This is a genomic window from Bacillus sp. FSL W7-1085, assembly GCF_038595035.1.
In the GTDB taxonomy this organism is placed as follows: Bacteria; Bacillota; Bacilli; order Bacillales; family Bacillaceae; genus Bacillus; species Bacillus altitudinis.
The window spans coordinates 3349396-3578745 of the sequence record NZ_CP152000.1 but is presented as its reverse complement, the minus strand read 5'-3'; the positions used below and the strand labels follow the sequence as shown (position 1 = coordinate 3578745).

General features: G+C 42.0%; 245 protein-coding genes, 1 pseudogene and 1 riboswitch (1 of these 247 only partly in view). Of the genes and pseudogenes, 164 read left to right on the top strand and 82 right to left on the bottom strand.

The window, feature by feature from the left end; translation table 11 throughout:
* Positions 1-250 precede the first annotated feature (250 nt).
* The 10 genes from gdhA to MKY11_RS18550 all read left to right on the top strand — a co-directional run bounded on the left by gdhA (position 251) and on the right by MKY11_RS18550 (position 10167).
* Positions 251-1621, top strand: coding sequence for an NADP-specific glutamate dehydrogenase (gene gdhA / locus MKY11_RS18595; RefSeq protein ID WP_342501677.1), 1371 nt, complete (start codon positions 251-253; stop codon positions 1619-1621).
* An 83-nt stretch (positions 1622-1704) separates the two neighbouring features.
* Complete coding sequence (locus MKY11_RS18590) at positions 1705-1818, top strand: hypothetical protein (protein ID WP_226650551.1); 114 nt, start codon at positions 1705-1707, stop codon at positions 1816-1818.
* Positions 1819-1929: 111 nt separating this feature from the next.
* Positions 1930-3312: a copper amine oxidase gene (locus MKY11_RS18585; protein ID WP_342501676.1), complete on the top strand. Its 1383-nt coding sequence runs from the start codon at positions 1930-1932 to the stop codon at positions 3310-3312.
* A 69-nt stretch (positions 3313-3381) separates the two neighbouring features.
* Complete coding sequence (locus tag MKY11_RS18580; RefSeq protein ID WP_024719512.1) at positions 3382-3996, top strand: class F sortase; 615 nt, start codon at positions 3382-3384, stop codon at positions 3994-3996.
* A 242-nt stretch (positions 3997-4238) separates the two neighbouring features.
* Positions 4239-6182: a BglG family transcription antiterminator gene (locus MKY11_RS18575; protein ID WP_096882031.1), complete on the top strand. Its 1944-nt coding sequence runs from the start codon at positions 4239-4241 to the stop codon at positions 6180-6182.
* A 121-nt stretch (positions 6183-6303) separates the two neighbouring features.
* Positions 6304-6609: a PTS sugar transporter subunit IIB gene (locus tag MKY11_RS18570; protein WP_007497889.1), complete on the top strand. Its 306-nt coding sequence runs from the start codon at positions 6304-6306 to the stop codon at positions 6607-6609.
* A gap of 14 nt (positions 6610-6623) precedes the next feature.
* Positions 6624-7973, top strand: coding sequence for a PTS cellobiose transporter subunit IIC (celB, locus tag MKY11_RS18565; protein ID WP_007497888.1), 1350 nt, complete (start codon positions 6624-6626; stop codon positions 7971-7973).
* 26 nt (positions 7974-7999) lie between these two features.
* On the top strand, positions 8000-8326 hold the full coding sequence (locus MKY11_RS18560; protein ID WP_008345561.1) for a PTS lactose/cellobiose transporter subunit IIA: 327 nt from the start codon (positions 8000-8002) through the stop codon (positions 8324-8326).
* Entirely contained in the window at positions 8323-9651 is a 1329-nt protein-coding gene (locus MKY11_RS18555; protein ID WP_007497885.1) for a 6-phospho-beta-glucosidase, read from the top strand. Before MKY11_RS18560 ends, MKY11_RS18555 begins: the two co-directional genes overlap by 4 nt.
* A gap of 117 nt (positions 9652-9768) precedes the next feature.
* Positions 9769-10167, top strand: a complete 399-nt coding sequence (locus MKY11_RS18550; protein ID WP_060832752.1) for a hypothetical protein — start codon at positions 9769-9771, stop codon at positions 10165-10167.
* Positions 10168-10491: 324 nt separating this feature from the next.
* Here MKY11_RS18550 and MKY11_RS18545 read toward each other — a convergent pair whose 3' ends face one another.
* The gene (locus tag MKY11_RS18545) at positions 10492-11583 is read right to left on the bottom strand and encodes a branched-chain amino acid aminotransferase (RefSeq protein WP_342501675.1); all 1092 of its coding nucleotides are present in this window, start codon (positions 11581-11583) and stop codon (positions 10492-10494) included.
* A 358-nt stretch (positions 11584-11941) separates the two neighbouring features.
* Between MKY11_RS18545 and MKY11_RS18540 the strand changes: the two genes are divergently transcribed.
* From MKY11_RS18540 to MKY11_RS18520, 5 genes are all read left to right on the top strand, one after another.
* Positions 11942-13369, top strand: coding sequence for a right-handed parallel beta-helix repeat-containing protein (locus MKY11_RS18540; RefSeq protein WP_342501674.1), 1428 nt, complete (start codon positions 11942-11944; stop codon positions 13367-13369).
* Positions 13370-13486: 117 nt separating this feature from the next.
* Positions 13487-13596: riboswitch (SAM riboswitch) on the top strand.
* A 172-nt stretch (positions 13597-13768) separates the two neighbouring features.
* On the top strand, positions 13769-14887 hold the full coding sequence (locus tag MKY11_RS18535; protein WP_342501673.1) for a sugar ABC transporter substrate-binding protein: 1119 nt from the start codon (positions 13769-13771) through the stop codon (positions 14885-14887).
* A gap of 72 nt (positions 14888-14959) precedes the next feature.
* A complete protein-coding gene (locus MKY11_RS18530) occupies positions 14960-16456 on the top strand; it encodes a sugar ABC transporter ATP-binding protein (RefSeq protein WP_342501672.1) in 1497 nt (498 codons plus the stop codon).
* The gene (locus MKY11_RS18525) at positions 16453-17466 is read left to right on the top strand and encodes an ABC transporter permease (protein WP_017368303.1); all 1014 of its coding nucleotides are present in this window, start codon (positions 16453-16455) and stop codon (positions 17464-17466) included. Before MKY11_RS18530 ends, MKY11_RS18525 begins: the two co-directional genes overlap by 4 nt.
* 93 nt (positions 17467-17559) lie before the next feature.
* Positions 17560-18192, top strand: a complete 633-nt coding sequence (locus MKY11_RS18520; protein WP_007497867.1) for a GTP pyrophosphokinase family protein — start codon at positions 17560-17562, stop codon at positions 18190-18192.
* Positions 18193-18242: 50 nt separating this feature from the next.
* Here the strand turns inward: MKY11_RS18520 and MKY11_RS18515 are convergent, their stop codons facing one another.
* Complete coding sequence (locus MKY11_RS18515; RefSeq protein ID WP_017368302.1) at positions 18243-18392, bottom strand: hypothetical protein; 150 nt, start codon at positions 18390-18392, stop codon at positions 18243-18245.
* Between the two features lie 19 nt (positions 18393-18411).
* Complete coding sequence (locus MKY11_RS18510; RefSeq protein WP_342501671.1) at positions 18412-19497, bottom strand: Rap family tetratricopeptide repeat protein; 1086 nt, start codon at positions 19495-19497, stop codon at positions 18412-18414.
* Between the two features lie 529 nt (positions 19498-20026).
* Here MKY11_RS18510 and MKY11_RS18505 point away from each other — a divergent pair.
* The 3 genes from MKY11_RS18505 to MKY11_RS18495 all read left to right on the top strand — a co-directional run bounded on the left by MKY11_RS18505 (position 20027) and on the right by MKY11_RS18495 (position 22231).
* Positions 20027-20791, top strand: a complete 765-nt coding sequence (locus MKY11_RS18505) for a transporter substrate-binding domain-containing protein (RefSeq protein WP_007497862.1) — start codon at positions 20027-20029, stop codon at positions 20789-20791.
* A 70-nt stretch (positions 20792-20861) separates the two neighbouring features.
* A complete protein-coding gene (locus MKY11_RS18500) occupies positions 20862-21506 on the top strand; it encodes an amino acid ABC transporter permease (protein WP_024719504.1) in 645 nt (214 codons plus the stop codon).
* Positions 21503-22231, top strand: a complete 729-nt coding sequence (locus MKY11_RS18495) for an amino acid ABC transporter ATP-binding protein (RefSeq protein WP_007497858.1) — start codon at positions 21503-21505, stop codon at positions 22229-22231. The genes MKY11_RS18500 and MKY11_RS18495 overlap by 4 nt, the downstream gene beginning before the upstream one ends.
* Positions 22232-22317: 86 nt before the next feature.
* Here the strand turns inward: MKY11_RS18495 and MKY11_RS18490 are convergent, their stop codons facing one another.
* Positions 22318-22701 carry a VOC family protein gene (locus MKY11_RS18490; RefSeq protein WP_008345541.1) on the bottom strand — a complete coding sequence of 128 codons (384 nt, stop codon included), beginning with the start codon at positions 22699-22701 and terminating at the stop codon, positions 22318-22320.
* Positions 22702-22818: 117 nt separating this feature from the next.
* Between MKY11_RS18490 and MKY11_RS18485 the strand changes: the two genes are divergently transcribed.
* Positions 22819-24000 carry a class I SAM-dependent rRNA methyltransferase gene (locus tag MKY11_RS18485; RefSeq protein ID WP_342501670.1) on the top strand — a complete coding sequence of 394 codons (1182 nt, stop codon included), beginning with the start codon at positions 22819-22821 and terminating at the stop codon, positions 23998-24000.
* 37 nt (positions 24001-24037) lie between these two features.
* On the opposite strand, the gene MKY11_RS18480 is transcribed toward MKY11_RS18485, so the two are convergent.
* On the bottom strand, positions 24038-24718 hold the full coding sequence (locus MKY11_RS18480) for a CidB/LrgB family autolysis modulator (RefSeq protein WP_007497850.1): 681 nt from the start codon (positions 24716-24718) through the stop codon (positions 24038-24040).
* Positions 24712-25095 (bottom strand): CidA/LrgA family holin-like protein, encoded by a 384-nt coding sequence (locus MKY11_RS18475; protein ID WP_342501669.1) that lies wholly within the window; start codon positions 25093-25095, stop codon positions 24712-24714. Before MKY11_RS18475 ends, MKY11_RS18480 begins: the two co-directional genes overlap by 7 nt.
* Before the next feature lie 165 nt (positions 25096-25260).
* Here MKY11_RS18475 and MKY11_RS18470 point away from each other — a divergent pair, with 165 nt between their 5' ends.
* The 4 genes from MKY11_RS18470 to MKY11_RS18455 all read left to right on the top strand — a co-directional run bounded on the left by MKY11_RS18470 (position 25261) and on the right by MKY11_RS18455 (position 28154).
* Positions 25261-26148, top strand: a complete 888-nt coding sequence (locus MKY11_RS18470; RefSeq protein WP_008345526.1) for a LysR family transcriptional regulator — start codon at positions 25261-25263, stop codon at positions 26146-26148.
* 17 nt (positions 26149-26165) lie between these two features.
* A complete protein-coding gene (gene thiM, locus MKY11_RS18465; protein WP_338705863.1) occupies positions 26166-26990 on the top strand; it encodes a hydroxyethylthiazole kinase in 825 nt (274 codons plus the stop codon).
* Positions 26977-27666, top strand: coding sequence for a thiamine phosphate synthase (gene thiE, locus MKY11_RS18460; RefSeq protein ID WP_058337078.1), 690 nt, complete (start codon positions 26977-26979; stop codon positions 27664-27666). The genes thiM and thiE overlap by 14 nt, the downstream gene beginning before the upstream one ends.
* Positions 27667-27779: 113 nt before the next feature.
* On the top strand, positions 27780-28154 hold the full coding sequence (locus MKY11_RS18455; protein WP_008345523.1) for a nuclear transport factor 2 family protein: 375 nt from the start codon (positions 27780-27782) through the stop codon (positions 28152-28154).
* A gap of 744 nt (positions 28155-28898) precedes the next feature.
* Here the strand turns inward: MKY11_RS18455 and MKY11_RS18450 are convergent.
* The 4 genes from MKY11_RS18450 to MKY11_RS18435 all read right to left on the bottom strand — a co-directional run bounded on the left by MKY11_RS18450 (position 28899) and on the right by MKY11_RS18435 (position 32389).
* A complete protein-coding gene (locus MKY11_RS18450) occupies positions 28899-29237 on the bottom strand; it encodes a DUF4288 domain-containing protein (protein WP_017360152.1) in 339 nt (112 codons plus the stop codon).
* A 295-nt stretch (positions 29238-29532) separates the two neighbouring features.
* A complete protein-coding gene (locus MKY11_RS18445; protein ID WP_327871989.1) occupies positions 29533-31071 on the bottom strand; it encodes a cation acetate symporter in 1539 nt (512 codons plus the stop codon).
* A complete protein-coding gene (locus MKY11_RS18440; RefSeq protein WP_024719499.1) occupies positions 31068-31382 on the bottom strand; it encodes a DUF485 domain-containing protein in 315 nt (104 codons plus the stop codon). Before MKY11_RS18440 ends, MKY11_RS18445 begins: the two co-directional genes overlap by 4 nt.
* Positions 31383-31717: 335 nt before the next feature.
* The gene (locus MKY11_RS18435; protein ID WP_342501668.1) at positions 31718-32389 is read right to left on the bottom strand and encodes a hypothetical protein; all 672 of its coding nucleotides are present in this window, start codon (positions 32387-32389) and stop codon (positions 31718-31720) included.
* Positions 32390-33115: 726 nt separating this feature from the next.
* On the opposite strand from MKY11_RS18435, the gene MKY11_RS18430 reads away from it, so the two are divergent.
* Positions 33116-34243 (top strand): aspartate phosphatase, encoded by a 1128-nt coding sequence (locus MKY11_RS18430; RefSeq protein WP_268381981.1) that lies wholly within the window; start codon positions 33116-33118, stop codon positions 34241-34243.
* Positions 34233-34517, top strand: coding sequence for a hypothetical protein (locus MKY11_RS18425; RefSeq protein ID WP_041091528.1), 285 nt, complete (start codon positions 34233-34235; stop codon positions 34515-34517). Before MKY11_RS18430 ends, MKY11_RS18425 begins: the two co-directional genes overlap by 11 nt.
* A gap of 339 nt (positions 34518-34856) precedes the next feature.
* Here MKY11_RS18425 and MKY11_RS18420 read toward each other — a convergent pair whose 3' ends face one another.
* From MKY11_RS18420 to MKY11_RS18410, 3 genes are all read right to left on the bottom strand, one after another.
* Positions 34857-35525, bottom strand: coding sequence for a glycosyltransferase family protein (locus tag MKY11_RS18420; protein ID WP_045033819.1), 669 nt, complete (start codon positions 35523-35525; stop codon positions 34857-34859).
* Positions 35518-36207 (bottom strand): class I SAM-dependent methyltransferase, encoded by a 690-nt coding sequence (locus MKY11_RS18415; protein ID WP_135009548.1) that lies wholly within the window; start codon positions 36205-36207, stop codon positions 35518-35520. Before MKY11_RS18415 ends, MKY11_RS18420 begins: the two co-directional genes overlap by 8 nt.
* A 298-nt stretch (positions 36208-36505) precedes the next feature.
* Complete coding sequence (locus tag MKY11_RS18410) at positions 36506-36646, bottom strand: anti-repressor SinI family protein (RefSeq protein ID WP_008345506.1); 141 nt, start codon at positions 36644-36646, stop codon at positions 36506-36508.
* 458 nt (positions 36647-37104) lie between these two features.
* Here MKY11_RS18410 and MKY11_RS18405 point away from each other — a divergent pair, with 458 nt between their 5' ends.
* Positions 37105-37488, top strand: coding sequence for a GtrA family protein (locus MKY11_RS18405; protein WP_024719496.1), 384 nt, complete (start codon positions 37105-37107; stop codon positions 37486-37488).
* 26 nt (positions 37489-37514) lie between these two features.
* Positions 37515-37772: a hypothetical protein gene (locus MKY11_RS18400; RefSeq protein ID WP_008345502.1), complete on the top strand. Its 258-nt coding sequence runs from the start codon at positions 37515-37517 to the stop codon at positions 37770-37772.
* Between the two features lie 34 nt (positions 37773-37806).
* Here the strand turns inward: MKY11_RS18400 and MKY11_RS18395 are convergent, their stop codons facing one another.
* Positions 37807-38652, bottom strand: a complete 846-nt coding sequence (locus tag MKY11_RS18395) for an AraC family transcriptional regulator (RefSeq protein ID WP_008345501.1) — start codon at positions 38650-38652, stop codon at positions 37807-37809.
* A 175-nt stretch (positions 38653-38827) separates the two neighbouring features.
* On the opposite strand from MKY11_RS18395, the gene MKY11_RS18390 reads away from it, so the two are divergent.
* The 8 genes from MKY11_RS18390 (at position 38828) to qoxD (ending at position 48101) form a co-directional block, all read left to right on the top strand.
* Complete coding sequence (locus tag MKY11_RS18390) at positions 38828-40012, top strand: galactokinase (protein WP_268372595.1); 1185 nt, start codon at positions 38828-38830, stop codon at positions 40010-40012.
* Positions 40012-41004 (top strand): UDP-glucose 4-epimerase GalE, encoded by a 993-nt coding sequence (galE, locus tag MKY11_RS18385; RefSeq protein ID WP_135009550.1) that lies wholly within the window; start codon positions 40012-40014, stop codon positions 41002-41004. Before MKY11_RS18390 ends, galE begins: the two co-directional genes overlap by 1 nt.
* A 31-nt stretch (positions 41005-41035) precedes the next feature.
* Positions 41036-42556 carry a UDP-glucose--hexose-1-phosphate uridylyltransferase gene (gene galT, locus MKY11_RS18380; protein ID WP_135009551.1) on the top strand — a complete coding sequence of 507 codons (1521 nt, stop codon included), beginning with the start codon at positions 41036-41038 and terminating at the stop codon, positions 42554-42556.
* 7 nt (positions 42557-42563) lie between these two features.
* The gene (locus tag MKY11_RS18375) at positions 42564-43646 is read left to right on the top strand and encodes an aminopeptidase P family protein (RefSeq protein WP_342499261.1); all 1083 of its coding nucleotides are present in this window, start codon (positions 42564-42566) and stop codon (positions 43644-43646) included.
* Between the two features lie 513 nt (positions 43647-44159).
* On the top strand, positions 44160-45116 hold the full coding sequence (gene qoxA, locus MKY11_RS18370) for a cytochrome aa3 quinol oxidase subunit II (RefSeq protein WP_089374137.1): 957 nt from the start codon (positions 44160-44162) through the stop codon (positions 45114-45116).
* Positions 45117-45143: 27 nt separating this feature from the next.
* Positions 45144-47102 (top strand): cytochrome aa3 quinol oxidase subunit I, encoded by a 1959-nt coding sequence (gene qoxB / locus MKY11_RS18365; protein WP_007497822.1) that lies wholly within the window; start codon positions 45144-45146, stop codon positions 47100-47102.
* A complete protein-coding gene (gene qoxC, locus MKY11_RS18360; protein ID WP_007497820.1) occupies positions 47102-47719 on the top strand; it encodes a cytochrome aa3 quinol oxidase subunit III in 618 nt (205 codons plus the stop codon). The genes qoxB and qoxC overlap by 1 nt, the downstream gene beginning before the upstream one ends.
* A gap of 1 nt (position 47720) precedes the next feature.
* On the top strand, positions 47721-48101 hold the full coding sequence (qoxD, locus tag MKY11_RS18355; RefSeq protein WP_007497818.1) for a cytochrome aa3 quinol oxidase subunit IV: 381 nt from the start codon (positions 47721-47723) through the stop codon (positions 48099-48101).
* Positions 48102-48178: 77 nt separating this feature from the next.
* Here qoxD and MKY11_RS18350 read toward each other — a convergent pair whose 3' ends face one another.
* Complete coding sequence (locus MKY11_RS18350; protein WP_008345491.1) at positions 48179-48442, bottom strand: spore morphogenesis/germination protein YwcE; 264 nt, start codon at positions 48440-48442, stop codon at positions 48179-48181.
* A 475-nt stretch (positions 48443-48917) separates the two neighbouring features.
* Between MKY11_RS18350 and MKY11_RS18345 the strand changes: the two genes are divergently transcribed.
* The 3 genes from MKY11_RS18345 (at position 48918) to MKY11_RS18335 (ending at position 52048) form a co-directional block, all read left to right on the top strand.
* Positions 48918-50129, top strand: a complete 1212-nt coding sequence (locus tag MKY11_RS18345; protein ID WP_008345489.1) for an FtsW/RodA/SpoVE family cell cycle protein — start codon at positions 48918-48920, stop codon at positions 50127-50129.
* A 110-nt stretch (positions 50130-50239) separates the two neighbouring features.
* Positions 50240-50989 (top strand): oxygen-insensitive NADPH nitroreductase, encoded by a 750-nt coding sequence (gene nfsA, locus MKY11_RS18340; protein ID WP_047945824.1) that lies wholly within the window; start codon positions 50240-50242, stop codon positions 50987-50989.
* Between the two features lie 54 nt (positions 50990-51043).
* A complete protein-coding gene (locus tag MKY11_RS18335; protein WP_342502118.1) occupies positions 51044-52048 on the top strand; it encodes an LLM class flavin-dependent oxidoreductase in 1005 nt (334 codons plus the stop codon).
* Positions 52049-52059: 11 nt separating this feature from the next.
* On the opposite strand, the gene MKY11_RS18330 is transcribed toward MKY11_RS18335, so the two are convergent.
* On the bottom strand, positions 52060-52287 hold the full coding sequence (locus MKY11_RS18330) for a hypothetical protein (protein WP_024719490.1): 228 nt from the start codon (positions 52285-52287) through the stop codon (positions 52060-52062).
* Positions 52288-52368: 81 nt separating this feature from the next.
* Positions 52369-54792: a S8 family serine peptidase gene (locus MKY11_RS18325; RefSeq protein WP_024719489.1), complete on the bottom strand. Its 2424-nt coding sequence runs from the start codon at positions 54790-54792 to the stop codon at positions 52369-52371.
* A gap of 501 nt (positions 54793-55293) precedes the next feature.
* On the opposite strand from MKY11_RS18325, the gene MKY11_RS18320 reads away from it, so the two are divergent.
* The 6 genes from MKY11_RS18320 (at position 55294) to MKY11_RS18295 (ending at position 61253) form a co-directional block, all read left to right on the top strand.
* A complete protein-coding gene (locus tag MKY11_RS18320) occupies positions 55294-55572 on the top strand; it encodes a hypothetical protein (RefSeq protein ID WP_024719488.1) in 279 nt (92 codons plus the stop codon).
* A gap of 51 nt (positions 55573-55623) precedes the next feature.
* Positions 55624-56457, top strand: coding sequence for a PRD domain-containing protein (locus tag MKY11_RS18315; RefSeq protein ID WP_342501667.1), 834 nt, complete (start codon positions 55624-55626; stop codon positions 56455-56457).
* Positions 56458-56712: 255 nt separating this feature from the next.
* Positions 56713-58101 (top strand): sucrose-specific PTS transporter subunit IIBC, encoded by a 1389-nt coding sequence (locus tag MKY11_RS18310; RefSeq protein WP_144679057.1) that lies wholly within the window; start codon positions 56713-56715, stop codon positions 58099-58101.
* Between the two features lie 19 nt (positions 58102-58120).
* Positions 58121-59578: a sucrose-6-phosphate hydrolase gene (locus MKY11_RS18305; protein ID WP_274660483.1), complete on the top strand. Its 1458-nt coding sequence runs from the start codon at positions 58121-58123 to the stop codon at positions 59576-59578.
* 188 nt (positions 59579-59766) lie between these two features.
* Complete coding sequence (locus tag MKY11_RS18300) at positions 59767-60021, top strand: hypothetical protein (protein WP_008359596.1); 255 nt, start codon at positions 59767-59769, stop codon at positions 60019-60021.
* 155 nt (positions 60022-60176) lie between these two features.
* Positions 60177-61253 carry a chitobiase/beta-hexosaminidase C-terminal domain-containing protein gene (locus MKY11_RS18295; protein WP_073413070.1) on the top strand — a complete coding sequence of 359 codons (1077 nt, stop codon included), beginning with the start codon at positions 60177-60179 and terminating at the stop codon, positions 61251-61253.
* A gap of 44 nt (positions 61254-61297) precedes the next feature.
* Here the strand turns inward: MKY11_RS18295 and MKY11_RS18290 are convergent, their stop codons facing one another.
* Positions 61298-62107: a bifunctional hydroxymethylpyrimidine kinase/phosphomethylpyrimidine kinase gene (locus MKY11_RS18290; RefSeq protein ID WP_268363143.1), complete on the bottom strand. Its 810-nt coding sequence runs from the start codon at positions 62105-62107 to the stop codon at positions 61298-61300.
* A 126-nt stretch (positions 62108-62233) separates the two neighbouring features.
* A complete protein-coding gene (locus tag MKY11_RS18285; protein WP_008343646.1) occupies positions 62234-62539 on the bottom strand; it encodes a general stress protein in 306 nt (101 codons plus the stop codon).
* A gap of 127 nt (positions 62540-62666) precedes the next feature.
* On the opposite strand from MKY11_RS18285, the gene MKY11_RS18280 reads away from it, so the two are divergent.
* The gene (locus MKY11_RS18280; protein ID WP_024719483.1) at positions 62667-63494 is read left to right on the top strand and encodes a glycosyltransferase family 2 protein; all 828 of its coding nucleotides are present in this window, start codon (positions 62667-62669) and stop codon (positions 63492-63494) included.
* Positions 63491-64177 (top strand): uracil-DNA glycosylase, encoded by a 687-nt coding sequence (locus MKY11_RS18275; protein WP_342501666.1) that lies wholly within the window; start codon positions 63491-63493, stop codon positions 64175-64177. The genes MKY11_RS18280 and MKY11_RS18275 overlap by 4 nt, the downstream gene beginning before the upstream one ends.
* A 26-nt stretch (positions 64178-64203) precedes the next feature.
* Here MKY11_RS18275 and MKY11_RS18270 read toward each other — a convergent pair whose 3' ends face one another.
* Positions 64204-65562, bottom strand: a complete 1359-nt coding sequence (locus MKY11_RS18270) for an aldehyde dehydrogenase (RefSeq protein WP_342501665.1) — start codon at positions 65560-65562, stop codon at positions 64204-64206.
* A 172-nt stretch (positions 65563-65734) separates the two neighbouring features.
* On the opposite strand from MKY11_RS18270, the gene MKY11_RS18265 reads away from it, so the two are divergent.
* The 3 genes from MKY11_RS18265 to MKY11_RS18255 all read left to right on the top strand — a co-directional run bounded on the left by MKY11_RS18265 (position 65735) and on the right by MKY11_RS18255 (position 67850).
* Positions 65735-66067 carry a YwdI family protein gene (locus MKY11_RS18265; RefSeq protein ID WP_008343634.1) on the top strand — a complete coding sequence of 111 codons (333 nt, stop codon included), beginning with the start codon at positions 65735-65737 and terminating at the stop codon, positions 66065-66067.
* A 33-nt stretch (positions 66068-66100) separates the two neighbouring features.
* On the top strand, positions 66101-67411 hold the full coding sequence (locus MKY11_RS18260) for a purine/pyrimidine permease (RefSeq protein ID WP_041507947.1): 1311 nt from the start codon (positions 66101-66103) through the stop codon (positions 67409-67411).
* Between the two features lie 67 nt (positions 67412-67478).
* Positions 67479-67850: a DUF423 domain-containing protein gene (locus tag MKY11_RS18255; RefSeq protein WP_003215282.1), complete on the top strand. Its 372-nt coding sequence runs from the start codon at positions 67479-67481 to the stop codon at positions 67848-67850.
* Positions 67851-67891: 41 nt separating this feature from the next.
* Here the strand turns inward: MKY11_RS18255 and MKY11_RS18250 are convergent, their stop codons facing one another.
* The 3 genes from MKY11_RS18250 to MKY11_RS18240 all read right to left on the bottom strand — a co-directional run bounded on the left by MKY11_RS18250 (position 67892) and on the right by MKY11_RS18240 (position 70199).
* Positions 67892-68509, bottom strand: a complete 618-nt coding sequence (locus MKY11_RS18250; RefSeq protein WP_019743221.1) for a cupin domain-containing protein — start codon at positions 68507-68509, stop codon at positions 67892-67894.
* Positions 68510-68640: 131 nt separating this feature from the next.
* The gene (gene gerQ / locus MKY11_RS18245; RefSeq protein ID WP_007497781.1) at positions 68641-69183 is read right to left on the bottom strand and encodes a spore coat protein GerQ; all 543 of its coding nucleotides are present in this window, start codon (positions 69181-69183) and stop codon (positions 68641-68643) included.
* 341 nt (positions 69184-69524) lie between these two features.
* A complete protein-coding gene (locus tag MKY11_RS18240) occupies positions 69525-70199 on the bottom strand; it encodes a YIP1 family protein (protein ID WP_073413058.1) in 675 nt (224 codons plus the stop codon).
* 175 nt (positions 70200-70374) lie between these two features.
* Between MKY11_RS18240 and MKY11_RS18235 the strand changes: the two genes are divergently transcribed.
* The 12 genes from MKY11_RS18235 to MKY11_RS18180 all read left to right on the top strand — a co-directional run bounded on the left by MKY11_RS18235 (position 70375) and on the right by MKY11_RS18180 (position 81412).
* Positions 70375-71145 carry a glycosyltransferase family 2 protein gene (locus MKY11_RS18235; protein WP_041508123.1) on the top strand — a complete coding sequence of 257 codons (771 nt, stop codon included), beginning with the start codon at positions 70375-70377 and terminating at the stop codon, positions 71143-71145.
* Positions 71146-71151: 6 nt separating this feature from the next.
* The gene (locus tag MKY11_RS18230; RefSeq protein ID WP_342501664.1) at positions 71152-72564 is read left to right on the top strand and encodes a CDP-glycerol glycerophosphotransferase family protein; all 1413 of its coding nucleotides are present in this window, start codon (positions 71152-71154) and stop codon (positions 72562-72564) included.
* 21 nt (positions 72565-72585) lie between these two features.
* Entirely contained in the window at positions 72586-73764 is a 1179-nt protein-coding gene (locus tag MKY11_RS18225) for a DegT/DnrJ/EryC1/StrS family aminotransferase (protein WP_116306429.1), read from the top strand.
* On the top strand, positions 73761-74636 hold the full coding sequence (locus MKY11_RS18220; protein ID WP_342501663.1) for a GNAT family N-acetyltransferase: 876 nt from the start codon (positions 73761-73763) through the stop codon (positions 74634-74636). Before MKY11_RS18225 ends, MKY11_RS18220 begins: the two co-directional genes overlap by 4 nt.
* 1 nt (position 74637) lies before the next feature.
* Positions 74638-75762, top strand: coding sequence for an N-acetylneuraminate synthase family protein (locus MKY11_RS18215; RefSeq protein ID WP_041507943.1), 1125 nt, complete (start codon positions 74638-74640; stop codon positions 75760-75762).
* Complete coding sequence (locus MKY11_RS18210) at positions 75752-76492, top strand: glycosyltransferase family protein (protein WP_058337061.1); 741 nt, start codon at positions 75752-75754, stop codon at positions 76490-76492. The genes MKY11_RS18215 and MKY11_RS18210 overlap by 11 nt, the downstream gene beginning before the upstream one ends.
* Positions 76489-77517, top strand: coding sequence for a glycosyltransferase (locus MKY11_RS18205; RefSeq protein ID WP_342501662.1), 1029 nt, complete (start codon positions 76489-76491; stop codon positions 77515-77517). The genes MKY11_RS18210 and MKY11_RS18205 overlap by 4 nt, the downstream gene beginning before the upstream one ends.
* A 2-nt stretch (positions 77518-77519) precedes the next feature.
* Complete coding sequence (locus MKY11_RS18200) at positions 77520-78260, top strand: sugar phosphate nucleotidyltransferase (RefSeq protein WP_135009561.1); 741 nt, start codon at positions 77520-77522, stop codon at positions 78258-78260.
* On the top strand, positions 78257-79222 hold the full coding sequence (gene rfbB / locus MKY11_RS18195) for a dTDP-glucose 4,6-dehydratase (RefSeq protein WP_024719470.1): 966 nt from the start codon (positions 78257-78259) through the stop codon (positions 79220-79222). The genes MKY11_RS18200 and rfbB overlap by 4 nt, the downstream gene beginning before the upstream one ends.
* Positions 79223-79225: 3 nt before the next feature.
* Positions 79226-80080: a dTDP-4-dehydrorhamnose reductase gene (gene rfbD, locus MKY11_RS18190; protein WP_047945790.1), complete on the top strand. Its 855-nt coding sequence runs from the start codon at positions 79226-79228 to the stop codon at positions 80078-80080.
* On the top strand, positions 80073-80528 hold the full coding sequence (locus MKY11_RS18185) for a dTDP-4-dehydrorhamnose 3,5-epimerase family protein (protein ID WP_008343612.1): 456 nt from the start codon (positions 80073-80075) through the stop codon (positions 80526-80528). Before rfbD ends, MKY11_RS18185 begins: the two co-directional genes overlap by 8 nt.
* A 92-nt stretch (positions 80529-80620) precedes the next feature.
* Positions 80621-81412, top strand: a complete 792-nt coding sequence (locus tag MKY11_RS18180) for an SDR family oxidoreductase (RefSeq protein ID WP_286069845.1) — start codon at positions 80621-80623, stop codon at positions 81410-81412.
* 15 nt (positions 81413-81427) lie between these two features.
* On the opposite strand, the gene MKY11_RS18175 is transcribed toward MKY11_RS18180, so the two are convergent.
* The 6 genes from MKY11_RS18175 to MKY11_RS18150 form a co-directional block, all read right to left on the bottom strand.
* Complete coding sequence (locus MKY11_RS18175; protein ID WP_342501661.1) at positions 81428-82624, bottom strand: aminotransferase class I/II-fold pyridoxal phosphate-dependent enzyme; 1197 nt, start codon at positions 82622-82624, stop codon at positions 81428-81430.
* A 14-nt stretch (positions 82625-82638) separates the two neighbouring features.
* Complete coding sequence (locus tag MKY11_RS18170; RefSeq protein WP_342501660.1) at positions 82639-84060, bottom strand: ATP-grasp domain-containing protein; 1422 nt, start codon at positions 84058-84060, stop codon at positions 82639-82641.
* Positions 84061-84075: 15 nt separating this feature from the next.
* A complete protein-coding gene (locus tag MKY11_RS18165; protein ID WP_008343608.1) occupies positions 84076-84837 on the bottom strand; it encodes an SDR family NAD(P)-dependent oxidoreductase in 762 nt (253 codons plus the stop codon).
* Positions 84834-85541 carry a cupin domain-containing protein gene (locus MKY11_RS18160; RefSeq protein WP_058337056.1) on the bottom strand — a complete coding sequence of 236 codons (708 nt, stop codon included), beginning with the start codon at positions 85539-85541 and terminating at the stop codon, positions 84834-84836. The genes MKY11_RS18165 and MKY11_RS18160 overlap by 4 nt, the downstream gene beginning before the upstream one ends.
* Before the next feature lies 1 nt (position 85542).
* Positions 85543-86148: a bacilysin biosynthesis protein BacA gene (locus tag MKY11_RS18155; protein WP_047945786.1), complete on the bottom strand. Its 606-nt coding sequence runs from the start codon at positions 86146-86148 to the stop codon at positions 85543-85545.
* A 149-nt stretch (positions 86149-86297) separates the two neighbouring features.
* Positions 86298-87530 (bottom strand): MFS transporter, encoded by a 1233-nt coding sequence (locus tag MKY11_RS18150; RefSeq protein WP_251210548.1) that lies wholly within the window; start codon positions 87528-87530, stop codon positions 86298-86300.
* A 145-nt stretch (positions 87531-87675) separates the two neighbouring features.
* On the opposite strand from MKY11_RS18150, the gene MKY11_RS18145 reads away from it, so the two are divergent.
* Positions 87676-88155, top strand: a complete 480-nt coding sequence (locus MKY11_RS18145) for an Lrp/AsnC family transcriptional regulator (RefSeq protein ID WP_008343601.1) — start codon at positions 87676-87678, stop codon at positions 88153-88155.
* Between the two features lie 15 nt (positions 88156-88170).
* Here the strand turns inward: MKY11_RS18145 and MKY11_RS18140 are convergent, their stop codons facing one another.
* Positions 88171-89331: an MFS transporter gene (locus MKY11_RS18140; protein WP_251210547.1), complete on the bottom strand. Its 1161-nt coding sequence runs from the start codon at positions 89329-89331 to the stop codon at positions 88171-88173.
* 67 nt (positions 89332-89398) lie between these two features.
* Positions 89399-90169, bottom strand: a complete 771-nt coding sequence (gene hemQ / locus MKY11_RS18135; RefSeq protein WP_024719459.1) for a hydrogen peroxide-dependent heme synthase — start codon at positions 90167-90169, stop codon at positions 89399-89401.
* A 239-nt stretch (positions 90170-90408) separates the two neighbouring features.
* Here hemQ and pta point away from each other — a divergent pair, with 239 nt between their 5' ends.
* From pta to MKY11_RS18035, 20 genes and pseudogenes are all read left to right on the top strand, one after another.
* A complete protein-coding gene (pta, locus tag MKY11_RS18130; protein WP_008343597.1) occupies positions 90409-91380 on the top strand; it encodes a phosphate acetyltransferase in 972 nt (323 codons plus the stop codon).
* A gap of 136 nt (positions 91381-91516) precedes the next feature.
* Entirely contained in the window at positions 91517-92368 is an 852-nt protein-coding gene (locus MKY11_RS18125; protein ID WP_041507933.1) for a MurR/RpiR family transcriptional regulator, read from the top strand.
* A 142-nt stretch (positions 92369-92510) separates the two neighbouring features.
* A complete protein-coding gene (locus MKY11_RS18120; protein WP_082627038.1) occupies positions 92511-93182 on the top strand; it encodes an RraA family protein in 672 nt (223 codons plus the stop codon).
* 11 nt (positions 93183-93193) lie between these two features.
* Positions 93194-94072 (top strand): NAD(P)-dependent oxidoreductase, encoded by an 879-nt coding sequence (locus tag MKY11_RS18115; protein WP_058337053.1) that lies wholly within the window; start codon positions 93194-93196, stop codon positions 94070-94072.
* A 43-nt stretch (positions 94073-94115) separates the two neighbouring features.
* Positions 94116-95450 (top strand): TRAP transporter large permease subunit, encoded by a 1335-nt coding sequence (locus MKY11_RS18110; RefSeq protein ID WP_135009571.1) that lies wholly within the window; start codon positions 94116-94118, stop codon positions 95448-95450.
* A 13-nt stretch (positions 95451-95463) separates the two neighbouring features.
* On the top strand, positions 95464-95730 hold the full coding sequence (locus MKY11_RS18105; RefSeq protein ID WP_008343586.1) for a hypothetical protein: 267 nt from the start codon (positions 95464-95466) through the stop codon (positions 95728-95730).
* Positions 95731-95900: 170 nt separating this feature from the next.
* Positions 95901-96299 (top strand): DUF5082 family protein, encoded by a 399-nt coding sequence (locus MKY11_RS18100; protein ID WP_041507929.1) that lies wholly within the window; start codon positions 95901-95903, stop codon positions 96297-96299.
* Between the two features lie 4 nt (positions 96300-96303).
* On the top strand, positions 96304-96582 hold the full coding sequence (locus tag MKY11_RS18095) for a YwqI/YxiC family protein (protein ID WP_008343583.1): 279 nt from the start codon (positions 96304-96306) through the stop codon (positions 96580-96582).
* A gap of 68 nt (positions 96583-96650) precedes the next feature.
* Positions 96651-96908, top strand: a pseudogene (locus MKY11_RS18090) (T7SS effector LXG polymorphic toxin); the annotation flags it as partial.
* On the top strand, positions 96895-97290 hold the full coding sequence (locus tag MKY11_RS18085; RefSeq protein WP_342501659.1) for a hypothetical protein: 396 nt from the start codon (positions 96895-96897) through the stop codon (positions 97288-97290). The pseudogene MKY11_RS18090 and the gene MKY11_RS18085, both read left to right, overlap by 14 nt.
* Positions 97291-97302: 12 nt before the next feature.
* Complete coding sequence (locus tag MKY11_RS18080; RefSeq protein ID WP_342501658.1) at positions 97303-97629, top strand: hypothetical protein; 327 nt, start codon at positions 97303-97305, stop codon at positions 97627-97629.
* A gap of 84 nt (positions 97630-97713) precedes the next feature.
* A complete protein-coding gene (locus MKY11_RS18075) occupies positions 97714-99384 on the top strand; it encodes a T7SS effector LXG polymorphic toxin (protein ID WP_342501657.1) in 1671 nt (556 codons plus the stop codon).
* Positions 99385-99400: 16 nt separating this feature from the next.
* Entirely contained in the window at positions 99401-99763 is a 363-nt protein-coding gene (locus tag MKY11_RS18070; protein ID WP_008343573.1) for a hypothetical protein, read from the top strand.
* Positions 99764-99791: 28 nt separating this feature from the next.
* Positions 99792-100064 carry a hypothetical protein gene (locus MKY11_RS18065; RefSeq protein ID WP_024719454.1) on the top strand — a complete coding sequence of 91 codons (273 nt, stop codon included), beginning with the start codon at positions 99792-99794 and terminating at the stop codon, positions 100062-100064.
* Positions 100065-100129: 65 nt separating this feature from the next.
* The gene (locus MKY11_RS18060) at positions 100130-100405 is read left to right on the top strand and encodes a hypothetical protein (protein ID WP_342501656.1); all 276 of its coding nucleotides are present in this window, start codon (positions 100130-100132) and stop codon (positions 100403-100405) included.
* Positions 100406-100437: 32 nt separating this feature from the next.
* Positions 100438-100833, top strand: coding sequence for an SMI1/KNR4 family protein (locus MKY11_RS18055; RefSeq protein ID WP_342501655.1), 396 nt, complete (start codon positions 100438-100440; stop codon positions 100831-100833).
* 236 nt (positions 100834-101069) lie between these two features.
* Positions 101070-101915: a biotin/lipoate A/B protein ligase family protein gene (locus MKY11_RS18050; protein WP_100324853.1), complete on the top strand. Its 846-nt coding sequence runs from the start codon at positions 101070-101072 to the stop codon at positions 101913-101915.
* A 35-nt stretch (positions 101916-101950) separates the two neighbouring features.
* Complete coding sequence (locus MKY11_RS18045) at positions 101951-102436, top strand: tetratricopeptide repeat protein (RefSeq protein ID WP_212359650.1); 486 nt, start codon at positions 101951-101953, stop codon at positions 102434-102436.
* Positions 102437-102539: 103 nt separating this feature from the next.
* Positions 102540-104816 carry a glycosyltransferase gene (locus tag MKY11_RS18040; protein WP_342501654.1) on the top strand — a complete coding sequence of 759 codons (2277 nt, stop codon included), beginning with the start codon at positions 102540-102542 and terminating at the stop codon, positions 104814-104816.
* Positions 104813-105046 (top strand): DUF5970 family protein, encoded by a 234-nt coding sequence (locus MKY11_RS18035; protein WP_041507923.1) that lies wholly within the window; start codon positions 104813-104815, stop codon positions 105044-105046. The genes MKY11_RS18040 and MKY11_RS18035 overlap by 4 nt, the downstream gene beginning before the upstream one ends.
* Before the next feature lie 35 nt (positions 105047-105081).
* Here MKY11_RS18035 and MKY11_RS18030 read toward each other — a convergent pair whose 3' ends face one another.
* Positions 105082-105882, bottom strand: a complete 801-nt coding sequence (locus MKY11_RS18030) for an RsfA family transcriptional regulator (protein ID WP_045033901.1) — start codon at positions 105880-105882, stop codon at positions 105082-105084.
* Between the two features lie 242 nt (positions 105883-106124).
* On the opposite strand from MKY11_RS18030, the gene MKY11_RS18025 reads away from it, so the two are divergent.
* The 3 genes from MKY11_RS18025 to MKY11_RS18015 all read left to right on the top strand — a co-directional run bounded on the left by MKY11_RS18025 (position 106125) and on the right by MKY11_RS18015 (position 108349).
* Positions 106125-106346: a DUF1450 domain-containing protein gene (locus tag MKY11_RS18025; RefSeq protein ID WP_003215259.1), complete on the top strand. Its 222-nt coding sequence runs from the start codon at positions 106125-106127 to the stop codon at positions 106344-106346.
* 170 nt (positions 106347-106516) lie between these two features.
* Positions 106517-107818 carry an HD domain-containing protein gene (locus MKY11_RS18020; RefSeq protein WP_007497716.1) on the top strand — a complete coding sequence of 434 codons (1302 nt, stop codon included), beginning with the start codon at positions 106517-106519 and terminating at the stop codon, positions 107816-107818.
* Between the two features lie 30 nt (positions 107819-107848).
* A complete protein-coding gene (locus MKY11_RS18015; protein ID WP_007497715.1) occupies positions 107849-108349 on the top strand; it encodes a YwgA family protein in 501 nt (166 codons plus the stop codon).
* Positions 108350-108453: 104 nt separating this feature from the next.
* Here MKY11_RS18015 and MKY11_RS18010 read toward each other — a convergent pair whose 3' ends face one another.
* Genes MKY11_RS18010 through ssuE form a run of 8 tightly spaced genes read right to left on the bottom strand, consistent with a single transcriptional unit; the run spans position 108454 to position 113968 of the window.
* Positions 108454-109197 (bottom strand): amino acid ABC transporter ATP-binding protein, encoded by a 744-nt coding sequence (locus MKY11_RS18010; RefSeq protein ID WP_144679082.1) that lies wholly within the window; start codon positions 109195-109197, stop codon positions 108454-108456.
* Positions 109194-109904 carry an ABC transporter permease subunit gene (locus tag MKY11_RS18005; RefSeq protein ID WP_135009577.1) on the bottom strand — a complete coding sequence of 237 codons (711 nt, stop codon included), beginning with the start codon at positions 109902-109904 and terminating at the stop codon, positions 109194-109196. Before MKY11_RS18005 ends, MKY11_RS18010 begins: the two co-directional genes overlap by 4 nt.
* Before the next feature lie 16 nt (positions 109905-109920).
* The gene (locus tag MKY11_RS18000) at positions 109921-110763 is read right to left on the bottom strand and encodes a transporter substrate-binding domain-containing protein (RefSeq protein WP_058337045.1); all 843 of its coding nucleotides are present in this window, start codon (positions 110761-110763) and stop codon (positions 109921-109923) included.
* Between the two features lie 17 nt (positions 110764-110780).
* Complete coding sequence (locus MKY11_RS17995) at positions 110781-111542, bottom strand: amino acid ABC transporter permease (RefSeq protein ID WP_008343545.1); 762 nt, start codon at positions 111540-111542, stop codon at positions 110781-110783.
* 13 nt (positions 111543-111555) lie between these two features.
* Entirely contained in the window at positions 111556-112119 is a 564-nt protein-coding gene (locus MKY11_RS17990) for a GNAT family N-acetyltransferase (protein WP_008343543.1), read from the bottom strand.
* Positions 112120-112153: 34 nt separating this feature from the next.
* Complete coding sequence (locus MKY11_RS17985; RefSeq protein WP_024719443.1) at positions 112154-112408, bottom strand: glutaredoxin family protein; 255 nt, start codon at positions 112406-112408, stop codon at positions 112154-112156.
* Positions 112408-113433, bottom strand: a complete 1026-nt coding sequence (locus MKY11_RS17980; RefSeq protein ID WP_039165233.1) for an LLM class flavin-dependent oxidoreductase — start codon at positions 113431-113433, stop codon at positions 112408-112410. The genes MKY11_RS17985 and MKY11_RS17980 overlap by 1 nt, the downstream gene beginning before the upstream one ends.
* Positions 113417-113968, bottom strand: coding sequence for an NADPH-dependent FMN reductase (gene ssuE / locus MKY11_RS17975; protein ID WP_342501653.1), 552 nt, complete (start codon positions 113966-113968; stop codon positions 113417-113419). The genes MKY11_RS17980 and ssuE overlap by 17 nt, the downstream gene beginning before the upstream one ends.
* Before the next feature lie 150 nt (positions 113969-114118).
* Between ssuE and MKY11_RS17970 the strand changes: the two genes are divergently transcribed.
* Positions 114119-115003: a LysR family transcriptional regulator gene (locus tag MKY11_RS17970; protein WP_008343536.1), complete on the top strand. Its 885-nt coding sequence runs from the start codon at positions 114119-114121 to the stop codon at positions 115001-115003.
* Between the two features lie 38 nt (positions 115004-115041).
* On the opposite strand, the gene MKY11_RS17965 is transcribed toward MKY11_RS17970, so the two are convergent.
* Entirely contained in the window at positions 115042-116370 is a 1329-nt protein-coding gene (locus MKY11_RS17965) for an LLM class flavin-dependent oxidoreductase (protein ID WP_039165237.1), read from the bottom strand.
* A gap of 374 nt (positions 116371-116744) precedes the next feature.
* Here MKY11_RS17965 and MKY11_RS17960 point away from each other — a divergent pair, with 374 nt between their 5' ends.
* On the top strand, positions 116745-117557 hold the full coding sequence (locus tag MKY11_RS17960; protein WP_024719439.1) for a zinc-dependent metalloprotease: 813 nt from the start codon (positions 116745-116747) through the stop codon (positions 117555-117557).
* A 51-nt stretch (positions 117558-117608) separates the two neighbouring features.
* On the opposite strand, the gene MKY11_RS17955 is transcribed toward MKY11_RS17960, so the two are convergent.
* Positions 117609-117794, bottom strand: coding sequence for a 2-hydroxymuconate tautomerase (locus tag MKY11_RS17955; RefSeq protein ID WP_008343530.1), 186 nt, complete (start codon positions 117792-117794; stop codon positions 117609-117611).
* Positions 117795-117901: 107 nt separating this feature from the next.
* Between MKY11_RS17955 and MKY11_RS17950 the strand changes: the two genes are divergently transcribed.
* Entirely contained in the window at positions 117902-118564 is a 663-nt protein-coding gene (locus MKY11_RS17950) for a site-2 protease family protein (protein ID WP_041507917.1), read from the top strand.
* 12 nt (positions 118565-118576) lie between these two features.
* Positions 118577-119095, top strand: coding sequence for a YwhD family protein (locus MKY11_RS17945; RefSeq protein WP_007497712.1), 519 nt, complete (start codon positions 118577-118579; stop codon positions 119093-119095).
* Positions 119096-119220: 125 nt separating this feature from the next.
* On the opposite strand, the gene MKY11_RS17940 is transcribed toward MKY11_RS17945, so the two are convergent.
* Positions 119221-121290, bottom strand: coding sequence for a transglycosylase domain-containing protein (locus tag MKY11_RS17940; RefSeq protein WP_342501652.1), 2070 nt, complete (start codon positions 121288-121290; stop codon positions 119221-119223).
* Between the two features lie 225 nt (positions 121291-121515).
* On the opposite strand from MKY11_RS17940, the gene speE reads away from it, so the two are divergent.
* From speE to argS, 5 genes are all read left to right on the top strand, one after another.
* The gene (gene speE / locus MKY11_RS17935; protein WP_039165247.1) at positions 121516-122346 is read left to right on the top strand and encodes a spermidine synthase; all 831 of its coding nucleotides are present in this window, start codon (positions 121516-121518) and stop codon (positions 122344-122346) included.
* A gap of 69 nt (positions 122347-122415) precedes the next feature.
* Complete coding sequence (gene speB / locus MKY11_RS17930; protein ID WP_017360073.1) at positions 122416-123288, top strand: agmatinase; 873 nt, start codon at positions 122416-122418, stop codon at positions 123286-123288.
* Positions 123289-123364: 76 nt separating this feature from the next.
* A complete protein-coding gene (locus MKY11_RS17925) occupies positions 123365-123712 on the top strand; it encodes a hypothetical protein (RefSeq protein ID WP_342473673.1) in 348 nt (115 codons plus the stop codon).
* A gap of 124 nt (positions 123713-123836) precedes the next feature.
* Positions 123837-124259: a DUF1934 family protein gene (locus tag MKY11_RS17920; RefSeq protein WP_008343509.1), complete on the top strand. Its 423-nt coding sequence runs from the start codon at positions 123837-123839 to the stop codon at positions 124257-124259.
* Positions 124256-125929, top strand: coding sequence for an arginine--tRNA ligase (gene argS / locus MKY11_RS17915; protein ID WP_008343507.1), 1674 nt, complete (start codon positions 124256-124258; stop codon positions 125927-125929). The genes MKY11_RS17920 and argS overlap by 4 nt, the downstream gene beginning before the upstream one ends.
* Before the next feature lie 528 nt (positions 125930-126457).
* Here argS and MKY11_RS17910 read toward each other — a convergent pair.
* Entirely contained in the window at positions 126458-127426 is a 969-nt protein-coding gene (locus MKY11_RS17910; protein ID WP_342501651.1) for a S66 peptidase family protein, read from the bottom strand.
* Positions 127427-127577: 151 nt separating this feature from the next.
* Between MKY11_RS17910 and cls (MKY11_RS17905) the strand changes: the two genes are divergently transcribed.
* From cls (MKY11_RS17905) to MKY11_RS17895, 3 genes are all read left to right on the top strand, one after another.
* Positions 127578-129080, top strand: coding sequence for a cardiolipin synthase (gene cls / locus MKY11_RS17905; RefSeq protein WP_025208143.1), 1503 nt, complete (start codon positions 127578-127580; stop codon positions 129078-129080).
* A gap of 105 nt (positions 129081-129185) precedes the next feature.
* Positions 129186-130901 carry an ABC transporter ATP-binding protein gene (locus tag MKY11_RS17900; RefSeq protein ID WP_342501650.1) on the top strand — a complete coding sequence of 572 codons (1716 nt, stop codon included), beginning with the start codon at positions 129186-129188 and terminating at the stop codon, positions 130899-130901.
* A gap of 209 nt (positions 130902-131110) precedes the next feature.
* Positions 131111-132109: a S66 peptidase family protein gene (locus MKY11_RS17895; protein ID WP_335352596.1), complete on the top strand. Its 999-nt coding sequence runs from the start codon at positions 131111-131113 to the stop codon at positions 132107-132109.
* 30 nt (positions 132110-132139) lie between these two features.
* Here the strand turns inward: MKY11_RS17895 and MKY11_RS17890 are convergent, their stop codons facing one another.
* The 3 genes from MKY11_RS17890 to cls (MKY11_RS17880) form a co-directional block, all read right to left on the bottom strand.
* On the bottom strand, positions 132140-132394 hold the full coding sequence (locus MKY11_RS17890; RefSeq protein ID WP_008343494.1) for a hypothetical protein: 255 nt from the start codon (positions 132392-132394) through the stop codon (positions 132140-132142).
* 73 nt (positions 132395-132467) lie between these two features.
* A complete protein-coding gene (gene uvsE / locus MKY11_RS17885) occupies positions 132468-133430 on the bottom strand; it encodes a UV DNA damage repair endonuclease UvsE (RefSeq protein ID WP_048001116.1) in 963 nt (320 codons plus the stop codon).
* 12 nt (positions 133431-133442) lie between these two features.
* A complete protein-coding gene (gene cls / locus MKY11_RS17880; protein WP_019743242.1) occupies positions 133443-134639 on the bottom strand; it encodes a cardiolipin synthase in 1197 nt (398 codons plus the stop codon).
* Between the two features lie 143 nt (positions 134640-134782).
* Between cls (MKY11_RS17880) and MKY11_RS17875 the strand changes: the two genes are divergently transcribed.
* The 6 genes from MKY11_RS17875 (at position 134783) to MKY11_RS17850 (ending at position 141667) form a co-directional block, all read left to right on the top strand.
* The gene (locus MKY11_RS17875) at positions 134783-136894 is read left to right on the top strand and encodes a heterodisulfide reductase-related iron-sulfur binding cluster (RefSeq protein WP_024718768.1); all 2112 of its coding nucleotides are present in this window, start codon (positions 134783-134785) and stop codon (positions 136892-136894) included.
* 103 nt (positions 136895-136997) lie between these two features.
* The gene (locus tag MKY11_RS17870) at positions 136998-138173 is read left to right on the top strand and encodes an acetyl-CoA C-acetyltransferase (RefSeq protein WP_144679095.1); all 1176 of its coding nucleotides are present in this window, start codon (positions 136998-137000) and stop codon (positions 138171-138173) included.
* Between the two features lie 19 nt (positions 138174-138192).
* Positions 138193-139056, top strand: a complete 864-nt coding sequence (locus tag MKY11_RS17865; RefSeq protein WP_041507905.1) for a 3-hydroxybutyryl-CoA dehydrogenase — start codon at positions 138193-138195, stop codon at positions 139054-139056.
* An 11-nt stretch (positions 139057-139067) separates the two neighbouring features.
* Entirely contained in the window at positions 139068-140180 is a 1113-nt protein-coding gene (locus tag MKY11_RS17860) for an acyl-CoA dehydrogenase family protein (RefSeq protein ID WP_039165265.1), read from the top strand.
* Positions 140181-140196: 16 nt separating this feature from the next.
* The gene (locus MKY11_RS17855) at positions 140197-141339 is read left to right on the top strand and encodes an acyl-CoA dehydrogenase (protein WP_039165267.1); all 1143 of its coding nucleotides are present in this window, start codon (positions 140197-140199) and stop codon (positions 141337-141339) included.
* A gap of 130 nt (positions 141340-141469) precedes the next feature.
* Positions 141470-141667, top strand: a complete 198-nt coding sequence (locus MKY11_RS17850) for a hypothetical protein (RefSeq protein WP_034647437.1) — start codon at positions 141470-141472, stop codon at positions 141665-141667.
* A 13-nt stretch (positions 141668-141680) separates the two neighbouring features.
* On the opposite strand, the gene MKY11_RS17845 is transcribed toward MKY11_RS17850, so the two are convergent.
* Positions 141681-142160, bottom strand: coding sequence for a hypothetical protein (locus MKY11_RS17845; RefSeq protein ID WP_024718764.1), 480 nt, complete (start codon positions 142158-142160; stop codon positions 141681-141683).
* A 371-nt stretch (positions 142161-142531) separates the two neighbouring features.
* On the opposite strand from MKY11_RS17845, the gene rpoE reads away from it, so the two are divergent.
* Together rpoE and pyrG are read left to right on the top strand one after the other, a co-directional pair.
* Complete coding sequence (gene rpoE, locus MKY11_RS17840) at positions 142532-143068, top strand: DNA-directed RNA polymerase subunit delta (protein WP_017360054.1); 537 nt, start codon at positions 142532-142534, stop codon at positions 143066-143068.
* Between the two features lie 238 nt (positions 143069-143306).
* Complete coding sequence (pyrG, locus tag MKY11_RS17835) at positions 143307-144914, top strand: CTP synthase (glutamine hydrolyzing) (RefSeq protein ID WP_017360053.1); 1608 nt, start codon at positions 143307-143309, stop codon at positions 144912-144914.
* A gap of 41 nt (positions 144915-144955) precedes the next feature.
* Here pyrG and MKY11_RS17830 read toward each other — a convergent pair whose 3' ends face one another.
* Positions 144956-145486, bottom strand: coding sequence for a DUF2529 domain-containing protein (locus MKY11_RS17830; RefSeq protein WP_160757787.1), 531 nt, complete (start codon positions 145484-145486; stop codon positions 144956-144958).
* 180 nt (positions 145487-145666) lie between these two features.
* Between MKY11_RS17830 and MKY11_RS17825 the strand changes: the two genes are divergently transcribed.
* The 10 genes from MKY11_RS17825 to MKY11_RS17780 all read left to right on the top strand — a co-directional run bounded on the left by MKY11_RS17825 (position 145667) and on the right by MKY11_RS17780 (position 156058).
* Entirely contained in the window at positions 145667-146041 is a 375-nt protein-coding gene (locus MKY11_RS17825; protein WP_003214681.1) for a response regulator, read from the top strand.
* A 178-nt stretch (positions 146042-146219) separates the two neighbouring features.
* Positions 146220-147077 carry a class II fructose-bisphosphate aldolase gene (locus MKY11_RS17820; RefSeq protein ID WP_178929800.1) on the top strand — a complete coding sequence of 286 codons (858 nt, stop codon included), beginning with the start codon at positions 146220-146222 and terminating at the stop codon, positions 147075-147077.
* 111 nt (positions 147078-147188) lie between these two features.
* The gene (gene fsa, locus MKY11_RS17815; RefSeq protein WP_003215343.1) at positions 147189-147827 is read left to right on the top strand and encodes a fructose-6-phosphate aldolase; all 639 of its coding nucleotides are present in this window, start codon (positions 147189-147191) and stop codon (positions 147825-147827) included.
* Between the two features lie 246 nt (positions 147828-148073).
* Positions 148074-149363 (top strand): UDP-N-acetylglucosamine 1-carboxyvinyltransferase, encoded by a 1290-nt coding sequence (locus MKY11_RS17810; protein WP_007497673.1) that lies wholly within the window; start codon positions 148074-148076, stop codon positions 149361-149363.
* A 32-nt stretch (positions 149364-149395) separates the two neighbouring features.
* Positions 149396-150361: a class II fructose-bisphosphatase gene (glpX, locus tag MKY11_RS17805; RefSeq protein ID WP_007497670.1), complete on the top strand. Its 966-nt coding sequence runs from the start codon at positions 149396-149398 to the stop codon at positions 150359-150361.
* Positions 150362-150725: 364 nt separating this feature from the next.
* The gene (rho, locus tag MKY11_RS17800; protein ID WP_007497667.1) at positions 150726-152009 is read left to right on the top strand and encodes a transcription termination factor Rho; all 1284 of its coding nucleotides are present in this window, start codon (positions 150726-150728) and stop codon (positions 152007-152009) included.
* 130 nt (positions 152010-152139) lie between these two features.
* Positions 152140-152340: a 50S ribosomal protein L31 gene (gene rpmE / locus MKY11_RS17795; RefSeq protein ID WP_003215407.1), complete on the top strand. Its 201-nt coding sequence runs from the start codon at positions 152140-152142 to the stop codon at positions 152338-152340.
* An 87-nt stretch (positions 152341-152427) separates the two neighbouring features.
* Positions 152428-153030 carry a thymidine kinase gene (locus MKY11_RS17790; RefSeq protein ID WP_007497666.1) on the top strand — a complete coding sequence of 201 codons (603 nt, stop codon included), beginning with the start codon at positions 152428-152430 and terminating at the stop codon, positions 153028-153030.
* A gap of 279 nt (positions 153031-153309) precedes the next feature.
* Positions 153310-155010 (top strand): oxaloacetate-decarboxylating malate dehydrogenase, encoded by a 1701-nt coding sequence (gene malS / locus MKY11_RS17785; protein WP_024718762.1) that lies wholly within the window; start codon positions 153310-153312, stop codon positions 155008-155010.
* Positions 155011-155101: 91 nt separating this feature from the next.
* Positions 155102-156058 (top strand): AEC family transporter, encoded by a 957-nt coding sequence (locus tag MKY11_RS17780; RefSeq protein WP_007497662.1) that lies wholly within the window; start codon positions 155102-155104, stop codon positions 156056-156058.
* Between the two features lie 34 nt (positions 156059-156092).
* Here the strand turns inward: MKY11_RS17780 and racA are convergent, their stop codons facing one another.
* On the bottom strand, positions 156093-156644 hold the full coding sequence (racA, locus tag MKY11_RS17775; protein ID WP_047945750.1) for a chromosome-anchoring protein RacA: 552 nt from the start codon (positions 156642-156644) through the stop codon (positions 156093-156095).
* 210 nt (positions 156645-156854) lie between these two features.
* On the opposite strand from racA, the gene prfA reads away from it, so the two are divergent.
* The 21 genes from prfA (at position 156855) to MKY11_RS17670 (ending at position 173859) form a co-directional block, all read left to right on the top strand.
* Complete coding sequence (prfA, locus tag MKY11_RS17770; RefSeq protein WP_008343422.1) at positions 156855-157922, top strand: peptide chain release factor 1; 1068 nt, start codon at positions 156855-156857, stop codon at positions 157920-157922.
* Entirely contained in the window at positions 157912-158799 is an 888-nt protein-coding gene (gene prmC, locus MKY11_RS17765; protein WP_045033923.1) for a peptide chain release factor N(5)-glutamine methyltransferase, read from the top strand. Before prfA ends, prmC begins: the two co-directional genes overlap by 11 nt.
* 137 nt (positions 158800-158936) lie before the next feature.
* The gene (locus MKY11_RS17760; RefSeq protein ID WP_342502117.1) at positions 158937-159416 is read left to right on the top strand and encodes a hypothetical protein; all 480 of its coding nucleotides are present in this window, start codon (positions 158937-158939) and stop codon (positions 159414-159416) included.
* A 164-nt stretch (positions 159417-159580) separates the two neighbouring features.
* Positions 159581-160231 (top strand): stage II sporulation protein R, encoded by a 651-nt coding sequence (gene spoIIR, locus MKY11_RS17755; protein ID WP_017360045.1) that lies wholly within the window; start codon positions 159581-159583, stop codon positions 160229-160231.
* Positions 160232-160294: 63 nt separating this feature from the next.
* Complete coding sequence (locus MKY11_RS17750) at positions 160295-160738, top strand: general stress acyl- n-acyltransferase (protein ID WP_007497650.1); 444 nt, start codon at positions 160295-160297, stop codon at positions 160736-160738.
* A 180-nt stretch (positions 160739-160918) separates the two neighbouring features.
* Positions 160919-161971, top strand: a complete 1053-nt coding sequence (locus MKY11_RS17745; protein ID WP_081105462.1) for an L-threonylcarbamoyladenylate synthase — start codon at positions 160919-160921, stop codon at positions 161969-161971.
* 60 nt (positions 161972-162031) lie between these two features.
* On the top strand, positions 162032-162586 hold the full coding sequence (locus tag MKY11_RS17740) for a manganese efflux pump MntP family protein (protein ID WP_342467640.1): 555 nt from the start codon (positions 162032-162034) through the stop codon (positions 162584-162586).
* Between the two features lie 63 nt (positions 162587-162649).
* A complete protein-coding gene (locus tag MKY11_RS17735; RefSeq protein ID WP_165379183.1) occupies positions 162650-163108 on the top strand; it encodes a low molecular weight protein arginine phosphatase in 459 nt (152 codons plus the stop codon).
* A gap of 141 nt (positions 163109-163249) precedes the next feature.
* The gene (rpiB, locus tag MKY11_RS17730) at positions 163250-163699 is read left to right on the top strand and encodes a ribose 5-phosphate isomerase B (protein WP_003214714.1); all 450 of its coding nucleotides are present in this window, start codon (positions 163250-163252) and stop codon (positions 163697-163699) included.
* Between the two features lie 12 nt (positions 163700-163711).
* Positions 163712-164251: a TIGR01440 family protein gene (locus MKY11_RS17725; RefSeq protein ID WP_342501649.1), complete on the top strand. Its 540-nt coding sequence runs from the start codon at positions 163712-163714 to the stop codon at positions 164249-164251.
* Between the two features lie 177 nt (positions 164252-164428).
* Positions 164429-165676: a serine hydroxymethyltransferase gene (gene glyA / locus MKY11_RS17720; RefSeq protein ID WP_024718755.1), complete on the top strand. Its 1248-nt coding sequence runs from the start codon at positions 164429-164431 to the stop codon at positions 165674-165676.
* A 147-nt stretch (positions 165677-165823) separates the two neighbouring features.
* Complete coding sequence (gene upp / locus MKY11_RS17715; protein ID WP_003214553.1) at positions 165824-166453, top strand: uracil phosphoribosyltransferase; 630 nt, start codon at positions 165824-165826, stop codon at positions 166451-166453.
* A 498-nt stretch (positions 166454-166951) separates the two neighbouring features.
* Positions 166952-167335: an ATP synthase subunit I gene (locus MKY11_RS17710; protein ID WP_007497639.1), complete on the top strand. Its 384-nt coding sequence runs from the start codon at positions 166952-166954 to the stop codon at positions 167333-167335.
* Between the two features lie 7 nt (positions 167336-167342).
* A complete protein-coding gene (gene atpB / locus MKY11_RS17705) occupies positions 167343-168077 on the top strand; it encodes a F0F1 ATP synthase subunit A (RefSeq protein ID WP_007497637.1) in 735 nt (244 codons plus the stop codon).
* A 48-nt stretch (positions 168078-168125) separates the two neighbouring features.
* Entirely contained in the window at positions 168126-168338 is a 213-nt protein-coding gene (gene atpE, locus MKY11_RS17700) for a F0F1 ATP synthase subunit C (protein WP_003214968.1), read from the top strand.
* Between the two features lie 120 nt (positions 168339-168458).
* Positions 168459-168971: a F0F1 ATP synthase subunit B gene (gene atpF / locus MKY11_RS17695; RefSeq protein ID WP_007497634.1), complete on the top strand. Its 513-nt coding sequence runs from the start codon at positions 168459-168461 to the stop codon at positions 168969-168971.
* Positions 168968-169513 carry a F0F1 ATP synthase subunit delta gene (locus MKY11_RS17690; protein ID WP_007497632.1) on the top strand — a complete coding sequence of 182 codons (546 nt, stop codon included), beginning with the start codon at positions 168968-168970 and terminating at the stop codon, positions 169511-169513. Before atpF ends, MKY11_RS17690 begins: the two co-directional genes overlap by 4 nt.
* Positions 169514-169529: 16 nt before the next feature.
* A complete protein-coding gene (gene atpA, locus MKY11_RS17685) occupies positions 169530-171038 on the top strand; it encodes a F0F1 ATP synthase subunit alpha (protein ID WP_008343398.1) in 1509 nt (502 codons plus the stop codon).
* Positions 171039-171126: 88 nt separating this feature from the next.
* Positions 171127-171993, top strand: a complete 867-nt coding sequence (locus MKY11_RS17680; protein WP_007497628.1) for a F0F1 ATP synthase subunit gamma — start codon at positions 171127-171129, stop codon at positions 171991-171993.
* 24 nt (positions 171994-172017) lie between these two features.
* Complete coding sequence (gene atpD / locus MKY11_RS17675; protein WP_008343395.1) at positions 172018-173439, top strand: F0F1 ATP synthase subunit beta; 1422 nt, start codon at positions 172018-172020, stop codon at positions 173437-173439.
* 24 nt (positions 173440-173463) lie between these two features.
* Positions 173464-173859, top strand: a complete 396-nt coding sequence (locus MKY11_RS17670; RefSeq protein ID WP_008343393.1) for a F0F1 ATP synthase subunit epsilon — start codon at positions 173464-173466, stop codon at positions 173857-173859.
* Positions 173860-173907: 48 nt separating this feature from the next.
* Here the strand turns inward: MKY11_RS17670 and MKY11_RS17665 are convergent, their stop codons facing one another.
* On the bottom strand, positions 173908-174375 hold the full coding sequence (locus MKY11_RS17665; RefSeq protein WP_008343391.1) for a hypothetical protein: 468 nt from the start codon (positions 174373-174375) through the stop codon (positions 173908-173910).
* Between the two features lie 170 nt (positions 174376-174545).
* Between MKY11_RS17665 and MKY11_RS17660 the strand changes: the two genes are divergently transcribed.
* The 6 genes from MKY11_RS17660 (at position 174546) to MKY11_RS17635 (ending at position 180038) form a co-directional block, all read left to right on the top strand.
* The gene (locus MKY11_RS17660) at positions 174546-174776 is read left to right on the top strand and encodes a DUF1146 family protein (protein WP_025208130.1); all 231 of its coding nucleotides are present in this window, start codon (positions 174546-174548) and stop codon (positions 174774-174776) included.
* Positions 174777-174904: 128 nt separating this feature from the next.
* Complete coding sequence (locus MKY11_RS17655) at positions 174905-175639, top strand: YwmB family TATA-box binding protein (RefSeq protein ID WP_342501648.1); 735 nt, start codon at positions 174905-174907, stop codon at positions 175637-175639.
* A 32-nt stretch (positions 175640-175671) separates the two neighbouring features.
* Positions 175672-176979: a UDP-N-acetylglucosamine 1-carboxyvinyltransferase gene (gene murA / locus MKY11_RS17650; RefSeq protein ID WP_007497616.1), complete on the top strand. Its 1308-nt coding sequence runs from the start codon at positions 175672-175674 to the stop codon at positions 176977-176979.
* A gap of 257 nt (positions 176980-177236) precedes the next feature.
* The gene (spoIID, locus tag MKY11_RS17645; protein ID WP_342501647.1) at positions 177237-178259 is read left to right on the top strand and encodes a stage II sporulation protein D; all 1023 of its coding nucleotides are present in this window, start codon (positions 177237-177239) and stop codon (positions 178257-178259) included.
* A gap of 324 nt (positions 178260-178583) precedes the next feature.
* Complete coding sequence (locus MKY11_RS17640) at positions 178584-179282, top strand: VWA domain-containing protein (protein ID WP_008343379.1); 699 nt, start codon at positions 178584-178586, stop codon at positions 179280-179282.
* Between the two features lie 81 nt (positions 179283-179363).
* Entirely contained in the window at positions 179364-180038 is a 675-nt protein-coding gene (locus MKY11_RS17635) for a VWA domain-containing protein (RefSeq protein ID WP_025208129.1), read from the top strand.
* Between the two features lie 61 nt (positions 180039-180099).
* Here MKY11_RS17635 and MKY11_RS17630 read toward each other — a convergent pair whose 3' ends face one another.
* Positions 180100-182448, bottom strand: coding sequence for an FdhF/YdeP family oxidoreductase (locus tag MKY11_RS17630; RefSeq protein ID WP_342501646.1), 2349 nt, complete (start codon positions 182446-182448; stop codon positions 180100-180102).
* An 82-nt stretch (positions 182449-182530) separates the two neighbouring features.
* Positions 182531-183796 (bottom strand): OFA family MFS transporter, encoded by a 1266-nt coding sequence (locus tag MKY11_RS17625; protein ID WP_025208127.1) that lies wholly within the window; start codon positions 183794-183796, stop codon positions 182531-182533.
* Between the two features lie 134 nt (positions 183797-183930).
* On the opposite strand from MKY11_RS17625, the gene fdhD reads away from it, so the two are divergent.
* Positions 183931-184719, top strand: coding sequence for a formate dehydrogenase accessory sulfurtransferase FdhD (fdhD, locus tag MKY11_RS17620; RefSeq protein ID WP_024718748.1), 789 nt, complete (start codon positions 183931-183933; stop codon positions 184717-184719).
* A 10-nt stretch (positions 184720-184729) separates the two neighbouring features.
* On the top strand, positions 184730-185737 hold the full coding sequence (gene moaA, locus MKY11_RS17615; RefSeq protein WP_017360030.1) for a GTP 3',8-cyclase MoaA: 1008 nt from the start codon (positions 184730-184732) through the stop codon (positions 185735-185737).
* Positions 185738-185990: 253 nt separating this feature from the next.
* Here the strand turns inward: moaA and rpsN are convergent, their stop codons facing one another.
* From rpsN to MKY11_RS17595, 4 genes are all read right to left on the bottom strand, one after another.
* A complete protein-coding gene (rpsN, locus tag MKY11_RS17610) occupies positions 185991-186260 on the bottom strand; it encodes a 30S ribosomal protein S14 (protein WP_327861712.1) in 270 nt (89 codons plus the stop codon).
* Between the two features lie 16 nt (positions 186261-186276).
* Positions 186277-187473: a GTP-binding protein gene (locus MKY11_RS17605; RefSeq protein ID WP_041507895.1), complete on the bottom strand. Its 1197-nt coding sequence runs from the start codon at positions 187471-187473 to the stop codon at positions 186277-186279.
* Between the two features lie 80 nt (positions 187474-187553).
* A complete protein-coding gene (gene rpmG / locus MKY11_RS17600; protein WP_003214771.1) occupies positions 187554-187703 on the bottom strand; it encodes a 50S ribosomal protein L33 in 150 nt (49 codons plus the stop codon).
* A gap of 140 nt (positions 187704-187843) precedes the next feature.
* A complete protein-coding gene (locus MKY11_RS17595; RefSeq protein ID WP_007497598.1) occupies positions 187844-188266 on the bottom strand; it encodes a DUF5362 family protein in 423 nt (140 codons plus the stop codon).
* Between the two features lie 288 nt (positions 188267-188554).
* On the opposite strand from MKY11_RS17595, the gene MKY11_RS17590 reads away from it, so the two are divergent.
* Positions 188555-188749 carry a hypothetical protein gene (locus tag MKY11_RS17590; RefSeq protein ID WP_072367358.1) on the top strand — a complete coding sequence of 65 codons (195 nt, stop codon included), beginning with the start codon at positions 188555-188557 and terminating at the stop codon, positions 188747-188749.
* Between the two features lie 33 nt (positions 188750-188782).
* Complete coding sequence (locus MKY11_RS17585; protein WP_341017738.1) at positions 188783-189181, top strand: hypothetical protein; 399 nt, start codon at positions 188783-188785, stop codon at positions 189179-189181.
* A gap of 48 nt (positions 189182-189229) precedes the next feature.
* Here MKY11_RS17585 and MKY11_RS17580 read toward each other — a convergent pair whose 3' ends face one another.
* Complete coding sequence (locus MKY11_RS17580) at positions 189230-189739, bottom strand: hypothetical protein (RefSeq protein WP_056704223.1); 510 nt, start codon at positions 189737-189739, stop codon at positions 189230-189232.
* 98 nt (positions 189740-189837) lie between these two features.
* On the opposite strand from MKY11_RS17580, the gene MKY11_RS17575 reads away from it, so the two are divergent.
* Genes MKY11_RS17575 through MKY11_RS17565 form a run of 3 tightly spaced genes read left to right on the top strand, consistent with a single transcriptional unit; the run spans position 189838 to position 192735 of the window.
* Positions 189838-191637 (top strand): ABC transporter ATP-binding protein, encoded by a 1800-nt coding sequence (locus MKY11_RS17575; protein WP_268372864.1) that lies wholly within the window; start codon positions 189838-189840, stop codon positions 191635-191637.
* Between the two features lies 1 nt (position 191638).
* A complete protein-coding gene (locus MKY11_RS17570; RefSeq protein WP_217967755.1) occupies positions 191639-192208 on the top strand; it encodes a MauE/DoxX family redox-associated membrane protein in 570 nt (189 codons plus the stop codon).
* Complete coding sequence (locus tag MKY11_RS17565) at positions 192205-192735, top strand: thioredoxin family protein (RefSeq protein ID WP_007497592.1); 531 nt, start codon at positions 192205-192207, stop codon at positions 192733-192735. Before MKY11_RS17570 ends, MKY11_RS17565 begins: the two co-directional genes overlap by 4 nt.
* Positions 192736-192969: 234 nt before the next feature.
* Here MKY11_RS17565 and MKY11_RS17560 read toward each other — a convergent pair whose 3' ends face one another.
* Complete coding sequence (locus MKY11_RS17560) at positions 192970-193467, bottom strand: GNAT family N-acetyltransferase (RefSeq protein WP_008343345.1); 498 nt, start codon at positions 193465-193467, stop codon at positions 192970-192972.
* 127 nt (positions 193468-193594) lie between these two features.
* Between MKY11_RS17560 and MKY11_RS17555 the strand changes: the two genes are divergently transcribed.
* Entirely contained in the window at positions 193595-194491 is an 897-nt protein-coding gene (locus MKY11_RS17555) for a peptidoglycan DD-metalloendopeptidase family protein (protein WP_039165313.1), read from the top strand.
* A gap of 81 nt (positions 194492-194572) precedes the next feature.
* On the opposite strand, the gene MKY11_RS17550 is transcribed toward MKY11_RS17555, so the two are convergent.
* From MKY11_RS17550 to MKY11_RS17530, 5 genes are all read right to left on the bottom strand, one after another.
* Positions 194573-194920 (bottom strand): P-II family nitrogen regulator, encoded by a 348-nt coding sequence (locus tag MKY11_RS17550; protein ID WP_007497589.1) that lies wholly within the window; start codon positions 194918-194920, stop codon positions 194573-194575.
* 18 nt (positions 194921-194938) lie between these two features.
* On the bottom strand, positions 194939-196147 hold the full coding sequence (locus MKY11_RS17545) for an ammonium transporter (RefSeq protein ID WP_041091425.1): 1209 nt from the start codon (positions 196145-196147) through the stop codon (positions 194939-194941).
* A 193-nt stretch (positions 196148-196340) separates the two neighbouring features.
* The gene (locus tag MKY11_RS17540) at positions 196341-197081 is read right to left on the bottom strand and encodes an amino acid ABC transporter ATP-binding protein (RefSeq protein WP_342467635.1); all 741 of its coding nucleotides are present in this window, start codon (positions 197079-197081) and stop codon (positions 196341-196343) included.
* A gap of 10 nt (positions 197082-197091) precedes the next feature.
* Positions 197092-197769, bottom strand: coding sequence for an amino acid ABC transporter permease (locus tag MKY11_RS17535; protein WP_007497584.1), 678 nt, complete (start codon positions 197767-197769; stop codon positions 197092-197094).
* Between the two features lie 41 nt (positions 197770-197810).
* Entirely contained in the window at positions 197811-198656 is an 846-nt protein-coding gene (locus tag MKY11_RS17530) for a transporter substrate-binding domain-containing protein (RefSeq protein WP_342502116.1), read from the bottom strand.
* Positions 198657-198874: 218 nt separating this feature from the next.
* On the opposite strand from MKY11_RS17530, the gene MKY11_RS17525 reads away from it, so the two are divergent.
* A complete protein-coding gene (locus tag MKY11_RS17525) occupies positions 198875-200266 on the top strand; it encodes an MFS transporter (RefSeq protein ID WP_035389771.1) in 1392 nt (463 codons plus the stop codon).
* A gap of 33 nt (positions 200267-200299) precedes the next feature.
* On the opposite strand, the gene MKY11_RS17520 is transcribed toward MKY11_RS17525, so the two are convergent.
* From MKY11_RS17520 to MKY11_RS17510, 3 genes are all read right to left on the bottom strand, one after another.
* Entirely contained in the window at positions 200300-200899 is a 600-nt protein-coding gene (locus tag MKY11_RS17520) for an undecaprenyl-diphosphatase (RefSeq protein ID WP_008343330.1), read from the bottom strand.
* 109 nt (positions 200900-201008) lie between these two features.
* Positions 201009-202196: an MFS transporter gene (locus MKY11_RS17515; RefSeq protein ID WP_024718734.1), complete on the bottom strand. Its 1188-nt coding sequence runs from the start codon at positions 202194-202196 to the stop codon at positions 201009-201011.
* A gap of 15 nt (positions 202197-202211) precedes the next feature.
* Complete coding sequence (locus MKY11_RS17510) at positions 202212-202625, bottom strand: MarR family transcriptional regulator (protein ID WP_008343328.1); 414 nt, start codon at positions 202623-202625, stop codon at positions 202212-202214.
* A gap of 347 nt (positions 202626-202972) precedes the next feature.
* On the opposite strand from MKY11_RS17510, the gene spoIIID reads away from it, so the two are divergent.
* The 4 genes from spoIIID to MKY11_RS17490 all read left to right on the top strand — a co-directional run bounded on the left by spoIIID (position 202973) and on the right by MKY11_RS17490 (position 206260).
* Positions 202973-203251, top strand: a complete 279-nt coding sequence (gene spoIIID, locus MKY11_RS17505) for a sporulation transcriptional regulator SpoIIID (RefSeq protein WP_008343327.1) — start codon at positions 202973-202975, stop codon at positions 203249-203251.
* Between the two features lie 185 nt (positions 203252-203436).
* A complete protein-coding gene (gene mbl / locus MKY11_RS17500) occupies positions 203437-204438 on the top strand; it encodes a cell shape-determining protein Mbl (RefSeq protein WP_012011515.1) in 1002 nt (333 codons plus the stop codon).
* Positions 204439-204572: 134 nt separating this feature from the next.
* Positions 204573-205412 carry a flagellar hook-basal body protein gene (locus MKY11_RS17495; protein WP_242731177.1) on the top strand — a complete coding sequence of 280 codons (840 nt, stop codon included), beginning with the start codon at positions 204573-204575 and terminating at the stop codon, positions 205410-205412.
* Between the two features lie 29 nt (positions 205413-205441).
* Positions 205442-206260, top strand: coding sequence for a flagellar hook-basal body protein (locus tag MKY11_RS17490; protein ID WP_047945724.1), 819 nt, complete (start codon positions 205442-205444; stop codon positions 206258-206260).
* Between the two features lie 14 nt (positions 206261-206274).
* Here MKY11_RS17490 and MKY11_RS17485 read toward each other — a convergent pair whose 3' ends face one another.
* Positions 206275-207330 carry a tetratricopeptide repeat protein gene (locus MKY11_RS17485; protein WP_058337021.1) on the bottom strand — a complete coding sequence of 352 codons (1056 nt, stop codon included), beginning with the start codon at positions 207328-207330 and terminating at the stop codon, positions 206275-206277.
* Positions 207331-207549: 219 nt separating this feature from the next.
* Between MKY11_RS17485 and fabZ the strand changes: the two genes are divergently transcribed.
* Together fabZ and mscL are read left to right on the top strand one after the other, a co-directional pair.
* The gene (fabZ, locus tag MKY11_RS17480; protein WP_007497564.1) at positions 207550-207984 is read left to right on the top strand and encodes a 3-hydroxyacyl-ACP dehydratase FabZ; all 435 of its coding nucleotides are present in this window, start codon (positions 207550-207552) and stop codon (positions 207982-207984) included.
* A 126-nt stretch (positions 207985-208110) separates the two neighbouring features.
* Positions 208111-208506 (top strand): large conductance mechanosensitive channel protein MscL, encoded by a 396-nt coding sequence (gene mscL / locus MKY11_RS17475; protein WP_007497563.1) that lies wholly within the window; start codon positions 208111-208113, stop codon positions 208504-208506.
* Positions 208507-208729: 223 nt separating this feature from the next.
* On the opposite strand, the gene MKY11_RS17470 is transcribed toward mscL, so the two are convergent.
* Positions 208730-209140, bottom strand: coding sequence for a YwpF-like family protein (locus MKY11_RS17470; RefSeq protein ID WP_003215215.1), 411 nt, complete (start codon positions 209138-209140; stop codon positions 208730-208732).
* A gap of 117 nt (positions 209141-209257) precedes the next feature.
* On the opposite strand from MKY11_RS17470, the gene MKY11_RS17465 reads away from it, so the two are divergent.
* From MKY11_RS17465 to MKY11_RS17455, 3 genes are all read left to right on the top strand, one after another.
* The gene (locus tag MKY11_RS17465) at positions 209258-209614 is read left to right on the top strand and encodes a hypothetical protein (RefSeq protein ID WP_008343305.1); all 357 of its coding nucleotides are present in this window, start codon (positions 209258-209260) and stop codon (positions 209612-209614) included.
* A 391-nt stretch (positions 209615-210005) separates the two neighbouring features.
* Positions 210006-210866, top strand: coding sequence for a Cof-type HAD-IIB family hydrolase (locus MKY11_RS17460; RefSeq protein WP_211256834.1), 861 nt, complete (start codon positions 210006-210008; stop codon positions 210864-210866).
* Between the two features lie 153 nt (positions 210867-211019).
* Complete coding sequence (locus MKY11_RS17455; RefSeq protein ID WP_342501645.1) at positions 211020-211808, top strand: PAS domain-containing protein; 789 nt, start codon at positions 211020-211022, stop codon at positions 211806-211808.
* A gap of 72 nt (positions 211809-211880) precedes the next feature.
* On the opposite strand, the gene MKY11_RS17450 is transcribed toward MKY11_RS17455, so the two are convergent.
* Together MKY11_RS17450 and MKY11_RS17445 are read right to left on the bottom strand one after the other, a co-directional pair.
* Positions 211881-214658: a DEAD/DEAH box helicase gene (locus MKY11_RS17450; protein ID WP_017360014.1), complete on the bottom strand. Its 2778-nt coding sequence runs from the start codon at positions 214656-214658 to the stop codon at positions 211881-211883.
* On the bottom strand, positions 214645-216252 hold the full coding sequence (locus MKY11_RS17445) for an SWIM zinc finger family protein (RefSeq protein WP_024718725.1): 1608 nt from the start codon (positions 216250-216252) through the stop codon (positions 214645-214647). The genes MKY11_RS17450 and MKY11_RS17445 overlap by 14 nt, the downstream gene beginning before the upstream one ends.
* A gap of 186 nt (positions 216253-216438) precedes the next feature.
* On the opposite strand from MKY11_RS17445, the gene MKY11_RS17440 reads away from it, so the two are divergent.
* Entirely contained in the window at positions 216439-216582 is a 144-nt protein-coding gene (locus MKY11_RS17440) for a hypothetical protein (RefSeq protein ID WP_003214884.1), read from the top strand.
* A gap of 115 nt (positions 216583-216697) precedes the next feature.
* Positions 216698-218017 (top strand): UDP-glucose/GDP-mannose dehydrogenase family protein, encoded by a 1320-nt coding sequence (locus MKY11_RS17435; RefSeq protein ID WP_342501644.1) that lies wholly within the window; start codon positions 216698-216700, stop codon positions 218015-218017.
* Positions 218018-218057: 40 nt separating this feature from the next.
* Here the strand turns inward: MKY11_RS17435 and MKY11_RS17430 are convergent, their stop codons facing one another.
* The 5 genes from MKY11_RS17430 to alsS form a co-directional block, all read right to left on the bottom strand.
* Positions 218058-218591 carry a chromate transporter gene (locus MKY11_RS17430; RefSeq protein WP_007497548.1) on the bottom strand — a complete coding sequence of 178 codons (534 nt, stop codon included), beginning with the start codon at positions 218589-218591 and terminating at the stop codon, positions 218058-218060.
* On the bottom strand, positions 218591-219151 hold the full coding sequence (locus tag MKY11_RS17425) for a chromate transporter (protein ID WP_039963093.1): 561 nt from the start codon (positions 219149-219151) through the stop codon (positions 218591-218593). The genes MKY11_RS17430 and MKY11_RS17425 overlap by 1 nt, the downstream gene beginning before the upstream one ends.
* Before the next feature lie 37 nt (positions 219152-219188).
* On the bottom strand, positions 219189-219665 hold the full coding sequence (locus tag MKY11_RS17420; RefSeq protein ID WP_017360010.1) for an Lrp/AsnC family transcriptional regulator: 477 nt from the start codon (positions 219663-219665) through the stop codon (positions 219189-219191).
* Between the two features lie 153 nt (positions 219666-219818).
* Positions 219819-220571, bottom strand: a complete 753-nt coding sequence (gene budA, locus MKY11_RS17415) for an acetolactate decarboxylase (protein ID WP_234712484.1) — start codon at positions 220569-220571, stop codon at positions 219819-219821.
* Between the two features lie 53 nt (positions 220572-220624).
* A complete protein-coding gene (gene alsS, locus MKY11_RS17410) occupies positions 220625-222325 on the bottom strand; it encodes an acetolactate synthase AlsS (protein WP_274660513.1) in 1701 nt (566 codons plus the stop codon).
* Positions 222326-222475: 150 nt separating this feature from the next.
* Here alsS and alsR point away from each other — a divergent pair, with 150 nt between their 5' ends.
* Both alsR and MKY11_RS17400 read left to right on the top strand, forming a co-directional pair.
* The gene (gene alsR, locus MKY11_RS17405; protein WP_024718718.1) at positions 222476-223363 is read left to right on the top strand and encodes an acetoin biosynthesis transcriptional regulator AlsR; all 888 of its coding nucleotides are present in this window, start codon (positions 222476-222478) and stop codon (positions 223361-223363) included.
* Between the two features lie 59 nt (positions 223364-223422).
* Entirely contained in the window at positions 223423-224040 is a 618-nt protein-coding gene (locus tag MKY11_RS17400) for a flavin reductase family protein (protein ID WP_024718717.1), read from the top strand.
* Between the two features lie 233 nt (positions 224041-224273).
* On the opposite strand, the gene rbsB is transcribed toward MKY11_RS17400, so the two are convergent.
* The 6 genes in view from rbsB to MKY11_RS17370 are tightly spaced (at most 15 nt apart) and all read right to left on the bottom strand, a layout consistent with a single transcriptional unit that may run on beyond the window.
* A complete protein-coding gene (gene rbsB, locus MKY11_RS17395; protein WP_017368181.1) occupies positions 224274-225191 on the bottom strand; it encodes a ribose ABC transporter substrate-binding protein RbsB in 918 nt (305 codons plus the stop codon).
* 13 nt (positions 225192-225204) lie between these two features.
* A complete protein-coding gene (rbsC, locus tag MKY11_RS17390; protein ID WP_007497532.1) occupies positions 225205-226158 on the bottom strand; it encodes a ribose ABC transporter permease RbsC in 954 nt (317 codons plus the stop codon).
* A 1-nt stretch (position 226159) separates the two neighbouring features.
* Positions 226160-227641 carry a sugar ABC transporter ATP-binding protein gene (locus MKY11_RS17385; protein ID WP_342501643.1) on the bottom strand — a complete coding sequence of 494 codons (1482 nt, stop codon included), beginning with the start codon at positions 227639-227641 and terminating at the stop codon, positions 226160-226162.
* A 15-nt stretch (positions 227642-227656) separates the two neighbouring features.
* Positions 227657-228049 (bottom strand): D-ribose pyranase, encoded by a 393-nt coding sequence (gene rbsD / locus MKY11_RS17380; RefSeq protein ID WP_017360008.1) that lies wholly within the window; start codon positions 228047-228049, stop codon positions 227657-227659.
* Positions 228046-228924 (bottom strand): ribokinase, encoded by an 879-nt coding sequence (rbsK, locus tag MKY11_RS17375; RefSeq protein WP_342501642.1) that lies wholly within the window; start codon positions 228922-228924, stop codon positions 228046-228048. Before rbsK ends, rbsD begins: the two co-directional genes overlap by 4 nt.
* A protein-coding gene (locus MKY11_RS17370; protein WP_008343265.1) for a LacI family DNA-binding transcriptional regulator crosses the window boundary here: on the bottom strand, positions 228921-229350 show its 3' portion. Its footprint extends 557 nt past the window's final position; only the last 430 of its 987 coding nucleotides appear in the window; the start codon falls outside the window, past its right edge; the stop codon is at positions 228921-228923. Before MKY11_RS17370 ends, rbsK begins: the two co-directional genes overlap by 4 nt.

The window sequence follows — 229350 nt, the reverse complement described above, 5'->3', positions numbered from 1 at the left end:
AGTTTCATGAATGTGTCAAAGAAAGCGGGATGTTGAACGTCCAGTTCGTCATTTCTAGCACGATAGTCATTCTTTAAGCGGGTCATTTTCATGACGGAAGGTGATTCTGCTTGATCTATCTCATTTCGGCATCGTTTTCATCTGTTATCAATATTGATCAGTTTTTACAAATGGTGTTAAATTAATCTCAATATGCGTTAGAAAATCTAACAACCAAAGAGTGAGATATTGACAAGGAGGCAGATGAGACATGTTGACCTTAGATCGAGCAGCACAAACAGCACAAAGCTACATCCACCGTGTGCTAGAGGATGTAGAAAAACGGAATCCAGGCGAGGCGGAATTCCAGCAAGCCGTGAAAGAAATTCTGGAATCCCTCGTCCCGGTTTTTGCAAAACACCCAGAGTATGAAAAACAGGGGATCTTAGAACGCTTAATTGAGCCTGAGCGGCTTGTGATGTTTCGTGTACCGTGGGTAGACGATGAAGGCAAAGTACAGGTGAACAGAGGATTCAGGGTCCAATTTAATAGTGCCATCGGTCCTTATAAGGGGGGCATTCGTTTCCACCCATCGGTCAATGCCAGCATCATCAAGTTTTTAGGATTTGAACAAATCTTTAAAAATGCACTGACAGGTTTGCCGATCGGCGGAGGAAAAGGTGGATCAGATTTTGACCCTAAAGGGAAATCTGTTGGAGAAATCATGCGTTTTGTTCAAAGCTTTATGAGTGAACTCAGTCGTTATATTGGACCTGATCAAGATGTACCGGCAGGAGATATCGGGGTAGGCGCACGCGAAATCGGCTATATGTTCGGCCAGTACAAAAAAATGCGTGGTGCGTATGAAGCAGGTGTCCTGACAGGAAAGAGCCCTGGCTTCGGAGGCAGTTTAGCAAGAAAAGAAGCGACCGGCTATGGACTTGTGTACTTTATGGAAGAAATGTTAAAAGCCCACGGAATGCAATTTGAAGGACGATCTGTTGTTGTGTCTGGGTCAGGAAATGTATCGATTTATGCGATGGAAAAAGTATTGGAATTAGGCGGAAAGGTTGTGGCTTGTAGTGATTCAAGCGGAGCCATTTACGACCCTCAAGGCATTTCACTTGAGACAGTGAAGCAACTGAAGGAAGTCGATAACCAGCGAATTAGTGCCTACATAGACATTCACCCGCATGCTGAATTGATTGAAGATTGCGAACAAATTTGGTCTCTCCCTTGTGACATTGCGCTGCCATGTGCGACACAAAATGAAATTTCAGAGTCGCAAGCACAGCAGCTAGTGGCAAACGGTGTCATCGCTGTAGGAGAAGGGGCCAATATGCCGTCCACACTTGAGGCCGTCAAAGTATTTGAACAACATGATATTTTGTTTGCACCAGCAAAAGCAGCAAATGCAGGGGGAGTGGGTGTTTCGGCGTTAGAAATGGCGCAAAACAGTGCGAGAATGTCTTGGACTTTTGAAGAAGTAGATGGTCAGTTGAAACAAATGATGCAGTCGATTTATCGTCAGTGTACTGAGACAGCTGAAGAATACGGATACGCTGGAAACTTAATGGTAGGCGCAAATATTGCAGGATTTCGCAAAGTGGCAGATGCCATGATCGCACAAGGCGTCATTTAACTCCTGCTCTCCCGCACCTGTTTATTTCATGACAAGATCGGGAATCGTCTTGTAAGAATGACAATAAGGAGGCGCGGGAGAAAATGAAAAAGTGGCTGAAACAAATTGTCAAATGGGCACCAGTGATTTATCCAGTGGTGAGGAAAATATACAAAGAACGAAAAGTATCCAAAAGTCGTAACGTATCAGCCGGGTAATCCGGCTTTTTTTTATGAAATGAATGAAACAAAAAAATATGCTGTGTGAATGATCCATTTCACTTCTCTCTCCGTTAAGTACATAACAAACGGAAAGAGGAGGCAAAACAGATGAAAATGAAAAAAGCATTTTTAACGATCCCGCTTAGTGCAGCATTATTATTACCAACTGCTCAAATGGCAAGTGCACACGAAGGACATATGCATGGGGATGCAAAAAAGTCGTCATCATCACAAGAGGTGTCAAATAAAGCAACGGATCTTCGCGCAGCGCTTGATCAGCTCTTCTCAGAGCATGCTTATTTAGCAGTGATCACGATGCAAAAGGGAATTGACGGCAGTAAAGATTTTGATCAAGCAGCCGCAGCGTTAAATGAAAACACGAATGATCTATCAGATGCGATCGCCTCTGTGTATGGAAAAAAAGCAGGGAAACAATTCAAAGAGATTTGGTCAAGCCATATCGGCTACTTCGTTGATTATGTACAAGCGACAGCGAAAAAAGATGAAGCAGGTAAAAAGAAAGCGATCAAAGCGCTTGATCAATACCGCATGAAACAAGCTGATATGCTTGATAAAGCAACAGGTGGAAGATTGAAAGCAAGTGAACTTGAAGAAGGGTTAAAGATGCACGTCAATGAACTGCTAAAAGCTTTTGACAGTTACACAGAAAAGGATTTTGATACAACCTATGAAACGGTCAGAAAATCCATTCATCATATGTTTGAAGTAGGTAAAGGTGTATCATGGGCGATTACAGATCAATTTCCTGGGAAATTTGATCAAAAATCAGTCGATACTCCAGCGGCAGATCTTCGTGAGGATTTAAACTACTTGTTCTCAGAGCATTTGGCACTCGCGGTAGTGGCAATGCAAAAAGGGAATGATGGCAGCAAGGACTTTGACCAAGCGGCAGCAGCCTTAAATGAAAATACAAATGATTTATCAGATGCGATCGCTTCTGTTTATGGAAAAGATGCAGGAAAACAATTTAAAACGATCTGGTCAAGTCATATCGGATATTTAGTTGATTATGTTAAAGCGGATGCATCAGGAGACGAGCAAGCAAAAGAAAAGGCTGTCAAAGATTTAGATGCTTACCGTATGAAACAAGCAAAATTTTTAGATCAAGCGACAGATGGCCGATTGAAGGCGGCTGACTTAGAAGCTGGGTTGAAAACCCATATTGATGAGCTCATCAAAACGTACACGTCTTATCATCATGGTGAATATGATCAGCTGTACCCGACTGTCAGAGAAGCATACGGCCATATGTTCATGGTTGGTCAAGATGTCGCATCAGCTATTGTCGATCAGCATCCTGACATGTTCAAATCCAACATGCCAAATGAGATGCCGAAAACAGGTATGGGAGGCACAGCCGGTCCATTAGGTATGTCATATGAAGCATTTGCTGGGATGATGGCAAGTCTCATCTTAGCCGGAGGTGCAGTGGGGGCGTTCTTCCTCATTCGCCGTAAACCATCAAATTAAGCAGGCATCAAGACAAGAGGGAACGTGCACAATCGTGCCGTTCCTTTCTTCAAAAGGAGGTCGACTTGCGTGAAAAGATGGCTGTTTGGTATTCTGACGCTTTTCATCATCACGGGCTGCGCATCCCAATCAATAGATGAAAAGTCATCCTCTGAAACTGCATCATCTTCTGAGCCAATGACAGCAAAACAAGCCAAGAATCCATCTCATTCACACGACACGTTAAAAGATGAGCCATCGGGTATTGTGCCAGCTGACATCTCCATTCCAGCGATTGATGTCCAAGCAAAAGTGGAGAAAACGACTTTATCAAAGGATGGCAGTATGGGTGTTCCACAAAATACAGATCACACAGCTTGGTTTGAAGATGGTCCGAAGCCTGGTGATAAAGGGAATGCTGTCATAAATGGTCATGTTGATAATAAATGGGGTCCAGCTGTTTTTTATCGACTAAAGGAGCTAAAAAAGGGAGACAAAGTCATTGTGACATCCTCGTCAGGGGAAAAGCGAACCTTTGAGGTTCTCAAGGTGAAAAGCTATCCGCGCGAAGAGAAACCAAATGCTTTTTTCGGATACGCCTTTACACGGAATCTCAATTTCATCACATGTACGGGAACTTTTGATCATGCAGCCGGTACACATGAAAAAAGATTGGTTGTCTTTACACAACTGATTTCCTCATAAGAAAAAGGCGGATACACGGAGGTGTAACGCCTTTTTTTCATGATTTCCACAACAGCATCTCAGAAGAAGATTCATAGGTCATTAGATATGGTTGGTTGTATAAATAGGGGCGTTTGTCATATAAATGAGTTGGCAATTTTTATTTCTTTTCAGTAGAATATGAATAATGAAGAGAACTGTAAGCGTGTACAACCTGTCCAAACAAGGCAGATTCTCCACCCTAAATGAAGGAGGCCGACCTAATGCTGAGTAAAAGACTGGCGCACATTTTAAGTCAGCTGATGGCAGCTGAGACTCCTCTCACGAGCGCTGCGCTTTCTGTCAGTTTACAAGTGACAAGCCGCACCATCCGAACAGACATCAAGGAACTGAATGAGCGTCTAGCCCCTTATCAAGCAGCTGTATCAGCTGTTAGAGGCGCTGGCTATGAGCTGTTGATCAACGATGAGAATGCCTTTCGCCGTTTTATGAAGGAAGAAGTCGAACAGGAAGAACCGCTTGCTATTCTTCCAGAAGAACGAGTTCGATTTATTTTGAAAAAGCTGCTTCTAGCGGAATCATATGTGAAGCTGGAAGACTTACAGGAGCAGCTGTTTATTAGTAAATCGACGATGAGTAATGACATGAAATGGGTCAAACGTAAGCTCGAACCCTTTGATCTGAAGTTGGAAGCAAAGCCGAATAAAGGCTGCCGGATCAAAGGATCTGAGATGAAAATCCGTTATTGCATGTCAGAATATTTATTCAATGAACGGCGTTCCTATCAAACAATGCTGAACACGGCGGTTACGATTTTGCCAAAACATGAGCTGGAATTGATTCAGAGAACCATGATTGATTATATCAACGAGGAAAAAATGAATCTATCAGACATTTGCATGAATAATTTAATTGTTCATATTGCTATTGCCTGTAAACGGATTAGACACGGAAACTATGTATCTGTGCTGCCTGAAGAAATCAACGAAATCCCAAGGGCAAAAGAATACAAGGTAGCCCAAAAAATGGTTGAGCGTCTTGAAGGGCTGCTAGATGTCTCATTTCCACAAGAGGAAATCGTTTATATCGCCATTCATTTGCTAGGAACAGCCAAAATGGTACAGTCTTTTTCAACGGGCGGTCAAAAACAAATTGTGGATGATGACACGAGTCGTCTTGTTCAGCTGATGCTGAAAGCCATTGATCAAAAATTGCAGCTGGATTTAGCGGGAGATGCGGAATTGCTGATTGGCCTCAGTTTGCACTTGAAGCCAGCGATCAATCGGTGTAAGTATGGAATGAATTTAAGAAATCCAATGCTTGATGAGATCAAAGCGGGCTATCCAATTGCCTTTGAAGCAGGGATTGTGGCGAGCAGGGTCATTGAAGAAGAGACAGGTTTGTCCATTCATGAAAATGAGATCGGCTATATGGCACTTCATTTTGGTGCGGCCTTAGAGCGCAGGAAAATGGAGATACCACCGAAGCGATGCCTGATTGTCTGTGCGTCTGGTGCAGGGAGTGCAAGGCTACTTCAAGATCGTTTGCGGTCACAATTTGGGTCGAAGCTGACCATTTTAGGTACAGCAGAGCTTTATTCCCTTCCGCATGTCTCTTTACATGCATTGGATTTAATTATTTCGACCATTCCCATTCATATGGATTTACCGATTCCGGTCATTCAAGTGAACACGATTTTAGGAGGCAGTGATTTTTTAAAAATAGAAGATGCTTTGACAAGTGAAACAAGAGTGACATTAGCTACGCAATATATGAAAAAGGAATTGGTCTTTACAAAACGCGCCTTTCAAACAAAGGAAGAGGTCATACACTTTCTCACGCAAAAGGTCATTGACATGGGCTTAGCACCAGCAGAACTTACACAATCTGTGATGGAAAGAGAAGAGTCTGCACCGACTTCATTTGGGCATTATACAGCGATTCCACATCCGATGACCCCGCTAACAGAAGAGACGTTTTGGGCGATCTGTACATTAGAAAAACCGATTATTTGGGGAGAGAAAAAAGTTCAATTTGTGTGCTTGCTTTGTGTCGAAAAAGAGAATGCCAAAGACTTAAAAGGCATGTACCGTCTGCTTGGAGAGCTTGTCCATCATGTGAAATTTATTCAGCACCTCATCACCTGTGACACCTTTGAAGACATGCTGGATGTCATGGATAAAAAAGCGCCTTCGTACAAGAACTAATGGTGTGATATTAACTTTTTCCGCTTCCTAAAGGAAAAAGTATGGGTGTTTATGAAAGCGGTTTCATAATATGATGAATGTGTAAAGAAAAGCTTCATACTTCAAAAAGGGGGCGTTTACAATGAACATTTTATTAGTTTGTGCAGCAGGTATGTCAACAAGCTTACTTGTCACAAAAATGGAGAAAAGTGCACAAGAACAAGGAAAAGACTATCGTATTTGGGCAGTATCTGGAGATGCTGCAAAAAATCATATTGATCAAGCCGATGTGCTTTTATTAGGACCTCAAGTTCGTTATTTATTACCGCAAATGAAAAAACTCGGAGAAGACAAAGGAATTCCAGTAGACGTGATTAATACCGTGCATTATGGCGTATGTAATGGTGCTGAGGTTTTAAAATCTGCTGAACAGTTAGTGAACGGATAAAGGGGGCGGAAGGGATGAATGGATTCAACCGATTTCTAGAAGAGAAGGTTATGCCGTTTGCAGGGAAGATTGCCGCTCAAAGACATTTACAAGCATTGCGTGACGGAATTGTTTTAACCATGCCTCTCATTATCGTCGGTTCACTGTTTCTTATTTTAGCCAACCTTCCGATTCCAGGATATAGCGATTTTATGGCAAGTGTCTTCGGAGCCGAATGGGCCACGAAACTATCCTATCCTGTGAATGCCACCTTTGACATTATGGCACTTGTTGCGACCTTTGGGATCGCGTACAGGTTAGCTGAAAAGTATGCAGTCGATGCACTGTCATCTGGTGCAATTGCTGTCGCAGCTTTCCTCCTAGCCACACCTTATCAAGTACCGTTCACACCTGAAGGATCAACAGAAGCTATCCTAGTGAATGGCGGTATTCCCGTCACACTGATGGGCAGTAAAGGGCTATTCGTTGCCATGATTATTGCCATGCTTTCCACCGAAATTTATCGCTTTATTGTACAGCGGAATATCGTCATCAAAATGCCTGATGGTGTACCGCCAGCAGTTAGTAAATCGTTTATCGCACTTATTCCAGGTTTTGTGGTCATCACGCTGATCTGGGTCGCTAGGCTTCTGATTGAGATGACACCTTTTGAGAGTATTCATAATATCATCACGGTCTTAATCGGCACACCACTATCCATTCTTGGTGGAAGCTTAGGCGGAAGTATCGTTGCCATTGGTGTGCAAATGCTCCTCTGGGCATGTGGTATTCACGGAGCCACCATTGTCGGTGGAGTCATGGGTCCGATTTGGCTCGGTGCGATGGATGAAAACCGTCTTGCCTTCCAAGCAGGAGAAGTGCTGCCGAATATTTTCACAGCGCAGTTCTTTGAAATCTTTATCAATGTCGGCGGAAGCGGCGCGACGCTTGCTTTGGTACTGACCATGATCTTGCGTGCGAGAAGTAAACAAATGAAACAGCTTGGCCGTCTTGCGATTGGGCCAGCCATCTTTAACATCAACGAACCGATCATTTTTGGAATGCCGATTGTGATGAACCCAATGCTTCTCATTCCGTTTATCCTTACCCCAATTATGATGATCATCACCACATATATCGGAATGAGTACAGGACTTGTAGCAAAACCGGCAGGGATCGCTGTCCCGTGGACAATGCCGCCAATCATTTCAGGCTATCTCGCAACAGGTGGGAAAATCTCTGGCGCGGTCATGCAGCTGATTAACCTTGCCTTGTCATTTGCGCTATACTATCCATTCTTTAGAATGTGGGATAAGCAGAAATTGAAAGAAGAAAATGAGCTTGAAGCAAAAGCATCAACAGATGAAAATGTCGTCAGCATGTAATAGAGGGAACAAGGGGGATGCGGCCGATGGAAATGGAACAAATTGTGTTTCAACTCATCTTGCACGGTGGTAATGGCAGAAGCTCGGCCATGGAGGCCATTACATGTGCAAAGCAAGGCAATTTTGATGAGGCGAAGCAAAAATTGCAGGAAGCACAAGACGCGTTAAATGAGGCGCATCACGCACAGACAGAGCTGATCCAAGGAGAAATCAGAGGAGAGAAAACCGACGTCAGTCTCTTGATGATTCATGCACAGGATCATCTGATGAACGCAATGACCGTCAAGGAGCTTGCAGCTGAAATCATTGAGCTCCATGAAAAAATGAAGCAATTCGGAGGTGTCAATTCATGAAAGACGGAATTAAAATTGTCACAATAGGCGGTGGATCAAGCTATACGCCTGAGCTCGTCGAAGGGTTTATTAAACGATATCAAGAATTGCCTGTAAAGGAATTATGGCTTGTGGATATTGAAGCGGGTCAGGAAAAGTTGAACATCGTAGGTGCCCTTGCAAAACGTATGGTTGAAAAAGCGGGTTTGCCGATTGAAGTGCACCTCACCCTTGACCGCCGGGCAGCTCTGAAAGATGCGGACTTTGTCACGACACAATTTCGTGTAGGACTGCTCGAAGCCAGAGCCAAGGATGAAAGAATCCCGCTTAAATATGGCGTCATTGGACAGGAAACGAATGGTCCAGGCGGGTTATTTAAAGGTCTACGCACCATTCCAGTCATTCTAGACATCGTGAAGGATATGGAAGAGCTTTGCCCAGATGCTTGGCTGGTGAACTTTACAAATCCAGCGGGCATGGTCACAGAGGCGGTGTTACGCTACACGAATCTGAAAAAAGTGGTCGGTCTATGCAATGTGCCGATTGGAATCAAAATGGGCATTGCAAAAGCGCTGGATGTCGATGTCGAACGCATTGAAGTACAATTTGCAGGTCTCAATCACATGGTCTATGGCTTAGATGTGTATTTAGACGGGGTCAGCATTATGGATCAAGTGCTCGATGAATTAGGAAATCCAAATAGCCAGTGGTCCATGAGGAATATTGAAGCGAAAAACTGGGAGCCTTCTTTCGTCAAAGGCTTAGGGGTCATTCCATGTCCGTATCATCGTTATTACTATAAAACGAAAGATATGCTGGAGGAAGAACAAAAAGCGGCTCAAGAAAAAGGAACAAGAGCAGAGGTTGTGCAGCAAGTCGAGCATGAACTATTTGAGTTATATAAAGACCCAGATTTATCGATTAAACCGCCGCAGCTCGAAAAAAGAGGCGGGGCTTATTACAGCGATGCAGCATGTAATTTGATCAGCTCCATCTATAATGATAAACATGACATTCAACCGGTAAATACAGTGAACAGAGGAGCAATTGCCAGCATTCCGGCCGAATCAGCGGTTGAAGTGAACTGTATTATTACAAAGGACGGACCGAAACCAATCGCGACAGGTGATCTGCCTGTGGCTGTGAGAGGACTCGTTCAACAAATCAAGTCCTTCGAGCGTGTGGCAGCTGAAGCAGCTGTGACAGGAGATTACGAGACGGCTCTTGTCGCCATGACCATCAATCCACTCGTTCCATCTGACGAAATTGCAAAGCAAATCTTAGATGAAATGCTTGAAGCGCACCGCGAATATTTACCGCAGTTCTTCAAATCAGTAAATGCTTAAAATAAAATGGCCCCTTTATGGGGTCGTTTTTTATGATTTTTTCATATGGAAACCGGAGAAAGCAGTGTATGATAGAAAAAACAACATGTACTGCTTCAAAGAAAGGACGGTTAGAATATGGTGGCAATTGGGTTAATGCTTTACGGCTTTATCGTTCAACCTCTACTTAGTTACGGCACAGTGGTTTTGTTTTTGTATGGAATCATTGCTTCATTTATTGGTCTGATTCGGCGTAGACAGGATGTGTGGATGTATGTTCTCCGCCTGCTCGTATGTTTTACTATTCCAGTAACCAATCTGTTAATGTATTTCGCAACCATCGGTGGAGATGAAAGAGACTTTGATTTCCAGCCGATGCCGCCAGTTTATCATCTTGTTTTTATCCTAGAAATCATCATCGTCTTTTTACCAGAGATCTTTTTACTGATCGAGAGAAAGCGAAGTATCAAAGGGAAACAGTGGATATATGCAGGGGCCATTGTGGGGATATCGGTCTTGTTTTGGTGCACGATTTGATTGAAGGCTGACTGACATCTAAGTCTTTTTCTCCTTTTTGTTGCGTAACCTCTTTCGCCTCACTTTTACAAAAGTAATGGAAAGAACAAGGATAGAAATTCCGAGAAACTTAAATAGAAAACGGGTGAAGAACGGTGAATCATCGAAACCTGTAGCGATGATGATCGATCCGATGCAAATCACAAAGAACGCTAGTAAATAAGTAAAAAACATAATATCACTCCTTAAGCGTGGAATAGATCCATATTTTCCATTATGAGGTAGTGAAGGAGATAAAGAAACAAAAAAAGAACCCTTCATCAAATGAAAGGTTCTTTCGCTTGCTTATGCCTGTTTGACAACCGAATCGACTTCTACTGTCCAGCCGAAGATGTCTGGCTGAGTTCCTTTTTGGATTCCAGTAATCGCTTCGTACAATTTCTTCGATACTTCGCCTGTTTGACCATTTTGAATGACGTATGGCTGATCGTGATAAATTAATTCACCGACAGGAGAAATGACGGCTGCCGTTCCTGTCCCGAAGATTTCTTCAAGTTCACCTGACTGATGTGCTTCGATTAACTCATCAATTGAAATTTTACGTTCTGTCACAGGGACTTCCCAATGCTTTAACAGCTCAAGCACAGAATTCCGTGTGATCCCTTCTAAAATGCTGCCGTTCAGTTCAGGCGTCACGATTTCTCCGTTGATTTTAAAGAAGATATTCATACTACCGACTTCTTCAATATACTTTTTCTCGATGCCATCAAGCCACAGGACTTGTGAAAATCCTTTCGTTTCAGCAACTTGCTGTGCTTTCAGGCTTGATGCATAGTTTCCAGCTGTTTTGGCATTTCCTGTTCCGCCTTTAACAGCGCGGACAAATTCGTTTTCCACCGCAATTTTGACCGGATGGATGCCTTCTTTATAATAAGAACCTACTGGAGATAAAATGATGATCAGCTTATAGGTGCTTGACGGTGCAACACCTAAATAGGGCTCAGTAGAAATAATGAATGGACGAATATACAAAGAAGTGCCCTCTGCATCAGGTACCCAATCCTTATCAATGCGAATGAGTTCATTTAAGCCTTCTAAAACCGTTTCTGTATCAATTTGCGGGATACATAGGCGGTCGTTTGATCTGTTTAAGCGTTCCATATTTTTTTCGGGACGGAATAAAAGAATCTTTTGATCCTCAGACACATACGCCTTCAAGCCTTCAAAAACAGATTGGCCATAATGATAAACCATAGAAGCTGGATCCATTGGAATCGCCTGATAAGGGATAATTCTCGGATCATACCAGCCTTTATCAATTGAATAATCCATCACAAACATGTGGTCTGTGAAGATTTTTCCGAATTCAAGTTGATCAGATTGAGGTTTTGGTTTTTTTGTTGAACTAAGTTCAACGCGGATGGGTTGTTTTGGCATCGTAAATCTCCTTGCTGTTTGATTATTTGAAAATTCTAATAATATGAAATAATTATGATTCTATTCTATACCTTCACAAAATATTAGCAATAGGTTTTCTGGAATTCAGACAAGAAAAATCTGTTAAAGCGCTTTCCTCCTCTCTGTCGTGGTTTTACTGAAGTTTCCCCTTAGAAATAAAATCCAATTTCATTATTAACTGATTAATCTGACAATTTAAAAGCGATTTGTTTTCCTGTAAGATATTCTTTCAACCATACACCTTTTGACTAGTACATTGCAAGGGGCATTGCCATATTTTAATCCTCTTTTTTTAACCGATAAAGGTAGAAGAGAGTGGAAGGGAGCAAACAACGAGATGAAACGAATGATATCAGGCGCCTTATTGATTTTATTGATGACCGCCATTAGTTTTGGCTGTCAAGCGATGACGGAGGAGGCTGGTGCGAAGCAAGGTACTGCCTATTACGTCGCAGCAAATGGGAACGACAAACATCCAGGGACAAAGCAAAAGCCTTTCCGTACGCTGAAAAAAGCGGCAAGTATCGCGAAAGCTGGGACAACAGTTTATATGAGAGGCGGTACATACAAAGAGAGATTGATTGTCCGCCATTCTGGAACAAAGAAAGCACCAGTTGTTTTTCAAGCGTATGGAAAAGAGAAGCCTGTCATAAGCGGAGCATCTCTTAAAGGAAATCAAGCAGACGGTGGTCTTGTGAAGATTGATCAAAAAAGCTATATCACCCTGAAAGGTTTGACAGTCGGTCATATTAAAACGAATAAAGAAGATGTGACACCCATCGGTATATTCATCACAGGAAGCGGCAAAGGCGTCAAACTGCTTAACAACCGTGTGTACGACATTCAGACGACACATCAAAATGGGAATGCTCATGGCATTGCGGTCTATGGAACGAAAGCACCTGCAGCCATTGAAGACATCGAAATCAAAGGAAACACTGTGGAAAAGTTAAAGCTAGGTTTTAGTGAAGCCCTTGTGCTAAACGGAAACGTGAAAAAATTCCGCGTGACTCATAATACAGTCCGGCATACGGACAATATCGGGATTGATTTAATTGGTTTTGAGAATGTCGCACCTTCTAAAAAGTATGATCAAGTGCGAAATGGTGTCGTATCTAGAAACAAAGTTTATGAGATTACGAGTGTTGGGAATCCAGCGTACGGCAAGGACATCTCCGCAGGAGGAATCTATGTGGATGGCGGGAAAGACATCGTGATTGATCATAACATCAGCCATCATAATGACCTTGGGATTGAGGTCACAAGTGAACATAAAGGGAAGATGGCCGAACGCATTCGCATTGAGCACAATCAAGTATACTTAAATCGTTATACAGGCATCTCCATCGGCGGCTATGACAAGAAGCGGGGCGGAACCACAAACACGACCATCTCCCATAACATTTTGTACAAAAATGACACAGCCGGCTTAGAAGGCGGTCAATTGCTCATGCAATATCAATCGGTGAACAATCGAATCACGAATAATATCATGACAGCCAGTGCTTCGCATTACTTAGTCGTGAATCTCTACGAAGTGAACAAGAAAAATACATTCCAAAAGAATGTCTACGATGACCGCAAAGGTGCAAAAGCCTCACAGTGGGTATGGCGCGGGAAATGGCTGGAAGGCTACAAAACGTATCGCTCGAAAAGCGGTCAAGATAAAGGATCAGCACACCTCAATCCCCAATTTGTGAATGAGAAAAAATATGATTTCCGTCTTAAGGCATCATCACCTGCTAAGAAAATCATCGGCAGTTAAACAAGGCATTCGGTGCAAATGATCATTTTAGAAATTTTCAAAAAAATCATTGACATTGATGAGACATCACATTAAAGTAAAGAAGACATTTCAACTAAAACAAATTTCATAACGGATCTCTTATCAAGAGAGGCAGAGGGACTGGCCCTATGACGCCCAGCAACCGTTTCTATTTAAGAAATTGGTGCTAATTCCTGCAAAGCTGTTACAGCTTTGACAGATAAGAGAGGAAGACTTCCCGATACATGTTTCATGCAACGGTGATCAAGCCTCTCTTTATCAAGAGAGGCTTTTTTGATCTCTTTTTTTAGAATCAAAAGACTGGGTTCACAGGCATATTTCCACTTCTTTACCTAGTTTTCCGATGTGAAAAATAAAACAACTTGAGGAGGAACAGCAATGAAACGTAAATATTGGACATCATCTCTTGTATTATTGATGGTCCTGACCGTGCTATTATCTGGTTGCGGTACGGGATCAAGCGCAGGCTCAAAAGCTAATGCAAACGAAAAGGTCTCCTTTGACAATGTCCCGAAGCGATTTGCAAAAGGACAGGGAGCAAAAATTAAAGTCATCCGTAAAATTGGCGGGGACGATCATACTGCTCAGTTTTTAGCAGGAACGAAGGCAGAAGGTGAAGCGCTAGGCTTTACAGTAGATGTCTACACGGCAAATGGTGATACGGCGAAGTTTCATGATGCTATTTCTCAAGCACTAGAAGAAAACTATGATGGCTTTATCATCTCTCATGGGGATGATGAGGCGACAGTCGCTGATGTGAAGAAGATCACAGCGAAAGGCATTCCAGTTGTGGCGTTTGATTCAAATCCGAAGCTGAAGGACATCAAAGGGGTCACAGTGACGTCTCAAGATGACGAGCAATTAGCGAAAAAATCATTAGATGCACTCGTGGCTGATTTTAAAGGGAAAGCAAATATTGCGTATCTTTGGGTAGACGGATTCCCTCCAATGGTGAGACGAAACAAGGTGTACCAAGAAACGCTCAAACAGCATACAGGAATCAAGGAACTTGACCGATTTGGCGTTGCGGCCTCTGATACATCAGTTCAAACACAAAATGCGGTTGCGGCTATGCTAAATAAATATCCAAAGGGTAAACTGGATGCGATTTTTGCCACGTGGGATGCATTTGCGATTGGTGCCGCAAGAGCTTTAAAAGAAGCAGGAAGAACCGAAGTGAAAATATACGGTATTGATGTGTCTAATGCCGATCTGCAAGAAATGACTGCGAAAGACAGTCCTTGGAAGTACACTGCCGCTGTCGATCCGAAGCTCATTGGCGCAATCGACGTAAGGATTCTTGCGAAGAAACTAGCTGGCGAGAAAACGCCATCTTCCTATGACCTTGAGGCCTCTCTCATTTCACAAAAGCAGCTTCAGGATGCAGGAAAGGCCATCAATATGGTCAATCTTGCAGATGAAGTAAAAGGATTCGGATCATCCACAGCTTTTGAAGAAGACTGGATGAAGACCTTGAAGAAGCATTATGCAAAATAAACAACGTGCACTCTCTTTTCATAGAGGGTGTTTCGTTTTTCAATTGACGATCAGGAGAGAAGGAGGACACCTATGACAACGCCGCTTGTTCATATGAAAAACATTTCGATTGAATTCCCAGGAGTCAAAGCGTTAGATCAAGCAAATTTCACATTAAAAAAAGGCACAGTCCATGCCCTGATTGGGGCGAACGGTGCTGGGAAGTCAACGTTAATGAAAGTTCTCTCTGGTGCTCATTCACATTTTGAAGGAACCATCCACATCAATGGCGAGGCGGCGACCATTCATACACCGAAGGATGCGGCCTCATACGGTGTGCAGACCGTCCATCAAGAAGTGGATACAGCTCTAGTGCCATATTTAAGTGTTGGCGAAAATATGATGATTCATGAAATGGAGAAAAAACCATTCGTCCGTTGGAAAGAGATTCACCGCAAGGCAGCACAGCTGTTAAAAGAGATGGACATTGACATCTCGACGAAGCGTCTTGTGAGTGATTTGACACTGGCAGAAAAACAAATGGTGCTCATTGCCAAGGCTGTGTCGATCAAATGCAGCATTTTAATTTTAGATGAACCAACCGCTCCACTTAGTCATGCAGAAACAAGCAAGCTATTCTCAATGATTCATCAATTGAAAAAGAACGGCACAGGCATCATTTTTATCTCGCATCGCATGCCAGAAATTTTCAACATCTGTGATGAACTGACTGTGATGAAGAATGGAACCGATGTGGCGGCGCATCTCATTAAAGAAACCGATCCAAAGCAGGTCATTGAAGAAATGCTTGGCGCGCCATTAGAGGATCAATTCCCATTCCGTACACCGCTTGAGGATGCACCGATTGTGCTTGACGTGAAAGAGTTGCATGATCAGCATAAATTAAACAACATTCATCTTCATGTGAAAAAAGGAGAAATTCTCGGGATTGCAGGACTAGTCGGTGCTGGTAAAACAGAATTGTGCAAAGCCCTATTCGGCGCCTCAGAAAAAAAGTCAGGCACTGTGCAGCTGCATGGTCAAACCATTCATATCAAGTCGCCTCATCACGCTGTGAGAGCGGGTATTGCCCTTGTGCCTGAAGAACGGAGAAAAGAAGGGATTCTAACAGAAGAAACTGTTGGATGGAACGTAACAGCTGCAAGTCTACGTTCGTTTACACGGCCGTTCAGCTTCTTACATCGTTCTAAGGAACGGAAGGCAGCAGATGGAATCGTCAAGCGGCTTGGCGTCAAGACACCTTCTCTTGAAGCGAAGGTGAAGCATCTATCCGGTGGAAATCAACAAAAGATTGCGATTGGAAAATGGCTGTTGGCTGAGGCGGATGTCTATCTCTTTGATGAACCAACCAAAGGTGTAGACGTTGGAGCCAAAAAGGACATTTTCTCCCTCATTGCAGAACTAGCTGCAAGAGGAAAAGCGGTTATTTATGCTTCAAGTGAGCTTTCAGAAATTGCAGGAATTGCCGACCGAGTATACGTCTTATATGATGGCAGCATTGCCCGGGAAATGACAGCACCAATGACTGAAGAAGAGCTTTTATATCATTCAACAGGAGGACAATCATGAGTGAACGACAAGTTTCAGCCCCAGTTCAACAAATCAAGAAACAGCGGCCATCCTTTCATCTGTTTGATTTCTTTTATCAATATGGCACCATCTTAACGATTGTCGTATTGATTGTTGTCTTTGCGGCAGCCAATCCGGCATTTTTACAGTCAGGAAATATCATCAACATTTTACGATCGATCTCGATTGTAACCATCATTGCGGTAGGGCTGACGATCTCCCTAGCAGTGAACGGCTTTGATTTATCTGTAGGCTCAGTTGCAACGTTATCAAATGCAATTGTGATTTCCATGTTTGTATGGTTCTCGCAAAACCCACTCATTGCGATCCTTTCTGCGCTGGCGGCTTCTCTTATTGTCGGTTTGCTGAATGCTTGGATGATTGTCAAAATGAAGATTCCAGATATGCTCATGACACTAGCCATGATGTTTATCATTCAAGGGCTCGCACAAACCTATACGAAAGGTGCGACCATTTCTGAAAATATGGTGCTGCCTGATGGCACTTTTTCAACTGGCACCATCCCTGCCTTTTTCAGCAAGATTGGGCAGGTCCCCTATATCATTTTGATTATGGCGGCCATTGTGCTTTTTGCACATGTTTTTATGACTTACACAAAGCATGGGCGATTGATGTATATCATTGGTGGAAATAAAGAAGCCGCTCGATTGTCTGGTATTCATGTGAACAAATACAAAATCGCAGCATATCTGTTGTCTGCTTTATTTGCGGCGATCGGTGGTATCGTGCTGGCATCAAGGGTGATGACAGCAGAAATTAACGCAGGAACGCCATATTTAATGGATGGAGTAGCTGCTGCTTTTATTGGGTTTTCAGTCATGGGAGCAGGTAAACCAAACGCATTCGGTACATTTATTGGTGCGGTGCTCATCGGTATTTTGCAAAATGGACTTGTGATGATGTCTGTCCCTTATTATGCAATGGATATCGTGAAAGGATCTGTGCTTGCACTGGCACTCGCGCTGACTTATTACAAACAACGGGGCTAAGATGTATTTTTTTAAAACCATTTGTGTCCTCTCTCCGTCTAGTAAACGGAAAGCAGTGTAACAGCTGTTTGCCAAAAGGAGATGACAAAAAGAATGAATATGTCAGCAACTCATGTAGAAGATTTGAAAAGTGTCATGGAAGACTGGAAAAATGAATTATTAGTATATAAATTTGCATTAGATGAAATGGATACAAAGTTTTCGATTATTAGTCAGGAATATAATTTAATCCATGGACACAACCCAATAGAGCATACAAAATCACGGATCAAATCCTTTGAAAGCATCGTGAATAAACTAGCGAGAAAAGGATGTGACATCACCACACAATGTGCCAAGGAGTACATACATGATATTGCTGGTGTCCGCATCATCTGTTCGTTTATTCAAGATATCTATAACATTATTGATGTTTTGAGGCAAAGAGAGGATTTAAAGATCCTTGAAGTGAAGGATTACATTCAGCATCCGAAACCAAATGGCTATCGAAGTCTTCATTTAATTGTTGAGATTCCTGTTTACTTAACGAATCGTGTGGAGCATGTGAAGGTTGAAATTCAGGTGCGGACCATTGCGATGGATTTCTGGGCGAGTCTCGAACATAAAATCTATTATAAACTGCAAAACGATGTTCCTCATCAGCTCACCGATGAACTAAAGGAAGCGGCAGATATCGCTCACTACTTAGATGAAAAAATGCAAAATATCAAACGAGAAATTGATTAACCAATAAAAAGAGTAGCTGTTTTGAATGACAGCTACTCTTTTCAGTCTTATTAAGGGTTGGTGCCTCGATCTCTCTTTTGAATGATCGTACCGTCATCTTGCGATTGTGCAGACGGGCTGCCTTTTTGTGTAGAAGTGCCAATCCAAACACCTGTGAACAAGAGCGCAAAAATCGCACTTGAGATCAGCCATTTTTTCATCATACATCACTCCATCTTCTTAACAAGTTTTGAATGACAATGCCTTGTTCTGAAAATAAATCGCTTCTTTCGGAAGACCATTTTCAGTTAAGTAGGCGGCTACATCCTGACAGATAGCCTCAAGATCAACAAGGAAATTCATAGATTCTAATTGATCACAATAAGAAATGATCTGCTCAATCATGTTGTTTGGCTGGAGCATCAATGTTTCTAAAATGGATAATTTAAGTGAAATGTTTCGTTGTTTTAAATTTTCTGCTTTTTGAAGTGAAAGCTGTACATAATAGTGGAACAAACCAGGCCTTTTCAGCTTAAACAGCGCTTTCGTGTAGGCATACAAGGCCAGTAAATAGCCGCCTGGAGAAGAAGTTTCGAATGCCTCAATCAATAAAGCCTTTTCTAGGAGCGGTACAGCTTCACTGTATTCATTTCTTAGACTTTTAATAAAGGCTGCATTGCAATACGCGTGACCAAGTAAATCTGGGTCCTCCATCTGTTCTAGTGAGTGAATCACCTGTTCAAACAAAGTTTCTGCCTCTTCATATTTCGATTGATCCGCATAATTCAGAGCAAGCATCATTTGACAGCTGATTGATTTTTTCACATAACATGGATCTGCGTCGTAAATAGACGAAGCCTTTTTTAAGTGGTGGATGGAGAGAAGTGTGGATCTTATATTATAGTATAGACATCCTGTTTTATAATGGAATTCTGCCTTTTCAATGTCATCATGTACGAGATCTAATTTATCCTCGGCCAATTTCAAATGGTGAAATGCTGTATCTTGATTCCCTCTGCGCATTTCATACATGCCTTTAAAGAAATAGAAATAGTAGCTGAGCATATCATCTGTACGAATCGCATTTTCATCTACAAAAAGACTGTGATCTAACGAAGCTGTATCTTCGACTAAATCTTTGAAACGGTATTCTAAAAGTTGATAGTAGAGTAAGACGTCTTGATTCTCTTCCATTCGATCAAATGCTTGAAGAATCTCTTCTTTTAGCTGTATTGCTTCTTGTATGTCTCTTTTTTTCATCAAGACATACCAGTCATTTAGCATATTTGCTACATCAACTGATGACAAAACACCTGTTTCTGCCAATTGGTATCCTCCTTTCTTCACCTATTCATTTCTGCTGATTCTTATTTGTCTGAATCATCTTTCCATATTAAGTATCTTCTTATATTTTAAGCGGTCTATCTCAATTTGTAAAACATGTTTTTTGATGTAAATTCAACCAGTAGTGAAAAAAATAGGGAGTAACGATCGAATTGTATACGCTTACATTTTTTTAGGTAAAAAGAGGATATTGAAAAAAATATATTAGGATATCAATAGAGGAAGAGAGACAGTGAAAGAGGGTTTTTTCATAGGTGAGAAAGAAGTGTTATTTATAAAGGAGTATTCGCGGTTTTTTGTGAGATTATATCACATGAATATTGTGAAACATGCTTCTTTCAGAATAAAATGAGTTATTCGCAAAAAAGTAAAATTTAAAGAGACTATCGATCTAGAATTGTATGGATCTTTGGTATTGATAAAAAATATCACACAGTATAGCTTTAGCGTGGTATAGTAAGATTGTTGTTGCGAATATTTAGACAAAACTGACAATTGGGGGTCGTGTTTTATGAAGAAATCGATGCTACTGATCATGGGACTAATTGTTGTGCTCGTCATGGCAGCCTGTGGTTCAAAATCAGACAGCGGTTCGGGAGAAGGCAAAGGCACATATAAAATCGGGATAGATGTAACATATCCGCCATTTGAATTTGAAAAGGGCGGTAAAACTGTGGGAATAGACGTTGATTTAATTAACGCCATTGCGAAAGACCAAGACTTCAAAGTGAAGCTTGAAGCAATGGATTTCTCAGGGATTATTCCAGCGATGCAAGCAGGTCAGCTTGATGTTGGAATGGGTGGTATGAGTATTACAGATGAGCGTAAAAAGAAAGTGGATTTCTCAGATCCATACTTCGACGCTGGACTGACAGTTGTTGTGAAAAAGGACAGCAGCATCAAATCGATTGATGATTTAAAGGGGAAAAAGCTAGCTGTTAAAAATGGGACAACAGGTGCAAAATTTGCAACAGATAACGCAGACAAATATGGGTATGAAGTAGTTCAATTCAATGACAGTCCATCTATGTTCCAAGAAGTATCTAATGGAAATGCAGATGCTTTAATTGAGGATTATCCTGTCATTACGTATGCGATCGCACAGCAAGATTTGAAATTGAAAACAGTTGGAGATCGCTTGAATGGAGACCAATACGGGATCTCAGTGATGAAGGGGAAAAACCAGGACTTATTGAAGAAAATCAATAAAGGGCTGGAAAACCTAAAGAAAAACGGTGAATATGACAAAATTATTGAGAAATATTTGAAGTCATAACACAAGCGAGGCGCGCTCAGAGCGCGCTTTCTTTATGTGTCAACCGTATGTGAATTAGGGAGGGAGAAACATGGATACGATTGTTAATGCATTTCCGTATTTAATGGAGGGTTTGCAAACCACTTTATATATCTTTGTTGTTGCTATCATTTTAGGTTTTATCATCGGGTTGATTGTGGCGCTATTCCGCCTGTCACCATTTAAAATCTTGAACTTTATTTCACTCGTTTTTGTCAATGCCATTCGAGGTACGCCATTTATCGTACAGCTATTCTTCATTTATTTTGGGCTAAATACACTTGAATTCATTTCACTTGACCGAGTGCCGGCAGGGATTATTACAGTAGCGATTAACGCAGGAGCTTATTTCTCAGAAATTATTCGTGCAGGGATTCAGTCCATTGATAAAGGACAAACAGAAGCCGCACGCTCTTTAGGATTTACAGGTGGACAAAACATGCGCTTTATCGTTCTTCCACAGGCATTTCGCCGTATGCTTCCAGCCATTACTAACCAAGCCATCATCAGTTTGAAGGACACCTCTCTTTTATCGATTATCGGTATTGCTGATATCATGCAGCGGGGACAAGTTCAAGCATCGGCTACCTTTGATCCTTTGAATGTCTGGCTCATTGTCGGTGTCATTTATTTCGTGATCATTTATTTACTTTCTCTACTGGCTAGCTACGCAGAAAGGAGATTTGATGTGAAATGAGTATGATTACGGTGAAAAACTTAAAGAAATCCTTTGGTGACAACGAAGTTTTAAAGGATATTAATGCAGTCATCGAGGAAAAAGAGGTTGTATGTGTCATTGGTCCTTCAGGATCAGGGAAAAGCACATTTCTAAGATGTCTCAATAAATTAGAGGATATTACGGCTGGGGAAGTTGTTGTCCACGGACATACGATTACAGATCCAAAAGTGAATATCAATAAAGTACGACAAGAAGTTGGCATGGTGTTTCAGCACTTTAATTTATTTCCTCATAAAACCGTGTTAGAAAATATCACGATCGCACCGGTGAAAGTAAAAGGGATGGAGAAGAAAGCGGCAGTCGATAAAGCATTAGACTTGCTTGAAAAGGTCGGCTTGAAAGACAAGGCCAAAAGTTACCCTAACCAATTATCTGGTGGACAAAAACAGCGTGTTGCCATTGCAAGAGCCTTGGCGATGGACCCGAAAGTGCTCTTATTCGATGAGCCGACATCTGCTCTTGACCCTGAGGTCGTTGGGGATGTTTTAGCTGTTATGAAACAATTAGCAGTCGAAGGAATGACGATGATTGTCGTCACACATGAAATGGGCTTTGCAAGAGAAGTGGGAGACCGCGTGATCTTTATGGATGGTGGATATATCGTCGAAGAAGACAAACCAGAAGCACTCTTTGGAAACCCACAGCACGAGCGTACCAAATTGTTTCTTAGTAAGGTGCTATAAAAAAAGAGTAAGAGCAGGTATGCTCTTACTCTTTTTCTTTGTGACGAGAATGAATATACCGATTCGCATGCATTTCCTAGGAAATATTATCGTTGGAAGAACTCAATCCACTCTTGGTCTGGCCCTCGGAAAAAGAAGTAGCAATAGCCATTAGGTAATGTTGTGATTTCTTCATCTATTAGCTCAATTTGCAGCTTTTGAATACGGTTGAATTCAGCGTGAATATTATCTGTTGTGAAGGCGAGGTGGTGGACCTTTCCTTCAGATGGAAGGTCGCTGCTATATCCTTGAATGAGTTCAATTTCCGTTTCCGCTTCGTCTTTAAAGCCAAGAAAGGCAAGTTCAATGACTCCGTTTGTATGAGTGATGCGATCCTTTAATTTCATGCCCACCACTTTTTCATAAAAATCAATGGACTGATCAATATTTGTCACCATAATCCCTGTATGATCTAAGCGTAATGTTGTCAAAAAAGAGCCTCCTCTATGTCGAGTTGATATTTTTCTCCTCATCTTATCATAATAGAAGTAACGTATACATTCATATGGTAGGATAGAGAGAGTCAATTTAGGATAAGGATGACACAAATGAAAAAAATCTCATTAAAACAAACATTTGCAGAACAAGTGAAAAAGGGATATCCGCTTATTTCAAAAGATGCTGTGTCGCGTGTGAACGGTGTACAGGAAGGCGAGCTCATTGAATGGGTAGATGAAAGAGGCTCTTTTTTAGGGAAAGGATATTATGGTGTGCAAAATAAAGGCATCGGTTGGGTTCTTTCCTTTGACGCTAACGAAAAAATAGATCAGGCCTTTTTTGTTTCTAAACTTGAACAGGCATCCAAAAGCAGAACGCATCTATTTCGTGATGCACAGACGACGGCTTTCCGTGTGTTCAATGGGGAAGGGGATGGAATTGGTGGAATCACGATTGATTATTATGATGGATTCTATCTCATCCAATGGTATAGCGAAGGTGTTTATACATTAAAAGAAGATGTATTGGCTGCGATTGAGCAGGTGTACCCTGACTATAAAGGCATTTATGAAAAGAAGCGATTTGATACGTCTGGACAATATATCGAAGATGACGATTTTGTAAAAGGGGAGAAAGGTGAATTTCCTCTTATCGTCAAAGAAAATGGGATGAACGTGGCGGTTTATCTAAATGATGGTGCGATGACAGGTATTTTCCTTGATCAGCGTCATGTGCGAAAAGCAATTCGAGATCGCTATGCAAAAGGAAAGACCGTCCTTAATACGTTCTCTTATACAGGCGCTTTCTCTGTAGCAGCAGCGCTTGGCGGGGCAAGCCGTACGACAAGTGTAGATGTTGCAAACCGCAGTTTGAAAAAAACATCTGAGCAGTTTGAAGTGAATGGCATTGATGTAGACGGGCAGGATATCAAAGTCATGGATGTCTTTAAATATTTCCCGTTTGCGGCGAAAAAAGGCTGGAACTATGATGTCATGATTTTGGACCCACCTTCCTTTGCACGAACGAAGAAACACACATTCAGTGCAGCGAAGGATTATAAGAAACTATTAAAAGAAGCCATCCAGATCACAGCTGAGAACGGCGTCATTGTGGCGTCAACCAATAGCAGTGCATTTGGGATGAAAAAGTTTAAAGGATTTATTGCACAGGCCTTTAAAGAATCTGGGAAAACGTATCGTATTCTTGAGGAATATTCACTTCCTGAGGACTTCCGTACAACGAAAAATTATCCTGAGGGGAACTATTTAAAGGTTGTCTTCATCCAAGCATAAGAAAAAGCCATTTTCCGATAAGGGGAAATGGCTTTTTCTATAAGGCAAACGACATCAGGATAGGCGCTGCACATAATGTAATAATGGCCGAAATGATCATGGACACACTTGAGATCGTGCCTGAGACCGAGCTCAGTTCAAAGGCCTTCGATGTGCCTGCACCATGTGCTCCTGTACCAAGCAGAACGCCCATCGCAATGTCATTATCAATACGGAAATAACGGATAACCAATGGCCCAATGATTGAGCCAAATAATGCTGTTAAAATGACGAAGACAGCCGTAACGGACGGCATCCCGCCAATCATTTCAGACACACTCATCGCAACAGGTGTTGTGACGGATCTTGGGACGAGGCTCTCGATCAGGCTCGTATCCAAATGAAACAATTTGGCGATAAACGCTGTTGATAAAATTGCAACGATAGAACCGCAAGCCACATTCAAAATAATTTCTACTGCATGCTTCTTCAGAATGTGAAAATACTTATATAAAGGAATGGCAAATGCCACAGTCGCAGGTTGAAGCATATTTGTCAGCCATTTTCCGCCTTGATTGTAAGCATCGTAAGGAATGTTCACGATTAACAGCAAGACCACAAGAACAACTGGTGTCACAAGTAAAGGGGAGACATAGACTTTCGGATGCCGTTTATAAACCGCTTTTGATCCGAGATAGATCAGAATGGTTAGGATCAAGAATAGTCCGCCAACTAACATAGCTTTTTTCGCTCCTTTCTTTTCGCAATCATCTGCGTCATCATGCCAGTCGAGAGCATGACCACAAAGGTACTAAGTAAAACCACAAGGACAATACTTGTGCCAGATTGAGAAAGTAATGTGCCGTAATCAATCACGCCTACTGCTGAAGGGATAAAGAAGAGCAGCAGTTCTCCGAGCAGCCATACGGCGCCAAGTTCAATCCATTTTAATTTAATGATGTTAAAATGAAGTAATAAGAAAATGACAAGAATGCCTAAGATCGTGCCCGGAATTCTTAAATGCAAAAAGGCCACCAGCACATTCATCAATTTCGCAAAAGCAAATAAAGCCATAATCTGAAGGGTAGCAATCAGCGACGTTTTGAGCAATTGCACTTTCTGTTCACTCCTTTTTCTATATAAATTGTTCACTGTTTCACAAAAACAACACAACGTTCTAATCGGTGAGCTTACTTTAAAGTGTACAGCACGTTCTATTATAGGTAAAATACATATATCGAATAGTTAGTATTCCTTTTGTCTATAGAAAGGGTGAACCATGTGGACATCAGACATTTAACATATTTCTTAGAAGTGGCACGGTTAAAGAGTTTTACGAAAGCATCGCAATCGCTCTATGTGTCGCAGCCGACCATTTCCAAGATGGTCAAAAACCTAGAGGATGAGCTAGGTGTGCAGTTGTTTTACCGTAATGGCAGACAGGTTGAAATGACAGATGCTGGACAAACCATGTATACACAGGCGAGTGAAATCACACAATCCTTTCAGAATTTAACGAGTGAATTAAATGATTTAATGAATGTGAAAAAAGGACATATCCGAATAGGGCTGCCGCCCATGATTGGATCAAGCTTTTTCCCAAATGTGATGGGGGAATTCCGCCAGCAGTATCCAGATGTCACCTTTCAATTGGTGGAGCACGGCTCCATTAAAGTAGAGGAAGGGGTAGAGGATGGATCATTAGATATTGGTGTCATTGTTCTGCCTGCAAATGATAAAATTTTTCATACATACACCATCATTAAAGAGAATATGAAGCTTGTCACCCATCCATCACATCCGATGGCAGGACGTGATGAGGTTCATTTGGCTGATTTAAAGGAAGAATCTTTTATTTTCTTTCGAGAAGATTTCGTTCTGCACAGCCGAATCTTAAATGAATGTATGAATGCGGGATTCAGGCCGAACGTTATTTATGAAACGTCACAATGGGATTTCATCAGTGAAATGGTTGCTGAGAACCTTGGAATCGGGCTTCTGCCTGAACGGATTTGCCGTGATCTAGATCCTGATAAAGTGAGGATCATTTCCTTAAATCCGTCTATTCCGTGGCATTTGGGTGTCATTTGGCGAAAGGACCGCTACTTGTCCTTTGCTGCAAGAGAATGGTTAAAGCATACAAAATCCTATGTGTGGGATGCAGAGTAAAAGGGAGGACGATACAGATGAAATTAAGCTGCGTGTCTCATCTTTTGGAAAAGGTTCGAGCGGAAAATCCGCTTGTCCATAATATCACCAACCAAGTTGTGACGAACTTTACAGCGAATGGACTGCTTGCTTTAGGTGCTTCTCCAGTCATGGCAAACGCCAAAGAAGAAGTGGCAGAAATGGCGCAATTAGCGGATGCACTTGTGCTGAATATCGGCACACTAACAAAGGATACAGTGGAGGCAATGGTCATTGCTGGACAAGCGGCCAATGAAAAAGGTGTGCCGGTTCTATTAGATCCTGTTGGTGTTGGTGCGACAACGTTTCGGACGAGTGCGGCGAAACAGCTGTTACAGCAAGTGGACATCACTGTTGTCAGAGGGAATGCTGCTGAAATATCTCATTTAATTGGAGTGAATGGCTGGCAGTCAAAAGGGGTTGATGCAAAAGGGGCAAATGGAGATGTATCGTCTTTAGCAAAGCAGGCGGCAAAAGCCCTTCAAACCGTTGTGGCGATTACGGGAAAAGTGGATGTCGTGTCAGATGGAGAAGAGGTTCTATCTATTCATAATGGACACGAATGGTTAACCAAGGTGACAGGGACTGGCTGTTTACTCACCTCTGTCATAGGGGCATTTTGTGCAACAGGGGAACGGCCCATTCATGCGTCGGCATCAGCTCTGCTGTTTTATGGTGTCGCTGCAGAAAAGGCAGCTCAGCAGACAGAAGAGAAAGGGCCAGGCACCTTTCAAATCGAATTGTTAAACGCGCTATCCAATACAAATGGTCAAGATGTGATCATGTTAGGGGAAATAGGGGGAGTTTTGCATGACGAAGGTTGATCAGCAGCTAATCAAACAGCAATTATCGGTTTATTTTATTATGGGAACAGCGAATACAAGCCGGCATCCGCTTGATGTGGTGAAAGAGGCCATTCAAGGCGGGATCACGATGTTTCAGTTTCGTGAAAAGGGTGAAGGTGCTCTGCAAGGTGAAGAAAAGAAAAAAATCGCTCAACAGATTCAAGCACTTTGCCAAGAAGCGAATATCCCCTTTATCGTAAATGATGATGTACAGCTTGCAATAGATCTTGATGCAGATGGTGTCCATGTTGGGCAGGAAGATACACTTGCACAAGATGTACGGCAAAGAATCGGGAATAAAATATTAGGCGTGTCCACGCACAATCTAGATGAAGTGAGGCAAGCGATGAAGGACGGGGCAGACTACGTTGGGATGGGTCCAGTCTATCCTACAGAAACAAAAAAGGATACACGCAGTGTCCAGGGTGTTTCTTTAATCAACGAAGTACGTCAACACGGTCTTCACATTCCTATTGTGGGCATCGGCGGTATCACGTATGAAAATGCGGCACCAGTCATCCAAGCGGGAGCCGATGGCATTAGCATCATCAGCGCCATTAGCCAAAGCGCTGATCCGAAAAAAGCTGCGGAAGAACTAACATCTCTTGTCGGGTCAGAGAAAGCAGCTCTTTCATCTGTAAAAGACATGGATTGACTCATCCATGTCTTTTCTTATCTGCGTGAAAAATAGACAGTAGAGATACAATTGTGTACAATCTAATTGTTCGATTATTTTCGAAATGACAGGTAAATAAAGGAGAATGAATGATGGAAGTGCTCGATACGTATTTTCGTCGATATGATGAAGCGGGAAAAGGGCAAGAGCAAATGAACGAATTGCTGGCATTGTTTTCAGATGATGTCATGATTGTCTTAAATGGTGCTGAAAAGCCTGGCATCCAAGCGTTCACACAGTTTTTGAACACATTTTTCCACGTACATGAAGACATTAAGCATATGTGGGATGGCTGGGTGAAACGTGAAGATGGGAAGTATGAAACAAACTGGGCTGTTTGCGGAAAGTTAACAGACGGTCGTGTATATACAGCAGAAGGCATTGATATTGCGGAGCTGGATGATCAAGGAAAGATCGTTTATTTAGAAAACGTCCCGAAAAACCCAGAGTTATTCCAGCGATATTAAGAAGCCGGCAGAGCAGATATTATCCCCTCTAATTAGACAGTATGAGATAATAAGCAAGCATGAGGCTTGCTTATTATTAGATTTATTTATCCGTAAATAGCTTATCAATCAAACTTATAGCAACAAAACAAAATGGAAATGCAATGAAAATGTACAGAACATTTTTAGGTACAAACATATTGTAATAATAGAAAAATACACTCATAAATAAAATCATCACTGCATACTTGATCATACTCTTCACAACATTCCTCCTAATATATATCTACCAACCATTATTAGCGCGCTTATCCCTCTTATCTAACTGTTTAGCAATTTGAGTTCCGATATCCAAATCATTTAATGAAATTGCGACAGCAACACCAATAGAGATCGCTAATTTTTTAGCTTCCGCTTTACTTTTTTAATAATAAATGATTGTATAACACCTACACCACCCCTACAGCAAAACCAATCACTGCATTGAAAACTGCACCTGCAAACTTAACAGGCACACCGACCTTTATCTCTAATGATAGCAGCTTGAATTTCTTTCACTTCAAAAGAAGAAACAAATACATCTTTAGCAAATACAAAATCGTCATTCTCTTCTAGTGTTGGCATCATTTATTCCCTCCACTATCTCTTTTTGTGCTGCTGTCAATTAATCATTCCATTCAATTCTATAATCACGATCGATTCCAGAAAAAATTAAACCAGTGTGCTCCGTAGAATACTGTCACACACTGGTAGCTTAGACTTCTTTTATTTGTCTAACGAATAAGCGTCAATCGCTTCTTTAGCAGATGTTTCTTGATCAAAAAGAAGGTATCGGCTGTACACTTCGCTTAAATGCAGGGGACCTTCGTCTAAGTTTTCAACTAGCTCAAAGATATCTAGTACGGCTACTAGTTTTGTGGTTGTTTGTCCATGATCTCCATTTTCAAATGTCTCATCTGGAAAATGGTCTTTGACGATTTGTTTCACTTTTCGATTGTTTTTTGCTCTCACTAAAATGATTCGTTCCTCAAAGATTTTATCCGGTCTCACCTTTGGTGAGGAGCTAGATTCAAATAATAATTTTGCTGAGTACAATTTATGCATATGTTTCACTTCTTCCTTGTAGGGTGAATTTCCAGTATGTGTTTAAAATGATAACATAAGAATAACAAGAGAATTGAAGTCTATGGGGGTAATAGGGTTGAAAAGAATCATTGATAACATAGGAGAAGTTCATGAAATTCTGCTGATCATCATCACATGCTGTTCGTTGATCACGTTGAGGAAATGTGACAAGTTAGAAAGATATAAAGAGAGATTAAAAGGCCAATTTATCCCATATTGAATACAGTTTTGAAATTGCACTGAAAAAGCCGGCAGAGCAGCCGGCTTTTTCTCATCAATCTGTATCCATATGCATACCTGTGTGTGCTTTTACTTGAATTTCTGTAAAGGTGTCTTCATCTGCTTTTTCAGAGGAGGAAATGGTGCCTAAGTAAGCCGCAAGGAATCCGAGCGGGATCGAGATAATCCCAGGGTTCGATAGTGGGATAAGCGGCTCTCCTGTGAAAATGGCTGCCCCTGAGGGGTCCCAGACGCTTGGGCTGAGTGACACGATCAGGAGTGCGCTCAGAAGACCTGTTAAGCTTCCTGCGATAGCACCTGTTGAGTTAAATCGTTTCCAAAAGACAGTGAAGATAATCAACGGTAAATTCGCACTTGCTGCCACTGCGAAGGCAAGTGACACAAGAAAAGCGACGTTTAGGGATTGGGCAAATAATGCAAGAATGATGGAAAGGATGGCCACGCCGATAGAAGCAAAGCGTGCCGCCTTCACCTGTTCCTGTTCACTCGCTTTCCCTTTGCGGATAATCTGGCTATAAAAGTCATGAGCAAAGGCAGACGCGGCGGATAAAACGAGACCGGTGACCACTGCCAGTATAGTCGCAAAGGCAATAGCGGAAACAAAGGCAAATAATAAATCTCCCCCTAGGGCCTGTGCAAGCAGTGGTGCTGCCATGTTTCCTGCTGCATCGGCTGCCGTAATTGCATCTGTTCCGACAAAAGCAGCGGCACCGAAGCCGAGGAAAACCGTCATTAAATAAAAAATCCCGATGATCCACGTAGCGGATAGAACAGATTTACGCGCAGAAATGGCATCCTTTACCGTATAAAAACGGATCAAAATATGCGGCAAACCTGCTGTTCCAAGCACAAGTGCAAGGTTCAGAGACAGGGTCTCTAAAGGCACATCATATTTATTTCCCGGGTGAAGAAAAGCTTCACCAAGCGGGGTCGCTGTTTTCATCTGTTCAAACATCTTCAGCAGACTAAAATCAAACTTGGCAAACACAAGCAGCGAAATAATCAGCGTGCCCAGCATGAGAAGCACAGCTTTCGTGATCTGTACCCAGCTTGTTGCGATCATGCCGCCAAACACGACATAAATGGTCATCAAGACACCTACGATCAGCACCGCAATCCAGTAATCAATGCCAAGAAGCAGCTTGATTAATGCACCTGCCCCAACAAGCTGCGCAATCATATAAAAAGTTGAGACTGTGATTGTGTTAAATGCGGCTACCCCTCGAATGGCAGGACGCTTAAATCGTGCAGCAATCATATCAGCCATCGTATATTTTCCTAGATTTCGCAGTGGTTCAGCCACGACATAAAGGACGACAAGATACGCTACAAGAAAACCAATACTATAGAAAAAGCCGTCAAATCCATTTAAGGCGATCATGCCGGCGATCCCTAAAAATGAAGCAGCAGACATATAGTCCCCGGCAATGGCAAGGCCGTTCTGAAACCCAGTCAGACCGCCGCCTGCTGTGTAAAAATCACTCGCATTGCTTGTTTTTTTCGCAGCAAAATACGTGATGACCAATGTGAGCCCTACGATCGCTATGAATAAAATAAAAGCGGTCATACTCATTCGTCATCACCTCTTGATTCAACTTTTAAAGCGCTTACATATTTGTCGAACTGAGCTGCTTTTTTTGCATAAAGCCCACATAAAACCCATGTCATCACAAATTGCGTGAGGGCAAATAACCAAGCCCACGTGATCGCTCCAATTGCTGGCGTGTTCAAAAAGGTGAAGTAGGATGTAGCAACCGGAAGTGAAAAGTAAAAGAGAAAAAAGAAAATCGTCATCGGTACGATAAATCTGCGCTTTTCCTCAAGAAGTTTTCGAAAATCCTTTGAAGCGGCAACCTTCTTATAATGAACGTTTTTGTCTGCCATTGTTTCCTCCTTTGTACGAATTAGGGACAAGGTACTCCAATGCATATGAGTCGATCTGGTTGTTTATGACAGTATATCATAAAAAAGGCACCCGAAAAGGGTGATTAGCCTGATCAATTGTGGATATAAATATTGGGAAAATGAAAATAAACACAAGAAGCTGGAAATCAAATATAAGATCAAAGAAAAAAACTCTGTGATATCCATTGTCACATAGTCTGTAGATTCGATTTAGCAAATGAAACATTTGAGGTCATGATACGTTGGCATATTAACATCAAGAATTACATTACATAAACATGTAGAGAAGCAGGCTGATGGAACCTGCTTCTCTTTTAATATTTTTTTCCAAGACGTGTCGTATGTGAAACTGTTTTAACATGCTTTTTACGCTTTGAATCTTTGTAGACAGATAGGACAAATTTGTTGTTCCAGTAACCATTTTTCGGGCTGTAGTATGTTTTGAATGTGTAATGAAAGACTTTTTGACCTGTTGATCCTGAAGCTGAAGTTACTGCTGAAGCGATTAAAGCTACTGCTTTCAGTGTCAAGACTGCGCCAGCTATAGCACCGGTCCCTGTTGGTATTGCTAAGATCGCACCTGTCACAACAACTATGATAGCAACAGTGATGTTGAATTTATTTTTAAAGTTTTTTACAAGTCTCCATTGGTAATCTTTGTTTGAATTTGAGCTAACCTCACCGTCATCATTGATCAATTCTTTGCCAGCTTCTTTAAACTCCTCTAACTCTACTAGTTCATTGTTAATACGGAGTTCTTCTTTTGCCCGGTCATAAGAGACGCTATCTATTTGTTCACCATTATCAATCGTTATTGTTTGAGTGCTGCCTTTCACTACAGAATTGAAAGTATGTAGTTTGCCTTCAATTTCAGTTTGATAAGATTCTTTAATTTCTTGAGATTCTAGGGTTACTGCGGCTACGGTTTGTAATGGAACTGTTAAAAATAGCGTCAGGCCTAAAAGTCCGATTATGAACTTTTTCATTTTGGATATTTCCCCCTTGTTTTTTGTGCAATAATAAACATATGGATAAAAAATGCTTTTCTTTTAAAAAAAGTTAATTGAGGAGTGATTGATGTGTTTTGGAATTGGGTAGTAGGCATGATCGGGATAATCATAGGGGCTTGTATCTTTGCAACGGAGTTCGAAGATGCTACTTTCTTCACTCGCTTTATTTTCAAGCTTATTGCGATTTTATTTCTTGTGTTTTCAGTGGCTTTTATTAAGTGGCGGCGTAAAAAAATACAACAGCATAATAATTCATAGTGCTCCCTCCTTTTTTGACATGTTTTCATCCTATCATTGATTGATTAGTATTTGGGAATTCATTGGAAAATTTCTTTTTGGGTTGCGGTGACCGCAATTTAGGTTCTTTTATTTGGGAGGCGAATTTATGATGACGGTAATATCAGTATTGATGATGTTAAATGGTGCTTGTTATTTTGCTGTTGTTTTCTTTTTAATGAGTTTCCCATTCATCATAATAAAGAACAGGCTGAAGAGCCTGTTTTTTTGTTATTTAAATACATGGCGCCTATTTCAAAAACACCACTGCGATTGCGTATAAAAACCGATATGTCTTGTGCCCTACTTGCTTAAAAAGTGCTTGCGCTATGCCGAAAATTTTACATATAAATGGGTAAATAGGGTTTTATTAGGAGTTGTTGTGCTAACATTTATTAAAAATTGGTTTTCTAGGGGGGATTGTAGATGGCGTCTATACCGTCTCCAGTTGTAGCGATCAAGATAAATGAATGGTATAAGCAAATAAAAAGATTCAATGTTAAAGAGGCTCAGAAGCTCAGAGAAGAGGTTAGAAAAGAAATCGATGTAATGGAAGAAGATGAACAGGCGGTTCTTTATTTTCAGTTGATGGAGTTCCGTCATCAATTGATGACAGACTATGTGCAACCTTCTAAAGAACCACTTGAAAAATCGGATTACTTGAAAGCTGTAGAAGGACAAGGCAAGAAGATGTCAGCCATTCTTGAATACTATTTTAATTTTTTTCAAGGAATGTATGAATTTAAAAAAGGTGAGTTTATTAGAGCTATTGTGTTCTATAAGCGCGCGGAAAAGCGCCTGGAGCAAGTAGGGGATGAGTTAGAAAGAGCGGAATTTTATTACAAATTATCAGAAGTGTTTTATCACATGAAACAGACACACGTATCTATGTATTACGTTGGTCTTTCTTATGATACTTATAAGGCACATAAGAGCAATTCCCTTTATATGATTCGAGAAATTAATTGTCTAACTGTTATGGCAGGTAATTTCATTGATTTTGAATGCAGAGAAAAGGCGCTTCCTCATTTATTGTCAGCTTTAGAAAAATCTAAGGCAATGTCTAATAAGCCAATGATTGTGAAGTCATTATTTAATATTGGGTGTTGTTTTAAAGGATTAGGTGATTTTAATAGGGCACTAGCTTATTTTAATCAGGTTATTCTAGAAGGAGAGCCTATTAATGCTACAGAGTTGCTTTTGGTTTATTATGAATTATCGTTATTTCATTTGAGTCAAAAGGAATTTATTAAGGGTGAAAGATTTTTCAAAAGAGGCTGGGAAGAAGCGAAGAATAGAAAAAATGATCTATTTTTATCGTTACTGATGGTATTGGAAAATTTATTTTTAAAAACAGCAAATTTAAGTGAAGTCATGAGCTCATTGGAAAAATTAGAGAATGAGAGGGGTTATCCATACATGGAAGACCTAGCGCTCGAAGCGGCTCGGTACTATAATGAGAATGGGCGTATGGATGAATCTGTAAAAATGTATGAAAAAGTGATGTACGCCCGAAAACAAATCCAAAGGGGCGACTGTTCATATGAATTTTAAAACGGTTCTTACTGGTTTTTTGAGTGCTTCAACATTGCTAGGTGTGATCTCATTATCATCTGTCGATTTTGATGTGAATTCAAGAAATGCTACTTCTCCAGAATCCACTGATCTGACTGTAAGAAATGCTACAGGCAGTAGCGTTACTACTGAGGATTTTCCTCTTATAACTTTATCTCAACAAGATAACGATTTTACTGTGAGGAATGGAACCCGTTCTAGTGAAAATCCTGATGTTCGTTTTGGAACCCGTGATTCTAGATTATCTACTTAATGAATCAAACAGACCTTTAGGGCTGTCAGGCTGTCGAGAAAATCTCGACAGCTTTATTGTCCCCATTAAAACTTACATCTCCCCATTTTATAATAGAGAAAAGCATATACAATAACGGATCGGAAAGGTTATTGGTTCTACAAATCAGATCCGAAAGCATGAGCTCCGTTTCCTTTTCTTGAAAGCTGCACAAGATCTCAAAAGCACCAAAAGGCCATTTCAAAACATGTGTGGGAGGCCTTTTCATTCATGCTCACCTAACATCATGACGTGGAAAATAAAAAAGAATGTAGAAAAACATGAGTTTCTCTACATTCTGGGCACCCGAAAAGGTGCTTTCTACCGATAATGCGCAAGAAATGTTTGTCTTGCTTTTTCATATGCTTCTGCATCAAAATGATCTCCGCATTTGTGAATACACCAGGGCTCCACTTGCCTTGCAATCCCAACCTCATATCCCTGCTGTGCAAACTCAAAAGATTGTGACACATCATAAAAATGAAAGCCGTCTAAAAGATCCTCACGCCACTTGATATCATATTGTGTTGCCATAAAAAGACCGTCAATAGCAGAAGCTTTGATATAACCTTGGGGCTCTGTCTGTGGATGACCAGATTCAAACGTTAGCAGCTGATAGGTGTCGTGCCGATATTCAATGACTTTCCCTCTGCAATCATGGCTCTCCCACCAGATTCCATTGTCTGGCACACTTTCTGCACCTATTACCCCAAGCATGCCAAGTGACGGATTTTGCAAGAAAAGTGGAATCAGCTCGAGAAGCATATGCTGTTTGACGATGAGTGTATCTTGATGAAGATAAATTTTAAACTGTGCAGGATGAGTGAGAGCTTCATTGTATGCAGAGGTCATACTTGATGCATGTCTAATGGGCAAAACCTCTACATGATACCCGTGCGGAGCAGGAAGTGAAGCAAGCTGCCGGAAGCAAGCTTGAAACATCGACTCATCATTTACACATAAAACAAATAAGATGGTGGGGCTACTCATTGAGTTGAACCGCCTCAACCACGTATTGATAGGCTGTCGCTGCCTCGTTAAAATCAAAACGGATGCCATGTTTTACGAGTAATTCATGTAGATCATTCATGACGCCCGTATAGGAAGGGTGTTGTACACGAATGGTTTCAAGCTCACGAACATGAAACCCGGCTGACTGAAAGAGCGCATGAATTTCGTGAAGGGTAAAGAAGCGTAAATGTGTTTGATCCATTAATCCTGCATCTGTATAAGAAAATCTCCCAGCCAGCAATTCTAAAACCGTTGAAATATGACCAATATTCGGAATGGAAGACAAGATGGCCCCTTCCCTTTTTAGAAAGGGTTTGACCTTTTTTAAAACGGCCCAAGGGTCCAATAAATGTTCAAGAACATCTCCGAAAATGATGCAGTCAAATTGTTCATGCTGATAAGGCAGCGCCATCTGTTCAATATTGCCGCATAAAACATGATCCAGCGTCTGCTCAGCCTGCTTTGCCGCATCTTCAAAAGATTCAATTCCATATATGGTACGGTCTTGTTGTTTTAGGACTTTGCCAAGCTGGCCTGTGCCGCATCCGATATCCAAGATAGACGTCCATTCCTTGCGAATACGATGGACAATCACAGGGTTCACACCGTGATAATATTGATCCTTCTTTTGATGATAATAAGATAGGGAATCTGAACTCACGCGCCACCCACCTTTCTTCTTTCTTGTGTCTTATGCTTAATATATGGGTGGGGAGCTTGGTTTTATAACGAAAATGGGCAATTTTCATGAATGACAGCTAAAAAGGGGTCATATAAAGAACAGGGAACGGACTGTCCTCCTAAAAATAGAAAGACAGAACCCCATTGAGTGGAAGGGATTGGTATGATGAGGTGTTCAATTATTGTAGCGTATCGTCATGAAAGGATGTTTAAAAGGTCAATTGACAGGTTAGAACTTTAGCCAAAGCAATCTGAAAGACAAAGGATAACGGCGTTGATTACGGTTTGTTTATCATCTTCTGATCACCGTTGGATGTTAAAAAAGCTTGTATTTCCTCGATGCCTAGTCCAATTTTTTTCGCTTCTTGAATCAAATAAACCCACTCTTCGTCAACTCTTCTTTTCACTTGCGTATCCATAATATCCTCCAGTTCAATAAGACATATTCATCTGCAACCAATGACTTGAACAAACCGTCTAGTAACTGTACGTGTATGTGAATGGAGTACAAAAATAGATTTTTGTCGAAAAATGATGACATTTAACCTATTTTGTAAAATCTATCACCTACCACGTCCCTAAAAAAATGACTAAAAAACCCATAAATATTGAATTCTTACTTCTCATAATAAACAATTGTAAAGTCAGTTAAAAGATTATAAATTAAAATAATGATAAAGACCTAAATCATTTGACTCATATAAACCAATAAGGTTGACATATGCCATCAGCGTGAACAAATTTCATCTTTACAGGACGCACATATTGTTCGTTTGGGAAGTTCTTCTTAAGATGGTATTCTAAAAGAAACAGAATTCACCAAGAAGGAATGAAGAAAGACATGTATAGCCTTTTTCAAAAGTATCAAGAAGTTGTCATGTATCTGATCATGGGTGTGTGTACAACCATTGTCAACATAGTCAGCTTCTATTTATTCGTTGAGATGTTTTCTATGGATTACAAAACAGCAACGGTTGTTTCATGGGTATTTGCTGTGCTCTTTGCTTATATCACCAATAAGAAGTATGTCTTCAAGCAAAAGGCTCGTGACACAAAAAGCCTGATGCGTGAGCTTTCTTCATTTTTTAGTGTCCGTCTCATGTCTCTAGGTGTAGATCTGGGGCTGATGATTTTATTTGTGAGCCAAATGGCGCTCAACGAAACCGTCGCAAAAATTCTTGTTAACTTTGTGATTGTCGTGGTCAATTATGTCGCCAGTAAATGGTTCGTCTTCAAGAAAACAAAAGAAGATGCGATTTAACACATGAAAAAGATAGGTGATGTGAAATGAGCAGCAGGCCAGACGAATTATATGATGCCATATATCAACAAACAGAAAAGCAGCATGAACAAGTGTTGAGGCTAGTCAAAGAAATGACCGCACATCCAGAAGCATTTTCTGAACAAGAAAAGGAAAAGATCAACCGGATGGACATTGCGCTTCAAACAGCAACGGACATTTTAGAAAATTTAATGACCCCTGATACGCAAATGACCATTGTTTTAAGACAAGGGAGAATTCGTGTTGACCTAACGAAAGCGTAAAAGAAGCAGCCAATTGAAAAGCGGCTGCTTTTTATTATGCATCGCTTGTTTCCCGGAGTTGCTTTGGAGACATGCCGATTTTCTTTCGAAAGACTTTATTCAAGTAATTCGCATTTCGGTAGCCGCACTGTGTGGCGATTTCTTCAATCGAGTATTTCGTTGTTTTCAGTAACGTTTCCGCCTTTTCTAAACGAATATTGGTTAAATAATGAATCGGTGTGAAGCCAGTTGCCTTTTTGAATTCCCTCGTAAAATGACTTTTGGATAAACGTGCCGCAGCTGCCATATCGTCAGGCCCAATCTCCTCGTGAAAATGGTGGCTTGCAAATAAGGCCGCTTGGACGATGGGCTCAGGCCATTTCTCCATTTGTCCCTCAAGCTTTGGCAAATATGAATACAGTTCCATGACAAATTGATAAGCAAGGCTAGACCCCTCAAATGGATTGGTAATCCGTCTTTCACTGGCTTCATCATAAATCTTCTTTAGCAGGCGGATCGGTTTGGAATTCGGATGAAAACGCATGACCTGCTTTCCTTGATCGATAAATTGATCAAAGCAAAGGTCACAGGCTTCCCCATAAAGTGTTAAATAGAGAAATTCCCAATGTTCACTGTCTTCTGGAAAATAGTATTGATAAGCACTGGGACTTTTCACCAGAAAGGCCTGTCCAGGCAATACTTTGAATCGTTTCTGTCCGATTTCAATCATGCCGTGTCCAGACAGTGTGAGCTGAAAGATGCACTTGCCCTGATCCTTCCGCTCTACGCCATTCCAGCTGTATAACGAAGATGATTGAACTTCCCAGCCAACAGACCAGATTTGGGCCGGCAATGTCACATCAGAATGGTGAAAACGAAATGCAAATGCTTCTTTCTTCAAATTGGAAACCCTCCTTCACAGCAAAAAACAACCTTTTTCTATTTTGAATCATGGTACACCTCATATCACATCGTACCATTCACAGCAAAAAAAGGGTATTTTTTAACGATTTTTTTACCATTGAACTTCAGCTGACGGGGCAACTAAAATAAGATTATCAGAAGAGAAAAGGGGAATGGATATGATCGACACATTACGAGCAGCATTTCACCAGCAATTTGGAGATCAGGAAGAACTCCGCTATTTTTTCGCCCCAGGCAGAGTCAATCTGATTGGTGAACACACAGATTATAATGGGGGCCATGTCTTTCCATGTGCACTCACCCTTGGTACATATGCTGCGGGAGCAAGACGGTCAGATGGACGCGTCAGAATGTATTCCTTGAATTTTGAAGAAGAAGGTGTGAAAGAGTTCGACCTTTTTGAAATCGCTTTCTCAGAATCGGACGGCTGGGCGAACTATCCGAAGGGAGTATTCCAACAGTTTATCGAAGCAGGCATGGATGTGAAAGAAGGCTTTGATATTGTGTATGCCGGCAATATCCCAAATGGCGCAGGCCTGTCATCTTCTGCCTCTATTGAGCTCGTCACGGCTGTCTTGATCAATGAATGGTCGTCATTCGGTGTAACGCAAATCGACCTAGCCCTTCTTGCGCAGCGTGCTGAAAATGAGTTTATTGGCGTGAACTGCGGCATTATGGATCAATTTTCAATTAGTCTTGGAAAAGAAGGTCACGCTATTTTGCTCAATTGTGACACGCTTTCCTTTGAATACAGCCCATTTCGGCAAGAGGGTCTGGCACTTGTCATTGCCAATACAAATAAAAAACGAACACTTGCAGATTCCAAATACAATGAACGCCGTTCAGAATGTCAATCTGCTTTAAACGATCTTAGAAAAGAACGAGATATTGCGCATTTATGTGAGCTCACGGTCGATGAATTCGCTAAGCATGAACATTTGATACAAGATGAAACGTGTAGAAGACGTGCAAGACATGCCATTACGGAAAACGAAAGGACCATGAAAGCAGTAAATTTTCTGAAAGATGATAAAATGGAAGAACTAGGTGCACTCATGAAGGCATCTCACCTTTCTTTAAAGAATGATTATGAAGTCACTGGGCTTGAGCTAGATGCACTTGCCGAAGCCGCATGGCAACATCCAGGGGCGATTGGTTCTCGTATGACAGGTGCTGGCTTTGGGGGCTGTACCGTCAGCATTGTGAAAGAAGAGCTGCTGGACTCATTTATAGAAGAAACAGGTGCGATTTATCAAGAAAAAACAGGCATTCAAGCCTCTTTTTACACAGCTGGAATTGGAGGCGGCGCTAGAGAATTAACGAAGGAGGAATTTTGATGGCAATTTTAGTATGTGGGGGAGCAGGTTTTATTGGCAGTCATGCGGTAGCGGCTCTTTTGGCTAAAGGAGAACAAGTGGTGATTGTGGATAATTTGCAGACAGGTCATAAAGAGGCAGTCGTAAAGGGTGCCGTATTAGAAGAGGGAGATTTAAGGGATCACGCTTTTTTAAGACGTGTTTTTCAAACACATGACATTGAAGCGGTCATGCACTTTGCGGCAGATTCACTTGTTGGAGAAAGTGTAACAGACCCGCTGAAGTACTATGACAACAACGTCGGAGGGGCAACGGCTTTACTTCAGGTGATGAATGAATTTGATGTGAAACGCATTGTATTCTCTTCAACTGCTGCGACATATGGTGAACCAAAGCGTGTACCGATCGTTGAAACGGATGAGACGAACCCAACGAATCCTTATGGGGAAACAAAGCTCGCGATTGAAAAAATGCTGAAGTGGTCTGAGCAGGCATATGGTATCGAATACGTTGTGCTTCGCTATTTTAATGTAGCCGGTGCTCATACAGAAGGGATTGTCGGTGAAGATCATCAGCCAGAAACGCATTTAATCCCGATTATTCTGCAAGTGGCCTTAGGAAAACGTGATCAAATCATGATTTACGGTGATGATTATGAAACAGAGGATGGCACATGTATTAGAGACTACATTCATGTCATGGATTTAGTAGAGGCGCACATTCTAGCGGTTGAGCGTCTGCGTGAAGGAAAAGGAAGCGCGACGTACAACTTAGGGAACGGCACAGGCTTCTCTGTGAAGCAGGTCGTAGAAGCCGCAAGAGCAGTGACGGGCCATGCCATTCCAGCACAGGTGGCAGAAAGACGTGCGGGTGATCCAGCTAAGCTGATTGCTTCATCAGAAAAAGCGCTGAAAGAACTAGGATGGAAGCCGCAATATGCAGATCTCCACACCATCATTCAAAGTGCATGGGATTGGTTTCAGAAACATCCAGATGGCTATCAAAGTGAGTAACGTGTAGCAGGCAAGGGAGGAGACAAAGGGAATGGCGATTGATATTTTTGAAAAGCTAGAACAGCTGATTCAATACGGGATCAATAAAGAGCTAATATCACCACTAGATATGGATTATACAAGGAACCGGCTGCTAGAGGTGCTTGGTCTCGATGATGCTGAGCCAAGAACAGTCTCAGGAGACAGCGACCTTGAAGACATCTTAATGCCGATGCTCGATTGGGCAGTTGAAACAGGTCTTATTCCTGACGGGACAGATACGTATCGTGATTTATTAGATGCCAAAATCATGGGCTGCTTGGTGGCGCCTCCGAGTGTCATCTATGCAAAGTTTGAAGAGAAACGCAAGCATTGCGGACCAAAGGCAGCGACAAGCTGGTTTTATGAAATGCAGCAGCATGCCCACTATATTCATACAGGCAGAATCGCCAAAAATGTGCAGTGGTTTACACCGACAGAAGATGGTGAGCTTGAGATCACGATTAATCTATCGAAACCGGAAAAGGACCCAAAAGCGATCGCTGAAGCCAAAAAGCTGAGTCAAAAGCAATATCCTCTTTGTCTCCTTTGTAAAGAAAACGTTGGGTTTGGGGGACGCATCAATCACCCAGCAAGACAGAATCACCGGATTATTCCGGTGACACTTACAAATGAGTCGTGGTTTATGCAATTCTCGCCGTATGTGTATTACAACGAACATTGTATTGTGTTCAAGGGCGAGCATGAACCAATGCAGATATCTAAAAAGACCTTCGAGCGTCTGCTTTCCTTCATATCTACATATCCGCACTATTTCATAGGATCAAATGCTGATCTTCCCATTGTTGGAGGCAGCATATTAAGTCATGACCACTTTCAAGGTGGTGCTCATGAATTTCCGATGGCGAAAGCAAAGATGGAAGAAGTGTTTTCTCTCGAAAAGTTTCCGAGGGTGAAGGCGGGTATTGTGAAATGGCCGATGTCAGTGATCAGGCTTCAAAGCAGCGACCAGCAGACGCTTGCGGAGGCAGCGGATTTTATATTACATGAGTGGAAAATGTATTCAGATCCAGAAGCGGGGCTGTTCTCTCATACAGGAGATACCCCGCACAATACCATTACACCAATTGCACGTCGTCATGGGGATGAGTACGAATTAGATCTCGTGCTACGAAATAATCGTACAGACAAGCAGCACCCCGACGGAATCTTCCACCCGCACAAAGAAGTTCATCATATTAAAAAAGAGAATATCGGATTAATTGAGGTCATGGGTCTCGCCGTCCTTCCTGGAAGATTAGCAGAGGAATTAAGCCAGCTAAAAGCGGCGCTGCTATCCAAACACCCTCTTGAAGAAATCAAAGCCTGCCCGTCTATCATGAAGCACGAGTCATGGGCAGAGCGTCTGATCGAAGAGAATACCTTTACGAAGGACAACGTAGAAGCCATTTTACAAAAAGAAATCGGCCTCATTTTTTCTCGTATACTCGCGCAGGCGGGTGTGTTTAAAAGAACAGAGCAAGGGAAAACAGCATTTAAACGTTTCATTCAAACACTCCATACAGGCAGGTGATGAGTTGATGATTGAACAGGTAAGAACTTTAATGGAAGAAAAACAACTCGACGGTGTTCTGATTCAAAAGCGGAATAACTTTTCTTGGCTTACAGGAGGAAGAAGAAACCACATTGTGTTAAATACGCCAGAGGGCGTTTGTCAGCTACTTGTGTTGAAAGACGATATTGTCCTAGTTGTGAATCAAATGGAAGAAAAACGAATCATTGAAGAAGAAATGGCGTATTTTGACCATCCCTTTCAAGTCGTCACAATGGATTGGTTTGAGGATGAGACTCCTTACATTCAAACACTCATAAAAGACAAACGAATCGGTGCGGACATTCAAATGGAAGGAGTGGAATGGATCGAACCTGATTTGTCTCGTGTTCGATCGATCCTTTCAGCGCCACAGCTCAGCCAATATGAAACCCTTTGTCATGACACAGCTGTTATTGTAGAAAGTGTCTGTCAAGAAATCGTTCCAGGACAGACGGAGCATGAAATTGCTTCGCTTGTTGCTCAAAGAGCGATCGGGCAGGGAATGACGATAGAAGTGCTGCTTGTGGCGACAGATGACCGGATTCATCAATATCGCCACCCGATCCCAACAGAAAAAGCACTTCAAAAGCATGCACTGGTTGTCCTTTGTGCTGAACGGCATGGACTCGTGGCAAATGTCACAAGATCCGTTTACTTTGGACAGCTACCAAAGGAGCTTGAAGAAAACAAGGAAAGGCTTGCGCGAATTGACACGGTCATGAATGCGGCTACTCGTCCAGGGAACACCATTGGAGATGTATTGAAGGCCGGCATTGCTCAATATGAAAAAGAAGGATTTCCTGATAGCTGGAAAAAGCTTCACCAAGGTGGCAAGACTGGATTTGTGTCTAGAGAGATCATTGCAGTTCCTACATCGGTGGAAGAGATCCAGCTTCATCAAGTATTCACTTGGAATCCTTCCTTACCAGGATTGAAATCAGAAGATACGATGGTCGTCGAGAAAGAAAGAAATCGCTTTTTAACCTATACAGGCAAGTGGACGTATATAGACATAGAACATGAAGGAAGCATCTATAGGCGACCAGACATTTTGGTGAGAGACGAATAATGAGAAGCCGGCGATGAGCCGGTTTTTTGCTGGAAGTCTTTAGTGAGTTTCCACTCATTTATCACCATTACCAATCATTACAGCGCATAGGCGGAGGATCGATACTTTCTTTTCTTGTCGACTTGCGTTAAAATGAGTAAGGTTTTTGTTAAATATGGGGATACCTATTTCAGAATTGTTTACCTAGATAAAATTTCATAAAGTTAAATTGAAATTTGACCAAACTTTTTTATTGTGGTAAACCTAAATTTGACAAAGTTCTTGATTGTATGTCCTTTGCCTTCAACTCTCAACTTTTCAAAATCCTAGAAATTTATTGTGTGTGCAATAATATAAATTTATGGCGAATTTATGACATTTCAATAGAAATCTGTTGAAAAATAAATGAACTTTTGAAAAAAGGGGAGCTAACTCCAACAGATTTTGATAGCATTACAAAGGGAAGAAAAGTTTTCGAAGGCAGATGGCTTTTCACAATTATTCAGCAATTTATACATTATTTAAGGAAGGATGGTGATCTTCTTGTTCAGAGCCATTAAACCTATGCTTTTATTAGCGATGCTCGTGAGTGTTTTTGTATTAGGAGGTTGCAGCAATATCGCTGTTTTAGATCCTAAAGGACCAGTCGCAGCACAACAAAAAGACTTAATCCTATTATCTATTGGATTCATGCTCTTTATCGTTGGTGCGGTATTTGTACTGTTTACCATCATTTTGGTTAAATACCGTGAGCGTAAGGACGTTGGAAACGCCTCTTATAACCCAGAACTACACGGGAATACGCTTCTAGAAGTTGTCTGGACAGTGATCCCAATATTAATCGTTGCTGCCCTTTCAGTTCCAACTGTAAAAACCATTTACTCTTTGGAAGAGGCGCCTCAAGCAACAAGTCATAAAGATCCACTTGTCGTTTATGCTACAGCAGTTGATTGGAAATGGATCTTCAGCTATCCAGAGGAAAATATTGAAACAGTGAACTACTTAAACATTCCAAAAGATCAGCCGGTTTTATTCAAAATCACTTCCGCTGATACAATGGCATCACTATGGATTCCTCAGCTAGGCGGGGAGAAGTATGCGATGGCTGGAATGGAAATGGAACAATATCTTCAAGCTGATGAAGTAGGCACATATGAAGGAAGAAACGCCAACTTCACAGGCGAAGGCTTTGCTCAGCAAAAATTCAAAGTCAATGCGATGACGCAGTCTGACTATGATAAATGGGTAAATAAAACGAAAAAAGAAGCACCAAAGTTAACGAAGAAAACGTATGACTACTTGATGCTTCCTGATGCTGCAGATGTGCAGACATTCTCATCAACACATTTATCTTTTGCGAAGCACGGAGAGGATTCTGAATATGCACTCCAAGCACGCAAACGTTTAGGTTACCAATCAGTTTCTCCGCATTCCAAGACAGATCCTTTCGAGAATGTGAAGAACTATAAAAGAAAACTAGAAAACGAATAAACTGACTAAGGAAAGGAGGAGGCCGTTATGCATTTAAAATGGGATGAGTTTTTTGTAACTGGAGACCCATTAATTCTTGGTGCGCAAATTTCTATCGCTCTTACTTCCATTGCTATTGTGTTTGTTTTAACCTACTTCAAAAAGTGGAAATGGCTCTGGAAAGAATGGCTGACATCAGTTGATCATAAAAAGCTTGGAATCATGTATATCCTTGCTGCTGTGATTATGTTCTTCCGCGGTGGGGTAGACGGACTGATGATGCGCGCGCAGCTGGCGCTTCCTAATAATACGTTTTTAGATTCAAACCACTATAATGAAATTTTCACAACGCATGGTACGATCATGATTTTATTCATGGCGATGCCATTCTTAATTGGTTTAATCAACGTCGTGGTTCCTCTTCAAATTGGTGCACGTGACGTTGCATTCCCGTATTTGAACAACCTGAGCTTCTGGACATTTATGGTCGGAGCAATGCTGTTCAACATTTCCTTCGTTATTGGAGGATCACCAAGTGCAGGCTGGACGAGTTACATGCCGCTCGCCGGAAATGATTTCTCACCAGGACCTGGACAGAACTACTACTTGCTCGGGCTCCAAATTGCAGGTATTGGTACACTAATGACAGGTATTAACTTCATGGTGACCATCTTAAAAATGCGTACAAAAGGTATGACGCTTATGCGTATGCCGATGTTTACATGGACAACATTGATCACGTCTGTCATTATCGTTTTCGCATTCCCTGTTTTAACAGTTGCTTTAGCACTTATGACATTCGATCGTTTATTCGGTTCAGCATTCTTTACACTCGAAGCGGGCGGTATGCCAATGCTTTGGGCGAACCTTTTCTGGATTTGGGGACATCCTGAGGTATATATCGTTATCCTGCCAGCTTTCGGTATTTTCTCAGAAATCTTTGCGACGTTCTCAAGAAAGCAGTTGTTTGGTTACAAAGCGATGGTTGTATCGATTGTGGCAATCTCTGTTCTTAGTTTCCTTGTGTGGGTTCACCACTTCTTTACAATGGGGAACAGTGCAGCGGTTAACTCATTCTTCTCGATCACAACAATGGCGATTTCTGTACCAACAGGTGTGAAAATCTTTAACTGGCTCTTTACAATGTATCGAGGCCGTATCAGTTTTACATCCCCAATGCTTTGGGCACTTGGTTTCATCCCGAACTTCGTAATCGGTGGTGTGACTGGGGTTATGCTTGCGATGGCAGCTGCGGATTACCAGTACCATAATACGTACTTCCTTGTATCCCACTTCCACTATGTATTAATCGCAGGTACTGTCTTTGCATGTTTTGCTGGTCTTGTTTTCTGGTATCCGAAAATGTTTGGTTACAAGTTAAACGAGCGAATCGGCAAATGGTTCTTCTGGGTATTCATGATCGGATTTAACATCTGTTTCTTCCCGCAGTACTTCTTAGGACTGCAAGGAATGCCAAGACGTATTTATACGTATGGACCAGAAGATGGCTGGACTGCACTAAACTTTATTTCAACAATTGGTGCATTCATGATGGGTATCGGATTCATCATCCTTTGCTATAACATTTACTACAGCTGGAGACACGCGAAACGTGAAGTGTCTGGAGACAGCTGGGGAGAAGGACGTACACTTGACTGGGCGACATCTTCTGCAATTCCGCCGCATTATAACTTTGCAGCACTTCCAGAAGTGACGACACCAGATGCATTCCATCATTGGAAGCAAAACAATGTTGACGTTCATCCTGAAAAAGAATTCAAGAAAATTCACATGCCGCACAATTCAGGCAGACCGCTAATCATGTCTGCATTCTTCGGACTTGGTGCATTCGGTCTTGTATTTGAATGGTACTGGATTGGCGTTATCGGCTTAATCGGTGTATTCGCAACAATGATTTTACGTTCATTTGAATATGACGATGGCTACTATATTCCTGTTGAAGAAGTGATTGAAACAGAGAAAAAGAATAAGGAGGCGCAGAAGTAATGGGACATAATGATAGCAGCTATGCAAATGCACCGCTTGAATATCAGTCTGAAACAGGACGTTTAAACATCCTTGGTTTCTGGATATTCCTTGGCGCGGAAATCGTGTTATTCTCAACACTTTTTGCGACCTACTTTGTTCTTCATGGCAGAACAGCTGGCGGCGTTTTGCCAGCTGAGCTATTTGATATGAAGCTTGTATTGATCATGACATTCCTGCTATTGGTGAGTTCATTTACATGCGGGATTGCCGTTCATGAAATGCGCCGTGGAAGTACAAAAGGGGTTGTCATTTGGACGATTCTGACACTGCTTCTAGGTGCAGGCTTCGTTGGTTTTGAGATTTTCGAATTCTTCCATTATGTACATGAGGGTGCGAGCATCCATACAAGTGCATACTGGTCTGCATTCTTTGTTCTTTTAGGAACTCACGGATTACACGTATCCATTGGTATCTTCTGGATTACGGGCGTCTTGTTCCAAATTAAAAAACGTGGATTAACACCACAAACAGCAGCGAAGATCTTTATCTCAAGTCTATACTGGCATTTCCTTGATGTTGTATGGATTTTCATCTTCACAGCTGTGTACTTGATCGGATTAGGGGGGCTTTTGTGATATGGCTGGAAAAACACATTCCTCAGCAGAGCACGAACACTTCCCTTGGAAACACGTAGTCGGCTTCATTCTCTCCATTGTGCTAACCATCTTAGCATTCTGGATTGCTATCGGAGCTGAAATTGGCAGTTCCGCAAAACTATGGATTATCTTTGGTTTTGCCTTCATTCAAGCATTCTTGCAGCTGTTCATGTTTATGCACATGACAGAGAGTGAGAACGGGACTGTTCAAGTCGGAAATACTTTGTTTGGTCTGTTCTGTGCGATCATTTTCGTCATCGGGTCTGTTTGGATCTTCGCGGCTCACTACAGCCACGGAGAGAACAGCAAAGACGGTTATTCACCATCTGCGCCAAAGCAGTCTGAGCATTCAGAGAAATAATAAAAAACCACTCATCTTTCATAGGTGAGTGGTTTTTATGCTGATTGTGATAACGCTTCCAATTGATGATGCAATATCTATCTGCTGCTGAATCTTTTGCGAATGAATGGAAGTCCATAGATGAGGAATGCTGCAATGTGAGCCAGAATCACGTTAATGGCAAAGAATGCGATCATGAAGGTATGTCCTGCTGGAGATAAACTGCTTGTCATGTAAAGACCGAAGAAAATCCACATAATCATGATGGGTGGAATAGATGCTAATGCAATCTTTCTGTTTTCCAACCATAAAAACAGGGGTGTAGCTGTTGCAATACATAGGTACGCAAAGAACATATCCATCGTATCCAACTCCTTTGTAAGTTGATGTTCAATTCAAATGAGAGGTCAGGATGCAATTGTGTCTGTTTTTAGGAGATATTGTGAACATTTTGTTACAAATATTATACCACAATTGACTTTGAAGTAAACTCAATAATTGGAAAATGGGCCTTATTCCGCAGAAATTGTTTTTTTCTTATACCTCAGTTAAGCTTATGCTGGCAAGATGTTAACCTTTCATATCGCCACATAAGTCATTGAATTTTCCCCTTAAAATCTGTAAAATAATCTTTTTAAAGGACTTATGATCGGTTGTCATGATAGAGTAGAAAGGGATTTTTTCCTATTATTAGGATGAAAAGTATTTCATTTTTTGAAATTAGAATGGAACCTTTCAGGTGTCACTTCCGTCATATTTAAGGTGAGTTGCTTTTGTGAAAATTTCAATCTAATATAAATAAGGGCTTTTATGTTTTGTAATAAGGGTGGTTAGTTCATGAACAAGCAGAATACATCTCCTTACTATCAAGGAGATTTGATTTTTATATTTTTAGCCTTCTTTGCCATCAGTGTCATCGCTATTTATGCTGCGGGACAGTTTGGGCAATATGGATCTAATGCATGGACCAGACAGATCATTTACTACATGGTCGGGGTCATCTGTATTGTGGCTATTAATTACTTCGATCTGGAACAATTAGAAAAGTTAAGTCTATATATTTTTATAGGCGGCATTATGCTCTTAATTCTTTTGAAAATTGCCCCTGCACAAATTGCAGGTCATGATTTTGCTCCAATTAAAAATGGTGCAAAAAGTTGGTTCGTGTTACCGGGAATTGGAACATTTCAGCCTTCAGAGTTCATGAAAATTGGTTTGATTATGATGCTCGCCTCTGTCATTGGGAAGGCAACCCCAAGAGGAAAACGAACATTAGAAGATGATATTTTCCTACTATTAAAAATTGCCGGCGTGGCTGCTGTACCAGTCGGACTCATCTTTTTGCAAGATGCAGGTACGGCTGCGGTATGTATGTTTATTGTCGTTGTCATGGTCTTTTTATCAGGGGTCAACTGGAAATTGATCTCTCTCATCGGTTCAGTGGTTGTGCTTTTAGTTGCCGCTGTGTTAGCCGTGATTATTCTATTCCCTGATTTCGCACAAAAGATCGGGATTCAGCAGTATCAGATCAACCGGATTACCGCTTGGCTGCCTGATAGTTCTTCGACAGCTAACCAAGCCCAGACACAGGATGCATCTGGATCGGATAAATATCAAGTCGAGCAAGCCATTATGGCAATTGGGGCAGGACAAATTTTCGGGAACGGTGTTAAGAACTTAAAAGTGTATGTTCCAGAAGCTCAGACAGATATGATTTTCTCTATCATAGGGGAAGCTTTTGGTTTTGTCGGCTGCGCATTTGTGGTCATCATGTTCTTCTTCCTGATTTATCGGCTTGTTGTACTGATCGACCGTATCCATCCTTATAGCCGGTTTGCGTCATTTTTCTGTGTAGGATATACAGCATTGATTGTCATCCATACATTCCAGAACATTGGTATGAACATAGGCGTCATGCCTGTAACGGGGATACCGCTCTTATTCATCAGCTTCGGGGGAAGTTCTGTTTTATCTGTTCTTATTGGATTTGGTATCGCCTATAATGCAAGTGTTCAATTAACGAAATATCAAAGTTATTTATTTAAATAAAACGGGTAAAGGGCAGTCTAAGCGTAGGCTGCCTTTTTGGCGTGAGTTCTAACTTTTGAAAAGTAATATTCATTTGACTTATGATAGTAGGAGTGAAGGAGGTCTTCGAATTGAATAAAACGATAGAAACCATTTTAAATCATCGGTCCATCCGTTCGTTTACAGATGAGCGTCTGACAGAGGAAGAAGTGCTGACACTTATCAAAAGTGCACAGGCTGCTTCGACATCAAGCTATGTACAGGCGTATAGTATCATTGGTGTAACAGATCAGGAGAAGAAGGCGAAGCTTGCTGAACTGGCTGGAAATCAGCCATACGTTGAGAAGAATGGGCATTTTTTTGTTTTCTGTGCAGACTTGAAACGCCACGACTATATCGCAAAAAAAGCAGGAAAGAACCATCAAGAGGCGCTTGAAAATACAGAAGCCTTTCTTATCAGTGTGATTGATGCGGCGCTCGCTGCGCAAAATGTCAGTGTCGCCGCAGAATCTATGGGACTTGGCATCTGCTATATCGGCGGACTGCGTAATCAGCTGAAGGAAGTATCCGAACTACTTGAAACACCTTCCTATGTGCTGCCGCTATTCGGATTGGCTGTAGGACATCCTGCCAATCCATCATCTCAAAAGGAACGGCTGCCCGTTGAGCTGATCTATCATGAAAACACATATCAGCAAGACGAAGCTCATGTGGATCGTTATTTAAAAGAATACGATGATCGTATTTCATCATATTATGAAGAACGAACAAACGGTGAGAGAAAAGATACATGGTCTGAGCAAATGCTTCGAGGCTTTAGCCAGCCAAAACGTGCTTTCCTCGGAGATTTTGTGAAAGAGAAGGGCTTTAATCGAAAATAAATCAGGAAATCCCCCTTTCGAGTGAGAGAGGGGGATTTGTGTAAGAGGTGCGACATCATGAAATTAAGTATACTGGATCAATCTCCTTTGATTGGAGATGCGACGCCTGCTGAGGCACTGAAGCAAACCGTCGAGCTGGCGAAGCAGGCAGAGAAATGGGGCTATCATCGTTTTTGGGTATCAGAGCATCACTTTTCAAACCGGCTCGCAGGATCGAGTCCAGAGGTGCTTCTCGGTCATTTATCAGCTGTGACGTCACATATCCGTATTGGTTCAGGCGGCGTCATGCTGCCCCACTACAGTGCCTATAAAGTAGCAGAGAACTTCAGAGTGCTCGAAGCCTTGGCTCCGGGCAGAATTGATCTTGGCATTGGACGTGCTCCTGGAGGTATGCCGATCTCCTCCATTGCCCTTCATCATGGAGAACGGAAGCGACTTGGTGATCAATACCCTGAGCAGGTAGAAGAATTAAGGGTGTATTTACATGATTTAGCCGATGAATTTTATCCGCTGCCTCACCTGACTGCTTCTCCGAAGGTAGAAACTGCCCCAGAGGTATGGATGTTAGGTTCTTCTGGAGGAAGTGCACGGCTTGCCGCAAAAGCTGGTGCAGGCTATACGTTTGCTCTTTTCATTAATGGAGAAGGCGGAGAAGACTCTGTGTCGCAGTATATCAGCCGATTTGAACCTTCGGGATTTGGTGATGAGCCGCGTGTCAGTCTTGCGGTCTTCGTTTTATGTGCAGAAACAGAGGAACAGGCAGAAAAATTGGCTGTTAGCTTAGATTTATCATTATTAGCTAGCGAACAAGGACAGAACCTTGGCGGCTTTCCTTCATTTGAACAGGCAAAGGCCTATTCCTACAGTCCATATGAACAAAAACGAGTAGCAGCCAATCGGCAGAGGATGGTTGTTGGCACGCCGTCCTCTGTGAAGCAACAGCTGACAGCACTCGCAAAGGCGTATCGTACAGATGAAGTGATCGCTGTGACCATCACACATCACATACAAGACCGTCTCACATCGTATCGTTTATTAAAAGAAGCTTTTGATGCATAACGTATGTCATTTTACCATTTGCGCAGCCAATAAAAGGGATAGAGGAGCATCATGGTGAGAATAAAGGCAGCTGTCACCGCCAAGCTAAGAGGATAAATACAGGTGGTATAGACAGTCAGTTCACATGCTTGATGAAAAGGACGAGGCTGTTTTGCATGTAAAAAGGTAAAAAAATAAACCAAGGTGATCGTGAGAAAAAAAGCCGTCATAAAAGAAACGATCCATAGCCATATCAACATGAATTTCTCTTTCCTCCATACATGATAGAAAAGCCTTGTTGAGCTGATGGGCTCATACAAGGCTTTTTATGTGATTCTTGTTTATTCAGGATAAATATCGAATGGTTCTTTCGTTTGAACCGTATCTGATTTACCTTTCAGGCTCGCATACGCAAGCATTGTATACTCACCTGCTTCTAACTTTTGTCCTTTATTGATCGTGCCATTCCATTTCACACGATGCTCTCCTTTATCAACATGTTGATAAACTCCTGCTTCACCTAAATACTCTCCATCTGTCGAGTAGACGAGGAATGCAAGATTTTCAGCACCGCCTGGGAGATAGCTGCTAATAACATAGCTTCCAGCACGGTTATCCGGCTCTACGGAAACCGAAGTGACGCGCGGGTAATCAGGCTCTTTTACAATCAATAAAGTAGGGATTTCAGTGACCTTTCTGCCATTTTCGCGAATGGTGATACTGCCTTGGTACGTTCCTTTTTTCGTTTTTCCATAATTCACTTGTACTGCGGAAGTAAAGGACCCTGTGGAATTCCCTTTCACTGTGATTTTTTTCGTGCCGTTTGTGCTAATGCCGTTGCCATCGAACTTATAATCAATGGTATAGGTTTTCGGTGCTTTTGACAGGTTTTCTACTTTGAACTTCTTCGTTTTGATTTGAACGCCCTTTTCTTTTAAGAAAGTGCCGTACGAATAGCTTGCATCAGACACAATAGAAGACGCTTGAAGTGATTCGATGATTCGAACGCTGCCTGTGCCCTGCGTATTGTGAGGGAACGGGTTACCATTTGGGTCATACAATGTTTCTGCTGTATTCATCATTAACGCTTTAATTTGTTCTGTAGAATAGGATGGTTTTGCTTGTTTAATAATCGCTGCTACTCCGGCTACATGAGGAGATGCCATGCTTGTTCCTTGCTTCGATCCATAGCCGTATGGCTGAGAAGGATCGTGTGTCGGAATGGTGCTGACAATACTCACGCCAGGTGCTGAAAGATCTGGTTTGATCATCCACGTATCGACAACAGGTCCGCGAGATGAGAAGTCAGCGACTTGTTCACTTAACTCTTTCACAAATTGAATCGAGAAAGTCGTTGTATTGTTACCAGCCTCAATGGCTTTAACAAGTGCTGTTCCTTCCGCTTTTGACAGCTTAATCGTCGGAAGGGCTAGACCTGGTACATCCACAGGGATTTCTCCATCGGTATTGTTGTACATGACAACGCCGATCGCACCAGCAGCTTTCGCATTGTCCACTTTATCAACAAAGGCAATGGCTCCACGTTCAATCACTGCCACCTTTCCTTTGACATCGATGTTTTCAAAAGCTTTTTCGTCACCGATGCCTGCTTGGACGAGTGTGACTTGTTTTTGGTCAAGTGCTTTTAAATCATTTTCTTGATAGTAGCCCATCACTTTTGCTGTTGAATAGTTCGGGAATTTCACGTTGTATAAACTGTACGGAAGCTGAGTGGCTCCGACAGAAATAGCATCTCTTGATGTCCCAGGAGATCCAACGGTCCAGCTGTTTGGCCCGCTGTTTCCATTTGATGTCACAGCGACAACTCCTTCAGACATGGCCCAATCCAGTGCGATGCTTGTTGCATAATCAGGGTTATTCACACTGTTTCCAAGAGAAAGGTTCATGACATCGGCTCCGTCAGTGACAGCCCGGTCGATGCCTGCAAGGACATTTTCAGTTGTTCCTGATCCGCCTGGTCCAAGGACACGGTAGGCGAGAAGGGTAGCATCTTTTGCGACACCTTTAATTTGTCCATTTGCCGCAATTGTTCCTGCGACATGTGTACCATGATCTGTCGATTCGCCTCTAGGATCTCCTTTTGGTGTTTCTTGTGGAGAATAGTCATTATCAACAAAGTCATAGCCTTTGTATAATCCGAAGTTTCCTTTTAAATCAGGGTGGGTATAATCTACTCCAGTATCAATGACAGCGACTTTTACTCCTTTTCCAGAGTAGCCGGCATCCCAAGCTTTTGGGGCACCGATAAATGGAGCACTTTTATCCATGAGTGGAGAGACATCCTCATGAGGAAGCTGGACGCTTTTCTTTTTCACTTCATCTGTTTGATATGTAACATCCGGATAAACGGCTTTTACTCCGTCAACTGCGAGCAGTTTCGGGATTTCGTTTGCAGGAAGTTTCATAGAGAAACCAGAGAAGACTTTTTCATATTCTTGACGAACACTCGCTTTATCTAACTTTTTGAGTGCTGCATTCTTTACTTTAGTTCGAGATTTTTTGAGGGAGGCTTTTGTTTGTGCTTCGCCTTCTTGCTTGGCTTCAACTAAGGATTTTTCCTTTAATTCAACAATGACAGTGGTGTGTTTTCTAGACTTAACATTGATTTCGCCGAAGATTTCTGCTTTTTCCAGTTCCACCTGTTTGTTCGATGGAGCGGCAGCAGCCTGACCTGAAAAGAATGTGGATAAGGTAAAAATAGTGGAGAACAATAGAACAGAAGAACGAGAGATTACTTTTTTCAATTAATTTTCCCCTTTCTAGCTGTGTATTTAGGGAGATAGCCTTTCTTTTTATGGATAAATAGGAAAGATTCACTGCCCGTTATTAAGTATTCCATACGATGAAACCAATTCCTTTACTGAAATGGTCTTATTTTACATAGTCATAAAGAACTATTTTGTTTATAAAGTCACACTTATGCACAATAATCTGTTGATAACTCAATTATTCAGATATATATATGGAAAATAAAAAAATCTCATACACAAAATCTAGTAAGAGGGTGTTGATATGTGGATAAACCCTGTTGATAAGATGTGCTTATCTTTGGGATAGTGTGTGTATAAAATTTTCATAGAAACATTGTGGAACATGATCATCTTCTGCACTTTTCAACAAAACTTCTGAAAACTAGTTCGTTTTTTCACCCAGATTGTGACAAACCTCTCTTTTTTCTCGGGATATGATAGGAACAGTTAATTTGCTAGAACTGCTAGATTCTAAGGAAAGCGGAGGGATGTTCAGTGAAGAAATGGAAGAACTGGTTGAGTGTATGGTTTGGTTTTGTGATGAATGTGCTTGTGAATCCTGGTGAGCTGCTGAAGAAGCAGGGGGTGAAAGTGGCAGCAGTGGATGGAGGATTCTTTCTTGCGGTGAATGAGAGAAAGCTAGAGAAACTGGCAGATGAAAAGAAGAAGAAGCGCAGGACAGAAAAGCCGTTTCAAGAAAGTCTGATGATGCTTTATGAAAAGACAACGAGAGAGGCGCGTGCCGGTCCGTTCTTATCTTTACAGAAAAGTTGAAACAGGGTAAAATCCCACATAAGACACGTTATCTGTGGGAGAGGATACCCCTTGAAGATATATAAAATATTGAATAACAATGCAGTGGTTGTAAAGGAGGGTGATCAGGAGAAAATTGTGATGGGGCCCGGAATTGCTTTTCAGAAGGGGAAAAATGACGTCGTTCCCGTTCAAAAAATAGAGAAGATTTTTGTTGTGCGTGAAGAAAATGAGAAGTTTAAACAAATTCTTGCGACATTGCCAGAAGCGCATATTGAGGTGGCAGAGCATATTATTAGTTATGCAGAGGGTGAACTCATGATGCCGCTCAGTGATCATATTCACATTTCACTGACAGATCATTTATCCTTTGCCATTGAACGCGTTCAAAAAGGCATTGTGCTATATAATAAATTGCTTGGTGAGATCAAAGTCTTATATAAGCAGGAATATGATATTGGAAAGTATGCCATTCGTTATGTAAAGGAGCGGCTTGGGGTTGACCTGCCGGACGATGAGGCAGGGTATGTGGCGCTTCATATTCATACGGCCAAAATGAATACGGAGTCCATGAAGAAGACGGTCAAATACACAACGATGATCAAAGAAATGATCGAGCATATCCAAAGCGTTTTTGAGCGCTCGATTGATGAGGATAGTATTTCATATCAGCGGCTTGTGACACATTTGAGGTATGCATTAGGCAGGTTGGAATCGAATGAAGCATTTCAAATCATGGACGATGACATGCTGACTTTTATCCAAACAAAGTATGATTCGGCTTACCGGTGTGCACTTGGACTGGCTGATTTGCTGAAAAAAGAATATGAACTTCATCTCCCTAAATCGGAGATCGGCTACATCACGCTGCATGTCCAGCGTCTGCAGGATGCCGAATTGGTGTAAAGGTTGTGCCTGTCCGCAGGCTTTTTTTTATGCACACTACTCTAATTAGTGTATATGGGTCATTTGATTCGAAAAAATAGGTTGACGCAGGTCACGCTCTTATACTATGATGAAAGCGTAATCAAAAACCAATATCGTGGGATTGTGACTGTCAGGCAGGCAAGACCTAAAATTTGCGTAACGAGGGGACGTGTATGTCCTTTAATCGTTAGTGAATTTTAGGTCTTTTTTGTTTTAAAAAAAGGGGGAGACAACATGGATTATCAAAAAACAGCCAAAGAATTAACAACATTATTAGGCGGCAAAGAAAATGTCATTAGCGCAACACATTGTGCCACACGACTCCGATTGGTGATGAAAGATGAGGCGTTGATTGACAAAGATGCCATTGAAGAACTTGAGGGTGTGAAGGGTGCCTTCTCAAGCTCGGGTCAATTCCAGATCATATTTGGAACAGGTTCTGTCAACAAAGTATATGAGCCTTTTGCTCGTGAGACAGGTCTTGAGGCAGACGACGAGAATCAAAAACCTGCCAGCCATGATGAAGCCGTGAAGCAAAAAATGAATCCACTTGCACGTTTTGCCAAGACGCTATCGAATATTTTTGTACCAATCATTCCAGCGATTGTAGCAAGCGGTTTATTAATGGGCCTATTAGGTATGATGAAAGCCTTCAAATGGGCTGATCCAAGCTCTGCCATCTTCCAAATGCTAGATATGTTCTCAAGTGCAGCCTTTATCATTTTACCGATTTTAATTGGGGTTAGTGCAGCCAAAGAGTTTGGTGGAAATCCATATTTAGGAGCTGTCATTGGGGGCATTATGATTCACCCGAGCTTGCTGAATCCATGGGGACTGACAGACGCAAAACCAGAATATATGCATCTATTCAACTTTGATATTGCGCTTCTTGGTTACCAAGGAACGGTCATTCCCGTGTTATTAACTGTGTATATCATGTGCGTGATTGAAAAGAATTTAAGAAAAGTTGTGCCGAACAGTATTGATTTACTTGTGACGCCGTTTGTGACGGTGATTGTGACTGGATTTGTGACGTTTATTGCTGTAGGACCTCTAGGGAGAATGCTTGGTACAGGAATCTCAAATGCACTCACTTATGTTTATGACCATGCAGGATTCTTAGCTGGACTTATTTTTGGAGGCGCTTATTCTTTAATTGTACTGACAGGTGTTCATCACAGCTTCCATGCGATTGAGGCAGGACTTCTAAATGATATTGGACGGAATTATTTGCTGCCGATCTGGGCCATGTCTAACGTCGCTCAAGGCGGAGCAGGGCTAGCGGTCTTTTTCTTAGCAAAGCGTGCAAAAACGAAAGAAATTGCATTACCAGCAGCATTTTCTGCTTTCTTAGGTATTACTGAGCCGGTCATATTCGGTGTGAATCTTCGTTATCGTAAGCCATTTATTGCTGCAATGATCGGAGGTGCATTAGGCGGGGCGTTTGTCGTCTTCACGAAGGTAGCCGCCAACGCTTATGGTTTAACAGGGATTCCGATGATTGCAATTGCAGCTCCATTTGGTTTACAAAATGTGGTAAATTATGTTATTGGTATGTTAATAGCTGTTGCTGTTTCATTTATTCTTACCATCATCTTTAAAATCAAAGAAGTCGAAAAATAATCAAGGAGTGGTCACAGTGATGACAACAACGGACGCAGCACTTCGTCAAAAGGTAACAGATCGTATTCGAAACTATGAGCATTTGGTGAAAAAAGATGTGTACCGTCAGAACTTCCATTTAATTCCGCCAGTCGGTCTTTTAAATGACCCGAATGGATTGATTCAGTGGAAGGGAGTCTACCATGTGTTTTATCAGTGGCAGCCATTTAAAACAGGTCATGGGGCAAAATTTTGGGGTCACTACACATCAACCGATCTAGTGAATTGGCAGCATGAAGAGGCTGCCCTCACGCCAAGTGATTGGTTTGATCAAAATGGCTGTTATTCTGGCAGTGCAGTCATTGACGATGGTCGTATGTACGTGATGTATACCGGAAATGTCCGTGACGAGCAAGGGAACCGTGAGACATATCAATGTTTAGCTGTGTCAGAGGATGGGGTTCATTTTGAGAAAAAAGGTGTCGTGGCGACTTTGCCAGCGGGATTCACTGCACATTTTCGTGACCCGAAGGTGTGGAAGCGGAATGGAAAGTGGTACATGGTCCTTGGAGCACAAAGTGAAGATCTCAAAGGACATCTTGTCTTATTTACATCTGATACATTAGACAATTGGACGTTTCAAGGCATTATTGCAGGCAGTGGAAAGAATGGATTAGATCATTTCGGATACATGTGGGAATGTCCAGATCTGTTTGAATTAGACGGTCAGGATGTATTGATCGTGTCACCACAGGGGCTGAAGCCTGATGGATTCAAATACAACAATACACATCAATCTGGTTATTTTGTTGGTACATTGGATGATCGTACCTACCAATATACGCATGGAGCGTTTGAGGAGCTGGATCGTGGCTTTGACTTTTATGCACAGCAGACTTTCCAAGATGAATCGGGCAGACGCATTTTAATGGGATGGATGGGTGTACCAGATCAAGGGGAAGAGCATCACCCAACTGTCTCTTATCAATGGATCCATTGTTTGACGATTCCGAGAGAGCTTCGTTTAGATGATGAAGGGCGTCTTATTCAACAGCCGGTAAGTGAACTTCGATCTATGCGGACAAATGAGCAGGAGCATGTTTTTCACGTTAAACGATCTGTTCACTCCATTCCTGTTGAAGATTTGACGAGCGCAGAGGTATTCATTGATCAAATTGAAACACAAAAAGGATTTGAATGCTGTATCCGTGCTGCTGCTCGTATCATTTATGATAAAGATGAAGGCAAACTAACGTTAGAGCGAGATCGATTTGAAGATCGAACAAAGGAAGTTCGTGAAGTAGAAATTGATGAATTACAGGATTTGCATATCTTTATTGATGCATCATCGATTGAGATTTTTGTCAACGGAGGCCGGGAAGTATTTACTGCACGTTACTTTCCTTCCCCGGGAAATAAATCAATCTCCATCAGTGGTAGAAATGAAACGAAGCTTAAATTGAAGACGTGGCATTTGCAAAAAGAAGCAGATCATTGATCTGCTTTTTTCTAGTGAGATCAGCCTGTATCTTAAAGCCTATATCATGTATATACAAGGTTGGCCTAAAGCGGTTTGATGACGTTTTACATATATGATAACAGGTTCAATTGTGGTATCATTTTAAAATATATACAGCTGAGGCTGACGTTTATCCAAATGCGGTAGGACAAAAAGGGGTTGTTTACTTGAATTCAAAACAGCAGCCGACGACTAGAAAACGCTTGGAGACAATGGCAGATCATGTTGAAGATAAACGTGAAGAATATAAAGAATTGCTGATTCAAGTCCAATCTATTCTCGGTGAACCTTCTCTAGAGCAGGAAGAATTAAAAGAGAAGCTGTCAGATACGTATAAACAAATGAAAGAATATGCCTTATTTGTTGAATCCATTGAAGCCTTTATTCGAAAAATGGCGAAAGAATCTGATCAGCAAAAGTAGGTAAAAAAGTATGGTGAAAGAGTGTACCTGGGTGCGGGTATGCTTTTTTTATTTTAGTCAGATCATTCAGAAAAATTAAATGAAAGCGTTGACATTTCTTTTGTCATGATACAAAATAAATAAAAATTCATCTGAGCATATACAGGAGGAACGATATGAACCATGCAACCAAGAAATGTCTGATCACCTTTATCATTGTGCTATTTTCTATGAGTTTTCTTCATCCTTCCGTTTCATCTGCCCGAACGCAACACACATCATTTTTTACACCTACTGCCTCCGTACCATCTGGTCAATATTATCGCTCACAAGAGGTGGCACTCCATTCTCAGGTGCCAAAAGCTTCTCTTTATTACACAACAGATGGCAGCCAGCCGACAACTCAAAGTCAGCGATATACAAAGCCTATTCAAATTGATACCGATACGACTTTAAAAGTAAGCGTTTACAAAAATAGACATCGCCTTGCTACGTCTACGTACAATTATCGTTTTGTCACACGAGAGGACATTGCCTCATCTTTTTTATCTTTTGAATATCAAGGAATGCCTTATCGGTTATACATTCCGAAAAATCATAAGAGGGGTAAAGCTTATCCTCTCGTCCTGTTCTTACATGGAGGAGGGGAGCGGGGGACTGATAATCAAAAGCAGTTACTTGCAAATGATGGTGCAGTTTTATGGGCTTCTCCTGAAGTTCAAAAGAAACATCCTGCATACGTACTAGCACCTCAGGCTCGAAATGCTGTGGATGGGGGTTTTGCTTTAACAAGAAACGCGCAAAATGAAATCGACCTGACAAATGTGTTTCAATTTTCACCAGATTTACACAAAGCGTATGAAGTGCTTCAGCATGTGTTAACTTCTTATAAGATTGATCAGAAAAGGATTTATGCGACTGGTTTATCTCAAGGCGGATTTGGCTCGTATCAGTTGAACATCACATATCCTCGTTTGTTTGCAGCGATGATTCCTATTGCGGGGGGTGCAGATCCAAGTAAGGCAGGAATTTTAGCGAACAAGCCAATATGGGCATTTCATGCAGAGGATGATTCCATTATTCCTATCAGTTATGCGAGAAATACAATTCAAGCTATTCAAAAAGCTGGTGGAAGACCGATTTATACCGAGTATGCAAGCAAGTATGGGTATGATCATGCATCATGGACGCCTGCTTATGAGACGCCAGGCTTAACAGATTGGTTATTCGCACAGAGACTCAGCTTACGATAAACAAAAAACCGATTCACCCAAGCGGCGGATCGGTTTTTATTGTTTTATTTGTCCAAACGATATGCGGAATGTTTCGTTGGTCCGATGTATTCGTTTAGTTGGAAAGAGCCTTTAATGGCAGCTGTGATGAATTCTTTTGCTGCATAAATGGCTTCTTTCACGTCTGAGCCGTTGGCTAGTTCAGCTGTGACTGCGGCTGAGAATGTGCAGCCTGCGCCGTGTGTGTATTCTGTGTCGATCTTATCTGTTTCAAGGCGTTCGAAGGTTTGTCCATCATAAAGCAAGTCAATCGCTTTATCTGGGCTTAGCTTGCCGCCGCCAGTGATGACCACATATTTTGCACCAAGTTCATGGATACGTTTTGCGGCTTCTTCCATTTGTTCCATCGTTTTGATCTCGCCAATGCCGCTTAATTGACCTGCTTCGAAAAGGTTAGGTGTGATAACTGTTGCCAGTGGTGTGAGCTTTTCGCGCAATGCTTCAGCGTGCTCTGGGTAAAGGACTTCGTTCGCACCTTTACATACCATAACAGGATCAATGACGACATTTTTCAGCTCATATGTTTTGATCGTTTCAGCTGCGAGTTCAATGACGTCAACTGTTGGCAGCATACCTGTTTTTAACGCATCTACACCGATGCCTTCCACGATCGTCGAGAGCTGCGCGCGGATTGTTGATGTATCGATTGGAAACACTTGATGATCCCAGTTGTTATGAGGATCCATTGCAACGACAACGGTTAAAGCTGTCATCCCGTAGACATTTTTTTCTTGAAACGTTTTTAAATCTGCTTGGATACCTGCACCGCCGCTTGAATCCGAACCTGCGATGGTGAGTGCTTTATTCATAGACATAGTTGCTGAACCTCCAATGTGATGTGTAACAGTTACTGTTCTATCCCTTATTATAATCAGCTTTTCCATTTATCACAATGAAACGGCATAAAAAAGCGTTCCACTCTTCATGGAACGCCTCATTCTTTATCTTTTACAAATCACCAATTTCCCTTTTTTCAGCTCCTCTAAAAGCGTTAAGGCTAATTCTTGATCGGCGCCGGTCGACATCATTTTGGCCATCAGTTCATCATCCCTGGTGCGAATGACATTGGCGATCTGATCTAAAATCCCTTGATCGACAGCTGTCATGCTCTTTGCTTCCGTATACTCAGTAACGGTATCAGAGCGTTCGGGGTCATACGCAAAAACAAACACATCGTCCTTTGCTGACTGTATCTGTTCGATCGTCTGTTTGGCTTCTTTACTATTCTCAACTGTGAAAAATTCCATCATCATCACTCCTTTTCATCAAAAATTCCCATTTTCTCGATCAATCAAACCGTCTTTTATATCATGAGAAGAAAGCCGATTTATGTTTTAATGAAAAAGACGAATCTATTAAAGGAGTTAGGCCGATATGAAGATTTCTTTATTAATTGTGACACATAACCGGCTGAGCGCATTGTGTGAACTGCTTGAATCCATCTCGAGACAAAGCGTACAGCCTTTTGAAATTGTGGTCGTAAATGATGCAGGAGAGCGAGTGGACGTGATTCAGGAACTCTATCCAGAGTTGCCAATCCGCTTGATTCATTTAGATGAGAATGTCCAGCATGTGAACGCAAGAAATGTTGGGGTGCGGGAGCTGACAGGTGACGTCATTATGCTGAGTGATGACGATGATTATTTTACACCTTGTCATATTGAACGTATGAGCAAGGCGCTAGAAGACGCTGATTTTGTCTTTTCGGATGCGGAAATTGTTTCGTTTGAAGAACGAGGTGCGACTCGTTTTCCAGTATCAAGACGTTTGTTTGCTTATACAGCGGACATTGAGGACATGCGTGTTTTTTCTACATATGTTCCTTCTGGTAGTATGTACAAACGCCGCATACACGATGAGATCGGCTATTTTGATCCAGCGATGCATCACTACTGGGACTGGGACTTTTTCCTGCGTGTTACGCAGCATGCACGAGCCAAACGAGTGCCGACTGCCAGTGTGATCTATGCGTTCTTTGATGGTGGGGGCAATCAGTCGAGTGATCTTGGTGAAACAAGGAAGAACTATTTAGATGATCTGAGTGAAAAGCATGGGTTGGGTGATTTGCCGACAGCGAACTTTGCTGTCCTATTAGAAGAACCAGCGATGAAAAAACGAGAATCAGAGAGTGAGATTGTATGGGATGGAAAACCGATGATCTCAAGATTGGCACAGCAAACAGAAGGAGGACAACCGCAATGAAGCCATTTTTAAATGATAGCTGGTGGGCTGTGATGAAAAGTGAATTTGAACAGTCATATTATCAGGAATTACGTGAGTGGGTAAAGGAAGAATATCGTACGCAGATCGTGTTTCCAAAGCCAGATGACATTTATCGTGCCCTCCATTTGACGTCGTATGAAGATGTGAAGGTCGTGATTTTGGGACAAGACCCTTATCATGGTCCAGGACAGGCACACGGATTAAGCTTTTCTGTTCAGCCTGGTGTCAAACATCCGCCATCTTTGAGAAATATTTTTCAGGAGCTAAAGGATGACCTGGGCTGTCCGGTACCTAACCATGGCTCGCTTGTCAGCTGGGCAGAGCAGGGTGTCTTGCTGTTAAACACCGTGCTCACTGTAAGAAAAGGAGAAGCGAACTCGCATAAAGGCAAAGGCTGGGAACGTGTGACAGACCGCGTCATCGACGTCCTGAATGACCGAGATCAGCCAGTCGTTTTTGTGCTTTGGGGCAGACTTGCGCAAAATAAAAAAGAACGAATTGATCAAAGCAAGCATTACATCATTGAGTCACCTCATCCAAGTCCTTTTTCTGCAAGAAACGGCTTTTTTGGCAGCCGTCCGTTCTCAAAAGTAAACGCCTATTTAAAGCAAATGGGGAACGATGAAATCAACTGGTGTATCAAGGACATCGAATCAAAATAGGACGAGGGAAAATCCCTTCGTCCTGTTTATTTTAAAAATTTGCGGACAATGTCGAGTCCGTTTTTCGCATTTGGATATCGGAAAGAAAAATCAAAGCGATTGGTCTGGCGCAGGACACTTTTTTCATGTGTAAAGGTGAAAAAGCTTTCTTTTCCATGATATCGTCCGATACCGCTTTCACCAACGCCTCCAAATGGTAAATATGGAGTGGCGACATGCATCAGCGTATCGTTGATGCAGCCTCCGCCAAATGAGAGGTTGTCTAGAATATAGTCTTCTGTTTCTTTATTGGTTGTAAATAAGTAAAGAGCGAGCGGCTTCGGTCTTGCCTTAATCATGTCAGCTGCCTCTTGAAGAGAGTCAAATGTGATGACAGGCAAAATAGGTCCGAAAATTTCCTCCTGCATCACAGGATCTTCCCATGTAATGTGATCTAGAATGGTCGGTGCGATTTTGAGCTCTTGTTCATTACGCTGTCCACCTGTCACAATCGTTCCATTTGAGAGAAATTGTGAAAGTCGATCAAAATGACGCTGGCTGACATTTTTTCCGAAATGCGGATTTGTTTCAGGCTGGTTCCCGTAAAAGTCACGGATACAGGTCGTCATTTCACGCAATAGGTTCTCTTTGATCGATTCATGAACAAGTAAATAGTCTGGTGCAATGCATGTTTGACCAGCATTCGTGAATTTACCAAAGGTGATTCGCTTCGCAGCGAGTTTGATGTCTGCATCAGGCATGACAATGCATGGACTTTTTCCGCCGAGCTCAAGTGTGACAGGTGTGAGATGCTTTGCGGCCGCTTCCATGACGACTTTGCCGACGGCTACACTTCCAGTAAAGAAAATATAATCAAAAGGCAGTCTCAGAAGCTCTGTGCTGACATCCACACCGCCTTCAACGACCGCTGCAAGATCTTCTTGAAACACGCTTTCCACAATCGTGCCAATCACGTTTGAGACGTGCGGCGTTAATTCTGACGGTTTTAAAGTAACGGCATTTCCGGCAGAAATGGCTCCAACTAATGGCGAAAGGGCCAATTGGAAAGGATAGTTCCAAGGGGCAATAATCAGAACACTTCCGTACGGTTCCTTAATGATCATACTTTTCGATCCGATATGGGTCAGAGGTGTTTTCGCGCGAGATGGTTTGGCCCATTTGTGAAGATGTTTGACGGTATGATTGATCTCTTCATATACCATGCCAATTTCTGTTGTATAGGCTTCCTGCTCGGATTTATGTAAATCATGGGCCAAGGCTTGTAATATGTCCTTTTCATGATGTTTAATGGCTTTTTTCAAATCGTTAAGAAGGCGGATTCTATCTTGAACCGCTGGTGTTTGCACGTTTTTTTGTTTGTGAATGAGTTCAGTGAGTTTGCTCATCTTTCAGTCCTTTCAAAGACGATATTGTTTCTTTTTTATTATGTGTGAATCTTGGGTAAGGGTCAAATAAGAGGAACAGAAGCACACAGCTTTGAAAAAAGGAACCCATTCAGTTTGTTCATTTGGTAAAATAATGTTGGAAAACGAATTTTTTAGATTGGAGGGTCTACCCTTGAATATTCATATATCAAGTCTGCTTCAAAAAATGGAGGAAGCCATTCAAAAAGCAAAACAAAGTGGAAATGATGAAGAGGTGAAACGTCAAGCGGCGGTCATCTCTTCACTATGTGATGTCATTCTCGACACATCATCACAGGTGCAAATGCCGCAGTCTTCGGTCATTTCACCGCCTCCATCTATACAGACACCATCTGCACCGGCTGTGTCTACGGATCAAGCCATGCTAGAGAAATTGATGGGCACTAGCGGTGCAAAGAAATTTCAGCATAAAGAAGAGGGTCAACAAGAGAAAGATGGCAACGGTGACTCTATTTTTGATTTTTAATGGTCTTGTCACGACAAAGGGAAGGTGATCGGGTTGAAACTATTTTTGGGCGCCATTCAGTGGATGGCATTTTTTATCGCAGCTTCTATTGCTGTGCCGATTGCGATTGCACAAGCATTTGAATTAAATCAAGTGCAGTCGGCGGAACTGATTCAGAGTACATTCTTTTCACTTGGACTTGTGGCGATGGTGCAGTGTTTATGCGGTCATATGCTGCCGATCAATGAAAGTCCAGCAGGGCTGTGGTGGGGGGTATATACCCTTTATGCAGGCATGACAGGGACGATTTTTGCTACATATCCTGAAACCTTGCAAGCATTACAAGGGGCTTTAATTTTTAGTGCTGCGTTCTTTTTTATTTTTAGTCTTTTTAAAATCATTAATTGGCTCGCGTCTTTATTTACGCCGGTTGTCACAGGTATTTATTTGCTGCTACTTGTTGTGCAGTTAAGTCAGCCAATCATGAAAGGGCTGATGGGGATCGGCTATCGGGGAAATCAGGTAGATGGGCTTGTCTTTTGTCTATCAATCTTGATTATTGTCATCACCTTCATGATCAGCCGCTCAAAATGGCATTATTTAAGACAGTTTTCTGTGTTATTCGCACTTGCAGGCGGCTGGCTGTTATTTGCTTTACTCGGACTAGCGAAGCCAGTTCGCATTCCTGAGCAGATCATTGAGTTTCCAAAACTGTTTCCGTTTGGCATGCCGGTCTTTGACAGCGGACTGCTTGTCACGTCCTTTTTTATTACGATCTTACTCATTGTGAATATGCTGGCAAGTATTCGAATTGTGGAAAGTTCCGTCAAGGCATTTGGTGAACTGCGTGAGCGGAAACGAGCCAGACCGGCTGGTTTTGTCGCCGCATTTGGTCATTTGCTAAGCGGACTGATTGGTGCGATTGCGCCTGTCCCTATTTCGGGGGCAGCGGGCTTTATACAAACAACCAAAATTCCATCGAGAAAGCCATTTTTTATTGGCAGTCTGCTCATTGTCCTCATTAGTTTATTTCCATTATTGATGAGCTTTTTCTCTGCATTGCCTTCTCCTGTGGGGCTGGCTGTGAACTTTGTGGTGTTCTCTTCTATGATTGGGATTGCTATGTCTGAATTCGATCAGTATGAAAAAGAAGACATCCCGCGCATTCGATTTGTGCTTGGCATCGCTGTTTTAGCAGGCGTGGGCGCAATGTTTGTGCCGCAGGGGGCATTGAAAGGCATGCATCCTGTGTTGATTTCTTTATTGAGCAATGGTCTTGTGCTTGGCACACTGATTGCGATTGTGGTCGATCAAGTGCTACTGCGAAAGAAGAAGAAATCCGACAATCTCGTGTCAGCATCATAGGAAAGTTGAATGTTGGATAAGACCCGCGCTATGATAAACATAATTGATGAGATAAGGAGAATGACGAATGAAACTATTTTTCATATTAGGTGCCATTAACGCCATGCTTGCGGTTGGTCTTGGAGCCTTCGGTGCACATGGACTGGAAGGGAAAATTCCTGAAAAGTATATTGAGATATGGAATAAAGGGGTTCAATATCAGATGTTCCATGCCATTGGCCTATTTATTGTCGCCTTTCTGGCAGATAAGCTGTCAGGTGTTTCTCTAGTGCCGACCGCTGGCTGGGTGATGCTGGCAGGCATTCTTTTCTTCTCAGGAAGCCTTTATGTGCTTGCCTTGACTCAGGTGAAGATTCTAGGTGCCATTACACCAATTGGCGGAGTGGCGTTTATCGCTTCTTGGATCATGCTAGTGATTGCAGCAGCAAAAAATTTATAAGATAAAAAACCGATGCTCTCATAGGGGCATCGGTTTTTTTCTTAACTCCAATAAGGAGAATAGTTCGGAGGTGCTTGATAATAAGGTACATAGTGGGAAGGGGGGACAGGGTGCGTTTGTGTCTCTTCCTCCCGGTGGCAGAAAGGTCCGATAAACACACCAGGTTTCACAGGCTGCGTCGCCTGCTTCCACTGCGTTTCGTTCATGCAATAAGTATGTGCCATGATGTGTGAAGGCGTGAGGGTTAGAAGGTCTGAACCTAAGATGACTTCTGGCGTCGATGCGTTAAAAATGGCTAACAAATGGGTTTTGTCCTGCAAGGCGACTTCATAATGCCACCAGCCTTGTGGCACATTGGCTACCTGCCCAGGGGTAATGGTGTAGGTGGACAGCTTTTTTGTAAAAGGGTTCAACATGGATACAGCAGCAGAGCCGGCGATACAATAAACAAGCTCGGCAGCATTTTGATGATAATGAGGCTCTACTACTTTGCTTTTACTCAAATATATATCCAGCAGAGATACTTGATCGAGCGAATTTAATTGTTTTTTTCCTAAAACATTAATCAGGTTGTGTTGATCATATTTCACAAGGGGGCTTTGGTTCAGATCAAATGAATATTTGACATTCGGCGATGTATAATCCAGCTCAACAGTCATTGATGTCACCTCTAGGCGTTTAATAAAAACTACTAGGCATCTTATGAGCCTTCCCCCGAAGGTGTGTCAAAAACCTAGACAAAAGAAAAAAGCAAGGGCGTCTGCACCTTGCTACTGATAGGACCTTGAGGTTATCTCGGAGAATACGTAGACATCGAGTATGGATAGTCATATTGAATTTCCCCATCAAACGTAATGTAATCAAGGTAGATTGTTAACAATAAGTATCGTGTCCCAGTTTTGTTATCACTAATGATAATGTGATCACGTCCTGCGGCCTCAATGACCCCTCTAAAAATCTTAGAGTTCCATTCTTTACTTGCCTCAAACGTCATATAGATTGTGGCTACTTTGCCGCGGTTTAATCGTAAAATATTTTCAATATAGGACTGCTCAAGCGGCAGCTGACCGGTGACGTTCTGCTGATAAATCGGTCCCGAAGGAATTTGATAGGGCTGCCCGCCACTTTGCCCACCTTGGCCTCCTTGTGAAGTACCAGTAGACGGCATTGGCGAATACCCCTGCTGCATTTGACCTTGCATTTGACCCTGCGTTTGGGGAGGGACTGAATAACCCATCTGCTGCGCAGGATACGGATTTGCTCCATATTGTTGCTGGCGAAAATCTTGACCTTCGAAACCCGAACCTTGCCCAAATTGATTTTTCAATTTCATAACGTTCCTCCTCTTTCCTCATGGTGTTCTAAACAGAAGGCAGAAAAGCGCCTGTTGTTTCCATAGCATTCTTTTTCTCTTTCACACTATGAGACAGGAAGAGAGAATATGTACATTGAACGAAAAAAAGGAACTGCTTTGTGCAGTTCCTCAGCGTGTAGACAAACCCTCGCATTCGGTGTCAGTCCTGCGCTTCGGTGCTCACGAATGTCAAATTCGCTCCGCGCCGATGCTCGTCCTTCCTAGACTGCAAAGGTTTTCTATCACGCTGAAAAGAAGACAAACCCCATATTCGTACTGCCTAGACTGCAAAGGTTTCCAACAATCTAAGGAATGCCTGTTTACATCAACCAATTCATAGCCCGCTGGACGTCATAGAGAAGGGTCATGATGAGAAAAAATAAGGCGATCGGTGTGATGGCAATGATAAAGGCCTGCCATATTCTCAGCTTCATCACAGCGACAAGGCCTAAAACAGCCATCCCAAATATCCATGTCTTGGTATACGCATCAACCAGTGGTAAAACACTGAGATAATACCATACTTCATAGTGCTGGTCTAAATAGGGTGAGATTTTCACAAATGTATACGGACCAAGCAACCCCACAGTAAAAATCCAAGTAAGAGCAAATAAGGTGGAAGGAAAAATGACCGTCAGTGTGCAAGCTTTGAGCACATCTCGATACGGCGCTTTACTGCCAAAAAACAGTCGCCCTAACCACTGTAAAATGAATGAACCGAAAAATAGAAGAAAATTGCCTACTAAAATACCAAAACCTGCTCCGTGTAACAGAATAAAAGGATATGGAATATGATTGCCCATATACTCACTAAAATACCCTTCGTACATCCAGCTAGTACCAGCGATACTTGCAAGGAGTATCATCAGCCACATGGGAATAGAGGTATGTTCATATGAGCGAATAATCGTTTTTGTCGCGACAAAAATTTTAAAGAATCGAAAAAAACCTTTTGCTTCCTCTTCTTGTGAGAGATCACTCTTCATATACTCCAATGTTCTTTACTCCTTTAATACACATAAATGATTACTTATATTACCAAAATTTTTACGTTTTTCAAAGATAGATCATGAAAAAAATCCAATTTTATAAAAAATAGGTCACTCTACAGTCTCTTTAAGAGGAGACACATATGATAACCATAGTTTAAAAGAGACCGAGGTGAAAACATTGACGAAAGTAACGGTCATTATGACGAGCTACAACAAAGCGGCCTACGTTGGCAGATCAATTGAAGCGGTGCTGCAGCAGACCTTGTCAGACTTTGAACTTTTTATCATGGATGATGGATCAAACGAACAAACCCTTGCTGCTATTGAGCCTTTCCGTAAAGATCCACGCATCCATTTTATCCAAAGCGGGGTGAAAACGCTGGAGGAAAGAACGGCGAAAACACGCTATGCCGTCCTCATTAATCAAGCATTAGAACAGGCAAAGGGCGAGTATATTTCCTATGCCACAGATGACAATGTCTATGCACCAGACCGTTTAGAGAAGCTCACGAATTATTTAGATGCTCGTCCAAATGAACATATTGTCTATTCTAGTTCAAAAGTTATCTATTTAAATAGCGAAAAAGAGCCAGTAAAGGAAACGATTCGACCTGCGCAAACGGTGCAGTGGAATGCACCTTGTGCTATTGATCACTGTTCAGTTGTACATCGTGCATCCATTTTAACAAAGATTCGAGCTGAGTTTGGATCCTACTGGGACGAGAGTCCGCATTTTTATCGAATAGGGGATGCGCGGTTCTTTTTTAGATTAAATCACTTTTATCCGTTCTACCCTTTTGATGAGGTATTGGATACAAACTACATCACAGAACAGTCTATTCATTATCAGTTGGCAGAAGATGAGAAAAGCGATTTTATTCAAGCACTTCCTCCGCAGTCTACCTGTAGGGAGCTCCGTCATATATTAAAACAAAGACATGGGAGGTGACCTTAAGTGTCGCATTATATTCATCATTATTGGCAGGTGTACTTTGAGTATGTGAATCTGATGAAAGACTTAACCTATCGCCACATCCCCCTTGGATTAATCAGTAATTTTTATCAATACATCAGCCCTGAAGTGAGGGAACGTATGGAAGATGAGGCGTTTGGTGAAGAGCTGACAACGACTTGCCCAAAGCCGCAAGACATTCAGCCCTTTTTTGATCAGCATAAACAGCAGATCAAGCGTATCCCTTATCGTCCGAGTCATGGAAAGGTGCTGCTTCACTTTGAACACCTGCGTTTTACTGAACAAAATTACATGCGGTTCCATCCGAACCAAACAGTGGTGCTCGCACGCTGGAAGAAGGCTGATTATTTCGGATTACCAGTAATCAGCAAGCCGGAATTAGCCGGAGAGGTTAATAAAGAAGCCCATGCTGAATATATTGAAAAAGCAAATGTTCTATTGAAACCTTACGCCCAGCATCCTGTCTTTGGCAATGTCTTTTTTAGAGAAAAGCTTCGGAAGGACATTGTGCAATTTATTGATGTGATTGACCAACTAGAAACGCTATTTGAGATGCAGCCGATCACAGCTGTCGTGGTTGGTACGACGGAGGATGCCTACAGCCGTGTGCTCGCCTTGCAAACCGTGAAGCGCCATCTCACAAGTATTTGTCTTCAGCACGGTGCGCTCATGGGAGACGAAGCCTTTTTGCCGATTTTCACCACCTGCCACGGAGTGTTTGGAAAATATGAAAAGGACTGGTATGTAGACAAAGGCTGTCAGCCTGAGCAGGTGGAGATCACAGGTCATCCGAGATTTGATTTGGTGCAGGAGCGAACACCGCTTCAACAGGAAATGGTCTTTCGTAAATTGAACTTCAATCCTGCCAAAAAGACTGTGCTCGTGGCAACACAGCCGTTTTCAGAAGCCTTTTACGGTGATGTTCTTAAAACGATTGCAAAACGGAAAGACATTCAGCTGATTATGAAGCCGCATCCGTGGGAAATCGCTCGAAATCGATTAAATGACTACACAGCGATTGAACGTGCGGGGAACCATGTGAGATTAATTAAAAAAGAGATCGACTTGTATGACCTCCTGCCGTATATGGATATGGTCATTACGCTCACATCAACAGTTGGTCTGGAAGCAATGCTCTTTAAAAAGAGTGTACTGATTGGAAAAATGACAGAAGGCAGAAGATACCCTTATTACGAGTCGCTTGGCAGCTGCCACATGGAAAACCCTATTGAGTTGGCCGAGAAAGCGATCCGTATTTTATCGGATGAACAAGAAATGAAGCTGGCGAAACAGCAAGGAGCTCGTTTCATTCAAGAGCATTATCCGCATGCACAATCGACCGATGTTCTGCTTTCTCTGCTCAAAACAAAAACAGGCGTGGATTTTCAGAGATGAAGATAGGGGTGTGCAAGCGATATGGGACAAAAGAGAGCACAATTTCTTCCTTATGCACTGCCTTTTATTGAACAGGAAGAAATTGATGAAGTCATTGGAACATTAAAGTCCGGCTGGTTGTCCACCGGACCAAAAGTTAGACAGTTTGAAGAAGAGTTTAGGCAGCTGACTGGAGCGAAGCACGCAATAGCAGTCAATTCATGTACAGCTGCTCTATTTTTAGCGTTAAAGGCGAGAGGCATTGGAGCTGGTGATGAGGTCATCACAACGCCTCTGACGTTCTGCGCAACAGCCAATACGATCATCCATACGGGGGCAGCCCCTATTTTCGTGGATATTGATCCGGCGACACTCAATCTAGATGCGAAAAAATTAGAAGCGGCCATTACACCACATACGAAAGCGGTTGTCCCTGTACATTTTGCTGGTCAATCGTGTGATATGGACCAAATTTTAGCGATTGCCAAAAAATATGATTTGTTCGTGTTGGAGGATGCCGCTCATGCCCTCTATACGACCTATCATGATCAACCGATTGGATCAATTGGTGATGCGACCGCTTTTAGCTTCTATGCAACGAAAAACATAGCGACTGGTGAAGGCGGCATGCTGACGACAAATGATGATGCACTTGCGGCTAGAATCAGAAGGCTGGCGCTTCACGGGATGAGTAAGGGAGCGTGGAATCGTTATGGAGAAAAGGGAACATGGTATTACGAGGTCGAGGAACCGGGCTATAAAATGAACATGTTTGACGTGCAAGCATCGTTAGGGCTCGTTCAGCTAAGCCGGTTGAAGGAGATGCAGACACGTAGAGAACAGATTGCGAAGACATACAATCAGGCATTTCAACATGAAGCTGGTCTCATCTTGCCGCCTGTACATGATGAGGGAAGACATGCGTGGCATTTATATGTGCTGCAAGTTGATCCAAAAGAAGCAATGATCACACGCGATGACATGATTGATCAGCTGCAAAAGGAATATAAAATCGGCACGAGTGTTCATTTTATTCCCGTTCACTTGCATCCATATTATCAAGAGACCTACAACCATTCACCAGAGGATTTCCCTGAGGCACTCACTTATTACAAACGAACGCTTTCGCTCCCGCTCTATCCAAGTATGACAGATGAAGATGTGCAGGATGTCATCACCGCAGTCGTGTCAATTTTAAATGACAAGAAGGCCTCTTCATGAAAGTCGTTCATGCAATAGATGATCAGGTGCTGGCAGCTTGGCTGAAAACATATGGGCATGAAGCGGAACGCATGGCAGGATTCAAGCAGTTTGCTCTTGTCAGCGGTGCTAAGCTCAAAGCAGTGCTGCTATACGAATGGTCCAAATGGGAGAGCGGCATTTTTGACAAGCATATTTTTCATGTGAAGTTTGTGGAAGCTGAATCAGCGTTGCTCTTTAAAGAATTGATGGAGAGATTCATCAATTGGATGAGAACAGAAAAATGTGATTTTTTCTTTTTACGTCTTGAGGCGGCTGATCTTGAAAAAAACCGCATTGTTCAAAAACTATCCCATGTGTATTATGTCGGTGGTCTCACTAGGCTTGAGGCACCGCCTGCCCTCATGGAGATGCCATCATCAGATCAAGATGTGGTGGTGGGTGTGCCAGATGAAAAGGATTACGATGAGGCGGTCTTACTAGGTGATCAGGCTTTTGTGAAAAGCCGTTATGCCCTTGATCCATATTTAGACCAGCGGGTTGTTCAGCATTTTTATCAGGAGTGGATGAGAAACAACTTACTCGGACGCGCAGATATCAACCTCGTTGCCAAGGTGAATGATGAAGTGGTTGGCTTGATTCAAGGTATGACAAAGGGGCATGAGATGGGGCTTGAGCTTTTTGCGATTAGACCGGATGTTCAAGGAAAAGGGATCGGAAAAAAGCTGTTTATTGAGATGATGAAAGTGTCTCATCACAGAGGGCATCACTTCATTTCTGCGGGGACACAGCTTCATAATACGACAGCCATCCAGCTGTACGAAAAGATGGGGTTTAGGACAACAAATGCCTTTTTGTATTACCATGTGTGGCCGAAAAAAGGAGAGAGGTAAGATGGCGCATTTCTATATCGGAGATCGCAAAGTGGGAGATGATGCGCCTGTCTTTATCATTGCAGAGGCAGGCATTAACCATGATGGAAAGCTGGATCAGGCACTTGCTTTAATTGATGTGGCAAAAGAAGCAGGGGCTGATGCGGTGAAGTTTCAAATGTTTCAAGCGGATCGGATGTATCAAAAGGAACCGGGGTTATACGAAACGGCCAAAGGAGAAGAAGTGTCTATTTTTTCTTTAGTGGAACAAATGGAGCTGCCGCCAGAATGGCTGCCTGTCTTATTGAGACGTTGTAAGGAAAAAGGACTGATGTTTTTAAGCACCGTGTGTGATGAAGAATCGGCTGATTTATTGAATCAAACGAATCCGCCTGCTTTTAAACTGGCATCCTATGAAATCAACCATTTGCCTCTTTTGCGTCATACGGCTTCTTTTCACAAGCCGATCATTTTTTCAACAGCTGGGGCCACCATTGCTGATGTTCATGAAGCATACGAAACGATTACGAGCCAGCAAAATAAGCAAGTCGCCATCATGCATTGTGTGGCAAAGTATCCAGCACCTAGAGCATATACGAACCTGCGGGTAATTCAAACCTTAAGGTCCGCTTTCCCTGAAGCAGTCATTGGCTTTTCAGATCATAGTGAACACCCGACGGAAGCGCCAGTAGCCGCTGTGAAGCTCGGGGCAGCAATGATTGAAAAACATTTTACAATAGATAAAACATTACCCGGAGCGGATCATTCATTTGCTCTTAGTCCTGAAGAATTAAAGGAAATGGTTCAGCACATTCGAGCAGCAGAAAAGCAGCGGAATCAAGCGGAAATAGACGTTCATTCATTACCAGAGGAGCTTCTTGGCAGTTCTTATAAAACGACAACAGCCATTGAAGGGCAGATTCGAGAATTTGCGTATCGAGGAATTTTTACGACCAAAGGCATTGCAAAGGGAGAGACCCTCACGTCAGAAAATGTAGCTGTGCTGCGCCCTGGACAAAAAAATCAGGGGTTGCATCCGCGATATATGCCGATTTTACTTGGCACAAAGGCTGTGAGAGACATCCCAGCTCATACAGGTGTTTCGTGGAAAGACGTACTCATGCAGGAGTCTCGAGATGATGCATGATGTACTTTTTGTCATTCAGGCTAGGATGGGGTCAACAAGACTGCCCAAAAAAGTGATGAAACCGATCGGCGGCATGGCGCTGATTGATTTGATTGTGGAGCGGGTGAAGCAATCAGATGATTACTATCACAAAATGCAAAACCTTATGATTGCCACAACGGTCGAGCCAGAGGATGACTATTTGGCTCAATACTGTATGTCAAAGGGCTATAAGGTGTTTCGAGGCAGTGAGGCAGATGTGCTTGAGCGGTTTGCGCAGATTGTCCGCCAATTTGAACCTAAAACGGTTGTACGTTTAACGGGAGACAATCCATTTATAGATCCTTCGCTTTTGTCGAAAATGCTTGAAAAACATAGACAGGAAAAGGCTGATTACACATATACGAACGGAACACCACTCGGTATTTCCGGGGAAATGATTGAGGCATCTATTTTATGTGAAATCGACAAAATCCCCCTCACTTATTCAGAACGTGAGCATGTCACGCTGTATATCAGAAAGCATCCCGAGCAATTTCACCTTCAATTATTCACACCGCCCAAAGAACTTGCATATCCTGCTTATCGATTCACGATTGATACAGAAGAAGATTATGTGTTTGCTACCTGTTTATTAGAGAAAGCTGGTGGTTCTATTGCTGTGCCGACAGCTGAGCTCATTTCCATCTGTGAACAACATCCAGACATTGTTCGTTTGAATCAATCTGTGAGACAGAAGGATGCTGAATGAACAAAAAAATCATGATTGTTGTTTATGGGGGTTTTTTAAGAGGAATGGGTCATGTCGTCAGAATGAAACGTTTGGCAAAAGAACTGCTTCAGGAAGGGAACGACTTATATTTCTATACAAATGATCAGATTTGTGTAGAAATGCTTTCGCACCCAGAGTGGCACGTTCAGATGGTGCATGAGTCGAATGCGCTTCTCCAGGTCCAACAAGACATCAAAAAGCTAAAACCTGACCTTTTAGTTATAGATGTCCTTGATTGTGATCTTCAGTTTCTTCAAATGATTAAAGACTCCTGCGATAGTGCGAGGCTGGTCTTATTTGAGGAAAAAAGAGAGGAAGCCTGTCAGCTTGCAGACACGGTCATAAACGGCATTTATGGCGGTCTGGACGGGAAGCACGAGCAGGTTAATGGCACGGCTTATTATCATGGAACGCCCTATTTATTGTTAGATTACGAGATTAATCGATTCAAAGACACATATGAGGTTCGGAAAGAATGTAAAAAGGTGGTCATCAGCCTTGGCGGCAGTGATCCGTGCGGCCTGTTATCAAAGGCTGTATCGGCGCTTCTTCAAACAAATCACCTAGACATTTTAGCGGTCGCAGGAAAAGCCTCTCACATCAAAGAGCAAGTAGAGGCGGAACATATCCAATTCATTCAACATACAGATCAACTACCGGTTCTTTTATCAGAAGCTGATGTGGCTATCGTAGCAGGCGGTATGACGTTATATGAGGTAATTTGTATCGGGGTGCCCAGCATTGTCCTATCGCAAGTAGACCACCAAGCAGAGACAGCGAGCATGTTTGCGCAAAAGGGCGCTTGTTTTCACCTTGGATTAGGTGACCTTGTGGAAGAAAAAGACCTGTTGCAAGCTGTTCAAAAACTGTCTGACAGCTATTTTCTCCGCAGAAGCATTCATCTTAATGGACGTTCACTCATTGATGGAAAAGGAATCGAACGAGTGAAAAACATTCTTATACACCTCATGAATTCACACCAAAAAGAACATAAGGATGTGTAGATGTGAAGGGAGTTATTTTAGCAGGAGGAAAGGGATCACGGCTGGCACCATTAACGAAGATTTTCAACAAACACTTGCTGCCGGTTGGTCCATACCCGATGATTTATTGGTCATTATTCAAACTGAAAGAAGCAGGAATTGTAGATGTGATGCTGATTTCACAGGAAGAACAAATTCCGTTGTTTCAAAAGTTACTGGAAGATGATCGTGAACTTGGGATGAATATTGTGTATCAAGTACAGCCAGAAGCGTCTGGTATTTCCGATGGTTTATCCTATGCAAAGCCCTTTGCTCAAGGGGAAAAATTTGTGCTGATGCTTGGTGATAATGTATTTGAAGATTCATTACGCCCTTTTGTCGACGCCTTTAGGCAACAAGAAAGCGGAGCCAAGGTTTTATTGAAAGAGGTGGCAGATCCAAAACGGTTTGGCATTGCAGAAATTGACCCTGCTCATCATCGAATTTTATCAATAGAAGAAAAGCCAGAGCACCCAAGGTCATCTTACTGCGTCACGGGCATCTATTTTTATGATCAAGACGTCTTTCAATATATCGAGGAAATCTCGCCGTCAGATCGAGGTGAACTAGAGATTACTGATGTGAATAATCTCTACATCTCAAATAGCCAGCTGACCTATGATATGTTAAAAGGGTGGTGGATTGATGCAGGAACACATGAATCTCTCCACGAAGCATCTATAAAAATGTTTGAAACGATGAAGGAAAAAGAGGGATACGAATGACGAAGTCTTATTTAATTACAGGTGGAGCAGGGTTTATTGGACTGAATTTTGTGAAGCTGCTGCTTCAAGAATCCGATGTCCGGCTTACCGTATTTGATAAATTAACATATGCCAGTCATCCAGAGGAGATGGAATATTTATCAAAGCTGCCTCATTTCCGTTTTGTTCAGGGAGATATCACGCTGCAAGACGAACTGGATCAAGTATTTGATGAAGCCTATGATGCCATCATTCATTTCGCAGCAGAATCACATGTCGATCGCAGTATTGAGTCAGCAGAACCCTTTATCCAAACAAATGTCCTTGGTACCTATCGTATGCTTGAAGCTGTTTTAAAGGGAAAGGCGAAAAAACTTATTCATATTTCGACAGATGAAGTATATGGAGATTTGGAGCCGGATGATCCTGCTTTCACAGAACAAACACCACTCTCACCGAATAATCCTTATTCAGCAAGCAAGGCAAGTTCAGACCTGCTTGTGAAATCTTATATCCACACCCACCAACTACCCGCCATGATCACAAGATGCAGCAACAACTACGGACCTTATCAGCATGAAGAAAAATTAATCCCGACCATTATTAGAAAAGCGGTCAATGGTGAAAAGATTCCGATATACGGAGACGGCCAGCAGATCCGCGATTGGCTGTATGTAGAGGATCATGCGAGAGCCGTAAAACAAGTAGTAGAAAACGGAACAGCCGGTCAGGTGTACAATATTGGCGGCGGCAACGAGAAAACAAATCTTGATTTAACCAAAACCATTCTCACACATCTAGGCATCTCTCATGACCAAATCGCGTTTATTCAAGACCGAAAAGGGCATGACAGGCGGTATGCCATTGATGCCAGTAAGCTAAAAGAAGAGCTTGGCTGGGTGCAGGCAACTTCATTCGAAAAAGGTATCGAAAAAACGATCGATTGGTATCGTGCCAAATATGATCAAAGTGAAGAAGGGTGACCGATGAAAGTTTTAATCACCGGTGCAGGCGGCCAATTAGGGAAAGAATTGACGAAACAGCTGAAAGAAAAAGACATCACAGTCATTGCTTTAACAAGGAGTATGCTAAATATCACAGATCAACAGGCAGTCAGACATGCAATGAGACATTTCCGTCCGGATATTGTTGTCAGTGCGGCTGCTTATACGTCTGTGGATCAATGCGAAACAGAAACGGAAAAAGCCTATCTTGTGAATGGGATTGGCGCCTACTATACAGCGCTTGAAGCTAAAAACGTAGGGGCTGATGTATTACATGTCAGCACAGATTATGTGTTTGATGGGCAAGCGGATACCCCTTACCAAGTTGATGCACAAGCAGATCCGCAAACCATTTATGGGAAAAGTAAAAAACTTGGAGAAGAATTGATTCATCTTGTGTCAGATGAAGTGAAGATCATTCGGACATCGTGGCTTTATGGACATGAGGGACATAACTTTGTGAATACCATTCTTCGGCTGGCTGAAACGAAGGATCATTTGCGCATCGTCAATGATCAGTTAGGGTCTCCTACTTATACAAAGGATGCCGCAGAAGCTTTGATTCACTTGTTTGACCAGAAAGCAGGTATTTATCATGTCAGTAACCGAGCAAGCTGTTCATGGTTTGACTTTGCGGCAGAAATTGTGGCAGCAAGCGGTCTGTCTACGATAATTGAGCCCATTTCCACTGAAGAGTATGGCTTCCAAACACCTCGGCCCGCCTACTCTGTTTTAGATCTGCAAGCGATTGAAGCGACAGGCTGGAAGCCAAGACATTGGAAGGATGCACTTCACGAATACTTGCAGAAAGAAGGGAGATTCGAGCAGCATGATTGATGGTGTTCAAACGAAAAAACTCATGAAACATTGTGATGATCGCGGCTTTTTCGCAGAGCTTATTCGAGATGACGAACCGATGCTGAAGCGATTTGGGCAGGCGTCGTGGTCGAAAAGTTTCCCAGGAGTGATCAAAGCCTTTCATTATCATGAAAAACAAGACGATGTTTGGTTTTTCCCAGCAGGTCATGCACAGGTCGTTTTATACGATTTGAGAGAGGATTCCCCGACAAAGGGTCAAACCGATGTGTATTATATGGGAGAAGATAATCCGATGCTGCTCCTCATCCCAAAGGGAGTTGCCCATGGCTACCGCGTATTAGGAGAGACGCCGCTGCAGATTGTGTATTTTACAACAGAATCGTACGATCCAAAAAACCCAGATGAGAAGAGAATTGCGTGGAATGATGAGGCGATCGGATTTAATTGGGAAACGACATTTAAATAGAGAAGAGAGGCCTTTCGCAGGAGAAAGGTCTTGTTTTGTTGAAATACATTCTGTATGTGTCATTTTATGTATATTGATGAAAAGGGATGTGGATGAGTTTGTCTAAAAGAATTGCATTTGTCACAGGGGCAAGTACAGGCATTGGAAAGGCAATCGCAATAAAACTTGCCGCCCAGAGCGATATGAAGGTGATCATCAACTCTAGAAATATGGCCTCACTTGAACAGACGAAACAGCACATTCAAGATATGACAGAAACAAAGGAACCGCTGTCTCTATTCTGTGGAGATATGTCGGTTGAAGCGGTGAGGTCGGAAGCCTTTGAAGAAATAGAAAAGGAGTTTGGCAGACTCGATGTGCTGATCAATAACATTCCAGGAGGAAAACCAGATACATTTGATTCATGTGAAACTGACCAGATGCTGGCTGCTTTCTCTCAAAAAGCCATCGCCTACGTAGATACAATGAAGCGTGCAGTAGCATTGATGAAAAGACATGAATATGGACGGATCATTCAAATTGTCGGGAACCTGTGGAAGGAACCTGGTGAACAAATGTTTACGAATAGTATGATGAATGCAGCGATTATTAATGCCAGTAAAAATGCAGCCACACAGCTTGCGTCGTCTAGTATTACGGTGAATTGTTTAAATCCTGGTTTTATTGCAACCGATCGGTATGAACAATTTATCGGCAATATGATGACGAAGCAGGGAGTGTCACGAGAGCAGGCTGTACAAGCTGTCGCATCAGGTATCCCAATGCAAAGAGTAGGCTCAGCGAGTGAGATGGCGTCATTGGCAGCTTTTATGGCATCAGAGGAAGCTTCTTATATCACAGGCCAACAAATCTCCGTAGACGGTGGAACGATGAAAAGTATATAAACTGAAAAAAACCCGCTATAGGCGGGTTTTTTGATGAAATCGAATGGGGAGGATGGACAGACGGTCGATAAAGAGAGCAAGCTCTTCAATCGGGGCAACCATTGAAATGCGTACATGACGGCTCCCATTGGCTCCAAATACTCCTCCAGGCGTGACGACAACATCGGCATGTTCGAGTAAATAGTCAGCAAAGGCATGAGAATGATCAAAGTCATCAGGAATCGGAGCCCATAAATAAAAGGCGCCGGGTGGACGTTTGATTGTCCAGCCAAGCTTTCTCGCCGCTTGCCGGATGAAGAAATTGATTCGTTCAAGGTATATCGCTCTTAATGATTGAATATGACAGTCATCACTTTGCAAGGCAACAGTCGCTGCATGTTGAAATCCGCCATACATACTGACAAACACGTGGTCTTGGAAGGTATTGATGGCATGAATGATCTCCTCATTTCCAACAGCAAAAGCGACTCTCCATCCTGCCATATTAAAAGTCTTTGATAGAGAATATAATTCGACGCCTACACTTTTCCCGAGAGGAGTATTCATGAAGCTCACGGGTGTTTGTTCGTAATGAAATGAACCATAGGCGAAATCATGAATAACATACAGTTCGTGAGCGGCCGCAAAGGTAGCAGCCTCTTCAAAGAATGCCTCATTTGCGACAGCACCCGTGGGGTTATTCGGATAATTCAAGAACAGTACTTTTGCTTTTTTGACTACATCACGATCAATTGAGGAGAGATCTGGTAAATAACCATTTTTCTCTTCAAGTTTGATACTGTATGGCTTGGCGTCCGCCATCAAAATGCCTGAATGATATTCAGGGTATCCTGGATCGGGAACGAGTGCAATATCTCCTGGATCAAGAAGACACTGACTCATGACATACAGTCCCGTTTTTCCGCCAGTGAAAAGAGCAATTTCCTTCTGCGGATCAATCTCAGCACCGAATTCCGATCTATAAAAATCTGCAATGGCTTGTTTGAAAAAGTCAAAGCCTCTAAAAGGGGCATATTGTTGAAATGGCAAAACACCCGCTGACTCCTCTAGGGCACTCACGATATGGGGAGGAGTTGGTAGATCAGGGTTTCCCTGACCTAGATTCATAATGTTTGCTCCGTTTTTTGTCTTTTGAGCAATTTTTTCAAAGACGGTGCCGAATTTTTGTTCAGGCAGCCGTTCAATCATTTTAGATGCTAACATTTTCACCACAGCAGCCTCTCTTTCTATCCCTTCACTAATTCATCCATTAACTGAATCGTTGCCTGTTTCTGAATGTTGCGGATGGACGCGGCAACGTCTTGTGAGGATGATCCTTTTAATTCAAGAGATACGATTCCATTAAAAGCTTCAAATAAAGCAAGATCCACCATAGTCCCTTTGGCAGGGAATGATTGACTGACAATCGCAGTATCTCCAACGAATGCCTCCTCTGGAATAGACACATGATCAATGGTGATATGTGTGGCTTCAGGTGGGATATGCCCACTCTCTTTAAAATGCTGGGGGTACAGGTGGCAGTCCGCTACATAAAATGTATGTCCAGAAAACAGCTGTTTTGGCAGTACAGCCTTTTTACCATCAACTAATACATCAATCAATAGCTTGGCCATATCGACGCCAAAGACCTTTTTAATATTCGGGATCATATTCCAGCCAGCGAATCGAGCCGCTGATTCGATCAGTCCAGTTTCTCGATTTTTCATGAGTTTGATTTCTGTATGGGTTGCACAATGTTCAAGACCTAGTCCTTCATTTGCCTTTCTTGCTGCTTCAATGATGATTTGCTTTGCTTCATTGTCTAAGATCGTCGGAGTGATATGAGCCGTTTCTGTAAAACCGATTTGAGGGGTTTTATCATGTATGACAAAAGGGAGATATTCGCCCTCTACGACCAGCCCTTCTACACTGACATAATCAGCATATCCTTCATCTTCATACCAATCTTCGTAAGCACCCTCTAAATACGTTTCAGCGACAAACGGTGCTTCATACGTGACAGCGTCTGGGACTGGTATGGTTTCCAAATACGATTGTACTTGTAAAAACAGATCATCACTTCCAGCCTTGTCATGAAACAAGGTGACGCCAATAGAACTGGCTAAATATGTAGGCTTTAAAATGAGCGGTGTTCCGATAAACTCAATGGCTTTTTGGAAATCAGATAAAGTCGTGACAGGCTGAGTTTTCACCGCTTTGACGCCAGAGGCGTTGAATGCAGCCCTCATTTGGCTTTTATCACGCGCCATTTCGGCTGCCTTGACACCGGCACCTCGCAGCCCAAGACGTTCAGCGGCCTTTGCCATCGGTGCAATGAATAATTCATTATTGGTGGTGATTGCATCTGCTTTGAAAAAGGAAGCCACTCGAATGAAGTCTTCCACAACTTCTTCTTCTGATTTTGGATAATCATCATGTGCCCAGTAAATAGAATCAGGGTGTTCAAAAGAAGGGTGTGTATCAAAATAATCACGGTCTTTGATGACCGCAATGGAGTATTTTTCGATTAGCTCGGCATGTCCCTTTGTAATCGCAAAGGGTCTCGGGATATAAGAAACGATATGATACGATGCCGCCACGCTTTCATAAAACATATGGGGCGGGCACCCACCTAGATCAGCAATGACAAGTACAGTTTTTTTACTCAATGAAAGCACTCCTTTTTATCTAGCGGTGTAACCTCCGTCTGCTGTGACGACACTTCCAGTCATATAGCTGGATAGATCAGAGGCGAGAAAGAGCATCACGCCAGCAATTTCTTCAGGTTTTCCAAGCCGCAGCATAGGGTTCACCTTTGCCTTTTCCTTTTTGACGATCTCGAGACTTTCTGTGTGGTTGTCTAAAAAGGACTTCTCGTTTAATGGTGTATCAATGATGCCAGGGGCAATACAATTCACCCTGATTTGATGAGCGGCATAGTCAATGGCCATTGATTTGGTGAGCTGAATGACACCGCCTTTTGTTGCATTGTATGCCGGAATGTCAGGCCAGCCCACAAGACCTCCGACAGATCCGGTATTGATAATACTTCCACTCTTCTTTTCAAGCATATGCGGCAAAGTATGCTTACTCATGAGAAAGACGCCGGTCAGGTTGACCTGAAGAATACGATGCCAATCCTCCAGTGCCATCTCATGAATAGGTGAGACAATTTCGATGCCTGCATTGTTAATGAGGACATCAATGGCACCGAATCGGCTCAGCACGCTCTGAACGGTTTGGTGACAGTCAGACTCCTTCGTAATATCTGTTTTAAAAAATGCAAGGTGCTCATGCGGCAATGATTCAATTAGTTGGTTGCCGCTGCTTTCATTGATGTCAGCGACAGCTACTTTTGCTCCATGCTCGAGGAAGAGCTTGACAGCAGCAAGCCCAATCCCCGACGCACCCCCTGTAATGAGGACAACTTTTCCGTCCAGCTTCATTTCTTCACCTTAGATGCCTTTGGTTTTAAGCGATTATAGCGAGGAGGGAAGAAGAGATTAATAGACTTTGATGCTTCTGGCTTTGGATTGATGGCCCCATGATCTTCCCTTGGATCACAGAAATAGGTGGTGCCAAATTCCATCTTTTCTGTAAAGCCTTCGATCGTCATATCATACCCTCCGCTGATGCAAATGCCGATTTGTTCATTTCTATGTTTATGAAAAGGCATTTCTCCACCGTTTCCAGGGATATTGGCAATCATCAGCTCCATCCAATCCTCCACAAAAAAAGTCACTTCCATGCCAGGGAGTAAATCCCGTGTTTTGAAAATGTCTAAGAAATAAGTGGGGGGAGCTGTATATTCTTCATTATCCTTTAATCTCTTAATATCAATGGCGATCACTTCTTCATCTGTCAGATTTGAAGCGCCATGAGGGACAAACGGTGGTGCGATATAGGCTGATTCTAATGGGGTGAGCAGTTGAGTCGATTGGCCGACAGTCATTTGAAGCTCGCCTTTTAATACAATGCCGATTTGTGCTTCGGGATGTTCGTGAGGTTCAATGATCGTGCGGGGAGGGACGTATGAAATTAACACTTCCGTACCGCCTCTTACAGTGGAATATTGGATAACGCCATTATCCCATTCTAATTTTTTCGCTTGAGGAAAATATCGTTCTTGCATCTTTTGTTCAGTTTGCATCTTACATCTCTCCTTTTCCGAATATGGACCAGCTCATGGGTATACTTTTAAACGTTCGAATGAAGATGAGGCCATATGTGGCTCTTGCCACCTCATTCGTTAAAGCAAAATCAAATTCGCCGTCCCTTACTTTCTGGGCGGCAGTACTTGTAGAATTAACAAGTTCAAATTCAGCATTTTGGTGAATGAAATATTGAATTAAATTGACAGGTGCAGGATGTGAGACAATTTTTAAATGGTGGAGCATTTGTTCATTGAATGGGAAATCAGGTCTGACAGCCAAACCATACATGGGCGTGTCACATCTGAAAATTTGTAAAAGCTGTAGATCTGGTCTCATGTAGAAGTGTTTGATGCCTTCATATGCGTGTGGGACGAGAGTAAATTGAAGTGGTTGAGAGAGAGTATGTTCAATGCAAGTTTCGAATGTGTCATAAAGGGATAGTTTCGTATGAGTACCGAGTGTAGTGGTGGATTGAGAGATGAAATGTTTTGCTGCGTATTCACTGCTTGTCCCCTTAGGGCCTAGAGTGTTGACTGTAAACATCTTAGGTGAAGGGCTTGGCTCTTCTTTGAAATGAAACACATCATCATTCTTTAGGATCATGTTTACCATCCAATCTTTTTCAAATTTTTACTAGATTATAAAATTTAAAATTGGCAATTGTCAACAAATTTTATAAAAAATGTAATATATGATGATATTAAAAATTGATCTAAAAAACTGCACATATCGAGATGTGCAGTGAAATGTGCTTACGTTTCAAGAGTAGTTGGCTGTTTTTTCTGTAAGGCACGTTCTCGTTTATAGCTGCCGAAGCTGATGATGAAACCAACAAGTGTGATCAATGCACAGACAAGACCTACCGTATGATATCCGAAATGGACATAAACTGGTCCCATCAGTGCGGAACCGAGCATAACAGCAAGGTTGGAGGCTAGGCTGTAAAAAGCCATCACTTTCCCGCGATGGGTTTGAGAGCAGTCGCTTAGAACGGTGCTTAGAAGCGTGACAGATAAGCTTTGCATAGCACCCCAAATAAATAGGGCGAAAATCAGCAACATCCACGAGAATGGCGCATAAGGAAGCAAGGCTAGAACAAGCGCAATTCCACCCAGCACGAGGACAAGGGAACGGGTTTTACCGAACCAGTCTGCTAATTTTCCAGTAAACATACTCATAGAAAAGCCGACGCCATAAGCCATAATAAGAAGTCCAGCTGTTGATTGTCCGCCATCAAACAGACTTTGCAGATAAGCACCTAAAAACGAGTACATGCCGTAAAATCCAAGCATATTGCAAAACGTCACAGTCAAATAGGCAGGCACACGATCGATTTTCAAAGCTCCCCATAAAGCGCCTGTTTTCTCACTAGCTTGAGGTGCCTTCGGATCAGCTGCTCTGACTTGTTTTCTTGATTCAAGGATGACGAGCAGCAGGACAATGAGACTCATCATAGCGAAAATCCAAAACGTCCAGCGCCAGTTTAAACTCTGGCCGATAAAGGCGCCAATGGGCACACCAAGGACAAGAGAAAGAGACCAGCTCGAAACAATAAGTCCCATCACTTTGCCGCGATATTCGTATGGAACCCGGTCGCCCACAAGAGCATAGGCTGTTGGCACAAATACACCAGTTGCCAGCCCAGAAATAGCACGACCTGCAAAAAACACGGCCAAATTTGGGGCAGCAGCACACATCACTGTTCCAATCAAAAAGAAAGACAGCCCAATCATCAAACACAGCTCTCTTGAATATCGGTCCCCTAAAGGAACGAGCAGCGGAGCTCCAACCAACACAGCTAACCCATAAATGCTGATGGAAAGAGCGAGAACATCAAGAGAGTGCTGAAAGGAGTTTGATAAATCAGGCAGCAGTGGTGAAATCACCAGTTCCTCCGATCCCGCCGCAAAAACGCCAAGTGTGAGTGCAATGGCAAGTGTGATGGGAAATGTTTTAGAAGCCTGGCTGTCTAAAGATTCTTTCATCAAGTGATCCCTCCATACTTGCTTTTTCATTCAATTCCGTTAAAATAAATTCTACCATTATTTAGTTTTATTTTACATTTCGTATCATAAGTATCATCATAAAATACTTTTCAAATGGAACGATTTTGGGATAGGAGCGTAACGAATGAAAATCACCGATGTGGATGTGCATATTTTAAACGAATTGAGAGAAGATGCCCGCTTATCAATGAGGGAATTGTCCAAACGAGTGAATTTATCGGCGCCTGCGGTAGCAGAAAGAGTGCGAAAACTAGAGGATGCAGGGATTATCGAAGGGTATTCTGTTCAAGTCAATTATAAAAAGCTCGGTCTGATGATAGACTGTTTACTGGAAGTCACCGTATTAAATGGGGAGTATCAGCGTTTTGTGACATTTATGAACCAGCATCCACGTGCGTTCTTTGCTTATCGAGTGGCAGGACAGTCCTGTTTTTTCATTAAGCTGTCTGTTTCTTCTCTTGAAGAAATTGAAGCGTTTATTCAAGATGTGTCTGGCTTTACAAAAACGGTCTCTCATATTGTCTTATCAGAGCATTCCTTTACCCATCCCATTCAGGAACGTGTGAAACAAATAGAAGAGCCAGAAATGACCGTGGTGAAATAGAAAAAGGACCTGCCCTCAGGTCCTTTTGATTCGTTTATCTGACTGATAGCTCATGATCGTAATGATCAATCCAATGAATGTTACACCTGCCGCAAAGAGCGGGACAAGCTGTAAATGTGTGATTTCGATAGCAAGACCGCCAAGCGCTGCACCGCCGGCATTTCCAATATTAAAGGCAGAATGACTGAGCGTTGATGCGAGTGTCGGGGCTTCATGTGCCATGTTCATCGTGCGGTATTGCAAGGTAGGAACGAGAATAAATGAAATGATTCCCCAAACAAAAATCGTCAGCACGGCAGGCACTTTAAAGGCAGATGTATATGTGAATAACAACAGGACAGCCATCAGCAAGATCAATGTGACGATAATACTCGGCATCAGCTTCCAGTCCGCAAGTTTTCCACCGACTAAATTCCCAATGGTGACCCCAAGCCCAAAGAGGACAAGAATGAGGGTGACCCCGTTTTCCTGAAAGCCAGTCACTTGCAGCAGGATCGGGCTGATATACGTAAAGGCGGTAAACACACCCGCAAAACCGAATATCGTCATCGCAAAGGAGACGAGGACCTGCGGCCTTTTCAACACCGATATTTCATTTCGAATATCTAATACTTCTTCTTTCGATTGATTTGGTACTAAACTGATAATACCGATTAAGGAAATGAGACCAATGACGGCAATAACGAGAAATGACATGCGCCAGCCGAATTGATTTCCGATAAAGGTGCCAAATGGTACACCCAGTACATTGGCTACTGTCAGTCCTGTAAACATGAAGCTGATCGCACTTGCGCTTCGCTCCTTAGGAACAAGCCGTGCAGCCATAATGGCGCCTACACCAAAGAAGGTACCATGGGCAAATGACGTTAAAATACGTGCAGCCATCAACAGACCATAAGAAGACGATACAGCTGCGACAGCATTTCCTGCTACGAAAAGAATCATTAATAGAATGAGGAGACGTTTTCTCGACATTTTTCCAGTTGATAACGTTAAAATAGGGCCGCCAACTGCGACACCGAGTGCATATCCGGTAATCAGCTGACCTGAAGCAGAAATAGATACATGAAGATCATTTGCGACATTTGGCAAAAGTCCCATGATCACAAATTCAGTCATGCCAATCGAAAACGCACCGAGCGTTAACGCAAAAATAGCGATGGGGAAGTTTTTCATGATGAGATCACCTTTCTAAACAAATACATAAAAAGGCTTCGGAGAGATCCGAAGCCTTAAGAGTTTATCATACATGGAAATAAGACGCTAGCTGCTCGTTTGCTAATCGGTTTCCAACAAAGAAGGAACCAAATTCGCCGTAACGTGCACTCACTTCATCAAATCGCATTTCGTAAACCAATTTTTTAAATTGAAGCACATCATCAGAGAAAAGAGTGACGCCCCACTCATAATCATCAAAGCCAACAGAACCTGTAATGATCTGTTTTACTTTCCCAGCATAGCTTCTGCCAATTAAACCATGGCTTCTCATAAGGGATTTGCGTTCATCCATTGAAAGCATGTACCAGTTGTCATTGCCAGAACGTCTTTTATCCATTGGATAGAAACAGACATATTGAGAAGAAGGAAGCTCAGGATAGAGGCGCGCACGTACATGCGGGTTCTCGTAAGGGTCTCCGCCATCTCCGCCTCCTGCCAAGTAGTTGCTGAGTTCAACAACTGACACGTAAGAATAAGCTGGAATCGTAAACTCTGCTAGTCGTGTCTTGTTAAATTCAAGTTCAATTTCACCCAGTTCTTCCATGGTCGGACGTAAAATCATGAGCATAATATCTGCTTTTTGGCCGACAATACTATAGATTGTTTGGCTTCCAGCCTGATTGTGCTCAGCTGTTTTCCATTTTTCTAATAGACCTGTGAACTCATGAATGATGGCTTGACGCTCATCGCTTGTTAGCAACTTCCAAGCTGTCCAGTCGATCGTTCTAAAATCATGCAGTGCATACCAGCCATCTAGTGTTTGAGCTGCTTCATTTGTAGTATGTTGTTCGCTCATTTCTTTCACTCCTATTTACAGTTTTCCATCTGTTCCAACTATAACATAGTTTGTCCAAATGAAGATGTGATCAAAACTTGAACGACGAAAACGCTTTTCTAGAAATTGATTTAATTAGTTTGAAAAATAAGAATTTAAATTGTAAGCGCTATAATGTAAGTTGGTAGTTTGAATTTATGTAGAAGAAGAGTATGCTTAAAAGAGAACGCTTTTTTTGTAAAATCAAGGAGGGTATTGAAGTGGCAGATATTTTTTCAACAGTTCAGGAAAAGGTTGCAGGTAAAGGAGTTAAGATCGTTTTTCCTGAGGGAATGGACGAACGCATTCTAACAGCCGTTCAAAAACTAGCAGATGGCAAAGTATTGCAGCCAATTGTTGTAGGTAAGAAAGAAGAAGTAGAAGCAAAAGCAAAAGAATTAGGTCTTACACTTGATGGTGTTGACGTGTATGATCCTCATACATATGAAGGTTTTGAAGATCTTGTACAAGCTTTCGTCGAAAGACGTAAAGGCAAAGCGACAGAAGAGCAAGCGAGAAAAGCATTACTGGATGAAAACTACTTCGGTACAATGCTTGTGTATAAAGGTCTTGCAGACGGCCTTGTAAGCGGAGCAGCACACTCAACTGCTGACACAGTGCGCCCAGCACTTCAAATCATTAAAACAAAAGAAGGCGTAAAGAAAACTTCTGGCGTCTTCATTATGGCTCGCGGCGAAGAGCAATATGTGTTTGCTGATTGTGCGATCAACATTGCACCAGACAGCCAAGATCTTGCTGAAATTGCGATCGAAAGTGCAAACACAGCAAAAATGTTTGACATCGAACCACGTGTAGCAATGCTTAGCTTCTCTACAAAAGGTTCAGCAAAATCAGACGAAACAGACAAAGTATCTGAAGCGGTTCGCATTGCAAAAGAAAAAGCACCTGAGCTTGTTCTTGATGGAGAGTTCCAATTCGATGCAGCTTTCGTTCCTTCAGTGGCAGCGAAAAAAGCACCAGATTCCGTCATCAAAGGCGATGCTAGCGTATTTGTTTTCCCTAGCCTTGAAGCAGGAAACATTGGCTACAAAATTGCCCAGCGCTTAGGTAACTTTGAAGCTGTAGGTCCAATCCTACAAGGTCTAAATCAGCCAGTAAACGATCTTTCAAGAGGCTGTAATGCCGAAGACGTTTACAATCTTGCGCTTATTACAGCAGCTCAAGCACTATAAAATAGCATCTCGACTAGAGCAGTCAGTACGATAGATTCGTGCTGGCTGTTTTTTTATTTTGTCCAAATGTGTACAATAAAGAGTGAAAAGAAAACACGAATCGTAGATAAAGCCGATAGGATAGGCAGGTGCTATAATGGAGGATTTAATATATAAACTTCAGCATAAGGTCGCATTTTTAACCGATGCGCAGAGGAGAATTGCAGATTATATCGTACAAAATCCAATGGAAGTCGCTTTTTTAACTGTCGATAAATTGGCGTCAAAAGTCGGGACGAGTACAGCAACGATCATGCGATTCTCTGCTGCTGTAGGGTATTCCGGTTTTTCTGAGTTCCAAAAAGAGCTTCAATCAGCTATGAAGCATAAAGCCGACCCTCAAACGAGACTTGAAGCGAATCTCAAGCATTCAAATAAGAATAAGCTCTTGCATGACCATGTAGAACTTCAATTTCAAAATATCCAGTACGCACTAGACAATATCACGGAAGAAACCTTTCAGCAGATTGTTGGGAAAATAGCCAGCGCACGCCACGTTTTGTGTACAAGTGTTCGAAGTGGAAGACCTGTTGGTGAGTATTTGTCACTCGGAATCAATCGGCTATTGGGGAATTGCCAGTATATTGATGCAGATCAAAGTGACTGGGTGGATGATTTGGTTCATTTCAACTCGGGTGATTTCATTATAGCTGTCAGCTATCCGCGCTATGCAAAGCGTATGAAAGATTTGATGGAAGCAGCGAAGTCTTATGGGGTGGAAGTGCTTTTAATCACAGACAGTTACAGCTCTCCACTAACCAAATATGCACAATATGTATTACCATGTTCCTCAGCAAGTGTCGGCTCTCATAACTCTGTCGTATCTGCTATCTTTATCGTCGATTACATTTTAAGTGCCTTAGCGATGAATGATCCTGAAAGAACAAAACCACGTTTAGATCAAATCAATCATATGTTAACGAAAATGAGTTACCACACAACACATTAGTCGTGTGGAACTCATTTTTTATTTTTTTGAAAGCGCTTTACTAAATAAAAATGAGGTGGTATGATCATATCATAAAAGTAATAAATATTACTTTAATTAAAATAGGTGTAATGAATATAACTCAAAGGGGATGATGGAAACAATGAGTACTGTTCATTTCGTGTCGAAGGATCTTATCGCTAGGGCAAAAAAGCTTAACTCGACCTTGCTGTCAGACGTAATGGGGTGCACTGGCGCGATGGATCATCAAATCAAACCAGTTGCGAAAGGCATGAATGTAGTCGGCACAGCTTTTACTGTTAGCTTACGGCCAGGGGATAATTTATTTCTTCATCAAGCGATCTACTCTGCTAAAGAAGGAGATGTACTGATTGTTGACGGGAAAGACCATAAGGGTCATGCCTATTTAGGGGAATTGATGGCACATTCAGCAAAGGCTGTAGGAATAGAAGGAATCGTGATTGACGGGCTTGTTCGCGACAAACTCGCTTTAGAGGAGCTGGCTTTGCCAATCTACAGTAAGGGATTTATGCCAAACGGACCTTATAAAGATGGTCCTGGGGAATTGAATCAAACCATCTCGTGCGGCGGTGTCAAAGTAGCCCCAGGTGATTTAGTCATTGCTGACGATGATGGAGTCGTCATCGTTCCAAAGGAAAAGGCGGAACACCTGCTGACACTAGCGGAAGAGAAACAAGCGTATGAACATCAGAGATTAAAAACGATTCAACAGTATGTGGACGAAGGAAAGCAAGACATCAGTCTCTTAGCACCGGCATGGCTGGAAGGCAGAATGAAAAAATTTCAGGAATAGGGGAATCGGTGATGAAAATAGGCTTTATCGGATATGGTGAAGCGGCATATGAGCTGTCAACGGGATTGAAAACAGAAGGATTAAATCAATTTTATGCGTATGATGTCCTATTACAAAATGAGAAATTAGCTGGCTCGTTGAAAGAAAAAGCATCGCAAACAGGCGTTCAATTAACGAGCAGTATTAGCGAACTCATTGAGAAATCTGATCTTGTGATTGCAGCTGTACCAGCGAATAAAACCTTAGAAGTGGCACAATCTGTATTGGAAAGTTTGAAAAAGAATCAATTATATGTAGATGTATCGGCATCAACACCAGACATCAAAAAACAAGTAGCAAACGAAATTGAAAAGCAAGAAGCGCTATTTGTCGATGCCGCCATGCTAGGGTCTCTTCCAGTCAACAAACACAAGGTTCCGATCACGGCAAGCGGCAGTGGAATTGACCAATTCATGAAAGTCATGAATGCTTATGGCATGAATATCACAAAAATTAGTGACCAGCCAGGAGATGCTTCGGCACTAAAGCTAATCAGAAGCATTTATATGAAGGGGATTGTCGGTCTCTTGATTGAATTTTTGGAAATTTCTAAAAAATATAATGTGGAACATCAAGTGATTTCTTCACTAAGCGATACAATCGATAGCAAAAGTTTTGAAGAGACCATGAATCGTCTTGTGACAGGGAGTGCATTGCATGCAAAAAGACGGGCAGTAGAGCTTCTTGGCACTATTGAAATGCTAGATGAAGCAGAGATTGATGCCAGTATGTCTCGGGCAGCACAAAAGAAGCTTGAGAAATTAGCAGACTTTCACTTTGCTGAACGTTTTGGCGGGGTAAAACCTGCTAGCTGGGAAGAAGTCATTGACGTGATGCAGCAAGGGGAATAATTTGTAAGCGTTTTATTTAATGAAGGGGAGGCGAAGAAACGATATGGGTTTTATTGCGTTGATTGTGTTCATAGCTGTCATCATTATATGGAATGTCGTCGTGAAGCGGAATATGGGAGAAGCCATGCTATTAGGCTTTATTGCGACCACATTATTTGGCGGATTGGATGCGCTAAGACTTTTCTGGGATGGTTTAATATTTGCATCCACATATGAGGTGCTTTATGCAGCTGTCGCATTTGTATTCATGGCTTATTTAATCGAAAAGTTGGAATTAATTCATGCACTCTTACGAATCCTAAATTCGGTTGTAGGGAAACTTCCTGGTGGAGCAGCTTATATGAGTACGTTAGGTTCAGCAGTCTTAGGCGCTCTTTCAGGTTCAAATTCTGCAAACACAGCTGCGACTGGCTCTATCACGGCCTCTTGGATGATTAAATCCGGGTGGAGCCGGACCCATACGGCCACGATTCTAGCAGGGAATGGCGGACTTGGAGCGGCACTGCCTCCGAACTCTTCCATGTTCATCATGCTTGGGTTTGCACCAGTTGCCGCCCTTGTATCTGAGGGAGATTTATATATTGCCCTTCTAATAGGAGGACTGTATCAAGTCGTATACCGATTTATTTTGGTGTATCTTCTGGTGAAAAAGAATAAAATTCAGGCCATGCCGCCAGATGATATTCTTCCTTTCTGGGAAGCTGTGAAACAAGGGTGGAAGTCGATCTTTATTTTTTTCGGTGCCTTGATTCCTATCATTGTCACGATTGGTCCTCTGGCAAACTATTTAAAAAGTAACCCAAACATCGGACCAGAGGCAATGGATCAAATATCTTTAATTACATGGATTCCGATTCTCATGATGCTGATTAGTTTAACAATTGGAAGAAGCAAGGCGTCTGCTTTAGATTGGTCTCAATTTTTCAAATCAGCCATTCCTAAATTCACAACGATTGGCGCCTTGATGCTGTTTGCAGTGGCTGCTAGTCAAGTGCTTGCTGAATTAGGACTCGCAGAAGATTTGACGCAAATCACATCAGTACTTGCCATTCCGAAATGGCTCATGGTGCTCATTGTGGGTGTTCTTGTCACACTGGTGGCAGGCCCTCTATCTTCAACAGCGACATTAACAGCGGTTGGGCTTGTCTCATTTTCAGCTTTAATCTCAGTTGGAGTGGACCCAGTTGTGGCTGTAGTTGCCATTCTTGCTTTTTCATCAACTGAAGGCGCTTCCCCGCCTGCATCAGGGTCCATATTTATCGCTTCTGGTCTAGCAGGGGCCAGACCAGAAAAAACCTTTATCCCACTGATCCTCTATTATATGCTTCCGATCGTTGGCATTGGCTGGCTCATTGGAATGGAGATACTTCCCGTATAGAAAGGAGAAACAGATGAGAGTATTGATGGAATTCTTATTTAAAGTGCTGCTTGTCCTATTCCTAACGTCAGGAACGTTGTTGGTATTCGGTCAAATACTAGGAATTCTCTTGCAAAAGGGAGATATGATCATTGCTAGTACGAACCTATTTAAAAACCCAACACTGGTGTTAAGTGCCTTTTTTAGCCTTGTCGGGTTTTCACTCCATTATATCCCTGAGAAGAAAGACGCTGCATGTAACGATCATGACTCAGCATCAGTCACTGAAACTTTAAAATAAGCATCAAAAGCTGGATCCTATCGAAGGATTCAGCTTTTTTATGTGAATTAGGTATAAAAACCCAATACATACGATTCATTTTTTATTGAATTTGTTTTCAATCATATGCCTCTTGTGCTAGTAAATGGTAACATAACGGAGGACTATTTGAGGAATAGAGGTGTTTGACGATGTCTGGAGCTATCATCGGTTATACAACAGCCTTGTATTCGTTAAAGGCAGACATATCCATAAAAAAAGAACAAATCATAGAACTGAACATGTGTCGAAAAGAAATCAAAGAAGCAAAGTCTGCTCTGGCAGATGCTAACAAGAAAATGACTCATCCAGATCTGACATCACATACATGGTTTGGCCATCTCGCAGATACGTTTGATGACATTCGAGACGAGATGGCATCCGCCAGTCAAGAGATAAAAAGTGTACAGCTAACCAATCTATTGAATCGAATTGATGAGAAAATCAGCGACTTAAAATCAGAGATCCATTCATTAGAACATGAAATTCATTCGGTTGAAAGAAAAATAGAGAAAGAAAAGCAAAAACAACTGGAAGAAAAAAGAGGGTAGTCACATGAGCAGAGAAATTAAAATAGATGCCAGTCAGGTCAAACGAGTATTACAGCATGCAAAACAATCAGGCGCTCAAATGAATGCAACACTTCCAACAACCATCAAAGGAAGAAATCAGCTCCTGACGGCAGACACATTAGAAAAAATCAATCAGCAGCTGAACGAATTAAGTACATCCTACATAGACATTCTTCAGAAACAACTTGTACAAACAGAACAAGCGGTGAACACCATGATCGAAACGGACAAGGCGCTTGCTTCCAGCAGTAAAAGAAAATAAAGGAGAAACGATCCATACCTGCGACTTTATCATCTGTTATTGGATCTCTTCCTGTAATAACCCGACCCAATGCACAACCATATACAGGTACGCTTAAGTCGAGTGCTGGGTATGGTAAAGTTGTTGGTAGGCAGTCTGTTGACGGAAAAGTAAGATGGAGATTAGATTATGATCCTAATAAGGGACCACATATAAATATTGAAGATTTTCGTAATGGTAAAGGAGCTAATGCAAAGAAAATCGCTATACCATTTGAAGGTAACGAAGGTACTTTTAAATCTTTATTAAAACATCTGAATAAGGAGATTTTATATGAGTTTATTTGAAGAATGTATTGAGGCACTTGGTGAGAATGTACACGTTTTATATGATAATAGTAGGGATAAAATATTAAGCCATTTTGAAAGTTCATTTCCATTTTCTGATTGGGGGCAAATTGAATGGAAGAATTTATCTTCTTATGCTAAAGTGAATACGTTTGATGAGATACAATCCTTTTTAAATCAAAAAATGGATGAGTATAATGATGTTGTTTATGTAATTTGGGATGAAGGGACGTTACCAATTATTCAATCTACTTTAGATAAAGTTTTTGAAGCTATAGATGATGTTACTGCAGTCAGTTTTGATACATGGATTTTTTCACCATCTTCTGGTTATGTTATTGAAATATTTCATGATGGTGAAGTGAAAGTAGGATCAAAGTAGGGATGTAATAGAATGATGAATAATGATTGGATATCTGTTCTGGAAATTGAAGATGATACTCAAATTTGGACCGGAACCGTAGTTAGAGTTTTTACGGAGGAATTAAATAAGGATAACCTAGAAGGTAATTTCTATGATTACATCGTTTCTTTTATTTATGATAACAATGAATATTTACAATTAACCTGTCTAACTCAAAGTGAGGGTGGAAATATTGTTTGTGTATTGCAAACAGAACCAAATTCTAATTATTCATTAGGTAAGGAATTGAAAAGAATGATGGATGATGGTACAAACTCTGTTTTTGTGAAATTTTCACCTGAATGTATCGTTAAGTAAACATCTAATATGAGCGGTGAACACCATGATCGAAACGGACAAGGCGCTTGCTTCCAGCAGTAAAAGAAAATAAAGGAGAACGTAATGAAAACCCTTGATGCTTTTGCGATAATAAACGGAATTGACCAAACGCTGAATACATTAAAACAGCAATCACAACAGATTAGCTCCATAGAAAAACAAATCCAACAGATCATCTCACTTGATGGCGCACTAAAGGGAGAGGCGGGACAAGCCATCCGCTCCTTTTATACAGAATGCCATATTCCCTTCCTGCAATTTTTTCAGGTCATCATTGAGGATTATAGCGCTGCATTGAAAAACACAAAGCAGGCGCTTCATGCCCTTGAATCAAATCAGCACGGCTTTATATCACAAGCATTTATTGAACACGAACTTGATCAAGGCTTAAAAAAAGCTGAACGAACAATTTCTGAAATCGTATCAGAGGTGAACCACGCCATTGGCAGAGTTGGTCATATTGTTCACTTGCCAAGTGTAGATGAATCAGCTTTTCAGCAAAACTATCAAAAGGCATGGCTTGAGACGTCAAGAACCATTGGTCTGCTTCATGCATTTGACAGGGAGCAGACGAGTGCTTTACATGAAACAAAAAGCTCCCTTCAAACAATGAAACAATTCATCAACACGCTAAGCACCATGTTCACCGGCCCAAAAATCGACATCACGAGCTATCAAAAAGGATCTATTTTCAAAGATGGAAAAGAAGAAAAAGTGAACAGCACCATCAGTGGATTGAGCGACAAAATAGACAACCTAAAAGACAATCCAATGATAATCATGCTGAAGAAACTGAAAGAGAAACAACAGGCGAATGTGGAGACGGTTGTTCGGAATGACACCCATAAAAACATCAGTAAACAAATCACAGTAAACGATCCATCGCTTACGCCATTGCAAAGGGAAGCCGTGAACGGGAAAAACAAGATTCATAGAGACATTAGGGTCATAAAGGGTAAACTATTCAACGTAAAAGGCATCAAAAAGCTAAAAGAATTCGACATCGCTGATGAAGTTGTCACAGATCCGTCGGACATTAATTTTATAGGCGGGAGATACACCGTTTACGCCAATAAACAAATCATTCGAACGTATATCGCAAACGGTGAAGTTAGAATAGAAGAAGTAGATAAAATCCCAGAAAGCCGGAGCCGCGGAAATGCCAAACGTATACTAGACGGTGAGGTCGTCTCAACCGCCGAAAACATCATTTTAGAATACAGTGGCATCTACGACGGCTACCGAGCCGTTACTGGCAAAGACCCAGAAACCAGCAAAAATATTAGCAACACCGACCAAGCCCTATCCGCAGCCTCTATTATCCCATTTATGAAAATCATTAAAGGCGGGAAATATGTCTTTAAGATTGATCAAGGGAAGAATGTGGTGAAGAGAGTTGAGAAGACAAGAAAGGGTACGGGTGAACTGATTAAATTCAAAGGTGATGAAGCTATTATTCATTTTGAAAAGCATAGTAAAGAGATAATGGGTGCAATCGGCAAAAACAAATACAATATCAAAAATTATCTTGAAGATGCAAATCACCTTATTCAAAAGGGACAATATGTACCAGAACTGAATGGATATGTAAGAATTGTTGGTGGAAAGGGAAGTGCAAAATACGGATTTGTTGGGCTCGATAGAAAAACAGGAAATATCACCACATTTCATATAAAATCGGTTAAAGAACTTTCTAAAAAAGCACCAAGTTTAGGGATAAAAACAAAGAAGTAAAAAAAGGGTGATCGTATTGAAAATAAAAAAAATAAACTGGATTTCACAAGAAGCCTCAGAAGCTGAAGTGATTGTAACAGATGGCGAACTGGAAATAATGTGTTTTGCTCAACCATTAAATTACCTTGAAGAAAATGAACTATTAGAACCTATTTATTGTTTAGATGTGTCAGACTTAGTGAAAGCTGAATTGTCAGAGTATAGAATTGAAAAATTAGATGATAATTTCAGTTATAGTTTTTTAGGACAATTAATTGATAAGCGTGATGAAAAAGTGAAGGTAGGCGGACTTTTATTAGAATTGGATTGCAATATACCGGGAGATATAAATGAAGGCGATTTTATAAGTTTTAATTGTCAACGGTTAGATATTTATTAGTATGAGCCGAAGTTTTAAGGAGCATTAAATGAACAAAAAACAAGAACTAACGAAACAAATCCAAACGGTCATCAACATCCTAGAAAAAGAATATTCGCAAGAGATCAATCAAGGTGTACTTGAATTAATATATAGAAGATACAAGAATGCCCAAAGAATCATGCAAGCCAATGATGATCTCCAAAAAGTCTTTATCATTGGCGGAGTTAGGGCTTACTTGGATAGTCATAATGATTATCTAAATCCATTTTTAGATGAATTACATAAAGCGGAAAGTCTACTAAAAGAATTGTTGTATTGATTATATAGTAATATGTAGAAGTCTTTGTATTAGAAAGCGATACAAAAACACAGAAAGGAATTCGTATGAATCAGAAAAAACACATCAACAAAAAAACAGTCAATTGGCTATTAGGCATCAGTGTTCTTCTCGTCATTGGGACAGCTTTTATGAGAGGGGTTTATGTCCCACATGCCGGTTCGGTTTATCGGGGTTTTCCCATTGATTGGCTAGTCCTGCATTCAAATTATGGTGTTGAATTTCTATTTTTTGGTTTTATAATCGATGTCATCATTTTCTATTTTCTATTAAAAGTGCTCCTGCGGGTGTATAAAAGAATTATGCCAAAATCAGCTGAATAAACGCTTGTACATCCTTTTAGGGGGCTTTCAAAATGATTCATTTTTCTCAGATTCCCAACCTGGTCATAAACAAACCAGCAAGTGATATACATATCAAAGAGGCAGAATCCCAGCTAAACATGCTGCTGCCCCATGCTTATAAGACCTTGCTAAAACAGACAAATGGATGTTCCGTCGAAGGCGATGTTCTACTATACGGAACTGAGGACATAGTGGAACGCAATAAAACATGGGAAGTCCATCATTATGCCAGCGGCTATGTAGCCATTGGTGACGATGGCGGTGGGCGAGTACTTCTCATGCGGCAGGCAGAAGAGGAGAAAAAAGTGTGGATCGTCGATGCTGGTGTGATGGACCCTCAGCATGCGGAATTGGTGGCTGAAGACTTGTTAAGCTGGGTAAGTGACGGCTGTTTCATAGAAGCCTAGTCTATTAAGGAGATGATCGATTTGCCGTGGAACACATTGATCGCTGCGGGCCTCGTGGTTGGGGTTCCTGTCGTTTTGATTGCAGCTGTTTATTTCATCTCGAAAAGGAAGAACAAGAAAACCAAAGCATCCAGTTGAAAAGCTCTGTGACGTTCCTTGTCATAGAGCTTTTTTCTCGCTCATTCTCCCTCCATGTTATAATAAACACAGTTTATGAACGAGAGGATATGCAGGACATGAAAAATGAACCTATTGAGTTATTGACGCAGCCGACATGGCGAATCATAGATCAATCGAGCCTTGGTCTTTATGTGGACCCGAAGCAATCTTTTGCGATGGATGATACGCTTTGTGCGTCGGTCGGGAAAGGACTCTCACCAGCGACAGCGCGTTCTTGGGTACACCACAATACGATCGTTCTTGGGATTCAGGATACAAGACTTCCATTTCTCCAAGAGGGTGTAAAGCTTCTTGAGGAAGAGGGATATCGCGTCATTGTGCGCAATTCAGGTGGTCTTGCTGTTGTGCTGGATGAAGGCGTACTAAATGTGTCTTTAATCTTTGCGGAACAAAAGAAGGGCATTGATATTGACCGAGGATATGATGCGATGGTGGAATTGATCCGCCGGATGCTGTCGATGTATGAGGTGGACATTGAAGCCTATGAAATTGTCGGCTCTTACTGTCCAGGTAGCTACGATTTGAGCATCAATGGAAAGAAATTTGCAGGCATTTCTCAGCGTAGATTACGCGGTGGAGTCGCTGTGCAAATTTATTTGTGTGCAGATGGAAGCGGGCGGGAACGTGCTGACTTGATTCGCCGTTTTTATGAGGCGGCCTTAAAGGATAGAAGGCATGAGGTGAAAGCGGTATTCCCTGATATACAGCCTGATACGATGGCATCCCTATCAGAATTAACTGGAGAATCCATTGATTGTGCGCTTCTCATGCGTCTTTTATTAGAAGAACTTCAAAAGTTGAGCGAGCAACTGACCGCTTCAGGGTTGACAACCGAGGAACAACTGGAGTTTGAGAAAAACATGACGCGGATGATTGAGCGGAATGAGAAAGTGTTCTCGTAAACATATCGTCCCATCTTAAAAATAGGGGTGATGTAATGGAAACGAAACTTCTGAAAGCTATTGAACTTCGAGAAAGTGGACATCTTCAAGAATCCAATGACATGCTCATCCGTCTTGTAGAAGAGTATCCAGATCATGCCTCCATTCACTATCAATGTGCTTGGAGCTATGATGTGTTAGGGAAGGAAAAACAAGCTGTCTTTTTTTATGAGAGGGCCATTGAACTAGGTTTGTCTTCAGAAGAAAGAGAAGATGCTTTCTTAGGATTAGGAAGTACATACAGAACCTTAGGGGAATATGAAAAGTCAAAACAAATATTCCTCCATGCGATGGAAGCTTATCCTCATAATAAAGCCATTCAAACGTTTTATGCCATGACTTTGTATAATTTAAATGAACATAGCAAAGCCATGGAAATATTACTGAACTGTTTAACTGAAACGACAAACGATCCTGCTATTTTGAGTTATCGAAAGGCCATTGATTTTTATTCAAATCAGTTAGATCGATTGTGGAAATGATTTATATAGAAATGGAGGGGCAATCTAATGGAAGAATCCCCTCCTTTGTTATGACATTTTATATATGATAGTCCTTTATGACATAAGAAAGAAGGAAAATGTATTGTCATTCATCACCACGTATTACCCGCTGTTTATGCTTTGTATTTTGTCTCTGTTGTATATGATATATCGTATCCAGCCAATGGCCTCTACTGTGAAAAAAATCATCATTGTGCTATGTGTGTTAACAAATGCTGCCTATATTTGCTGGCGTCTCTTCTTTACATTGCCGCATGAAGGTACTTTTAATGTTGTCATGGGCATTTTGCTTGTTGTCTGTGAATGCATTGGGTTTATCCAGTTGCTTGTGTTTTATACACTTGTTTGGAAGCCTTCAAATCGGAAACAAGTCATGATCAGTGATCTTGAAAGGCTGCCAACAGTTGATATTTTCATAGCTACATATAATGAACCAATTGAGGTGCTGAAACGCACTGTTGCAGGTTGTTTGAATCTCTCTTATCCGAAGGAAAGCGTTCAAATTTATTTATGTGATGATGGCAATAGGGAAGCAGTAGAGCAGCTTGCTTCTGCGTTTGGTGTTCATTACCTGACAAGAACAGATAACAGATTTGCTAAGGCAGGTAATTTAAATCATGCGATGTCTCAAACGGATGGAGAGCTGATTCTGACACTTGATGCAGATATGGTCCCTCTTCCTTCCTTTTTAGAAAAAACAGTGCCCTATTTTCATGATGGAGCAACTGCGTTTGTTCAAGTTCCACAGGCGTTTTATAACGAAGATCCTTTCCAATATAATATGTTCTCGAAAGATCGAATTCCAAATGAGCAGGACTTTTTCATGCAAACTCTCCAAGCTGGTAAGGATCGGTTTAATGCCGTCATGTATGTTGGGAGTAATACGGTATTTAGAAGAACGGCATTAGATGAAATTGGCGGATTTGCTACTGGAGTGATTACAGAAGACATGGCAACAGGAATGCTTCTCCAAGGGAAATTCAAATCTGTGTCTGTCGGAGAAGTATTAGCCGTCGGTCTGGCACCTGAAAGCTGGCTTGATCTGTTAAAGCAGAGAGATCGCTGGTCGAGAGGGAACATTCAGTGTGCCCGTAAGTTTAATCCTTTGAAGGTGCGCGGCTTAACGCTTATGCAGCGTGTTCTTTATTTAGATGGCATTGTGTATTGGTTTAACGGTTTGTTTAAAATGATTTATATTCTCACACCGATTTTGTTTTTATTGTTTGGTATTCAAAGTTTCTGGGCAGATTTCCAGTCCGTTTTCATGTTTTGGCTACCGGCATTCTTTAGTTCCTATTTAGCATTTAAACTTGTGTCGAATCAAAAGAGAAGCATGTTCTGGAGTCACATTTATGAAAGCTCTATGGCGTTCCACCTAGCTGGTGTTGCTTTAAGTGAGCTGTTTTTCAAAAAGAGAGTTGAATTTCTTGTCACACCGAAGGGAATTCAAACGGACAAAAGACATTTTCATTTGAAAACGATGATTCCCCATCTGGTCTTCTTGCTGCTCTCATTGCTTGCCCTTGTGAAAATAGGTTACGATGTGAAGGTAAATGGGACGATGAACGCTGATCTCCTGTTGATTAATATTTTTTGGGTGCTTTATAACGGTGCAGGCTTATTCATGGCACTGCTTGTGGCGTTTGATCGACCGCGTTATCGGAAATCAGAGCGATTTGTCATTGAAAAAGAGGGGCATCTTCGTTCTGATCATCAAGATCAGTCGATTGCTTGTTTCCTGCTAGATATGAGTGATTCAGGTGCGCGTCTATCCATTCCATTGGACCAAGCGTCTTCTCTATATCAAGGACAAACGCAATTGTTTTTTTCAGAGAATGAAAGCGTGTCGTGTGATGTGGTTTGGAGCTATCCAGAGGGAGACAAGCTGATGGTTGGTGTTGCTTTTACTGACACAAAAAAATCAGAGTATTTATCACTGATCCGTTTCTTATTCACACGAGAGCATGTAGCGATGACGGATCGTGAGAAAAAATCTCATGCTGTTCGGACGTTTCTCCGCTTTTTAAGAGAAACGGAGAAGGTACCAAAGGCTCTGCGGCGCAAATGGATGAGAAGGCCTTTGCAAGGTGTGACAGGCACGATCGCCTATGAGGACCGACTAGAAGAGAAGGTGCCGGTGATCATACATGATATCAGTTTATCTGGGTGCAAAATTGAGTTTGAAGATTCAATTGAATTAAATGGGAAAGTGCTGATTACCATTGACACAGAGTCTCTAACGGATCAGCCGGCGATTGCGGTTTGGACATCACAAAAACGCAGACGTACAATGGCCGGACTCAAGTTTGTTCAGCCTGAAATCAAGCAGATAGAAGAAAGAGAGGGAGTGGTTTCTTGAAATCTAAAAATGGCGGTTACCTCTATTTACTATGGCTTCCTGTCATCATAGGAGCCGGCTACGGCATTTCGCTTTTCGTGCCGTTTCTTCAGCCTGTACTGACGCTTGGTATCGCAGGGCTTTATATTTTTATCTTTGGTGATTTTCAGGTGAGGCAAGTTAGGTACATTTTTATGTTCGTCTTCTTGATCAATGTCCTTTTTAGCGTGATGCTGTTTTTGGGTATTTAAAAAAGTGCTTCCCGCAGGTGGGGAGCACTTTTTGGTTATTCAGCCATTTTTTCAAGGTTGCCGTTACGATCCATTTTAAAGGTTGGTGCGGCACTGTCGTCCTCTTCAAACAAAACTAGTTTTCTTGCACGGTTCATGATTTTGACGAGTGTTTCATAATCTTCTTGAATCGTGAGCTGATCCTTTTCAAGCTTTTTCACTTCAGCTTCTAGCTGCGACACTTTATGTGAAAGTTCATTGTTTTCTTGTTTTAACCGGCTGTTTTCCATGCGTAAGGCAGAAGATTGCTGCCCATTGCCTTCATAGCGGCGTAAGAAATCAATGATATCTTCAATGGTTAGCTCTTGGCGCTGCCCAAATGGATTGGTTTCTGGCTTTTTCTCTGTCACTTGAGAAGCCTGTGACAATAAATGTGATAAACTAGCTAACTCTTCATTGTAGCTTTGATCCACAAACTGAAGCTGTTCGGCTGTTTCGGCTGCAGGTGCAAACGTTTCTTCTTGCGCAGGTTCCAGTTCTTGAGAGAACTCTTCCTGTGTGATCGTTTCTTCAACTTGCGGCTGATAGAGCAAACGTTTTTTCGCAGGCTGCCCATTGCCGAGTGCACGCATGCGTTGTTTACGCTGTTTTTTGGCAAGTGCCAATGCTTTTTCATATTGATGCCTCACGACAGCATTCCATCTAAATCCGCATGCCGCTGAGGTACGGTTTAGCTTGTCTCCCACTTCTTCAAATGCGTTCAGCTGTGTACTGCCCTCTCTGACGTGACGTAAGACGGTTTCTGCCAGAAGGAGATCATTTTCCTCTGACCAAGCATCTTGTCTTTGTTTTGACATGTGTTTAAACCCCCATAAGATTTGATGGTATTAGATTAGCCAAGTTGAAGAAGGTTTATACAAGTTTGCTAAAAGGATAGTGGAAAATACTAGCTTTTATGTGAATACGTCTCTGTGCTGACAATGCATCTTGCAACTCCAGTCGCTTCGATGTACAATGTTGGGTGGTATATTATTCACTCTTAGTTGTCCAACTGTTTCATATAGAATGAAGTTTCATCATTGAAAGGAAGCGTAAGAACATGGCTAATGAGTTTCGCGTATGTGACGATTGTGATGCGACGAACCTAAAAACGTTATTGCCTCGACTTAAATCGGTTGACCCTGATGCAAAAATTGAGATTGGCTGTCAATCGTATTGCGGTCCAGGACGAAAAAAGGCTTTTGCGTTTGTGAACAATCGCCCATTATCCGCACCAACAGAAGATGAGTTACTCGAAAAGGTTCAAAAAAAAGTCAAATAAATGTCACTGAATGTGTTCAGTCGACCTAAAAAGAGGTCCGTCCCTGTCAGGTCGGGCTTTTTACGTCCGTTCAATCTATGAGAACACATTCGCCAGCAAATTCAAGGATGTTTTCGGGAAAAGTTACCCGATATAATAGAAACACGTCTTAAAAAAAGAGGGACGAAACGATGGCGTATCCAAAAGGGAAATTATCCGAAGAAAAGGTATTTAAAGATCCTGTGCACCGCTATGTTCACGTACGGGATGCATTGATATGGGATTTAATCGGAACGAGAGAGTTCCAGCGCCTTAGACGAATTAAACAGCTAGGCACCACTTATTTAACGTTTCATGGGGCAGAACACAGCCGATTTAATCATTCACTCGGTGTATACGAGATTGTCAGACGAATTGTGGATGATGTGTTTAAAGGAAGACCCGAATGGGATGAAGGGGAGCGTGAGCTTGTACTGAGTGCCGCCCTGCTTCATGACCTTGGACATGGTCCGTTTTCTCATTCCTTTGAAAAGGTCTTTCATTTAGATCATGAATCGTTTACAAGAGATATCATTTTAGGGCAGACGGAAGTAAATGAAGTGCTGCGCCGGGTCAGTGACGATTTTCCAAAGCATGTAGCAGAAGTCATTGCCAAAACGTATCAAAACAAACAGGTGGTCAGTTTGATTTCAAGTCAAATTGATGCCGACCGAATGGATTACTTGCAGCGTGATGCTTACTATACAGGCGTCAGCTATGGTCACTTTGATATGGAACGTATTTTACGCGTAATGCGTCCAAGAGAAGATCAGATTGTGATGAAACAGAGCGGGATGCATGCCGTAGAGGATTATATTATGAGCCGCTATCAAATGTATTGGCAAGTCTATTTCCACCCAGTGACACGCAGTGCGGAAGTCATTTTAACGAAAATTCTCCATCGTGCAAAAGAGCTGCATGAAACGGGATATATTTTCACACATGCCCCTGTGCATTTTTATTCGATTTTTGAAGGGAATGTCACCACAGAGGACTATATTAAGCTGGATGAATCCATTGTCTTATTTTATTTTCAGGCGTGGGAAGATGAAGAAGATCACGTGCTGGCTGATTTGTGCCGCCGTTTTATGAACCGCCGTTTATTCCAATATACAGAGTTTAATCCAAATGAAGAAATGACGAAATATTTCAAGCTGACGGCTTTGTTCAAAGAAGCAGGAATTGATCCTGACTATTATTTAGTGGTCGACTCTTCCTCTGATTTGCCTTATGACTTCTATAGACCGGGCGAAGAAGAAGAACGGCTGCCGATCCATCTCTTGACGCAAAGTGGTCATATTAAAGAACTGTCGAGACAGTCAGATATTGTTGACGCCATTTCCGGTAAACGAAGAACCGATCATAAACTTTATTTCCCGATGGACTTAATTGTAGATATGTCGGAAAAAGCTGAAGAAAAGAAGGCGATCATGAAGCTGCTTGGATTGGGATAAGGAAGTACTGAAAAAGGAGATGTCGGGAATTTGTTGAAAGAGCATGCAAAGTTGATGAAGGTGTTCTCTGAATCTGGGGAAATCGTTGGACGGAAGAAGCTGCAAAAAATGATTTACATAGCAAAAAAGCTAGATTTGCCTTTTTACGAGAAATACGATTTTCATTTTTATGGCCCTTATTCAGAGGAGTTGACGCTCAGAATTGAAGAGCTGTGCAACCTTGGATTCTTGGACGAAATGAAGGAAAAAAAGGGCGGATACTATCAATATCGCTATTCGCTGACGGACAATGGGAAAGAGTTTCTCGATCAGTGTGAAGTGGACATGCCTGACCTCAAAGTGCTGACGCAGCAGATGAATGAGCAATCGTCTCGTTTTCTAGAGCTTGTCTCAACGATTTTATACTTTGATGATCTGCCAAAAGATGAGGTAAAGGAAAAGGTCTTCACCATTAAAAGCAAGCAGCGCTATACGGACGAAGAATTTGAGGCAGCCCTTGCGTATATTGATCAGTTGAAGGAATTGAACTAACGATAAGAACCAGTATGTAATAGCCAATGGCTAGAACAGACTGGTTTTTATTTTGCACGCATATAGAAACAGAAACAAGTCGACCTCATGGATCGACTTGTTTTTTAGGAATGATGATAAGAAAATCTCGCTAAAAATTGTTTTGTCCGTTCTTCCTTCGTCTGTTCAAAGACTTCTACTGGGGTGCCTGATTCAACAATGACCCCATCCTCCATGAAAATGACCCTGTCGGCAATATCATAGGCAAAGCTCATCTCGTGGGTGACGATGATCATGGTGACCCCGGTTTGTGCCACTTGTTTAATGACGTCAAGTGTTTCACCTACAAGCTCGGGATCTAAAGCGGAGGTCGGCTCATCAAACAAAATGACTTCCGGATTCAATGCAAGTGCTCTTGCAATGCCTACTCGCTGCTGCTGTCCGCCAGATAATTGATGCGGATAGGCATCTTTTTTCTCTAGTAACCCTACTTTTTTGAGCAATTGGAGTGCTGTGTCATAGGCATGGTCTTTCGGTTGTTTACGGGCAATGACTAAGCCTTCCATGACATTCTCAAGTGCTGTCTTATGAATAAACAGGTCGTATTGCTGAAAGACCATGGCTGTTTTTCGGCGAATTGCCAGAATGTCTTTCGGTTTTGCTTGATTGAATGTGACACTGGTGTGATCAATGCTGATCTCGCCTTGATCCGCACGCTCAAGAAAATTTAAGCATCTGAGAAATGTTGATTTCCCAGAGCCGCTCGGACCTAAAATGACAACGACTTCGCCTTTTTCTACCGTTAAATCAATTCCCTTTAGAATCTGGTTTTGACCGAATGCTTTATGCACTTGTTTGATGTGAATCATGCCAATCGCCTCCTTTTGTTTTTGTGTCCATATTTCTCATATCCGGCTGTAATGGCTTCAATAGAGGCACACAGCGCCCAGTAAATAAGGGCAACAGCAATGTAGGCTTCAAGATAACGATAGTTCACATTGGCTTTGATTAAAGCGCCGTTTAAAATATCGACCACAGATACCATAGAGACGAGAGAAGAGGCTTTGATTAAACTGATGAGCATGTTGTTCAGTAAAGGAAGAGAGATGGGAAAGACTTGTGGAATGATCACTCTTCGCAACACCTGTCTGCCTGTGAAACCAACGGATAGAGCGGCATCAAATTGGCCCTTTGGGATGGACGCAAGAGAGCTTCGAAATATCTCTGATAACCCGCTGACGGCATATAAAGAAAGGGCGAAAATGGCAATCCATCGTCTATCTAAATCGCTAAAACGGATGGGCAGCGAAAGAGATGCAGCCAATTGATCGAGCGAATCGGAAAAAATAAGATAAGATACGAGCAAGATTAATACAACAGGAATGGCTTTAAAAATCGCCACAAACCATTTGAACAATGGAGACAATATAGGCACTTGATAAAAACGAATAAGGGCAATGCCAAAGCCGAAGATGGAGCCGAATAATAGCGGGAGAAAACCTAATAGCAGCGTCGTTGGCAAATAATGAAGTGCGGCTAGAAAGGCCTGAAACATAAAAGCAACGTCAAAATCCACTCAGATCGCTCCTTTCTTATGATGTAGTAAAGTCTCCGCCCAATATTTTTTTAGACAATTCAGCGAGCTTCCCGTTATCGATCAGTTTTTGCAGGGCTTGATCAATGTCTTTTTGAAGTTTTGTATTGTTTTTTTGATATAGATAATACGTTTTAGATACGTTTACAGGCTTTCCGGATGTCACAAGATTGGCATTGAACTGTTTGTTTAGCTTATTGACGTCATACTTTGTGAGTAAGGCAGCATCGACCGTGCCATTCTGCAGGTTTTTGACTAAAATTTCGTTCCCGCCATCCCCGTAGACAATGTCAATTTTCCGATCATGCTTTGCGTTATATTGCTCTAGAAGATAAGCGAAATTACTTCCTGTAGAGGTGTGCACTTTGTGTCCAGCTAAATCGTCCAGGCTTTGAAAGTCATGACCGGATGCTTTATTCACCACCACATAGCTTGTATAATCTGTGTAGCCAACTTTTCCAAATAGATATTTCTTCTGACGCTCGTCATTGATTTCATATTGGTGGGCAGCGAGATCAACTTTACCGGCATCTAAAGCAGGCAGAATATTTTTAAACTCAAAGGATTCATATTTAAACTTATATTGTGGAAGCAGCTGATCCACTTCATCTAATACAGCCTTCTCGTAGCCTGTTAATTTGCCGTTTTCATCTAAGTAAACGAAAGGCTGATAGGCGTTCCCTGTCCCAATGACGATTTCTTTTGCATCTGGGTCATTATTGTTTGCTTCTGCTTTGACTTCATCCGATTGCTCATTATTTCCGCAGGCGGCAAGCAGCAATGAACCAAGTAGAAGCAGACCGATGATATAGTTATTACTGAATATTCTGTTATTTTTCATGTAAATTCCTCCCCAGTTTATTTTGCACGTTTTTCTACAGTGAAGGCCGCTTCGGCTCTTTTTAAGGGAAGCAATGCCGTCTGTCGCTGTTTTTTTGTTTTCGGTGTATTGATCCGTTTTTCCAATAGGTCAAATGATTTTTCTAACACCATACTTAAAATGATAAATATAACGGCAGCAATAAAGTATCCTTCTAATACGCGATAGTATAAAGCCCCTAATGTTTGAACCTTTCCGATCATGTCCATCACACCTAATGTAAAGGCGAGGGAGGTATTTTGTAATAAGTTGACAATGGCCACGCCGATATTAGGAAGGGCGATTCTCCCTGCTTGAGGAATAAGCGTTCTTCTATAAATCTGCCATTTCGTCAGTCCAATCGAGGCGGCCGCTTCATATTGAGATGCTGGGACACTCGATAGGGCAGATCGGAATATTTCTGAAAAATACCCAGCTGTATTGAGTCCATATGTAATATACAGAAAGATCAATTTGTTCCACATGGAGATATCAAGCCCAATTGTTGCAAGCACACCAGGCAGGCCATAAAACACAATAAACATTTGCACAAGGATAGGTGTTCCACGAATAAATGAGACATAAATTGCACTGAGCTGATGCAGGATGGGAATACGCTCAATTCGGAAATAAGCAAGAATGAATCCAAGAAAACTGCCAATCAAAGTGGCAAATAAAACGATCAGTAAGGTTGTTGGAAGGGCTGACAATACTTTAGGGAAGAGTGTGACGACATACTCCCATTTGAAAAACTCCCCCATGTTGAATCACCTCCTATGTTGAAGTCGTTTGGACTTTTTCTTCTGAGGGCGGTGCGCCTAATATGGCGGCATCAAACCGTTCAGGGATGAGGACTTTATACATTAATACACCTAAGTCGCCATTATCGGCTTCACGTTCAATATATGCTGTATAGCCTTTTCGTTCGTACATCTCTAGAAGCCAGGGGTGCTTTCGGCCAGAAGTGCCCAGTGTGTATGCTGGTGCTTTAAATGTCTGCCGGAGCAAGGTGTTTTCTACATAATCGAGCAGCTTATTTCCGATCCCTTGACCGGCTAAATCAGGAGCTGTGGCAAACCACCAAACAAATGGATAGCCTGAGACCGGTTGAGTACTCTCCCACGGAAAACGTATGGTGATGGTTGATATGAGCCGCCCGTCTCGTTCTAACACAACAGCAACGGATTGTTTGATGTTTTCTGTGACCATTTCAAGTGTGGCGTTCGTGGATGGCCAATCAATGCCCATTTCTCCAAGCGGTTTAAATGCACTGGACAGCAATTCTAGAAAAGCCGGTGCATCTTCTTCGGTAGCGATGCGAAAAATATCTCGACTCATGACAAACCTCCAATCAAAAGGGTAGTGTGTAATGTCAGCTCAACGCTTTTCGTAAAGTATCGATATCTGGATTCAGCAATGCTTGATACACGTGGGTATCACGGCTAATTTCTACTACTGGCACATAACGGACACCGTATTTTTCTTCTAAAATATTTCTGTAATGATCATGCTCTGTTACATCAATGGTTGAATAAGTAATGTGCTGTTCGTTGAAATAGGACTGAATGTCCTGACAATAGCTGCATCCATTTTTGCTCCATAAAATGATTTTTTGTTTATTTGACATTAGACGCTCACCTCTTGGTTTATTTGGTTTTTGGCTGTTAGTTCATGATCAAATGCTTCTTTTAATAATGTGATAGACGCTATTCTTGCCTCAATGTCTACAATCGGAGATAGAACAATGAACTCGTTGATATCATATGTCTCGGCTAGTTCAGTCAGCCGGCGATGAACGGTTTCTTTTGTGCCAGCGGTATAACCGGTTTTTTGAACGTGAATGTTGTAGTGTTCTTTTTTTGTTCCTTTCACCAGCTTTTCTGCATCTTCTAGTGACGTCACATTAAGCTTTCTTCCATCGGAAAAGGAGACCTTTACTGTTTCCTTTTGCTTGATGTACGAGAGGGCTTGTTTGTGGTCTTCCGCTACAGATACGGTGATGGCGAGAAGAAATTGCTGGTGCGTGTTCTGTGTCTTGAATTTTTGAAAAGTCTCTCTTGCTTCTTTTAATAATGCGTCATCCCCGTTAATAAAATAGGCAAACACAAAGGATATCCCAAGTTTTGCTGCAAATTCCGCGCTCTCAATACTGCCGCCTAGAAGGAACATGTCGGGTGATACGCTAGGAATTGGCTGAGCATTTAATTCATTTGCTTGTTCAGTTAGATACGTTTTGAGATCCACTAATTTTTGAGAAAAGTCTTTCCGTGACGCTTGATAATCTTCCTGAAGCGCTTGTGTTGAGAGGTTCAACCCTCCCGGTGCTTTCCCAACGCCTAAATCGACTCTGCCAGGCGCTAGAGATGCCAGTACATGAAATGTTTCAGCCACCTTAAACGGGCTGTAATGCTGAAGCATGACACCTCCAGACCCAATTCGCAAATGGTTCGTTTTTGCTAAAAGATAACCAGCGAGGGCTTCAGGGGATGAACCTGCCACTTGAGAATTATTGTGATGTTCAGACACCCAAAACCTGTGATAACCAAGCTGATCTGCTGCTTCAGCCAATCTGACAGTATGCTGAATACCCGTCTCTGCTTTCTCGTTTTCACTGACGAGGCTTTGATCAAGAATACTAAGGGTGAGCGACATTGGCTGTTCCTCCTATTAGACTTTGATATTGAGATAGTGCGAGGTTTAATCTGTCTGTGGCATCTGGATCAAGCACATAGCTATTTGAATCCTGCTTTGTGATCTGTTGATCCACAACATACACGCCAGATTGAACGACGGTTGCACCGAGTTGATGAATGATCGGTTTAAGTGCATATTCAATGACGAGCAAATGCCCGTATGTTCCTCCTAAAACACAAGGAAGGACGGGTTTATCTTGTAATGCTTTCTGGGGAAGTAGATCTAAAAAAGTTTTTAAAATACCGGAAAAAGACGCTTTGTAGACAGGTGTTAACACAATGACACCGTCGCTCTCATTCACAAGCTCAATGGCTTTCACAATGTCCTCGTTTGAAAAATCTGCTCCTATTAAGGCGCTGCTAGGAAGCTGGTGGACTTGAATGACATGAACATCAACCCCATGTAACGCCAAACGATGATGGATATGCTGCAGGACACCGGTTAACCGAGATTGGACAGAATGCCCGCCTGCTATAATCGTTACTTTTGCCAATTCGTCTCCTCCATTTCTGATAATTCCTTCTAAACAACTTGGAATAGTTGATAATATAAATTATAATAAGGCAAACCAATAGAAAAGTATAATTAGTAATCATAAATACACGATTCAGATATTTAAAATACAGGGAGAAGAGGGGTTTTCATGGAGATTCGAGCGATACGCACCTTTGCCACGATCGTGAAATACGGAAATTTTTTAAAAGCAGCAGAAGCGCTGAATTATTCTCAGCCAACCATCACTTTGCACATCAAACATTTAGAAGAGGAAATTGGAGAGAAGCTTCTAGAAAGAGGGAAGACCTTAAAGTTAACAGCATCAGGACAGCTTTTTTATGAAAGAGCCAATTCTTTACTCAATGAATATGAGAAATTGACGAAAACACTCCAAGATTTAGAAGTGGGCATTGCGGGGTTCATTCGCATCGGTGTTTCTGAGCCCACTGCCAGCTTAGAATTTCCTGCCCTTATTGCAGAATTCAAGGAAAGGTTTCCGAATGTAGAATTTTCTGTGCAAGTAGCGGATGCGAATACGTTGAGTTCCTTACTTTCTCATGATGAGATTGATTTTGCGATTTGCGGAGCACCAGAAGCTTCGATGGAGAATAGCTATAAGCCTCTTTTTCAAGATGATATCGTGCTGCTCGTCCCGTCTTCCCATCGATTAGCGGAAAAAGGGGTAGTGGAGGTGACAGATTTAAAGGATGAGACCATTTTATTCACGCCACACAATTGCCCCATCCGTATTCAAATCGAACAACAAATCGTCGATGTCATTGGGACCAATTACAATAAGTTAGAGATTACGAGCAGCATGTCCCATAAACATTATGTTCAGGCTGGATTAGGTGTCTCTCTTTTTACACGAACTGCTCATTCCTTTACTCTTCCAGGCACCAAGGTATTAGAAATAAAGGGCATTCATGTTTCCCCGCCAGTTGGTCTATTGAGGAAAACAAATGATTCGCCAGGAAGAGCCGTACTTCAATTCATTGATCTCATCGAAAATCGACTGCATCAACCAACATGAAAAGAGGGGTAGCCTTTGAGCTAACCCCTCTTTCATGTTTATTTCACTGTTTGTTTAAGAAACTGATTCTTCTTGATAGGCAGACCCAAATTTTCACGAAGGGTATGAGCTGGATAATTCGGGTCGTAATATCCTCTTTCTACTAATATCGGGATGACATGCTCCGTCCATTCAGATAAACCGCTTGCTAGAATAGGCGCGCCAAAAATAAATCCATCTGCGGCATCTTCTTCGATCCATTGGATCAGCTGGTCTGCCACTTGTTCATAAGTTCCGAAAAAAGCGCTTTTGGGAGTAGTTACTCGTAGAGCGACTTCTCTTAAGGTCAAGCTTTGTTCTTTCGCCATTTTTTTAATCGATTCAGTTGTGGATTGAAAGCTGTTTGAACCGGCATCACCGATATCAGGAAATGGCTCATCAAGTGGAAATTGACTGAAGTCCAAGTGATCAAAGAACCTGCCCAGGTAATGAAGGGCTTCTTCAATAGAGACCAGATGTTGAATGGCTTCATATTTTTCTTCTGCTTCTTCGACTGTTCTCCCTGTAATCGGGTGGATACCGGGGAAAATTTTGATGTCAGATGGATTTCTGCCCAGCGCTGCGGCTCTATTTTTCACGTCGCGGTAATATGCTTTCGCTTTCTCAAGTGAGTCTGCATTCGTAAATACTGCGTCCGCTTCTTTTGCGGCTAGATCCTTTCCTGCCTCTGACGCACCTGCCTGGAAAATCACCGGTTGCCCTTGTTCAGATCGTTCGATATTCAAAGGACCTTTGACAGAAAAGTGTTTGCCATGATGGTTTAATGTGTGCAGTTTATCCCGATCGAAGAAAACCCCTGTTGATCGATCCCTTAAAAAAGCATCTTCTTCCCATGAGCTCCAAAGGCCGTTCACTACTTTTAGGTATTCTTCTGCAATTTCATACCGAAGTGAATGGCTAGGATGCGGACGAATGATGTGGTTTTCAGCAGAGCCTTCAAGTGGAGAAGTCACAACATTCCATCCGGCCCGCCCTTTACTTAATTTATCTAGGGATGCAAATTGCCGTGCAATGGTAAAGGGCTCACTGTAGGAAGTGGATACAGTGCCCACAAGTCCAATCTGTTTGGTGACCGCAGCAAGAGCGGATAAGATGGTTAATGGTTCAAATCGGTTCAAGAAATGAGGAATTGAATGTTCATGAATATATAAGCCATCTGCGACAAAGACAAAACGGAAACCCGCTGCTTCTGCCTTTTTTGTCATTGCTTGATAATAATCAATGTTCACACTTGCATCTGCTGGAACGGATTCATCCTTCCATGCATTCATATGACCTCCTGGACCATGTAACATCAATCCAAATTGTATGTGCTTTTTTTCAGACATGTGGATCGTCCCTTCTGTTTTGAAATAGCATTGTTTTTATGTTCTTCATCATAAGGGAGAATCGCAAAGAAGTATAATTCGTATCAGTAAAGTCTGAATTTATCTTTTCTAATATCAATTTTTGCTTCTTTATATGGTGTGGCTGGGTCTATAACAGCACTTTAGAAAAAGATGGATGTTTACTAAGCGAATGTCCCAGATCAAAAGTTCTGCTTTTTGATAAAATGTGTGTCAAAATATCCGAAAAATTAGTGAAAATGACATGTTTCGACTTTCTTCCTGTATATCCAATTCCCTGTTTTTGACTGAATAGAAGGAAAATGGTGAATTTTCAGTGAATATATAACCTTGTGAAAAACAAAGGAGGGATAGGAATGAAAAAGCGTTCAGTCTTTTTGTCATTTTTATTGGTAGGTAGTTTGTTACCGGGGGTAAGTTCAGCTTCAGCACCAGTTGCAAGTGCAGGTCATGGGCATGATCATGGTCATGCGCCGTTTGAAACACATATTAGTGAAGGGTTGCCAAAGGCAAACGATTTTAAAGATTTGACGAAGGCACCTCCTATTGAAAGAGATGTGACAACAAAGATTTTAGATGAGTCTGGTAAACAGGTAGGGTCTAGAACCTTTAAAGCAAATACAGGAGATTCGATTTCAACAAAAGCTAGTACAGGCAGTCAGAAAGTGACCGTCTATGCAGTAGCTGATGCGCAGTATCGTGCGAAATATAGTGATTGGCAGACGCGCATTGTCAGCATCATTGAGCAAGCGGATGTGACATTTAACCGTGATCATGATGTGGACTTTGTCGTACAAGCCGTAGGGTCTTGGACGTCTTCAGGATCAAATGCATCACAAATTTTGTCTAACCTTCAGCGCAGCTTTGATGGCAGAGGATACGATTTTGTCACAGGATTTACAGCAAATCCAAACTTTGATGCTGGCGGAATCGCTTATGTCTACAATAGTGCACCAAGCGGAAGTGCATTCGCCGTTAACCTTGACCAAGGAACAGCGAATACAGCAAAAGCGGCTACGCATGAATACGGCCATAACTTTGGCTTACCGCATGATCCTCAAGGAAGCGGAATTGTCTGCTTAATGAATTATGATTATTCTTACACTGTCGATTTCTTCGATGCGGCTCATAAAAATCAGGTGAACCGTAATAAAGCTTGGTACAGATAAGGTAAGAAAAAAAGGACAAACACCGAAAAAGTGTTTGTCCTTTTTATATGCTTACAGGTCGCTCATTCGCTTTCCTGCTACAGCATAATGTTCTTTTTTCATTTCTTCAATAATGACAGAGACTTTCTCTGCACCTGCACCTGTTGTTTCAACAACGGCATCTGTGACTTTCTCCACAAGAGCTCTTTTCTGCTCATCTGTTCTTCCTTCAAGCATTTGAACGGTGATAATCGGCATAATGGCAACCTCCTTTTTCCTGTAGTGCTACGCTTCCCTTTAGTTTAAGGGACTTCTTATAGTATACTGAATGAAGTAAATCATTGTATAGAAAGAAAGAGGGATTCATGCCTTTGAACCAATTTCTTGTTTATCCATTAGAACTGATTCCATATGTCGCCATTACGCTTGTTGTGGCTTTTACGATGCACGAGCTGGCGCATGCATATGTTGCGTATCGTTTTGGAGATCCGACAGCTAAAAATCAAGGGAGACTGACGCTCAATCCATTGAAGCACCTTGATATTTTCGGGACAATCTTGATCTTTGTGGCTGGGTTTGGCTGGGCGAGGCCTGTACCTGTGAATCGGTACCATTTCAAAAACCCGCGCTTAGCAGGAATCTGCGTCTCGATTGCTGGCCCATTAAGTAACTTGGTGTTGGCGTTTCTAGGCTTTTGTGTGTATGCGCTTCTTCAGAAATTTGGCGGGGAGTCGCTCATGCGCTTTGAGCCGGGGATCGATTATTTCTTCCAAATCTTTATTAACTTGAACGTGATTTTGTTCCTATTTAACTTATTACCGATCCCGCCGCTGGATGGATATCGTATTATTGAGGATGTTGTCAGTCCCGGCATCCGTGCGAAGATGACGCAGTTCGAACAGTATGGAATCATCATTTTCCTCATCTTCGTCATCACACCGCTAGGTCAGTTTGTTTTTGTTCCATTGATCGGAATGCGGGATCAAATCATATACTGGTTTAATCTTATTTTGAAGCCGCTGCTTTAGGAGGTCTAATGAATGGAAGGTAAAAAGAAGAAACCAATTGGTTTTAATATCATTAAAAAAACAGATGCAACGGATGGGCATGGAGGTTTTGGGGCAGGTGCCCTCAGCCTTGATAATATCTCGCCGGTGATCATTGATGTGGAGGAAAAGGAAGCCGTCATTGATATTGGTGCGATGCATGCAAGAAGTGCCGTCGAAAAAGGAATTAAATTTTTAAAAACCAAAGAAGAGGTACCTAACGGAAAACCGTATTGGCTCGTATGGGTGACGATTGACCGCAGAGAAGAGGGGCCATATTATGCAGGAGTCACAGCTTGTGAAATGACAGTTGACCGCTCGATCCGCAGAGGATATAAGTCACTTCCTGAGCATGTGAATTTAATGGATAAATCCATGAAGCGTAAAATCGTTGTCAGTCATATGGATGATGGTTCGAAAAAGGTGCTCGCTGATTTCTTGAAGAGTCACAATGAAGCGTTATGGGAAGCATCTACAGATGAATTAAAAGAAGGATTGGCTGTTCCTGAGTAATTGTGAAATTTTTGTGAAGAATGATGAATGGATACCAATTCCAAGCGTTTTTTCAGTAAACTGGTGTTAAAGCTAGGACATGGAGAGTCCCGAGATGCAGATCTCGGGGTTTTTCATGTCCATTTTTAACGTTTCAGCCACTTTTCCCACCATTTCTTAGGCTGTTGATCTTGAGCTTTGTCTTGCTCAGAAGCTTTGTTCTCGGCACCATAGCAGACACCGGTCGGCTCCGTTCCTTCTATAAAATAGGTAAATACCTTTGATTCGCATCCTGGGCCTGCGAGATCACCGGTTTTTGGATTGATATATACGCCTTTTACACCGTCTGGCGGCATGAAGGAGGAGGCTGGCTGATTCGAGAGGGCTGATTCCATAAAGGAAGCCCATATCTTTTTCGCATAGGCGGTTTCTTTGACCGAGTCAATGGTGCGTCCTTTATCGTAGCCGGTCCACACACCTGTGACGAGTTGGGGAGAGAAGCCGATCATCCAGCTGTCAGCACCTGTCGTCCCCGATTTCCCTCCATACGTTCTGGTAAGATCTTTTGAAATGGTACGACCTGTGACACTGGTATAGCCATTTAATTGATGATTGAACATCCCTGACATCATGTCAGTGGTGACAAATGCTGCTTTTTCATCTAGTACTTGCTCTCGTTTTTGTTTCTCCTCAAAGAGTACGTTGCCCTTTGCGTCCGTTACTTTCGTAATAAAGGTTGGCTTGACGCGTTTTCCTCCATTGACCAGCATCGCGTAAGCATTGGTCATTTCGATTGGTTTGACAGGTGAAGTACCTAGCGCAAGTGAAGGCACTTGATCTAGTTTTTCGTGAATCCCGAACGTCTTGCCTGCACGTACAAGCTGTTCCATTCCTAAAAATAGATGGGTTTTCACAGCGTAAATATTATCAGATAGCGCTAAAGCTTGAAGCATTGTAATGCCGTCATTGGCGTAATAGCCGTGATAGTTGCTTGGTGAATAAGCAGCGCCGCTTCCTTGTTCATCCAGTTCAAAAACGGTTTCTTCACTGCGCATCACGGTTGCTGGTGTAAACCCATTTTGCAAAGCCATGTAATAGAGAAGCGGTTTCATTGTTGAACCCGGCTGTCTTTTCGCTTGTGTGACCCGATTGAATGGGCTTTTCTCGTAATCTCTTCCCCCGATGAGGGCAAGGACATGACCTGTCTGGGGATGAATGGCGGTAAAACCAATTTGGATACCTGATTCAGAATCCATGATGTTGGTTAAAGTCTTTTCAGCGATTTTTTGTAATTCAGGTTGTAAGGTCGTTTCGATATGAAGACCATACGTTTCAATTTGTTCCTCGGTTAAGCCCAGTGTTTGTTTCAGTTCGCGAATCACATCATCATAAAAATACGGGGCCTGCTTTGCTTGCAGCTGCTTTTGTTTGAGCGGGCGATAGGACAGCTTTTCCTTGCTGGCATCAGCAGCTGCTTTTTTCGTGATCATGCCATCCTCTTGCATTTGCCTCAGAATCATATTCTTTCTTGCGCTGGCTTTCTCCTCATTCACATAAGGGGAGTAGAGAGAAGGCCCCTTTGGAATACCGGCAAGCAAGGCAGACTCAGCTAAAGTTAAATTCTTCGCTTTTTTTCCAAAGTAAAGGCGGGATGCCGCTTCCACACCGTATGCGCCGTGGCCATAATAAATGGTGTTCAAGTATCCTTCCAATATCTCATCTTTTGTATAGTTTTGTTCTAAGCGGATGGTGTAAAAGGCTTCATTCCACTTCCGCTTCCATGTTTTATCATGATCTAAATATAAATTTCGTGCGTATTGCTGGGTGATCGTGCTGGCGCCTTGTACTTTTGCCATTGCACGAATATCTGCCACCGCAGCACCTGCCATTCGTTTCACATCAAAGCCGTGATGCTGATAAAAGGTTTTATCCTCAATCGCGACCACTGCTTGCTGTATATGAGGGGACATGTCCTTTAACGGAACCCAGTATCTCTTTTCTCCAAAGCTCGATTCGCCAAGTTTAGACCCATCGGCTGCATAAATGGTCGTGGATTGGGGAACTTGAACAGAGGGAGCGCCTTGCCACTTAGCTAGTAAAAGAATCGTCAAAAAGACTGTGCCAGCAAATAGAAAAGCGAGCAAGCCGATAAAAAAACAGGCCCGAATCGTTTTCACGGTCATGCGGATTTTTTTATTACTCATGATTGTGTCCATGCAAAGCCCCCATTTTGACGGTTTTTTATCAGTATGGGACAAAGAAAACCGTTTTAAACAGGCGACTGCAAGGGTGTGCTTTAAAAATGAAGTTATCTCATGCGGTTCTTTACAATTTGATATGAATCCACTATACTTTTTTCTTGGACAATCGATATAGTCATAGCCGATAAAAGGCGCTAACAATAGATGTTTGTTTATTATTGGATGAGAGGAAGATGAACAATGAGCGAACTTTGGTATACAGAGAAGCAAACGAAGAATTTTGGCATTACATTGAAGGTAAAGAAGACCCTTCACACAGAACAAACAGATTTTCAGCATTTAGAAATGGTGGAAACAGAAGAGTTTGGCAATATGCTGTTTTTAGACGGTATGGTGATGACATCAGAGAAAGATGAGTTTGTATACCACGAAATGGTGGCACATGTTCCTCTTTTCACTCATCCAAATCCGGAAAATGTTCTTGTCGTAGGCGGAGGAGACGGTGGTGTCATTCGTGAAATCCTGAAGCATCCAAGTGTGAAAAAAGCGACACTTGTTGATATTGATGGCAAGGTCATTGAATACTCGAAAAAGTTCCTTCCTTCAATTGCTGGGAAACTAGACGATCCTCGTGTAGAGGTGAAAGTCGGAGACGGCTTTATGCACATTGCGGAAGCCGACAACGAATATGACGTGATCATGGTTGACTCAACTGAGCCAGTTGGACCAGCTGTAAACCTGTTCTCTAAAGGTTTCTATGCAGGAATCTCAAAAGCACTCAAAGAAGACGGTATTTTCGTTGCACAAACGGACAACCCTTGGTTCACACCTGAGTTAATTACAAACGTACAGCGTGATGTAAAAGAAATTTTCCCGATTACCAAGCTATACACAGCGAATATCCCAACATATCCAAGCGGTCTTTGGACATTTACTATCGGTTCTAAGAAGTATGATCCACTTGCTGTAGAAGACAGCCGCTTCTTTGATATTGAGACGAAATATTACACAAAAGAATTGCACAAAGCGGCATTCGTTCTGCCGAAATTTGTGAGCGACTTAATCAAATAAATCAAGCGAAGTGGAAATGCGCAAATGACCGTTTGCGCATTTTTTGAAGCGTAAAAGGAGGAATCTTGTATGAGATTCGACGAGGCTTACTCAGGAAAAGTGTTTATTGGAAGTCATCCGACATGGGAAGATGCGAAAGTCATTTTATACGGGATGCCGATGGATTGGACCGTCAGTTACCGTCCCGGCTCACGTTTTGGCCCGAACCGTATTCGTGAAGTATCCATTGGATTAGAGGAATACAGTCCTTATTTAGATCGTGAACTGCACGAGGTGCCATTCTTTGATGCTGGCGACATCCCGCTTCCATTTGGCAATGCACAGAAAAGCTTAGATTTAATTGAAGAGTATGTCGACAGCATTTTAGAAAAAGGGAAGTTTCCATTAGGAATGGGCGGCGAGCATCTTGTGTCTTGGCCGGTTTTCCGTGCGATGTATAAGAAATACCCTGATTTGGCAATCATCCATATGGACGCACATACAGATCTTCGTGAGGAATATGAGGGTGAGCCGCTTTCACATTCGACACCGATTCGTAAAGTTGCAGGACTTATTGGACCTGAAAATGTATACTCTTTCGGCATCCGTTCTGGGATGAAAGAAGAATTTGAATGGGCAAAAGAAGCAGGCATGCACATTTCTAAATTTGAAGTACTCGAGCCATTGAAGCAAGTATTGCCAAAGCTAAAAGGGCGTCCAGTGTATGTGACGATTGACATTGATGTACTTGACCCAGCTCATGCACCTGGTACAGGAACGGTAGATGCTGGCGGTATTACGTCAAAAGAACTGCTGGCATCTATTCATGCCATTGCTGGTTCTGATGTGCATGTCGTCGGTGCAGACCTTGTAGAGGTAGCGCCTGTATATGATCATTCCGATCAAACGGCGAATACAGCAAGCAAACTTTTACGTGAAATGCTGCTTGGATTTGTGAAATAACATTGATAGAGGAGCTTGTCATCTCATATGGACAAGCTCTTTTTTTACATTGGTGACATGATAAAGGAGGCAGGTCGTGTTTTCTTCTGTATTGATGGTATTACTCGCTTTATGTGTGTTAGCGGCAGGCTTTCTTACGCTGAAAAGAGAGCTTGCAGCGAGTACGCCCACGTTCACCTCGAAAAAAGAGGCAAAAGATGAGATGGTTCATCTGTTTCAGGATCGAGGCTTTTTCTATCTTACTGGCATAGCGCTGTTGATGCAGTTTGTTTATAAGCAAGGGCATCTTCTCCCATTTGATTTCTTTCAGGCATTTTTGGCAAGTTCAGGTATCCAAGCACTGTTTTATCTCATCAATCGAAAAAGCGCAGGGCTCAAGACTGGACTCGTGATAGGGGTGAGCTTCATTTTTCTTTTATTCTAAAGAGACATGTGAAGATCAAAAAGGGGGTTTCATCCACACGAAGATGAGAAATGATGGGATGATAGGCAATCGGGATTATGGTATACTATTTTAGTTAAACGGGTCTTAGCAAAGGAAGTGCAAAATGACACAAAACCAAATTTCAATTCATGTAAAGTCAGTGATGAAACCAGAGACGGAACCGGCTGAAACGATCGAATTCCGAACAACTGGAACGTATCAAGAGAAGAATGACAAAACGTATCTCACTTACCATGAAGAACATGAAATGGGTCAAGTAAAAACTGTTGTCAAAATAAGTGAAAAAGAAATTTTTGTCATGAGATCAGGTGCAATTCAAATGAAGCAGCGCTTTCTCACTGGAGAAACGACCGTGACACATTACACGATGCCATTTGGCACACTTCAGCTCGATGTACACACACATGGTATTGATCTTGATGTAGACAATGGGCTTCTACACATTACGTACGATATGCTGACAGGTGAAGATCAAAAGCATTTACATACATTATCGATTTCATATAAGGAGGATTTACGTTCATGAATATCGCAGAACAGGTCAAAGATGCGTTAAAAGAAGAAATCATTGCGGCAGTCGTCAAAGCAGGACTTGCTGATGAAAGCCAGGTGCCGGATGTTCTTTTGGAAGTGCCAAAAGACAAAACTCACGGTGATTATTCCACCAATATGGCGATGCAGCTTGCCCGCATTGCGAAAAAAGCACCTCGTCAAATCGCCGAGGACATCGTCAATGCGTTTGATAAAGGCAAAGCGTCAATTGAAAAACTGGATATTGCAGGTCCAGGATTCATCAACTTTTATATGAACAATCAATATTTAACGAAACTGATTCCGGCAGTTCTTGAAGCAAAAGAGGCTTATGGCGAAACGAATACAGGCGGCGGTCAAAAAGTGCAAGTCGAATTCGTCTCAGCCAACCCAACAGGTGACCTTCACCTTGGACATGCCCGTGGCGCAGCTGTAGGAGATTCTCTTTGCAACATCCTTGATAAAGCAGGCTTCGACGTGAGCCGTGAATACTATATCAACGATGCAGGCAATCAGATCAATAACCTTGCTCTATCTGTAGAAGTACGTTACTTTGAGGCGCTCGGTCTTGAAAAAGAAATGCCAGAGGACGGGTACAGAGGAGAAGACATCAAAGGCATCGGGCAGAAACTTGCGGATGAATTTGGTGACCGTTTCGTGCATGAATCAGAAGAAGAGCGTATGAAATTTTTCCGTGAGTACGGTTTAAAATATGAACTAGAAAAACTACGTGTCGACCTAGAGAATTTCCGTGTCCCATTTGATGTGTGGTATTCTGAAACGTCTTTATATGAAAACGGAAAAATCGAACCAGCGCTAGAAACACTTCGCGCTAAAGGCTATGTCTTTGAAGAAGACGGCGCAACATGGTTACGTTCAACTGATTTTGGTGATGACAAGGACCGTGTCCTGATTAAAAAAGATGGCAGCTTTACGTACTTGCTTCCAGATATCGCATATCATAAAGACAAATTAGACAGAGGTTTTGACCAGCTCATCAACATTTGGGGGGCCGACCATCACGGCTACATTCCTCGAATGAAAGCGGCGATCCAAGCACTCGGATATCCAGCGGACAAACTGGAGGTCGAAATCATTCAACTCGTTCACCTTTACAAAAACGGTGAAAAGATGAAGATGAGTAAACGTACAGGTAAAGCCGTCACAATGCGTGACTTGATTGAAGAAGTGGGCTTAGATGCTACTCGTTATTTCTTTGCGATGAGAAGTGCGGCGACACATATGGACTTTGACCTAGACTTAGCGATTTCTACGTCTAACGAAAACCCTGTGTACTATGCACAATATGCACATGCGAGAATTTGCAGCATGCTTCGTCAAGGGGAAGAAAAAGGCTACGAGCCAAACCTTGAAAAAGCAGATTTCTCTCACATTCAGTCGGATAAAGAATACGATCTTCTGAAAATCATCGGCAGCTTCCCAGAAGTTGTAGCAGAAGCAGCAGAAAAACGTATTCCGCACCGCGTTACAAACTATATCTATGATCTAGCATCAGCCCTTCACAGCTTCTACAATGCCGAAAAGGTCATTGATGTTGAAAATGAAACAAAAACAACAGCACGTCTATCGCTGATGAAAGCAACACAAATCACGCTTGCGAATGCATTAAAACTTATCGGCGTATCTGCGCCAGAGAAGATGTAGTGGAATGAAGGAAAGCCCCGCTCTATTTTATGAGCGGGGCTTCTTTATATAAAAAACCCGCTATTCTCGAGAGATAGCGGGTTTTGAACATTAACCAAGCGTATTAATAATGTTAGAAATAGAATCGAATAATTGACTAAGTACATCAGAGAACATAGAGCGTATCCTCCTTTCAGAAAGCATGTAGTATGTGCGTGTCATAGGAATTACCCAAGTGTGTTAATAATGTTAGAAATAGAATCAAATAATTGGCTAAGTACATCAGAAAACATAGTTTGTATCCTCCCTTCGGCAAGCATGTAGTATGTGTGCGTTAATGGAATTATCCAAGTGTATTAATAATGTTAGAGATAGAATCGAATAATTGGCTAAGTACATCAGAGAACATGTTTTTGCCTCCTCTCTTTTCTTTTTACATCTACTTAACGAAGGGGATGAAGGGTTGGATCACTTTTTTAAAAAAAATTTTAAAAAGAAATGATGGCATAGAAAAAGCACCCGCATATGAGGGTGCTTTTTAGGTTTTATTTATGCATGAACACGCCATTGGATTTGTCCGCCGTCGCAGGAGAGCTCGGAACTCCCGCCAATCGGCAAGGTGAAGACCGGCTGTGTATGTCCGATATCGACATCGTAAATCACTGGAATGTGTTGAAGCATTGGGTGCTTATCTAGGATGAACCTCAAATGTTCCTCTGTCATTTTGGATTTCTTTTGAAAACGTCCGATGATTAACCCTTTAATGGATTCGGCATGCTGCAAGAGCGAGGCAAGGTCTCTGGCGAACATTTCAGGAAAGACCAAGTCATCATCTTCTACAAATAAGATGGCATCCTTGATGCGAGGCATAAAGGGTGTCCCTTGCAGTAAGTTCAGTGTACAAAGATTTCCGCCATACAAGGTGCCTTCAGCTGTTCCTTCCTGATAAATCCTCCATGTTGTCGGATGAAACTGCCTATTTACTTGATCAAGATACCACGCATCATCACTCCACTTTGTAGAAGGGGTGAAATCAAATGGCTCGCTACTCATCACGCACGCTTGAAACATAGCTGTCTGCTCCTCTTGTCCTTGTTCCATTTGGAAACTGGAGAAATGAGGGCCTGAGTACGTCACCATGTCACATTTGGCGGTAATGGCGTTTGCAAGTGCGGTAATATCACTGTAGCCGCAAAGAACTTTTGGGTGTTGACGAATCAAATCATAATCTATATAAGGCAAGAGCTCATTGCAGTTAAAGCCGCCGATTGCTGTCAAAATGCCGTCGACTTCATCATTTGAGAATGCCTCATGTAGATCAGATAAACGGTGTTCAATAGAAGAAGAGGAATGCAGATCACATTCAAACACGTGTTGTCCAAAAGAAACAGTGAACCCTAATGCCTCTAAACGTTTTTTCGCCTGAGCCATTCCTTCTTTTGATAAAATGCTGGCACTTCGACTTGGAGCAATTACCCGAATGTGGCTTCCCTTTTTTAAAGCAGATGGTGTACGCATAAGTCATTCATCCTTCCCTTCACATATTTTCCATTATATCGGATCAAAACGCTCCAGTCTGTAAAAGCTAAAAGAAAGCAGCAGACCGTGCGTTTCAGACAAGCTGTGCAAAGGGTATGGAAAAGAAAAAGACAGAATGAGGGCGGAGAATGTGAAAAAGAGGAGACTGGAATTTCTATTTTTATATTTCATGATATTCGGGGCATATGTGGTGTTTTGGTGGCCGGTTCCAGCGTGGGGTTTTCAGCTTTACGCAGCTAGTTATATCGCCATCATTTTATTTAGTATTATTTCGCTCATGCTAGAGAACCGGACATCACAGCACACGCTGTTATGGATGTATGTACTGATCTTTTTCCCGATCATCGGCTATATGTTTTATTTGTTCTCAGGACAGCTATATGTCAAAGGACATTTGTTTAAATCAAAGAGAATGTATAACCGAGAAAAATTACGCAGAATATCAGAGCTTGAGAGTAAACCGGATGAGACGCGTTTAACCGATAATCAGCGTGCTTTTTTTCATTACACAGAAAAAGCAACGGGTATGCATGTAAATACAAATAGTGATATGGAGATTTTAAAGAATGGAGAGGAAACCTTTCCACGTATTTTTGAAGAATTAAAAAAGGCAAAAACGTTTATCCATATAGAATATTACATGTTCAAATCTGATTTCCTCGGTCACCGGATGATGGAGATCCTGATTGAAAAAGTGAAAGAAGGAGTAGAGGTTCGATTCATCTATGATGCGGCTGGCAGCATTCGCTTCTCACGAAAAGATATTAAACGATTGAAGCAGGCGGGGATAAAGGTCGCTCCTTTTCTGCCATTAAAATACGGATTCTTTAATCAAAAATTCAATTTCCGAAATCACCGAAAAATCGTGATTATTGATGGAGAAACAGGATTTGTTGGCGGGCTCAATGTCGGGAAGGAATATGTAGGACGCGATGAAAACATCGGCTTTTGGCGTGACACGCATACGATGTTAAAGGGTGAAGCCGTTCAGACACTTCACTCCATATTTATGCTGGACTGGGAGTATGTATCAGATGAAGTGTTAATTGATGATCCGAAGTATCACACCCCGCATCCTGTGACAGGAGAAGATGTCATTCAGGTCGTGCCGACTGGACCTGATATGAAGGAAAGTATGAGTGATTTATACGATGCGCTCATTTCGAATGCACAGCAATTTGTTTGGATTGCGACGCCTTATTTTGTCCCAAATGAATCCATTCGCACAGCGTTAAAAATTGCGGCGACAAGAGGGGTGGATGTGCGTGTGATGGTGCCTGAGATTAATGATGGATTTCTCACGCAATACGCCACACGATCTTATTTTTCTGAGCTTTTGAAAGAGGGCATCAAGGTGTATCACTATCAAAAAGGGTTCATGCATCAAAAGGTCATGATTGCAGATGGAGAGCTTGCCTCTGTCGGAACGGCCAATGTTGATATGAGAAGCTTCCAACTCAATTTTGAGGTCAATGTCTTTACAGCGGCAAAGAAACCGATCGAGCAATTGATGGCTCATTATGAGGAAGATATGAAAGAATGTGAGCAAATGGGGCCGGTTCATTTTTATAAAAGGGGCTTAAAGGAACGTTTAAAGGAATCGTTTGCGCGATTGTTTTCAGGTGTATTGTGAGGGTTTCCAGGGAAAGAAATCATTTCCTGATCTAGTATTTCGATAATGATTCCTCTATAATTGAAAATGATTATCAATTATAGAGGAAGTGAGGTTCTTTTACATATGCTAAAACGCTTTTTTGCCTATTACAGGCCCTATCGCGGTCTGTTCTTTTTAGATTTCTTTTGTGCTGTGGCCGTCGGACTCATGGAACTAGGTTTCCCGCTCATCGTGAACTACTTCATTGATACATTATTACCAACAGGGAACTGGACGGTCATTGCCTGGACCGCACTTGCGCTGTTTGTCATTTACGCACTCAGCTCAGTGATGCAATTTATCGTGTCGTATTGGGGACACATGCTTGGCATTAACATTGAGACCGATATGAGAAAAAAGCTATTTGATCATTTTCAGCGTCTCTCATTTAAGTTCTTTGATAACAACAAAACGGGTAAGCTTATGTCTCGAATGACCAATGACCTCATGTACATTGGTGAGGTGGCGCATCACGGACCTGAGGATTTGTTTATTGCGATTATGACCATTCTTGGCGCCTTTGCCGTCATGCTCATGATTAACTGGCAGCTTGCCATTTTAACCTTCTTGATTATGCCAGTCATCATCTGGTTAGCCCTTCATTTTAATAAAAAAATGACACAGGCGATTACACAACTCAACAATGACATTGGAGATTTTCATGCAAGGGTTGAAAATAATATTGGCGGTATTCGTCTTGTTCAAGCCTTTGCAAACGAACATTTCGAGAAAAAGCGTTTTGCTGAAAATAACAACCGCTTTCGAAAAGCGAAACTTCTTTCCTATAAAATTATGTCAGTTAACGGATCAATCAGCTATATTCTCACAAGGCTTGTGACGCTGTTTGTCCTTCTGGCAGGTACATGGTTTGTCCTTCAAGGTCAATTAACGGCAGGCGGATTTATTGCCTTTGTCTTGATCACAAATGTGTTATTCAGACCCATTGATAAGATCAACACGGTGATTGAAATGTATCCAAAAGGCATTGCCGGTTTTAAAAGCTATGTCGATTTGCTTGAAACAGAGCCAGATGTGAAGGATACAGAAGGAGCACGTGATATTTACGGCTTGAAAGGTGAAATTGAGTATCGAGACGTGACATTTGGCTACGATGAGCACAGTCATGTATTGAAGGATATCAACTTGAAGATCAAACAAGGGGAAACTGTTGCGTTTGTCGGGCCATCAGGAGCGGGGAAATCGACCATTTGCAGTCTGCTGCCTCGTTTTTATGATGTGGACGAAGGAGACATCACCATTGATGGTGTGAGCACAAAATCGATGACCTTGTCCTCTTTAAGACAGCAGATTGGCATTGTGCAGCAGGATGTCTTTTTATTCTCAGGCACCATTCGTGAGAATATTGCGTACGGCAACCTAGAAGCGAGTGATGCAGACATTTGGGAGGCGGTGCGACGTGCCCATTTAGAGGAGCTCGTTCAGCGGTTCCCACAAGGGTTGAATACGGTCATTGGTGAACGCGGCGTTAAGCTATCCGGCGGTCAAAAGCAACGCCTGTCAATTGCACGGATGTTTTTGAAAAACCCGTCTATTCTTATTTTGGATGAAGCGACGTCAGCACTTGATACAGAAACAGAAAAAGCAATCCAAGACGCACTAAGCGAACTGGCAGTCGGCCGGACGACACTCGTCATTGCTCACCGCCTTGCGACAATTAAACATGCAGACCGAATCATCGTCGTGACAGAGGAAGGCATTGAAGAACAAGGCCGCCATCAAGACTTAATCCAAATGGGCGGCGTCTATAGCAGACTGCATGAAGCGCAGTTTGGTCATTGACGAGAAGTGATTGAATGAGTCCAGTTATTAAGCTGGGCTCTTTTTCGTATTGAGATATTTGCGACGCTGGTCATCAGTTTTACTGTCATCATATTTGGCCTGTTTAAGCTGTTAAATTGAAGTGTACTTTATTTTTAAATCGAGGCCCTTTTGAAAAAGGGCTTTTTTTGCTAGGATAGTAAAAACTCGTGTAGGAAGGATCTGATGGAATGAAGGGGCTTCGGCATTTACAGAAGGGCGATAAAATAGGTATTTATTCTCCCTCAAGTCCGGCATCTGCCACCTCGCCTCATAGGTATGAGCGGGCGAAGGAATGGCTTGAACAAAAAGGATTCATTGTGGTACCAGGATCATTAACAGGGAAAGAGGATCACTATCGTTCGGGAACGATTCAAGAGCGAGCAGCTGAGCTGAATGAGCTGATGGCGAGAGAAGATTTGTCCTGTATCATGTCGATGATTGGGGGGACGAACTCGAATAGTTTGCTGCCTTATCTCGATTTTGAGCTGCTGAAGAAGCATCCGAAAATCATGATTGGTTATTCAGATGCGACGGCGATTCTTTTAGCGGCTTATGAAAAAACGGGTCTGCCTGTTTTTTACGGGCCTGCACTTGTGCCGTCTTTTGGAGAGTTTGAACCATTTGTCAATGATACATATCAATCTTTCGAGGACATTCTCATTCATCCGCAGCCCATCCCATATCAGGTGAAAAAGCCGCCCTTCTGGACGGACGAACGGATCAACTGGGAAGAGAAAATACGAGAAAAAGAAAAACGTCCAAACGATTGGATGTGCGTCATTGAAGGGCAGGCAGAAGGCAGACTGATCGGCGGGAACCTAAATGCCATGTATGGCATATGGGGAAGTGAATTCATGCCTCAAATCCAAAAAGGCGATATCCTTCTCATTGAAGATTGTATGAAAACCGCCTCCACCGTCGAAAAGAACTTCTCTCTGTTAAAGATAAATGGTGTGTTTGAACGGGTATCTGGTATCCTCTTAGGGAAACATGAGCTGTTTGATGATGAAGGAACGGGCAAAAGGCCGCACGATCTTTTACTTGAAGTACTGGGAGATACAAAGAGGCCGCTCATTGCGGAATTTGACAGTGCCCATACGCATCCGATGCTCACGATGCCAATCGGTACACAAGTAAAAATGAATGCAACGTCACGCGAAGTTTGGCTGACAGAAGCATGGATATAAGAAAAAGAGCAGCCTTAAGGCTGCCTTTCTTTATGAAGCATTCTCTTTTTCAAACGGCTGAAGAAGGTCTTGTGCCTCTTTTCCTTCTACCACGATTAAATAGTCTGATTCTAAATGAGTAAGCCTAAAGGTTTCTAGCTCTACGATGTTCTTAATGTTGCACATTGTTTTTTTAGAATATACATATAAACGATGCTGAGCGTGCTGGCACTTTTCGTATAGAGAAATAAGCTTATGTAAATTCAATGCTTTCGCAGCAATTCGGATTGAATAGATTTGTGACATCTTCATATCCTCCTGTTAAATACTTTCTCACAATAGCTTTGTTACCCCCGTTGTGATAGAGGTAAACCTTTCTCTACGATTTCCACTCAATGGTGCCTCCGCCCGTCCGCCGATTGCCTCTGATCGCTGACAGTTCTTCAACAAGGCGGAGCAAGGCCTGATCCTTTTTCTTTGCCTCAATCATAAAATCCACATCACGACCATACGACTTTAAAGCTTGAAAAAGTGGCAATACAAAGGACATCTCCACTCCATCCGCATGGCTTCGTACCGCCTTTTCTGATTTTGGTGAGGATAAGTGGATTTTAGGCGGTATGCCAGTGTTTGCCCACGTGTCAAACACTCTTGGCAAAATGTCATCAAGTGCCGCATCATCATCTTTGTTTGCAATGTGATGGTGGTAATCAAATACAAACGGGATGCCATGCTTTTCACAAACATCAAGCGTTTCTAATGACGTATAGGTTTTGTCATCATTTTCAAGCGTCATTCTCGCCTTGATATGTGCAGGAAGCTGCTTTATATTTTCATCAAAACGCTGTAAAGCAGATGCCTTGTCGCCATATGCACCTCCGACATGAATGTTCATATAGCCTTCCTTTTCAAGCTCCATGGCCTCAAGCATTTCATAATGATAGGTCATATCAATGACGGCGTTTTCTGTAATGGAAGGTTTTGGACTTGTGAACAAAGTAAATTGATTGGGGTGAAAGCTCACTCGTAATCCGTGCCGCTTTACGAGTTGACCAATCTCTAGAAATTCTTTGCGAAAGGGTGTCACAAAGTCCCACCGCACCTCAGGATGGGTGGCGAGCGGGACAATCGAGCTTGAAAAACGGTAAAGCGGAATATCATGGGCAATCGCAAAATAAAGCGTTCTTAATGTATTGACGAGGTTGGCTTTCGTCGTTCGCAATAGAGCATCTGTCCTCTCTTCCTTTGAGAGCTTACTGTATCTTGCAAAGGTCAGCGACTTGGCAGGTGAAGCTTCCCATAAAGTGACGGCGTTGGATACATAACCAAATCGATAACGCATAGGTCAACTCCTTTATAAAAAATACGAGAACAGGGCGCCTATCCACTCAATTGGACGCGTGAGAAGTGGGCGTTGTTTGTATTTTTCTTCAGTCATCAGTTCTGACACTTCCATGTGTTCACGAATCTTTTCCTCTACATGTGCGGTGAAGGCGGGATCATCAATGGCCACATCCACTTCTTCGTTGAAAAACAAACTTCGCTTATCAAAGTTCGCTGTACTGATCATACAACGGCTATGATCGATGAGAATGGCTTTCGCATGATAAAACCCTTTATAAAAACGATACACAAGACATCCGGCAGCGATCAGATCTTTCAAATAATGAAATCCAGCTTCTTTCACAAGCGGATGATCTGCCTTCATTGGGATGATGATGTCGACAGTCACGCCTCGCTTCCGTGCGTCAAGAAGGGCGCTTAGAAGAGGAGCGGATGGAATAAAATAGGGCGTGCAGATGGTGATTTGCTTTTTCGCCTGTTGAATATCGTGAAGAAATAAGGCTTCTAAAGAAAAACCTGCCGTCGCACGTGTAGTGCACTGTAATGTTCCCGGTTCCAGTGTAGGAAAAACCTCGTATTGCAGCTGGTGAATACCAGATGACCGGTACAAATCATTCAGAAACACATGCTGGAGGTCTGCGACAACCTGTCCTGTCATGCGCAGGTGATAGTCTTTCCAAATGCCAAACCTGCCGTTTTTCCCTACATATTCATCGCCGATATTAAACCCGCCAATGTAGCCGATCTTCCCATCGATCACCGTGATCTTCCGGTGATTTCTCATGTTCAAGCGATAAATGAAAAAAGGAAAACGTGGTTTGTTTAAAAAGTAAAATTGAATGCCGCTTTTTTCGAGCATCTGAATGGATGTTTGATCAAATGGATAGGAGCCTAACCGATCAGTGAGCAAAAAAACCGAAACACCTTGCTCTGCTTTCGCTTTAAGTGCTTGCAGAATCCTTTGCCCAATCTTGTCGTTCTTTACAATAAAGAACATCATATGAATAGAAGAAGAGGCTTGCTGTATATCCGTAAGCAGCTGATCAAACAGTGGTTCGCCATCATGATAAAAAACTGCATCGCCGCTTGTTTGGTCAAAAGACCGTTCAAAAGCATGGGTAGAAAAATATTTTCTCCCTATATAAAGATCTAGCCTGACGAGTAGAACAATGACGAAGACGACGAGTAGAATGATCCATGCGATCATGAAGGTTCCTCCTTTTTTACATATGACGATAGTGTACCCAAATGGGCAAAAAATATTGACTGAATACTCATTCATTATTTATGATAGAGGTACAACATGGAAACGGAACAAAGTGGGTCTTGGGGAATGAAAGGGGGAGCAAGATGAATAGCCTTTTAATTGTTAACTTGATTGCATTTGCGGCAGTGACCGCTTACGCTGTGTATTTGTTTATTTATCTCATTCGAACACGAGCCGCGTATATTCGTCTTGGCAAAAAAGAAGAATTTCAGAAAGACATGAAAAAACGCTTAGAACGTGTTTGGGTGAATGTGTTTGGTCAAAAGAAACTGCTGAAGGACAAGAAGAGCGGCATCATTCATGTGCTGTTTTTCTATGGATTTATTTTAGTGCAGTTCGGAGCTCTTGATTTTATTATGAAGGGACTTGTTCCAGACAGCGGGCTTCCATTAGGTCCGCTTTACGGTGTCTTTACATTCTTCCAAGAGGTAGTCACACTTCTCATTTTAGTGGCGGTGGTTTGGGCGTTCCATAGAAGATATGTCGAGAAGTTAGTCCGTTTAAAAAGGGGCTTTAAGTCAGGGCTTGTCCTTTTGTTTATTGGCGGATTGATGCTGACCGTATTACTAGGAAACGGAATGAACATCATTTGGCATGGGCACTCACTATCAGCAACTGAGCCAATTGCTTCCGGCATTGCTTTCTTGCTGGGCTGGCTGTCACCACTTGCGGCAACAATTGTGTTCTATGTCGCATGGTGGGTGCATCTTCTTATTTTACTGACGTTCTTAGTGTACGTCCCGCAGTCTAAGCACGCCCATCTCATCGCTGGCCCGGTCAACGTATTTGTCAGCAGATTGGACCCGCCAGGCAAACTGCAAAAAATTGATTTTGAAGATGAGACACAAGAAACGTTCGGCGTTGGGAAAATTGAAGATTTCCGTCAATCTCAGCTGATCGATCTTTACGCTTGTGTGGAATGTGGGCGCTGTACGAATATGTGCCCGGCGACAGGGACGGGAAAAATGCTGTCTCCAATGGATTTGATTTTACGATTAAGAGATCATTTAACAAATAAAGGGGCTGCCATTACTTCAAAGACACCGTGGGTTCCGCAGCTTGCTTTCAAACAGACGACAGGAAATCAGCTGGCATTACAGGCAAGGGGAGCTGGAGCGGAAGAATCTGCGGCGAGCGCAATGTACCATCCTTCTCTCATTGGTGAGGTCATTACAGAAGAAGAAATCTGGGCATGCACGACCTGCCGAAACTGTGAAGATCAGTGTCCTGTCATGAACGAACACGTCGACAAAATCATTGATATGCGCAGATACTTAGTGCTGACAGAAGGAAAAATGGATGCAGATGCACAGCGTGCGATGACAAGCATCGAGCGCCAAGGGAACCCATGGGGATTGAATCGAAAAGAAAGAGAAAACTGGCGTGATCTAAGAGAAGATGTGCACGTACCGACAGTGAAAGAACTGAAAAAAGCAGATCAGACCTTCGACTATTTATTCTGGGTTGGATCGATGGGTGCATATGACAATAGGAGCCAAAAGATTGCTCTTGCCTTTGCAAAACTGCTCAATGAAGCAGGGGTTTCTTTTGCCATCCTAGGCAATAAAGAGAAAAACTCAGGTGATACACCGAGAAGACTTGGGAATGAATTTTTGTTCCAAGAGCTTGCTGCAAAAAACATCGAAGAATTTCAAAAAAATGACGTAACCAAAATCGTCACGATCGATCCGCATGCTTACAATTTATTTAAAAATGAATACCCAGACTTTGGACTTGAGGCAGAGGTGTATCATCATACAGAATTGCTGGCAGAGCTAGTAAAAGAGGGGAAATTAACGCCTATTCATGAAGTGAACGAAGTCATTACTTTCCACGATTCTTGCTACCTAGGCAGATATAACGAGGTCTATGATCCGCCAAGAGATATTTTAAAAGCCATTCCTGGTGTGACACTGAAAGAAATGGAACGGAATCGTGAATCGGGGATGTGCTGTGGTGCCGGCGGTGGCTTAATGTGGATGGAAGAAGAGACAGGTACTCGAATTAACACAGCGAGGACGGAGCAGGCCTTACAGGTACAGCCGTCCATCATCAGCTCAGGGTGCCCATATTGTTTAACCATGCTTGGGGATGGGACGAAAGCGAAGGAAGTAGAAGAGCAGGTCGGCACATTTGATGTCGCAGAACTTCTTGAAAAATCAGTGTTTGGCGAAACGAGAACGCAGGCTTCATAAAGGTGTCAGGCCGATGGATCGACTGTTCATCGGCCAGTGGACACCGATATTTTATGAACTGTCTAGCATTTATGTAAGCGGTAACAAATAGGAGGGGAAAGAAATGAGCACGACGGTCATTGTATCTGGGGCGAGAACACCATTTGGAAAACTAGGTGGAACTTTAAGTCGTTTGACTGCTGCAGAATTAGGCGGGATGACGATAAAAGCTGCGCTGGAAAGAGCCTCAAATGTTCATGAAGTGGATGAAGTCATCATGGGCAGTGTCCTTCAAGGAGGACAAGGTCAAATTCCTTCAAGACAGGCAGCTAGACATGCAGATCTCCCTTGGTCGGTTCCGACGCAAACCATCAACAAAGTCTGTGCTTCAGGAATGCGCAGTGTCACGACAGCCGATCAAATCATTCGAGCGGGAGATGCCAATGTGATCGTGGCAGGCGGCATGGAATCCATGTCTCATGCTCCTTATCTTCTGAAAAAAGCACGATGGGGTTACAAAATGGGAGATGGTGCTGTACAAGATGCCATGATTTTAGATGGATTAACCTGTTCGTTTACAGGTGTTCATATGGGTGAGTATGGAAGCATGGCGGCGAAAGAGCTTGGCATTACACGAGAAGAACAAGACCTTTGGGCGTTAAGAAGTCATGAACGAGCCATTGAGGCGCAAAAAAGCGGCTTTTTTAAAAATGAGATCATCCCCGTTACCGTCAAGAATAAAAAAGGAGATCAGCTGATTTCAGAAGATGAGGCCCCGCGGCGTGATACGTCATATGAACGTTTGTCAAAACTGATGCCCGTTTTCGATCAGGCAGGTACGATTACCGCTGGCAATGCACCGGGTGTCAATGATGGTGCAAGTGCGCTTCTATTAATGAAAGACACATACGCCATGCAGCAAGGTGAAAAACCTCTGGCAGTTGTGCTTGGGCATGCGCAAGTAGCAGTAGAGGCAAAGGATTTTCCGAAAACACCAGCCTATGCCATCGAAAAAGTGTTAAAGAAAACAGGGAAGCAAGTAGAGGATATCGATTTGTTTGAAATCAATGAGGCTTTTTCAGCGGTTGCATTGGCATGCGAAAAAATTCTTGGACTGGATCGGCGGAAAATGAATGTGAACGGAGGGGCAGTCGCGATTGGTCACCCGATTGGAGCAAGCGGAACACGTATTATATTGACCTTGATCCATGCACTCAGACAAAGAGGCGGCGGGATCGGCATTGCGGCGATTTGCAGCGGCGGGGGTCAAGGTGATGCGATCATGATCAAGGTGGATTAAAAGGGAGGCGTTCATTGTCATGAGTATAGAAGAAACCGTCATGGTCGTTGGGGCTGGTCAAATGGGCTCGGGTATTGCCCAAGTATTTGCACAGTCAGGTTATACCGTCCTGCTCCATGATACGGCAGAGGAGCAGATTCATCGAGCCATTTCCTCTATGACCAAACAACTGACGAAACGAGCAGAAAAAGGAAAGCTGGCACATCAGGCAGTCCGTGATATTACACAGCGACTGGCTGTTTCAACAGATTTAAAGGATGTACAGCAGACGCATTTAGTGATTGAAGCCGCATCTGAACAAATGAAGATCAAAAAACAAATCTTTGAAACCCTCGATCAATTTGCACCTGATGACACGATATTTGCGACAAATACGTCTTCCTTGTCGATCACAGAATTAGCAGCCGTGACGAAACGGCCTGAGAAAGTGATTGGCATGCATTTTATGAATCCAGTTCCCGTGATGAAACTTGTGGAAGTAATCCGTGCGCTACAAACGGATGATGCCACGTACCAATTTGTTTTTGACACCGCAAAGACATTAGACAAAACCCCAATAGAAGTGGAAGACTTCCCTGGGTTTGTGTCAAACCGTATTTTGATGCCGATGATCAATGAAGCCATTTATACCCTTTATGAAGGCGTGGCAGATGTAGAAAGTATTGACGGCATCATGACGCTTGGAATGAACCATCCAATGGGCCCGCTTCGTCTCGCCGACCTCATCGGGCTCGATACTTGTTTATTTATTATGAATACCCTTCACGAGGGTCTTGGAGATAGCAAATATCGACCTTGTCCTCTTTTGAAAAAATACGTGAACGCAGGCTGGCTGGGCAAAAAGACAAAGAGAGGTTTTTACACTTACCACGACCACTCATAGGGGGAGTCAAGATGGATGTGTTGCTGACAGAAAAACAACGTCTTTGGAGAAAACGAGTAGCAGAATTTGCACGCCAGCATGTATTCCCTGAAATAGAAGCGATGGAACAGGGCGTGTTCCCGAAAACGCTTTTAGCTGAAATGGGTCGGCAAGGCTTTTTAGGCATTCCGATCCCAGATAAGTATCATGGATTAGGGGCAGATTTCACAACCTATATCATGGCGATTCATGAATTTTCCAAAGTAAGTGCAACCATCGGTGTCATTGTATCCGTTCATACATCCGTTGTGACGATGCCGATTTTGGCGTTTGGAACGACTGAACAAAAAGAATCCTACGTTCCCAAGCTTGCGTCCGGGCAGAAGCTGGGCGCCTTTTGTCTAACTGAACCGAAGGCAGGATCAGATGCCTCTAGTATTCAGTTGAAAGCAGAGCGCACAGACGATCACTATGTGTTAAATGGAACGAAAATTTTTATCACAAGCGGCGGTGAAGCAGAAGTCTATCTTGTATTTGCGGTGACAGACCCGGCTTCTGCTAAGAAAAATATATCAGCATTCATTGTGGAGAAGGGGACACCAGGATTTACGATCGGAAAAGATGAGAAGAAAATGGGCCTGCATGGATCAAAAACAGTCACACTTCATTTTGACGGTGTTCGAATTCCAAAAAAACAGCTGCTCGGCGCAGAAGGAGAAGGCTTTCGGATTGCCATGTCTAGCTTAAATGCGGGGAGAATTGGCATTGCGGCTCAAAGCCTTGGTATTGCAGAAGCCGCATTAGCTGAGGCGGTCACGTATTTAAAGCAGCATCCAGCTGGCCTTGAAACGACCATTCGGTTGGGCGATCTGGGCACCAAGCTGGAAGCCGCAAAACTTCTTGTCTATCAAGCAGCTTCTTATAAAGAGGCCAATCGCCCTGTCACGAAGGAAGCGTCGATGGCGAAGTTATTTGCATCTAAAACAGCGGTTGATATTAGTACTGAAGTCATCCATTTGCTTGGTCTAGCCGGTTACACGAAGCAATACCGAGCAGAGCGGTACTTTCGTGATGCGAAAATTTGTGAGATTTATGAAGGAACAAGTGAAATACAAAGGCTGGTTATTTGTAAACAGCTAATATGAAGTGAGGTGGCTCATGATGCAGTTCCAATTAAGTGACGAACACGAAATGATACAAAAAATGGTGAGAGACTTTGCGAAAAATGAAGTGGAGCCAACAGCAGCAGAGCGAGATGAAACAGAATCGTATGATCCCGCTATTTTTCGTCAAATGGCGGAGCTTGGTTTAACGGGAATCCCTTGGCCAGAAGAAAATGGGGGGATTGGTAGTGATTATTTGGCCTATGTCATAGCGGTTGAAGAGCTCTCACGAGTGTGCGCCTCAACAGGCGTCACCCTATCTGCTCACACATCACTCGCCTCATGGCCAATCTATACATTCGGAACAGATGAGCAAAAGGAGACGTATTTAAAGCCGCTTGCAGAAGGACAGAAGATCGGCGCATACGCACTGACCGAGAGCGGCTCGGGCTCAGATGCCGGCGGAATGAAAACAACAGCAGTAAAAGCAGGGAATGAATACGTCTTGAACGGGGCAAAGATTTTTATTACCAATGGAGGCATTGCGGATTATTATATTGTGTTTGCTGTTACTGACCAGGGTGCTTCATCCCGTAATACAACCGCTTTTATAGTAGAAAAAGAGACGCAAGGCTTCTCAATCGGCAAAAAAGAAAGCAAACTGGGCATCCGCTCATCGCCAACGACAGAAATCATCTTTGAAGACTGTCGTATACCCGAAAGGAACCGGCTTGGTCAAGAAGGCGAAGGTTTTAAGATAGCGATGATGACACTTGACGGCGGCAGAAACGGTATTGCCGCACAAGCTGTTGGCATTGCTCAAGGTGCTCTGGATGCAGCAGTCAATTACGCAAAGGAGCGCAAACAATTTGGGAAACCAATCATTCAGCAGCAAGGCATTGCTTTTAAGTTAGCGGATATGGCAACGGCAATTGAGGCCTCAAGACTGCTCACCTATCAGGCAGCATGGCTTGAAACGAAAGGGCTCCCGTATGGGAAAGAATCAGCTATGTCCAAGCTCTTTGCCGGTGATACAGCCATGAAGGTGACGACAGAAGCCGTACAAATCTTCGGCGGATACGGCTATACAAAGGATTACCCAGTCGAACGATACATGCGTGATGCGAAAATCACTCAAATCTATGAAGGTACACAAGAAATCCAGCGGCTGGTCATCTCACGGAAACTGCTAGATATGTAGAAACCAAGAAAGACCACCTGATATGAGGTGGTCTGTTTTTGTATCAAATGTGAAATCTCTCCAATATGATCTCATATCACCTGATCACTATGGTAAAATTGGGAAAAGAACCAAAATGGAGGTTATCATGATGAACACAACATTTATTGGCATTTTAGGAATCGTCACGATGATCATATGGATTATGGTCTCCACAGAGCTTTCAAAGTCTCCAAAAAGGAAGGAAGAAAAAGAAAACAGCCGCAGAAAACTCATTGTACTCGTATCTGCGGGCACTTTATTCACCGTACCTTTGGTTTTTTCACTCATTCAGAATATCCAGCTGTAACATATCCATTCGACTAAACCGCTGCTGTCTGTTTTAATTTCACCCATTTGAAAAAAACAAAACGGACAAGCGGTCCCATAATCAACATTTGCAAAGGGAACGCCAACATGACATTATGACCGAAAATCGTTAAGTAATCAGATAGAATCGATTGTGTTTGAAATCCTGTGCTGATGCTTTGAACGACATATCCGCATAAAGACATGAGACACACCATCCCAAACACGATAAAGATAGAAAGAGTGAGAATAAAATAGATTTTCTTGCCTTTTGGGGCAAAACGGTTGGCTGCTTTTTTTGCTGAAGGCCCAACAATACACATCTCAATCAACAACGTGATAGCAAAACCGATCACATAGGTGAGTACACCTTCTAACCATGTCATATGTCCAAGCCGTCCATTTAGAAATAGGTTATAAAAGAACATCACTGAAAACATACAAAAACACATCAAGACACCAAATTGTATATCTTCTTTTTTTGTCATTGGCAATTCGATCAACCTCTCAAAATTAGTCTATTTATTATAGATTTCTGTTTCAATTCGTCGTAAGTGAACATTTTGTGAAGGAATAATTCCCCTTTTTTAAGAAGAGTAAATGGCTTTGTATTCATCAAAAGAGAAGACAAAAAAGCATGCAAAACGTGTGCTCCACACATGAATTATGCCAATTCGGCGCAAATGATTGACCGCTAGAGGCTCCTCTTGTGAAAAAATCAAAAATTAACATCAATAAAGGTGGCATAAACTCCCCTAATTTGTTTATAATGAGAGGTATGGTTTGTCGTAAGAATAAGGTATAAATACTTATTATTTCACTGATAAATGGATACATACATGTAATAGAAAGGGAGTGTCTGACCTTGAGTTTGAAAGAATACTCACAGGAACAGCTCAAACAAATGTCTTTAGTTGAACTTGCTTATGAAATTTTCAGAGACAGCAAAACGCCGATTACGTTTTCCGAGTTAATAGATGAAATGGTCCGTTTGCAAGGGATACAAAAATCTGATCTTGATGATCGACTTGCTCAATTTTATACAGACTTAAATATAGATGGCCGCTTTATTTCGTTAGGTGATCAGAGATGGGGACTTCGCAGCTGGTATCCAGTTGATCAAATCGAAGAAGAAGTTCAGCCAGCTGTGAAAACAAAAGCGAAAAAGAAAAAAACAAAAGCTGCTGTCGTTGAAGAAGACTTCGATGATATTGAAGAGGAAGAAGAAATCGACGAGCTTGAAGAAGATCTTGATCTTGTTGAAGACGACGAGGACCTTGACCTAGACGATGAAGAAATCGATGAAGAGATAGAAGAGTTCGACGAAGATGATGATGAAGATGATGACGGCTTAACGGAAATTGATGAAGACGATTTAGACGATGATGAGGAAGACAAATAACCCTCACAAACCGGTCCTGAAAACAGGACAAAACCGTCTTGACTTTCCAGAGCGAACTATGTAGTATGTATTTTGGGCTCTCTAAAAAAGAGTACGTAAAGATACGTTCATTTACGCTCCCTTTCATTTATTTGAAAGGGAGCTTTCTTATTTTTCAAGAGATTTAGGGATACACTCTAAAAGGATGAAGCTGTGCATGTCTAGTCATGCAAGGGTAAAAAAGAGAGGAGCATACGAAATGACAAAGTATATTTTTGTAACAGGAGGAGTTGTTTCCTCACTTGGAAAAGGGATCACGGCTGCATCGTTAGGCCGCCTTCTGAAAAATAGAGGGATGGATGTCACCATTCAAAAATTTGATCCATATATCAACGTAGACCCAGGGACAATGAGTCCATACCAGCACGGTGAGGTATTTGTCACAGACGACGGTGCTGAAACAGATCTTGACTTAGGTCACTACGAGCGCTTCATTGATATTAACTTGAATAAATACAGCAACGTCACAACTGGTAAAATCTATTCTACAGTCCTGAAAAAAGAGCGCCGCGGCGACTATTTAGGTGGAACCGTACAGGTCATTCCCCATATTACAAATGAAATCAAAGACCGTGTGTACCGTGCAGGGAAAGAAACGGGTGCAGATGTGGTCATTACAGAAATCGGTGGAACAGTTGGAGATATCGAATCCCTTCCATTCCTAGAAGCGATTCGTCAAATGAAGAGTGACATCGGCCGTGAAAACGTGATGTACATTCATTGTACCCTTGTTCCTTACATCCGTGCTGCAGGCGAACTGAAAACAAAACCAACACAGCATAGTGTAAAAGAACTTCGTAGTCTAGGTATTCAGCCAAACGTCATTGTGGTCAGAACTGAAATGCCATTGGCACAAGACATGAAGGACAAAATTGCGCTATTCTGTGATATTGATACGAAAGCAGTCATCGAATGTCAGGATGCAGATACCCTTTATTCGATTCCGCTTGATTTACAAAAACAAGGATTAGACAAGCTTGTATGTGAGCACATGAAGCTTGACTGTCAAGATGCGGACATGACGGAGTGGACGGCGCTTGTTGATAAAGTGCAAAACCTTTCAAAACAAGTCACGATTGGTCTTGTAGGGAAATATGTTGAGCTGCAAGATGCATACATTTCTGTCGTTGAATCACTTCGTCATGCGGGCTATGCATTTGATGCGGATGTTCAAATCAAATGGATCAACGCAGAAGAAGTCACAGCAGAAAATATGGCTGATTTCGCTCAAGATGTAGACGGCATTATTGTTCCTGGAGGCTTCGGAGACCGAGGAGTAGAAGGGAAAATCATTGCAACACAATATGCGCGCGAAAACAAAGTGCCATTCTTCGGAATTTGCTTAGGTATGCAAGTCGCATCTATCGAATATGCGAGAAACGTACTAGGTTTAGAGGGAGCACATTCCGCTGAAATTGATCCAGAAACAGCATTCCCAATCATCGACCTTCTTCCAGAACAGAAGGATGTTGATGACTTAGGTGGAACACTTCGCCTCGGCCTATACCCTTGTAAATTAAACGAAGACTCAAAAGCATTTGCTGCATACAATGACGAAGTCGTGTACGAACGCCACCGTCATCGCTATGAGTTTAATAACGAATTCAGACAGCAAATGGAAGCAGCAGGTTTTGTCTTCTCTGGTACAAGCCCAGACGGACGCCTTGTTGAAATCATTGAACTGAAGGATCACCCATGGTTCCTTGCTTCTCAGTTCCATCCAGAATTCATTTCAAGACCGACAAGACCACAGCCGTTATTTAGAGATTTCGTTGGTGCTTCACTACAGGCATCTGAATCAAAATAAAACAAAAAACTGCCGAGAATATCATCTTCTCGGCAGTTTTTTTATTCATATTCCTCAACGATTTCTTTCACAGTAAACGATAGAGCATGGTAGACATATAAGCAGGTCATCAGTGCAGGATAGCCGAACCTTGTTCCATCTTCAGCAGGCACAAGTGGTTTTTTGAGCTGAAAATCAATGTGGACATCACAATGCTCTTCAATAAATGACGTCTCCTTTTGTGCAGGACCGACCCCGACAATAGGTGTACCTTGTTTGTGAAGCTCTTTGACAAGGGATTGAATCTCTTGATCTTCTGGATCTGAATAAAATAAAAGCACCCTGTCACTTGGATGAAGTAAGCTGCGCTCCTTTTGATCCAGCGGCAGAACCTTCGCACCCGGAAACGGCTCCTTGCTCTCAGATGCCTCTAAGGCTACAGCCGCCAGTTCATTCTTGCCATGAAAATACACGGCATGTCCACTGACAACGGCCTGAGCAAGAAGGCGTGCACCGTCTTCGATCGCTTCGGCCTGCTTATCTCCAATACGTGAAAAAATACCTGATAATTGGGTAGTGAAAATTTTTAACAAGACTCATTTCCTCCTTCTGTCAGATCATTTTATAATAGAATATAAAGAGAATATTAGGAAAAATGCTCAGAAAATGTCGTAAAGTAAACTATTATAATTAAAGGAAATGTGAAAATCAAACAGAATTATTTAACAACAGCTCTTTTTATGGCGAAAAATGAAAGCAATGGGGTGTAACAAATGAATGAGAAAATTTTAATTGTCGATGATCAGTACGGTATTAGAATATTGCTGAATGAAGTGTTTCATAAAGAAGGCTATCAAACCTTTCAAGCCGCTAACGGACTACAGGCATTAGATATTGTGAAAAACCATAGACCAAATCTCGTCCTGCTTGATATGAAGATTCCCGGAATGGATGGCATTGAGATTTTAAAACGCATGAAATTAATTGATGAAGACATCCGCGTGATCATTATGACAGCTTATGGCGAACTAGATATGATTCAAGAGTCTAAAGAGCTCGGTGCATTAACGCATTTTGCTAAACCATTTGATATTGATGAAATCCGTGATGCGGTCAAAGAATACTTGCCGCTCGAAACAAATGGCTAGATGGAAATGATTGAATCAAGTCATTCTGTTGCCGATTTGTCGAATAATTGGTATTCTAGATAAGAAGAAGAAAGCGATCTGACTTTGAAAGTTTACATATGGCGAGAAATTCTGGTCATGCTAGGGTGGAGAGCTTTTTTTAGTAAGCAAATTAGCTACATAGGGAGGATTTTTCATCATGCCTTTAGTTTCAATGACAGAAATGTTGAAAGACGCAAAGGAAAAAGGTTACGCTGTTGGACAGTTTAACTTAAATAACTTAGAATTCACGCAAGCGATTTTACAAGCTGCTGAAGAAGAGAAATCTCCAGTTATCTTAGGAGTATCTGAAGGAGCAGGACGCTACATGGGCGGCTTCAAAACAGTTGTCGCAATGGTAAAAGCGTTAATCGAAGAATATAATGTAACAGTTCCTGTTGCGATTCATTTAGATCACGGTTCAAGCTTTGAATCTTGTGCAAAAGCTATTCATGCAGGATTTACTTCTGTGATGATTGATGCTTCTCACCATCCATTTGATGAGAACGTAGCGACAACTGCAAAAGTAGTTGAGCTTGCACATTTCCACGGTGTATCTGTAGAAGCTGAGCTTGGAACTGTTGGTGGACAAGAAGACGACGTCATCGCTGAGGGCGTTATTTATGCTGATCCAAAAGAGTGCCAAGAGCTTGTAGAACGTACTGGTATTGACTGCCTTGCGCCTGCACTAGGTTCAGTTCATGGTCCATACAAAGGTGAACCAAACCTTGGTTTCGTTGAAATGGAAGAAATTGGTAAAACAACTGGACTTCCACTTGTTCTTCACGGCGGAACAGGTATCCCGACTGCTGACATCAAGCGTGCGATTTCACTTGGTACAGCAAAAATCAATGTAAACACTGAAAACCAAATTGCTTCTGCGAAAGCAGTTCGCGAAACACTTGCTGCAAAAACAGAAGAGTATGATCCACGTAAATATCTTGGACCAGCTCGTGACGCAATTAAAGCGACTGTTATCGGCAAAATGCGTGAATTTGGTTCTTCTAACCAAGCATAATTTGATGAGAACCGAAAGCCGCCTGAGTCACAGGCGGTTTTCTCCATATCTTGAGAAAGCGCAATCAAATTTACATTTCAGACAATTTATTGATAGGAGAGTGGCACAGTTATGTTATTTTTCGTAGACACAGCGAATATCGCAGACATCAAAGAGGCACACGAGCTTGGCATTTTAGCAGGCGTGACAACAAACCCTAGTTTAGTAGCGAAAGAAAAGGACGTATCGTTCCACGATCGCCTTCGTGAAATCACTGACGTGGTATCAGGTTCAGTTAGTGCGGAAGTCATTTCCCTCAAAGCAGAAGAAATGATCGAAGAAGGAAAAGAGCTTGCTGCTATTGCACCAAATATTACAGTGAAAATCCCAATGACAACAGACGGTCTTAAAGCGGTCAAAGCGTTAACAGACCTTGGGATTAAAACAAACGTCACGTTGATTTTTAGTGCAAACCAGGCACTTCTTGCAGCTAGAGCTGGTGCGACGTATGTCTCTCCATTCCTCGGCCGCTTAGATGACATTGGCCAAAATGGTCTTGATCTCATTAGTGAAGTGAAAACCATTTTTGATGTTCATGGATTAGATACACAAATCATTGCTGCATCCATTCGTCACCCGCAGCATGTGACAGAAGCTGCGCTTAGAGGTGCTCATATCGGCACAATGCCGCTGAAAGTCATCAAGCAGCTGACAAAACACCCATTAACGGATGCAGGCATTGAGCAATTTTTAGCAGACTGGAATAAATAAGTGATTGTGGCAGACGGATACGCATCCGTTTGCCGCAGTTTTCCTTAAATACGCTAAGAAATGTTTTGTGCAAAGAAGAGAACATCACAGCCTCGCAAAGCTTCGATTATTTTTCTTCCGACAAATTTCGTTTAACCTGTATTCTTTCTCTTGATATTGGCTAAATTTTGGACAAGACCTTTTAAAGCGCGACATCCACAAACAGTATAACTCCAACAGTGATCTTCTTTAAGAAGGGAGACAAATATGGAAAAGTTAAACATTGCCGGCGGTGACCCCTTGCGCGGGACCGTACATATTAGTGGTGCGAAAAATAGTGCTGTGGCACTGATTCCTGCCACGATTCTCGCTGATTCTCCAGTAACCATTGAAGGCCTTCCGCATATTTCAGATATTGACACATTACGAGATCTGTTAGAAGAGATTGGCGGAAAGGTCACGTTTGAAAAAGGTGAGATGGTTGTCAATCCTGCCTCCATGATCAGTATGCCGCTTCCTAATGGGAAAGTGAAGAAACTACGAGCATCCTATTATTTAATGGGCGCCATGCTCGGTAGATTCAAGCAGGCTGTCATTGGATTGCCAGGGGGATGTCACTTAGGACCTAGACCGATCGATCAGCATATCAAAGGCTTTGAAGCACTTGGAGCCGAGGTGACAAACGAACAGGGTGCGATTTATTTGCGCGCTGAAAAATTAGTCGGAGCCCGTATTTATCTTGATGTTGTCAGTGTAGGTGCGACCATCAACATCATGCTGGCAGCCGTGCTGGCTGAAGGGAAAACAGTGATAGAAAATGCCGCAAAAGAACCCGAAATTATTGATGTAGCGACACTGCTTGCAAGCATGGGAGCTAAAATCAAAGGTGCGGGGACGGATGTGATTCGGATCGAAGGTGTGGAATCTCTTCATGGCTGCAGGCATTCCATCATCCCTGACCGCATAGAAGCAGGTACATTTTTAATTGCAGGTGCAGCGATGGGTGATGAAGTTGTGCTTGATAATGTGATCCCAACTCATTTAGAATCAATTACGGCGAAACTTAGAGAGATGGGATTCACAATTGAAACAAGCAACGATCAAATGCTGATCGTTGGCAGAAATGAAGGACTCAAGCCTGTCGATATCAAAACCCTTGTGTATCCGGGCTTTCCGACCGATCTTCAACAGCCGATGACGGCATTGTTAACAAAAGCGAAAGGCACGAGTGTCGTCACAGACACCATTTACTCTGCCCGCTTTAAACACATTGACGAATTGCGTCGAATGGGTGCTAATATGAAGGTGGAAGGAAGATCTGCCATTATTACAGGTCAAACGCAGCTTCAAGGTGCAAAGGTCAAAGCAAGTGATCTGCGAGCAGGTGCTTGCCTCGTTGTTGCAGGGTTAATGGCAGACGGTGTGACCGAAATCACAGGGCTTGAACATATAGACAGAGGATATAGTATGCTTGAGGAGAAGCTTGAAGGCTTGGGTGCAACCATCTGGCGTGAAAAGCTGAATGACCAAGAAATAGAAGAACTTCAAAATTCATAAGGCTTTGACTGTGAGAGGAGATTTGGACAAAAATGGAAAGAAGTTTATCGATGGAACTAGTACGGGTGACAGAAGCAGCTGCATTAAAATCTGCTCGTTGGATGGGTAGAGGTTTAAAAGACGAAGCGGATGATGCTGCAACAAGTGCCATGCGTGATGTATTTGATACGATTCCGATGAAGGGAACTGTGGTCATCGGCGAGGGAGAAATGGACGAAGCGCCAATGCTTTATATTGGGGAAAAGCTTGGAAACGGATATGGACCTCGCGTGGATGTCGCTGTTGATCCATTGGAAGGAACAAATATTGTGGCAAGCGGCGGCTGGAATGCTTTAGCTGTTATCGCTGTTGCAGATCATGGCAACTTGCTGAATGCACCTGATATGTACATGGATAAGATCGCAGTAGGTCCAGAAGCGGTAGGCTGCATCGACATTGAAGCGCCTGTCATTGACAATCTTCGTGCTGTTGCAAAAGCGAAAAACAAAGATATTGAAGATGTTGTTGCGACAATTTTAAACAGAGAGCGACATGAAAAGATCATTGCTGAGCTGAGAGAAGCTGGAGCAAGAATCAAGCTGATCGATGATGGTGACGTTGCAGGAGCCATTAATACAGCATTTGATCACACAGGTGTTGATATTCTATTTGGTTCAGGTGGAGCGCCTGAAGGTGTCCTTTCTGCTGTTGCGTTAAAAGCACTTGGTGGAGAAATCCACGGTAAGCTTCTTCCACAAAGTGAAGAAGAGCTGAGACGCTGTGAGAAAATGGGACTGGATGTTGGAAAAGTCCTCAGAATGGAAGACCTCGTGAAAGGCGATGACGCCATTTTTGCAGCGACAGGTGTAACAGATGGCGAGTTATTAAAAGGTGTTCAATTTAAAGGCTCTGTTGGAACAACACATAGTGTTGTCATGCGTGCGAAATCAGGTACTGTTCGATTCGTCGATGGCAGACACAGTTTAAAGAAAAAACCGAATCTTGTCATTCGTCCGTAATCTGAAAGCGGGTATTCTTTACCCGCTTTTCATATAGGTGTCAAATATATATCATTTTCTTTTTAAAGTTGAATATTCCCTGCAAATGAGGTAAAACTAAAGAGTGCTGCGAAATTTTCTGCGAATTTACTTCTTTTAAGCTTCAACAAGTTTAAATACTGCCGCATCATGACGATATACTCATTATCCTTCTCTATGTTGACAAAGCTCAATTTCACATTGTTCCTATCTTTACGATAAAACGAGTGGGAGCGTTACCATGAGAGCGAGGTCATTCCAACAAAAACGGAATTAAAAGCTAATCAAATACAATGGTCATGCATTTGTAATGAAATACATTGACTAGAAAAGTGTGGTGTCCATATTGAAAGATGTTTCGATTTCATCTTTGGAAAATATGAAATTAAAAGAGCTGTATGAGTTAGCAAAAAAGTACAAAATCTCTTATTACAGCAAACTAACAAAAAAAGAATTAATTTTTGCCATCTTAAAGGCGAATGCTGAGCAAGAGGATCTCTTATTTATGGAAGGGGTTCTAGAAATTATTCAGTCAGAGGGATTTGGTTTCTTAAGACCAATTAACTACTCCCCAAGTTCTGAAGACATTTATATTTCAGCTTCACAAATCAGACGCTTTGATTTAAGAAATGGTGATAAGGTGTCTGGAAAGGTACGACCTCCAAAAGAGAATGAACGCTACTATGGCCTCCTTCATGTCGAAGCGGTAAATGGGGACGACCCAGAATCAGCTAAGGAACGTGTTCACTTTCCTGCACTCACGCCGCTATTCCCTGATCGTCAAATGATTCTTGAAACACAGCCTAATCACCTGTCTACTAGAATTATGGATATGATGGCGCCAGTTGGGTTTGGGCAACGTGGTTTAATTGTTGCACCGCCTAAGGCTGGGAAAACCATTTTGCTCAAAGAAATTGCAAACAGCATCTCTGAAAATCATCCAGAGGCAGAACTGATTGTTCTTCTTATTGACGAACGTCCAGAGGAAGTAACAGATATCGAACGTTCTGTTGCAGGGGATGTCGTTAGCTCAACCTTTGACGAAGTACCGGAAAACCACATTAAAGTAGCAGAGCTTGTATTAGAGCGTGCGATGCGTCTAGTTGAACATAAAAAAGATGTCATCATCTTAATGGACAGCATCACAAGGCTTGCTCGTGCATACAACCTTGTCATCCCGCCAAGCGGCCGAACGCTTTCCGGCGGTATTGATCCAGCGGCTTTCCACCGTCCAAAACGCTTCTTTGGTGCTGCGCGTAACATCGAAGAAGGTGGGAGCTTGACCATTTTAGCTACTGCACTTGTTGATACGGGATCGCGTATGGACGATGTGATTTATGAAGAGTTTAAAGGAACAGGAAACATGGAGCTCCATTTAGATCGTTCTCTTGCAGAAAGGAGAATTTTCCCAGCTATCGACATTCGTCGTTCCGGTACAAGAAAAGAAGAACTGCTTGTGCCTAAAGAACATCTTGATCGTCTATGGGCGATGAGAAAATCAATGTCAGATACACCTGATTTCGCTGAGAAATTCATGCGCAAAATGAGAAAAACAAAGACAAACCAAGAATTTTTCGATATTTTAACGCAAGAGTGGAAACAAGCAAATATGTCTGCATCAAGAAGATAGCTTCCTGAAAAAATACATTTGCAATCATAGACTCACACTGTTATAATTTTATCATGTGCGTTTCAGAATTTATTCTGAGATATTAACTCTGTTTCCGAATTGGATTCAGGGCGGAAGGAGATGACAGTAGATGAAAACAGGAATTCATCCTAACTACAAAAAAGCTACAGTCAAATGCGCTTGTGGAAATGAGTTTGAAACTGGATCAGTAAAAGAAGAGGTACGCATCGAGATTTGCTCTGAGTGCCATCCTTTCTATACAGGCCGTCAAAAATTCGCTTCTGCTGATGGACGTGTTGACCGCTTTAACAAAAAATACGGTCTTAAGTAATAATAGATACAATAAACAGGCAGGAATCCGTTCTTGCCTGTTTTTTTACGTGGATTGATGGAACTTTAAAACGGGGGAGAAGACCTTATGTATGTGATGAAACAAAGCGGTTGGCTTGAAGTCATCTGCGGAAGTATGTTTTCTGGAAAGTCGGAAGAATTGATTCGGAGAGCCAAAAGAGCCACCTTTGCCAAACAAGAAGTAAAAATATTCAAACCAGCGATTGATAACCGGTATAGCACAAGCTCAGTTGTGTCACATAACGGTTCATCCGTCGATGGGATTGCAGTAACCTCACCAAAAGACATAATAACGCACATATCAGAACGAACCGATGTCATTGGCATTGATGAGGTGCAATTTTTTGATGAGACAATCATTGATATTGTCACTCAATTGGCTGATAAAGGCTACCGAGTCATTGTTGCAGGCCTTGATCAAGACTTCAGAGGAGAGCCATTTGGTGTTGTTCCGCATTTAATGGCATGTGCAGAGCTTGTAACAAAACTTCAGGCAGTTTGTTCGGTATGCGGCTCCCCAGCGAGTAGAACACAACGCTTGATCGACGGTAAACCCGCATCCTATGATGATCCCATTATTTTAGTAGGTGCGCAGGAATCATACGAAGCACGATGCAGACATCACCATGAAGTACCAAAACTAGATGTTGGTACAACACTTGACAATTAAAAAAATAGCAAATGCCGCTGTGTTTCGTTTTTCGAGTTTTTGGCTGAACACCCATCATTTGTACTTAAATAAATTAAATAACGCTACGAAAAAATTATCTAATTTTCAACGCTTGCGTTTTGGTATAAGCAGGCATAAAATGACTAACTGTAGTGTAAAGCATTTAAACGAAAAGTTCGATTTCTTGTCATAATTTTTTTGATTAAGGATTTTTCTCCTTGATCGTTCTTTGTATTAATAGTTCACTTTATTTATATTTTAGAAAGAGGGTAGTTTTTGATGAACAACGTGAAGAAAACAAAAGAAGGGTACCTCGAAACCACTTTGACAGGTAAAGATGTATTATCGATTCCAACGTTGAACAAAGGCGTTGCTTTCTCTGAAGAAGAAAGACAAGAGCTTGGACTAGAAGGATTACTTCCTCCAACTGTTCTGACTTTAGAACAGCAAGCAGAGAGAGCATACAAGCAATTTCTAGCTCAGCCAGATCGTCTTCGTCAAAACGTATACTTAAGTGATTTGCAAAACCGTAACGAAGTATTGTTCTATAAGCTTCTAACGGACAAGCTTCGTGAAATGCTTCCTGTTGTTTACACACCAACTGTTGGTGAAGCGATTCAAGAATACAGCCATGAATACAGAAGACCTCATGGTGTCTACCTTTCAATCGACAACATTGACGGTATTGAGAAAGCATTTGAAAACTTACATGCAACAGCAGGCGACATCGACCTCATTGTAGCAACTGACTCTGAGAGTATTCTTGGAATTGGTGACTGGGGTGTTGGTGGTATCAACATCGCAATTGGTAAATTAGCTGTTTACACGGCTGCAGCAGGGATTGATCCAAGCCGCGTGATTCCAGTTGTATTAGATGTTGGAACTAACAATGAAAAACTATTAAATGATCCATTGTACATCGGGAACCACCACAAACGTGTACAAGGTGAAAAATACGAAGAGTTCATTGATGCGTATGTCAAAGCAGCACTTAAATTCTTCCCGAAAGCATTGCTTCACTGGGAAGACCTTGGAAACAAAAATGCGCGTAACATCATGAAAAAATACAACGACAACATCTTAACATTTAATGATGATATCCAAGGTACTGGTGCCATTACTTTAGCGGGTGTTCTTGCAGCTGTCAAGAAAACTGGTACTCAATTGAAAGATCACCGTGTGATGATTTTCGGAGCTGGATCAGCTGGAATCGGAATCGCCGATCAAATGCGTGACACAATGGTTCTTGAAGGTCTAAGTGAAGAAGAAGCGAACAATGCATTCTGGACGTTAGACTACAGAGGATTGCTAACAGATCAGTTTGAAGATGAAGTGCTTGATTTCCAAAAACCATACCTTCGTTCTTCTGATGAAGTAGAAGGCTGGGCTCGTGATGAAAAAGGACAAATCTCATTTGCTGAAGCTGTTCGCAAGGTGAAGCCAACCATTCTTATTGGTACATCAGGTCAAGGTGGCGCATTCACTGAAGAAATTATTAAAGAAATCGCAGCTCATACAGAGCGTCCAGTGATCATGCCGATGTCTAACCCAACTCCACTTGCTGAAGCAGTACCGGAAGATCTATTCAAATGGACAGACGGTCGTGCGCTTGTTGCAACTGGAAGCCCATTCGAAAATGTCGAGTATAACGGAATTGAACATGAAATCGGACAATCAAACAATGCGTTCGTTTTCCCTGGACTTGGTCTTGGTTCAATCGTAACGGAATCAAAAATTATCACAAAAGGCATGTTCGTTGCTTCTGCAAATGCGATCGCTGAAATGGTTGATCATGAAAAACCAGGCGCTGGACTGCTTCCAAGCATTGATAAATTGCAAGAAGTATCAATCAAGGTAGCTGTTGAAGTAGCAAAAGCAGCAATTAAAGATGGTGTCGCAAGAAGAACACCTGACAACATCGAACAAGCTGTGAAAGATGCTATGTGGATTCCTGAATATAAAAAAATTGTAAGAGCATAATAAAATGTGTAACGCGGCATTGTTTCGGGTAATGTAAGCAATGCCGCTATAAAATAAGAAACATGTAAAGGATTCAAGGAGGAATAGTAAGATGGACTTTTTAAATATTTTGATCCTCCTAGCACCGATTTTTTTCGTTATCGCGCTGGGTTGGTTCGCAGGGAACTTCGGCAGCTATGACGCTAAATCTGCAAAAGGTGTAAGTACACTTGTTACAAAGTATGCTTTACCAGCGCACTTTATCGCCAGCATTCTGTCAACACCAAAAGATAAATTCTATAGTCAAATTCCATTTTTCGTTGCATTGATTCTCGGAATCGTAGGCTTTTATATCATTATCCTTTTAGTTACGAAATTTGCTTTTAAATATGATTTAACAGATTCATCTGTTTTCTCATTAAACTCAGCACAACCGACCTTTGCATTTATGGGGATTCCGGTCTTGGGCAGTTTATTTGGGGCTCAAGAAGTTGCAATTCCGATTGCTATTACCGGAATAGTTGTAAATGCATTGCTTGATCCAATTGCTATTATTGTGTCAACTGTCGGTGAAAAAACAAAGGGAAAAGCCAAAGACGGCGAAAGTTTCCTAAAAATGACGACGAAAGCGATTTTGCACGGTTTATCAGAGCCGCTTGCGCTTGCACCGTTAGCAAGTATCATTCTTGTTCTTTTAGGATTTAAACTTCCTGAAATCGGACATGAAATGCTAGAGGAAATTGGAAGTGTGACATCAGGGGTTGCGCTCTTTGCAGTCGGTGTCACAGTCGGTATCCGCAAAATTAAACTGAGCTTACCAGCTTTCAGTATCGCATTGCTCAAAGTAGCTGTACAACCGTTACTTATGTATTTTATCGCCATTCTTATGGGACTTTCGGCGGATGAAATTACAAAAGCTGTATTGCTTGTTGCCTTCCCAGGTTCAGCTGTTGCGGCCATGATCGCCACTCGATTTGAGAAACAGGAAGCAGAAACAGCATCGGCATTTGTGATCAGTGCGATCATGTCACTCATTACATTACCGATCATTATTGCACTTACCGTATAATATAGTAGAAAGGCTGCCTTATAGGCAGCCTTTCTTAGCGAAATGAATGAAACAGAGGGAAGAGCACACGCTTTTTTTTCATTTCGGGGTGTGCCTTTTCCTTTTCTTCTTCTTTTAATGGTTTTGGTTTTGTCAATGTGGCTGTGAGGCGTTCTAATTTTGCAGTTAATTCTTCAATTTCTCTTCTGTGCTGGAGGAGCTGGTAGGAAACGCCTTCATCTGCTTTCTTAGCGAGTTTCCGTTCTATTTCTTGAAAACGGGCTTCAATATGACTGACATGTGATTGCTCTTGAAGGAGCTGTTTTACTTGTTCTTCTAAGGCTTCTATCCGTTTTGATGAGTCAGAAGTTTCTACAGCAGGTGATAATTGCTGGGCTGTTTCTTCATGGATCGGCAGTCTAATGTCATGGAGAATCACACCTTCGTTCATTTGGTGTTGGACCTCTTTGAGCAGCTGGACAATGTCATCATGAAATTCGTAATGTCCAAGTTCATTCCGGGCGACAGGGATGTTGAGCTGTTTGACCCAGCGCTGAATGGTTTTTGAAGATACACCAATTTCCTTTGCAACCTCATTTGTATTCAAACCAAATGCCCTCCCTTTTTTCAATTACAAGTACCATTCTCTTTCGTGAGCATCCGTTCCTTCACGTTAGACAAAACAAGTAACCAATCGCCAAAGATCGTGTTTTCTAGTGAAAAATTGCAGAAAATCAATTGTTTTGGAAATTTTTTTGACTGTCATACCCCGCTATACTATAATTAGACTGTTACGCACAAAACAGAGGTGAAGACCATGTTAGACCGTTTAAAATCAATTGAAGAACGCTATGAAAAGCTAAATGAATATTTAAGTGACCCTGAAGTGGTGAACGACCCTAAGAAGCTTCGTGAATATTCGAAAGAACAATCTGATATTCAAGAAACTGTTGAGGTATATAGACAATATCGTGCGGCATATGATCAGCTAAGTGATGCGAAAGCCATGCTGGAAGATAAGCTCGATGCCGATATGCGCGACATGGTCAAAGAAGAAATTTCAGAGCTCACAGAGGAAACAGAACGTTTAGAAGACGAGCTGAAAATCTTGCTCATCCCGAAAGATCCGAATGACGATAAGAACGTTATTGTGGAGGTTCGTGGTGCAGCGGGCGGAGAAGAGGCTGCGCTGTTTGCAGGAAACCTGTACCGTATGTACAGCCGTTATGCTGAAATGCAAGGCTGGAAAACGGAAGTCATGGAAGCGAGTGTCACTGGAACTGGCGGTTATAAGGAGATCATCTTTATGATTAGCGGTAAAGGTGCATATTCTAAACTAAAGTTTGAAAACGGTGCACACCGCGTGCAGCGTGTTCCTGAAACTGAGTCAGGCGGCCGTATTCATACATCAACAGCGACAGTTGCTGTATTACCAGAGGCTGAGGAAGTTGAAATTGATATCCACGAAAAAGATATTCGTGTGGATACATTCGCATCAAGCGGACCAGGGGGACAAAGTGTTAACACCACAATGTCTGCTGTTCGTTTGACTCACCTTCCAACAGGTGTAGTGGTTTCCTGTCAGGATGAGAAATCACAAATCAAAAACAAAGAAAAAGCGATGAAAGTTTTGCGTGCGAGAATTTATGATAAATTCCAGCGTGAAGCACAAGCTGAATATGATCAAACCCGTAAATCTGCTGTTGGAACAGGGGATCGTTCAGAGCGTATCCGTACGTACAATTTCCCGCAAAACCGCGTGACGGACCACCGTATCGGATTGACGATTCAAAAGCTTGATCAAATTTTAGAAGGAAAACTTGACGAGGTCATTGATGCATTAATTATGGAAGACCAAGCAAGAAAACTTCAAAATGCAAAATAAAGAGCGAACGATCTTTGAAGCCCTTAAATGGGCTTCTTCTTTGTTAACGGAAGCGGGCAGAGACCAAAACGCAGCAGAGTTAATGTTGATGCATGTGCTTGGATGGAGCAGAAGTGAACTTCTTGCCCGTTTTCATGATCCACTGCCAGAGGAGCAAGATTCACAATTCAGCAAGTTCGTCGCACAGCACAAGCGTGGAGTGCCTGTGCAGCATTTAACGGGTGTTGAATTTTTTTATGGGCGTCCTTTTGAGGTAAACAAACACGTTCTGATTCCTCGTCCTGAAACGGAGGAAGTGGTGCTGGCGGCATTGAATATGATGAATCGCGTTTTTCCTAATGATCAGCCGCTCAAAGCTGTTGATGTAGGAACAGGTAGCGGTGCAATTGCGATTACGTTAGCTCTTGAAAAAGAATCTCTCACTGTGACAGCGACGGATATTTCACATGAAGCACTTGAAGTAGCAAAGCGAAATCAAGAAGCGCTTGGTGCAGACGTTCATTTTGTCCAAGGGGATTTACTTGAACCGATTATGGCTCAAGGCATCAAAGTCGATGTGTTTATTTCCAATCCGCCTTATATTGCGGCAGAAGAAATGGATGGTTTATCAGAGGTTGTCACAAAGCATGAACCTGTCAATGCGCTGACAGATGGGCGTGATGGCCTGTGGTTTTATGAGCGTATCGCCTGTGATCTCCACAAAGTACTTCATCAGCAAGCGGTGGTTGTCCTTGAAATAGGGCATACACAAGCACAAGATGTAAAAGCGCTTCTTTTGCAGGCGTTCCCTTCAGCTGATGTTCATATCATCAAGGACATCAACGGAAAGGATCGAGCGGTTTGCGCACACATTCAAAACGGAAGTCCGGCTGAATAAAGTCGGACTATTTTATTATGTAAAGATGAAACTTATGGTAAAAGGGAAACGTATATATAGAAGAATGAACATTCTGATCATGATTTTTTACATAAATTTGTTTTGAAGGAGCGAATGGTGTGAACAGAAGGTATGCGATGGTGTTGGTCATCGTCGGTGTACTATTGATTGTGAGTGCTTGCGGTAAACCGAGCTTTAAAAAAGAAGCAGCAGCATTTGGGGAAAACTATAAAAAAGCACAATACACAGTGAATCGGACGGATGACCTATCTGACATGAAGGAGAAGTTGAAGGATTATTTAACCGAGCATGAATATCAAGAATATACACAAGACAGCATGTTTCCAAGTGTATTAGAAGCAGCAAAAGATCAAGATTGTCAAATTAAACTGAAAAAAATTACGTTTACACCTTCAGATGAAAGCGATGACAGGATTGAATTTGACTATGAAATGATCATTCAATTTATTGACCATAAAGGAAAGGTCAAAAAGGAAATTGAGAAAAAAGGTGCAATGACAGTTATCAAAACAGATTCGGGATTAAAAATCAGCCGAGATTGGGATGGAAGACTGTACCCTTCCGATTACCAATCCTCACTAAAAAGCCGTTCATAAGTTGTTGAATGGCTTTTTTGCATGCAGAAAAAACATTGATTCGCTCACCTCATGTAGTTGTTTTTTACTCATAATCTATTAAAAAAATCATTTTTGCTGTTTACGAGAAGCGTTTCCTGGACACAATGTTTGTAGCGAAGAGAAAAAGTGGGGGGGAACACATCATGTTCAAAAGTAAAATGATGATTTGTCTTTATATGTTTCTATTATTATGTGGTGCTTTTGCAAACCTTGGAAAAGAGGAGACGGCGGCTGCTTCTGCCAATCAGCCTGTTGTGATTCCAGATGAAGCCATTCGTTTACGCATTTTAGCCAACAGTGACCAGTCGGCAGATCAAGATGTGAAACGAAGTATTCGAGATGAGGTCAATGCCAATATAACGGAATGGGTGAAAGACCTCACATCCATTGAAGAAGCTAGACGTGTGATTCGTTCAAAGCTTCCAGACATCAATCGTATTGCCAAAGCAAAATTAAAGGAACAACACATTGATCAATCCGTATCGGTCAGCTTTCAAAAAGCCTCATTTCCAACAAAGCTATATGGCAACTTTGTTTATCCTGCTGGGAAATATGAAGCCATTTTGATTACGTTAGGGGAAGGAGACGGAGCCAATTGGTGGTGTGTGTTATTCCCACCTCTCTGCTTTATCGATTTTTCAAACGGAGAAGCGATCGCCTCACCAGAAGGAGATGATAAAGAGCAGGTAGCCGCAGAGCCATCAAATGAATCTGTCAATGAAGTGGTAAAAGAAGAAGAGACGGGTGAAGTGAAATTCTTTCTGTTCGAATGGGTCTCTAGTCTTTTCTCTTAAAAAAGGTCTAAATCTGTTTTTGCCTCATAGAGTTGAAGTAAGAGAACAAAAAGAGGTGAAAGCATGTATTATCAATTAAGAATAGCGACAGAAGAAGATGCCCCGGCCATTAATGCTTTTCTTGAAAAAGGCCAAGCAAAAGGCGGGGTGACGATTGCAGAGCGTACGTCATTTGTGGTCATGGAAGATGCAGACGGTGAGCTTGCAGGCTGTTTAGGCCTTGAACGACTAAATGAACAAGAAGGATTGCTAAGATCACTTGTGATATCAGATAAACTTGGTCAGGGGCATATCGTTTCTCTGTTCCAAAGTGTTCAAACGCTAGGGGAAAAGCAAGGTGTGGACACCTTTTATGTTGTAGCCAATCACTCCTCTTCGCATGATTTTTTAGCGCTGATGGGCTTTACGCCTATAGAGGAAATCCCAGAAAGTGTGTGGGTATCTGCGCATGCAAAAGAGTCGTTGGGAAAAGAGCAGGCGGTTGTGCTGCAAAAAACAGCGAGTTAATCACAAAACAGCGAGTTAATCACAAAACACCGGACTTATTCACATACTTATCCACTGTAAAACAAGCGTTATCCACAAATTGTGGACAACGCTTGTTTTATTTAGCATCATCTTTTATACTTTCAAAAGGATAATTGAGATATATCAACAGTTTTATCTTTTTTAAAAGGAGTTTGTATGATGTTAAATACAAAAAGATGGTCTGTGGATTTAAAAAAGGATTTATCCACATACTATCCACAAATTGAACAAGCAGCTCTGTTGTTGCGGCAGAATGAAGTAGTCGCTTTTCCGACAGAAACGGTGTATGGACTAGGGGCAAATGCAAAAGAGACAGAGGCTGTGAAGAAAATTTATGAAGCGAAAGGACGCCCAAGTGATAATCCGTTGATTGTTCACATTGCGGACGTTCAACAGCTTCATGAATTTGCGCAAATAGAAAATGAAAAAGTAACAGCGCTGATGGATGCCTTTTGGCCAGGCGCTCTCACCATTGTTCTACCTTGTAAGCCGGGAACATTATCAAAGCAGGTGACGGCAGGTTTAACGACAGTAGGCGTAAGAATGCCTGATCATCCTGTTGCGCTTGAACTCATCCGAGCAGCTGGTCTGCCAATTGCCGCGCCTAGTGCCAACCGTTCGGGAAAACCGTCGCCGACACTTGCGGATCATGTCGCGAGTGATCTTGATGGGAAAATTGCTGGCATTGTCGATGGTGGTTCAACAGGTATTGGCGTGGAGTCAACGGTTGTATCCTGTATAGACGAGATTCCAGTGATCTTAAGGCCGGGGGGTATTACAAAAGAAGCGTTAGAAGAGGTCGTAGGAACGGTCAACATGGATCCAGGGCTGACGAAAAAGGATGAGGCGCCAGTATCGCCGGGAATGAAATACACACATTATGCACCTGAAGCACAAATGTATATATTTCATGGAAGTGATGAAGACATGCAGCTGCACATTCAGAAGTACCGAGCTGAAGGGCTAAAAGTAGGTGTGCTGACGACAGAAGAAAAGAAGGAATGGTTTGCGGCAGATGTTATCTTTAGCTGTGGATGGAGAGAAAAGCCTGAAACGGTTGCGGCAAACTTATATCGTGTGCTGAGACAATTTGATGAAACGGATGTAGACTTGATCATTTCAGAAGCCTTCTCAGAGCAGGGAGTTGGTTCTGCGATCATGAACCGTCTGCAAAAAGCGGCAGGAGGGCGCACTCTCTCTTCATTCAAATAGTTCTAACCTCTCTTGGACAAACATAGGTTAAAGGAGAATGCGTGTCCAAGGGGGATTTACATGAATGAACTAGCTGGCGAATTGCTCACACTCAGTATCATGGCTTTTGCACTTGGAATGGATGCCTTTTCGGTTGGACTCGGCATGGGGATGATTCAGCTGAGATTCCGCCAGATCCTTTATATTGGACTTGTCATTGGGATATTTCATATGTTTATGCCTCTTTTTGGCATGCTAACAGGTCAGCTTTTATCTGGCTGGCTTGGGCTCCTAGCAACCTATATAGGCGGGGCGCTGCTTTTGGTGCTAGGTCTGCAAATGATCATCGCTTCTATCCGAAAAGAAGATAAGCCATTTATCGCACCTGTTGGGGCCGGTCTCGTTCTTTTTGCAACAAGTGTGAGTTTAGATAGTTTTTCCGTTGGCTTAAGCCTGGGGATTTACGGTTCTCGGGTGTTGATGACCATTATATTGTTTGGCTTTTTTAGTATGATGCTCACATGGCTTGGATTATTACTCGGTAAACAGGTTCGGTCATGGGTAGGTTCATACAGCGGGGCGCTTGGCGGATTGATTTTACTAGCCTTTGGAATCAAATTATTATTTCCGCTCTAGCCAGTCTCCTTACATAACATGTAGAATGAAATGCTATATAATAGAAGAAAAGGAGGTCGAAAGATGAATATCTTATTTGTTTGTACGGGAAATACTTGCAGAAGTCCGATGGCTCAAGCCCTTTTTTCCTCCATTGCAGATGAAAAAGGCTTACAGGTCACTGTAAAATCAGCGGGTATCTTCGCCTCTGATGCAGGGAAGGCTTCTCCTCAAGCAGTCGAAGCATTATTTGAGAAAAGCATTCCACTGAATCACTCGTCGTCTAAACTAACAGAAGAACTTCTTCGTGAAGCAGATTATGTCTTCACCATGACGATTCAGCATAAGCAGTTGATTGTGGAGCAATATGCTCATGTGAAAGACAAGGTCTTCACTCTAAAAGAATTTGCGACAGGATCAGAAGGTGACGTGTCGGATCCATTTGGAGGGAGTCTCTCCATTTATCAGGAGACACGAGATGAACTAGAAACGCTATTGTATCAACTTGCTAAAAAGCTTAAACAGGATCACAAATCCTCATAAATGGACAACCTGTAAAACCGTTGCGTAAACGGTTTTTCTGCTTTTGTTTGCAAATGACTAGGCAGAGGTTAAAATATAACTGTAAATAAAGAATGAATGTAAGACATGACAGATTAACTCACCCTTAGGAGGAATTGCCCGATGAAAGTAGCCATTGCATCCGATCACGGCGGAACGAATATTCGTGAAGAAATCAAACAACTAATGGATGAATTAAAGATTGAATACATTGATATGGGTTGTGAATGTGGATCAGGTTCTGTAGACTACCCTGACTATGCTTTTCCTGTAGCCAATATGGTGGCAAACGGGGAAGTCGATCGAGGCATTTTGATTTGCGGGACAGGTATCGGTATGAGCATTTCAGCAAACAAAGTGAAAGGCATCCGCTGTGCACTGGCGCATGATACATTCAGTGCAAAGGCGACGAGAGAACATAACGATACAAATGTTCTTGCGATGGGAGAACGAGTCATTGGACCAGGATTGGCAAGAGAGATTGCTCACATTTGGCTGACAACAGAATTTACTGCAGGACGTCATGCTGTGCGGATTGGTAAAATCGCTGATTACGAAGAAAAGCACCTGTAAGGAGCGCTTAACATGAACATTGGTCAAGATTGGCTTGAAATGTTAAAAGAGTTTCATCAAACAGTTGAACTGCGAGCCGGCCACATTTTAGTGATTGGCTGCAGTACGTCAGAAGTGGCTGGCGAGCACATTGGGACAGCGGGAAGTGAGCAAATTGCTGAAGCTATTTATCAAGAGCTCGATCAACTGAGACGCGAGACCGGAATTGAATTGGCCTTCCAATGCTGCGAGCATTTGAATCGTGCCCTCGTTGTGGAAGAAGAGGTGGCGTACCGGCTTAACTTAGAAATTGTAGCGGCAGTACCTGTCCGTAAGGCGGGTGGTTCTATGGCAACTCATGCGTATCAACAAATGGAACACCCTGTGCTGGTTGAATCCATTTCAGCACATGCAGGGATTGATATCGGTGATACATTAATCGGCATGCACTTAAAGCGGGTAGCTGTACCGGTCCGTCTCAGCCGTCATCAATTAGGACAAGCACATGTGACGTTTGCAAAAACTCGTCCAAAGCTGATTGGCGGAGAACGAGCCGTTTATACAAGTTCATAGTTCGGATATATTTCTAATATAATGTTGAATGATGAAGACGCTTCACCCTTTGAATATTCGGGTTTTCATAAAAAAGAAGTCGATTTTCCAAAAAAAACTTTTACATTTCACTCAAAAACCGTGTACAATGAGATGGTGAAAACATCGAATGGAAATAGATTGGAGAGGATTTCGCTGATGAAACATTTACCTGAGCAAGACGCACAAGTATTCAAAGCAATTCAACTAGAGCGGAAACGCCAGCAGGACAAAATCGAATTAATTGCATCAGAAAACTTCGTAAGCGAAGCAGTCATGGAAGCGCAGGGCTCTGTCTTAACAAACAAATATGCAGAAGGTTACCCTGGTAAACGCTACTATGGCGGCTGTGAACATGTAGACGTTGTAGAAGATATCGCACGTGACCGCGCAAAAGAAATTTTTGGCGCTGAGTATGTGAACGTACAGCCTCACTCAGGAGCTCAAGCGAATATGGCCGTATACTTTACAATCCTTGAGCATGGCGATACAGTGCTAGGCATGAACTTATCACATGGCGGGCATTTAACACATGGAAGCCCTGTAAACTTTAGCGGCGTACAGTACAACTTTGTAGAATACGGTGTAGATAAAGAAACACAACATATCGACTACCAAGATGTACTTGAAAAAGCACGTGAGCATAAGCCGAAACTAATCGTAGCGGGGGCAAGTGCTTACCCACGTCAAATTGATTTCAAAAAGTTCCGTGAAATTGCCGATGAAGTCGGTGCTTACTTTATGGTGGACATGGCTCACATCGCGGGTCTTGTTGCAGCAGGTCTTCATCCAAATCCTGTTCCTTACGCTGATTTTGTGACAACGACAACTCACAAAACATTGCGCGGACCTCGCGGCGGAATGATTCTATGCCGTGAAGAGTTTGGTAAAAAGATCGACAAATCGATCTTCCCTGGTATTCAAGGTGGACCACTCATGCATGTGATCTCTGCAAAAGCTGTTTCTTTCGGTGAAGTATTGAACGGAGATTTCAAAACATATGCACAAAACGTGATTGATAACGCAAAACAACTAGCTGAAACACTTTTATCTGAGGATATTCAACTTGTATCTGGTGGAACAGATAACCATCTTGTTCTCATCGACTTGCGCTCTCTTGGCATTACAGGAAAAATTGCAGAAAACGTTCTTGATGAAATTGGTATCACGGTGAACAAAAATGCAATTCCATATGATCCAGAGAAACCATTTGTTACAAGTGGTGTACGTGTAGGTACAGCAGCAGTGACAAGCCGTGGTTTCGATCAAGAAGCGATGAAAGAAGTCGGTTCCATTATTGCGCTTGCTCTGAAACATCATGAAGATGAAGCGAAATTAGAAGAGGCGAAAAAGCGTGTATCTGATCTGACAGCTCGTTTCCCTCTATATCAAGAATTAGATTATTAAGATGCAGACCCATTTGCCTATTTTTGGCATGTGGGTTTTTTTTGTAGGATTTGCGAATCATATTGAAAGATGATGTCTTTTTATGTAGAATTGTAGGAAGTGTGCAAAGTTCACCGGAAGATGACAGAAAAGGAGTTGTAGCAAGCAATGGCAAAGGTTTATGTATTTGATCACCCGCTTATTCAGCACAAACTTACATATATTCGTGACGTTCATACAGGAACAAAAGAATTTAGAGAGCTAGTGGATGAAGTCGCAACATTAATGGCATTTGAAATCACAAGAGACTTACCGCTTGAAGAGGTAGATGTAGAAACACCTGTACAAGTCGCTAAATCAAACGTGATCTCAGGTAAAAAACTCGGAGTTGTGCCGATTTTAAGAGCAGGTCTTGGAATGGTAGACGGGATTTTGAAACTCATTCCAGCTGCCAAAGTGGGACATGTCGGTTTATACCGTGATCCGAAGACATTAAAGCCTGTTGAATATTATGTGAAGCTTCCATCTGATGTGGAAGAGCGTGAATTTATCGTAGTAGACCCAATGCTTGCAACGGGCGGATCAGCTGTAGAAGCATTAAACAGCTTGAAAAAACGCGGTGCGAAAAACATCCGCTTCATGTGTCTGATTGCTGCGCCAGAAGGTGTAGAAGAAATGCAAAAACATCATCCAGATGTTGATATCTACATTGCGGCATTAGATGAGAAGTTAAACGAAAAAGGTTACATCATCCCAGGTCTTGGTGATGCTGGTGACCGTATGTATGGAACAAAATAAGAAAGATTCATGAAAAGCCCACATGCAAACGTGCATGTGGGCTTTTTTGAAAAATATGACAAACGTTTGATATCGTTCTTAGAAAAATCAATGTATACTGAACATTAGCAGTTTTTTTGAATGAATGTCACAACTCTCCTAAAGTTTGATGAAATTGTGAACATTTTGTGTGCTCTCTCATTATAGAAAAGTTTTTTAACTTTCAACGGATTGACACATCATAGACGCTATTGTATGCTAAACGAGGGTATTATGGTAAGGTTTTCATAGCCTATAGCACTCTACTAATCCTCATTGTGAACCCTTTAATAATCAGGGTTTGTATCAGCGAATGAAGCAGAATCCCATAGATCTAAAGATTTCAAGTCTGATTGCACAATTAGACCGATGGGTGATTGATTTTTTTCAAATAGGACGGCTTATCATAAGCGTCTTCTACGCAGTTTTCATCACCATTTATCACCTTTTTTACAATATTTTTCATCGGGAGTCAGATGAATGAACGATCCAAACGTCATTTTCCGCAGACAGAGTAAATATATGTTCTATTTATTGGCAATTTTTGTGTTTGGCTATGCCATGCCTGGTTTTAAACCACTGTTTCTTGGTTTCATTATCGGCACAATTTTTGCTTTCTTTAATTTATTCCTGCTTATTCGGAGAATGCATGCTTTTGATCGAGCAGTTAAAAAAGGAAAATCTATTCGTTCAATGGGAAGTACAGCCAGGTGGGCCAACGCAATTCTCGCAGTAGCGATTGCTTGGCGTTACCCTAACGAAGTTCATCTGGCAGGTGTTGTTATAGGATTAATGACAATATATCCTGTCATTATGATAGATTCCTTCATTCAACTTAAACGTTCTACTATGGAAGAGAGGTGAATACTCTTTGGGTCACAGTTCAAAAACTACAGAATTTTTAGGGTTAACGTTCAACTTATCCAATGTTCTCATGATTACGATTGCTAGTATCATCGTTCTTCTCATAGCGGTGCTGACTACTCGTGTTCTGGCTATTCGTCCGACAAAGGCGCAGAACTTCATGGAATGGATTGTTGATTTTGTTCGAAATATCATAGGTAGTTCGATGGACATGAAAACAGGAGCCCCATTTCTAGCGCTTGGCGTTACATTACTCATGTACATATTTGTTTCAAACATGCTTGGACTGCCATTCTCGATTACGGTCGATCACAACTTATGGTGGAAATCACCAACTGCTGATCCTGCAATCACAATGACACTAGCGGTTATGGTCATGGGATTGACACACTACTATGGTGTTAAAGCAAAAGGAGTCAAGGAATATACAAAAGACTACTTTAGACCAATCCCACTTTTAGTACCGCTGAAAATTATTGAAGAATTTGCAAACACATTAACACTTGGTTTGCGTCTTTATGGAAATATTTTCGCTGGAGAGATTCTTCTTGGTTTACTTGCAGGACTTGCGACTAATTTCTATTCGCAAAACCTTGCACTAGGTATCATTGGTACATTAGGTGCCATCGTGCCGATGATTGTATGGCAGGCATTCAGTTTGTTTGTCGGAACCATCCAGGCATTTATCTTCACCATGCTGACAATGGTGTATATCTCCCATAAAGTCAGCGACGAACACTAAAAAATTGAGAGTCCAAAAAGGACGTTATTTTAAAGGAGGAGCTTTTTAATGAATTTAATAGCAGCAGCAATTGCAATCGGTTTAGGAGCACTAGGAGCAGGTATTGGTAACGGTCTAATCGTATCTAAAACAGTAGAAGGAATCGCTCGTCAGCCAGAAGCTGGTAGAGAACTAAGAACTCTTATGTTCATCGGGGTAGCTTTAGTTGAGGCACTTCCAATTATCGCTGTCGTTATCGCATTCTTGGCATTCTTTGGTTAATATGTGAGAAGCGTTCTAATATGAATTTTAATGGCGAAGATCAGATTAGTTCGAAACTTCGCCATTCCTTTATGTTTTGTTTCTTAACATATTATTTAAAGAAGGGAGTTGCCGTACTAAATGTCTCAGTTACCAGTAGTTTTAGGAGCAGGTCTAAACACCGGAGATATCATATTCCAGCTGATCGCTATGCTCATCCTGCTTGCACTTTTAAAGAAATTTGCGCTTAAGCCTTTATTAGGGATTATGAAACAGCGTGAAGATTATATAGGAAATGAAATTTCAAGTGCTGAAGAAAAGCACGTTCAAGCTGAAAAGCTTCTTGAAGAACAACGTGTCTTATTGAAAGAAGCACGCGAAGAATCACATACACTCATCGAAAATGCGAAAAAGATTGGTGAGAAACAAAAAGAAGACATCATTCAAGCAGCACGTCAAGAATCAGAGCGCTTGAAAGAGTCTGCTAGAACTGAAATCGTGAAAGAAAAAGAACAAGCTGTGGCTGCACTGCGCGAGCAAGTTGCATCACTTTCTGTATTAATTGCTTCTAAAGTGATTGAAAAAGAACTTGATGAGCAAGCACAAGAGAAATTGATCCAAGAGTATCTTAAAGAGGCAGGCGAAAGCCGATGAGCGTGACTATTGTCTCTAAGCGTTACGCTTCTGCTCTTTTTGACATCGTTCTTGCTTCTTCGGCAGTAGACGAAACTGAAAAAGAGCTGAATGAGATCAAAAAAGTTCTCAAGGCTGACCAAGAATTAAATGACTTTCTTGTTCATCCGAAGATTACGGCAGACAAAAAGAAACATCTGATTGCAGAAGCTTTCAAAGGTGTTTCGACATATGTTTTGCACACAATGTATTTACTGATTGACCGTGGACGCACGAATATTTTTCCTGAAATGGCGTCTGAGTTTGTGAAACTTGCAAACCGTACGAAACAAATAGACGATGCGATCGTGTATTCAGTGAAACCGCTCAGCGGAGCTGAAATTCAATCTTTATCTGAAGTATTTGCCAAAAAAGCCGGAGTCACATCACTGCGTGTAGAAAACGTGATTGACAAGGATCTAATAGGCGGAGTGAAAATCCGTATCGGAAACCGCATTTATGACGGCAGTGTCAGCGGAAAGCTTTCCCGCATTGAACGTCAGCTTGCAGGCGAAAATCGTTAGAAGGGGTGAAACCTTAGTGAGTATCAAAGCTGAAGAGATTAGCGCGCTGATAAAGCAGCAAATCCAAAACTATCAATCTGAAATTGAAGTAAAAGATGTCGGTACAGTCATTCAAGTAGGGGACGGTATCGCGCGTGTACATGGCCTTGACAACATTATGGCAGGAGAGCTTGTTGAGTTCTCTAACGGTGTAATGGGTATGGCTCAAAACCTTGAGGAGTCTAACGTAGGTATCGTAATCTTAGGACCTTACAAAGATATCCGTGAAGGTGACGACGTAAAACGTACAGGTCGTATCATGGAGGTTCCAGTAGGAGAAGAGTTAATCGGACGTATTGTGAACCCACTTGGTCAGCCTGTTGATGGACTAGGTCCAATTTTAACAAGCAAAACACGTCCAATTGAAAGTGAAGCACCAGGCGTTATGGATCGTAAATCGGTACATGAGCCGCTTCAAACGGGAATTAAAGCAATTGATGCCTTGATTCCAATCGGACGCGGACAGCGTGAATTGATCATTGGGGACCGTCAAACAGGTAAAACATCTGTTGCAATCGATACGATCCTGAATCAAAAAGATCAAGACATGATCTGTATCTATGTAGCGATCGGACAAAAAGAATCAACTGTTCGTGGTGTTGTTGAAACACTTCGTAAGCATGGTGCGCTTGACTACACAATCGTTGTCACAGCTTCTGCATCACAGCCAGCTCCACTTCTTTACCTTGCTCCTTATGCAGGTGTAACGATGGGTGAGGAATTCATGTATAACGGCAAGCATGTGCTTGTTGTGTATGATGACCTTTCTAAACAAGCGGCAGCTTACCGTGAGCTTTCATTATTGCTTCGTCGTCCTCCAGGTCGTGAAGCATTCCCTGGTGATGTTTTCTATCTTCACTCTCGTTTATTAGAGCGTGCAGCGAAGCTTAGTGATGAAAAGGGTGGCGGTTCTATCACAGCATTGCCTTTCGTAGAAACGCAAGCTGGTGATATCTCTGCATATATCCCAACAAACGTTATCTCAATCACAGATGGACAGATCTTCTTACAATCTGACCTCTTCTTCTCAGGCGTACGTCCAGCGGTAAACGCAGGATTGTCTGTATCTCGTGTAGGTGGTTCTGCACAAATCAAAGCGATGAAAAAGGTAGCAGGTACACTTCGTCTGGATCTTGCTTCTTATCGTGAGCTTGAAGCATTCGCTCAGTTTGGATCTGATCTAGACCAAGCGACTCAAGCCAAATTAAACCGTGGTGCTAGAACAGTTGAAGTCTTAAAACAAGACTTGAACAAGCCGCTGAAAGTTGAAAAACAAGTAGCGATTCTTTATGCACTGACAAGAGGATACTTAGATGATGTAGCGATTGCTGATGTCAAACGCTTTGAAGCTGAGTTATTCATGTACATTGAAGAAAACCATAAAGACTTGTTTGACACAATCTCTCAAACAGGAAACATGCCTGCTGATGAAGAGTGGAAAGCAGCGATCGAAGGCTTTAAACGTACGTTTGCACCAAGCAACTAATTAGTAATCTTTCCGAGAGAAAAAGATTCTCTTTTTCTCTCTTTTCACGTAAATGAACACGGATTCCTGAAAAAAGGTGGTGAAATCTTTGGCCTCATTACGCGATATTAAGTCAAGGATCACGTCAACAAAAAAATCGAGTCAGATCACAAAAGCGATGCAAATGGTATCAGCTGCGAAACTGAATCGTGCTGAAAATAATGCGAAGTCCTTTGTTCCTTACATGGAGAAAATCCAAGAAGTCGTTGCGGCAATCGCAACTGGAACAAGTGCTAAGCACCCAATGCTTCTTTCAAGACCTGTTAAGAAAACAGGGTATCTCGTCATTACATCTGATCGAGGACTTGCAGGACCTTTTAACAGCTCGATTTTACGTGCCGCTTACCAAGCCATTCAATCTCGTCATCAATCTGCTGATGAATATGCGGTGATTGTGATTGGTAAAATCGGACGCGACTTCTTCAAAAAGCGTGGTATTCCAGTTATTTCTGAAGTAACAGGGCTTGGAGACGAAGTAGCGTTTGCTGATATTAAAGAATTAGCAAGCAGTACAGTGCAAATGTTCTCTGATGAAGCGTTTGATGAGCTTTACATGTTCTATAACCATTTCGTCAGTGCCATTTCACAAGAAGTAACAGAGAAAAAATTATTGCCGCTAACGGACCTTTCGGCCGCAGCAACACCAAATAAACGTTCCGCATCTTATGAGTTTGAGCCTTCTGAAGAAGAAATTCTTGAAGTTCTCCTTCCTCAATATGCAGAGAGTTTGATTTTCGGTGCGCTTCTTGACAGCAAAGCAAGTGAACATGCTGCAAGGATGACAGCAATGAAGAGTGCAACAGACAACGCAAAAGAATTGATCGACAGCCTGACACTCTCTTACAACCGTGCTCGTCAAGCAGCGATTACACAAGAGATTACAGAAATTGTCGGCGGAGCAGCTGCCTTAGAATAGAAATAATTGTCAGGAGGGAATGCAATGAAAACAGGACGCATCAGTCAGATCATGGGACCAGTCGTAGACGTTCGTTTTGAAGACGGTCACTTGCCTGAGATTTATAATGCGATCAAAGTTTCGCATAAAGCGGAAAGCGAAAGTGAAGTTGATATCGACTTAACTTTAGAAGTAGCACTACATTTAGGTGATGATACAGTGAGAACCATCGCAATGGCATCAACAGACGGTGTGAAGCGCGGTATGGAAGCTGTAGACCTTGGAAAACCAATTTCAGTACCAGTTGGTAACGTAACACTTGGACGTGTATTCAACGTACTGGGAGATAACATTGACTTAGATGAGCCACTTGGTGTGGAAGCGCAAAGAGACCCAATCCACAGACAAGCGCCTTCTTTTGATCAACTTTCTACAGAAGTTGAAATTCTTGAAACAGGTATCAAAGTTGTTGACCTTCTTGCTCCTTACATCAAAGGTGGAAAGATCGGTCTATTCGGTGGAGCCGGTGTTGGTAAAACCGTTCTGATTCAAGAATTGATCAACAACATCGCACAAGAACACGGCGGTATTTCTGTATTCGCTGGTGTTGGAGAGCGTACACGTGAAGGAAATGACCTTTACTACGAAATGAAAGATTCTGGCGTTATCGAAAAAACAGCGATGGTCTTCGGCCAAATGAACGAGCCACCAGGTGCACGTATGCGTGTAGCTCTAACTGGTTTGACAATGGCAGAGCATTTCCGTGATGAACAAGGTCAAGACGTATTGTTCTTCATCGATAACATTTATCGTTTTACACAAGCAGGTTCTGAAGTATCAGCCCTACTTGGACGTATGCCTTCAGCGGTAGGTTATCAGCCAACTCTTGCAACAGAAATGGGTCAGCTTCAAGAGCGTATCACGTCTACAAACGTAGGATCGGTTACATCGATTCAAGCGATCTATGTACCTGCGGATGACTATACAGATCCAGCTCCAGCTACAACGTTCGCTCACCTTGATGCAACGACAAACCTTGAGCGTAAGTTGACAGAGATGGGGATTTACCCAGCGGTAGATCCACTTGCTTCAACATCTCGTGCCCTTGCACCTGAGATTGTTGGCGAAGAGCATTATGCGATCGCGCGTGAAGTTCAGCAAACATTGCAGCGTTATAAAGAATTGCAAGATATCATTGCCATTTTAGGTATGGATGAATTATCTGAGGACGATAAGCTTGTGGTACACAGAGCTCGTCGTGTTCAATTCTTCCTATCTCAAAACTTCCACGTAGCAGAACAGTTCACTGGCCAAAAAGGTTCTTATGTGCCATTGCAAGAAACTGTTAAAGGCTTCAAGGAAATCTTATCTGGTAAATACGATCACCTTCCAGAAGATGCATTCCGCTTAGTCGGCCGCATTGAAGAAGTGGTTGAAAAAGCCAAAGAGATGGGTGTAGAGGCCTAATCTGGTCCTTAGGAGGGTAAAAGCATGAAGACCGTTCAAGTCAATATCGTTACTCCCGACGGCCCAGTGTATGAAGCGGATGTGGAAATGGTCAGTGTAAGAGCAGAAAGCGGTGAGCTTGGGATTTTAGCTGGCCACGTTCCAATGGTTGCTCCGCTAAAAATCGGTGCAGTTCGCTTAAAACATAGTGGATCAACTGAATTGGTTGCAGTAAGCGGTGGATTTGTTGAAGTTCGCCCTGAAAAAGTAACCATTCTTGCTCAGGCTGCTGAAACATCAGACAAAGTTGATGTAGATCGTGCAAAATCAGCGAAACAGCGTGCTGAAGAGCATTTGAACCACCCGAATGAAAGTGATGTACGCAGGGCGGAACTCGCATTAAAACGGGCATTAAACCGTTTAAATGTAGCAGGGAAATAAAACAGAAAATCCTTCTTATCATTGCGATAAGAAGGATTTTTTTAAGGATTACATGAGAGACTGATACATCGACACATACGGATGAGATGCTTGCTTTTCAAGATATAAATGCTCGCAAAAATGCGTACTATGCCACGTTTTATTGTTTCGGCGCAAGCCAAGGGTATATTGATGCGAAGAGTCCATATAAGGCCGCACGACCCAATCAGCATCTGAATGATGCTTGATGACAACCTCTCCCATGTACACACTCAACATCGCTTCCAATGCATCAATAGGCATTTTCCACTCAGCAAAAAGCTGCTGACGGAAGGCATCGAAGTATAATGACTCTAACTGATAAAGGCTTTCCTCTGAGTAATCCAAAGAAATGTTATGAAAATGACACAATTGTGCTAATTCTTCTAGCTGTGTCTGTCTATAATCAAAGTAGAAAGCAATGGCTTCCCATTCATGTTCAAATGAGGGAACCAGTTCTCCGTACAAATCAACAAAGTCAGGAAAAGAATCTTTCAAATATGATCAGCTCCTTCCACCGCAGTATATCATCTCCTTCGCATCAGAATAAGAGGGGATTCACTCTAAATGTAGCTCTTTTTTCCAAATGATTCATCTTTCCGATTTTGGAGGATATAATGAAAGGGAGTTTTCCTTTACAGAAATCAATAAAAGGAGGATTCAAGTGTATGGAAGACGTAGGACAACAAGCAATTGTCAGTATTGTGATCCACCTATTTTTTATTGCCATTACGTGGTGGGCATTGCTTGCGGTGAATATCGATCCACTGATTAAAAAAGGAAAAATTATTCAAGCTAGATTGCTCATGATGCTGATCACGATTGCTATTGCATCGGCAGTTAGCAATTTCTTCCTTGATTATTTAAATTTCTCCAGACAAATCCCTTATATGTTTTAACATAAAAGGTTTGGTCACTGCCTTCTGCGGGAACGTAAAAAGAAGTGTCAAAAATATGGCCTTTGATGACTTTTCCACGTATGCATTGATCTCCTTGCGGCAACACTTGTAGCAAGGGGGAATGACAAGTGAGAAAGTATTTAAAAGGTTGGCCATTATTTGCATTTATTCTTTTTTTTGTTCTGATGATTCAAGGTGTTCGGGCGGAAGAAACATCCACGCTCGCCCAAATAGCAGAAGGTATGAAAAACCAGCAAATCGAAGTAAGTGCATGGACGCTTCATGCCAAAACAAATATAGACATTTCATCCGAACAATTTTCAAAAAAAGTGAAACGTTTGAAAGACGAACTACGACAGTATGAGTGGACCGAAAAAAAAGAGAAACATGTCACCAAAGTCACAGGAATTTACAAAGATGAAAAAAATGATACATTATCGAAAATTTTACTCGTGAAGACCGACACAAAATCAAACCAAAAGTCGTATTTATTATATGAGCAAAAAGGTGCTCACCCACTGAATACCTGGGAGCATACATATGATCAGTTCGTACGTCATGCAAAAAGCATATTACAAGAAAAATTTGTGATTTTTACTTGTCTCGATGGTCATGTAAATGGTATGATGGATGTTGTTTTGCAAAAAAAAGCTGAAATGATAGCAAATGAATTTCAAGCAAAACCTGTTGAGTATCTCGTTGAGTCTAATTTTGTGTCGCTTTCCGCTTACACAGAGAAGTGGGAACAGTTCATTATGACTTCAAATGATAAAATGAATGTTCAAATTGCCATCAGAAGTTCGGAAATGAACGAAAATCATACGATTACGGTTGGCACACCAATCGTAACGACTGAATATTAATATAGAGAATTTGGGACGCGGAGGGGAAGACCTTGGAAAAAATCATCGTCCGCGGCGGTCAAAAGTTAAACGGCACAGTTAAAGTAGAAGGCGCAAAAAATGCCGTTTTACCAGTTATCGCTGCATCTTTGTTAGCAAGTACAGAAAAAAGCGTAATTTGTGATGTACCTACGCTCTCCGATGTATATACAATCAATGAAGTGTTACGTCATTTAGGAGCAGAAGTACATTTTGAAAATAACGAAGTATCAGTAGATGCATCTCATGCACTAGAAACTGAGGCTCCGTTTGAGTACGTCCGTAAAATGAGAGCATCTGTGCTCGTCATGGGACCACTTTTAGCTAGAACAGGTCATGCAAGAGTTGCATTACCTGGTGGTTGTGCGATTGGTTCAAGACCAATTGATCAGCATTTAAAAGGCTTTGAAGCAATGGGAGCTAAAATTCAAGTAGGTAATGGTTTCATCGAGGCTGAAGTAAATGGCCGTTTAAAAGGTGCAAAAATCTATTTGGATTTCCCAAGTGTAGGGGCAACTGAAAACATCATCATGGCAGCAGCACTGGCTGAAGGAACGACGATTTTAGAAAACGTAGCAAAAGAACCTGAAATTGTTGATTTGGCAAACTACATCAATGCCATGGGCGGTAAGGTTCGCGGTGCTGGAACTGGTACAATCAAAATCGAAGGTGTAGAAACACTTCACGGTGCAAAACACAACATCATCCCTGACCGAATTGAAGCTGGTACGTTTATGGTGGCAGCAGCCATTACTGAAGGAAATGTTCTTGTAAAAGGCGCTGTGCCTGAGCACATGACTTCACTTGTGGCAAAAATGGAAGAAATGGGTATTCAGATCATTGAAGAAGAAGAAGGTTTAAGAGTCATTGGACCATCTGAGCTCAAGCCAATCGATCTAAAAACAATGCCGCATCCTGGTTTCCCGACGGATATGCAATCTCAGATGATGGCGCTATTGCTTCGTGCGAACGGAACAAGCATGATCACAGAAACTGTGTTTGAAAATCGTTTTATGCATGCTGAAGAATTCCGCCGCATGAATGGCGATATTAAAATTGAGGGTCGCTCTGTGATAATCAATGGACCTGTTCAACTTCAAGGTGCTGAAGTGGCAGCGACTGATTTAAGAGCAGGAGCAGCACTTGTACTTGCTGGATTAGTGGCAGAAGGTCATACACGTGTCACTGAATTGAAGCATATTGACCGTGGATATGTGAACTTCCACCAAAAACTAGCAGCAATCGGTGCAGACATTGAAAGAGTAAATGATGAATCAGCAGATGTGACACAAGAACAAGTTGTATCAGATCTAAACGCATAATCATAAAAAGAAATCAGTGTGTCCATTTGGGCATGCTGATTTTTTTTAGAATCATAGACTGGTTGCATTTTCAAAAGCTTATCATTAGTGTATCCAATCATTTTAAATTTTATTCATACAGACGAACAGTAAATCAAATGATGAAGAGCACAAACATATCAGCAAAAGACTTGTCCAATGAATGAAAGAAGCTGTCATATTAGCTTGTCCTTGCCCATAGGATAAAAGAGATTCAATGACAAATGGGGGCAGCCAATATGAAACCAATGATATGGACAATCGCAGGAATTTGCATCATCATTTTAATGATTCCAACCTTACTCGTGTTGCCGACGTTCCAAGGAAAACCAGCAGCCAGCCAACACGTAGCAGCAGAACCATCAGTTAAAAAAGAAGTGAAAGGTTCAGTCAAATTGAAACAATCACCCGTCTCCATTCCCGTCTACCGTTCAGCGCATCAGCAGGTAGAAAACATCCCCTTAGAAGAGTATGTGATCGGTGTCGTCGCTTCTGAAATGCCAGCCGATTTTGAAATAGAGGCGCTCAAGGCACAGGCACTCGCCGCTAGAACGTATATCGTCAGACAAATGATCATTGATAAAACCGTCAAATCTCCACAGGGTTCTCTTGTAGATGACACTCAAATGTTCCAAGTGTACAAAAATAAACAGGAACTGAAGAAAATTTGGGGAAAAGCGTACAATTGGAAATTAAAAAAGGTTACAGAAGCGGTCGCCAGTACACAAGGGAAAGTACTGACGTATGACGAAAAACCAATTGATGCTTCCTTCTTTTCAACAAGTAATGGGAAAACCGAAAATGCAGAAGCTTATTGGAAAAATGAAATCCCTTATTTGAAAAGCGTCTCAAGCAAATGGGACGAAAAATCACCCAAATTCCAAAACAAGAAAACCATCACAGTGAGCGAATTTCAGCAAAAACTGGGTGTGACCCTTGGCCAGCAGCAGCTGGGAGAAATTGTAGAACGAACACCAGGCAATCAAGTAGCCAAAGCCGTCATTAACGGAAAAACATTGACGGGCAGAGACATTCGCGAATCACTAGGATTGCACTCTGCAGACTTTACATGGGAACGAAAGGGTCAGCAAATCGTGATTACGACAAAAGGGTATGGCCATGGTGTGGGCATGAGTCAGTATGGTGCACATTATATGGCACAGTCAGGCAAAAAAGTAGAGGCGATCGTGAAACATTATTATCAAGGGATAAAAATTGAATCAGCTGATCGCTTTTTGAACACATATATGGCTAAGAAATAAAAGCAAAGGTGCCTCAAAATGGGGGCATCTTTTTTTATGTGTGAAGAGGTTTGAACAGAATGTGACAAATTGCGACTTAAGGCGCACCTCAGGAAATCTTAAACATTTACATCCCGACAAGAACCGATGGCCGATACAAAGCCCCTCGAAAGAATGAGAAAACGAGGGTGACAAAAGAGTCATTAGGTGAAAATATCTAGACATCTGACAGAATTTTAGTGATTTTGATGAAAGAGAAAAAGGGATCGAGTCCTATACCATTCCAAGACAGAATATTTTACGATTAAGATGTTTCAATCAAATACATAAGGAGGAAGGAAAAGCATGTTGAAAAAAGTATTTACACTCGTAACCTTAGCTGTATTGACATTATCAATGTCAATCTCTTCACCAGTATTTGCAGAAGCAGCATCAGCCAAAAAACATAAGAAAGATGTAAGAGTGACGATCTTACTTGATGCAAGTGGAAGTATGGCAAGAAAAGTGGATGGAGAGCGCAAATTCGATTTAGCAAAACAAGAGGTATTTAAATTTGCTCAGTCTCTTCCGAAAGATGCTAAAATCCGTATGAGCTTGTTTGGGTCTGAAGGAAACAACAAAAACTCAGGTAAAGCTCAATCATGTGAAGTCATTAGAGGCGTTTATGGCGTTCAGCCTTATGAAAAGGATAGTTTCGAAAACTCTCTAAACGGTCTTGGACCAAATGGCTGGACACCGATTGCACGTGCTCTTGAAAGTGCAAAGCAAGCAGATAAGCAGCTTCATAAGGGAACAAAACACATTGTGTACTTAATTACTGATGGTGAAGAAACTTGTGGTGGAGATCCAGTGAAAGTAGCGAAAGAGCTTCATAACTCAAAAGGATCTACTGTAGTCAATGTGATTGGATTAGACTTTAACGATGGCTATGAAGGTCAATTGAAGCAAGTAGCTAAAGCTGGTAAAGGTCATTACTACCAAGCAAGCACAGGGAAAGAAATGGGTTCTATCCTTACAGCAGAATCATTAAAACTACACGAATAACTTGCTGAAGAAAAGGGAAACGATTGATTGATGCTTTCGTTTCTCTTTTTCTGTACAAATGAAAAAAAGGGAGATTTTTTAATGAAAAGAAATATTATATTAACCATTTTAGCGAGTCTTGTTCTGCTTCTTTCTTCACCAGCTCATGCTGTAACGAAAAAGGAGCCTGCTCATGTGGTGATTTTACTTGATTTAAGCGGAAGCATGGCACAATCGGTTGAAGGCGAAAAGAAAATCGATATCGCAAAACGCTCGATCCAAAGTTTCGCAAGTATTTTATCAGAAGATACACAAGTCTTGCTTCGTGTTTTTGGTCATGAAGGAACGAATAAAAATGCAGGAAAAGCCGTTTCTTGTGCAAGTTCCGAAGCAGTTTATGGATTTGGAACATATGAGCAAGCAACCTTTCAACAAGCGCTAAATGTGTATGGTCCAACAGGATGGACACCACTTGCCAAAGCATTAACTGATACGAAACAAGATTTTGAAGATCACCAAGCTAAAGGAAAAAATATTGTATATGTTGTCAGCGATGGTGAGGAAACATGTGGCGGAAGCCCATCACAAGCAGCGAAGCAATTACATGAAGAAGGTATTGACACAATCGTCAATATCATTGGCTTCGATGTAAATGAAAAAGAAGCAAAAAGTCTAAAATCTGTTGCCAAAGCTGGTGGTGGACAATATCAACCAGCAGCAAATGCAGAAGAATTGAATCATATTCTTCAAAAAGAAGCGAACTCTTTTGGTCAATAGGATGTGAATAGACAGCTGGGGAGAAACCCCCAGCTGTTTTTTCATTAAGGATCAATAAGGATCAATTTAAAGTCGTTTCCAATTCATCAATCCGTTTCTCCACGTAGTGCTGATCTTTTCTTGCATGAAAGGTTTCGGCTTTTTCTAATATTGCGGTGGTATTGTATTCTGGAATCTGGGAATAGCTTTCGTAAACCCCTTTTGGTATTAACACGTTTCCTTCAGGCCAATAAACTGCGATATTTCCACGTTTCAGTTCTCCGAATTGAGCAACTCCTTGGTAGGATCCATATTGATTAAAAAGGACAACGGGATCGCCTTCTTGGACGTAAAGCTCTTTCGCATCTTCTTCATTCATCAAGATAGAATGCCGCTTTCCACCATTAAAGGCATCCTTTTCACTGTAAATCATAGAGTTGAATTGCTTGCCTCGTCTTGTCGTGATATTGAAATGCCCCTCAGTTTTTCGGTATTGAGGTAGCTGTGCTGGGAGCAGGTGTCCTTTTCCATCCGGTGTTGGACACACCCCATCTTCGCAAAGCCATGCGCCACCCCATTGAAAGACATCCCCTTTATGACGCAAATGCTGGATCCCATCATAGTTCCGATTTGCGATGGCAATCTCACGGCGAATGTCTTCAGCATGGTCAAAATGAATCAGCTTCGCGTCTTCTGGGCGAACTCTTTTTGCTAGGTCAATATAAATGTCCCATTCAGCTCTAGCTTCTTCAATGCGAGGTCCTTCAATTTCCGGACTGAAATACACCATGCGTTCCGTACTGGTTGATGTACCGCCGCCTGGCTGTTCATATCTTGTCATTGCAGGCAGAACAATCACAGTCTCTTCTGCTTCTACCAGTGTAGAGGTGTTCAAAATAATATCTTGATGGACACGGAGTTCAAGTTCGGATAGTGCTTTTTCAATCGCTTCAGGATTTGGCATCGTTTCTAAAAAGTTTCCACCGCTAGTAAACAGCACCTTCAGCTTTTGCGGGTGTTCTTTTGGAAGAGCCATTTTTTCAAATGATTGCCCAATCGTGTCACCATGCCATTTTGGAATATCAAATCCCCATATCTTCTCGATTCTTTTAATATTCTCTTCATCAAAATCACTGCCGGGCAATACGAATGGATCGGCACCCATTTCGCCTGAGCCTTGGACACCGCTATGGCCACGAATAGGCATAACGCCACAATGTTTTCTGCCAATAAATCCGCGTAACATGGCAAGGTTTGCGACTTGAGATATATTATCAGTTGCAAAGCGATGCTGAGTGAGACCCATACTCCAAATAAACACCCCTGAATTGGCATTGGCAAGCAGTACAGCGAATTCCTTCATTCTTTCTTTAGATAAGCCTGACGATGCTTCGAGATCCGACCATTTTAACTGAGTGACATGCTGCTTTACATCTTTTATGCCGATTGTATGCGCTTGGATAAATTCATGGTCAAGAGCGGAATGGGGCGCTTGCTCCTCCATATCAAACCAATGTTTGATGACACCATTCATAAACGCAATATCGCCGCCTATATTGACTTGATAAAAATCATCCGCTATTTTTGTGCCGAATAAAGCACTTTCTGGAATAGAAGGGACCCAATATTTTTCCATTGCAGGTTCTTTATATGGATTGATGACAATGATCTTGGTTCCTTTCTTTTTAGCGGCGTACATATATTTAGTCGAAACCGGCTGGTTGTTTGCTGCAACAGAGCCCCAAAATATCAATACATCTGTTCCAATCCAATCACTGTAATTACAGCTGGATGCACCTATACCAAGGGAGCGTTTAAGAGCGGTTTTGCTGGGTGAATGGCAAATACGAGAAGCATTATCAATATGATTTGTTCCAATAAATCGCGCAGCTTTCGCCGCAGTATAGTACACTTCATTTGTAATCCCTCTAGCCGTTAAATAGAAAGCAAGCTGACGTTTATCAATGGATTTGATTTTAGCGGCGATTTGATCTAATGCACTATCCCAAGAAATGCGTGTAAAGGCATTCTCACCTTTTTTTCGAATCAGGGGATAAGGAATACGCCCAAGTTTTCGAAGAGACGTGCTATCCATTTGTTTGAGCCGCTCAATATCTTCGAACCATTTTGGATCAATAGCTGGCATTGTGTTAAGCCGTAACACATTCAGTCTTGTAGTGCATATATGGGGTCCTGCTAGTGTTTGATCGTATAAACCTGATACACCAAGAGCACAGCCGTCACAAACGCCCTGAGTCAATATACGGTACGCATAGGGGAGATTATCTTTGTTCTCCCATGCCACTTTCATCGTGTCTCGAATGTGTTTCGGTTTTACTTTTCCGAGCCCCATAGGAGCAAAAGAGGCCCATAGCTTTGGTGAGGGTTTTTTGTTGAGTTTAATAGGCCCCTTGTGTTTTGTTTTTCCCATGATATCGTCACCCTCCTATCATTTTGTAAAACGTTTTCATATCTAAAAATTACCTGTAGATTGTCATTCTGTCAAATTCATATTAAGAGCGGACCGTGACAGAAGAAGGAGCAGTAAGATTTGATTCACGAAGTTGTTTAATATCCTTCCGAATGAGAAGAGATATGATAAACGCAATGAAAAATAGGCCAGAGAAGACCATGAGACTTTGTGTGTAATTGCCTGTAATGTCACGAATAAAGGAGGAAAATAAAGGTCCTGCTAAACCAGCAGCGGCCCAAGCGGTGAGAATATAACCGTGTATGGCACCTAGCTGCTTCGTACCAAATAAATCTCCGATATAGGCTGGAATTGAAGCAAACCCTCCTCCGTAGCACGTATAAATGATCGCCATCACGATTGAAAAGATGAGCGGTTCTTTTAAGTAGGGAAGTAAGGGAAAAGCAATGAGCTGTATAGTAAAGAAAATCGTATACGTATTTGGCCTTCCGATATAATCAGAGAAGGATGCCCATCCGATCCGTCCTAGCCCATTAAAAGCACCTAAAATTCCAACAAGAGTAGCTGCTGCACCCGCCGTGAAACCAACACTTTCTTGAGCAAGCGGTGATGCTACAGAAATAATAGCAATTCCGCATGTGATATTAATAAAGAGCATAACCCACAAATAATAAAAACGCCGTGTTTTAATGGCTTCATTTGCGGTGAGCTGTGATAAATCTTGAGGAATTTTCCTTTGGCTTGTTTTTAGCACGTTAAATTGTTTGACATCATCAGGTGTTGGTGGTGATAAATAAAGAGATGAAACGACCATGATGATAAAATAAGAGATTCCGAGAATATAGAAGGTATTTGCAATATCAACTTTTTCAATGAGAAATTGAATAATGGGACTGCAAATCAGAGAAGCAAATCCAAAACCCATAATGGCTAAACCCGTTGCGAGTCCTCTTCGATCTGGAAACCATTTGACTAATGTTGATACTGGAGCAATATAACCTACACCTAATCCGATTCCAGCGAGTACACCATAAAATAAATAGAGGAGAGGTAATGAAGACATGTGGACAGCAAACCCTGATCCAGTCATCCCAATGCCGAAGAAAATAGCTGAGAAGAGCCCTGATGCCCTCGGCCCATACTTTTCAACGAAATGCCCCATAAAGGCAGCTGATAAACCTAAAAATAAAATAGCGATGCTAAATGTCAGGCTTATTTCTGTTAATGACCATTGAAAGGTTTGATGTAAAGGATTCGTAAAAACACTCCATGCATAAACAGATCCGATAGATAAATGAATCCCCACAGCACTTGTAGCGATCAGCCAACGATTTTTTGTTTTATTCATTGTGTTCCCTCCATATAAAGCAAACAAAAAGTTTGATAAGATAGAAATATGTTACATTTTTATGACTTTTTAAAATAATATCACAATTCGTCTGGTTCATATAACTAAATTTGTGTTGAAAGGAAGATCAGATCATGAATCCTTCTGTTAAAACGAAACGACGCATACACCAATATCGCAAAGGTCAAATGACATGTAAAACAGATGAAGTTGTAGAAGAATTCCCTTTAACCGTGCTGGTGAATGGTGAAGAGTTTGTCACACTCGTTTGTTCACCGGATCATTTGAAAGAATTGGTGATCGGTTTTTTAGCTTCAGAAGGAGTCATTCGATTTGAAAAAGAGATTAAAAGGTTTACAATAGATGAAAGTATGGGTTTTGCATATGTTGACTTACATCACACAACTCAGTTCCAATCCTCAGATTTTACAAAACGAGTGATCGGATCTTGCTGTGGGAAAGGAAGACATTTTTATTTTCTCCAAGATGTGAAGACGGCAAAAACAGCCATTGACCGAATCAGTATTTCTGCTGAAACTTGTATTCATTTAATGAAATGTTTACAGGAGGAAAGTCAGTTATTTCAACATACTGGTGGTGTCCATAATGCTGGACTGTGTGATACAGAAAAGCTATTCATCACTAGGACGGATATAGGACGGCATAATGCGTTGGATAAAATCTATGGATATTGTTTACTTCATAAAATCCCACTGAGAGATAAAATCCTTGTATTTAGCGGCCGGATATCATCTGAAGTTCTGTTGAAGGCAGCAAAATTAGGAGTATCAATCGTCATATCAAAATCAGCTCCTACTGAGTTAGCACTTAAAATGGCAGAAGAATTAAATATAACAACAGTTGGATTCGTAAGAGGAGAATCTTTTAATATCTATACTCATCATCAGCGTATTACAGAATAGGAGGCTAAGTATGGTCAGTATTTTGGATAAAAGACATCGACCATTGCGCGATTTAAGAATATCCGTAACAGATCGCTGTAATTTTAGATGTACGTACTGTATGCCTGCTGAAATCTTTGGACCAGATTATCCTTTTTTAGATAAAGAAGAGCTGCTTAGCTTCGAGGAAATTGAACGACTTGCTGCGCTTTTTGCAAAGGAATTAGGTGTGGTGAAATTACGTATTACAGGCGGTGAACCTTTAATGCGTAAAGATTTGCCCGTTTTGATAGAAAAACTCGCAAAAATTCCAGGTATTGAAGACATCGCGATGACAACCAATGGAACGCTGTTACCTTTGTACGCAGATAAGCTAAAGAAAGCAGGTTTGAATAGAGTCACCATTAGTTTAGATTCTTTAAATCCAGATCGTTTTAAGCAGATGAATGGAAGACACATCTCTATCCAAAAAGTATTTGATGGGATAGAGGCTGCAAAAAAAGCTGGACTTGCTATTAAGATCAATATGGTTGTCCAAAAAGGTGTGAATGATCAAGATATCTTACCAATGGCAGCCTATTTTAAAAAAGAAGGACACATTCTACGATTTATTGAATTCATGGATGTTGGCAATACGAATAAATGGAATCTCAAGCATGTATTGACGAAAAAAGAGATTATGGAGCTAATTCATTCAAAATACCCTATCAAACCAGAACCTCCTCGATATCAAGGGGAAGTAGCCAAGCGTTATTTTTATGAGGATGGGTCAGGAGAGATTGGCATTATTTCTTCCGTTTCAGATGCTTTTTGTGGATCGTGTAATAGAGCTAGACTATCTGCACGTGGCGAATTATTTACCTGTCTTTTTGCATCATCGGGTTTTGATCTGAGACGATTCATCCGTAATTCAGAAAATGATGAATACCTAGTGAACATATTGAAGGAACTTTGGTCAAACAGACAGGATCAATATTCAGCTGAGAGAGAGCAAAAGAAAGATCAGAAAAAAGTTGAGATGTCCTACATCGGTGGGTAATGACAACAAAGTATCATGATCATCGATTTTTGAAAAGAAGAGAAAATGCTATAATCACTGTTGAAAATCTTCTTTTAACATCAGGACAATCTTTCCTATAAGCTCGGTCCCATAAAAAAACAGCAGAGATTCTGCTGTTTTTTAAAATGCTATTTTGTACCTCAAAATTGACGGAGTAAGGATGAAAAAGAGATTTTTATTCATTTTGTCCTGCTTTACATTGACAGGAACTATGCTAAGATCAAATCAATCTTTACCAACTCGATTTTTTCACTCCTGGAATCTGTCCTTTATAGGCAAGCTCACGAAAAGCAATTCGAGACATTTTAAATTTTCTCAAGTAACCTCTAGGACGGCCAGTTAATTCACAGCGGTTTTTTAAGCGAGTGGGTGAAGAGTCTCTAGGTAGTTTCTGCAAAGCTTCATAGTCACCTTTTTCTTTTAGCTCTTTCCTTAATTGTGCATATTTCAAAACGAGCTGCTGCCGCTTTTTTTCTTTTGATATTTTTGATTTCTTTGCCATTTAAAACCCTCCTGGTTTAAGTGTGTATGTTCCATTGAAAGGGGTCTTCAAACGTTGTCCAATCTTGATCAAATTCTTCAGGTGTAAGTAAGCATTGATCTAGTGTACGAATAATATCTGCTTTAGGTAAATCTACACCGATAAAGACAAGTTTTGTATGTCGATCACCAAACTCTGCATCCCACTCATCTAGAATGTCTGGTTCCTGATTTAAGATCCGTGATCGTTCTTGCTCAGGCAAGGCAGCAATCCAGTATGCGATTGGTTCAATTGCCACAGATTTTCCGGCTTGTGAAATTAAAATGGTTAAATCATGATGTGTCGCTAGCCATGTAAATCCTTTCGCTCGAACGATTTGCTCTGGCATTTGATCTAACCATGCATTCAGTCTGCCAGTATGAAAAGGAAGCCTTCTTTCATAAACAAAAGATGAGATTTGGTATTCTTCTGTTTCAGGCGTATGCTGAGAGTGTCCAGCATTGATTTCTTTGATCCAGCCCGCAGAAGCACTAGATTTTTCAAAATCGAATAAACCAGTATTCAAAATATCACTAGGCTGTACGTTACCTTTAGAGGTTCTAATAATGGTTGCTTCTGGTTGAAGTTTAGTTAATACGTGCTCAAGCCGATCTAGTTCTGATGCTGATACAAGATCACATTTGTTGATAATGAGCACATCACAAAATTCAATTTGATCAATAAGTAAATCGGAAATCTCTCGTTCATCATCATCTGAAACTGCTTCTTTACGATCCAATAAACTTTCTCCTGACTGGAAATCTGTCCAGAAACGGTTTGCATCTACCACCGTTACCATCGTGTCTAATCTGCAAAAACGTGTCAAATCTATGCCCATTTCTTCATCAATGTAAGAGAAAGTTTGAGCGACAGGAATTGGTTCACTAATACCTGTAGATTCAATGACAATATAATCGATATTCCCAGCCTTACAAAGGCGTTCTACTTCAATTAATAAATCTTCTCTCAATGTGCAACAAATACAACCATTAGATAGTTCAACCAGTTTCTCATCTGATCGAGAGAGTTCGCCGCCTTGCTTAACTAATTCCGCATCAATGTTTATTTCACTCATGTCATTGACAATAACAGCTACTTTTAGGCCTTTACGATTCTGAAGAACATGATTTAATATCGTGGTTTTTCCAGCTCCTAAAAAGCCGCTTAAAACTGTGACAGGTATTCTTTTATCCATTTGTTTTAGTCCTTTTGAACATGCTCATTTTGTATGCCGCCTCACTTATATAGTAATGATTACGATTTAAATCTTAAAAATTATTTTGTTTCCCGATGAAGGGTGTATTTCTTTAATCGTGGAGAATATTTTTTTAACTCCAATCGGTCTGGATTCGTTCGTTTATTTTTTGTAGTGATATAGTTTCTGTCACCTGTTTCAGTACAGGCTAAGGTGATTTTCACGCGCATAATTGCTATAATCCTCCTTTATTTCGTAATGATTACGATTTGTATTTTAAAATGATAAAGGCTGATTGTCAAGTTTAGTATCAAGTCTATGCCAACTCAAATAAAAAAGGGGTATCGTATTTCATTGATACCCCTTTCTATTAATAAAAGTCACCAAGTTCTTCTTCGTAATAATCTTCGTACTGTTGGACATCGGTAGGGAGTTCTTGGAGGAAGGCTAGCCCGCCTAGTATAAACATCAAAACGATCGCGATGAATGAGAGAATAACGGCGGCAATACTTGAAATCGCAAACAGTGTTTGCATTTTCATCATCTTAGCATATTGTTCCAATAATTCTTCGTAAGAAGTATCAGGCGCTTGAATCAATTGTTCAGCTGCTTTCACGGATTTTTGGACATGTATTCCCATCATGATGAGAAAAACGCCAATGGCAGCAGGAAGAACAAGCCAAAACCCACTGAGGATGGATAGACCACCTGAAATATAGAGAAAGATGCTCCCAACCTTTCCCCACTTTGTTATTGAATGAAGAGATTGAATGATTTTCTCAGTTTGTTGCAATTGGGTTCACTCCTTTATGTATTCACTCTATATCATACTTGAGCAAGTAGTACTTTAGGAAGAGTGAATTGACCTTTTTTCTATCTTTCATTTACTTTTTATGGATAAATAAATTATTTTTGAATAAGAAAAAAGTAGCAATTACTACAATTCTAATCGATAAATTTTGTCATAAATAAGAAAAGTAGTTTGAAGTAATTAGAAAATTTATCAAAATATGTTGTTAGTTGTCTATTAATTGGTTATTATTGTATTGTATTACCATAAAAATTGGAAGGTGGAATTCATATGTTAGATCGAATTTTAAACAAAATGACCAATGTTCAACCTGCAGCTGCTAGATGTATTTTGCAAAGATTGGTAACTTCTTGCCAATCAGCACCAACTTGTTTCCTTCAAGGTGTTGGAACTTTCCGTTACTATGTGGATCGTGACACAGGTGAGATTTGTACTAGCCAAGAACGCGTTAAATGTGGCTGCTAAATCTAAGTATCTTATTTATTAGGGTGTGAACGCATGAGCATAACTCCAATTTCATTAGTAACAAATGCTATGCAGACGTCAAATAAGCGTCAAGCAGGCCATACATCAAATTCTTTTTTGACCCAAGCAGCGCAAATTGTTCAAGGCGACCATTCTCCAGAAGAGAGAAAGGCGTTATTTCAACAACTGACTTTAGTTCAGCAAGGAAAAGATTTAGAGCTTCATGTTTCTAAATTAAAGGAACTAGAGAAAGAGGTTCAAAAAGAGGGGTCTTCTTCTGTTACTGTGAATCAGCACGGTGATCAAGTTGACATTTCAAATGAAGCTCGCAGTGAGTTTGAACAAGCTGAGGAACAAACATCCGCTTCAAGCGAAGGTAATGAAATCGCTGCAGAGGAAAAAGGGAAGGATGTTCAGCCAAATTCACAATAATAAAAAATGAGGCATGTGTTTGATGCTCTTCACATGCCTCATTTATCTTTAGTTTGCAGCTAGTCTTGAATAAAGACCGTCTGGAAAAGGTGCTGCATATGAGATGGTATCATTTTCTTCTACCATGATGTAGAACGGAAACTCCTGAATTTGGAATGCGTTTATCAATTGTTCGTCTACCGGAATAATTCGCAAGTTTGTTTCGTGATCACGATATAATTCTTGGTCCTTTTTTTGCCCGTTTTTCAACAAAATACTCAATGAAACGTTTAGTTTACGCTGCTTTTTTGTTTCTAGGAATTGTTCGAGTGATGGAATGCAGTGCGGACATGCTGTGTCAGTGAAGATCAGTAATTGTTGTGTACGATTTGTTTGCAGCAGATCATTCATGTGAATGGGTGATGGCTGTTCGAGAAGTGGATGCGCAAGTTTCTGCCCCACGTGTTCTATAGGTAAGATGATAAGCTGCATCTGTTGTTTTAAATAGATGATAATTCCAGCCGTTAATAGAAGACTGCAAATCATAAGAGCGAGCTGTAAAAGAAAAATTGAATTCATCGTATATCGTCCTCTCAAAGTGAAGTTACGCAAAGCTATCATATTACAAATATCAAAAATATGTCAATTATACTAAATGGTGTAAGGTGGAGCATCTCATGAGTACAGTGAACCATTGTTTATATGCAATCTCCTATACTTGGAAAAAAAGTCGTTCTTATCTTCTTTTAACTTTGTTCATTCAAGTGATCGTTGGTTTTATGCCTTTGGCTAGTGTCTGGATTATTCAAACTTTGATTAATGAAATTATTTTATTTATGACGTCTTCAGGTGACATCCAAAAGGTTTTGTGGTTATTTGGACTGCAAATGGTCATTGTGATTTTAGGATATGGGCTTCAATTCATTCTTCAGCTTAGTCAACAGAAAGCTACAAATCTTATTGGTCTGCATTTGAAAGGTGAATTGCTTCAAAAAGCGATAAGACTGCCGTTTATTACGTTTGAGCACCCGTCCTTTTACAATGAAAGTCAACGTGTGATGAACAGTCATCAGCATGTTCTCAGTATGGTGAGAAGTATTTTTACAATGATGAGCGCGTTGATTACTGTTGTATCACTTCTTATCTATATGATCGGTATTCATTGGGGCTTAGCGGTCATATTGTTCTTGTTTACCTTGCCTGTATTATGGATTGAACTTTTCTTTGGAGGCGCACGTTATCGATTAAATCGTTTGTTAACGGCTAATGATCGAAGAGAAATGTATGTATCTGATCTCGTCGCGCAGCGAGATTCTTTAAAGGAAGTTCGTTTATATGGAATAGGGAATTATCTTCTTCAAAAGTGGAGAGGTCACTACGTTAAAAGTGCAGATGAAAAATATAATTTGCTGAAACGCCAAGTGCGCTGGGAGATGGCAGGCGGGTTGCTCATGACATTGGCCTATGTGTGCTGTGGTTTATTGATTGTCTTTCTTATTTTTCAAAAAAAATTAGCAGCGGGTACGTTTGTTGCAGTGCTGCAAGCTGTACAAAACATTCAAAGTGGGTTTCAAGATTTAACGAGGGAATGTTCTAGTTTATATGAAACAAGCCTATATATTGATGAAATGAGAGCTTTTCAAAAGAGAGAAGAGGAAATGCATGAACAGACAGAAGAGGCAGCGTCGCTTCAGGGAATTGAGCATATCCAGTCCATTACATTAGACAATCTCTCTTTTACTTATCCGAATATGAAAAAACCAGCGATTGAGCATATTCATTTTCATATGAATAAAGGTGAACGAATTGCATTAGTAGGTGATAATGGGTCCGGTAAAACCACTTTAATCAAATGTTTAACCGGCTTATATGATCCAGATCAACAGAATATGCACAAAGTCAATGGAGAGGATATTTCCACCATCCATAAAAAGACCTATCATGCGAGAATGGCTGTTCTTTTTCAAGATTTTATGAAGTACGAATTCACTGTGAGAGAAAACATAGGGTTTGGCCGTATTGATGATATAGAAGAGGAAGAGCGGTTGATTTCAGCCGCCCGTCAAGCAGGTATAGAGAAAAGAATTAATGAAATGGAAGACACATATGATGCGCAGCTAGGTCGTTTTTTTGAAGAGGGACATGAATTGTCTGGCGGACAATGGCAAAAGCTTGCGATGGCGAGAACCTTCTTTAGAGAAAGTGATTTTATTATTTTAGATGAACCGACCTCTGCTCTCGATCCATTGTCGGAGATCTCACTCATTCGAAAGTTGTTCGATCATACGCAGGATCAAGGTGTTTTGTTTATTACACATCGTATGGGAGCGGCCCGCTTAGCAGACCGTATCATCGTCATGAAAGATGGTGCTTTTATTGAAGAGGGTAACCATGATGAACTGATGGCATTACACGGAGAGTACAGAAGGCTATACGAGGCACAATCTCAACTATTTCAACAAAAGGAGATGGTGTAAGGTGAGTGTCTTTTATTTCATAGGCGTCTATTTACTAGGAATCATTTTTGCAGGTGCATCGCTGGATAAAGCAAGGAAACAGAAGGCACATGTTCAGCAGATCAATGCTTATCGGCTGCTGCCGCCTTCTTTCGCGGCACCCATGTTTTATGTGTTTTTGTTGATTGAGTTGGTTTGTACGATTCATTTGTTTATATGGAACATGTCTATCCTGCCTGCAATTGGCCTTACAGCCCTGTTATGTATTTATACTGGAGCGGTTACGTTCAATTTAATTAGGGGGCATCGTGATATTTCGTGCGGTTGTGGAGGGTTACTGGAAAACGATCGCCTGCATTGGGGGATTGTGATTCGTAATCTGCTGATGCTTACTCTTGTGGCTGGGTTATTTTATGTACATCCTAGTGTTGAAATGATTTCATTGCGGTTGAAAATGATTTGTTTTCTCATTGCAGCGGCTGTCTGTTTGATCATAGCGGTCAGCCAAGAAATTGTGCTATTAAAGCGAAAGTGGATCGACTCATTCCAGATTGCAGATGGATCAATTATAGAAGGAGATAAAATGAAATGACAGATATTTTATTAATCATTGTGTTATTAATTGTCATTGCCCAGCTGGCTGTCGTGTTTTTGCTTGCCCGTTTTATCGGGAGATTTATGAATAAAATAAAGTCCCTTGATGGAATTGAATTGAAGGAAGCGGATATTGGTGACCCGGCTCCGTTATTTCGCAGTTATTCGCATGTAGGTGAAAAGGTGATCTTGAAGGAGTATTTGCAAAATGGGCGAGCTGTGATGCTGTTATTTGTGAATTCTACTTGCATGACTTGTAAAAGTATTTTGTCTGATGTGCAGCCTCAAACTTCACATGATGATGCTCATGTGATTGTTATTAATGGAGATGAACAAGCCGATGATGCCTCACTTCTTCAATTGCTGCCGGAGCAAGCTGTTTATATGCGCTCATCACAAATTATGGAGTTGTATGGAGTAACAGTTGTTCCGCAAGCGCTTCTGATTGATGAACATGGTATCATTCTGAAAAGAAAATCGCTTCAAAATGCGAAGCAATTTGAGCAGTTGGTGCATGCTTCATAAAAAAGCGTCTCTTTCTTCAAGAGACGCTCCAGCGTGTAGACAAACCCTCGCATTCTTTGTCAGTCCTGCGTGCTGGTGCTCACGAATGTCAAATTCGCTCCGCGCCAGTACTCGTCCTTCCTAGACTGCAAAGGTTTTCTATCACGCTGAAAAGAAGACAAAGGGCTAAAATCAAGTTCATTTTAGCCCTTTGTCAACAATCTAAAGCGTCTCTTTCTTCAAGAGACGCTCCGTTCATAATTCTTTTCCTAAAATATCTAAGTCGTACCGATTGCCGTCCATTTCCGCGATGCGTGGCAAATGTCCCCAAGTCTCAAAGCCGTGCTTCTTAAATAATTTGATGCTGGCTTCGTTGTGGCCGAAAATAAAGGCAAGTAACGTTCGGATGCCTAATGAGGGTGCCAATTCAAGCGCCTCTTGTAAGAACAATGACCCTAAACCTTTTCCTCGATAGTTTTGGTTCAAATAAATACTCATTTCAACAGTACCGTTGTATGCAGGTCTGCCGTAAAACGTTTCAAAACTGAGCCAGCCGTAGATATTTCCTTCCTCATCTGTTTTCACATAGAGAGGACGTTTCTCTGAATGATTCAAAAACCACTGACGGCGGTCTTCTACTGTAACAGGTTCTGTATCGGCCGTTACTTCTCTTGAAGCAATCGTAGAATTGTAGATATCGACGATCTCTTTGAGGTCATCTTCTGTTGCCATGCGGTTGAAAGTTTTCACCATATGTACCCCCATCTTTTTTCATTCATCATACATATTATTGATGCGATTGCGCAAAATAAAAAGAAAAATGATTTCGTGTGTATATATTTTTTGAAAAGTGTTCAGAATGTTGCTGAGGTGATGAAAAATGAGAGAGGAAGAAAAGAAACGTACTTCCAAAATCACAAAAGTTCAGCAATTTTTCCGTAAGCGCTGGGTATTCCCTGCTATTTACTTGGTCAGCGCAGCGGTCGTGTTAACAGCCGTTCTTTGGTATCAAGCTGTATCGAAAGATGTGAAAGACCAACTATCTGATGGAAATCAAACAGGACAAGAACAGCGTGATGATGCCGTTGAAGTTGGAAAGCCAATTGAAAATGTCGCTATGCCGGTCCAGAATTCTGAGAATGTTTCTGTCGTGAAAAAGTTCTATGAAGCAGATGCTGATCAAAAAGAAAAAGAAGCAGCACTTGTAAACTATAATAACACCTATACCTTAAGCAAAGGTATTGATCTTGCAGATAAAGATGGCAAAGTGTTTGATGTCACAGCTGCTCTTAGTGGAACAGTCGTTCAGGCGAAAAAAGATCCAGTTCTCGGTCACGTTGTTGAAATTGAACATGAAGATGGATTGTCTACTGTTTATCAATCGTTGTCTCAAGTGAGTGTAAAAGAAGGCGATGAAGTAAAGCAGAATGATGTCATCGGTGCTTCTGGTAAGAATCTATATGGTGCTGAAAGCGGCAACCATGTTCACTTTGAAATTCGTATGGAAGGTTTAGCGCTTAATCCACTTAGCTTCATTGATAAGCCTGTTTCTTCCATTGAAAAAGCAGCGCAAGAAGTGACGGAAGAAGCAAAAGAACCTGCTCAGCCAAAAGTTGATGAAAAAACGAAGGAACCTGCTGCTGACGATAAGGCAAAAGAGCCGGCTGAAGAAAAATCTGAAGATAAGTCTGATGAGAAGGGGAAATCCTCTGATCAAGAAAAGTCTTCTGATTCCTCTAAAGACCGCAGTCAGTCAGAAGAAACAAAACAATCTTAATACCTTGCAGCCTCTGTGTATATGAATATGCAGAGGTTTTTTTCTGTCTTAAAAAATCCCCCGCACTCGGCGGAGGATGGATTATAAGGCGGCAGGTCCTTCTTCACCTGTCCGAATGTTGATTGTATTTTCTATCTCATATATAAAAATCTTCCCATCCCCTGGTTCTCCTGTACGAAGTACCTTTTGAGCCGTTTCCACGACCTGTTCAACAGGTACTTTGCTTAAAACGATTTCGATCTTTAAACGTTCGTACACATTGCTTTCCTTTTTGACGCCACGGTATAGTTCCGTATGTCCCTTTTGTAATCCGCAGCCGTGCACATTGGAAAAGGTAATCGAGGTGACACCAATCTTTCCAAGCTCCACCTTTAATGTTTCAAAATTAGCTGGACGTGTGACAATCTCCACTTTATACATTTTGCTCATAGAGACACCCCTTTTTCTTTAATCTTGATATGCTTTTTCGCCATGCATCGTTAAATCAAGACCGACTGATTCTTCTTCTTCAGTTGCGCGAATCTTGAAGAAGATGTTGACGACTTTGATGATCACGTATGTGACAACTGCAACAAAGACGTATGTGGCCACGATAGCGACAACTTGTTTCCAAAGTAAGCTTGGATCGCCGTAAAATAAGCCGTTGGCTCCGCCATCATTGACAGATGTAGTGGCGAAAAGGCCTGTAGCAATGCCTCCCCACGTACCGCCGATTCCGTGCAGACCGAATGCATCCAGTGCATCATCATAGCCGAACTTGGCTTTAAGTGAATAGACGCCCCAGAAACAAACGATTCCGCCGATGATTCCGATGATAATCGAAGCAAATGGTGTGACAAAACCTGCGGCAGGTGTAATCGCTACTAGGCCTGCAATGGCTCCAGAGATTGCACCTAGCATCGTTGGTTTTTTGTTGATCATCCATTCGACTAACAGCCAGCCGATGATTCCTGCAGCAGCTGCTGTATTCGTGTTAATAAAGGCATACATGGCGACACTGTCTAATGTGAGGGCACTTCCTACGTTAAACCCAAACCAGCCAAACCAAATCACAGCTCCGCCAAGAAGTGTGTAGATCAAGTTATGCGGAGAAGAACTTGCCGCTTCTTTTCGCTTCCCGAGAACAATGGCTACGACTAGACCAGCCACACCTGATGAAATGTGGACGACGTTTCCACCGGCGAAGTCAAGTGCTCCCATTTCGCCAATCCAGCCGCCACCCCATACCCAGTGAGCGACTGGAGCGTATACAAATGTGACCCAAAGGAGTGTAAACACGACCACCGCTGAGTAACGAATACGTTCAGCGAAGGCACCAGAGATAATGGCTGTTGTGAGGACAGCAAAGGTCATTTGGAACATCATGAACAATGAATGTGGAATCGTATCACTATATGAACCAGGTTCAAAGCCAACGCCTTTTAGTCCAACCCAGTCAAAGCCTCCGATCCATGCATTGCCTGGCGCAAAGGCCAGTGAATAGCCAAACACGATCCAGACGATAGAGACAATGGCTAGTGAGGTTAAGCTGTGCATTGTCGTACTTAACACGTTTTTACTTCTCACAAGTCCTCCATAGAATAAGGCTAAACCCGGTGTCATTAACCACACGAGTAGTGTGCAGAAGAACATAAATACTGTATCACCCATTTGCATGCTGCATTCCCCCGAATCATTCAGAATTAATAGATTTCTTAATTCTTCATTATAGAGAGAAAAGTCATATATAACATATTCGTGTAAGTTTATCTAACATGGTTTTTTGGTCATTATCAATATAAATGGATGAAAAGTTCGTAAAAAATGAGAATAAACGTGCATGAACGACGAAAAATAAAGGGCGTTTGACCTATAAAATCGAACTGAGAAACAATGTGGTTCGCTCCTCTTGAGGAGAATCAAATAATTCTGATGGGGTACCTTGTTCGACGATTCGTCCTTCATGCATATAAACAACTCGGTCAGCTACTTCTTTTGCGAAGCCCATTTCATGAGTGACGATGACCATTGTCATGCCTTCTTTGGCAAGACTTTTCATGGTATGCAGCACTTCGCCTACAAGCTCTGGGTCCAGCGCAGAAGTGGGCTCGTCAAATAACATGACATCGGGCTTCATGGCGAGAGCTCGTGCGATGGCAACGCGCTGTTTTTGACCGCCTGATAGCTTTGAAGGGTACACTTTTGCTTTATCCGCTAGTCCGACTTTCTCTAATAAGACATTGGCTTCAGTTATCGCTTGTGCTTTCTTTGTTTTTTTCACCATGACCGGTGCTTCGATGATGTTTTCAAGCACGGTTTTGTGCGGGAAGAGATTAAAATGCTGAAACACCATGCCTATTTTCTGCCTCATTTCGTTTAATTGATCTCGTTTTGGATGAACGGGACTGCCATCAATGATGATCTGACCGTCATTTTTTATTTCTAAAAAATTCATACAACGGAGCAAGGTGCTTTTCCCAGAGCCGCTTGCACCAATTAAGACGACGACATCATTTTCATATACAGTGAGGTCTATATCTTTTAAGACATGCAGTTCTCCAAAGTATTTATTCAGTTTTTCAACGCGAATGATCTCTTTTGATTCTGTCATGCTTCTCCTCCTAATGATCACTGACTGATAGTTTCTTCTCAACGGTTTGCACAGCGAATGTTAACAGCAGGACAAGAACTAAGTAATAGACAGCCACGACAAGTAAGTACGTCATGTTGTCAAAACTGTTGGAGCCTTGAGTGGTGGCTATGTTAAAGAGTTCATTGACGCTGATGAAGGCAGCAAGTGATGAATCTTTTAAGCCGATGATAAACTGATTGCCGAGAGGGGGAAGGGCGCGCCGCATCGCTTGCGGGAGAATGATACGTCTCATGGTTAGAAATCGCCCCATGCCAAGAGAACGTCCTGCTTCTTTTTGACCTTGATCGATTGATTGAATCGCCCCTCTGAATATTTCTGCTATATAGGCACCGTTATGGAAGGCAAGCGCAATAGAGGCTGCCCAAAAGTCGGGTATATTTAATTCTGTCAGCCCAAAATACAGGATAAAAATCTGCACAATGAGTGGTGTCCCGCGTACAAGGAAGATATAGGCATTTGCGATATAACCGAAAACGGCCACGCGGGATATTTTTAGTAAGGCAAAGAAAAGCCCGATGAACATGCCGATGAAAATACTGATGACAGTGAGTTGTAAGGTGAGCAGCATTCCTTCTAAGAAAACGCCTCTAGAATCAATCAGCGTTTGAAAAAAATGTGATAAGGTAGGCAAAACAATCATCTCCATTTGAAGAAAGTGCGCCTAGAGAAAGGCGCACAATCGTGGTTTTAATCCTGTTTGACGGTAATATCTTCGTCAAAATACTTTTCGCTAATTTGTCTTAATGTTCCGTCTTTTTTGAGTGCATCAATCGCATCGTTGATTTCTTTTATGAGCTCTTTATTGTCTTTAGAGACAGCAATTGCTTGCTCACTTTGCCCGAGTCTTTCTTGTGCTTCAATTTTTAGTTTCTTCTTCAAGGCTTCTGCACCTGTGGCAAAATCAGTGACGACTGCATCGTGTTTGCCATTGGCTAGTGCTTCTAAAGCGACAACATCACTGTCGTAATATTTCGGTTCCTGACCGCTATGTTCTTTGGCAATATCCGCATAAGACGAACCTTTAGAGACAGCGATTTCTTTGTTTTTTAAGTCATCTGCACTGTGAATGTCTGCGCCGGGTCTTGTGAAGATTTGCGGACCTGAGTAGTAATACGGTTGAGAAAAAAGGACGTGTTTTTTTCGTTCCTCGTTGATGGTATGACTTGCAATGGCGGCATCAAATTTACCTGCTTTGACGCCTTCGACGATGCCTGCGAATTTATATTTTTTCTGTACAGGCTCTAGGCCCATCTTGTCGCTAATCGCATTGCCGACATCAATATCAAAGCCAGACATCTGGTTTCCATCCATGTAACTGAATGGGTGGAATTCACCTGATGCTGCAAAAATAAATTTCCCATCCTCCAAAATCGGCGACCCTTTCGCTGTAGAATTACGTTTATCTCCGTTCCCATTTGTTTCATTTGAACCACACGAAGACAGAAGTAATACTGCAACCGAGAAAAGGGCTGGGACCCAAAACCGTCTTTTTTTAATAATAAGCTTCTCCTCCTTTTCAGCCGTTCTCCGTATAAGGAGAAAGTAGGCTTTTCAATATGTGTAGCATCTTACCATTTGTTCCTCATATTCTCAATTTTATATGCGCTTTTCCAACACTTGCCCTTTTTAAAATGTATGTCTTGCTTTTCGGAGAGAGAACTTGAATTGATCAGGGTAAAAAAGGGAAATGAATCTCATAATAACGAGGAGATAGACAAAGAACGTGTATGTCAAAAGAAGGGGGCGGGTGTATGATCAAATGGAAAAACAATCGAAAAGTCTTTTTAACGGCGATTGCTTTTGGAACGATGTTAAATCCATTGAATTCCTCAATGATTTCTTTAGCCTTGCATCAAATTCAGCATGAGTTCGGTTTGTCGTTTACGACGGTATCTTGGCTCATTTCAACCTTTTATTTGGCCAGTGCGGTCACGCAGCCGGTGAGTGGACGAATTGGAGATCATGTGATGAGCCGGAGAACCTTATTTTTATTTGGACTAGTTCTAGTGGCAGTCTCAGCCATTTGTGCGCCGTTTGCCCCGACTTTTGCGGTGCTGATTGTGATCCGGCTTCTACAGGCGATTGGAAGCAGTGCGATCTATCCTTCAGGTGTTGGACTGATTCGGGATCATGTGAAGGAACGACAAGCTTCTGCTTTAGCGGTATTGTCCATCTTTGCTTCAGCGATGACAGCACTCGGGCCGACACTTGGCGGGTTTTTGATGACGATCGGCAGCTGGCCGGCGATCTTTTTAGTGAATCTGCCATTCATATTGATCAGTTTTTTTCTAGGCCTTTCCTTGTTTCCTAAGGAGAAGAAGAAAAAATTGCGTATCGGAGACACTGTCCGAAAGCTTGATTTGCCAGGGATGTTTCTATTTACAGTTTGTATTGTCCTTTTGCTTTCTTTTTTATTATCACTATCTGATGGTATTCAGTATGTACAGGGCATTCTCTGTCTTGTGAGTGCGGGTGCTTTTATATGGTGGGAATATCAGGTGGATGAGCCATTTATCCAAATTCGGATGTTCAGGCAGGAGAAACGGCTTTCGCTTGTGTATGTGCAATTTATCATTTTGAATATTTTCTTCTATTGTCTCTTTTTTGGCTTGCCAAGTTATTTTCAGGATGAATTGGGCTGGCGTGTGGAGATGACAGGTCTCTTTATGCTTTGCATGTCTGGCGTGAGCATAATGGTCTCGCCGCTGACTGGCAAGTGGGTAGATCGCGGCGATGAACGGCACCCTGTTTTGGCAAGTGCTGTGCTGATGCTGGCCGGCGCTTCCGCAATGACTTTCTTTTTTATTCCTGCGCCATTCTGGGGGAAAGGACTGGTTCTTGCTTTGCTTGGACTCAGTTACGGGATTGGAAATGTTGCGCTTCAAGCTGCGATGTTAAAAGCGAGCCCTCAACAAATGATTGGCACGACCTCTGGGCTTTTTCAAACATGCAGGTACCTTGGTTCCATTCTGTCATCTGCCGTGCTTGGCATGCTGTTTGGTGAGGAAATTGCAGGTTCTCATTTTGAACAATTAGGCTGGACATTAATCATGATTTCCCTTGTTGGCATTAGCGTCAGCCTTTATTTTTCGAGTATGGTCAGAGGAAAACAAACAATGAAAAAAGCGGCTGGGATAAAGTAGAAGAGAGGTCTTCCATACTTTATCGCAAGCCGCTTAAGAGTTGGACAGGTCTGATCCTTGGTCCTTTTGCTTCCTTCTGAAAATTTTGCCCACAATGTTCTCGTAAAATGTCACGATACGGTCAATTGGAGAGTCAAAGAACTTCCATAATTTATTCATGATAAAGACAACCACAATCGATACGATCAAGCTGCCTAATACATCAAATGGATAATGATGACCGACCCAGATGCGGGAGAACCCTGTCAGTAATCCAAAAACAAGCAAAATATTGCCGAGTTTTTTATTACGGGATCGAATGGCTAGTGAAAGAGCCAGTGCACCTGTTGTGTGGTCACTTGGGAAGGAAGCGTCTGCTGAGTGCGGGATGAGTGTGTCGACTTTGTGCGCCACAAACGGCCGCTCTTCATAATAAAACAGCGTAATGGCAAAATTGACGATGAGTGCCACGATGCCTGTTACACCAGAAAAGAAGACATGCTTCTTAAATTTGTGATTACCTAAAAACCAGCAAATCAATAAGACGAGGGCATATACGAGAATGGCCTTTTTCGTAATGAAAATCATGGCCTGATCTAAAAACTCAGAATGATGAGCCATCCCGTGTATGACTTTAAACAATTCGTAATTCAAAACATCACCTATACTTTCGCTTAACGCCAACTATTTTTCAAAAGACCTATCTGTTCATTTGAAATATCCTATATTTTAGCATGTTTTCAGTGAAGTTTAAAACAGTATCCTATTCTGATAGGGAAACCTTTTGTGCTTTTGCTTCTTGCGGTTTTCGTTCGCTCCAATAAAAAACGCCCATGCTGAGTAACACGACAACGCCAGCAATGAGATATACATTTGAAAAATCTGTGAAGCTGACAAGCAGTCCGAAGACAAATGATCCAGCGGCAATCCCCGTATCATATAGGGTAAAGAAAGTTGCTGTGGCGTAGCCTGTACGGTGTGCTGGTGAGTGCTGTATCGCAAGTGTTTGTAGACATGGCACCAAAGAGCCGTAGCCAAGACCGATGACAGCGCCGGATAAAAGAAGCATGGTGGCTGTTTGGGTAGCGGTCAGCATCCATAAACCAATCGCAAAGAGAGCAATCGATGGATAGATCACAATATGAGGCCCGACTCGGTCAAACAGTCTGCCTGTAAATGGACGTGATCCAAGCATTGCAGCTGCAAAAACAATGAAGAAATAACTGCTTGCACCCATCAGGTGAAGTGAATTGGCATACACTGAAATAAATGAAATGATCGGCGAGTAACAGAAGGAGATAATGATTCCAACTGCTGCCGTTTTTAAAGCACCTTTTTCAAACAGGTGAGAAAAAGTGAATCGAAAGATGACACTTCCGCCGTTTTCAGGCTCTGGCTGTCTAATCAGCATCGTGAAAGCTGCACCGATAGAGACGATGATCGAAAAGAGAAGAAATAAAGAATGGAATCCTACTTTTCCGACTTGATTCAGTGCGATAAACGGACCGATAACCACAGCGAGGTTCATTGACATCACAAAGTATCCAAGACCCTCTCCTCGTTTATGTTTCGGAATCATATCAGCTGCAATAGCACTTGCTACGGTTGTCAAAATGCTGAAGAAGATTCCTTGTACGAAACGCAGCATGAGAAGTGTTTGGAATTGATCAATTGGAATGTATAAATAAGTGAGCAGGGCAAAAGCCGTTGAAGAAAAAATCGCCATGCGTTTCTTGCCGAATTTCTCAATAATGGCCCCTGAAAATGGTCTTGTCACAATTGCTGATAATAAGAAGACCGTCACAAGGAGGCCGCCCTGTGATTCTGTTCCATTTAATTCATCCATTGTGTAAATGGGGAGTAGTGTCAAAAGGGCATAAAAAGAGGTGAATGTAAATAAATTCACCAGGACAATCATGATAAAGTCTTTTGTCCAAATGCGTTCGTTCATGGTGTATGTCACTTCCTATTCAGTTGATAATTTGTGTAAAAGTGTATGGAGGAGTTGTTTTTCTTCGTAGGTAAAATCTGAAAGACATTCTTCTTCAAATTGTTCCATCGTCTGTTTGATTTTTTGAAACTTTGCTTTTGCATCGTCTGTCATGACGATGAGATTCTCACGTTTGTCTTTTCCTTGGACTCGTTTCACCCAGCCGTTTGCTTCTAGACGCGTCACGGTTCTGGTAATCGTCGGTGCTTCGACGTTCAAATAGGTCCAAATGTCTTTTTGCGTTTTAGGACCGAATGTATCCAAACAAAAAAGTACAGTCCACTGGGACATGTACAAGTCATAAGCAGCAAGCGCTTCGTTCGCTTTTTTAGACAGCAGCCGCGCGCTTTGATGTATTTGATGTAAACACTCTCTGTTTAACGTATCCATAGGCTCACCTTTATTCATTATTTATCTAGGTAAATAAATTCACCTTTCCTATTTTACGTGTTACACCGATGCTTGTAAAGTGAAAATTTTCGCCACTCGAAATGATTTTTTGTTTTGTCTTTTCTGATAAATCCCTTGTCCCATCTTCATTTTTAGCATATTCCCTATGCAATGCTAATACACTGTTACAAACCTGACAAAGAGAGTGTTTGAGGTGAGGGATCGTGTTTGGCATTTACTAACTAATGGATGAGAAATTAAGACGAACAAGCGCCGCTGAAAATGGATAATATTGATACGGATCTCATTTCACACTTCTCACATCCATTTTAGGGAGGTCGAGTGGTGTGCACGATTACATCAAAGAGCGAACAATCAAGATAGGAAAGTATATCGTGGAGACAAAGAAAACCGTTCGTGTAATTGCGAAAGAATTTGGAGTCTCTAAAAGTACTGTACACAAGGATCTAACAGAAAGACTGCCAGAAATTAATCCAGATCTGGCTAACGAAGTGAAGGAGATACTGGATTATCATAAATCAATCCGCCACCTGCGAGGGGGAGAAGCCACAAAGTTAAAGTATAAAAAAGAAGAAATTTTAGAAGGTGAGCCTGTAAAACAGTAAGCTTTAGTTCTTTGTTCATAAACATGATATATATATCTTCCTCTTATCGGTAGTTTCTAACCACAAATTTTGTAAAGACTTTTGTAAAGAAATATCTTTTTTTCTGCAAATTATGATAGAATATATAATTAGGGCAGAATGTGGTATTTGCTATGGAAACAGATTTTCAAGGAGGATATATATAGATGTTTGCTAGGGATATTGGAATTGATCTTGGTACTGCAAATGTACTGATTCATGTCAAAGGAAAAGGAATTGTGTTAAATGAACCATCTGTTGTCGCTCTTGATAAAAACAGCGGGAAAGTATTAGCTGTTGGAGAAGAAGCGAGACGTATGGTTGGACGTACGCCTGGGAATATTGTTGCGATTCGTCCATTAAAAGATGGCGTAATTGCTGATTTTGAAGTAACTGAAGCGATGCTCAAGCATTTTATTAACTCATTAAATGTGAAAGGGCTATTCTCTAAGCCGCGTATGCTCATCTGCTGCCCGACAAACATTACATCTGTTGAGCAGAAGGCGATCAAAGAAGCTGCTGAAAAAAGCGGCGGGAAGCATGTATTTCTTGAAGAAGAGCCAAAAGTAGCAGCTATTGGTGCTGGTATGGATATTTTTCAGCCAAGTGGAAACATGGTCGTAGATATTGGAGGCGGAACGACAGATATCGCTGTCATCTCAATGGGTGACATTGTAACCGCCTCTTCTATTAAAATGGCTGGAGACAAATTTGACTTGGAAATTCTAAACTACATTAAAAAAGAGTACAAGCTGTTGATCGGTGAGCGAACTGCAGAGGACATTAAGATCCAAGTTGCAACGGTATTCCCAGACGCACGTCACGAAGAGATCTCGATTCGTGGACGAGACATGGTGACAGGATTACCAAGAACGATTACCGTCACAAGCAAAGAAGTAGAAGAAGCATTACGTGAATCTGTATCTGCCATTGTTCAGGCTGCGAAACAAGTTCTTGAAAGAACACCACCTGAATTATCAGCTGATATCATTGACCGCGGCGTCATCATTACTGGTGGCGGAGCTCTTCTAAACGGGCTTGATCAATTGCTTGCAGAAGAGCTGAAAGTACCAGTTTTCGTTGCAGAAAATCCAATGGATTGTGTAGCAGTTGGTACTGGCGTGATGCTTGATAATATGGACAAGCTGCCAAAGCGTAAACTCAGCTAATGATTTCCCTCATTCTTTTTAGAAAGAATGGGGGATTTTTATTAAAGAAGCCTGCCAATATGCCGATATATTTCATAGAAGATTGTGTACTGATGATTTTAGGTCATGTGAAAGAATTTGAATGAGGTGAGCACGTGTTAAAAGGACTATACACCGCAACATCTGCCATGATCGCTCAAGAGCGGCGGACAGAAATGCTTTCAAATAATATCGCAAATGCGAATACTCCAGGCTATAAAGCAGATGAAGGGGCCATGCGCGCATTTCCAGAAATGCTGCTAAGCCGAATGGAATCAGGACGTTTCCAAACATCTTCAGGCAAAGGCTTTAGTATCCCACAGCAAACGGCGATTGGCGGAATTAATACGGGAACATACATGCAGGAATTGATTCCTCAATTTACACAAGGAACATTAAAAACAACGGATCAAACAACTGATATCGCATTAGTAGAAAATAATGTACCCATCAACCCGGAGACAAATCAAAAGTCAGCGCTTTTTTATGCTGTGAATACACCAGAAGGCGTTCGTTATACGAAAAGCAGTTCCATTACATTGAATGATCAAAATCAGTTGACGATCAATGGACGTGCCCTTCTTTCTGTGACGGGTCAGCCGATTACCGTTCAAAGTGAGAATTTCAAAGTGAACGCAGATGGAACTGTGAGTGAAAACGGACAAAACCTTGGACAAATTGATGTACGTGTTGCAATGGATACAAGAAACCTTGCGCGTGAAGGAAATGATTTATACCGTACAGTTGATAATCAGCCTCTTCCAAGTGCGGTCAATAACGGTCAAATGTCCTATACATTAAGCCAAGGTGTATCAGAGCTCTCGAACGTTGATGTGACGAAATCATATACAGAAATGACAACAGCCTACCGCGCATTTGAAACAAACCAAAAAGTGGTTCAGGCATATGATAAAAGTTTAGAAAAAGCAGTGAACGAAATCGGAAGAGTGTATTAATGAAAAAATGAAGAGAGAGGAGGATTCTCATGCTTAGAACGATGATCAATGCAGCTGTGTCAATGAACGAGGTGCAAAAACAGCTTGATATCATTAGTAATAACATCGCAAACAGTGAAACAACAGGGTATCGCGCGAAAAACACCCGTTTTTCAGAGCTGATCAGACAACAGTTTAATCAGGTAGATGAAAAAAATGAGCAGGTGGCAAACAGTCGTCTGACACCTGCTGGTATAAGGCTTGGAACTGGAACGATGGTCAATGCATCCATTAACTCATTGCAAGGGTCTATTAAAGAAACAGGCCGTGACCTTGATGTTGCATTTGGTGCGCCATCTCAGTATTTGCAGGTCAATGCTGGCGGTAACATCCGGTATACAAGAGATGGCTCTCTTTATTTACAGCCAGGAAATAATCCGAATCAAGTCCAGCTGGTGACAAGCGAAGGCCATCCGATTCTTGACGAAAACGGGAATGAGATTGTCTTAAATGCGAATTTCCGTGATATTTCTATTGATAAAAATGGCCGGCTTACAGCTATTTCTCGAGGCAATCAACCGAATCAGCAGGTGAATCTTGGGGTTGTTCAAGTGAATAATTCTTCAGCACTCATCTCTGAAGGAGAAAATTTGTTCTCAGTCGACGGCAACTATCAAGGCGCTTTAACGGCACTGAATGGGGCAAACCGTCAGGCCATTCAACTTCAGCAAGGTGCACTTGAAACGTCGAATGTAGACATGTCTAAAGAATTAACAGACCTCATGACAACACAGCGTTCGTATCAGATGAACTCAAGAACCATTACGATGGGCGATCAAATGCTAGGACTCATTAATACCATTCGATAATGAGCAGGCGGATGTCAGCCTCTCATGATAAAAAAGGCGGCTCGCTCAAAGTCGCCCTTTTTTTTATAAAAATCTGAGACATCTGCAAGCAGATCTTCAAGATCAATCCAGGCTTCTTTTCGTTCAAGACATGTGACGAGTGTAGCAATCTGTTCATCTGCCTTGGGCGTTTGGCTGTAGAGAAGGAATAAAATTTGGAACTTGATTCTTAATAGATCAAATTGGGCATCAACGGCTTCTTTTAGCCCTTTTTGAATATACTTCATTCCTTCATCAGTTAAATCCTCTTTAAAGCAGGAACGCACAGTTTCATAGAGACACGACACATAGGAGTGGGCAGATTTCCGGTATGCTGGGAGCCGAAGCGCTTTTTTAAAGTATTCTAGTGCTTCCTTATGACGATTCTGTCTCGACTTGATAAAACCAGCGTCATAATACACGATACCAAGCAGTTCTTGGTCATCAATCATTTTCACGTATTCGATAATTTCAATCAAAATAGCTTCTGCTTCTTCATATTTTTTTTGATCACTAAAGTTAAGGGCGAGCACAATTTTGCACCGATAAATGCTGTGGATATCCCCGTGCTTTGCAAAGATATCCATGGCTTTTTCAACATGTCGAATGGATAACAGTGAATAGCGGTTGTTATAATAAACACCACTTGTACGGAAATGAAACTCCGCTTCCTCTAGCTCATCGTCTAGCAGGGGCAGTTTTTCTTCTGCTTTTTCAAGATAGTGAATGGCATCATTTTGATCGCTCTTTAAAGATTCGTATAAACCGAGAAAAAAGTAAAAATAATATTGCAGTTGATCATTCATTTGATCTTTGTGGAGCATGAGTTCATGCTTCAGTTTTTCTAAGTCTTCTGTTTGGTTCATCCAGAGCTGGTGCCGAAAAAGCATAAGCTGATAATGTAAATGAAGCTCCTGTTTCTTTGACAATCTACGTTTATATTTGGTTAAGGACGTTTTGATCTCTTCAGCCTTCGAAAAATGTCGATGTTTTAGCATTGTATACCACGAATGGAGAAGTTTTTTAATGGATTTATCGCTTATAAAATTCATTTTTACCCTCTTATTCAATCAATGATGTAATATATATTACCATATTTGTGAAAAAACGATGAGTGTAGAGTGGATTATATTTCATGACAATAGGTAATGATAGATTCTATTTTTTACCATAAATGTGGGCTGAACATTGAAAAATGACAGCATTCATAATATACTTCAATAGGAATCAAATGAAGATTAGCGATATAGAAAAGAAGGAGAGATCAAGACATGCTTGATGCTCAGCAAATTCAAGACATTATTCCACACCGTTATCCATTTTTATTGGTTGACCGTATTTTAGAAGTTGATGGTGAGAAAAGAGCGGTTGGAATCAAAAATGTCACAGTAAATGAAGAATTTTTTAATGGCCATTTCCCAGGATACCCCGTCATGCCGGGTGTGCTTATTGTAGAAGCGCTTGCTCAAGTTTTTGGGGTCATCATGTTAGGTAAAGAAGAGAACAAAGGGAAAATTGGTTTGTTTGCAGGGATTGACAGCTGCCGATTCAAAAGACAGGTCAAGCCAGGCGATCAGCTACGTTTAGAGGTTGAAGTCACACGTCTTCGCGGTCCAGTTGCCAAAGGAAAAGCAGTTGCAACAGTAGATGGCGAAGTGGCATGTGAAGCAGAACTGACATTTTCTATCGGTCCGAAAGTATCGTAATGTGTCTGACGGTTCATCTTGTATGAACCGTTTTTTATATGGAAACATTCATCCAGAGCGGATGAGGACTTGCTTTTTTGACAAAAAAACGTCATATTAGACAAAAAAAGATGAAGGTGATAAAGAATGCTGAAAGAATTTAGAGAGTTTGCCGTCAAGGGGAATGTGATTGACCTGGCTGTCGGTGTCATCATCGGGGGAGCATTTGGCAAAATTGTCACTTCTCTTGTGAATGATTTAATTATGCCGCTTGTTGGTATTATTGTTGGGGGGCATGATTTTAGTGGATTGTCTATTAAAATCGGTTCTGCTCAAATTTTGTATGGAAGTTTCATTCAAACAGTGGTCGACTTCTTGATTATCTCCTTTTCCATTTTTATCTTTATTCGTTATTTAAATAAATTAAAACGGAAAAAGGTAGAGGAAGAGGAAGTGGTTGAAACGCCAGATCAAACGGAAGTGTTGTTAACCGAAATTAGAGATTTATTGAAAAATCAAAGCCAATCGAAAGATGTGCAATAGAAAAAGAGCGGCTCATCCCGCTCTCAGCGTGTAGACAAACCCTCGCATTCTTTGTCAGGGCTGGGCTCCGGTGCTCACGAATATTAAATTCGCTCTGCTCCGGTGCTCGCCCTTCCTAGACTTCAAAGGTTTTCTATCACGCTGAAAAGGAAGACAAAGGGCTAAAATAAAGTTCATTTTAGCCCTTTGTCAACCATCTAAGAGCGGCTCATCCCGCTCTTTTTTATGTGTTCTGTTTAAAAGCATCCAGCAGTTTTTCTCCTGATAGCCCCTCTTTGACGAGGTCTTTTAATACTTCTTCGGTTTCTGTTCTGTAACGATTTGTGATCATTTTACCGTCGAGTAATACAGATATGTTTTCTTCTAAGGCAACGATGTTTTTGACTTGGACCGATAGATGAACAGGGCGGTTGTTTTCTTTTGTAATCGTCACGAGAATCTTTACTTCTGTATGCTGCTGAAAGAGCACCTCAAACACTTGTCTATGCTTCTTTGGGATCAGTGCCTCGATCATCCAGTGATTTTCGCCATCTTCTTTATTAATGATTAAGCCGTCACGAAGGGGAATGCTGGACATTTTATCTTGCTTTGGATCAAGTTCGATTTTTAAATCAATCAGCCTAAAGGTTTTCATATTTATCACCTCACAAGCGTTCATTATTCGTAAGTATCATTATAGCATACAACATCTGTATAAATGAAACCGCTGCCTACTCAGAACTAGCTGCATATAAGTGAAAGGAGATGTTTTATGGAGTCCTATCAACTTCGAAACATACATATTGGTGAGGAAAAGGAAAGCAATGTGAGGGTCTATACATGGGGAGACATTCTCTCATTTTGTGATGTGTATATGGAAGAAGGGGAGTCCCTCACTTTTCAATACGTGACAGACGATCAAATGGACTGTTTCGAATTTCAATTGTCAATTCATGATGGAAGGCTTTGTTTTTATTGGTTTGCGTGGGACGGGTCTGACTATATTCACATGCCTTCTAGTAATTGGATTCATTCAGATGTTTTTTATCAATTTATGAAAAATAAGTATTTCGTCAAACAAAATAAGATGATGTTTTATACGCAAGCGGTAAAAAGTAAAAATGATTGAGGAAATAAAGAATTTGAAGAACGATTTTGTCATTTTCGTTTTTTGTCTCTTGTGCTATTTCTCAGTAGACTAGGGTTAGCTGAAAGGAAAGGAGGCAAAAGGCAAAGGTCTAGCATCTCGCGGCCCTCCTCTAGCTATAGCTGATAGACTTTGTCTTGTACACATATTCACTGCGTAATAGTAGAACCAAGGTTTCTTTGTATCAGTCATGTGTCCCCTGTGAATCCCCTTATGCGTATCCGGTCATGTAGCGTGACCGGGTACTCTTATATTCATTGATAAGCCGATCATCCCTTGCAAATAGTGGATACTCATTTCATAATGATGATGGATTTGATAAACGGAAGGTCAACTGAAAATGCAGGCAAAAAAGGAGAGACCGATGACAAACATTCAATTAATCGCAACGGATTTAGACGGAACTTTATTGAACAGTGAGCACAAAGTGAGTCAGGAAAACGAGCAGGCGTTAAAGGAAGCAGCGGCGAGTGGGATTGAGGTTGTCGTTTCAACAGGAAGAGCGTATTTTGATGTGAAATCTATTTTTGATCAGCTTGGGATGAATACGTGGGTCATCAGTGCAAATGGAGCTGTGATTCATGATCCAGAAGGTCAGGTATATCATTCGGCTGTTCTAGAAGAAGAAAAAGCAAAACACATCTTATCATGGCTTGAGGAGCGTGATTATTACTATGAAGTGTTTACGAATGAAGCCATTTACACACCAAACCGCGGCAGGGAGCTTCTGGCGATAGAAATGGACCGCTTAAAGAGTGCAAATCCAGAAACGGATCAGCGCGTTCTTGAGCAAGCGGCTGAAGTTCAATACAGCCAGTCAGGTTTTGCTTATATTGATACATATCAAGAATTGTTTCGTGAGGATCAGAATCTTTCGTTTTATAACATCTTAGGTTTCTCATTTTTTCAAGACAGATTGAAAGCCGGATGGGATGCGTTTGGACATGATTCTGAATTAACATTGGTTAGTTCGGCTGATCATAACTTTGAAATTGGAGCAAAGGAGGCGTCGAAAGGGCAGGCGTTAACCAGGCTGGCAGAAAAGCTCGGTATTCCATTAAGCCGAACAGCGGCTGTAGGAGACAGTTTAAATGATGAATCAATGATTCGGGCAGCTGGGGTTGGAATTGCAATGGGGAATGCGAGAAAGGATATAAAAGAATTAGCTGATCACGTCACGTTAACAAATGATGAACATGGTGTGGCACATATGATTCAACATCTTTTGAAATAATTGAATCGTATGTATTTGTATAAATGACATAGGATGAAGCGCATTCTACAAAAGAGGAATTCAGAACTACTTCTATTTACACCCGCTATGGAACATCATATAATTTAATTATGAATATAACCCGCTTGTAAGGAAGTTAAGGAGAGTAAACGAATGGCGCTGGAATCTTATAAGTCCGACAATCTGCATTTAATCAAGGAAGCCTTAGACTATACTCAGGTTGGCCTGACGGTGACGGACCCGTCTTTACCTGATAATCCTTTAATATATGTGAACAAGGGCTTTTTAGATATGACAGGCTATCAAGAAACCGAAGTAATAGGAAAGAACTGTCGTTTCCTTCAAGGAGATGAAACTGAACAGATTGCTCTCAAACAAATTAGGGCAGCCATTAAAAACAAAGAGGCTGTCACTGTACAGTTGAAAAACTATAAAAAATCTGGTCAAATGTTTTGGAACGAGTTAAGTGTGGCGCCTCTATGGATTGATGAAAATGAAGGGAAACGCCTTTATTTCGTTGGTCTGCAAAAGGATGTTACGAAAGAGAAGGAACAGCAAGAGCTTCTTGAGCAATCCATTGATGAAGTATTGAATATTTCTGTCCCGATTGTTCCGGTGAAGGATGGTATTTCTGTCCTGCCGATCATAGGTACGTTAACAGCGCCAAGATTTGATAAAATCATCTCAACAGTCTCCACTTATATCTCTCAATCCAAAGACGATTACTTTATTGTGGATCTGTCTGGTTTATTAGAGGTGGATTCATTTGTGGCAGATGCGATCTTTAAGCTGAATGATTTGATTTTAATGACTGGCACAGAACTGATCGTGACAGGTATTAAACCAAATCTTGCGATGAAAATGGGAGAAATGAGAGAGGACTTCCGTGAGTTGAACACGTATATGAATGTGAAATCTGCATTGAAAAAGCTGCAAATTTAAGCATTCCTTTAGATGAGATGAAATAAAGAGGACTTTTCATCAAGTTTGAGAAAAGTCCTCTTTTTGCTGTCATTACGAAGATTGAGCGGCTGCACTTAACGTGAATAAATCTTCTAGTTCGTTCGTTGACAGCTCTGTAATCCAGCTTTCACTTTGGATAATTTGATCATTTAACGTTTGTTTTGTTTCGAGCATTTGATCAATTTTTTCCTCTATCGTGCCGGTTGTGATCATCTTATGGACGTGAACAAACCGCTTTTGCCCGATGCGGTAAGCGCGGTCTGTTGCTTGGTTTTCTACAGCAGGATTCCACCATCTATCGTAGTGAATGACATGATTGGCGGCGGTTAAGTTTAGTCCGGTTCCTCCTGCTTTTAAAGAAAGAATTAAGATGTTGAACTCTTTTTTCTGGAAACGTTCCACCATTTTGTCCCGATCATGTTTTGATAAGCTCCCATTTAAAAATTGAACTGGTTCTCCAAACATCTTTTCGGCGAGCTGTTTGATCATGTTGCCCATTTCAATATACTGCGTAAAAATGAGACAGCTTTCTCCTTGTTCGTGTATGGCTTTTAACAGCTCTGCTAATTTATCCATTTTTAATGAACGCTTCAACAATTTCACATCTGTTCCGCTCTCTTTTAAATAAAGAGCAGGGTGATCGCAAATTTGTTTGAGTCTGCCAAGCATACTTAAAATGATGGCTTTCCGCTGCATCCCTGTTAATGAGGCCATATGTTCGAATGTATCTTTGACCAGCTGTTCATATAAAGATGCCTGCTCTGCAGATAGCGGGATGAATTCTTTTTCTTCTAGTTTCTCTGGCAGATTGAGTGCAACTTCTTCATCTTGTTTTGTTCGTCTTAATAAGAATGGCTTGATCAGCTGCTGCAGCTGTTGGATTCTTTTTTCTTCACGGTCTTTTTCAATCGGAAGGACGAACTTTTTATGAAAACTGGTCAGGCTGCCGAGATATCCTTTGTTCACGAAGTCGAAAATAGACCAAAGCTCTGTCAAGCGGTTCTCCATCGGTGTCCCGCTGAGGGCAATGTGGTGCTGTCCTTTTAATTGCCTAATGGCTCTCGATTGTTTCGTATGGGCATTTTTAATGTTCTGGGCTTCGTCTAAGCAAATGGTATTCCATTTGGCTGCTGTTAATTCATCACGGTCAGAATGTGAGAGACCATACGAAGTGAGGACGATATCTGTTGATTCGTACGCTTTTGTAAAGTTCTCACCTTGTGGACGTGACGGTCCATAATGCAGAGCGACATTCAAATGTGGTGCGAATGTTTCAAGCTCTCTTTGCCAGTTCCCTAATACGGAAGTCGGTGCAATGATGAGAGATGGAGCGGCGTCTTGTTGATGCTCCTTCAAATAGGTGAAATAAGCGATCATTTGAATCGTTTTTCCAAGTCCCATATCATCTGCTAAACAAGCCCCGAATCCATGAGACCTTAAGAACAGAAGCCAGTTGACACCGTGCTGCTGATACGGCCGCAGTGTGCCCTTAAAGGACTCACTCATCTCGTAGGATGGCAGCTCTTGTGTATCATTTAACTGATGAACAAGTCCTCGTAGTTGAGACGAAAGTTCAAATTGAATATGGGCAAAGGCCGAACTGTCTAGCAACTCAGGAATCGACTCAGAGGAGGCCTCTTGGTCTGCGAGTTCACGTGATAAAATATCCGACATATGAAGTCCTTCGTTCTCAGCGCGCTCCATCCATTTCTTCATTTGCTGGATAAAGGTCGGGTCGATTTTAATCCATTGTCCACGAATGTTGACAAGACGACGTTTACTTTGAACAAGCTCGTTGAACTCATCTTCTGTCAGCTCAATCCCGTTTGTGGCAAAGCGCCAATTAAAGTCCATAAGGGCATCCATTCCAACGTGCGATTCGCCTCGTGGTGTGGAGGAAATCCGTGCTTTTAGCATCATGGTGCTTTCTTTGACGATCTGCCACCATGATGGGAGCAGGATCTCAATCCCCATGTTCACAAGTGTTTCACTCGCTTCAGATAGGAAGAGCCACGCTTCTTCTTCTGACATGAGGGTGGTACCAGATGTAAATGAGAGCCAAGGGACAATCTGACCGAACCGCTCCAGCTCTCTGGTGATTTTTTCTTGAAACGGACGCCATGATTTTTTTAAAGAACGGATGCCTTCAAAGAAATGCAGATCACTGTTTTTCTTATCACGCAAAAACAATTCAATTTTCCAATCATCCCCGTCGAAATCAGGCTCATTTAAACGCAAGCCGACAGTGAAAGGCGTCTCATCATCAATCCAGCCGATCGTTTCCAAGAAATCCTGTTCATCTAAAAAATGTCCCTGGAAGGAGGAAAGAGCAGGCGATTGAGCAGTCATTCGGTTCCATTTGTGCTGCAAGGCATCATCATATTGAATGTAATCCTGTACGGCAAAGGAGAACCAATCAGCTGTGTAGCCATCTAACAGGCCTTCTTTGTCTTTAAAGCGAAGCATGCCTTTTGTCCATGCCTCGAAATCTGGGACAAAATCTTCATCCTCGATGAATTCGTAAATGGTTGAGGCTGTTTTCATAAGCGGCTCTGTTTCATCCGTTAACGTCACATGGCTGAAAGTATTGAATGAATTTTTCCCTAGCAATTCAACGGTCATCCAAGGACTTAACAGGAAGGCAGGTGTGCCAATAAAGCTCACATCTTCTAAGAATGTTCCGTAAAAAGATGATTCGTGCCATTGGAAAAGCTGCCTCTTCATTTCATTTAGCGGTACAGGCTGTCCGTCCTCTGCTTGCGCTGAAATGGTGAAAGAGAAATCTTCGGTTTGTTCTGCATGAATGACAATTTGTTTATGGCGTGTCATCAATTAATTTTCCTTTCTTCATTTCCTCTTGGAACGCACGCAGCCGTTTTGTTGAATCTTGCAGCTGCTGTACATATCTTTCCCACACCGCGGTTTTTTTCGTTTTATGATAAAGCGTACGCAGTTTTTTGAGCATTTTCACAGATTCCCGGTAAGCACTTCGATTCTTTTGATCGAGAAGCAGTGAGATTTCCCGGTGGTACGAAGGAATGAGTGCTTCAGGCTCTTCCTTTGCAATCTGTTTGATCAGTTCTTTCTCCAATTCACTGATGGAGAAACCAACGAGGCTGTGTATTTCAATCCATTCTGCATAGCGTTCTTGTGCATATAAGAGCTGACTATATTCAGTAAATGCATAAGGCATACAGATTTGGAGATAGCGTTCATACAAGAAATGATCTTTCGTCTGTTTAAAGTACGCGTCTAAATAAAAGAAGAAATCGCTGACGGCTCCACGCAGTTCTCTATAAGATAGGTCAAGCTGGCAATATTCTTCTAATACATATGTGATCTCTTGATACCAAAGTTTGAGACGCTTCCAGTCCTTGCGGTTTGTGAGATCCTTTAGCCAATTGAGCACATTCGGCAGCATATCTGCATTGAGCAATTTTAATTGCTGGAAGAGTCTTTCGTCTTCTTTTAGCAAATAATCCATATGCATCAGCCCAATGGTGCGTTCAACCGTTTGTTCCTGCTGTTGGGCGCTCTTGAGTAATTCTGTTTCTTTTTTGACCCATTTCCCTCTATTTAATATAGTTCCCCACATTTCCATAAAGACCGCAACTCGTTCATGCTGGAAAGGTCCGCTGATTTGAAGAAGTGTCCGAACGGCAGTTGGTGTGTTTTCAAGAAACGGATCGAGGGAAAAGGAAAGGGCGTATGTCCTCAAGTGATCCACTGAATCAAAAATGGTGTTCATGAGCTGTTCTACATATGGATTCATCGAATAAAAGTCTTTTTCGGCATCAAGACGGCCGAGATCGATTAGCTCATGGAGCCTTAACCACACATCGATGGACGTATGAATCGCATACAAACTCTTGAATTCAGGTGAAGTGGGTGCGTGTTTTTTCAGGATCGATAAATAGCCGTAATACAAATGCTGTGGCGTTTGCTGGTGCTTCGGTGTCCGTTTCAGCCAGAGGTGAAATTCCTCCTGGAAAAAATTCAGCCAGCTCTGAAGTGATTGTTCATCTGGGCGCTTCACTTGGAAGTGCTGACGAATGAGTTCTTTGCTGCGCTGTAATTCATCCTTCTCTGACCAATTTTCTGTAAAGCCGGTCACACTCTCTACTTGAGCGTATAGCGAAAAGAAGACAGCGAGGATGTGTTTACATAGTCCATCAGCTGGACATGAGCAGCTGCTTCTCACTGGAAACAGCACATGAAGGTGGACTCTTGCTGCCACGACATCATGTACATAAGCTGACCATTCGGTATCAGACTCTTGCTTGAGCCGATATACGCTGTCCTGTCTATAAGTAATCAATGCTTTTTTGATGAGTTGCTTGTTTTCATCTGTTGAAGGAAGAAGTTCTTTGATCTGTTCGGCTGTTTGTTTGATTTCTTCTTCGTTGATGTTGTGCTGAAGCATTTGATCCGCTCCTAACCAAGTAAAAGATTCCAATTCTTTTATTATAGCTCAATGGTGATTTATAAAAAAGTTTTTCATGAAAATGGTCATAAATTTCAAAAGCTGTCGAATGATGTATTAGAGTATTGCATAAACCAACCATACAGCATATAATAATGAAATTAGTGGAATCGAAAGGATACAGACATGGATAATAAGGGTTTAAATCAAGAAGAGTTTTTAAAGATTTTGATGTACGCTCATGATATTGGTGAAAATTCCAATGATGTCACAACAAAAGAAATGCTTGAAAATCTGATTGCTCATATTCGAAATGGTCTTGTTTCATAAAAGTAGCCCCCCTGCTCTCTCAGCAGGGGGTTTTTGTATGCTTTTATGAATGGAACGAAAATTCCCGGCATACGATGACATTACAAGCATAAGGAGTATGGGGAGCTGATGTGTCATGAAGATTGCGATTGCAGGCTGTGGGTATGTAGGGCTTGTCACAGGGGTGTGTTTAGCAGAGGCTGGACATGATGTGACATGTATGGATATTGACCGGCGGAAGGTCATGCAGCTGAAGCAAGGGAATCCTCCGATGTACGAGCCGGGATTAAAAGAACTGCTCAAACGGAATATGGAGCAAGGACGCATTCGTTTTCACATCAATGGAGCGTCAGCCTATTCGCAGGCTGACGTGTTAATGATTGCTGTCGGAACCCCGCAGCAGGCAGACGGTCAAGCTGATTTGCAGTATGTCTTTCAAGCGGCAAAGGAGATGGGCTTACAAGCAAAGCCAGGCGCAGTGCTTGTCGTGAAAAGTACAGTGCCTGTCGGAACGGGCGATCAAATTGATCATTTGATTCATCACGTGTTAGGTCGTAAGGAGCCATTATCTATTGCATCGAATCCAGAATTTTTACGAGAAGGGTCTGCCATCTCAGATACGCTGCGAGCGGATCGGCTGGTGATTGGAGCCGAAACGAAGAACGGATTAGATCAGCTAGAGTCTATGTATGCGGATTTCCACATTCCATTCGTGAGAACAGATCGGAAAAGCGCAGAGATGATCAAATACGCATCAAATGCATTTCTTGCCACAAAAATCAGCTTCATGAATGAAATTGCTTCGATTTGTGGAAAAACGGGAGCTGATGTTGAGAGAGTTGCAGAGGGGATGGGACTCGATCAGCGGATTGGTGCTTCGTTTCTTAGGGCAGGCATTGGTTACGGAGGTTCCTGTTTTCCGAAGGATACTAATGCCCTTGTCCAAATTGCAGGGCATGTGTCCCATGATTTTGAGCTATTGAAGGCTGTCATCAAAGTGAACAATGAGCAGCGAACAAGTTTTATTCGAAGTGTGAAGGAGCGGATGGGAGAAAACTTGGAAGGGAAGAGAATGGCTCTTCTTGGCCTTTCCTTTAAGCCGAATACAGATGATATGAGAGAGGCGCCGTCAATCCCAATCGCTCATCAGCTCCATCAATTAGGAGCGGAGATCGTAGCCTATGATCCTGCTGCCGCTCGCAATGCAGCTCAAGAACTGCCTGATCAAGTCCTTTTTGCTCAAACGATTGAAGAGGCGATCAAGGATGCTGATGCTGTCTGTATATTAACTGAGTGGGCGGATATTCAGTCCTTTCCACTTTCAGCTTATAAAGATTTCATGAGGCAGCCGATCATTTTTGATGGTCGGAATTGTCATACGCTTGAAGCGGCAGAAGTAGCTGGTGTCGAGTATCATTCTATTGGGCGCAGGTCTGTCTCTCCTATTTATATGTAATGAGAAAAACCGATAACTGCACGTGTTATCGGTTTTTGCATTAATGCGGAAGAATGAATCCGCCATATAAAAATGCAGCCACAATCAGAAAGGCAGGGTGCAATTTGAATTTGGTCATAAAGAAAAATGAAATGGCGGCAATGGCAAGTGATTGCGTCCAGCCAATGGCTTTCACGGCATCTCCACCAATTTCCCATGTTAATAAAAGCATCATCATCGCAATGACAGGCTGTACAGATAGGGTCATGCCTTTGACGACAGAAGATTGGCGAAAACGGTCAATGAGTTTTAGCAGTAAGATCAATCCGATCGCAGACGGCAGGACAGTCGCAAGCAGTGCAACGATAAAGCCTGGCCATCCCATGACATCATAGCCTACATAAGCCGCAATTTTCGTAGCGATTGGACCTGGAAGTGCGTTGGCTAATGCGAGCATATTGGAGAACCCTTCGTTCGTCATCCAATGAAAATGATTGACGATTTCTTCATAATTGAGCGGAATGGAGGCAGGTCCTCCGCCATACCCTAACAGATTGGATAAGAAGAATGCCCAGAATAAAAAGAGAATCAGCATCACGAAGACACTCCTTTCTCTTTATTTGTTCGAGTCCAGCGATCTTTCAGTTTGAAATGAAAGGCACCATAACATAAAAAGATGATGACAATGATTCCTGGATGAATCGAGAGTACTTGAAGACCGACAAATGCCAAAAGGAATAGGGCGATTCCGAAGATCATGCCGAAGCCCTTCAACGCTTTTTGTCCAAATTCATATGCCATCATTCCTAACAGAACGGCAATCACTGGTGTCACAGCACCTATCATATTTTGAATGATGACTGAAGAGCTTAAGACGCTGACAAGTGTAACAAGTGCCACCATAGCGAGACATGTCGGTAAAATATGTGCAGCTGTTGCAACAATGGCGCCAGATACACCTTTTAATCGATAGCCGAGGTATGCCGACATTTTCGTAGCAATCGGTCCGGGCAATGCGTTGGCGATGGCGAGTGTTTCTCCAAATTCGTCATCATTGATCCATTTGTATTTGACGACCGCTTCATGGCGAATGAGCGGGATCACAGAAGGTCCTCCGCCAAATCCCAGAATACCGGTTCGCACCATGGCGATCATGAGTTCAAGATATGATTGCAAGTGGTTCAACTCCTATCTACAATTTCATGCCCATTCGGCTTTTGTATCGTTTAATGAGCATTTGACAGTCCACACTGACGACGCCTTCAAGCGGGTACAGCTTCTTTGTCAGGAACGTCTCCATTTCCTGTTCATTTTGAAAAATGCCATGCATATGCAGCTTGCTTGGTCCTGTCATATGATAAAGGCTTGTGACGGCTGTTTCCTGCTCAAGCTGAAGGGCGACTGTTTCTAAACATTTCGGCTCAACCTCTACGTTAAAAAAGACAGAGACATGAATGCCGATCTTTGCTGGATTAATGACAGCGGTGAATCGTTCAATGACACCTGCTTCAATGAGCTGCTGAATACGGGCTTGTACAGCAACACGGGAAAGGCCGACTTGTTTCCCTAGATCCGTGTAGGACATACGCCCGTCCTCGTGTAATAAGGAAAGAATTTGTTTATCTCTTTCATCTAATGTTAAGTTTGGAATGCGATATTCATGTGCCACCGTATAACCACCTTTCTTCTGTTGATATTCTATCATATTTTATTACGAATAGAATGTTTGATTTTTAATTGAGTAACGAAATGAAATAATAAAAGAGGATAATATATCTTTTTGTATAAAAAAACACCCCGGTATCACCGGGGTGTGTTCATTTTATTTTTCTGGGCTGCTTTCCGCACTGGCAATTTGCTGTGCAAGGTCAGCACGATCAATGTCTGCTTGGAAGAACTCCTGCGTATTTGGCAGGTGTAAATTCATGTGACGTTTTTGAGAAATTCGGATGGTCACTTGATCCACAGTGTAATCAAATACATGCCCGCCTACGCTTCGATCATCATCAATAAAGTGGAGATGATATCCGCTTACCGCAATGCCATGTGCGTACTGTGGTGTACGGAAGCCTGCGATCGTCCCGCGAATATTTTCAAAATCGAAAATAGGCTGTGACTTGACTGCCTCTATCATCGGAACGTAAGGTTTTTCCTGTTTTTCAACCGTACGGGTTTGAACCTTTTTGAATGACCCATCGATGCGGATCGCATAAAAGACATTCTTGCTCGGTAAGATTCGGTCGATTTCTTCCTCTAGCTCTTTGGACGTCATCGGTGCATCAATTCGATGAACGATGTCCGTTTCAAAGAATGCTAGAGAACAGAATGGTGAATAATCTTGATCGGTTACTGGTGTGGCTGTTCCATCAGAGCGCAGTCGATAAAAAGCGCCGTCAAAGCCGATTAGTTCCCCATCTAATTGATTGAATGTGCCAATGCCAAAATCACCGTGCTCGGGAATATGTGATAGGGAGAAATCTCCATCGTATACGGCTTCCAGCAAGGAGGTCATGGTTGATACTTGATAGACCTCTTGCTTTTTGTCCTGCGGTATTGTGTTGTTTTGTTGATTCATTGGGTGCATCATACCCATGTCCGCTCACTCCTTTAAAGTAATGTATCGAAGTCTTATCTGACGTTCGTTGTGTGTTTTTCACGAAAGACTTCTGGCCATTTTTGACTGGCGAGGTCTGGGTTGTCTTGATAGTCTATCGGAATATCAATAATAACGGGTCCTTCTATGTTTATACCCTTTTGAAGGACAGTTGAAAGCTCTTCAGGTGAGTTGACACGTAATCCAGTTGCTCCAAAGCTTTCTGCATATTTCACTAAGTCGATCTGACCGAACTCAACACAAGACGTACGGTCATACTTCATTTCCTGCTGGAATGCCACCATATCGTATGTGCTGTCGTTCCAAACGAGATGAACGAGATTTGTTTTCATGCGCACGGCTGTTTCTAATTCCATGGCGGAGAAGAGAAAACCGCCATCACCTGAGACTGAAATGATCTTTTCATCTGGATTCAATATGGAGGCTGCAATCGCCCATGGTAATGCCACGCCAAGTGTTTGCATTCCGTTACTTACTAGGAACGTGTTCGGTTCATAAACACGGAAGTGGCGAGACATCCAAATGGCGTGCGATCCGATATCACATGTCACTTTCGTGTCATCTGGGATGATACGTCTCAACGTATGAATGACATCCAGCGGGTGTGATAAATGACTTTCTCTTTCTGGTGTTTTTTCGATATCAATTAACAGCTCTTGTAATTCTGTGACGAGATCTACGTTCTTTTTGCATAATGAAAGTGGAACGCTGTCGTGGGCTAGATGTTGCACCGTTTCAGATATATTGCCCACAAGCTCAAGCGTCGGTTCATAGAAATGGTCAATATCTGCCTGCATGTCATCCACATGGATGATTTGACGCTGCTGCGGTTTCAAATTCCAATGCTTCGGATCGTATTCGATTGGATCAAAGCCAATAGTTAAAATCACATCCGCTTTCTCAATGAGAAGGTCGCCTGGCTGATTACGGAATAAGCCGATTCTGCCCACATATTGAGCCTCAAGCTCTCTTGAGAGAACGCCGGCTCCTTGGTACGTTTCAACAAATGGGATACCAAGTGTTTTTAATAATGTTCTTGTCGCATTTGCCGCAGCTGGACGGCTAGCTTTCATTCCCACAATTGCAACAGGTAAGTGCGCATTTTGAATTTTGGCGATGGCCGAACTGATGAGAGCATCCGGTGCAGAACCTAGTTCTGGAGAAGGGTGAGCAGACACTGGTGTTTGTGTGGTGTGTTCGGTCACGACATCTTGTGGAAAGCTGATAAATGCTGCCCCAGCTTGACCTCTTTGTGCCGCGCGAAAAGCATTTGTTAAGGCTTCTGGTATATTGTTTACGTCTTGTACTTCAACGCTATATTTTGTCACTGGTTTGAATAATGCCGCATTGTCGAGTGATTGATGTGTTCGTTTGAGCCGATCCGCACGGATGACGTTTCCAGCGATTGCAACAACAGGGTCACCTTCTGTATTGGCTGTTAATAGACCTGTCGCTAAATTGGATGCGCCAGGACCTGATGTAACGAGACAAACGCCTGGTTTGCCAGTTAAACGACCGACAGCTGCTGCCATGAATGCCGCATTTTGTTCGTGTCTGCATAGCACAAGCTCTGGACCTCTGTCTTTTAATACATCAAATACTGCATCAATTTTTGCACCTGGAATCGCAAAAACATGGGTCACACCTTGGGCAATGAGCGTATCGACAATCAACTCTGCTCCTCGTTTTGTTAGGGGTTGTGTTTGAGAATTCATTTACCCCGCACTCCTTTCGGCAAGTAAAATTTTTTATGAAAATATATTTTCATGATATGATTTACTATACATTTCACAAAATAAATTTTCCAATATATGTTTAACGTAGTTTTAATATGTTTCACGAATAAGTGTTTGAGGAGTGAAAGGATGGAACTGAGACATTTGCAGTATTTTGTCACAGTCGCGGAGGAGCTGCATTTCGGCAGAGCGGCCGCACGATTGAACATGACACAGCCTCCACTTAGTCAGCAAATTAAGCAGTTTGAGGAAGAATTGGGATTTCCTTTGTTTCACCGGTCTAAAAGGGTGGTGGAGTTAACAGCTGCTGGAAAGGTTTTTTTACATGAGGTCCGGGGGGTGCTGCATCAGCTTGATAAAGCCGTTGATCATGCTCGGCATACGGCAAGAGGGGAGCTTGGGAAGATTATCATCGGATTCGTTGGTACAGCGACATATGATATTTTGCCGCCAGTTGTCCGTGAATTCAGAGAGCGGTACCCTTCTGTCAGTATTGAGCTGCAACAGCTCTCTGTCCCGCAGCAGCTTGAGGCGCTTTTGAATGGTGAGATTGATATTGGTTTTTTGCATCCTACATCACCGCAAGAAGAATTGGTCAGTCGTTTAATGAAGCAAAGTGAATGTATTTTTGCGATTCCGAAAAACCATCCGCTGGCGGAAAAAGAAGCGGTCACGATTGAAGATATTCGTGATGAGCCGATTATTTCTTTATCAAAGGAATCATGGCCGTCCCTTTATCAGCATTTTGTCCTACTTTGTGAAAAGTACGGATTTTCACCCAATATCGTGCAGGAAGCAGCAGAATATCAAATGGTCATTGGGCTTGTCACAGCGGGAATCGGAATTGCTATCATTCCAACATCGGCCCGGCGTTTATTTAATTTAGATGTGGTGTATCGGTCAATTGAAGGTGAGCAGCTACTCGCGGAATGGACCATTTCTTATAGACGAGAAAATCATAATCCGGCATTGTTTCATCTTGTCCATCATATTCTCCATCGCGGTGAGCCGGAATAAGGGAAGAGAGAACGGGGTATGGTATGATGTCGTTACATACAAGAGGAGGCATGTCTGAAGTGATTACATTACAAATGGATCAGTTGTCACGAAAAGAAGCATATAAAGTATTATCTGGTTCCGTCGTTCCAAGACCCATTGCATTTATTACAAGCCTTTCTAAAGAAGAAGTCGTCAATGCTGCACCATTTAGTTTCTTTAATGTCATCAGCGGCCATCCTCCGCTGATCGCTGTTTCTATTGGACGTCGTCAAGGAGAGATGAAAGATACAGCAAAACATATCATCGACAGGGAAGAATTTGTTGTCCATGTGAGTGATGAAGCGATGATTGAAGATATTAATGAAACAGCTGCTACTTTGCCAGAGGAAGAGAGTGAGCTGACTCGTACCGGTCTTCATCAAGTGAAGAGCAGCGTGGTGTCAGTGCCAGGAATCAAGGAAGCACGCATTCGCTTTGAATGTCAGCTGGAAAAACATCTGACCTTTCAAAATGATGAAGGGGAGATCACAGTCGATCATATCATTGGCCGGGTGGTGTGTGCGCATTTAGATGAATCCGTCTATGATGCGGAAAAAGGATATATTTTTACGAATGAATTAAAGCCAGTCGCGCGCCTAGCAGGTAATGATTATGCCCATTTAGGCACGCCATTTGTACTGAAGAGGCCGGAATAACATCTAAAACCCCCGAGGCTATCGGGGGTCCAGCGTGTAGACAAACTCTCGCATTCTTTGTCAGTCCTGCGCTTCGGTGCTCACGAATGTCAATTCGCTCTGCTCCGGTGCTCGTCCTTCCTAGACTGCAAAGGTTTTCTATCACGCTGAAAAGAAGACAAAGGGCTAAAATAAAGTTCATTTCAGCCTTTGTCTATAATCTAAAACCCCCGAGGCTATCGGGGGTTTAGTGTTTATTTCTTTTGTTCTAGTTTCAATGGCGCGGCGATATTTTTTTCTACCTTTTTGCCTTTTAATACATCGTCAGCAGCGCCGACTGCCAGTTGACCGATCAGCTCTGGCTGCTGCGCGACTGTTGCAGATAGTTTTCCTGCTTTGATCGAGTTGAGTGCATCTTCATTACCGTCGAAACCGACGACAAGAATGTCTTTTCCAGAGCTTTGGATGGCCTCTAGTGCGCCAAGTGCCATTTCATCATTGTGGGCAAAAACGGCTTTGATGTCAGGGTTTCCTTGAAGAAGGTTTTCCATCACGTTGAGCCCTTTTGTCCGGTCGAAGTCAGCGGCTTGTTTTGCTGTGACATCTAACTTTTTGTCTGCAATTTGATGAAAACCTTTTCCTCGTTCGCGTGTCGCAGAAGCACCTGGTACACCTTCTAGTTCAGCCACTTTTGCTCCTTTACCGACTTTGTCGATAATAAAGTTAGCTGCCATTTCGCCGCCTTTGATGTTATCAGAAGCAACGAGCGCTTCAACCTTTCCGCTTTCTGCCGAGCGGTCTAATGTGATGACCGGTATGTCTGAAGCATTCGCAGATTCGACAGCCGTTGATATGGCAGAGGAATCGGCTGGGTTAATGAGTAATGCATCGACCCCTTGTTGAATTAAATCTTCTACATCACTTGTTTGTTTGGCTGAATCATTTTGTGCATCGGCAATGACAACTTCAATGCCAAGCTTTTTCGCTTCTTTTGTCACACCGTTTTTAAGAGAAACGAAGAATGGGTTATTTAAAGTCGAGATCGACAGTCCGATTTTAATGTCTTTTTTCTTGCCATCCTTTGTTGATTTGGCCCACTCTGGCGGTTCAAGCGAGCAGGCAGAAAGCATGAATAATGAGAGAGTCACGATCAGGATTACATATTTTTTCATAGCAGCTGCCTCCTTAAGCAGATTTCTTTCTGTCGAGTAGGACTGCAATCAAGATGACAATCCCTTTCACAACAGACTGATAGAATGATGAAACACCAAGTAAGTTCATACCATTGTTCAAGACCCCGATAATGAGTACCCCGATGAGTGTGCCGACAATTCGCCCTCTTCCGCCGGACAGGCTTGTCCCGCCAAGTACAACGGCAGCAATTGCATCAAGTTCATACGACGTACCAGCTGTTGGCTGGGCTGAGTTGAGACGAGATGTTAAGATCGCACCTGCTAAAGCAGACATAAAGCCGGCTAATGAGTAAATCATAATTTTGACGCGTGGTACTTTAATACCTGAGATGAGGGCTGCTTTTTCATTTCCGCCAATGGCATACGTTCTTCTGCCAAAAGGTGTTTTATGAAGCAAGACCCACAGAACGATAAAGGTGAGAAGCATGGTGATCGCCGGAACAGGAATGCCTAAGAAATATCCACGGCCAAATAGCTGAAATGCATAGTTAGAGCCGAGCCCTGTAATTGGGTTTCCGTCTGTATAAACAAGCGTCAATCCTCTGAAAATCGTCATCGTCGCAAGTGTTGCGATAAAAGGAGCCATTTTTCCTTTTGTGATTAAAAGACCGTTGATCATTCCAAGGATGGCACCGATGATACATCCAACGATGATGGCAAGAATCGGGTCCAAACCAGATACAATAAAGCCGGCAGTCAGAGCACTAGACAGCGCTAGAATGGCACCGACAGACAAATCAATTCCTCCGGTTAAAATAACAAACGTCATGCCAAAGGCAATGAGGGCGTTAATGGAGATCTGTCTGAGTAAGTTTAAAATGTTTAATGGTTCTAAAAAGGCCGGATTTAAAATAGAAACAATGGCAACAAGGATGATGAGTCCTAAGAATGGCCCAAGCTTTTGCATGATGTTGTCAAATCGTCCATTTGAAGTAAGTGGTTTCATGTTACTTCCCTCCTGTAGCTAGTGTCATAATTCGTTCTTGTGTAGCTTCTGTTTTACTTAATTCTCCGCTGATGGTTCCTTCATGGATAACAAGCACTCGATCGCTCATCCCAAGAACTTCTGGGAGCTCAGAGGAGACCATCAAAATCGCAACGCCTCGATCCGTCAGCTCGTTCATCAGCTGATAAATTTCTCGTTTCGCCCCGACGTCGACACCTCTTGTCGGTTCATCTAAAATCAGCACCTTCGGCTGAATGCCGATCCATTTGGCGATGACGACTTTTTGCTGATTTCCACCGGACAGGCTGCGTGCAGAAATTTCAGATGAAGCGGTTTTGATCGTGAGTCGTTTGATGAGAAGGTCAACAAAGTCCTGCTCGTTTTTCTTATCGATCAGCCCCTTTGGAGAGAAGCTGTCTAAGTTAGGCAAACCGATGTTTTCCCGAATGGATGCATCTAGCATCAGTCCTTCATCTTTACGATCCTCCGTGATAAAACCGATGCCAAGTTTGACTGCATCACTTGGTTTTTTAATGACAGCTTTTTTCCCATGAACCCAAATTTCTCCTTGATCCAGGGGATCGAGTCCAAAGAGCGACCGCATCATTTCCGTCCGGCCAGCGCCCATTAAGCCTGCAACACCGACAATTTCTCCAGCTTTGACGGAAAAACTGACATCTTGAAAGCGGCCTTTCCTCGTTGCTTGCTTCACTTCTAGGACGGTATCACCAGTAGAAGGTGTGCGTTCAGGGTAACGATCGGTTAATTCGCGGCCGACCATTTTTTTGACGACTTCATGGAAATTCGTGTCCGGTATCGCTTTCGTATCGACCGTTTTTCCGTCACGCATGATCGTAATCCGGTCACAGATCGCGAAGATTTCTTCCATCCGGTGAGAAATGTAGACGATAGACACACCTTCTTTTTTGAGTGATTCAATGACCTGAAATAGCTTTTCAATCTCACGATCTGTGAGAGCAGCTGTTGGTTCATCCATAATGATGACCTTTGCATCGGTCATTAACGCTTTCGCAATCTCAATCATCTGCTTTTGGCCGACAGAACAGCTTCCTGCCTCGTGATCGAGCGATAGGTTGACAGACAATCGGTCGAGCTGCGCTTGGGCGAGGGTTTTCATTTTCTTGGTGTCTAGGAGACCAAGTTTTGTATAGATTTCTTTCCCGATAAATAAATTCTCGAGTACCGTCATATCAGGCCATATATTCAGCTCCTGATGAATGAAGGCAATCCCGTTCTGCTCGGCTTCTTTCGGGTTTTTGAAAGCGGTTTCTTTTCCGTCGATTTGAATCGTTCCTTGATCCAGTGAATAGAGTCCTGTCAGCAGGTTCATTAACGTTGATTTTCCTGCCCCGTTTTCACCCATTAGTGCATGGACTTCACCTGTGACGAGGTCAAAGGAGACCCCGGCGAGAACGGTGTTTTTCCCAAAGGCCTTATGGATGTTATGCATTTCAATGTTCATAAGTGGCTCCTCCTTTTAAAAGATGACACCGGCATGAAGAATGCAGTTTGCGTATGGGGTGGCTTCACCCGTTCGAATCACTGCTTTTGCCTGTTTGGTCATGTCTTTAAATGTCTCGTGATCGACTTCATCTAACGGATGTGAGAACGCTTTCTTTAGAAATAAATGATCTCTCTCATTGGCTTCTTTGATTTCACTGGCGATCGTGATGTGTTCAACGGCCATTTCCTCAAGAAGGAGGGAAGTAACCTCCTGAAAGGATGGTGTGCCGATGGATAATGCAAGGTCGATCTTGACCGGGCCTTCTGGAATGGGCAGGCCGCAGTCTGCGATGACAATCGTATCTGTATGACCAAGGTCAGCAAGCACCTTGGCGATATGACTATTTAAAATACCATTTTTCTTCATTTCTTATTCTCCAATTCTTCTCTTGCTGGCATGCCGCCTTGGGCACCAAATTTTGTGACTGAGATAGATGCGGCTAAGTTGGCAAAGGCAAGTGCGTCGTATAGGGATTTTCCTTCTGTTAGTGCTACAGCTAGAGCGCCGTTAAAGGTATCGCCAGCCCCTGTTGTGTCGACGGCTTTCACAGGATAGCCCGGTACCAACACTTCTTTTGATCCGTCAAAGTAACGAACCCCATTTTTTCCTTCTGTAATGAGTAATTTGTTTGGATATTGTCGCAAAGCCTCTGCTATGGTGAGTCCCTCAAACATAAGAGCTGCTTCGTGTTCGTTTGGCGTGATATAGGCAGCTTGATCTAATATTTGCTGAGAGACTTTGCGAGCTGGTGCGGGATTTAAGATGACTGGAATCCCTTTTTCGCTGCAAATGGCGCAGACGGCTTCGACTGTTTCTTCAGGAATTTCCTGCTGGATGAGGACGATTCCGATATTTTCAATAGAAGAAAGCGCATCTTTTACATAATGAGGTGTTACCTCATTGTTTGCTCCTTTGACGACAACAATGCTGTTATCCCCTTCAGCTAAAATGATATGAGCTGTTCCGCTTTCCATTTCGGTAACCGGTTTCATATAGGTGGTGCGAACACCTTGTGCTTGCAAATTGCTCATAATGTCCTGACCATATGCGTCATCCCCAACCCGGCCGATCATATATACATCTGCACCGAGCCTTGCGCTTGCTACTGCTTGATTGGCTCCTTTTCCCCCAGGAACCGTTTTAAATGATTCACCTAGGACGGTTTCTCCTGCATTGGGACGCTTATTCGATGTGACAACTAGATCCATGGAACAACTTCCTACGACAACTATTTGACTCATTGTGAATCCACCTTTCTTGTGGTCTCTCGTTCAATAAAAGAGACGGGCATTTGAATAACTGCTTGATCTATAGGCTGTTTTTGAATGGCTTTAATGATCAGCTTTGCGGCTTCTTTCCCCATATCATAGGCAGGCTGCCGGATCGTTGATAAAGAAGGGAAGAGCAGTTCACTTTGCGGAATATCATCAAATCCAATGATTTGGACGTCTTCTGGAATGGCTTTTCCAATACGAAGCGCTTCGTGTACGACGGCTGCTGCGACGATGTCATTGCTGGCAATGATGCCATCTGTTTCAGGGTACAGCTTGAAAAGAGCCTTGGCGCTTTTTCGGGCTTCCTGAAAAGAAAAAGAAGCGTTAGACATCACATGAAAGTTAGCACCTTCTTCAGTCAGAACATCAAGTGCGCCTTTGAATCTTTGCCGC

What these genes read in the sequence shown, in the direction of transcription:
- MKY11_RS17870 (WP_144679095.1), top strand. Translation starts at nt 136,998, where the DNA reads ATGAGCACGACGGTCATTGTATCTGGGGCGAGAACACCATTTGGAAAA.
- MKY11_RS18065 (WP_024719454.1), top strand. Translation starts at nt 99,792, where the DNA reads ATGAACAAAAAACAAGAACTAACGAAACAAATCCAAACGGTCATCAAC.
- MKY11_RS18575 (WP_096882031.1), top strand. Translation starts at nt 4,239, where the DNA reads ATGCTGAGTAAAAGACTGGCGCACATTTTAAGTCAGCTGATGGCAGCT.
- MKY11_RS17635 (WP_025208129.1), top strand. Translation starts at nt 179,364, where the DNA reads ATGAAAAGAAATATTATATTAACCATTTTAGCGAGTCTTGTTCTGCTT.
- MKY11_RS17605 (WP_041507895.1), bottom strand. Translation starts at nt 187,473, where the DNA reads ATGGATAAAAGAATACCTGTCACAGTTTTAAGCGGCTTTTTAGGAGCT.
- MKY11_RS18440 (WP_024719499.1), bottom strand. Translation starts at nt 31,382, where the DNA reads ATGGCAGACAAAAACGTTCATTATAAGAAGGTTGCCGCTTCAAAGGAT.
- MKY11_RS17445 (WP_024718725.1), bottom strand. Translation starts at nt 216,252, where the DNA reads ATGCTTCAGCACAACATCAACGAAGAAGAAATCAAACAAACAGCCGAA.
- MKY11_RS18185 (WP_008343612.1), top strand. Translation starts at nt 80,073, where the DNA reads ATGATTGATGGTGTTCAAACGAAAAAACTCATGAAACATTGTGATGAT.
- galE (WP_135009550.1), top strand. Translation starts at nt 40,012, where the DNA reads ATGGCAATTTTAGTATGTGGGGGAGCAGGTTTTATTGGCAGTCATGCG.
- alsS (WP_274660513.1), bottom strand. Translation starts at nt 222,325, where the DNA reads ATGAATTCTCAAACACAACCCCTAACAAAACGAGGAGCAGAGTTGATT.
- MKY11_RS18430 (WP_268381981.1), top strand. Translation starts at nt 33,116, where the DNA reads ATGGCGTCTATACCGTCTCCAGTTGTAGCGATCAAGATAAATGAATGG.
- fsa (WP_003215343.1), top strand. Translation starts at nt 147,189, where the DNA reads ATGTTATTTTTCGTAGACACAGCGAATATCGCAGACATCAAAGAGGCA.
- MKY11_RS17710 (WP_007497639.1), top strand. Translation starts at nt 166,952, where the DNA reads ATGAACGATCCAAACGTCATTTTCCGCAGACAGAGTAAATATATGTTC.
- MKY11_RS18535 (WP_342501673.1), top strand. Translation starts at nt 13,769, where the DNA reads ATGAAACGTAAATATTGGACATCATCTCTTGTATTATTGATGGTCCTG.
- MKY11_RS18515 (WP_017368302.1), bottom strand. Translation starts at nt 18,392, where the DNA reads ATGAAAAAATGGCTGATCTCAAGTGCGATTTTTGCGCTCTTGTTCACA.
- argS (WP_008343507.1), top strand. Translation starts at nt 124,256, where the DNA reads ATGAATATCGCAGAACAGGTCAAAGATGCGTTAAAAGAAGAAATCATT.
- MKY11_RS18010 (WP_144679082.1), bottom strand. Translation starts at nt 109,197, where the DNA reads ATGATTCACATCAAACAAGTGCATAAAGCATTCGGTCAAAACCAGATT.
- MKY11_RS17490 (WP_047945724.1), top strand. Translation starts at nt 205,442, where the DNA reads ATGCTTAGAACGATGATCAATGCAGCTGTGTCAATGAACGAGGTGCAA.
- MKY11_RS17790 (WP_007497666.1), top strand. Translation starts at nt 152,428, where the DNA reads ATGTATGTGATGAAACAAAGCGGTTGGCTTGAAGTCATCTGCGGAAGT.
- MKY11_RS17585 (WP_341017738.1), top strand. Translation starts at nt 188,783, where the DNA reads ATGAGCATAACTCCAATTTCATTAGTAACAAATGCTATGCAGACGTCA.
- rbsK (WP_342501642.1), bottom strand. Translation starts at nt 228,924, where the DNA reads ATGAGTCAAATAGTTGTCGTAGGAAGTTGTTCCATGGATCTAGTTGTC.
- rpmG (WP_003214771.1), bottom strand. Translation starts at nt 187,703, where the DNA reads ATGCGCGTGAAAATCACCTTAGCCTGTACTGAAACAGGTGACAGAAAC.
- MKY11_RS17910 (WP_342501651.1), bottom strand. Translation starts at nt 127,426, where the DNA reads ATGCGTACACCATCTGCTTTAAAAAAGGGAAGCCACATTCGGGTAATT.
- qoxD (WP_007497818.1), top strand. Translation starts at nt 47,721, where the DNA reads ATGGCTGGAAAAACACATTCCTCAGCAGAGCACGAACACTTCCCTTGG.
- MKY11_RS18345 (WP_008345489.1), top strand. Translation starts at nt 48,918, where the DNA reads ATGAACAAGCAGAATACATCTCCTTACTATCAAGGAGATTTGATTTTT.
- MKY11_RS18590 (WP_226650551.1), top strand. Translation starts at nt 1,705, where the DNA reads ATGAAAAAGTGGCTGAAACAAATTGTCAAATGGGCACCAGTGATTTAT.
- MKY11_RS17450 (WP_017360014.1), bottom strand. Translation starts at nt 214,658, where the DNA reads ATGACACGCCATAAACAAATTGTCATTCATGCAGAACAAACCGAAGAT.
- MKY11_RS18405 (WP_024719496.1), top strand. Translation starts at nt 37,105, where the DNA reads ATGTATCTGATCATGGGTGTGTGTACAACCATTGTCAACATAGTCAGC.
- MKY11_RS17440 (WP_003214884.1), top strand. Translation starts at nt 216,439, where the DNA reads ATGGATAATAAGGGTTTAAATCAAGAAGAGTTTTTAAAGATTTTGATG.
- alsR (WP_024718718.1), top strand. Translation starts at nt 222,476, where the DNA reads ATGGAACTGAGACATTTGCAGTATTTTGTCACAGTCGCGGAGGAGCTG.
- MKY11_RS18455 (WP_008345523.1), top strand. Translation starts at nt 27,780, where the DNA reads ATGGAAGTGCTCGATACGTATTTTCGTCGATATGATGAAGCGGGAAAA.
- MKY11_RS18280 (WP_024719483.1), top strand. Translation starts at nt 62,667, where the DNA reads ATGAAGATTTCTTTATTAATTGTGACACATAACCGGCTGAGCGCATTG.
- MKY11_RS17690 (WP_007497632.1), top strand. Translation starts at nt 168,968, where the DNA reads ATGAGCGTGACTATTGTCTCTAAGCGTTACGCTTCTGCTCTTTTTGAC.
- MKY11_RS17985 (WP_024719443.1), bottom strand. Translation starts at nt 112,408, where the DNA reads ATGTCAAATAAACAAAAAATCATTTTATGGAGCAAAAATGGATGCAGC.
- MKY11_RS17625 (WP_025208127.1), bottom strand. Translation starts at nt 183,796, where the DNA reads ATGAATAAAACAAAAAATCGTTGGCTGATCGCTACAAGTGCTGTGGGG.
- MKY11_RS18250 (WP_019743221.1), bottom strand. Translation starts at nt 68,509, where the DNA reads ATGACTGTTGAGCTGGATTATACATCGCCGAATGTCAAATATTCATTT.
- rpiB (WP_003214714.1), top strand. Translation starts at nt 163,250, where the DNA reads ATGAAAGTAGCCATTGCATCCGATCACGGCGGAACGAATATTCGTGAA.
- MKY11_RS18400 (WP_008345502.1), top strand. Translation starts at nt 37,515, where the DNA reads ATGAGCAGCAGGCCAGACGAATTATATGATGCCATATATCAACAAACA.
- MKY11_RS17430 (WP_007497548.1), bottom strand. Translation starts at nt 218,591, where the DNA reads ATGCTGATTCTCTTTTTATTCTGGGCATTCTTCTTATCCAATCTGTTA.
- MKY11_RS18350 (WP_008345491.1), bottom strand. Translation starts at nt 48,442, where the DNA reads ATGGATATGTTCTTTGCGTACCTATGTATTGCAACAGCTACACCCCTG.
- MKY11_RS18420 (WP_045033819.1), bottom strand. Translation starts at nt 35,525, where the DNA reads ATGAGTAGCCCCACCATCTTATTTGTTTTATGTGTAAATGATGAGTCG.
- MKY11_RS18255 (WP_003215282.1), top strand. Translation starts at nt 67,479, where the DNA reads ATGAAACTATTTTTCATATTAGGTGCCATTAACGCCATGCTTGCGGTT.
- fdhD (WP_024718748.1), top strand. Translation starts at nt 183,931, where the DNA reads ATGAATCCTTCTGTTAAAACGAAACGACGCATACACCAATATCGCAAA.
- spoIID (WP_342501647.1), top strand. Translation starts at nt 177,237, where the DNA reads ATGAAACCAATGATATGGACAATCGCAGGAATTTGCATCATCATTTTA.
- MKY11_RS17670 (WP_008343393.1), top strand. Translation starts at nt 173,464, where the DNA reads ATGAAGACCGTTCAAGTCAATATCGTTACTCCCGACGGCCCAGTGTAT.
- MKY11_RS17580 (WP_056704223.1), bottom strand. Translation starts at nt 189,739, where the DNA reads ATGAATTCAATTTTTCTTTTACAGCTCGCTCTTATGATTTGCAGTCTT.
- speB (WP_017360073.1), top strand. Translation starts at nt 122,416, where the DNA reads ATGAGATTCGACGAGGCTTACTCAGGAAAAGTGTTTATTGGAAGTCAT.
- MKY11_RS18270 (WP_342501665.1), bottom strand. Translation starts at nt 65,562, where the DNA reads ATGAGCAAACTCACTGAACTCATTCACAAACAAAAAAACGTGCAAACA.
- MKY11_RS17895 (WP_335352596.1), top strand. Translation starts at nt 131,111, where the DNA reads ATGAAGGGGCTTCGGCATTTACAGAAGGGCGATAAAATAGGTATTTAT.
- MKY11_RS18165 (WP_008343608.1), bottom strand. Translation starts at nt 84,837, where the DNA reads ATGAAGCTGGACGGAAAAGTTGTCCTCATTACAGGGGGTGCGTCGGGG.
- MKY11_RS18205 (WP_342501662.1), top strand. Translation starts at nt 76,489, where the DNA reads ATGAACAAAAAAATCATGATTGTTGTTTATGGGGGTTTTTTAAGAGGA.
- atpE (WP_003214968.1), top strand. Translation starts at nt 168,126, where the DNA reads ATGAATTTAATAGCAGCAGCAATTGCAATCGGTTTAGGAGCACTAGGA.
- MKY11_RS17425 (WP_039963093.1), bottom strand. Translation starts at nt 219,151, where the DNA reads ATGATCGCCATGGTGCGAACCGGTATTCTGGGATTTGGCGGAGGACCT.
- glpX (WP_007497670.1), top strand. Translation starts at nt 149,396, where the DNA reads ATGGAAAGAAGTTTATCGATGGAACTAGTACGGGTGACAGAAGCAGCT.
- MKY11_RS18485 (WP_342501670.1), top strand. Translation starts at nt 22,819, where the DNA reads ATGAAAAAAATCTCATTAAAACAAACATTTGCAGAACAAGTGAAAAAG.
- MKY11_RS17960 (WP_024719439.1), top strand. Translation starts at nt 116,745, where the DNA reads ATGAAAAAGCGTTCAGTCTTTTTGTCATTTTTATTGGTAGGTAGTTTG.
- MKY11_RS17470 (WP_003215215.1), bottom strand. Translation starts at nt 209,140, where the DNA reads ATGAAAACCTTTAGGCTGATTGATTTAAAAATCGAACTTGATCCAAAG.
- MKY11_RS18180 (WP_286069845.1), top strand. Translation starts at nt 80,621, where the DNA reads ATGAGTTTGTCTAAAAGAATTGCATTTGTCACAGGGGCAAGTACAGGC.
- moaA (WP_017360030.1), top strand. Translation starts at nt 184,730, where the DNA reads ATGGTCAGTATTTTGGATAAAAGACATCGACCATTGCGCGATTTAAGA.
- MKY11_RS18115 (WP_058337053.1), top strand. Translation starts at nt 93,194, where the DNA reads ATGAAAATAGGCTTTATCGGATATGGTGAAGCGGCATATGAGCTGTCA.
- MKY11_RS18290 (WP_268363143.1), bottom strand. Translation starts at nt 62,107, where the DNA reads ATGTCTATGAATAAAGCACTCACCATCGCAGGTTCGGATTCAAGCGGC.
- MKY11_RS17560 (WP_008343345.1), bottom strand. Translation starts at nt 193,467, where the DNA reads ATGGTGAAAACTTTCAACCGCATGGCAACAGAAGATGACCTCAAAGAG.
- MKY11_RS17990 (WP_008343543.1), bottom strand. Translation starts at nt 112,119, where the DNA reads ATGAGTCGAGATATTTTTCGCATCGCTACCGAAGAAGATGCACCGGCT.
- MKY11_RS18060 (WP_342501656.1), top strand. Translation starts at nt 100,130, where the DNA reads ATGAATCAGAAAAAACACATCAACAAAAAAACAGTCAATTGGCTATTA.
- qoxC (WP_007497820.1), top strand. Translation starts at nt 47,102, where the DNA reads ATGGGACATAATGATAGCAGCTATGCAAATGCACCGCTTGAATATCAG.
- MKY11_RS17890 (WP_008343494.1), bottom strand. Translation starts at nt 132,394, where the DNA reads ATGTCACAAATCTATTCAATCCGAATTGCTGCGAAAGCATTGAATTTA.
- MKY11_RS18220 (WP_342501663.1), top strand. Translation starts at nt 73,761, where the DNA reads ATGAAAGTCGTTCATGCAATAGATGATCAGGTGCTGGCAGCTTGGCTG.
- MKY11_RS17565 (WP_007497592.1), top strand. Translation starts at nt 192,205, where the DNA reads ATGACAGATATTTTATTAATCATTGTGTTATTAATTGTCATTGCCCAG.
- atpD (WP_008343395.1), top strand. Translation starts at nt 172,018, where the DNA reads ATGAAAACAGGACGCATCAGTCAGATCATGGGACCAGTCGTAGACGTT.
- MKY11_RS18105 (WP_008343586.1), top strand. Translation starts at nt 95,464, where the DNA reads ATGAGAGTATTGATGGAATTCTTATTTAAAGTGCTGCTTGTCCTATTC.
- MKY11_RS18030 (WP_045033901.1), bottom strand. Translation starts at nt 105,882, where the DNA reads ATGTCAAAACAAAGACAAGATGCTTGGTCAGAGGAAAATGATCTCCTT.
- MKY11_RS18155 (WP_047945786.1), bottom strand. Translation starts at nt 86,148, where the DNA reads ATGATCCTAAAGAATGATGATGTGTTTCATTTCAAAGAAGAGCCAAGC.
- MKY11_RS17760 (WP_342502117.1), top strand. Translation starts at nt 158,937, where the DNA reads ATGGTGTTGGTCATCGTCGGTGTACTATTGATTGTGAGTGCTTGCGGT.
- MKY11_RS17385 (WP_342501643.1), bottom strand. Translation starts at nt 227,641, where the DNA reads ATGAACATTGAAATGCATAACATCCATAAGGCCTTTGGGAAAAACACC.
- MKY11_RS18045 (WP_212359650.1), top strand. Translation starts at nt 101,951, where the DNA reads ATGGAAACGAAACTTCTGAAAGCTATTGAACTTCGAGAAAGTGGACAT.
- MKY11_RS17860 (WP_039165265.1), top strand. Translation starts at nt 139,068, where the DNA reads ATGGATGTGTTGCTGACAGAAAAACAACGTCTTTGGAGAAAACGAGTA.
- MKY11_RS18285 (WP_008343646.1), bottom strand. Translation starts at nt 62,539, where the DNA reads ATGGAATTTTTCACAGTTGAGAATAGTAAAGAAGCCAAACAGACGATC.
- MKY11_RS18305 (WP_274660483.1), top strand. Translation starts at nt 58,121, where the DNA reads ATGACAACAACGGACGCAGCACTTCGTCAAAAGGTAACAGATCGTATT.
- MKY11_RS17920 (WP_008343509.1), top strand. Translation starts at nt 123,837, where the DNA reads ATGACACAAAACCAAATTTCAATTCATGTAAAGTCAGTGATGAAACCA.
- MKY11_RS18140 (WP_251210547.1), bottom strand. Translation starts at nt 89,331, where the DNA reads ATGAAAAACTTCCCCATCGCTATTTTTGCGTTAACGCTCGGTGCGTTT.
- fabZ (WP_007497564.1), top strand. Translation starts at nt 207,550, where the DNA reads ATGCTTGATGCTCAGCAAATTCAAGACATTATTCCACACCGTTATCCA.
- MKY11_RS18310 (WP_144679057.1), top strand. Translation starts at nt 56,713, where the DNA reads ATGGATTATCAAAAAACAGCCAAAGAATTAACAACATTATTAGGCGGC.
- MKY11_RS18550 (WP_060832752.1), top strand. Translation starts at nt 9,769, where the DNA reads ATGGTGGCAATTGGGTTAATGCTTTACGGCTTTATCGTTCAACCTCTA.
- MKY11_RS17735 (WP_165379183.1), top strand. Translation starts at nt 162,650, where the DNA reads ATGAATATCTTATTTGTTTGTACGGGAAATACTTGCAGAAGTCCGATG.
- glyA (WP_024718755.1), top strand. Translation starts at nt 164,429, where the DNA reads ATGAAACATTTACCTGAGCAAGACGCACAAGTATTCAAAGCAATTCAA.
- cls (WP_019743242.1), bottom strand. Translation starts at nt 134,639, where the DNA reads ATGATCGCATGGATCATTCTACTCGTCGTCTTCGTCATTGTTCTACTC.
- rbsB (WP_017368181.1), bottom strand. Translation starts at nt 225,191, where the DNA reads ATGAAAAAATATGTAATCCTGATCGTGACTCTCTCATTATTCATGCTT.
- MKY11_RS18025 (WP_003215259.1), top strand. Translation starts at nt 106,125, where the DNA reads ATGGCTAATGAGTTTCGCGTATGTGACGATTGTGATGCGACGAACCTA.
- MKY11_RS17510 (WP_008343328.1), bottom strand. Translation starts at nt 202,625, where the DNA reads ATGGATACGTTAAACAGAGAGTGTTTACATCAAATACATCAAAGCGCG.
- MKY11_RS17875 (WP_024718768.1), top strand. Translation starts at nt 134,783, where the DNA reads ATGAATAGCCTTTTAATTGTTAACTTGATTGCATTTGCGGCAGTGACC.
- MKY11_RS17725 (WP_342501649.1), top strand. Translation starts at nt 163,712, where the DNA reads ATGAACATTGGTCAAGATTGGCTTGAAATGTTAAAAGAGTTTCATCAA.
- MKY11_RS17955 (WP_008343530.1), bottom strand. Translation starts at nt 117,794, where the DNA reads ATGCCGATTATCACCGTTCAAATGCTTGAAGGAAGAACAGATGAGCAG.
- MKY11_RS17515 (WP_024718734.1), bottom strand. Translation starts at nt 202,196, where the DNA reads ATGAACGAACGCATTTGGACAAAAGACTTTATCATGATTGTCCTGGTG.
- MKY11_RS18450 (WP_017360152.1), bottom strand. Translation starts at nt 29,237, where the DNA reads ATGCATAAATTGTACTCAGCAAAATTATTATTTGAATCTAGCTCCTCA.
- MKY11_RS18390 (WP_268372595.1), top strand. Translation starts at nt 38,828, where the DNA reads ATGGATATGATCGACACATTACGAGCAGCATTTCACCAGCAATTTGGA.
- MKY11_RS18585 (WP_342501676.1), top strand. Translation starts at nt 1,930, where the DNA reads ATGAAAATGAAAAAAGCATTTTTAACGATCCCGCTTAGTGCAGCATTA.
- MKY11_RS17865 (WP_041507905.1), top strand. Translation starts at nt 138,193, where the DNA reads ATGAGTATAGAAGAAACCGTCATGGTCGTTGGGGCTGGTCAAATGGGC.
- speE (WP_039165247.1), top strand. Translation starts at nt 121,516, where the DNA reads ATGAGCGAACTTTGGTATACAGAGAAGCAAACGAAGAATTTTGGCATT.
- prfA (WP_008343422.1), top strand. Translation starts at nt 156,855, where the DNA reads ATGTTAGACCGTTTAAAATCAATTGAAGAACGCTATGAAAAGCTAAAT.
- MKY11_RS18125 (WP_041507933.1), top strand. Translation starts at nt 91,517, where the DNA reads ATGGAGGATTTAATATATAAACTTCAGCATAAGGTCGCATTTTTAACC.
- MKY11_RS17970 (WP_008343536.1), top strand. Translation starts at nt 114,119, where the DNA reads ATGGAGATTCGAGCGATACGCACCTTTGCCACGATCGTGAAATACGGA.
- MKY11_RS18150 (WP_251210548.1), bottom strand. Translation starts at nt 87,530, where the DNA reads ATGAAAGAATCTTTAGACAGCCAGGCTTCTAAAACATTTCCCATCACA.
- MKY11_RS18050 (WP_100324853.1), top strand. Translation starts at nt 101,070, where the DNA reads ATGAAAAATGAACCTATTGAGTTATTGACGCAGCCGACATGGCGAATC.
- MKY11_RS18435 (WP_342501668.1), bottom strand. Translation starts at nt 32,389, where the DNA reads ATGAAAAAGTTCATAATCGGACTTTTAGGCCTGACGCTATTTTTAACA.
- MKY11_RS18110 (WP_135009571.1), top strand. Translation starts at nt 94,116, where the DNA reads ATGGGTTTTATTGCGTTGATTGTGTTCATAGCTGTCATCATTATATGG.
- MKY11_RS18555 (WP_007497885.1), top strand. Translation starts at nt 8,323, where the DNA reads ATGAAAGACGGAATTAAAATTGTCACAATAGGCGGTGGATCAAGCTAT.
- MKY11_RS17435 (WP_342501644.1), top strand. Translation starts at nt 216,698, where the DNA reads ATGAAGATTGCGATTGCAGGCTGTGGGTATGTAGGGCTTGTCACAGGG.
- upp (WP_003214553.1), top strand. Translation starts at nt 165,824, where the DNA reads ATGGCAAAGGTTTATGTATTTGATCACCCGCTTATTCAGCACAAACTT.
- MKY11_RS17540 (WP_342467635.1), bottom strand. Translation starts at nt 197,081, where the DNA reads ATGACAGAATCAAAAGAGATCATTCGCGTTGAAAAACTGAATAAATAC.
- rpsN (WP_327861712.1), bottom strand. Translation starts at nt 186,260, where the DNA reads ATGGCAAAGAAATCAAAAATATCAAAAGAAAAAAAGCGGCAGCAGCTC.
- qoxB (WP_007497822.1), top strand. Translation starts at nt 45,144, where the DNA reads ATGCATTTAAAATGGGATGAGTTTTTTGTAACTGGAGACCCATTAATT.
- MKY11_RS17850 (WP_034647437.1), top strand. Translation starts at nt 141,470, where the DNA reads ATGAACACAACATTTATTGGCATTTTAGGAATCGTCACGATGATCATA.
- gdhA (WP_342501677.1), top strand. Translation starts at nt 251, where the DNA reads ATGTTGACCTTAGATCGAGCAGCACAAACAGCACAAAGCTACATCCAC.
- MKY11_RS18375 (WP_342499261.1), top strand. Translation starts at nt 42,564, where the DNA reads ATGATTGAACAGGTAAGAACTTTAATGGAAGAAAAACAACTCGACGGT.
- MKY11_RS18145 (WP_008343601.1), top strand. Translation starts at nt 87,676, where the DNA reads ATGAAAATCACCGATGTGGATGTGCATATTTTAAACGAATTGAGAGAA.
- MKY11_RS17660 (WP_025208130.1), top strand. Translation starts at nt 174,546, where the DNA reads ATGGAAGACGTAGGACAACAAGCAATTGTCAGTATTGTGATCCACCTA.
- pyrG (WP_017360053.1), top strand. Translation starts at nt 143,307, where the DNA reads ATGACAAAGTATATTTTTGTAACAGGAGGAGTTGTTTCCTCACTTGGA.
- MKY11_RS17590 (WP_072367358.1), top strand. Translation starts at nt 188,555, where the DNA reads ATGTTAGATCGAATTTTAAACAAAATGACCAATGTTCAACCTGCAGCT.
- MKY11_RS17455 (WP_342501645.1), top strand. Translation starts at nt 211,020, where the DNA reads ATGGCGCTGGAATCTTATAAGTCCGACAATCTGCATTTAATCAAGGAA.
- MKY11_RS18160 (WP_058337056.1), bottom strand. Translation starts at nt 85,541, where the DNA reads ATGCAAACTGAACAAAAGATGCAAGAACGATATTTTCCTCAAGCGAAA.
- MKY11_RS17820 (WP_178929800.1), top strand. Translation starts at nt 146,220, where the DNA reads ATGCCTTTAGTTTCAATGACAGAAATGTTGAAAGACGCAAAGGAAAAA.
- MKY11_RS17995 (WP_008343545.1), bottom strand. Translation starts at nt 111,542, where the DNA reads ATGGGGGAGTTTTTCAAATGGGAGTATGTCGTCACACTCTTCCCTAAA.
- MKY11_RS18530 (WP_342501672.1), top strand. Translation starts at nt 14,960, where the DNA reads ATGACAACGCCGCTTGTTCATATGAAAAACATTTCGATTGAATTCCCA.
- rpmE (WP_003215407.1), top strand. Translation starts at nt 152,140, where the DNA reads ATGAAAACAGGAATTCATCCTAACTACAAAAAAGCTACAGTCAAATGC.
- MKY11_RS18500 (WP_024719504.1), top strand. Translation starts at nt 20,862, where the DNA reads ATGGATACGATTGTTAATGCATTTCCGTATTTAATGGAGGGTTTGCAA.
- MKY11_RS18505 (WP_007497862.1), top strand. Translation starts at nt 20,027, where the DNA reads ATGAAGAAATCGATGCTACTGATCATGGGACTAATTGTTGTGCTCGTC.
- budA (WP_234712484.1), bottom strand. Translation starts at nt 220,571, where the DNA reads ATGAATCAACAAAACAACACAATACCGCAGGACAAAAAGCAAGAGGTC.
- MKY11_RS17965 (WP_039165237.1), bottom strand. Translation starts at nt 116,370, where the DNA reads ATGTCTGAAAAAAAGCACATACAATTTGGATTGATGTTACATGGTCCA.
- thiM (WP_338705863.1), top strand. Translation starts at nt 26,166, where the DNA reads ATGAAATTAAGCTGCGTGTCTCATCTTTTGGAAAAGGTTCGAGCGGAA.
- MKY11_RS17945 (WP_007497712.1), top strand. Translation starts at nt 118,577, where the DNA reads ATGGAAGGTAAAAAGAAGAAACCAATTGGTTTTAATATCATTAAAAAA.
- galT (WP_135009551.1), top strand. Translation starts at nt 41,036, where the DNA reads ATGGCGATTGATATTTTTGAAAAGCTAGAACAGCTGATTCAATACGGG.
- MKY11_RS18100 (WP_041507929.1), top strand. Translation starts at nt 95,901, where the DNA reads ATGTCTGGAGCTATCATCGGTTATACAACAGCCTTGTATTCGTTAAAG.
- hemQ (WP_024719459.1), bottom strand. Translation starts at nt 90,169, where the DNA reads ATGAGCGAACAACATACTACAAATGAAGCAGCTCAAACACTAGATGGC.
- MKY11_RS17555 (WP_039165313.1), top strand. Translation starts at nt 193,595, where the DNA reads ATGAGAGAGGAAGAAAAGAAACGTACTTCCAAAATCACAAAAGTTCAG.
- mscL (WP_007497563.1), top strand. Translation starts at nt 208,111, where the DNA reads ATGCTGAAAGAATTTAGAGAGTTTGCCGTCAAGGGGAATGTGATTGAC.
- MKY11_RS18295 (WP_073413070.1), top strand. Translation starts at nt 60,177, where the DNA reads ATGAACCATGCAACCAAGAAATGTCTGATCACCTTTATCATTGTGCTA.
- MKY11_RS17550 (WP_007497589.1), bottom strand. Translation starts at nt 194,920, where the DNA reads ATGAGCAAAATGTATAAAGTGGAGATTGTCACACGTCCAGCTAATTTT.
- rbsC (WP_007497532.1), bottom strand. Translation starts at nt 226,158, where the DNA reads ATGAAACCACTTACTTCAAATGGACGATTTGACAACATCATGCAAAAG.
- gerQ (WP_007497781.1), bottom strand. Translation starts at nt 69,183, where the DNA reads ATGAAATTGAAAAATCAATTTGGGCAAGGTTCGGGTTTCGAAGGTCAA.
- MKY11_RS17780 (WP_007497662.1), top strand. Translation starts at nt 155,102, where the DNA reads ATGGACTTTTTAAATATTTTGATCCTCCTAGCACCGATTTTTTTCGTT.
- MKY11_RS17745 (WP_081105462.1), top strand. Translation starts at nt 160,919, where the DNA reads ATGTTAAATACAAAAAGATGGTCTGTGGATTTAAAAAAGGATTTATCC.
- MKY11_RS18495 (WP_007497858.1), top strand. Translation starts at nt 21,503, where the DNA reads ATGAGTATGATTACGGTGAAAAACTTAAAGAAATCCTTTGGTGACAAC.
- MKY11_RS18275 (WP_342501666.1), top strand. Translation starts at nt 63,491, where the DNA reads ATGAAGCCATTTTTAAATGATAGCTGGTGGGCTGTGATGAAAAGTGAA.
- MKY11_RS18120 (WP_082627038.1), top strand. Translation starts at nt 92,511, where the DNA reads ATGAGTACTGTTCATTTCGTGTCGAAGGATCTTATCGCTAGGGCAAAA.
- MKY11_RS17900 (WP_342501650.1), top strand. Translation starts at nt 129,186, where the DNA reads ATGCTAAAACGCTTTTTTGCCTATTACAGGCCCTATCGCGGTCTGTTC.
- MKY11_RS17485 (WP_058337021.1), bottom strand. Translation starts at nt 207,330, where the DNA reads ATGAATTTTATAAGCGATAAATCCATTAAAAAACTTCTCCATTCGTGG.
- MKY11_RS17740 (WP_342467640.1), top strand. Translation starts at nt 162,032, where the DNA reads ATGAATGAACTAGCTGGCGAATTGCTCACACTCAGTATCATGGCTTTT.
- MKY11_RS17525 (WP_035389771.1), top strand. Translation starts at nt 198,875, where the DNA reads ATGATCAAATGGAAAAACAATCGAAAAGTCTTTTTAACGGCGATTGCT.
- MKY11_RS18480 (WP_007497850.1), bottom strand. Translation starts at nt 24,718, where the DNA reads ATGTTAGTTGGCGGACTATTCTTGATCCTAACCATTCTGATCTATCTC.
- celB (WP_007497888.1), top strand. Translation starts at nt 6,624, where the DNA reads ATGAATGGATTCAACCGATTTCTAGAAGAGAAGGTTATGCCGTTTGCA.
- MKY11_RS18425 (WP_041091528.1), top strand. Translation starts at nt 34,233, where the DNA reads ATGAATTTTAAAACGGTTCTTACTGGTTTTTTGAGTGCTTCAACATTG.
- MKY11_RS18085 (WP_342501659.1), top strand. Translation starts at nt 96,895, where the DNA reads ATGAGTTTATTTGAAGAATGTATTGAGGCACTTGGTGAGAATGTACAC.
- MKY11_RS18225 (WP_116306429.1), top strand. Translation starts at nt 72,586, where the DNA reads ATGGGACAAAAGAGAGCACAATTTCTTCCTTATGCACTGCCTTTTATT.
- MKY11_RS18020 (WP_007497716.1), top strand. Translation starts at nt 106,517, where the DNA reads ATGGCGTATCCAAAAGGGAAATTATCCGAAGAAAAGGTATTTAAAGAT.
- MKY11_RS18410 (WP_008345506.1), bottom strand. Translation starts at nt 36,646, where the DNA reads ATGGATACGCAAGTGAAAAGAAGAGTTGACGAAGAGTGGGTTTATTTG.
- MKY11_RS18215 (WP_041507943.1), top strand. Translation starts at nt 74,638, where the DNA reads ATGGCGCATTTCTATATCGGAGATCGCAAAGTGGGAGATGATGCGCCT.
- MKY11_RS17940 (WP_342501652.1), bottom strand. Translation starts at nt 121,290, where the DNA reads ATGGACACAATCATGAGTAATAAAAAAATCCGCATGACCGTGAAAACG.
- MKY11_RS18540 (WP_342501674.1), top strand. Translation starts at nt 11,942, where the DNA reads ATGAAACGAATGATATCAGGCGCCTTATTGATTTTATTGATGACCGCC.
- MKY11_RS17630 (WP_342501646.1), bottom strand. Translation starts at nt 182,448, where the DNA reads ATGGGAAAAACAAAACACAAGGGGCCTATTAAACTCAACAAAAAACCC.
- MKY11_RS17750 (WP_007497650.1), top strand. Translation starts at nt 160,295, where the DNA reads ATGTATTATCAATTAAGAATAGCGACAGAAGAAGATGCCCCGGCCATT.
- MKY11_RS18075 (WP_342501657.1), top strand. Translation starts at nt 97,714, where the DNA reads ATGAAAACCCTTGATGCTTTTGCGATAATAAACGGAATTGACCAAACG.
- MKY11_RS17535 (WP_007497584.1), bottom strand. Translation starts at nt 197,769, where the DNA reads ATGGAGATGATTGTTTTGCCTACCTTATCACATTTTTTTCAAACGCTG.
- MKY11_RS18210 (WP_058337061.1), top strand. Translation starts at nt 75,752, where the DNA reads ATGATGCATGATGTACTTTTTGTCATTCAGGCTAGGATGGGGTCAACA.
- MKY11_RS18525 (WP_017368303.1), top strand. Translation starts at nt 16,453, where the DNA reads ATGAGTGAACGACAAGTTTCAGCCCCAGTTCAACAAATCAAGAAACAG.
- MKY11_RS17810 (WP_007497673.1), top strand. Translation starts at nt 148,074, where the DNA reads ATGGAAAAGTTAAACATTGCCGGCGGTGACCCCTTGCGCGGGACCGTA.
- spoIIR (WP_017360045.1), top strand. Translation starts at nt 159,581, where the DNA reads ATGTTCAAAAGTAAAATGATGATTTGTCTTTATATGTTTCTATTATTA.
- MKY11_RS18055 (WP_342501655.1), top strand. Translation starts at nt 100,438, where the DNA reads ATGATTCATTTTTCTCAGATTCCCAACCTGGTCATAAACAAACCAGCA.
- rfbB (WP_024719470.1), top strand. Translation starts at nt 78,257, where the DNA reads ATGACGAAGTCTTATTTAATTACAGGTGGAGCAGGGTTTATTGGACTG.
- MKY11_RS17980 (WP_039165233.1), bottom strand. Translation starts at nt 113,433, where the DNA reads ATGTCGCTCACCCTTAGTATTCTTGATCAAAGCCTCGTCAGTGAAAAC.
- MKY11_RS17855 (WP_039165267.1), top strand. Translation starts at nt 140,197, where the DNA reads ATGCAGTTCCAATTAAGTGACGAACACGAAATGATACAAAAAATGGTG.
- rfbD (WP_047945790.1), top strand. Translation starts at nt 79,226, where the DNA reads ATGAAAGTTTTAATCACCGGTGCAGGCGGCCAATTAGGGAAAGAATTG.
- MKY11_RS18095 (WP_008343583.1), top strand. Translation starts at nt 96,304, where the DNA reads ATGAGCAGAGAAATTAAAATAGATGCCAGTCAGGTCAAACGAGTATTA.
- MKY11_RS17575 (WP_268372864.1), top strand. Translation starts at nt 189,838, where the DNA reads ATGAGTACAGTGAACCATTGTTTATATGCAATCTCCTATACTTGGAAA.
- prmC (WP_045033923.1), top strand. Translation starts at nt 157,912, where the DNA reads ATGCAAAATAAAGAGCGAACGATCTTTGAAGCCCTTAAATGGGCTTCT.
- MKY11_RS17545 (WP_041091425.1), bottom strand. Translation starts at nt 196,147, where the DNA reads ATGCAAATGGGTGATACAGTATTTATGTTCTTCTGCACACTACTCGTG.
- atpF (WP_007497634.1), top strand. Translation starts at nt 168,459, where the DNA reads ATGTCTCAGTTACCAGTAGTTTTAGGAGCAGGTCTAAACACCGGAGAT.
- MKY11_RS17640 (WP_008343379.1), top strand. Translation starts at nt 178,584, where the DNA reads ATGTTGAAAAAAGTATTTACACTCGTAACCTTAGCTGTATTGACATTA.
- MKY11_RS18000 (WP_058337045.1), bottom strand. Translation starts at nt 110,763, where the DNA reads ATGAAAAATAACAGAATATTCAGTAATAACTATATCATCGGTCTGCTT.
- MKY11_RS18560 (WP_008345561.1), top strand. Translation starts at nt 8,000, where the DNA reads ATGGAAATGGAACAAATTGTGTTTCAACTCATCTTGCACGGTGGTAAT.
- MKY11_RS17465 (WP_008343305.1), top strand. Translation starts at nt 209,258, where the DNA reads ATGGAGTCCTATCAACTTCGAAACATACATATTGGTGAGGAAAAGGAA.
- mbl (WP_012011515.1), top strand. Translation starts at nt 203,437, where the DNA reads ATGTTTGCTAGGGATATTGGAATTGATCTTGGTACTGCAAATGTACTG.
- uvsE (WP_048001116.1), bottom strand. Translation starts at nt 133,430, where the DNA reads ATGCGTTATCGATTTGGTTATGTATCCAACGCCGTCACTTTATGGGAA.
- rbsD (WP_017360008.1), bottom strand. Translation starts at nt 228,049, where the DNA reads ATGAAGAAAAATGGTATTTTAAATAGTCATATCGCCAAGGTGCTTGCT.
- MKY11_RS18330 (WP_024719490.1), bottom strand. Translation starts at nt 52,287, where the DNA reads ATGTTGATATGGCTATGGATCGTTTCTTTTATGACGGCTTTTTTTCTC.
- MKY11_RS18520 (WP_007497867.1), top strand. Translation starts at nt 17,560, where the DNA reads ATGAATATGTCAGCAACTCATGTAGAAGATTTGAAAAGTGTCATGGAA.
- MKY11_RS18445 (WP_327871989.1), bottom strand. Translation starts at nt 31,071, where the DNA reads ATGAGTATGACCGCTTTTATTTTATTCATAGCGATCGTAGGGCTCACA.
- thiE (WP_058337078.1), top strand. Translation starts at nt 26,977, where the DNA reads ATGACGAAGGTTGATCAGCAGCTAATCAAACAGCAATTATCGGTTTAT.
- MKY11_RS18545 (WP_342501675.1), bottom strand. Translation starts at nt 11,583, where the DNA reads ATGCCAAAACAACCCATCCGCGTTGAACTTAGTTCAACAAAAAAACCA.
- MKY11_RS17950 (WP_041507917.1), top strand. Translation starts at nt 117,902, where the DNA reads ATGCCTTTGAACCAATTTCTTGTTTATCCATTAGAACTGATTCCATAT.
- MKY11_RS18080 (WP_342501658.1), top strand. Translation starts at nt 97,303, where the DNA reads ATGATGAATAATGATTGGATATCTGTTCTGGAAATTGAAGATGATACT.
- MKY11_RS17825 (WP_003214681.1), top strand. Translation starts at nt 145,667, where the DNA reads ATGAATGAGAAAATTTTAATTGTCGATGATCAGTACGGTATTAGAATA.
- malS (WP_024718762.1), top strand. Translation starts at nt 153,310, where the DNA reads ATGAACAACGTGAAGAAAACAAAAGAAGGGTACCTCGAAACCACTTTG.
- MKY11_RS18570 (WP_007497889.1), top strand. Translation starts at nt 6,304, where the DNA reads ATGAACATTTTATTAGTTTGTGCAGCAGGTATGTCAACAAGCTTACTT.